This window comes from Lysobacter concretionis Ko07 = DSM 16239, from assembly GCF_000768345.1.
In the GTDB taxonomy this organism is placed as follows: domain Bacteria; phylum Pseudomonadota; class Gammaproteobacteria; order Xanthomonadales; family Xanthomonadaceae; genus Novilysobacter; species Novilysobacter concretionis.
In genome coordinates this window covers 1-230,686 of sequence record NZ_AVPS01000004.1, presented here as the reverse complement: position 1 = coordinate 230,686, position 230,686 = coordinate 1, and the positions used below count along the sequence as shown (strand labels likewise).

The window sequence follows — 230,686 nt, the reverse complement described above, 5'->3', positions numbered from 1 at the left end:
CCAGTCCGACCAGGGTGTTGTGCACCAGCATCAACGCCTCGTGCATCGGCACGCCGACATGGTTCATGAATTCCGCCGGCGCCGCACCGGTTCCGCCCTCGGCGCCGTCAACGACGATGAAGTCCGGCAGCAGGCGGGTTTCCTGCATCGCCTTGGCAATGCTGAACCACTCCCACGGATGGCCGATCGCCAGCTTGAAACCGGTCGGCTTGCCGCCGGACAGCTCGCGCAGGCGGGCGACGAACTGGAGCAGTTCAATCGGCGTCGAGAACGCGCTGTGCTGTGCCGGCGACACGCAATCCACACCAGCCGTGACGCCCCGGGTGACCGCAATTTCCGCACTCACCTTCGCCGCCGGCAGCACCCCGCCATGCCCCGGCTTGGCGCCCTGCGAGAGCTTGATTTCGATCATCTTGACCTGCGGGTCGCGGGCGTTTTCGGCAAAGCGCTCGGCGTTGAACCGCCCTGCCTCGTCGCGGCAGCCGAAATAGCCCGAACCGATCTCCCACACCAGGTCGCCGCCGTGCTCACGGTGATACGGCGAGATCGAGCCCTCGCCGGTGTCGTGATAGAAGCCGCCCAGCTTGGCACCCTTGTTGAGCGCGCGGATCGCATTGGCCGACAAGGCACCGAAGCTCATCGCCGAGATGTTGAACACGCTGGCCGAGTACGGCTGCGCGGTCTTCGCGCCGATCAGCACGCGGAAGTCCGGGTTGCCGTGCGGCGCGGGCGCCATCGAATGGTTGATCCATTCGTAATCGTTGGCGTAGACGTCCTGCATGGTGCCGAACGGGCGGGTGTCGTTGACCGACTTTGCGCGCTGGTACACCAGTGCCCGCTGCAGCCGCGAGAACGGCACCTCGGCGGTGTCGGCCTGGATGAAGTACTGGCGCATTTCCGGCCCGATCGATTCCAGTCCGTAGCGGAAGTGCGCGATCACCGGGTAGTTGCGCCGCAACGCGCTGGAACGCTGCAATAGATCGCAGGTGCCCAGCACCGCCACGCTGCCGCATATCACCACTGCCCAGATCCACTGCGGGGACACGAACACCGCCAGCAACACCGACAGCAGGGTCAGCGCGAGGCTGAGGAAGTAAGGGGCATAACGCGACATGGAGGTATCCGCTGGATGGACTCAGCGGACGAGGATACCTGTGGACGGACACGGGTCGCCCGGCCTGGAGCACGTGGCCGCTGGGTCCGGCTGTGCCGCCCCGGTTTCCGCCGGGCTGGACTGCAGGGCCCGCAGGATCGCCTGACCGGCCCGTCCGTCGGGCGGCAGGCCAAGGCGCACCTGCTCTGCCTGGATCGCCGCCCGGCTGGCAGCACCGATCATGCCGTCCACCTCGCCGATGGCGTGCCCGCGCTGCAGCAGGAGCGTTTGCAACTGCCGCCGCTCGCGCCGCGACAGGCCGGGATCACTGGTCGGCCACGCGGCAACCAGCCCACCCTGCCCCCGCAACCGGTCCGACAACAGGGCAATCGCCAGCGCGTAGCTCTCGGCCGCGTTGTAGGAATAGATCGCATCGAAATTCCTGAACACCAGGAACGCCGGCCCCGTCCGCCCGGCAGGCAGCAGCAAGGCGGTCGCCGCATCCGACGGCGCAATCGCGCTGCCATCCACCCGCGTGATGCCAAGACCGGCCCAGTAGGACAACGGCCGTCGTGCCGTCCGCCCCGTCGTTCCTGCGTTGAACCCCGTCGGCAGTCGCACCTCGAAACCCCAGGGCTCGCCGGTACGCCAGCCCGAACGCTTGAGGTAGTTCGCCGTTGATGCCAACGCATCGGGCACGCTGCCCACGAGATCCCGCCGCCCATCGCCATCGAAATCCACCGCGATGCGCCGATAGGTCGATGGCATGAACTGGGTGTGGCCGAACGCACCGGCCCAGGAACCGACCAGCTGGTCCGCCGCTACATCGCCGGCCTGGATGATCTGCAACGCAGCCAGCAACTCGCCACGGAAGAACCCCTGCCGTCGGCCCATGCACGACAGCGTCGTCAGCGAGTTCAGCAACGGCCGCCTGCCGAACGTCCGGCCGAAATCGCTTTCCACGCCCCACACGGCCACCACCGTGGCGGGATCGACTCCGTATTGCGTCGCCACCTGCGCCAGCGTGTCCGCGTGCTGTCGCAGCATGGCGCGCCCGTCCTCCACCCGCTCCGCGTCCACCAGCGCGGCCAGGTAATCCCATATCGGCGTCCTGAACTCGGGCTGGCTGTCGAGCAGCTTCAACACCGACACGTCCGGGACAATCGTGCGGACATGCCGGTCGAAGACGGAACCGCTTATGCCCGCAGTCCCGGCCTGCTTCTGCAGCTGGTCGAGGCAGCGGGCGAACGCGGCGGCGTCATGGGTGATCGCTTGATCCGGAGTGAGGGGTGCGGACGGTGGCGCACCCGCCGCGACACCCGACATCGTGAGCAGGACCAGCAAAGTGACGAGTCGCAAAGCCATGTCGAAACCCCGCGTGCGTGAGCCAGGTGTCGATGCAAATCCACGACTGCCTTCCCGGCAGGGCGCGATCGACTCCGTGTACCAGAGTGCTCGCCACACCGGGGCTTGTCGACCCGTCGCGCCCGTGACCGGGCCACTCATGTTCGAACGGCATTGGCGGTCGCGACGCCGATCTATTGCTGGTGCCCGGACCGGGAATCGAACCCGGATAGCCTTGCGGCTGACGGATTTTAAGCCAGAGCATGGCATCCGCACCGGGCTACCGATGGGCTTGGATGAGGCTTGCTGTAGCAGGTTTTCCCCCAGGCCAATGCCTTCGATCATATCCCGGTGCGCGATGCAAACCGCCCCGGTTCCCCTCCGCCTGGCTCCTAGCCGGCCCCTGGAATCGGGACCTATCAGGAGCACCTCATGGCGAAAATCAAACTCACCAAGTCCGTCGTTGACACGGCGCAGGCGCAAACCTGCGACGTGGAACTCCGGGATACGCTCGTTCCGGGCTTCTTGTGCAAGGTTACACCAACCGGGCGCAAGGTCTTTATGGTTCAGTACCGCACGAACTCCGGCGTGCGGCGCAAGCCGGCAATCGGCCAGTTCGGCGAGCTGACGGTCGAACAGGCCCGGTCGCTGGCACAAGACTGGCTGGCCGAAGTCCGGCGCGGGGGCGACCCCGGACTCGACAAGGCCGAGGCCCGCAAGGCGCCGACGGTCAAGGAGCTGTGCGGCCGGTTCATGGACGATCACTCCAAGCCGCACAACAAGCCCAGCACGCAGGCCGGCTACCAGTACCAGATCGACAGCTTCGTCATCCCAGCCTTCGGCAGCAAGAAGGCTCACGAGGTTACGCGCAACGACATTACCGCGCTGATGAAGCGCATGGAGAAGTCCCCCACCCAGGCCAACCGCGTGCTGTCGCTCGTCCGCAAGATGTTCAACCTGGCCGAGCTGTGGGGCTATCGGCCCGATGGCTCCAATCCCTGCCGTCACGTCCCCAAGTACCCGGAAAAGGGTTCGACCCGGCTCATCACCGACGACCAGATGACCAAGCTGTTCGCCTATCTGGAGAAGGCCGAGGCAGAAGGCTTGGAGCACCCCATCCACCTGTTGGCCGTCCGGCTGCAATTCGAGTTCGCGGCGCGCATGTCGGAAATCCTGCTGTTGCAATGGGATTGGCTCGACCTGCCCAACGGCCGGGTGGTCTGGCCGGACAGCAAGACCGGTGATATGTCCAAGCCGTTGAGCGAGGAAGCCCGCCGGCGGCTGACCAATGCCCCCCGCTACGGCGATTCGCCCTATGTCTGCCCGGCGATCCTCGACCACAGCAAGCCCCTCAGCACCCATACCTACTATCAGGCTTGGCGGCGCATCCTTGACCGTGCCGGGGTGCCGAAGGTCGGCACCCACGGCATCCGCCACCGCTCGGCGACGGACATTGCCAATTCCGGTGTGCCGCTCAAGGTTGGCATGGCGCTGACGGCGCACAAGACCGTGGCGATGTTCATGCGCTACGTCCATACCGAGGACGATCCGGTGCGGCAAGCGGCCGAACTGGTGGCGGCCCGGCGCAAGACGATCACGGGTGCGCAGCGCCCGGCAGAGCTAGAAGCATGAGAAGGACACTGCCCACTGCGGTTGCGCGGGGAGCTGCCGCAGCCTGCCAACAAGGAAATCCGAGACAGTGTCTCGGAAATGTGGGCGCCGGCTCGCCCCTTCATCCTTGACTTTCATTCGTCTATAAACGAAAATGACCATGTACCGAATCGAGCACTACCTCACGGCCGACGGCCAGAAGGATCTCTACACCGACTGGCTGCGGCGCTTGCGTGATGCCCAAGCCAAGGTGGCGGTCATCCGTCGCGTGGCCCGTGTCGAGCAAGGCAACTTCGGTGACCACAAGTTTTGCCGCGATGGCGTGTGGGAGCTACGCATCGACGTGGGGCCAGGCTATCGGGTGTATTACGGCTTGGCGGGCCAGCGGCTGGTGCTGCTGCTGTGCGGTGGCGACAAGCGCACGCAGGATGCGGACATTGACCGGGCGGTGGACTATTGGCAGGACTGGCAACGGAGAACCGACGAATGAGAAGCAGACCCCATGACGAGGCGATGGCCGAGCTGTACCGCAGCGATCCGGCGCTCGCACTGGAAGTCATCAACAACATCCTGGCCGATGGCGACCAGGCCGAGCTGATGACCGTGCTGCGCCAGCTTGCACAGGCAGTCGGTGGCGTGCAGGCGGTGGCCGAACAGGCTCACCTGAACCCGACTCAGCTTTACCGCACGCTGTCGCCGAAGGGCAATCCCGCCCTGAACAGCCTGACCGCCATCCTCAAGGCGATGGGCCTGCGCTTGGCGGTGCAGCCACTGCCTTCGCCGCCGTCCGCGCACGTGGCTTGACCCTCGGCGGGAAAGCGCCCGCCGATTCTCGTATCACTGATACGACAATTTCTCCCGTTCATGCCCTGGTGTCAGCTTGGGCGTCCCGGCGCGCCGCCGGCGCGCTGTCTTACTGCACATCAGGCCTCGCTGTACGAGTCTCGCCCCCCAGCGGGCTTCTTCATCGTCGGCAAGTTCGACTCACCGCCGTTAATCCTCAAATCATTCGGCAGCCTACTCGAAATTCAGGCGATCCCTATACCTTCCAGTGGGTCTGGTAGTTGGGACCGTCAGAAAAAGGCTTCGCGCTCGGCGGGAAGACTTGAATGGTCAACGGGATGGGGAAATCGGCGCCGATGATCGCAGCCTCGCCGGGCTTCAGATTGGGCAGAAACGACGATGCCGATCGGTCGATTTCGCCGCAGGCGCGTTCGACAACCTCGCGGTCCCGATCATTCGTGAGCCGATGTACCACGAGTGTTCCCATCTGGCTCAGAACACCTTCCGTTATGTCGCGTGGGCGCTGAGTTGACAGACAGATATTGAGTCCGTACTTACGGCCCTCTTTGGCGATCAACTCGAATGCGTCCAGGCGGGCAACCGCGTCATCGGCTCCGATATGCCGCCCGAGAAAGTTGTGTGCCTCATCGACGATGACGACAACAGGGCAACTCTTGAATGCGCCATCGCGTGCCATGTTGAGAAGATGCCGTCCGATCACGTTCGCGATGATCTCGCGCGCCTTGAACTCAAAGGCAACGCCACTCAGGCATATCCGAAGCAACCGATCTTCGTTGGAGACGAAGGATGAGATGCTTTCCGTCAATGCAGGAGCCTTCGACTTGAAGACACAGTCGAAGGACGATGAACTGAGAATGCCGCTAATGCGCGACATCAAGGACAGGCAGTATGAGACCTCGCCCGAGTCGCCACCCCATTTTGTGGTGTCTTTTGATCCCCGGGCCACGCCGAATCCGTCCGGGTAAACGCACTCCTGCTCGATCTGTGAAACGAGCTTCCACACGTCGAACGCTTGCTGTGGATCATCAAGTTTCTCCGCGATGCCAGCCTTGGCTTCTTCGGTCAGGATCGGGACCTTAGACTGATCGATCTTCTTGATAATCCCGCCTGTCGCAACATGAGGAGCGAGAGTGGCGAGTCGAAGGCTGCGAATCGCCGCACGCAGTTTCGGCCCCTGAACCTTGCCAGCAGGCTCGAACAGCGCGATAAAGTCCGACTCCATGAAGGACGTATGCGGCAACGAACAAGAAGCAGAAGACTTCGCAGTGCTGACCGGCGCACCCAGGTGAAGATTTGAGACGTGTTCTCCGTCGAACCCGCGATATTCCCCCGTCGCGTCCAAGAGGATGATCTTGGTCTTGTAGCGCAGGCATTCTTCAATGATCCGAGCGGTCGTCCAACTCTTGCCGCCGCCAGTGGCGCCCAGAATCGCGCAGTGCCGGCCGAACAGTTTCTCCGGCTTGACCGACACGTAGCTTTCAGGCGCGACATCGATCGAGCCCAGCTTGAGAAGGACGTGGCTCGCTTCGGTCTCCGCCGCCTCCATGAACTTCGGTAAGTTGGCGATGAAGCTGTGCGGCGCAGCGTAAACGCGGTCGCCCAAGCGAGGATAGGAGTCAACGCCCGCCGAGATTCGAAGTGAGTCCATTGCGATGGAGCCCAGCAGTTGGATCGTCCCGATGCCGTCCAGATCCGGCACCCTGCCATGCGAGGTGTCGATCAGGCGCCTGTCGGCATCTGGCAAATGGATCTCGACCACCCGTCCAAGCAGGAGGTTGATCTGTCCCTCGATCAGGACGAACTCTCCAACCTCACCTTTTCCGTATCGGCCACCCAGAAAGTGGGAACCGCTGGGCGAGCCCGCCTCGTTGAGGTTGAACTTCACCACCTGGGCGGAAACGGAGCACAACTGGCCAACATACAACTCCGGTCGGAGCAATCCGCGCGGAAAAGCGTCGGTGACGTCGAGCGCGGTACTCATGTCGGTTTGACCAGCGACTTGATGTCGCGCGTGAGCCGCTGCGCGGGCGTCAGCGATTTGAGGTCCGGAATCATCTCGGCGAACTCGCTGAACGTGGCATTGATCAGCCACACATCCTCGCCCTGTTTAGCGAGGCTGTAGAGCGCATCCCAGTATCGGTTGTTTTCCTTGGGCCGGGAGGTCAGGTCGTCCGCCGAGGGATTGACGATGATCAACCGCAAATGCGGGTTGGTGCGGACCGCCGCGACAATAGGTTCAGACAAGTGATCGTCATTGAAGCCGAACCCCGAGACAATGAGGCAGGTATTCGGTTCACGCAGCGCCGCCAGGTACTGGGAGATCAGTTCCAGGTGCGGTTGTACGTAGGACTGTTGGTATTTTCCTTTGGCGGGATAGATGAGACAGGCCGTTTCCGGTGTTGGATCGGTCTTGATCTCGATATCGCCCGAACTGGACTGATCCCAGTTGACCGAACCATGCAATTTGTAGAGGTGAAACACACCCTCCAGCGGATTGCCGACCTCATCGCCGGTCGAAGGTCGGCGGACGATGTCGTATAGGAAGAACCGCGGGTCAAATTGCCTGGGCTGCGTGAACGAGAAACCGTCGAGCAAGACCAGCCCCTGCTTGCCAGCAGCGCGCTCAAAGCACAGATCGTAGTTCGTCGTGAACAACTTCATCCGCGAGTCGCGGACGCGGCGACGAGACAGTCGATGTAGGAACGTGCGATGGCTCGCCAACTTTGAATCGTCGGCTCCATTGAGAAAAGCGGAGCACTTCTTCAGGATCACGGCCTTTGAGGCGGATACGAATTTTTCGACCTGCTCGCTCTTCTTGATCTGAAGGTATGCGTCACACCGTGAAAGAAGGGCCTCGATGTTCTCATGTTCGACGGCAGTCTCATAGCCGATCTCAGAAATGACAGCTTCAGCCTGCTCGGTCGGCTTCCGCTCATCCTTTCCAGTGTCGGGATTCGAGTTCACGCAGTGGTCCCACAGCGTCCACATCGAAGGACCGTTGATCTCTCCCAGAGATGTTCCACTTCCTGCGAGTGCAACCACATGTTGCATCTGAAGCGAGGACAGCAATACCGCCTTCAGTTCTTCGCGCGCTGCGGCGGCCTCCGACAGCATCTGCTGCCTCTTGGCATCATCGGCCTCGCCAGCCGCGTCCGGCCTGAGCGCCTTCCAAGTGCCGGCTTCCGGACTGAAGAAAAGTTGTTGACCGAAGGTGGTCGGCTGTGGCGTCGTCATGTCGTCCCTACAGATGTATTTGGATTCTTCCGGATACCCGATCGCCCCGGACTTGTCCTTTGGAATAGTAACAAAGCGCTTCGCACATTCTGGCCGACCCGCGGCCCCAATATCCATGAAAGCCAAGGCCGTGCGTCCCGGCGCGATGCGCCGTCTGGTTCGCGGGCTGCGCCCCGCGCCTCGTGCCGAGTCGCGGCCATTCGGCTTTGACCCCTGACGCCTCCGGCCCTCTCGGGCCTGCGCGCTCCGCTTGCCCCCAAAGCCGACTGTGTGCAGTGGGCGGGTGTGGGCGGTCTTGCTGTTCCCTTCACCGTATCACGGCGTTCTCGCTGTCAAGGGCGGCGCGCGCCATGCGCGCTTGCGTCCTCGCGGCCGTCTAGCGACCCCTGACTGCTTGCGCTGCGCCGTGCTGGCGCCGGTTCCGGGCAATTCCGCCCGAGCAACCGGAGCACGATCATGTCGCAACTGACCCTCTCACTCGATACCCCGCTGATGGTGCGCGATGGCCGTGGGCGCTATCGGCCGGCGGACGCCGACCAGATTCTGGAAGCCGCACGCCAGGTTATCGAACAGAAGATGCAGCGTGGCGCCGAGTTCACTTCGCCGGTGGTGGTCAAGGACTACCTGCGCGCCAAGCTGGCCGGCTTCGAGCACGAAGTCTTCGCGGTGTTGTTCCTCGACACGCGCCATCGGCTGATCGACTACGTGGAGATGTTCCACGGCACGATCGACGCCGCCGAGGTGCATCCGCGCGAGGTGGTCAAGCTGGCGCTGCGGCTCAATGCGGCGGCGGTCATCGTTTCGCACAACCATCCGAGCGGGAACCCCGAGCCGAGCGCGGCCGACAAGGCGCTGACCTCGCAGCTTCGGCAGGCGCTGGCGCTGGTGGACGTTCGCACGTTGGATCACATCATCGTCGCGGGAAGCCGTACCACGTCATTCGCCGAGCGCGGCCTGCTTTGACCTTTGGGGGCTTCGGCCCCCATTTTTTGCTGCGCCCGGCGGCGCAACTCCGGCCCTCGCGGGCCTGCGCGTGCTGCGCACTTGCCGAAAACCGGGCTGCGTGGAGGTGTGAGGGAGGCGGTCTTGCTGTTCCCTTCATCGTGCCACGGCGTTCTCGCCGTCAAGGGCTGCGCGCCGATGGCGCTTGCGTCCTGGCGGCCGTCGTTGACCCAAATCCGCCCGGCAACCTTTCAGGAGTTCACCATGAACAACGCACTCATCACTGACGAACAGCGCATCGTGCTGCTGGCCAAAGGCCGCGAATCGCTGGAGAACCCGGACTTCGATCCGGCCCCCGTGGTCAAGCTGTTCACGCCGGACGCCGGCGCGACCTGGCTGCTGACCGAGATTGATCCCGACGACCACGACCACGCCTTTGGTCTTTGCGACCTGGGCCTGGGTGCGCCGGAAATCGGCTGGGTCAGCCTGGGCGAACTGACGACTGTGCGCGGCGGGTTGGGCCTGCCGATCGAGCGTGACCTGTCTTTCCGGGCCGAGAAGCGATTGAGCGCCTACGCGCGCGATGCGCGGCTGGTCGGGCGGATTGCTGTCTGACCCGGCCCTGGGAGCGCCGCAAGGCGCTCCTTGCGCTTTCTTGACCATCGAAGGAGATCAATGCCATGAGCAGCCATCACGACTACATCATCGAGATCACCGCGCAGCACGATGCGCTCAAGCCGTTCGCGCCAGAGAACGGCCAGCCCTTGCGCTTCAAGATCGGCGACGCGGTGATCTACACCAACGAATACGGCGCGCGGTTTCGGCGCCGCGTCGCCGGGTTCTACCAGCCCGCCGGGCTGTCTGGTCTGTACGCGCGTGGTGCGCGCTACCTGCTGGACTCGTCATCGCCGTGGATGCCGGTGTCGGAATCCAGCCTGCGTCCTGACGACTCGGCGTGATGCCTTCGCGCCCCTTCCGGGGCGCTGCGCGCTTCGCTTGCCTCCGGGGGAAAGCCCTGCGGGCTATCCCCGCCGCGCAATGCTTCGCGCCCCTCAAAGACCGCCGAACCGGCGGCGCCGGATCGGCCAGATCGCAGCCGCCGCTGTCGAACCTGTTTCCCGATGACTGGCGCATGAGCTTGTGCATCGAGCATTGAAGGCTGTGCGTCCCCGGCCAAGAAACATGGCCGGTCGCGCTGTCGTGCGCGCTGCGCATCGAGCCGCCTGCGGCGTCTCGCCCCTTCCGGGCTTCCATCGTTCCCTCGCTCCGCTCGGCTGACGCCTCCGGCCCGGCTTCCAGATCCGGGCCTGCGCGCTTCGCTTGCCGTGCGGTCGGCGTGTTGAGGGGCCGTTGCCTTGTCCAGCCGTCTCCCCTGACTTCATCACCTTCACCGCGACTGTAGCCCGCGCCCGTGTGCCGTCAAGGCGCGCAGGGCCGTGTCCTCGCTTCGCTGCGGGCCGCACCAACCCTGCGCTTGCCTCCTTGACGGCACCCGTCCGCGCGCTCCTGACCGTCGCGGGCGATGAACTCAGGAAAGACGGTGGCAACAGGGCCAACCGGGTTCCTCGTGCCGACCGCACCAAACAGCCGAAAGGCTGGGCTCCGAATCTAGGAATCCGGTGTGCGGTGTGAACAGCAAACCCTTCTTTCTTTGTCAGGAGAAATGCCATGCAACTCGCATCCCGCTTCGCTTCCCGTTCTCCGGTGCTGCGTTCGGAACGTCCCTTGTCCGATGACCAAATCCGGGCCGTGGCCCCGTCCATCTTCGCGGAGGCACCGCACGAAAGCCGCTCCGAGCGGTACAGCTACATCCCCACCGCGACCGTGCTGCAAGAACTGCGCGGGGAAGGCTTCGAGCCTTTCATGGTGACGCAGACCCGCGTGCGCCACGACGACCGCCGCGACTACACCAAGCACATGATCCGCCTGCGTCACGCCAGCCAGATCAACGGCCGCGAGGCCAACGAAATCATCCTGCTGAACTCCCATGACGGCACCAGCAGCTATCAGATGCTGGCCGGGATGTTCCGCTTCGTTTGCAGCAATGGCCTTGTCTGCGGTGACACCGTGGCCGACGTGCGCGTGCCCCACAAGGGCGACGTAGCCGGGCACGTCATCGAAGGCGCTTACGAAGTCCTGCACGGCTTCGACCGGGCGCAGGAATCCCGCGATGCCATGCGCGCCATCACGCTCGACGCCGGGGAATCGGAAGTGTTCGCCCGCGCTGCGCTGGCGTTGAAGTATGACGAGGACAAGCCCGCGCCCATCACGGAATCGCAAATCCTGATGCCGCGCCGCCATGACGACGACCGCCGCGACCTGTGGAGCGTGTTCAACCGCACGCAGGAGAACTTGACCAAAGGCGGCCTGTCCGCTCGCGCCGCAAATGGCCGCCGCCAGACCACCCGGCCCGTGCAGGGCATCGACCAAAGCGTGCGCCTGAACCGCGCCCTGTGGCTGCTGGCCGATGGCCTGCGCCAGTTGAAAGCCTGAATCCCCACGCGGCAAGGGCAGGCAGCAGCCCTTGCCGCTTCTCTCGCTGCTGCATCCCAACCGCAAGGAGTTATCACCATGAACGCCGTACCCAAAACCGAAACCGTCGCCATCGAAGCCGCCGCACCGCTGGAAATGGCCGACCCGTCCAAGAACCTGATTCTGGTTCCGCTCTCGCAGTTGCTGCCGCGCCGCTCCAAGCGCAACGCCCGCAAGATGCCGCGCCTGTCCATCCCCGAACTGGCCGCGAGCATTGCCCGCATCGGCTTGCTGCAAAACCTGATCGTCATCCTTTCCGCCGATGGCGAGACTTACGAGGTGGTGGCCGGTGATCGTCGCCTGACCGCCTTGAAGCTGCTGGCGAAGAAGAAGCGCATTCCCGCCGACTACGAAGTGCCGTGCCTGCTGGTGCCCGATGCTTCGGCCCGTACCGTCAGCCTCGCGGAAAACCTGATGCGCGAGCAGATGCACCCCGCCGACCAGTTCGAGGCGTTCGCCGCGCTGGTCAAGGAAGGTCGGCCCATCGAGGACATTGCCGCAGACTTCGGCGTGTCCCCGTTGGTGGTGCAGCGCCGCTTGAAGCTCGCCCACATCGCGCCGCGCCTGATGGCCGACTACCGCGCCGGAACCGTCACGCTGGAACAGTTGATGGCCTTGACCATCACCGACGACCACGCCGCGCAGGAAGCCGCGTTCTATGGTGCGCCGGAATGGCAGCGCAGCCCGTCCAAGCTGCGCGAGCGCCTGACCGAGCGCGAAATCGACGCCACGCACGCGCTGGTGCGCTTCGTCGGGCTGGAAACCTACCAGCAGGCAGGCGGCGGCATCCGCCGCGACCTGTTCGCGGAAGGCGATGCCGGAACCTACCTCACCGATACCCCAATGCTGGAAACGCTGGTGCGCGACAAGCTGGCAACGCTGGCCGAGGACGTGCGCGCCGAGGGCTGGGCATGGGTGGAGGCCGTGCCGCATCTGGCCTATGAGGAACGGCAGGCGTTCCAGAACGCCCCGCGCCATCGTCGCGAGCCGACCACCCGCGAGGCCCGCCGCATCGCCTCGCTGGAAACCCGCCTCGAAAAGATCGACGCCGAACTGGAAGAAGCCTGCGACGCCGAAGACGAGGCCAAGGCCGAGAAGCTGGAACAGCGGCGCGATCAGGTGGTCGGGGAACTGCAAGACGCGGAGGAAGCCTTGCAAGGCTACGCCCCCGAGGTGCGCGAGGTGGCCGGTGCCATCGTCACCATCGACCGCAACGGCGAGGCCGTCATTCATCGCGGCCTGCTGCGTGAGGCCGAGGCCAAGGCGCTGCGCACGCTGGAAAAGCTGCGGCGCGGTTTTGGCAGCACCGAAGGCGAAGCCGCCAACGACGAGCACGAGAACGCCGACGACGCGCCCAAGGCTGCGAGCCTGTCCGACCGGCTGGCGCAGCGGCTGAGTGCCCACCGCACGGCGGCGCTGCAAATCGAAGTCGCACGGCATCCGCACGTCGCGCTCGCCGCGCTTGTGCATGGCATGGTGCAGACCGTCTTGCAGCCCGACGCCTACGGCGATGGCCTGCCGCTGGGCGTGCGCCTCACGGTGCAAGACCGGCTGGAAGGCATGGCCCCGGACTGGCCGGAATCGCCCGCCGCCGTGGCGCTGCGCGAACTGCAACAGGTGGCAGGTGTTGCCTTGCCGGAGGACAGCGCCGAACTGTTTGCCGCGCTGCTGGCGAAGCCGCAAGACGAACTGTTGCGGCTGCTGGCCGTGTGCGTGGCTTCCACGGTGGACGTGGTGACGCCCCGCGCCACGACGCACCGGCCCGGCGAGGAACTGGCGCAGGCCGTGGGCCTCGACATGGCCGCATGGTGGAAGCCGACCGCAGAAGGCTACTTCAAGCACGCTTCCAAGGCCGCGATTCTGGATACCGTAGGCGCGTTTGCACCGGAATCCGTCACCCGGCTGGCGAAGCTCAAGAAGGCCGACATTGCCAGTGAGGCCGAGCGGCTGGCCGATGGCACGGGCTGGATGCCCGCCATCTTCAAGGCCGCTGGCCCGCAGGATGCCGCGCAGGAAGAAAGCCCGAAGCAGGACGCCCCGGAGGATGCCGAAGCAATGGCGGATGAACCCGCCGAGGCGCTGGCCGCTTGAGCCGCGCCGAAGGCAAGCGCCCCGGCCTCGACCGGGGCGCTTCGCTGCAAGGAGAAGCCCCCATGACCCGCACCACCACCAGCCGCCCGCGCATGGCGGCGATCTACGCACCCGGCACCGTACGCGCCCGCCGCTGGCACGGCGCAGACGACGTGCGCGGCTACCGCCCGCCCTCGGGCTGGTCGGCCCGCGCCGACCTCACCGACATTCATCCCATCACGGGCCGCACCTTGCCGCGTGCCGTGTGGTGGCTCATCGAGACGAAGGAATAACCGCGATCAGCACCGCGCCCATGCCGTACCGTCCTGGGCGCGGTGGACGCAAAATCCGGGCGCGGCAGTGGCCGCGCCCGGTGTTCAAGGCCAACAACCGAATCAGAACGCCGCTGCCTTCGCGGCGGCGGCATCAGACGATGCCGTGCTGCCTCAGCAGCGCCTGTTCGTCACCTGATACCCAGCCGAATATCTTGGGTTCGCCGTCAAGCTGCTGCATCAGGTAATGAACGTCGAAGTCGATGGACACGTCCGGGGCTGCGCCCCGGTCATAGGTCGCCGTCCAGGCGACGTGCGCGAGGCAGTGGTGGTCGTCGATGGGGTCGATGCGAACCCCGCGCAGCATCATGTCCTTCGTGCCGAGCTGGCGGTAGCGCTCGAATCCTTGGCGCATGACCTGTTTCAGTTGCTCGTCGTTCTGGCCTGCCATGACCCCGGCTGGCGAGGCCGCGATGAAGGCAGTGGCGTAGGACGAGGCGACCTGCTCCATGTCCGCTTCGTTTTTCAGTCCTTGGCGGAAGAAGTGCTGGTATCGCTTGAAGAACTCATGGATGCGCTTTTCTTCCATCGGTGCTTCCTTGGGCGTGGGCTTCGCTGTTCGTAATCGTCATGTTAGGGCGTGTCGGCGCACAGCGCCGCCGGGCTTTCGGGCTGCGCCCCGTGCCGTCTTTGCCGTCACGGCCATTCGGCTTCAATCCCTCACGCCTTCGCGCCTGCGGCGCTGCGCGCTTCGCTTGCCTCCAGGGGAAAGCCCTGCGGGCTATCCCCGCCGCGCGATGCTTGGCACCCCTCAATGCCGCCGAACCGGCTGCGCCGGATCGGCCCGGCCAGCGCCCCGCCGCGATGGACGGGGCGCTGGCGAACACGCTGGCGCTCGCTGCGGCAGGTTGTGCAGGTGCGTGCCGTCCTCAACGCTGGCGGTTCCTGCCCATCACGTCACGAAGGACGGTTCACGGACGACCCGCCCGGCATCGCTATGGAGCTTCCAAGCCACGCCTCAAGACCGGCGCCGCAAGGTGTGGCGTGGGCATTCTCGCCTGTCGTTTCGGGGTTGACCTGGCCCGCGTCAGCGGGCGAGCCGGAGAAGCCTTCGGGCGGGGATGCCGAGTCGGCCCTATCTCCTTTCGGAGCGGTTCGGCCCAAGGCGTCCTTGTCTCGTTGTGAATCCTGGCGGGGGGCGCGGCTGCGCCTCGGGCTTCATGGCTGCAACCGTCCGGCGAAAACAATTTCCCCGCCGCTGCGCGGCTTCCTCGCGCGGCAAATTCTTTTCGCCTCCCGGCTCTCCACTGCGTTGCGACCGCAAGCGGTGCAGCCAGCCCGTCCCCCGCCGGCCGGATCACAACAAGGACGCGATGGGCGCGAACCTTGTTCAACAGAAAGGAGAAAACATCATGGCCAACATCGGCACCTTCACCACCGACAAAGACGGCTTCACCGGCACGCTTCGCACCCTGACGCTCAACGTCAAGGTCAAGCTGGTTCCCAACGACAAGGGCAGCAGCGAGAACGCCCCCGACTTCCGCCTCCAGGCCGCCGGCCACGACATCGGCGCGGCCTGGAACAAGACCAGCGAGGCCGGGCGGGAATACAAGTCCGTGACCCTCGACGATCCTTCGTTCCCGGCTCCGGTCTATGCCCGCCTGATCGAAGGCGAGGACGGCACGCACGACCTGATCTGGTCGCGCAGCAAGCCCCAGGCGGCGTGACCGCCGCAGCGCCCCGCTCATTGCGGCGGGGCGCTGTGCTGCTGTGCGCAGCACATCACCGCGTCACGCGCGCGTTTTCGCCGCGTCGCGCTCCTTCAACACCGCCTCCAGCTCCCGGCGCACCTGCGCCAGCAACTCGTCGGCCTTGCGCGGGCTGTCGCCCGCGTAGGCCAGCGTCAGCAGCGTGAGCGGGTGGATCTCCATCACCTCGCACAGCTCGGCCAGCTTATGCAGGGTCGGGCTTTTCAGGTCGCGTTCGAGGGTGCTCATATAGGTACGGCTGGACACGTCGGAGAACGCTTCCTGGCTCAAGCCACGCGCCTTCCTGACTGTCTTCAACGCCTTCGCCAATGAGTTCCCAGCCGCCACCTATGGTTTCCCTCGAAAAACCAAGATGACAGCCCATTGCGCCCTATAGGGCTACAATCTATAGTGTTCATTTGGTGTTCTACGTTTTCGTGCCTTTACGGAAATCCACATCGGCGGGTTCCAGCAAAGCCACGCAAGCGCATCCGTGCTTACACACGAAGGCGTAAATCCGGTTATGCGGTTCTGTGCTTGGGCGTGAAACCGCATCCGTGCATCATTGGATTTGTGGGATTGCCGACCATGCCCCAGCCACTCGCCACCGTCCCGGAGCGCGCGCAACTGCTCGCCAACGGCGAGGCCCGCGCCGCTGGCCGGGCCATCGACCCGGTGCCCGTGGTTCGGCTGTTCACGCCGGACGCGCATGTGACCTGGCTGCTGGCCGCGCTCGATCCCGCCGATGGCGACACTGCCTGGGGCCTCATCGACCTGGGGATCGGCATGCCGGCCCAGGGCACCGTCAAGCTGTCCGAACTGGCCGGCATCGTCGGGCCGCATCAGCAGCCCGTGATGCGCGACCTCTTCTTCCGACCGACACGCACGCTGTCGGAGTACACCCGGCTGGCTGAGCGCGACGGGGCTATCCCGGACTGAACACAGCCTACTGTGACTTTTTCAGTCCGGTGTCATACCGGATAGGTCTCAATCGAGATTCTTGCGGCGTAGCCGCACCAATCTGATCCAAATAGACATGATGCCCGGCGCGGGCTGCGGCAGGCTGGCTTGTATGGCGCCCCACATTGGGGCGCTGCCGCCGCAGCATTGAGACGTGTACCGCAACGCATCGGAGCCAATCGGTCTTGACAGCCCCAATCCACTTTTTAACCCATGACGTTCTGACGATGGCGATGTAGCGCGTAGCCCTGCCGTGGCGGCGAGTCCTGTTCGCGGGAGGTTGCGTCATGGTCGATCCCCATCACGTCGCGCATTGGTATCCCACTGCCGCATACCTGTATGTCTTTTGGCTGGATGCGCTCGCACTGGCTTGGGAATACCTGCGCAGGCATCCCGACTACCGGCTCGACTGGCTGCGCTGTCACCATCGGCCACAGGCGGCACAGGAAGCGGCGCACCGCTGGGGCTTGCGCCTGCTGGAAGACCCGATACTGGATGCACGCGACGCGCATCCGGCTTGGCTGCCTGGCCATGCAGCCGTTGTGCAGCTCTATCCCGACGCTGACCCGCCACAGGATGCCGCCGCCTTCGCGTTCTGGCGCATCCCCGGCCACAAGCAGTTGCTCCACGACGGCAAAGGGCTGGCGTTGATCGCGCGCAGCCCAGGCCATTGCCTGCGCTTCGCGCTCGCGCCTGGACTGGAAGACGGCATGGCTGTCGCCTATGCCCACCGCGGCGGTACTGCAGCGCCTGCGCGCAGCCAAGCACCCGGTGCGGCCCTGGTCGATGCCAAGCCCAGGCCAATACCTTCCGCGCTGCTGGAACTGCATACCCTGCAGGCGCTCGACGCGACCCTGGCGGGCGCGTCCTTGCGCGAGATCGGCGAAGGCTTGTTCGGCGTGGACGCCGTGGCCGATTGGTACAGCGACGGCGGGCTGCGCTCGAAGGTGCGCCGCCTGGTACGGCGTGGCGATGAATTGATGTGCGGCGGCTATCGCCGACTAGCACAGCTTCCGCCGCTTGAGAAGGGTCGTTTTGAGGACGACGCAAAACGGCCCTGAGCAGGACAGCTTGGTTTTCTGAGACTGCCTCCATCCGGTCGCGCTGTGTGGCCGGGCGCTTTCAACCGATGGAGGTTCACACCATGCGTCCCGCTCCCTTGCGGCCTGCCGCCACTGTCTCGACCGCTGCCGCGCAGCCCCAACGCTATCTCACCAACGACGAAGCCGCCGAGTACCTGCGCCTGTCGCCGCGCACGCTGGAAAAGCAGCGCGTGATCGGCGGCGGCCCGCGCTTTCGCAAGTTCGGCCGCCGCGTCATGTACGCCGTGGCCGACCTCGACGCCTGGGCCGCCGACCGCAGTTTCGAGACGACTTCCGATCCCGAATACGCCGAGCACCACTCGGCCGACAGCCGTGCGCGCTGATCGGCGGCGCGCGGCAGGCCATCGCTATGTCCAGCACCGCGCTGCCGTCCCGGCAGCGGCCGTTGCAGGAGCGCGAACAGCTCGACCTGTTCCGCGCCTTGCCCGGCGACATGGCGCCGCGCGACAGCCAGGATTTGATGGCCTATCCGTTCTTCTCGCTCGGCAAGTCCAAGCGGGTCAAGCCCATCGACTTCCGTGCGGGCAACGTGACGATCCGCGTAGAGGGCACGCAGGAGCACGGCATCGCCACGATTTGGGATGCGGACGTGCTGATATGGGCGGCCTCGCAGATCGTGGAAGCGAAGGACGCGGGCCTGCGCCCTTCGCGGCTGATGCGCGCCACGCCCTACGAGATCCTGCGCTTCATCGGGCGCGGCAAGTCGCTGCGCGACTACCAGCGCCTCAAGGCCGCGCTGGATCGGCTGCAATCGACCACGGTGGCCACGTCCATCCGCGAGACGACCGGGCGGCGCCTGCACCGCTTCTCGTGGATCAACGAATGGAAAGAACTGGCCGATGCTCGCGGCACGCCGCTCGGCATCGAGCTGATCCTGCCGGACTGGTTCTTTGCGGGCGTGCTCGACGCCGCCCTGGTGCTGACCATCGACCCGGCGTATTTCCGGCTCACCGGCGGCATCGAGCGGTGGCTGTACCGCCTGGTGCGCAAGCACGGCGGCAAGCAGGCATACGGCTGGCAGTTCGACTTCCGCTATCTGCACCAGAAGTCCGGCAGCACCGCGAAGCCCTACGACTTCGCCTGCGATCTGCGCGCGCTCGTCGCGCGGCAGTCGCTGCCCGGTTACGTCCTGGGCATCGAGCGGATGCCCGACAACGGCATGGAGCTGCTGACGTTCCGGCCCGTGCCGCAGACGGCACGGGGATAACTCCGGGAAAGCCTGTGAATGGTGTCGTGCTATCAGGCGTGCGGGGTATCGTGCTATCAGGCGTGGGACTATCGTGCTATCAGGCGTGCCGATCAGCCGCAAACCCGCGCCAGCATTGGGTTTGCGCGCCCTCTAACTTCCCTAACTTAATTTCTCTAACTTTTAGTAGAGAAACGCCGCTGCGGTGGACAACCACCACGCGGCCACAAGCGCAGCAGCAACAACCCGGCTTTCCAACACGGAGGGCCGCGCCATGATCGTCGCCCTGCTCAACCAGAAAGGTGGCGTGGGCAAGACCACGCTCGCCACGCACATCGCCGGCGAGCTGGCGATGCGCGGCCAGCACGTCGTCCTGCTGGACGCCGACCCGCAGGGTTCATCGCTGGACTGGACACAGCGCAGAAGCCAGCAAGGCTTGCCACGGCTGTTCAGCGCCGTGGGCCTCGCACGCGAAACGCTGCATCAGGAAGCGCCAGAACTCGCCAGGCGGGCCGATCACGTCATCATCGACGGCCCGCCACGCATCGCGGCACTGGCGCGCTCCGCGCTGCTGGCGGCCGAGCGCGTGCTGATCCCCGTGCAGCCCAGTCCTTACGACCTGTGGGCCAGCGCCGAGATGGTGGCGCTGATCCGCGAGGCGCAGGTGTTCCGGCCTGCGCTGCGTGCGGCCTTCGTCATCAACCGGCGCGTCAGTACCACCGTGATCGGGCGCGAAGCGCGCCAGGCGCTTGCTGACCAGCCGCTTCCTGCGCTGCGCGCGGAAGTGCATCAGCGCATCGTGTTCGCCGACAGCGTGGCCGCTGGCCGGCTTGCACGCGAGACGGCGCCGGACAGCGCCGCCGCGCGCGAAATCACCGCGCTGGTGGACGAGCTGCTGCGGTGGCCGACATGACAGCGAAGCCGCCACCTCGCGCAAAGCGTGTCGGCATCGGCGCGCGTCCACCGGCGAATCCGCACGCCGAGGCGTGGATTCGCCAGGGCGATGCCGATGCGCTGGGCAAAGGCGACCTCTACACCGCCCGCCTGACCCTCGACATCACGCCCGCGATGCGGGCGCGCATCAAGGTATCGGCCTTCACGCAGGGCGTGACCGTGGCCGACCTGCTGCGCGGCCTGCTGGAGCGCGAGTTTCCAGAACACCGCAGGGAGAACACCCCATGACCGCATCCGCTTCGCCTGCCGCTGGCGCGGCCACGGCTGCGCTCGCAGCACCTTCCGGCCAGCGTGCCAGCGCGCCGCTGACGCGCGTGGCGCTGGCCTACATCGAACCGCGCTTCAAGCTCTACCTGCGCTTCGGTGAACCTGCGCGCACGCACCAGCTCGACCGCTGGCGGCGCTGCGCGGTGTTCCTGCCGGGCGCCATGTTGTGCCGCATCCGCTGGCAGGCCAACGACTACGGCACCGTTCGCTGGCAGCTCATGGTGATGCAGGCTTGCACGCCACTGGACGCGGCGCAGCGCATCCCCGGCGTGCAGCCGGGTGCGCGCCTGCTGCTGCACGCCGAGAGCGAGAACCAGGTGCGCGCCGTGCTGGAGCGCATCGACGCCATCGAGGCGCTGGGCATCGCACCCGCCACTGTCTCGCCCGCGTACTGGCGCACGCTCGCCAACCGGCTCGCTGCGCGCCTGCCGCTACCCGAATACACCGCCGAGCGGCACGCCGCCTGGCTGGCCGGGAGGGCGCTGCCATGACCGCCGTTTCGACTGCCGGCACCGCGCCGCGTCCTCGCTCGCGCCTGCGCGCTCGCATCGTGCTGGCGGGCCTGTCCGCCTGCGGCCTCGCTGCGCTGGCTTGGGCGTCCTTCGTGCATCCGCTGCCGCGCCTGATCTACAACCCATCCGACAGCGTGGCGGTCGGCTGGTATCGCGTCGATCCGCTGGGCGACGGCACCGACTCGCTGCCACGTCCCTTGTTCGTGGGCAGTATCGTCCTGACCGCGCTGCCGCCAGATGCCGCCGCGCTGGCCGCGCAGCGCGGCTACCTGCCGGCGCGCGTGCCGCTGCTCAAGCGCGTGGGCGCCGTCGCGCCGCAGGAGGTGTGCATCACCGGCCGCGTTGTCCGCATCGACGGCGTGCCTTCGGCCGCCGTGCTGCCTGCTGACCGCTGGGGTCGGCCGCTGCCATCCTGGCAGCAATGCCGCCGCCTCGAACCCGGCGAACTGTTCCTCTTGAGTGTGACCAACCCGGCGTCGTTCGACAGCCGGTATTTCGGGCCGGTCAGCACGTCCGCCGTGATCGGCGTCGCGCATCCGGTCTGGCTGGAGTCCCGCCCATGATGGCCGCCGACTCGCTGCACGTTGCCGTGCATCTCATCGTGCCATCGGGCGTGTCGTTCTGCTGTCCGTCGCCGTGCTGTCGCGCGTGCAGTGCGAGCGCATCCACGCCGCACTTCGCGCTGCCTTCGGCGCAGCCGTCCAACGTGCAGGCGTCTTGCCTCGAACGCGCCCGGCCTGCGGCCGTGTCCGCGTTCGCCGGCGCGCTGGCTGCTCGCGCAGCAGCGCCGCCGGGCCGCCGCTGCCCGGAGCGCCAGCGAGGGGCAAAGGCGGAAGGCAAGACAAAAGGACGCGGCACCAGGCCGCGTAGAAACCCAGTCTGCACATGGGGGGAACGCAGCACGGAGCGGCTTCGCCGCCGTGCCGCGTTCGGCGCGAGGGTCGCGCCAATGCAGGCATGTCCGCGTGCTTCGCACGACAGGACACGCCAGAGCTTGCAGGGAGCACAGCCATGACCGACCGCCGCGACGACGATTTCCGCATCCGCCCCAGCGCCCCGAAGAACCGGGGCCAGGGCTTCGTCTCCAAGGTGCTCAAGCAGGCAGGCAAGGCCAGCGGTGGCAAGTCCTCGGTGCGCCGTCCGCCATCGGCGCGTGGCACCGGCCAGCGGCCCGGCTCGCGCCTGGGGCGCGGCCACACGGCGGCGCGCTTTGCGGGCGCGAAGCTCACGCCCATGTCGCGGCGCGTGACCATCAAGACGCTGCTGGTCAATCAGCGCCAGGCCAGCCCGCAGTCGCTCGCCAAGCACCTGCGCTACATCGAGCGCGATGGCGTGGGCCGCGATGGCGAGCCGGGCCAAGCCTACGGGCCGCAAACCGATGCTGCCGACCTCGACGCCTTCAAGGAACGCTGCACCGACGACCGACACCATTTCCGCTTCATCCTCTCGCCCGAGGATGGGGCCGAGCTGGAAGACCTGCGCACCTACACGCGGCATCTCATGGGCCGCATGGAAGCCGACCTGGGCACGGGCCTCGATTGGGTGGCCGTCAACCACTGGAACACCGATAACCCGCACACGCACATCGTCGTGCGCGGGAGCGACGACACCGGCAAAGACCTCATCATCGCGGGCGACTACATCGCCGATGGCTTCCGCCATCGTGCCGCCGAACTGGCGACCGAATGGCTGGGGCCGCGCACCGAACTGGAGATCCAGCAGACCTTGCAGCGTGAGGTGGAGCAAGAGCGGTGGACGAGCCTCGACCGCACGTTGCAGCGCGAGGCCGGCGAGGATGGCCGGGTGCAGATCGAACGCCTCAACGAACCCCGGCTGCAACGCCAGCGCCTGCTGCTGATCGGCCGGCTGCAACGCTTGCAGCGCCTGGGCCTGGCCGACGAGATGCAGCCGGGCACCTGGGCCGTTCATGCCGACGCGGAAAAGACCCTGCGCGCCCTGGGCGAGCGTGGCGACATCATCCGCACCATGCAGCGGGCCATGCGCGGCGAGCCGCGCGAACTGGCGGTGTTCGAGCCGGGCGACGATGGCCGAACCATCCTCGGCCGCGTGGCCGCGAAGGGGCTGGCCGACGAGCTGCGTGACCGGGGCTATCTGGTCATCGACGGGGTGGACGGCAAAGCCCACTATGTTGCGCTCAACGCCCGCGACGAACTGGCGAACTATCCGACCGGCGCGGTGGTGGAGGTGAAGGGATCGGCTGACGTGCGCGCCGCCGACAAGAACATCACCGCACTGGCGAGCGGCGGCCTATACCGCACCGACCATCACCTGGCCGTCGCGCAGGGTCAAGCCGTGCCCGGCCGCGATCCGCAGGAAGTCGTCGCGGCCCACGTCCGCCGGCTGGAAGCCCTGCGCCGCGCAGGCATCGTGGAGCGCGTGGCCGAGGGGCTATGGAAGGTGCCGGACGACCTGGCCGAACAGGGCCGCCGCTATGACGCACAGCGCCTGGGCGGCGTGGCCGTGGAACTGAAATCGCACCTGCCCATCGAGCGGCAGGCCCGCGTGATCGGAGCCACCTGGCTCGACCAGCAACTGATCGGTGGTGGCTCGGGCTTGGGCGACCTGGGCTTTGGTGGCGAGGCCAGACAGGCGATGCAGCAACGCGCCGACTTTCTGGCCGAACAGGGGCTGGCCGAGCGGCGCGGGCAGCGTGTGATCCTGGCGCGCAACCTGCTGGGCACGCTGCGCAACCGGGAGCTGGCGCAGGTCGCCAAAGACATTGCGGCCGACACCGGCTTAGAGCATCGCCCGGTGGCCGACGGGCAGCGCGTGGCTGGCATCTACCGGCGCTCCGTCATGCTCGCCAGTGGGCGCTACGCGATGCTCGATGACGGCATGGGGTTCTCACTGGTGCCGTGGAAACCCGTGATCGAACAACGCTTGGGGCAGCAACTTGCCGCCACGGTGCGCGGCGGCGGGGTGTCGTGGGAGATTGGGCGGCAGCGTGGGCCGTCAATCAGCTAGTGCTAACCCATGTATTTCGCTTTGTTTGAAAGCCTCGGTCAATTCCGAGCGAGCGGACTGCCAATGTGATTTCAACTCACGTATCGCGTTGCATCCATGTTCAGTCAGAATAATCTCGACGACTCTGCGGTCATGCGTGCGATCCATGCGCTCGTGTGCCGCTCTTTGGAGCATGCCCTTGTTTTCAAGACGGTCCAATAGCCTTGTCACAGAGGCTGAATCGACTGCCAGACTGCGGGCCAAAGTGCTAGGCGTACATGCTGGAGTGGCTGAAATATGGTGTAGCGCCATCACCTGCACAGCGGTCAAACCGAACGGAGCAGCCACGCGATTCAGCACTTGATTCCTTGCTGTGCAAAGCCGCGTGATGGCCGTAGAAAGCTCCATCACCCGAAGGGCGTCGTCTGATTTCTCCGTACCGATTGACCCATTCGGCATCATGATCGGGAACGCTTATTGGGCGAGTCCTCGCCGCAACCATAGGCACGCATGAATGTCATTACGGCTGCATTCGCCCACTGGTCAATCTGCGCCGAGGAAGGCGCGGCATCCGGATGAGTCAGGCACTGAAGCTGGGGTTCACCCCGAACCAGGTTGATGAACAGACTGGCGGCCGTCTCGCGGCCAATCTCGCCAAGATCGACCTCGCCGGATGCTGCCGCGTTGGCCAGTTGTTCGGCCACCATCGCCGTCATGACCTGCGGGCCGGCCAGATAGAACGTCCGTGCGAGCTGGGGGAAGCGTGGGCCTTCGGCGATCACGACGCGGAAGACAGCCAGCCCGCCCGGAGACAGCACGATGTTCAAGTAGGCCCGAGCCAACAGGGTCAACGTTTCTCGCAGCTTCCCCGGGCGGAACTCGATGCCCTGCACCGTGTTCGTGAACGCTGCACATTCGGCTTCGATTACCGCGGTGAAGAGTGCTTCCTTGTTCGCGTAGTGCGCGTAAACCGTGGACTTGGACACGCCAGCCTCGCGCTGGATCATGTCGGTTGTTGCCGCGCTGAACCCATGGGTCAGGAAGACGTTTCGCGCAGCGCGCAGAACGGTGAGAGCCTTGGCGTTCAGCTCGCCGCTGCTCGGCGGCGGGGCGGTCATGACTTGGTTGGTTCGTCGCATCTGCTTGGGTCGGAAGTTTTGACACGGTGGCCAGGATTCGATATAGTACCAAACCGCTCGGTACGCATCAACCTAGCCATTCGTCTCACAGGCATCTACATTTAAGCAGATGTCTTGGATTTCCTGTGAGCCGTCGGCTTAATTTTTATCGTAAAATCAAACCGAGCGGTTCGGTACTATTCGCACATTGGATAAACCTTCATGACGTCACAACCGCTGCTCTCACAACTGCTGCGACAAGCAGGCACGGCGCTCTGCACGATCTCACTGGTCGGCTGTGCGGTGGGTCCTGACTTCGTGAAACCCGACGACAGGCTTGCAGCCGTTCAACTGTCGCCCAGGGCGGATTACGCGCAGGCTCAGGAAACATCCGCTGCGAACTTCCCATCGTCATGGTGGACACTGTTCAACGATGACGTGTTAGCGGATCTGCAAGCCCGTGCGCAGGCGGGCAACCTGAACCTGCAGATCGCTTCCGAGCGCATTGAGCAAAGCCGGGCGCAGTTGGGGATTGCTTCCTCGCTGCTGCTGCCCAGCGTGGGCGCCTCGGCAGGCTATTCCCGCGAGGCCCTCAGCGAGCACGGCAAGTTTGCCGCGTTGGGTGCACCGACGAGCGCGAGCGATTTCTGGCAGTTGGGATTCGACGCCAGTTGGGAACTCGATCTGTGGGGCCGCGCGCGGCGATCGCGCGAAGGCGCCGCAGCCGCCTTCGAGGCCACGGTGTATGAGCGCGAGGCGGCACGGGTGGCCTTGTCCGCCGAAGTGGCCCGCACCTACCTCCAATTGCGAGGAACGCAGGCGCAACTGGACATCACCCGGCAGAACCTGGAGGTCGCCGATCGCACCCTGCGCCTTGCCGAAAGCCGTGAGCGCAACGGTGTCGCCACGCGCTTTGAAACCGCTTCGGCGCGCGCGCAACTGGCAACGGTGGAGGCGCTGGTGCCAGAACTGGTCCAGCGCCGCAACACGCTGATGAACGCCTTGGCACTGCTGCTGGGGGAGGAGCCGCGCGCCCTCGATGCGCAGTTGCTTGAGGCGATGCCCTTGCCTTCGCTTCCTTCCAATGTGCCGGTGGGCCTGCCCTCCGAATTGACGCACAGGCGGCCGGACATACAGCGCGCCGAAGCCCAGCTCCATGCCGCGACGGCGGCCATCGGCGTCGCCAAGGCCGATTTCTACCCGCGGATCGGCTTGCGGGGAAGAGTCGGCGTCGAGGCCTTCGAGTTCAACGACCTCGACAGTTGGGATTCCCGGTTCTTCTCCGTCGGCCCGACGGTCTATCTCCCGATCTTTCAGGGCGGTCGTTTGAAGCAGCGCCTGGCGCTGAACGAGGCACGGCAAAGAACAGCCGCCATCGCCTACAGGCAGACTGTGCTGCAAGCCTGGCATGAAGTGGACAACGCCCTGGACGCCTGGGCAGCCCAGCAGAACCGACATGCCGAATTGCTGGTTTCGTATGAACAGAACAAGCAGGCGCTGCATGCTGCCGAGCGCGGCTATCAGGAAGGCGCTGCCGACTACCTGAATGTCCTGGCCGCGCAGCGCGGCGTCCTAGCCAGCCAGACCAGCCTCAATGCCAGCGCCACCAACGCTGCGCTCACCCTGGTCAATCTCTACAAGTCGCTGGGCGGTGGCTGGGACCCTGACGCACTCACATCCGACCGGCAGGCCGGCGGCGATGCGCCCCTGACGACCACTGCGTCGTCTGCCACCTCGCCATCAAAGGCCGGCCAATGAGTGCCGCAGCGTTGCAGCCGACAGCGGCGCCACCCGCACCCGCTGCTGCGGTAGCCCCTCCGAAGCGGGCGATCGCCGGGCTGGTCGGCATCCTCATCGCGGCCATGATGGCCGGACTGAACAACCGCGTGGGCGCGTTGGCGCTGGCGGACGTGCGTGGCGCGCTGGGCTTCGGCCTGGACGACGCCTCCTGGCTCACGACCGTCTATAGCGCCGGCGAAGTGATCGCCATGCCGTTTGCGGCATGGTTCGCCATCACGCTCTCAGTGCGCCGCTTCGAGCTGTGGATGATCGGCGCATGCACCTTGCTGGCGGTGTGCATTCCCTTCATCCATGACCTCGATCTGCTGCTGGCCATGCGCTTCCTGCAAGGCATCGCCAGCGGCACGATGATTCCCGTGCTGATGATGGCGGCGTTGAAGTTCCTGCCACCCCACATACGGCTGCACGGACTGGCGCTGTATGCACTGACGGCCACCTTCGCCCCCAACCTCTCGATCTGGCTGGCGGGGCAATGGACGGATGGCCTGTTCGATTGGCGCTGGGTGTACTGGCAAATCCTTCCGCTCGCGGCCATTGCCGCCTTGTTGATCGGATGGGGCCTGCCGAAAGACCCGATCCAGACAGACCGCTTCCCGCAGGCCAACTGGCCGGGCATGGCTTTCGGCATGCCGGCATTTGCCCTGATTACCGTCGCCCTGGATCAGGGCGTGCGGCTGGATTGGTTCAACTCCCCCCTCATCGTCGTCTCATTGGTGGCCGGGCTGACGCTGCTGGCGGCCTATCTGCTGACGGAGTGGTATCACCCGGCGCCGTTCATCAAATTGCAGATGCTCAGCCGCCGCAACCTGGCGTTGGGCTTCACCTTGTTCATCTGCCTTCTGGTCGTGCTGACCTCTGGCGTGATGTTGCCGATGACCTATCTCGGGCCGCTCCAAAGCTACCGACCGCTTCAGATGGCACCAATCGGGCTCATCGTCGCGCTGCCTCAACTGGTCCTGGGTTCCGTGGTGGCGCTGTTCCTGTACCGGAAATGGGTCGATGCCCGATTCGTGTTCGCGGGCGGCCTGCTGCTGATCGCCCTGGCGTGCTTCTTTGGTGCGCAATTGACTTCCGACTGGAACCGCGACCAGTTCGTTATGACGCAGACGCTGCAAGCCTTTGGCCAGCCCATGGCTGTCGTCTCGATGCTGTTCCTGTGTACCAGCGTCGTACATCCCAGCGAAGGCCCGTATGTGTCGGGGAACATCAACACGCTGCGCGCCCTGGGGTCGGTACTCGGGGGCGCGGTGGTTGGGCAACTCGTGACCGTGAGACAGCGGTTCCACGCGGAAATGCTGCTGGACCACGCTGCGTTGGTAGGCAACTCCGTCCCGCTTGCTCCGGAGCCCGCTCAACTGATGGGAATCATCGGCCAGCAGGCGCTGGTGCTGTCAGTCGCGGATGCCTATCGCGTACTCGGCGTTCTGGCGCTGGTGATGGTCCCCTTCGTATTGCGGCTGACCTACATTCCCGCCCCCGACTTGCAGGCCGCTGCTCCTCAATCCAAACCTTTGTCCCAAGGATAGTTTCACCATGGCCATGCCGAAGAAAGCCAAGATCACCAGTGCCGTGCTGCTGCTCGCAGTCGCAGTGGGCTGTGTCATTTATCTGAATCGTCCCGAGTCCAGCGCATCGACCCAATCTACGGACGATGCCTACGTCCAGGCCGATTTCACCCTCGTCGCGCCGCAGGTGTCCGGCGTGATCGGAAAGGTACTGGTCGAAGAAAACCAGCCAGTGAAGGCTGGGGATTTGCTCGTCGCCATCGACGACCGGGATTTCATCGTTGCGGTGGACACGGCAAAGGCACAGGTCGCCGCTGCCGAGGCCAGTGTCGAGGGGCTTGCCGCGCGTGTGGTGCAGCAGGAAACCGCGATACGTCAGGCGCAGGCGGCCGTTGCGGTGGACGATGCAGAACTCAAATTGGCAGAGGCCAACCAGAAACGCTACCGGAACCTGGCCTCCGATGGATCAGGTTCGATCCAGGCACAGCAACAGGCCGAGGCGCAGTTGGCCATTCGGCTGGCCAGCCGGGACAAGAATCGCGCGGGCCTGCAAGCGGCGCGGCAGCAGACGGACATCCTGAAAGCCGATCTTGAAAAGGCCAAGGCTGCGCTTTCTCAAGCGCAAGCCGCACAGGCCGCAGCGGAGTTGAAGCTCTCCTATACCCAAATCACGGCGCCCATCAGTGGCGTGATCGGCCAGAAGTCAGTGCGCGTCGGATCGTTCGTGAATGCCGGCAAACCATTGGCGGCCGTCGTTCCACTGGATGCGGTCTACATCACGGCCAACTTCCGCGAAACGCAGTTGGCGCGCGTGCGGGCCGGGCAGCCGGTGGACATCAAGGTGGATGCCTTGCCGGGTACCGAGTTGAAGGGAACCGTGGAGAGCCTGGGGCCGGCCAGTGGCGTCAGCTATTCGGCCGTCGCGCCACACAACGCCACGGGCAACTTCACCAAGATCGTCCAGCGCCTGCCTGTGCGTATTCGCATCGACCCCGACCAGCCTGATGCGGCGAATCTGCGCGTCGGTATGTCCGTAACGCCGAAGATCCGCATCGGTGACTAGGTCATCACTCCAACATGAGGAGCCACACAAATGAGGCAATACCTTTATCGCGTAACTCTGGAGCAATTGACGGATTCACATGGCGTCCCCAGTGAACGCAAGCCTCTGCAGTTTGAGGTTGGGAATCATGACGACATCATCTCTGTCGTGACGTGGATTCGCAGCAGAGGTGATTTCAGCAGCCAGGCAGATGCGGCGGCATTTGCGGTTGGTCTGAAGCTGTTTGGCGGAGCCATCCTGGCGAACAAAGACAACCCGCTTCTATCTTCATTCCTGCCGCAGCTATATCAGTTTGTCAAGGATTTGAAAGCAGGATCAACCGACAGCCAAAGAAAAGACTGATTGTTCTCTTTGCGAAATGGGATGTGAATCGCCATGGAGCTTCGTCACCTTCGATACTTCCTAGCCGTGGCCGAAGAACTCCGTTTCGCTCGTGCGGCGGAGAAGCTGCATATTGAACAATCGCCGCTGTCGCGGGCCATCAAGGAGCTGGAGGAAGAACTCGGTGTGGCGCTGTTTGCCCGTACCACGCGCAGTACGCGGCTAACCCATGCCGGAACATTGTTTTTGGAGCATGTGCGTCGTGTGTTTGCCGCCTTGGAACAAGCACGTGATAGCGTGAAAGCGGCAGCTAATGGCTTTCATGGACAATTGCGAGTGGCCTTGTCGGATGGCATTACACCGTCGCGCTTGCCGACCTTGTTGGCGTTATGTCGTCAGGAAGAACCCGAGGTCGAAATCCGCTTCTTCGAGGTGCCGCTGTCGCAGCAGATCAAAGGGTTGCACGATGATCTATACGACGTGGGGTTTGCTCAGTCCGACGAGGTGGGCGATGGCATCGTCGCGTTGCCAGCTTGGAGTGATGCGCTAATGGTGGCTGTCCCCGCTCGCCATCCTCTACTGGCCCACAAGCGTATCCCCTTGGACGAACTGCTGCGCTATCCGCTGGTTTTGTGCGATCCGCAAGTGTGTGAAGGCCATGCCAAACACGTGGAACGAGTGCTGCGTCGTGCTGACATGGAACCGTTGATCGCAGAGCGAGTTTCCACATGCGATCTGATGATGGCGCTGGTATCAGCCGGCTTCGCGCTCGGGCTGGCGGGCGCTGCGCATATTTCCGCCAGCCGTGAACCGGGAGTGGTAGCGCGGCCACTTGCGTCGCGTGTACCTCCGCTGACGACTTACTTGCTTCGTCTTGACGGTGATCCGTCCGACGAACTTGCACGGTTCATCGAACGGGTACAGACAATTGAAACGCCGGAGACTCCCAGGCCCATCCGAGGCCGCAGTTCTGATCCACCGGAGGAATTGATGCCATGAAGAAAATCATTCCGTTCTTGCTCGTGACCGCCTTGTCTGCTTGCGGCCAATCCGAGGCACCTCAGAAGGCCGCCGATTCGGAGACGAATATTCCGACGGTGGAAGAACTGGCGGCCAACCCTGACCAGCTTAAAGGACTGCGCCAACAGTGCAAGACCGATCGCCCCAAACTGGGCGACGTGCTGTGCAACCGGGTGGCCGAAGCCACGCGCAAGCGATTCTATGGCGACGGCGAAACGCCCTACACACCGCCGAAGGAATCGCCCAAGTTCTAACTGTTGGCGGCTCGCCGCCTCGTCTTCATCTTTCTGTTCGACACGCCGCAACGCGCTATCGCTTGCGGCGTTCTTCTTTGATTCGACGCCGCGCGAATTCTGTCTTTTTGCTCGACCTTTCTGCCCAAAACGGTCTTTGACCGGCTCTAACCCGGCACCGATCCTGACGCTTGCGGCACGCCCTTGTGCCGCTCTTTCCATGAGGAATCAGCGCAGGAGAAATCGGAGGCCAGGTCATGCAAGGGACGAACGTGCTGTTCGGTCAGATCGCCGTCGTATTCGGCATCGTGATCGCCGGAGTGTGGGGCGCCACACAATGGACAGCAGCCGCCCTTGGCTATCAAGTACGCCTTGGCTCGCCCTGGTTTGATCTTCTTGGCACCCCGATCTACCACCCGTGGAAGCTGTTTGAGTGGTGGTTCTTCTTCGGCGCCTATACCCCGGAAGTCTTCGACATCGGCGGAGCCATCGCCGGTGGCAGTGGCATGGTCGCCGTGGCCGTTGCCATCGCCATGTCAGTCTGGCGCTCGCGGCAGGCGCGGCTTGTCACGACCTACGGCTCGGCCCGCTGGGCGAACGCGCAGGACATTCGCAAGGCGGGCCTCACGCAGCCGACCGGCGTATTCCTCGGCCAGCACGATCGCCAGTACCTGCGCCATGAAGGCCCGGAACACGTCCTGACCTTCGCGCCCACGCGCTCGGGCAAAGGTGTTGGCCTGGTCGTTCCCACGCTGCTGTCCTGGCCGGCCTCGGCCGTCATCCACGACATCAAGGGCGAGAACTGGCAGATCACCGCCGGCTGGCGCAGCCGCTTCAGCCACTGCCTATTGTTCAACCCGACCGATGCGATGTCGGCGGCCTACAACCCGCTGCTGGAGGTGCGGCGCGGCGCGCATGAAGTGCGCGACGTGCAGAACATCGCGGACATTCTGGTCGATCCCGAAGGCGCACTGGAGAAGCGCAACCATTGGGAGAAGACCTCGCACGCGCTGCTGGTCGGCGCGATCCTGCATGTGCTCTACGCCGGCGAGGACAAGACGCTGCGCGGCGTCGCCAACTTCCTCTCCGACCCGGCCAGCCCGTTCGAGCTGACCTTGCACCGGATGATGACCACGCCGCACCTCGGCGATGGGCCGCATCCGGTCGTCGCCTCGGCAGCGCGTGAAGTCCTTAACAAGAGCGACAACGAACGCTCGGGCGTGCTGTCCACGGCCATGTCGTTCCTCGGCCTGTACCGCGACCCGACAGTGGCCGAAGTCACCTCGCGCTGCGACTGGCGCATCGCTGACCTGATCGCCGCCGAGCATCCGGTATCGCTGTACCTGGTGGTGCCGCCCTCGGACATTTCGAGGACGAAGCCGCTCATCCGCCTGATCCTCAACCAGATCGGTCGGCGCCTCACCGAATCGCTCGATGGCTCCGACGGCATCGAGCGCCGCCACAAGCTGCTGCTGATGCTCGACGAGTTTCCAGCACTCGGGCGGCTCGACTTCTTCGAGACGGCGCTGGCGTTCATGGCTGGCTACGGCATCCGCAGCTTCCTCATCGCGCAGTCGCTCAACCAGATCGACAAGGCGTATGGGCAGAACCACTCCATCCTCGACAACTGCCATGTGCGCGTGACGTTCGCCACGAACGACGAACGCACGGCCAAACGGATCTCCGAGACGCTGGGCACGGCCACCGAGCTGCGCGCCCAGCGCAACTATGCCGGCCATCGGCTCGCGCCGTGGCTGGGCCACCTCATGGTGTCGCGCCAGGAGACAGCCCGCCCGCTGCTGACGCCGGGCGAAGTCATGCAGCTCCCGCCTGACGAGGCCGTGGTGATGGTGTCCAGCGTGGCACCGATCAAGGCGAAGAAGCTGCGCTACTACGCGGACGCCAATTTCGAGCGCCGCGTGCTGCCGCCGCCCGCGCTTGCGGGCGGGCAGTACGCCGACGCGCCGCCGCTGCGCCCGGATGACTGGAGCGGGCTGGCGATTCCGCCAACGCCTGCCGTACCCGCTGCCGCATCCGCTGATGGCCTGGGGAGCTTGACCGCCGACGACGGCGGCCCGCGGCGTCAACCCGAGCTTTCCGAAACCGTCGCTTACGACCCCGAACTGGCCGCGCCCGCGGCCGACCTCGGGCTGCTCGACGACGACGACGACCTGCCGCTTCCTCTTCCTCGCCAGCTCGATCCAACCGTGCAGCGCACGGCCCGGCTGGCTTCCCTCGACCCCAACGACGGAATCGAGCTATGAGCCACTACCGCCTGAATCTCTTTATCCAGCCGGAGCACGCCAAGCGGCTCGATGAGCTGGCCGCCAAGAAAGGCGTGTCCAAGTCGTCCATTGTCGCGGCGGCGCTCGCATCGTGGCTGTCGCCCGATGCCGCCGACCAACGCGAGGCAGCCATCGCCAAGCGGCTTGATCGCCTGTCGCGCCAAGCCGAGCGCATGGAGCGCGACCAGAACATCGCCATCGAAACGCTGGCGCTGTTCATTCGCTACTACCTGACCGTGAGCACGCCGGTTCCCGAGGCGCATCAAGACGCGGCACGCGCGCAGGGCAAAGCGCGCTTCGAGCAGTTCACCGAGCAGCTTGGTCGCCATCTGCTGCGGGGCCGAAGCCTGGTGCGCGACGTGGTGGAGGAACTGCACCCCGACCCGATGCGGATGGAGGACGCGGCGGCGGCCGCGCAAGCGCAGGAGCGTGCGTCATGAGCGCCGTGCCGCAATCCATGACCGCCACATCGCTCGACCGGCGCATCCAGATGCTGCGCACGGCAATGGGGCCGCTGATCGCCACCGCGCTCGAAGACCCCGACGTGGTGGAAATCATGCTCAACCCCGATCGCACTCTTTGGGTGGATCGCCTGTCGTCGGGCCGTGCGCCGATGGGCGTGGAGATGCCCGAGGCCGATGGCGAGCGAATCATCCGCCTGGTCGCGGCCCACGTCGGCGCAGAGGTGCATCGCGGGCAACCGCTGCTATCCGCCGAACTGCCCGAGACAGGCGAACGCTTCGAGGGCATCTTGCCGCCCGCCGCGCCGGGGCCGGCCTTCGCGTTGCGCAAGCGCGCCATCGGCGTGATCCCGCTGGAGCGGTACGTCCTGGACGGAATGATGACCGCTGCCCAGGCGGGCTTTCTCGTTCGCGCCGTGCGCGAGCGCCAGAACGTCTTGATCGCCGGGGCCACCAGCAGCGGCAAGACCACGCTCGCCAATGCCTTGCTCGCTGAAATCGCCGCCACCGGCGACCGCGTGCTGGTGCTCGAAGACACGGTGGAGCTGCAATGCGCGGCCCGCGACCACGTTCCGCTGCGCACGCGCGCAGGCGTGGTGTCCATGACCGAGCTGGTTCGCTCGTCCATGCGCCTGCGCCCTGATCGTGTTGTCGTCGGCGAGGTGCGCGGCGCCGAGGCGCTGGATCTCATCAAGGTGTGGGGCACTGGCCATCCTGGCGGCATCGCCACGATCCATGCGGGTTCTGCGCTGGGCGCGCTGCTGCGCATGGAGCAACTGATTCTCGAAGTAGCGGTGAACCCGCCGCGTGCGCTGATCGCCGAGGCGGTCAACGTGGTGATCCACATCGCCGGACGCGGACGCAAGCGCCGCATCGAGAGCATCGCCCGCGTCGTCGGCTTCGATGGCGTTGGCTACCAACTGGCGGATGCGATGGATACGCCGTTTCCCGAGCTGTCGCCAGTTCCCGATGCCGCATCCGCTGCGGCGACTTCCTCATCCCCGTCCCTCAATCCCTCTGGAGAACTGCCATGACGCACGCCCATGCTTTCCGTGTTTCCGTAAATCCGCCTTCGCACCTGTCCATCCTCGCGCGGCTGCGCTGCCTGGGCCGCCCTGCGGGGCAAGGGCTGCTGCTGGCCGCGCTGCTGCTGTTCTTGGCCGGAACCGCGCAGGCCGCCGGTTCCTCGATGCCGTGGGAAGGCCCGCTGCAATCCATCCTCGAATCCATCCAGGGGCCGGTGGCGCGCATCGTCGCGGTCATCATCATCATCGCCACGGGCCTCGCGCTCGCGTTCGGCGACACGTCGGGCGGCTTTCGCAAGCTGATCCAGATCGTGTTCGGCCTGTCCATCGCGTTCGCGGCTTCGAGCTTCTTCCTGTCCTTCTTCAGCTTCTCCGGCGGGGCTGTCGTATGAGCGCCCCGGATACATTCGCGGCCGGGTTCGAGGTGCCTTTGCATCGCTCGCTCACCGAGCCGATCTTGCTGGGAGGCGCACCGCGCACCGTGGCGATTGCCAACGGCACGCTGGCCGCCGCCGTCGGGCTGGGCCTGCAACTGTGGATTCCTGGCGTGGTGCTATGGATCGTGGGCCATTCGCTGGCGGTGTGGGGTGCGCGCGTCGATCCGCAGTTCATGGCCGTGTTCGCCCGGCACATCAAGCACCGCCCGCTGCTGGACGTGTGAGGGGATGCCGCCATGCTAAACCTCGCCGAATACCGCCAGCGCCCGGCCTTGCTTGCCGACTGGCTGCCCTGGGCTGGGCTAGTCGCGCCGGGCGTGGTGCTGAACAAGGACGGGTCGTTTCAACGATCGTTCCAGTTCCGCGGCCCCGACTTGGACAGTGCGACGCAGGGCGAATTGATCGCCACGGCGGCACGGCAGAACAACGCGCTTCGCCGCACCGGCTCTGGCTGGGCCTTCTATATCGACGCCGAGCGGATGCGGGCATCGCGCTATCCGCAGTCCTCGTTTCCCGAGCCGCTGTCGTGGCTGGTGGACGAGGAACGACGTGCGGCGTTCGAGGAGTCGGACAGCCATTTCGAGAGCATCTACCACTTCACGCTGCAATACCTGCCGCCGGAGGAGTCGCGCGCCCGAGCCGCCAAGATGCTCTACGAGAACACGCCGACGAATGGCGTGGACTGGCGCGAGCGGCTGCAATCCTTCGTTGCGGAAACGGATCGGGTCTTTGACCTGCTCGATGGCGTGATGCCGGAAGTCTCCTGGCTGGACGACAGCCAGACGCTGACCTATCTGCACTCGACCATCTCGACGCGACGCTATCGCGTGGGCGTGCCCGAAGTGCCGTTCCACATCGACGCGCTGCTGACCGACTCGCCGCTGGTCGGTGGCCTTGCGCCCATGTTGGGCGACCGGCACCTGCGCGTGGTGTCGGTGCGCGGCTTCCCGACCTCGACCTGGCCGGGGATTCTGGACGACCTCAACCGCCTTGGATTTGGGTATCGCTGGAGTACACGATTCTTGTGCCTCGACAAATCCGAGGCGGAACAGGAGTTGGGGCGCTTGCGCCGGCAGTGGTTTGCGAAACGGAAGAACGTCATCGCGCTGCTGCGCGAAACGATCTTCCAGCAAGAAAGCCCGCTGGTCGATACCGACGCCAGCAACAAGGCCGCCGATGCGGACGCCGCCTTGCAGGAACTGGGCAGCGATCAAGTCGCCTTCGGCTACCTGACGGCGACCGTCACCGTCATGGACGAGGACGCCGCCGTCGCAGACGAGAAGCTGCGCATGGTGGAGCGCGTCATCCAGGGGCGCGGGTTCGTCACCATCCCCGAAACGCTCAATGCCGTGGATGCCTGGCTGTCCTCGCTCCCCGGCAACGCCTACGCCAACGTGCGCCAGCCCATCGTCTCGACGCTGAACTTGGCGCACATGATGCCGGTGTCGGCGGTATGGGCTGGGCCGGAGAAGAACGACCACCTCGATGGCCCGCCGCTGATCGTCACGCGCACCGACGGCGCCACGCCGTTCCGGCTGGTGACGCACATCGGCGACGTGGGCCACACGCTGGTCGCAGGCCCGACCGGCATGGGCAAGTCGGTCTTGCTCGCCACGCTGGCGATGCAGTTCCGCCGTTATCGCGGCTCGCGCATCTTCGCCTTCGACATGGGCCGCTCCATGCGCGTCACCATCCTCGGCCTGGGCGGTGAGCACTATGACCTCGGCACGGATGGCGAAATCGCCTTCCAGCCACTCGCGCGCATCGACCGTGAGGGCTACCGCACCTGGGCCGCCGAATGGATCGAAGGCCGCTTGCTGCACGAAGGCGTGGCGGTCGGCCCCGACGAGAAGGCGGCTATCTGGTCGGCGCTGGGAAGTCTCGCTGGTGCGCCGGTGGAGCAGCGCACGATGACGGGACTTTCCGTGCTGCTGCAATCGAACACGCTGCGGCAGGCGCTGTCGCCCTATGTGCTCGGTGGCGCCCACGGCAAGCTGCTGGATGCCGACCACGACCGGCTGGGCATGGCCGACGTGCAGTGCTTCGAGATGGAGGAGCTGATGCACAGCAAGGCCGCCGTCATGGCCGTGCTGCACTACCTCTTTGCGCGTTTCGATGAACGCTTCGACGGGGCGCCCACGCTGCTGATCCTCGATGAAGCGTGGCTGTTCCTCGATGACCCGGTGTTTGCCGCGCGCATCCGGCAGTGGCTCAAGACGCTCAGGAAAAAGAACGTCAGCGTCATCTTCGCCACGCAGAGCCTGGCCGACATCAAGGATTCGAGCATCGCGCCCGCGATCATCGAAAGCTGCGCAAGCCGCATCTTCTTGCCGAACCCGCAGGCGACTGAGCCGCAGATTCGCACGATCTACGAGGGCTTCGGCCTCAACAGGCGGCAGATCGAAATCGTCGCCACCGCGCAGCCCAAGCGCGACTACTACTACCAATCCCGCCTCGGCAACCGCCTGTTCGACCTCGACCTGGGGCCAGCGGCGCTGGCGTTTGCGGGCGCTTCCACGCCGCAAGACCAGCGCGACATAGACCGCGTGCTGCTGGACGCCGGCGTGCCCGGCTTCGCGGGCGCCTGGCTGCGCCATCGCGGCCTCGATTGGGCGGCCGACCTGCTGCCCTCGTTCCCCGGCTTCGCGCCGGGTTCCCTCGCTGACCAACCCCTGGAGAACCTGCCATGAAAAAGCGCCTTATCGCCGCCGCCATTGCGGCCATGCTTTGCACTGCCACCGCCCATGCGCAATGGGTCGTGGTCGATCCGACGAACCTCGTGCAGAACACGCTGACCGCGATCCGCACGCTGGAGCAGATCAACAACCAGATCCAGCAGCTTCAGAACGAAGCGCAGATGCTGATGAACCAGGCCCGCAACCTCGCCAGCCTGCCGTCCAGCGTGGTGAACCAGTTGCGCGCCAATCTGGCGACAACCGAACGGCTGATCGCCCAGGCCAGGGGCTTGGCCTACGACGTGACGAATCTGGATCGGGAGCTCGCGCGCCTGTATCCCGAACAGTACGCCGCCACCGTCAGCGGCGACCAGATGTACCGCGACGCGCAGGAGCGTTGGCGGAACACGCTCAACGGCTTGCAGACCACCATGCAGATGCAGGCGCAGGTGTCGCAGAACCTGGGCGAAGACGAAAGCGTGCTGGCCGACCTCGTGGGCAAGAGCCAGTCGGCCGAAGGTGCGTTGCAGGCGATGCAGGCCATGAATCAGTTGCTGGCCTTGCAGGCCAAGCAGTCGATCCAGTCGCAGCGGCTCCAGATCACGCAAGACCGGGCGGCGTCGCTGGAACTGGCGCGGCAGGCGGCAGCCACGGAGCGCGCCCGCGAGGTGCGGCGGCGCTTCCTGGGCGACGGCACGCCGTACACGCCGCAGTCCGTGAACTTCTACGGCAACTGACGGGAGGCCGCCATGCGATGCGTCCTCGTCCTGTGTGTCGCGCTGCTGGCCGCTTGCGGCGAGCAGCCGGCCGACCACCTTGCCGATGCCTTGGCCGCCGATCCCGTGCGGCTGAAGGCATTGCGCGCGCAATGCGCGGCCGACCGGCAGGCCACGGGCGAGGACGCTTGCCGTGTCGCCGCCGAAGCCTTCCGGCGGCGCTTCTTCTCCGGCCAGGCCGGGCCGGATGAATACCAGACGCTGGCCGACCTGCCGCCGATCCCGCCGAGCTTCGAGGAACCGGCCGATGGCATGGCGCCGGCCGTTCCCGCCGAACCGGAGGACACGCCATGAATGACGTGACCATCATCGACCAATTCCTCAACACCTTTGCCGCTTATATCGACTCGGGTTTCGGGCTGCTGCGGGGCGAAGTGGCGTTCCTCACGGCCACGCTGATCGTCATCGACATGACGATCGCCGGCCTGTATTGGGCCATGAGCCATGCCACCGGCCAGGGCGAGGACGTGATCGCCAAGCTGCTGCGCAAGGTGCTCTACGTCGGCGCCTTCGCCTACATCATCAATAACTTCAACTGGCTGGCCAGCATCGTGTTCCGCTCGTTTGCGGGATTGGGCATCACCGCCACCGGCTCGGCCATCACGATGGAGAACTTCTTGCAGCCTGGCCGGTTGGCGAAAACCGGCATCGACGCCGGGGCGCCGATTCTGGAGCAGATCGGCGAGATGGCGGGCTTTCCCGAAGTGTTCGTGAACCTCGACCCCATCGTGGTGATGTTCCTCGCGTGGCTGGTCGTGGTCTTGTGCTTCTTCGTGCTGGCGATCCAACTGTTCATCACGCTGATCGAGTTCAAGCTGACCACGCTCGCCGGATTCGTGCTGGTGCCATTCGCGCTCTGGAACAAGACCGCGTTCCTCGCCGAAAAGGTCTTGGGCAACGTGGTGGCCTCCGGCGTCAAGGTTCTGGTGCTGGCCGTGATCGTCGGTATCGGCTCGGGCTTGTTCGCTCAGTTCCAAGTCCATCCCGCCGAGCCGTCCATCGACCACGCGCTGGTCATCATGCTGGCCTCGCTCACCTTGCTGGCGCTCGGGATCTTCGGCCCCGGCATCGCCACGGGCCTCGTCTCCGGTGCGCCGCAGCTCGGCGCTGGCGCAATGGCCGGTGCTGCTGTCGGCGCTGCCGGCACGGCCGTCGCCATCGGCGCCGCCGCGACGGGCGTGGGTGGCGCCGTGGCTGCTGGTGCGCGCATGGCCCCGGCTGCCGCCAAGCTGGCCGGTAGCGGTGCGCGCGCCGCCACGTCGGCGGCCAGCAGTGCGAAGTCGGCGTTCCAGGCCGGTTCCGCCGCCGCTGGCGGCGGCGCGAAGGGCGCGATGGCGGGCCTGGGCAACGTCGCCAAGACCGGCGCGCAGGCAGCCGGGCGAGGCGCTGCATCCCGCGCTTCCGCTGCCGGGCAACGCATGGCCGCTCCCTTCCGCGCTGGCTGGAATGGCGCTGCTGCCGATGGCGGCGCGGGCGCGGCATCCGGTCAGGGTGCCGCAGGCGAGGCCGCATCCGGCGCCGCTACGGCGCAGACACAGGAACAGCCCGCTTGGGCCAAGCGCCTGCATCGCCGCCAGCAACTCACCCACGCCGCGACCACCACCGCCCACGCACTGCGCGGTGGCGATGGCGGCGGCTCCGGCCAGGGGCCGAGCCTGCGCGATTCCGATTCATAAGGAGAACTGACCATGCGATTCAAGAAACCGCAGGTGCGCTACGCCGACACGCCGCAGCCTGCCACGCCGTACCAAGCTGCCGGCCAGGTGTGGGACGAGCGCATCGGCTCGCCGCGCGTGCAGGCGAAGAACTGGCGCCTGATGGCCTTCGGCTGCCTGACGCTTGCGCTGCTGATGGCCGGCGGCCTGGTGTGGCGCTCGGCGCAATCCATCGTGACGCCCTACGTCGTGGAGGTGGACAACGCGGGCCAGGTACGCGCCGTGGGCGAAGCCGCCACGCCATACCGGCCCAACGATGCGCAGACCGCGCACCACATCGCGCGCTTCGTGACGCTGGTGCGCTCGCTGTCTATCGACCCCATCGTCGTCCGCCAGAACTGGCTGGACGCCTACGACTACACGACCGACAAGGGCGCGGCCGTGCTCAACGACTACGCACGGGTCAACGACCCGTTCGCGCGCATCGGCAAGGAGTCGGTGACGGTGCAGATCACCAGCGTCGTGCGCGCCAGCGACACGTCTTTCAACGTGCGCTGGACGGAACGCCGCTACGTCAACGGCGCCGCGGCGGGCTTGGAGCGGTGGACGGCCGTGGTGTCCATCGTGCTCCAGCCGCCGCGCACCGAAGAACGCCTGCGCAAGAACCCCCTGGGCATCTACGTCAACGGCCTGTCGTGGAGCCGCGAACTGGATTCTTCCGAAGGAGCCAAGCCATGAATGATCTTTTCCGTAAATCCGCCTTGCCGGTGATCTTGCTTGCCCTGGCGGGCTGCGCCACGCAGGGCAAGCCACCGCCGACCATCTCGCTCGATGAGCCAGTGCAGGCCCAGCCGCTACCCGAGCCACCCGCGCCGGTGGAGGTGGTGGCGGTGCCCGAGGTGCTGCCGATGCCGGCGCAGTTGAAGCCATTGCCCGAAGCCGAGGACGCCAAGCCCACGCCGGAGCCAGCCGACGAGAAGGTGCGCGTCTCTCGGGCCAATGCCGAGGCGCGCGTCGCACCCACGCGCGAGGGATACGTCAACGCAATTCAGGTGTGGCCGTTCACCGATGGCGCGCTCTACCAAGTCTATGCAGCCGTGGGCCGCGTGACCGTGATTTCGCTCCAGCCGGGCGAGGAGCTGGTGACGGTGGCCGCTGGTGATACCGTGCGCTGGATCGTGGGCGATACGTCGAGCGGCAGCGGTGCTGACCTGCGCGTCAATGTGCTGGTCAAGCCGATCCGCTCGGGCCTCAAGACCAATCTCGTCATCACCACCAACCGCAGGACATACCTGCTGGAGTTGGCTTCGACGGAAAAGACATGGATGGCGTCGGCTTCTTGGGAGTATCCGCGTGACCGGATGCTGGCCTTGCAGCGCCAGGCGCAGGCGGCCAGCGCCGCCGCGCCGGTGGACTCCGGCTTGTCGCTGGAGAACCTGCGCTTCCGCTACGCGGTCAGCGGTAGCAACCCGCCGTGGAAGCCGCTGCGCGCATTCGACGACGGGCAGAAGGTCTATATCCAGTTCCCCGCCGGCATCGCGCAAGGCGAGCTGCCGCCGCTGTTCGTGATCGGGCCGGAAGGCGACGGGCAACTGGTCAACTACCGCTTCCGCTCGCCGTACTACATCGTGGATCGGCTGTTCGGTGCCGCCGAACTGCGCCTGGGCGGGGACAAGGGCGACGTGGTGCGAATTGAGCGCACGGACGGCGTTGCGCGGAGGAACTGACCATGAGCCAGGACGACACCCCCGACCTCGCCATGCCGCAGGCAGGCAAGGTCGCGCCGGAAGCGGTGGCGCTGCGCGCCCAGCCGCGTCCGGTCACTCGCCTGAACCGGCGCACGCTGGCCATCCTCGTCGGCGGCCTTTCGGTCGCCGTGCTCGGGGCCACGATCTGGTCGCTGCAACCGCAGCGGCGCAGCGCCGACGAGCAGACCGAGCTATACAACGTCGATCGCGTCTCGAAGTCCGAAGGGCTGGATGGTCTGCCGGCCGACTACTCGAAGCTGCCGCCGAAGGTGCCCGAGCTGGGGCCGCCGCTGCCGGGCGACCTCGGCCCTGCCATCGTGAACTCGCAGCAGCCGGCCGTGGCCGCTTACGCGGCCCCCGGCCACGACCCCAACGATGCCTTGCGCAAGGAGGCGGAAGCCGCTGCGGCTTCGTCGGTGTTCTTCCGCTCGGGCGGCCAAGGCCAAGCCGCCGCGACCGTGGCGCAGGCGACACCGGGTGCGCCTGGTGGTGCAAGCGCGCTCGCGGCCTTCGACCCACTCGCGGCCGGGCCGGCATCGGTGGCGACGCAGCCTGCCGACCCGACCGCCGTACAGAACCGGCAAGACCAGAAAGAGGCGTTCCTGAAAGCCGGCTCTACGGAAACCCGCAATTCCGGCAATCTGGCGCTGCCGGCGTCGCCCTATCAGGTGATGGCCGGAACCGTGATCGCGGGCGCGCTGGTGACGGGCATCAAGTCGGACTTGCCGGGCGACGTGATCGCCACGGTGACGGAGCCGGTTTTTGACACGGCAACTGGCAAGTTCCTGCTGATCCCGCAGGGATCGCGCATCCTTGGGCGCTACAACAGCCAGGTCAGCTACGGGCAGAGCCGTGTGCAGGTGGTGTGGAACCGGGTCATCCTGCCGGACACGTCTTCGCTGACGCTCGACAACCTTGTGGGCACCGATCCAGCCGGCTACGCCGGCTTGGAAGACGATGTGGACTGGCACTGGAAGCGCATCGTCGCGGGCGCGGTGCTGACGACGCTGCTGGGCGTCGGCGCAGAACTGGCCGCGCCGGAGAACCGCCAAGACGGCAACCGCATCGTCATCGCCGGGCGTGACAGCGCCCAGGACAGCATCAATCAGGTCGGCCAGGAGATCACCCGACGCAACATGAACATCCAGCCGACGCTGACCGAGCGGCCTGGCCTGCCCGTGCGAATCATCGTCAACCGGGATCTGGTGCTGCGGCCGTACCAGCCGCTGTTCTTCAATCGGGGAGCTTCGCAATGAGCACGACCAAGAAGCTGCGGCTCGGGCCGCTGCCCAAGACCGAAAGCGTCAAACTGACCTTTGCCTGCCCGGCCAGCTTGAAAGCCGACCTCGACCGCTACGCCGCGCTGCACGCGCAGGCGTATGGCGAGGCGGTCGATGCAGAGAAGTTGATCCCGCACATGCTGGAGGCGTTTATGGCGGGGGATCGGGGATTCAAGCGCACACAGCCCAAGAACGGAAAAGCCGCCCCTGCGTGAACAGGGGCGGCTCTGGATTGGTGCCCGAGGCCGGAATCGAACCGGCACGCCTTTCGGCGAGGGATTTTCTTACCACTTCGACTTTCGCCGCCGCCCTGCTCAAACGCAGGGCGTTCGTGGTCTGGAGCACGCCTTCACCATAGCCTTGCGGCCGTAGGTGCCCGCCGTCTGCTCTCTACACCTTCCCAAGCTGTAGCTTGGGCTTGGCTCGGCGTTGGCTCGGATGCAAAAGCATCCAGGGCGTTCGCCGACTTTGACGGGCTTCACTTCGGGCGTTTCCCCCCGAAGGCTCAAATTGTTCAAGTCCCTTGTGTCTACCGATTTCACCACTCGGGCGTAGTGCTCAACGCACTGAAAACACCTACCTCCATCTACTGGCGCCTAGCTGGCCCCTGGCCGTCAAGCCTAGCTGCAAAGCTACAGCTCGGATGCCCGCAAACCGTTGTCACTATTGACCTTCTGGCTCGGTAGTTCTAGCAGAAAGGACTTGACAAAACAGATTTTAAGTCCGTTGCGTCTACCAGTTCCGCCATCCGGGCGGATGGGTCGCGACAAAAGAAAACCGCGCCGGAGCGCGGTTTCAATATGGAGGCCGAGGTCGGAATTGAACCGGCGTACGCGGATTTGCAGTCCGCTGCATAACCACTCTGCCACCCGGCCGGATGACGCGCGTCGCAAGCATACCGCCTGCGACCACGGTTGCGCGAGGCAACCGCCTGATAAAACAAAACCCCGCGAACGGGGTTTGTTTCGTTCCCGCCCCGGCGTAACCGAAGTGGTGGATCTGGAGCGGGAAACGAGACTCGAACTCGCGACCCCGACCTTGGCAAGGTCGTGCTCTACCAACTGAGCTATTCCCGCTGACTGAGCCGCACATTGTAGGCACGAAAAAAAATGTGTCAACTATTTTCTGCATCCGCCTTGAGCGAAGGCCACGCGGCCCGCAGGTAGGCGAAACCCGACCACAGAGTAAGCAGCGCGGCCCCGGCCAGCAGCCATTCGCCGATGGTGAAGATCGGCAGGCCGAACAGCGGCGCCTGGTACAGCAGGAAGATCAACGCGATCATCTGCACAACCGTCTTGACCTTGCCGATGGTGGCGACTTTCACCTTCGCCCGCTGGCCCAGCTCGGCCATCCATTCGCGCAGCGCGGACACCGCGATCTCGCGGCCGATGATCACCGCCGCCCACAGCGCCATCCACACGGTCGGATGCTTCTGCACGGTCAGCATCAGCGCGACGGCCACCATCAGCTTGTCGGCAACGGGGTCGAGAAATGCACCGAATGCGGAGAACTGGTTGTAGCGGCGGGCGATCCAGCCGTCCGCCCAGTCGGTGAACGAAGCGAACGCGAAAATCGCCGCGGCCGCCACGCTCGCACCCTTGAATGGCAGATAGAACACCAACACCAGCACCGGGATCAGCACGATCCGCAGCAGGGTCAGCATGGTGGGTACCGTCAACTTCATCCGTCACTCCGTGTCGCGTCACTGCCCGGCCCACCGGTGACGGGGTCAAGCCCGTGCAGGGTCGCATAGATGCGTTCGGCAAGGGCGGCATTGATGCCATCCACGCGGGATATTTCCTCCACCCCGGCGGCTTTCAGCCCGCCCAGGCCGCCGAAATGCCGCAACAGGTTACCGCGTCGCCGTGGCCCGATGCCGGGGATGTCTTCCAGCCGACTGGTATTGCGAATCTTCTGGCGGCGCCCGCGGTGGCCGGTGATCGCAAAGCGGTGCGCTTCATCGCGGACCTGCTGCACCAGCTGCAGCGCGGGGGAATCGGCGCCCGGATGCAGGCTGCGGCCGTCGGGCAACAGCAGGTCTTCATCGCCGGGCCGTCGCGCCGGGCCCTTGGCGACGCCCACCAGCACCACGCTGTGGATGTCGAGCTCGTCCAGCACCGCCTTCGCCTGCGCCACCTGCCCCGCACCGCCGTCGATCAGCAGGATGTCGGGCAGCACGCCGGCCGGCTTGTCCGCAGTCGCCATGGCGCGCTTGAAGCGGCGGCTGAGCGCCTGGTGCATCGCGGCGTAATCGTCGCCGGGCTCGATCCCGCTGATGTTGAAGCGGCGGTACTGGGCGCGCACCGGCCCTTCGGCATCGAACACCACGCACGAGGCCACGGTCGCCTCGCCCATCGTGTGGCTGATGTCGAAGCACTCGATGCGGCGCGGCAACTCGTCCATGCCGAGCATCTTCTGCAGGTCTTCCGCGCGCGCCAGTTGCGCGGCCTGGCTGGTCTGCTCGCTGGCGAGGGTGATCTGCGCGTTGCGCCGGGCCATGTCGAGGTAGCCGGCACGGTCGCCACGCACGCTGAAACGCAGTTGCACGCGCCGCTCGCCCGCGCTCGACAGGGCCTGCTCGATCAGCGTGCGATCGGGGATGTCGCGGTCCAGCACGATCTCCGCCGGCGGCAACTGCTCGCCGTAGTACTGGGAAACGAACGCGGCCAGCACTTCGCCGGGGTTGTCGCTGCCGTTGGTGCGGGGGAAAAACGAGCGCGTGCCCAGGTTGCGGCCGTCGCGGAACGCCAGCAGCACCACGCAGGCCGCCGTGCCCTGCATCGCGACTGCCAGGACATCCAGATCGGCGGCACGGCCATCCACGTACTGGCGCGCCTGCAGGGTGCGGATCGAGCCGAGCAGATCGCGCAGGCGGGCGGCCTCCTCGAAATCGAGCCGTGCGCTGGCCGCCTCCATCGCCGCACCGATCTCGTCGGTGAGATCGTCGCTGCGGCCTTCCAGCATCAGGGTCGCGCGGCGGACGTTCTCGGCGTAGTCCTGCGCCGACACCAGCCCCACGCAAGGCCCGCTGCAACGGCCGATCTGGTATTGCAGGCATGGCCTGGTGCGGTTGGCGAACACGCTGTTTTCGCAACTTCTCAGCTTGAACAGCTTGTGGATGAGGTTGAGCGTGTCGCGCACCGCGCCGACGCTGGCGTACGGGCCGAAGTACCGCCCCGGCACCGAGCGTGGCCCGCGGTGCATGGTGATGCGCGGCCATTCGTCGTTGGTCAGCAGGACGTAGGGATAGCTCTTGTCGTCGCGCAGCAGCACGTTGTAGCGCGGCTTCAGCGACTTGATCAGCTCGTTTTCGAGGATCAGCGCCTCGGTCTCGGTGCGGGTGACCGTGACTTCCATGCGCACGGTCTGCGCGAGCATGGTCATGATCCGGGTCGATTTCGGCGTCGCGTTGAAATAGCTGGAAACGCGGTTGCGCAGCGCGCTGGCCTTGCCGACGTACAGCACCTTGTCCCCGGCGCCGATCATCCGGTACACCCCGGGCGCGGTGCTCAGCGCCTTGGCGAAGGCCTTGCCGTCGAACGTCGGCACCGGCTCAGCCACGACGATGCTCCGGAGCCGCCAATCGAGCGGGCGACACCCGGCGACGGGCATCCGATCGGGGGCGGCAATGTACCGAAAGAAGAGAAAAGGCGCGCATGGACTCCATGGATGGGGCAGATTATGCGTCAGGGCAAGCCCCTTTCGGAGACCGCCAAGCTGCTCATGCTGAACCACGCCCCCCGCCATCATGACCGCTGACCCGGGCGAATCCATGCACCCCCAGACCGGTCGCGAGGCCGCGCCACTGCCGGATCGCGCAACGGCGCTGGCACGGCGCAAGCGCATTGCGCTGGTCATGCTGGCCGTCGCCGCTGCGGTATTCGCGGTCGGCACGTGGTTGCGGATCAGCTATCCGCACTGGGGCTTCGACCTGCTGGTGGCGATGGCCGAGGCGGCGATGGTCGGCGGCCTGGCCGACTGGTTCGCGGTGGTGGCGCTGTTCGGCCACCCGCTCGGGCAGCGCTGGATCCCGCACACCGCGATCATTCCGAACAAGAAGGTCGCCCTGGGGCGTGCGCTGGCCAACTTCATCTGCGACCACTTCCTGGATCCCCCGGAAGTGCTGCACAAGCTGGAGCAGTTCAATCCCGGGTCCCGTCTGGCCGCGACACTGGCCGATCCGGTCCACGCCGCCAAGGTCGGCGGCTTTGTGGTCAACCTGGCACCGCACCTGCTGGCGTTGCTCGACAGCGACCGCCTGCACCGGTTTCTCCACGCCCTCGCCCGCGAGCAGTTGCAACGCACGGACGCCGCCGCGCTGGCCAGCCAGCTGCTGGAAGTCCTCACCCGCGACCGGCGCCACCAGACCGTGCTGGACAGCGTGCTGCGCGACCTGGGCGAGTTGCTGGGCAACGAGGACACCCAACACATGATCGCCGGCAAGATCTCGCCGCAGTTGTGGTCGGTCCTGCGACTCACTCGACTCGATGACCCCGTGGCCGAAAAACTGGCTGCGAAGATCGTTGCGGGCGTCAGCGACCTCATCCGCGAGATGGCCGATGCCCCGGATCATGAACTGCGCCTGCGTTTCGATGTCTATGTGGCGGAATTCATCGACCGGCTGAAAACCGACCCGACGCTGCAACGCAAATGTGCCGGCCTGCGCGACCGGTTGCTGGACGACCCGGCATTGCCGCGCACGCTGCGCAAGCTGTGGTCACAGGTACTGGACTGGCTGCACGACGATCTGCAACGTGACGATTCCGACATCGCCCGCAAGGCCGCCGAAGGTGCGCGGCTCATCGGCGAAAAACTCGCCAGCGATCCGGTGATGCAGCAATGGCTCAACCACTGGGTGATCGGCACGGTGGAGCCGCTGATCGGGAAATACCGCAGCAACATCCGCGACTTCATCGTCGAGCGCGTCGCCCGCTGGGACACGCGCGAACTGGTGCGGGAGCTGGAGCTCAGTGTCGGCAGCGACCTTCAGTACATCCGCTACAACGGCACCGCGATCGGCGCGCTGATCGGAGGGTTGTTGTACGGCTCGGTGCGGGCGATCGAGTGGCTGGCAATGCGAGCAGGCTGACGCTCGGGCAACAATAAAAACCGGACAGAAGCCGGCTAGCGAATGCGCGCCAGGACACCGTCCGCAGCGCGGTCCAGCATCTCCCACACCTGCTCGAAATGCCCGGTCCCGCCGGTATACGGGTCGGGGATCTCACCCCCGGCCTCGACGCCGGCCCAATCCAGGAGCAACGCGACCTTGTCGCGCGCGGCGGCATCCGGCGCCAGCGCCCGCACGTCGCGCAGGTTGCTGCGGTCGGCGCACAGCAGCCAGTCGAAGCGGTCGAAGTCGGCGGGCGAGACTTGCCGGCCGCGCAGGCCGGCGATATCGATACCGTGCCCTTTGGCGGTGCGGATCGAACGCGGGTCAGGCGGATTGCCGACGTGCCAGTCGCCGGTGCCGGCGGAATCGATCTTCACCCGTCGGCCCAGCCCCGCCGCCTCGATCCGCGCGCGCAATGCGCCTTCGGCCATCGGTGACCGGCAGATGTTGCCCAGGCAGACGACCAGCAGGCGCACTGGCTCAGCCATGGCCGCTCATCCGGGCCTCGGCGCGGACCAGGTCTTCGGGGGTGTCGACGCCGGGCGGGAACGGCTCCGGCGTCAGTGCGACGGCGATGCGGCAACCGGCTTCGAGCGCCCGCAACTGTTCCAGCAATTCGATCTGCTCCAGCCGCCCCGGCGGCATCGCGGCGAAGCGCTGCAGGAAGCCGGCGCGGTACGCGTAGATGCCGATATGCCGCAGCCAATGGCCGCCTTCGGGCATGGATGTCCGGGTGGATGTCCGCGCCTTCGCAAACGCCTCGCGCGGCCACGGGATCGGCGCCCGGCTGAAATACAGCGCGTCGCCGTTGTCGGCGCGCACCAGCTTGACCGCGTTGGGATCGAGCAGGGTTTCCACGTCGGTCACCGGCGCGGCCAGCGTCGCCATCTCCGCGCCGCTGTCGCGCAGCAACTCCGCCACCGCGCGGATGCCGGCAGCAGGCGCGAACGGCTCGTCACCCTGCAGGTTGACCACGATGGTGTCGTCGCTCCAGCCGGCGATGCCCGCGCACTCGGCCAGACGATCGGTGCCGGAGGCGTGCGCGGTGGAGGTCATGGCCACGCGCACGCCGGCATCGGCCAGCGCCGCCGCGATGCGCTCGTCATCGGCGGCCACCCAGACCTCACGCGCGCCGGCCGCGAGCGCACGGCGGGCGACGTGCAGCACCATCGGTTCGCCGGCAATCAGCCGCAGCGGCTTTCCCGGCAACCGGCTGGCGTCATGGCGCGCGGGAATCGCGACGACGAAATCCGTGAAAGCCTCCGCGGCAACGCCGGCCGCTGCCATGCCCATCGCATCAGGACCCATGTTTTTTGACCTGCGCCAGCTTGTCCAGCAACGACACCCAGAACGCTTCCGGCAGTTCGGCGCTGACCGGCACGCTGTAGAACGCATCGGTCGCGAATTCGGCGCACTTGACCGCGTCCTTTTCGGTCATCAGCACCGGCAACGGGCTGCCGAACTCGAAATCCTCGGCGCGATAGCGGTGGTGGTCGGCGAAGGCGTGCGGCACCACCGCGATGCCCAGCCCGCGCAGCATCGCGAAGAACCGCTCCGGATTGCCGATGCCGGCGACCGCATGCACCCGATGCCCGGCAAAAGTCGGCAACGCGCGCGGACGGCCTCCACGCACCGGCACCGCGCGGTCGGCCACCAGCCGCATCGGCCATTCGCCGAAGCCGGTCTGGCTGCCATTGGTATTGCCGTTGCCGCCCGGCGCATTGGCGATGTTGATGACCCGGAAGTCGCACCGGGTGCCGCGCTCCGGCCGCTCGCGCAGCGGTCCGGCGGGCAGCAGCAGGCCGTTGCCGTAGCGGCGGCGGCCATCGACGACCTCGATCTCGATATCGCGCCTGAGCCGGTAATGCTGCAGGCCGTCGTCGCACAGCACGATGTCGCAACCGGCCTTGGCCAGCGCCCTGGCCGCGGCGGCGCGGTCGCGGTCGGCCCGCAGCCTGACGCCGGTACGACGCGCAATCAGCACCGGCTCGTCGCCGCCGATGGTGGGCTCGGTGGTCGCCTCGACCCAGACCGGGTTGGCCGCATCGGCGCGACCGTAACCGCGACTGGCCACGCCCGGGTTCCAGCCCTCACGACGCAGGCGCTCGGCCAGCGCGATCGTCAGCGGGGTCTTGCCGGCGCCGCCGGCGGTGATGTTGCCCACCACCACCACCGGAATGCCGGGATGGCTGCGCCGCAACACGCCGACGCGGTACAGCCAGCGCCTGAGGCCGCTGACGGCGGCGTACACCCCGGCCAGCGCGCGCGCGTACAACGGCACCGGCGCATCGCCGTACCAGTACGGAGGCTGGTGCTCGCGACGGACGCCGGGGCCGACGCTCATTGCGGCTCCCGGAACTGCATCCGGTGCAGGTGCGCGTACAGGCCGTCGAGTGCCAGCAGCTCCGGATGGGTGCCGCGTTCCACGATGCGGCCCTCGTCGAGCACCAGCACCTGGTCAGCGTGCTCGATCGTCGACAGGCGGTGGGCGATCACCAGCGTGGTGCGGTCGGGCATCAAACGCTCCAGTGCGTCCTGCACCAGCCGCTCCGATTCGGTGTCCAGCGCGGCGGTGGCTTCGTCGAGGATAAGAATCGGCGCGTCTTTCAGCATCGCCCGGGCGATCGCCAGACGTTGGCGCTGGCCCCCGGACAGACGACCGCCCTTGGGGCCGATGGCCGTCTCCACGCCTTCGGGGAGGCGCTCGACGAACTCCATCGCATTGGCGCCGCCGATGGCCTGCCCCAGCGCCTCGGGCATCGTCTGCTCCAGTTCGCCGTAGGCCACGTTCGCGGCCACGGTGCCGTCGAACAGCATGACCTGCTGACCCACCAGGCCGATCTGGCGGCGCAGGTCGGCCAACGGGTAGTCACGCAATGGATGGCCGTCCAGCAGGATCTCGCCCGACTGGGCTTCATAGAACCGCGGAATCAATTTGATCAACGTTGATTTGCCGCTGCCGGAGCGGCCGACGATCGCCGTGACCGTGCCCGGCCGGGCAATGAAGCTCGCATTTTCCAGCGCCGGCCGGGGCTGGCCCGGATAGCCCGCGGTGACGTTGCGGAACTCGATCAGGCCGCCCGTTTGCTGGAGCGGCCGGGTTCCCTCGTCCACCTCGTCGGCCGCGCCCAGCACGTCGAACAGGCGTTCGGCCGATGCCACGCCACGCTGCAGCATTCCCTGCACGTTGGTGAGCTGCTTGATCGACGGGATGATCGCCATCATCGAGGTCATCAGCAAAACGAAACCGCCTGCCGTCAATCGCCCGGCCAGTGCTTCCCGACCCGCCATGAACAGCAACGCCGCCAGTCCGACCGCGCCCATCAGCTGGACCATCGCCGAGGAGATGCTGCGGGTGGATTCCACCTTCAGGCTGAGTTTGAGATGCGTGTTGGCCTGCGCGGCGTAGCGGTCGAGCTCGGTCCGCTGGGCGCCATAGACCTTCACTTCCTGCTGGTTGGACAGCGACTGGTCGGCCAGTTGCAGCAACTGCGCCCCGCTCTCCTGGATCCGATGGCTGATCTTGCGGTAGCGACGGCCGACCTTGTCCATGACCCAGGCCAGCGGCGGCGCCAGCAGGAACACGGCGACCGTCACCTTCCAGCTGGCCCAGAGCATCACCGTCAGCATGGCGATCACCTGCAGCGACTGCTGCAGCATCACCTTCATGGCATCGATGGCGGCCTGCGCCACCTGGTCGCTGTCGGAACCCAGCCGGGTCAGCATCGAGGACACCGGCTCGGTGTCGAATCGCAGTCCGGGCAGGCGGAGGTACTTCGCCAGCACCTGCACCCGCATGTCGCGGGCGATGCTGCGGCCCGACCGCGCCATCGCCATGTCGGTGACATAGCCGGCGATGCCGCGCAGCAGGAACAGGCCGACGATCGCCAGCGGCAGCAGCACGCTGAGCTGCGCATCCTTGTTGATGAAGGTGTCGTCGATGATCGGCTTCATCAGCCAGGTGAAACCGGCCCCGGCCGCCGCTTCGATCACCATGCCGGCCAGGCCCGCCAGCAACAGCAGACGATATGGGCGTGACAGGCCGATCAGGCGGTGGTAAGTGGGCCACGGCGACACCGGGGCGGTCACGGGGATGCTCCGGCGTCGAGGCCGGGTGTGGCCGGCGATGCGGTGGCGCTCATGATGCGGCGGAAGCCCAGCTGGCCCAGCGCGTCGTACACCGTGACCACGGCCTGGTAGGGCGTGCGGGCGTCGGCACGCAACATCACCGGACGCTCGCGGTCGCTGCCCGCCACTTCGGCGATGGTCGCCTTCAGCGACTCCACGTCATCGCGGAGCACTTCGCGGTCGTCGACGAAATACCGGCCCTGGGCATTGACCAGCACGACCAGCGGCTGCGCCGCGTCGACCTGCTCGCCGGTCGCGCGGGGCAGTTCGAGCTGGATCACCGAGCGCGCATCAAACGTGGCGGTGACCACGAAGAAAATGATCATGACCAGGATCACGTCGATCAGCGGAACCAGGCTGATCTCGGGCTCGTCATCGCCACGGTGGTCGCGAATGCGCATGCAGGCTCAGTCGACCAGCGCGGCAGTGCGCGGCCAGACCTTGTCCGCAGCCGGCTGGACGGGCGTGTCGAGCGTATCCAGCAACTGCATCGCCTCGTGCTCCATCTCCACGATGTAACCGGCGATGCGACCACGGAACCAGCGGTGCGCCATCAACGCGGGAATCGCGACGACCATGCCCGCGGCCGTGCACACCAGCGCCTTGCCGATGCCACCGGCCAACTGGTTCACGTCACCGATGCCGTGGTCGAGGATGCCCAGGAACAGCTGGATCATGCCGACCACGGTACCGAACAGACCCAGCAAGGGGCCGGCGGACGCGATCGAGCCCAGGGTGTTGAGGTAGCGCTCCATGCCGTGTACCAGATGCCGGCCGACGTCCTCGATGCGCTCGCGGATCTGTTCGCGCGGGCGGTGGCGTACGTCCAGCGCCGCGGCCAGCAACGCACCCAGCGGGGACGTCGCCCGCAACGAATCGATATGCGCCGGATCGAGCTTACCGCCACTCGCCCAGCTGCGGACTTCCTTGCCCAGTCCGGGCGGCAACACCTGGGTGCGACGCAAGGTCCAGGCACGTTCGACGATCAGCGCCAATGCCAGCGCCGACAACAGCAACAGCGGGATCATCGGCCACCCACCCGCCTTGACCAGTTCCAGCACGCGCCAACCTCCGGCCCGGGGCCGATTCAATCCGGCCGATAGGATAGCTCAGCCGTCTCGTCCGCCGACGCTCCGTTCGCACGCCGTACCGCATCCCACAACCGCGGGTGTGCGCGGCGTCGCGTTTCCACCATCAGGTCGCCGGTTGTGAGCCGCACCCTGAGCGCCCCGCCTTCCGCGGTGTCCAGCACCTGTGCGCCACCGGCCCGCCAGCGGGCCAGCACCTCGGGCCGGGGATGGCCGAAGCGATTGCCGTGGCCGCTGGAGACCAGCGCATGACGCGCCCCGGTGGCGGCAATGAAGGCCGGATCGGAGGCACCGGCGCTGCCGTGGTGGGCGATCACCACGACATCCGCAGCCAGCCCGGCTTCCGGGTCTTGGAGACTGCGGCGCACCAGATCGCGTTCGATCACTTCGCCGATGTCTCCGGTCAGCAAGGCGTTGCCGTGCGCGGTCTCGATCCGCAGCACACAACTGGCCTCGTTGCCAAGGTACGGAAAATGCGGCGGCGGATGCAGGAAACGGAAGGTCACGCCATCCCACTGCCAGCCCTCGCCCGCCACGCACGGCCGGGTGTCGGTCACGCCGGAACCCTCCGGCGACAGCGCGATCGATACCGGCGCCTTGGCGCGGATTGCCGAAAATCCCCCGGCGTGGTCGTTGTCGCCGTGGCTGGCGATCGCGCGGTCGAGCTGCCGCACCCCGAGCGCATGCAGTGCCGGCACCACCACCCGCTCGCCCGCATCGAAGCCGTCGCGTGTGGCCGGCCCCATGTCGTACAACAAGGTGTGGCCGGCGGTACGCACCAGGATGGACAGGCCCTGGCCGACGTCCAGCACCCGGATTTCCGCCTCGCCCGGCCCGGGCAGGTCGCGTGCCGGCCACAACAGCGGCAACCACAACAGCAACGCCAGCGGGCGGCCCGGCAAGCCGCGCGGCAACAGCAGCCAGAACGCGCCGAACATCGCCAGCGGCAACGCGAACCAGCGCGACTCCCGCAGCCACCACAGGGCCAGCTCGCTGCCGGCCAGCCACTCGAACAACGGCCAGCTCAGGTCGAAACACCACGCCGCCGCCTGCCAGGGCCATGCGCCCCAGCCGTCGTGCAGGAACTCCAGCCCGGTCCCGGCCAACGCCAGCGGCACCACCACCAGGCTCCACCACGGCACCGCGAGCAGATTCGCCAGCGGTCCCACCACCGAGGCCTGATCGAACAGCACCGCACTCAGCGGCAACAGGCCGACGGTGGCGACGCCCTGCGCCGACACCAGATCGCGCAGCGGCTTGCGTCCTGCCGTCGGCAGGCACCACAGCAACCAGGCGACGCCGAAGAAACTCAGCCAGAAACCGGCGCTCAGGGCGGACAGCGGATCGACCAGCAGGACCGCGATCGCCGCCAGCGCCAAGGCGTCGAACGCCGTGGACCTGCGCCTCACGCCGCGCAAGCCGGCGACCACGGCGATCATCAGCACTGTGCGCACCGTCGGCAATGCGAACCCGGCGACCGCCGCATACAGGGCCGCACCCAGCAAGCCGGCCACCGCCGCAGCCACCGGGCGCGGGCAGCGCCTCCCCAATGCGGGCCACAGCCACCAGATGCCAGCGACGAACAGCGCGAAAAAGCCCGCCACCAGTCCGACATGGAAGCCGGAAATCGCGATCAGGTGGGTCAGGCCGTTGGCGCGCAGGATGTGCCAGTCGGCGTCCTCCAGGCCACGCGTGTCACCCAGCGCCAGCGCGGCGATGAAACGCGCCGAGGTGGGAGGCGTCGCCGCCACGACCCGTTCGGACATGGCTTCGCGCCAGGCATTCAGCCCTTTTGCAGGAGACAACAGACGGGTGGTTTCCGGATTGCGCACGTAGCCGGTGGCGGTCAGGCGACCCGCGAAGGCGTGCTTCTCGCTGTCGAACCCGCCCGGGTTGCGCAGTCCGCGAGGGGCGCGGATCCGGGCCGTCAGTTGCCAGTGCTGCCCCGCCCGCAATCCGTCACGCCCGGTGCCGGTTCCGTCGTGCAGGTCGTACCACGACAGACGCAGCAATCGGCCTCGAAGCGGCTCGGGCTGGGTGGGCTCATTGTCGACACGCAGCAGGAAACCGGTGCGCCGCGGCTGGTGATCAGGCAGCTCCACGATGCGCCCCTGCACCGTGACCTCGCGCTTTTCCCAATCCACCGGAAGCTGGATCGACAACGCATGGCCGGCGTGCAGGCCCGCCAAGGCGAAACCAAACAGCAACGGGCCAAGCCAGCGCAGCCGCCCTGCCCGCCACCACATCAACACACCGGCAATGGCCGTAACCAGCAGCAGTGGCAATGGCGCCAGCACGGGAAGCCACAAGGCGGCGGAAATGCCCGCCAGCAATGCCAGCGCGACCGCCACGCCCAGCGGCGCGAAACCCACGTGGTCCGTTTGCGCGGCCATCCTTGCACTTCGAACCGCATCGAAGGCAATGGCCTTCGCCGGTTTGGACGGCGGCGTCCCTGCCGCATCGTTCATGGTCTACACCTGCAATTTTGGCTTCCGTCGATGATTCGCTGGCGGAAGCTTCCCTGACCTAGACGGCCCGCATCGCCAACTCGTGCAACTTGCCCTCACGCAGTTCCAACACCCGATCCAGGCGCCGGGCAAGGCGTCGATCGTGGGTCACCACCACCAGACTGGTGTGTTGCTCGCGGTTGAGTCCGAGCATCTGGTCGAACACGTTGGCCGCGGTCTTTTCATCCAGGTTGCCGGTCGGCTCGTCACCCAGTACACAGGCCGGCCGGTTAACCAGCGCGCGCGCCACGGCAGCCCGCTGGCGTTCGCCGCCCGACAGTTCGCCGGGCTTGTGCTCGAGTCGATGGCCAAGCCCGACGGCTTCCAGCAATTCCCGCGCGCGCCGTTCGGCTTCGGGTACCTTGGCGCCGCCCAGCATCACCGGCAGCATCACGTTCTCGAGCGCGGTGAATTCGGGCAGCAGGTGGTGGAACTGGTAGACGAAGCCCAGTGCCCGGTTGCGCAGCCTGCCGCGCGCGGCATCGGACAGCTCGCTCATCTTCTGCCCGGCCACGAACACCTCGCCCGCGGTCGGCGTATCCAGGCCACCGAGCAGGTGCAGCAGCGTGCTCTTGCCGGCACCGGACGCGCCGACGATGGCGACGGTCTCGCCCTTGCGGACCTCCAGTTGCAGTCCGTCGAACACCGGTGTGCGCAGCTTGCCCTCGGCGTACACCATGCCCAGCCCGGTGCAACCCAGAACCGGACCGTTGCCGGCGTCGTGCATGGCCTCACTCATAACGCAGCGCCTCCGCCGGCGGCGTGCGGGCCGCGCGCCAGGCCGGGTAGATGGTCGCCAGGAACGCCATCACCAGCGCGACGGCAGTGATCGCCAGCACGTCCTCGGGCTTCAGGTCGGTCGGCAGGCCGGTGATGTAATAGACGTCCTCGGGCAGCAGGCTGACGCCGAACACTTTTTCGATCGCGAACAGGATGTTCTCCAGATTCAGCGTCAACACGATGCCGCTGATCACGCCGATCAAGGTGCCGATCACGCCGATCAGGCTGCCCTGCACCATGAACACCTGCATCACCCCGCGCGGCGACAGACCGAAGGTGCGCATGATCGCGATGTCGGCCTGCTTGTCGGTGACCAGCATGACCTGCGAGGAGACGAGGTTGAACGCGCCCATTGCGATGATCAGCGACAGCAGGATCGCCATCAGGGTCTTCTCCATCTTCAGCGCACGGAACATGTTGGCGTTGTCGGTGGTCCAGTCGCTGACGCGGTACGGGCCGCCGAGTTCGAGCGCCAGATCGCGGGCGACGTCCCAGGCCAGGTTCATGTCGTGCAGCTTCAGGCGTACGCCGGTGACCCCTTCCTGCATCCGCATCAGTCGCTGCATGTCGGCCATGTTGCTGAAGGCCATGCTGCGGTCGTATTCGTTGTAGCCGACCTCGAAGATGCCACTCACAGTGAAGCGCTTGACGCGCGGCATCGCGCCCACCGGCGTGCTGTTGAACTCGGCGATGGTCATCACCACGCTGTCGCCGACACCGACGCCGATCCAGGCAGCCAGTTCGCGGCCCAGCACGATGTTGAAACTGCCCGGTTCCAGCGACTCCAGCGTGCCGGCGACCATCTTGTCGCCCAGCACCGACACCGTACGCTCGTCGGCCGGCACCACGCCCCGCACCATCGCCGGCTGCTGGCGGGGGCCGTTGAGCAGCGCTTCCTTCTCGACGTAGGGTGCAGCCCCGGCCACGCGCGGGTCGGCGAGCGCCAGGTCGACGGCACGCTGCCAGTCGGCCAGCGGTTCGCCGAAGGCACTGACGGTCGCATGGGCGGCCATCTGCAGCATGCGGTCGCGGATCTCCTGCTGGAAACCGCTCATCACCGCCAGGGTGGTGATCAGCGCCGCCACGCCCAGCGCGATGCCGAGGATGGAGGCCAGGGAGATGAAGGAGATAAAGCCATTGCGGCGTTTGGCGCGCAGGTAGCGCAGGCCGATGGCGACAGGGATGGGTTTGAACATAGCCGGCTATGGTGCCATCGAACGTGCGGTGCGGGCAGGAGTTTCGGGCGGTGCGGCCAGCCGCAGTTCACGACGCTCCGCCGCAGCGAGCGTATCGGGCCACCAGACCAGTCGCCGCCTGCGTGGTGATCCACCGCGTTGTCGCGTGTCACGATGTGGCGCCGCCTGCCAGCGCACGAATGCGAGCGAGCCGCGCCAGTCGACCTGGAACCGGTCGACCGGCTCGCCATCCACGGTCACCACGCCATCGCGGAGGCACAGCTCGACCATCGGCTTGCCGGCTTCCCGCCGGGCGAGCCACATGCCATAAGCCATCGCTACCACCGCGCCAGGCCAGGCAACCAGTGGTGGCAGGTCGGCGGCCAGCAACGACAGTGCGGCAGACAGCCCCAGGCCGGACAACGAGCCGATCAGCCAGCGCGACGGCCGCCACTCAAGCCGGCAGGTTGCGGATGTGCTGGACCAGGTTGGCGAGTTCGGCATCGGCGGGAGTCTCGTGGCCCATGAACCAGTGCCAGAGCTTATCGTCCTCGCAATCCAGCAGGCGTAGGAATACCCCGCGTTGCGGCTCGGGAGCCTGCCGCCATTCGCGATCCAGATAACGGCCGAACAACTGGTCCAGCTCACGCATCCCGCGACGGCATTTCCAGCGCAGGCGGCGCAGCTCGAGTTCGTCGGCGTCGTTCATCGCAACAGCCCCACAGCCAGGACCACCCAGATCGCCCACAGCACCATGCCGCCGGCGAGGTAGGCCTTGAAGCGGTGCATGACCTTGTTGTAGGTGCAGTGGATCGCGCTGTGCAGCACCCGCAAGGTGACGAACAGCCACGCCAGCACGAGCAGCGTGCCGGTCACCAGTCCCGACACCGCTGCCACCACCAGCGCGAGGTAGAACAGCACCGGCAGCTCGAACAGATTGCGGAAGTTGTCGGCGGCGCGGCTGTCGGTCAGCAGCGCGGCGGACTGGGCGGAACTGGCCACGGCCTGCGGATGGATGCGATCGCGCTTCATCTGGGCGACGCGCATGAAGTACATGCGGAACCAGACCACGATGGTCAGCGCCACCATGACCAGTGCCGGCAGAAAAATCGCCTGATTGCTCATGCGTGCCTCTCCATGCGTTCCTCCCAAAGGAAAGGGCGCGCAGCGTGCGCGCCCTTTGAAACCACTCCGACCCTTGCCATCGCCTGGCCCAGAAGGGCAGCCCAGACGGAGAGTTCGGGACGGTCAGGTCCGGACGATCAGGTCCGGCGGGCCACCATCAGCTTCTTGATCTCGGCGATCGCCCTGGCCGGGTTCAAGCCCTTCGGGCAGGTGCGGGTGCAGTTCAGGATGGTGTGGCAGCGATACAGCTTGAACGGGTCTTCCAGGTCGTCCAGGCGCGCGCCGGTATCCTCGTCGCGGCTGTCGACGATCCAGCGGTACGCCTGCAGCAACACCGCCGGGCCGAGGTAGCGGTCGCCGTTCCACCAGTGGCTTGGGCAGCCCGCGGTGCAGCAGCCGCACAGGATGCATTCGTAGAGGCCGTCGAGCTTCTTGCGGTCCTCCGGCGACTGCAGGCGCTCACGGTCGCTCGGTGCCGGGCTCGCGGTACGGATCCACGGCTTGATCGATGCGTACTGGGCGTAGAAATGGGTCAGATCGGGCACCAGGTCCTTGACCACTTCCATCGCCGGCAGCGGATAGATCGGCACGTCGCCGCTGCTGCAATCCTCGATCGCCTTGGTGCAGGCCAGCGTGTTGGTGCCGTCGATGTTCATCGCGCACGAACCGCAGATGCCCTCGCGGCAGGAGCGGCGGAAGGTCAGGGTCGGGTCGATCTCGTTCTTGATCTTGATCAGCGCGTCCAGAACCATCGGGCCGCAGCTGGCCATGTCCACCTCATAGGTGTCCACGCGCGGATTCAGGCCGTCGTCGGGGTTCCAGCGATAGACCCGGAAGGTGCGCGGCTGCTTCGCGCCCGGCGAATCGAAATGCCGGCCTTTCTGGATCTGCGAGTTTTTGGGAAGCGCGAATTCGGCCATTGCTGCACCAGTTCCGTATCAAGGGCGCCCCGGTCCTCTCGGAAACGGGTACGCCGGGAAAAACCAGATCTCTCCGGACGTCCGCATTGCGACGTCCTTGTGAGCCAACGTGTCGAGCCAACGTGCCGGTCAGTACACCCGCTTCTTCGGCGGAACCACGTCCACCTCGTCGGTCAGGGTGTACATGTGCACCGGGCGGTAATCGATCTGGGTATTGCCCTTGTCGTCGACCCAGCACAGCGAGTGCTTGTGCCAGTTGACGTCGTCGCGCTCCGGGTAGTCGTCGCGGGCGTGGGCGCCGCGCGATTCGGTACGGTTCTCGGCACAGACAATCGTCGCCAGGGCCTGGCCCAGCAGGTTGGACAGCTCGAAGGTCTCAACCAGGTCCGAGTTCCAGATCAGCGAGCGGTCCGTGACCTTGACGTCATCGAAGGATTCGCGGATCTCGCGGATCCGCTTGACGCCATCGGCAAGCGTCTCCTCGGTACGGAACACCGCGGCGTCGGCCTGCATGGCGCGCTGCATCTGATCGCGGATGACCGCGGTCGGGGTGCCGCCGTTGGCATTGCGCAGCTTGTCCAGGTGTGCAAGCGACGCGTCGCAGGCATCGGCCGGCAGGTCCGGATGTGCGGCGCCGGGCGTAAGCGTCTCGGCGCAGCGGTTGGCCACCGCACGACCGAACACCACCAGGTCGAGCAGCGAGTTGGAACCCAGCCGGTTGGCACCGTGCACGGACACGCAGGCAGCCTCGCCGATCGCGTACAGGCCCGGCACGACCGCATCCGGATTGCCATCCTTCAGCTGCACCACTTCGCCGTGGTAGTTGGTCGGCACGCCGCCCATGTTGTAGTGGACGGTCGGGATCACCGGGATCGGCTGCTTCTCGACATCGACGTTGGCGAAAATGCGCGCGGACTCGGCGATGCCGGGGAGCTTCTCGTGGATCACTTCCGGACCCAGATGGGTCAGGTCCAGCAGCATGTGGTCCTTGTGCTCGCCGACGCCGCGACCCTCGCGGATCTCCATCGTCATCGCGCGGCTGACCACGTCACGCGAGGCCAGGTCCTTGGCGGACGGCGCGTAGCGCTCCATGAAGCGCTCGCCATTGGCGTTGCGCAGGATGCCGCCCTCGCCCCGGACACCTTCGGTGATCAGGCAGCCGGCACCGTAGATGCCGGTCGGATGGAACTGCACGAACTCCATGTCCTGCAGCGCCAGCCCGGCACGCAGCGCCATGCCGTTGCCGTCGCCGGTGCAGGTATGCGCGGAGGTCGCCGAGAAGTACGCACGGCCGTAGCCGCCGGTCGCCAGCACCGTGCCCTGGGCGCGGAACAGGTGCAGCGTGCCTTCGGCCATGTCGAGCGCCAGCACGCCGCGGCAGACGCCCTCGGCATCCATGATCAGATCGAGCGCGAAGTACTCGATGAAGAATTCCGCGTGGTGCGCCAGCGACTGCTGGTACAGCGTGTGCAGGATCGCGTGGCCGGTGCGGTCGGCTGCCGCGCAGGTGCGCTGGGCCGCCGGGCCTTCGCCGTACTTGGTGGTCATGCCGCCGAACGGACGCTGGTAGATCTTGCCTTCCGGAGTGCGCGAGAACGGCACGCCCTGGTGCTCCAGCTCGATGATCGCCGGGATCGCCTCGCGGCACATGTACTCGATCGCGTCCTGGTCGCCCAGCCAATCCGAGCCCTTGACGGTGTCGTAGAAGTGGTAACGCCAGTCGTCCTCGCCCATGTTGCCCAGCGCGGCGGCGACACCACCCTGCGCGGCGACGGTGTGCGAACGGGTCGGGAATACCTTGGTGATGCAGGCCGTCTTCAAACCCTTCTGGGCGAGACCGAAGGTGGCGCGCAGACCGGCGCCGCCGGCCCCCACCACGACCATGTCGAATTTGTGTTCCTGGATCTTGTAAGCCTGCACGTCAGCCCCCGAGCGCAATGCGAATGACCGCGAACACGCTGGCGAGAGCCGCGAGCACGCAGATGAAGATGACCGCAAGCTGCGAGGTGACCGCCAGCCATGGGGTATGCACGTAATCCTCGATCACCACCTGCATGCCCAGCTTGGCGTGCCAGAACGAGGCGATCAGGAACGCGATCAGCAGCACCGCATTGAACGGCGCAGCCACGCTGGCGCGGACGCTGGCGTAGTCGCTGCCGACCAGCGACAGCAGCAGAAAGACCACGTAGATCGACAGGAACACCAGGGCGACCGCGGTGATCCGCTGGATGATGAAGTGATGGGTGCCGTCCTTCGCCGAACCCAGGCCGCGCGCACGCTTGAGGGGATTGCGCAGGTAGCCCTGCGGCTGGTTGTTGCTGCTCATGCGGCACCCCACTGTTGCATGGCCGCGAACCAGATCAGCGCGGTGACCACCAGGCTGACGATGATCGTGGTCCAGCTGTTGCGAACGAAATCCTTGATCTGGAATGCCCAGCCCGCGTCCTGGATCAGGTGGCGGATGCCGTTGACCAGGTGGTAGGCCAGCGCCCAGCTCCAGCCAAACAGGATCACGAAGCCCGGCACGGAGCGGATGCAGTCGCTGAAGTCGAACCACTGCGCCGGGCCGGCCGCAAGCGCGACCAGACCCCAGACGAACAACAGGCTGCCCAGGGCAAGCACGATGCCGCTGGCACGATGCAGGATCGAGGTCACCATCTGGACTTGCCAGCGATAGACCTGGATGTGCGGGGATATGGGACGTTGGCTGGCCATGGGCAACGGCGCTCTCTGGGCTGGGCGGCAGGGCCGCGTGGCGAAAATCCGGCGTCCGGGGACGAGGGTCTGTGTGATGCGTTATGTCGGGATGTGGCGTCGGCGTACGACGTCAGAAATCGATGCAGCGGCCGTTCTTTTCCCAGTCGCCGTAACGCGTGGGATCGGGCCCGTCACGACCTCCGTACTCGGGCAGCGGCGACGGCGCTTCGGTGGTTTCCGGACTCGACGGAACGGGCATCTCGGAGGACACCTCGGAATCGGTCTCGGAAGGGGTTTGGCCTATCATCACGGGGTCCAAGCTTAGTTCCCGCCCCTATGTCTGACAAGTCGCAACCCGCTGATGGCCCGTTTTTTGCGTTGCCCGGCCACCGTGTCCTGACCTTCCAGGGACGCGATGCGATCGCATTCTCCCAGGCCCAATTCATGAACGATGTCGCCGCGCTCGATGCCGGGCAGTGGCAGTGGAATGGCTGGCTGACGCCGAAGGGGCGCGTGATCGCCCTGTTCGCGCTGCTCCGGCGGGACGAGGAAACCCTGTGGCTGCTGCTGCCCGATGCCGATCCCGAAACGCTCGCCGCCCGCCTGCGCGGGTTCCTGTTCCGCAGCAAGGTGACGATCACTGCCCGTGATGACCTGCAGGTCAGCGGGCAGTTCGCGCACCCCGTGACTGCTGCGGACAGCGCGGCCGGCAATCCGGAAAGCAATGGGATCACGCTCGCCGCCGACGATGCGATCGAACTGGACATGGGCGGCGAAGGCGCGTCACGCCAGTTGCGTATCTCCCTTGCGACGGATGCCGATGTCGACGAAACCGCCGCTTCACGGTGGCAACTGGCCGACCTCGAACACGGCCTGCCGCGGCTGGATGACTCGCAGGTCGAACAATGGACGCCGCAGCAGCTGTCGCTGGAGCGACTGCGCGGTTTCAGCATCAGGAAAGGCTGCTACCCGGGGCAGGAAATCGTCGCGCGCACGCATTTCCTCGGCAAGGCCAAGCGCGGGCTGGCGTTGCTGGAAGCGGACGCACCGGTCACGGTCGGCGCGGATGTCATCGCCGCCGATGCCACCCTCGGTCGCATCGTCGCCAGTGCAAGTACCGGTGACCGCCATGTCGCGCTGGCGGTCCTGCCGCTGGAACACGCTGCGTCTGCGCTCAGCGTCGACGGCCAGCCGGTGCGCGAGGCCAGCTTGAAGGACGGCTTGGCCCGCTAAACCATCCTTCCGGGCCCGCTTGAAGCGAGCGCACCGGGCCGAGCTGACCCGGTGCGCCGGCGGTCATCAGGCCGGACTCGCTGCCAGCCGGTCGGCGGCGACGACAATGTCCTCTTCGCCGGGAATGACCAGGAACGCCGCTCCCGCCAACGGGGTGTAGGTATCCACGCCCACGACCCGCTGCAACGGGACGGAGCCGAGGCCGCCTTCGGCCAGCGCGGTGATCACGCCCTCGCCTACGCCGGCGCTGCGGCGGCCCTCGTCGACGACGAGGATCCGTTTTGCATGGCGCGCCTGTTCCACGATGTACGCGTCGTTGAGCGGCACCAGCCAACGCAGGTCGACGATCTTCACCGGCCACCCATGGGTCTCCCGGATCCTGCGCGCGGCACGCAGGCTCATCGGCACGCCGTTGCCGTAGGTGAACACGACCAGCTCATCGCCGTCGCTGCCGGAAGCGCCGTCATCGGCGTACGCCCGGCCCTCGCCCAGGGTCATCGCCTCGCCCGGCGCGGGATAGGTCGTCAGCCAGCCGCCGTCGCCGGGCTCGTGCAGGTCCTTGGTCATGTACAGCGCGATCGGCTCCAGGAACACACTGACGCGTCCGTCGACCCTGGCCAGCGCGGTCAGGGTCCGCAGCATCGTCACCGCATCGTCGCCCCGCGACGGGCAACCGACCACCAGCCCGGGGATGTCACGCAGCGCGGTGATCGAGTTGTCGTTGTGGAAGTGGCCGCCAAAACCGCGCTGGTAGCCCAGTCCGGCGATGCGCACCACCATCGGGTTGGCGTACTGGTTGTTGCTGAAGAACTGCAGGCTGGCGGCCTCGCCGCGGATCTGGTCGCAGGCGTTGTGGAAGTACGCCAGGTACTGGATTTCCGGGATCGGCAGCATGCCGACGTTCGCAAACCCCTGCGCCATGCCGAGGATCATCGTCTCGTCGAGCAGGGTGTTGAACACGCGGCGCGGGCCGAACGCCTTCTGCAGACCCTTGGTGACGGTGTAGACGCCGCCCTTCTGCGCCACGTCCTCGCCGAACAGCAACGCCTCGGGATACTTCGCAAACGTGTCGTGCAACGCCTGGTTGATCTGGATCGCCAGGTGGCGCGGCGGCTGGTTCTCGGGCAGCTTCGCCTCCCCGCCGAACACTTCCAGCCGACGCGGGCCGAAGTCGGCACGTTCCGCCTCGGTCATCACCTTGTCCGGCGAGTACGGCGCAAGCGGCGCGATGACCTCGGCCAGCGTGTCCAGCTTGGGACGGCGGTCGGCCTCTTCGGCGGCGGCGAAGCAACGCCGGCGGGTGCTCTCGTACAGCGCGAGCACCTCGTCCTTCGACATCAGGCCGGACTCCAGCGCGATCGCGGCCGAACGCAGCAGCGGATCGGTCGCCTCCACCGCGCACAGCTCTTCCAGCGAACGCCATTCGATCTCGAAGTCGGTGCCGGCGTGGCCCATGATCCGGGTCGTGCGCAAGTGAAGGAAGGTCGGCCGGCGGGTCGTGCGGCAATGCTCGACCGCGCGCTGGACGTCGGCATAGCCGGTCGCGAGATCCAACCCATCGGCGGCGAAATAGTCCAGGTCCGGCCGCCGCGAGAAATTCTGCGCGATCCAGCCATTGGGGGTCTTCACCGAGATGCCGATGCCGTTGTCCTCGCACACGAACAGCACCGGCGCCGGCAGCTTCTGGTACGCCGTCCACGCCGCGGCGTTGAACGCGGTCTGCGCGGTGGCGTGGTTGCTGGAGGCGTCGCCGAACGAGCAGATCGTGATGCTGTCGTCGGGGATCGGCAGCGCGTGGCCGAGCCGCTTGCCGGTCTCGATCGCAACCGCCGTGCCCAGCGCCTTCGGCAGGTGGGAGGCGATGGTCGAGGTCTGCGGCAACACCCACAACGGCTTGCTGCCCCAGACCTTGTGGCGGCCGCCGCTGGCCGGATCGTCCTTGCTGGCGGCGAAGCTCAGCGCCGAATCCATCGCCGGATCCATTCCGGGCAACTTGCGGAAACGCTCGGCCATGAAGCCGCCGCTGCGGTAATGCAGGAATGCCGGATCGGTGTGCCGGGTGGCGCGCGCGACCATCGCGTTGCCCTCGTGGCCGGACGATCCGATCGTGTAGAAGACCTTGTTCTGCACCCGCAGCACGCGCGCCATCAGGTCGAGGTGGCGGCTGACCAGTTGCGACTCGAACAGCTCGCGAAAGCCTTTCGCATCCAGCGCACTGCCGGGCAGGATCGGCGCATCCGCCGCCGGCGGGGAAGCTGCCCGGCCATCCCACTGCTCCACGTATTCGGTGAAATTGACGTCGCAGATTTCGGCGCGGTTGAGGCCCCGCATGCGCGCGGGAATGGAGGTAGGCACGGTCGACATCGTCAGGACTCCGCCTCTGCCTGCTGGCAAGAGGTTGCAAATGGAAAGAAGGAAATTGTCAGGGTTGCTGGCACGGCATCAACGCGATCACGCGCATTCCTCACGGCGGCGCGTGCGCCTTGCGGCGGCGCCACTGCTCGCGGGTCTGCCCCCAGATCTGAACCGGGGTCGCCTCGTAAGGGGCCGGCAATTGCCCCATCCGCAGCAAGCTCGAACCCAGTCGCTGCGCCAGGCGCTGCGATGCCTGGTTTTCGGAATCGATCGAGTGGATCACCTCGGGCCATTCGAGCTTCTCGAATGCCCATTCGGTCGCGGCCGTCGCCGCCTCCAACGCATAGCCTCGACCCCACGCGGAATGGCGAAACGACCAGCCGATCTCGGGACCGGGCCACCCGTCCGGATGCCAGGGACCGGTCTGCCCCAGCCATTCGCCGCTGCCCTTGTCGATAACCGAAAACATGGCAAAACCTTGCAGCGCCCATGCACCCGGCATCTGCAGGAATTTCCGCCACGCCGCCGCGCGCGGCATGTGACCGCCGATGTAACGGGCCGCCTCCTCGTCACCCAGCATCTCCGCCACGCCCTCGAAGTCCACCAACTGCGTGGGACGCAGAATCAAGCGGGAGGTTTCCAGTGTCGGGCCGAGCTGGGATGCAGTGGTCATGGACGGATCCGGATGGGCCTGCGGGAGTTGAGTGGGATTGGGACGCTCGCCACCGACCAGAGCATGCGAGGGCGAGCTTCTCTACCGGTTGCAGGAGAGGGCCTGGGTGGGGACGGGTGAGAAGCCGGCACTGCGCCGCATCTCCGGTCACCCCTGCCCTCATCCGCCCTTCGGGCACCTTCTTCCGTCGGTGCGGAAGAAGGGAGTCTGCACCGCTTCCAGAAGGCGGAAGCGGCGCTTTTAGAAGGCGTTGATGCCCGTCAGTTCGCGGCCGACCACCAGCTGGTGCACGGTCTCGGTGCCCTCGTAGGTGATCACCGACTCCAGGTTCAGCGCGTGGCGGATCGCGCAGTGTTCGGTGGTGATGCCGGCGCCGCCGAGCAGGTCGCGGCACTGGCGGGCGATGTCGATCGCCATGCGGCAATTGTTCCACTTCGCCAGGCTGACCTGGGTCGGGGCCATCGTACCGGCGTCCTTCAAACGGCCCAGTTGCACCACCATCAGCTGCGCCATCGTGATCCGCCGCGCCATGTCGGCCAGCTTCAATTGAGCCGATTGCGTCGCCGCCACCGGACGGCCGAACAGGATGCGCTCCTTCGAGTAGTTCAACGCCTCGTCCAGGCAGGCGATCGCCGCGCCGATCGGGCCCCAGGTGATGCCGTAGCGGGCCTGGGTCAGGCAGCCCAGCGGGCCCTTCAGACCCTTGACGTTCGGCAGCCGGTTGGCTTCGGGCACGCGCACGTTGTCGAAGAACAGCGAGCTGGTGACCGACGCGCGCAGGCTCATCTTGTGCTTGATCTCCTGCGCCGCGAAACCGGCCATGCCCTTCTCGACCACGAAGCCCTGGATGCCGTCGTCGGTCTGCGCCCAGACGATCGCGATGTCGGCCAGGTTGCCGTTGGTGATCCACATCTTGGAGCCGTTGAGCACCCAGTCGCTGCCGTCCTTTTTGGCGTGGGTCTTCATCGTCGCCGGGTCGGAGCCGCCGTGCGCCTCGGTCAGGCCGAAACAGCCGATCGTCTCGCCACGCGCCATCGACGGCAGCCAACGCTGCTTCTGCTCCTCGGTGCCGTACGCAAAGATCGGGTACATGCACAGCGAGGACTGCACCGAGACGAAGCTGCGGATGCCGCTGTCGCCGCGCTCCAGTTCCTGGCAGATCAGGCCGTAGCTGACCGAATTCAGGCCGCCACCGCCGTACTGTTCCGGCAGGGTCGCGCCCAGCAGGCCGAGCGCGGCGATCTCCGGCACCAGCTCCTTCGGGAAGCGAGCTTCATCGAACGCATTGCCGATGATCGGCAGCACGCGCTCGTCGGTGAAGCGCGCCACCGTGTCCTGCACGGCGCGCTCCTCCTCGCTCAACAGGGAACGGGTGTCGTACAGGTCGTAAGGGTGCAGGGCCATGGCGAACTCATGCTGGGGAAAAGGCCCATTGTAAGCAGCCGCCCGAAACTAAGGCACCCTCGCCGACCTCCCGCCCAGGCAAGCCGAACCCGGAAGAGCATGATTCAAATGGCCATGGCCCGAAAAGTCGATGCCCCAAAAAAGAACAGGGCCGGATAACCGGCCCTGTCGATTCAGGATGTTGCTGGTATCGCGATCAGCCCCGCTCCGAGCCGCCCACCGCAGCGGTCTGGGTCACGACCTTGCCGTCGATCACCGGCAAACGGTCGCCCGGACGCTCGTCCATGCGCAGCGTGCGTTCCTGGCCGTGGTAACGGTAGGTGACGTCATACCCGATCACCTCGTCCTCGCTTCCCAACGCGATCTTCTCGCCCGGCTTGCTTTCGGTACGCATGGTGCCCGTGGTGCCATCCGGGTTGCGGTAGGTCACGTTGTAGCCGACGACCTTGGTCGACTGGGCGGTGTCGGAGACCGTCCGGCACTGGGTATCGACCCGCTCCACCACCTGCCCGCCTACATGATTGCGATCGACCCGGTTGCCCACAAAGCCGCCGGCGACGGCACCCGCGGCCGTGGCGGCCTTGCGTCCGTTGCCGCGTCCGACCTGGTTGCCCAGCAGGCCGCCGACGACCGCACCGACAACGGTACCGCCCACATTGCCGTCACGTTCCGGCGCACGCTCCTGCACGACCACGTCCTCACAGACCTGCCGCGGCGTGGCGACAGTGCTGGTCTCGCGCACCGGGTCGGTGCCGATGACGGTGGCGTACAGCTTCTGCTTCTGCTTGACCGGCTCAACACGAACAACGTCGGCATACTCAAGCTGGTCAGCCGGGGCGATGGGGGAAATATCGCCACTCCCCATGAAGTCGCCGGCAGATCCCGCAGCCGCGCCGTCCGACGTGGCCACATCAAAACCCGTCGGTGCAACCGATGCAGTGCTGTCCGCACCACTGTTGAAACTGTTGTACGCGGCTACCGCAACGCCTCCCACCAGCAAGGCCGCCAGTGCCACCGCAAGCATGTTCTTGTTCATGGGCTGTCTCTCCTGCAATCTTCAACAGCCACCATTCGACCACTTCGCCCCTGAATACAGCCAGCCATTTGTGTCACTAGCTGCCCTATATGTGACCAGCTGATCAAATTTTCACACTTCTCATACGCGCTCTTACATACCGACACCCATCTGCTTCATCCACGATGACGTCATCCACGAGAAAACCATGGCCAACCCCCTGCTGTTGCCCTTGCTCGGCTGGGCGCGAAAGCTGCGCTATCCGACGCTGTTCAAGATCACCGGCGCGCTGTTCCTGATCTCCGTACTGGTGCCCGATCCCCTGCCGTTCATCGATGAGATCCTGCTGGGTCTGGGCACGCTGCTGCTGGCGCAATGGAAGGACCGCCCCAAAACCATCGACGGGACATCACAGAACAACGGCGGTCGTAACCGGTGATGCTGGTCGACACCCAGGTCGATACCTTGGTCGATACCCATTGCCATCTCGACGCGGACGAATTCGACCACGACCGGCCGGCGGTCATCGCGCGAGCACGCGCGGCGGGTGTCGTCCACCAGATCGTCCCGGCCACCACGGCCGACCGATGGGCGAAATTGCGCACCGTCTGCACCGGCGAGGAGGGACTACATCCGGCCTATGGCCTGCATCCGACCTTCCTTGCGGCCCACCGGGACGCACAGCTGACCGAACTGGCGCACTGGATTGAGCGGGAACGACCCGTGGCAGTGGGCGAATGCGGGCTGGATTACTTTGTCCCCGACGCCGATCCGGAAGTCCAGTTGCAGTACTTCAACGCCCAGCTCGTGCTGGCGCGGGAGTTCGATCTTCCCGTGATCGTGCATGCCCGTCGCGCGGTGGATGCGGTCATCGCCGCGATCCGCAAGGTCGGTGGACTACGCGGAGTGGTGCACAGTTTTTCCGGCAGCCGGCAACAGGCCGAGAACCTGTGGCAGCAGGGCTTCCTGCTCGGTCTTGGCGGTCCGGTCACCTACGGGCGCGCCAACCGCCTGCGCACGTTGGCTGCGACCATGCCGCTGGAATGGCTGCTGCTGGAAACCGACGCGCCCGACCAACCCGACGCCCACATCCGCGGTCAGCGCAACGAGCCCGCACGCCTGCCCCGCATCCTGCAGACGATCGCCGCGCTTCGCGATGTGCCCGCTACGGAAATCGCGGCGGCGACTACGGCCAACGCCGAGCGTCTGTTCGGGCTGCCCACGCTGCGCTGAGGAGATCTGCCAGCGGCAATGTACGCCCTGTGGGGTACCGGAGACACACGAAATCCGCGTCCGCTTCCCGTCGATTCACCAGCCACCTCGGCAGCCGCGACTCCGCTCCGCTGCACGATCCGGCGTAGCCACAGGGCAACGAACCCGGCAACAGTCAGCGCCCCGGCACGTACACCCATGCGCCGTCCATGGCGCGCATGCCCATAATCGGGGCCGACATCGGGGAGTCATCCATGCAGACAGCTGAAGGAAAAATCGTCCTCGTCACCGGGGCCGCAATGGGCATGGGGCGGCTGTATGCCGAGCGCGCGATCGCCGAATGCGCGGCCGCGGTGGTGTTGTGGGACGTCGACGCCACGGCACTGGCAACCACCAGGAACGAGATCGCCACGGCAACCAGTCACGTGCATGCGTATGTCGTGGACGTCGCCTCGGTCGCCGACATCACCACCGCCGCCGCACGGGTGCGCGCCGAGGTGGGCGATCCGGACATCGTCATCAACAATGCCGGCGTGGTGCGCAGCAAGCTTTTCTGGGAGCACGACCACACCCGCGATATCGCGTTCGTGATGAGCATCAACACGCTGGCGCCGATGCATATCGCCCGCGAATTCCTCCCCGCCATGATCGCCCGGCGCGGGCAGGCGCGCCTGCTCAATGTCGCCTCCGCCTCCGGCCTGCTGGCGGTCCCCAGGATGAGCGTCTACACCGCCTCGAAATGGGCCGTCATCGGCTGGAGCGACTCGCTGCGGCTGGAACTGGTCCGCGCCGGGCACGGGCACGTCAAGGTCACCACCCTGATCCCCAGCTACATCACGACCGGCATGTTCCAGGGCGCACGCGCGCCCTTGCTGACCCCGTTGATGGAGCCGGCGTACGTCGTGGACAAGGCGTGGCAGGCCCTGATGCGCGGCAAGGCTCGCGTGCTGCTGCCATGGACCGTGTGGCTCAGCGGCGCAGTGCGGGGCCTGCTCCCGCAACCGGCGTGGGACTTCCTGGCGGACAAGGTCTTCCGGGTGTATTCCTCGATGGACCACTTCAGCGGCCGCCCGCCGCGCGCCTGACCGGACTTGCGAACGCGAAGGCGCGGCGACACACCTTCCGCGCATGAAACCGCGCAAAGAAAAAGCGGGCCGCAGCCCGCTTTTCCTGTTTCCCGCAAACGCTGCGTGGCTTACTCGGCCGACGCGCCCTCACCTTCCTCGACGGCCTTCATCGACAGGCGGATGCGGCCCTGCTTGTCGACTTCCAGCACCTTGACCTTGACCACGTCGCCTTCCTTGAGCACGTCGCTGACCTTCTCGACGCGATCGTTGGAGATCTGCGAGACGTGCACCAGACCGTCCTTTCCGGGCGAGATGGTGACGAACGCGCCGAAGTCCATGATCTTGGCGACCTTGCCTTCGTAGATGCGGCCCGGCTCGACGTCGGAGGTGATCTGCTCGATGCGGTCCTTGGCGGCCTGGCCGGCAATCGCGTTGACGGACGCAATCGTGATCGTGCCGTCGTCCTGGATGTCGATCTGGGTGCCGGTTTCCTTGGTGATCGCCTGGATCACCGAACCGCCCTTGCCGATCACTTCGCGGATCTTGTCGGGGTGGATCTTGATCGTGATCAGGCGCGGAGCGAACTCGCTGAGCTCGCCACGCGGGGCGGTCATCGCGTTGGCCATCTCGCCGAGGATGTGCAGGCGACCGGCCTTGGCCTGGGCCAGTGCGGTCTTCATGATCTCCTCGGTGATGCCCTGGATCTTGATGTCCATTTGCAGGGCGGAGATGCCCTCGCTGGTGCCGGCCACCTTGAAGTCCATGTCGCCCAGGTGATCCTCGTCACCGAGGATATCGGACAGCACGACGTAATCGTCGCCTTCCTTCACCAGGCCCATCGCGATGCCCGCCACCGGTGCCTTGATCGGCACGCCGGCATCCATCAGCGCCAGCGAGCTGCCGCAGACCGAGGCCATCGACGAGGAACCGTTGGACTCGGTGATCTCCGAGACCACGCGGATCGTGTACGGGAAGGCTTCCATGGTCGGCATCACGGCCAGCACGCCGCGCTTGGCAAGGCGGCCGTGCCCGATCTCACGACGCTTCGGACCCATCATGCGGCCCGCTTCGCCCACCGAGTAGGGAGGGAAGTTGTAGTGGAACAGGAAGTGGTCCTTGTACTCGCCGGCCACGGCATCAATGACCTGGCCATCGCGCGCGGTGCCCAGCGTGACCGCGACGATCGCCTGGGTCTCGCCGCGGGTGAACAGCGCCGAGCCGTGGACGCGCGGCAGGATGCTGACCTTCGACGCGATAGCGCGCACGGTGTCCGGCGCACGGCCATCGATACGTACCTTGGTGTCGAGCACGGTGCTGCGCAGGGTGCTGTATTCCAGCTCGGAGAACTGCTTGGACACCTCACCGGCATCCCAGCCGTTGGCTTCGATCTGGTCGGCCAGCGAGGCCAGCACGTCCTTCTTCAGCGCCGAGATGGCGTCCCTGCGCTCCAGCTTGTCGCGCACCGCGAACGCCTGGGCCAGACGGTCGCCCAGCGCGGTCTTCAGCGCGGCAATCATCGTCTCGTCGGCGGCCGGTGCGGACCAGGCCCACTTCGGCTTGCCGGCTTCGGCAACCAGTTCGTTGATCGCGTTGATCGCGACCTGCATCTGCTGGTGGCCGAACATCACCGCACCGAGCATCACGTCCTCGGACAGCACATCGGCTTCCGATTCGACCATCAGCACCGCGTCGGCGGTACCGGCAACCACCAGCTCCAGCTTGGAATCTTCCAGCTCGCTGACGGTCGGGTTGAGCAGATACTGGCCGTCCTTGTAACCAACCTTGGCGGCACCGATCGGGCCGTCGAACGGTGCGCCCGACAGCGCCAGCGCGGCGGACGCGCCCAGCAGTGCGGGGATGTCACCGTCGATTTCCGGGTTCATCGACATCACGGTGGCGATGATCTGGACTTCGTTGCGGAAGCCGTCCGGGAACAGCGGGCGGATCGGACGGTCGATCAGGCGGGAAATCAGGGTTTCCTTCTCGGTCTGCCGGCCCTCGCGCTTGAAGAAGCCACCCGGGATGCGGCCGCCAGCGTAGAACTTCTCCTGGTAGTCGACGGTCAGCGGGAAGAAATCCTGACCCTCGCGCGCGGTCTTGTTGGCGACGGCGCTGACCAGCAGCACGGTGTCCTCGATGCGGACGATGACCGCACCGCCGGCCTGGCGGGCGATTTCGCCGGTTTCCAGAGTGACCTGGTGATTGCCGTACTGGAAGGTCTTGGTGATTTTTGACACGTTGGTTTCCTATCGGTGCTGTGCGATCCGGTCATGGCCCTTGCCTTGCCCGGTCGGTCGCCGGCTCGCGACCTGGTGTTGAAACGACCGCAGTCTTTCAACTTCGAAAACGAACCGCGGCGCATGAAAGCGCCGCGGTCGGGAACGGGTTCAGCGACGCAGGCCGAGCTTCGCGATCAACGCCCTGTAACGCGCGGCATCCTTGCGGTGCAGGTAGTCGAGCAGGCTGCGGCGACGGTTGACCATCATCAGCAGTCCGCGGCGGCTGTGGTGATCCTGCTTGTGCTCCTTGAAGTGGCCCTGGAGCAGCTCGATGCGCGCGGTCAGCAGCGCGACCTGGACTTCCGGCGAGCCGGTGTCGTTGTCGCCACGCTTGTTTTCTTCAATGACTTTCTGGGTATCGATGGACATGGTATTGCCTCGTAGACGCGCGACCCGCAGAACGCTGCCGACACCGGGAAAAGCGGTATCGGCGCACCACATGGTCCGCCGCTGGATTGGATGGTTTTGGTGAAACGTCGGATTGCTTGAAAAAGCCCGGGAATTGTAGCTTCCCGCACCGGTGACAACAAGGCGGGTCGAGACCGGCGATCAGTTCACGGCCGGCGTCGCCCAGGCGAACAGGCGTTGCGGATGCACCCAACCGGCGTCGTCGGTCCGGCCCAGGCCCAGCACACGACCGGTCTGGTCGTGGATGGCGACGGTGGCCGGCGCGGCCGGCATGGCTTCCGGTCGCTGAGGCTGGCCGTGCCCCAGCGAGAGGGCCTGGGCCGGATCCAGAACCACTTGCGGGTAGTCGACCAGTCCCGCCTCGATCGGCAACAGGCAGGCATCCAGCGCCGATTCGCCTTGCTCGGCAAGCGCCTGCAGGGCCTCGAGGGAATACATCCGGGGGGCGATGAACGGCTCCACCCACGAGCGGTGCAGGACTTCAACGTGGGCACCGCAGCCCAGAGATTCGCCCAGATCGCGGACCAGACTGCGCACGTAGGTGCCGGAGCCGCATTCGATAGCCAGGCGCAGACGCGGGCCGTCGCGGTCGATCAACTCGAGACTGTGCACGGAGACATCGCGCACGGGCGCGTCGATAACCTCGCCACGGCGGGCCTTGGCATACAGCGGCTCCCCGCCCTGCTTGAGCGCGGAATAGATCGGTGCGCGTTGGCGGATATCGCCGCGCAGGGGCGCGAGCGCCGCCTCGATGTCCGCATCCGTCAGGGCCGGAACCGGGCGTTGCTGCAGGATCACGCCGTCGGCATCGTCCGTGTCGGTCGTGGCGCCCAGTACCGCGGTGGTCTGGTAGGCCTTGCGTGACCCTAGAAGAAGGCCGGCGATCTTGGTCGCTTCGCCGAAGCAGATCGGCAGCAGGCCGGTGGCGAGCGGATCGAGGCTGCCGGTGTGGCCGGCCTTGCGGGCGCGGAACAGGTGGCGCGCCTGCTGCAGGGCCTGGTTGGAGCTCAGGCCGCTCGGCTTGTCCAGCAACAGCAGGCCATCAAGGGCGCGGAACTGGGTACGGGATCGTCTGGTCATCGCGTGGAGTCGCTCGTGACTATCGGGACGCTCGCGATTGGCGAAGGCGTGGCGAATGTCGAGCGCTTTTGCAGGGGCGGCTTCAGCCGCGATCTGGAGTCGGCACGGGCGAACGATTTCCGATCGCGACTGAAGCCGCTCCTGCAACTACAGGCAGGAAGCGCGAATCAGGCTTGCTCGTCATCGGGTGCAGGCGGATTCTCGCGCAACAGGGCTTCGATGCGCTCGCCACGGTCGACCGAATCGTCGTAGTGGAAATGCAGCTCGGGAACGTGGCGCAACTGCATCGCCTTGCCGAGCTCGAAGCGCAATGGCCGGGTCAGTTCCTTCAGCCCCTTCATCGCCTCCTCTGCACGTTCCGGCTGCAACGCCGTCACGAATACCTTGGCGTGGGCCAGATCGCGGGTGACCTCGACATCGGAGACGCTGATCGACGGCAGGCCATGCTCGCGCACGGCGACGTGCACGAGGGTGCCCAGCTCGCGGCGGAGCTGGGCGGAAACGCGGTCGGTGCGATGGAAGGTCTTCATGCCATCACAGCGTGCGCTGCACTTCGATGCGCTCGAAGCACTCGATCATGTCGCCCGGCTTGACGTCGTTGTACTGCTTCACGCCGATGCCGCACTCGGTGCCGTTGCGGACCTCGTCGACGTTCTCCTTGAAGCGTCGCAGCGATTCCAGTTCGCCCTCGAAGATCACCACGCTGTCGCGCAGCACGCGGATCGGCTTGTTCCGCTTGACCACGCCCTCCACCACCATGCAGCCGGCGACGGCACCGAACTTGGAGCTGCGGAACACGTCGCGGACCTCGGCGTTGCCGATGATCTCTTCGCGGATCTCCACGCCCAGGATGCCAGACGCCACCTGCTTCACCTGGTCGATCACGTCATAGATGATCGAGAAGTAACGCAGGTCCACGCCGTTGGTCTCGATGACCTTGCGGGCGGACGCGTCGGCGCGGACGTTGAAGCCGATGATCGTGGCCTTGGAGGTCGATGCCAGTTGCGCATCGGACTCGTTGATGCCGCCGACGCCGGAGCCGATCACGTTGATGCGGATCTCGTTGGTGGACAACGCCGTCAGCGCCTCGCGCAGGGCCTGCACCGAGCCCTGCACGTCGGCCTTGATGATCAGCGGCAGGCTGAGCTGGTCTCCGCCCTGGCCCAGCTGGGCCATGATGTCCTCCATCCGGTTGCCGCCCTGGGCGACCAGGCGCGACTCGCGACGCTGGGCATCACGCTGTTCGGCCACGTCCTTGGCCAGGCGCTCGTCCTCGACCACGACGAAGTCGTCGCCGGCATCGGGCACGCCCGACAGGCCAAGCACCTGTACCGGGATCGAGGGACCTGCGGATTCGACCTGCGAACCGGTCTCGTCGAACAGCGCCCGCACGCGGCCGTACTGCACGCCGCACACCAGGTAATCGCCCTTCTTCAACTCGCCCTGCTGGACCAGCACGGTGGCCACCGGACCACGGCCCTTGTCGAGCGCGGACTCGATCACCACACCGTTGGCGCGACCATCGGCGACCGCACGCAACTCCAGGAACTCGGCCTGCAGTGAAATCGCATCCAGCAGGCCGTCGATGTTCTGGCCGGTCTTGGCGGACAACTCCACGAACTGGGTTTCGCCACCGAACTCTTCGGCCACGACCTGCTGCTCAAGCAACTCGTTCTTGACCCGCAGCGGATCTGCGGACGGCTTGTCGACCTTGTTGATCGCCACGATCAACGGCACACCGGCGGCGCGGGCATGCTGCACCGCTTCGATGGTCTGCGGCTTGACGCCATCGTCGGCAGCCACGACCAGCACCACGATGTCGGTGAGCTTGGCACCGCGCGCACGCATCGAGGAGAACGCGGCGTGGCCCGGGGTATCAAGGAAGCTGATGACGCCCTTGTCGGTCTCGACGTGGTAGGCGCCGATATGCTGGGTGATGCCGCCGGCCTCGCCGGTGGCGATCTTGGTGCGCCGGATGTAATCGAGCAGCGACGTCTTGCCGTGATCGACGTGACCCATGATGGTCACGACCGGCGGACGGACCACCTTCTCGGCGTCGAGGTTCTCGACGTGCGCCAGCAGCACGTTCTCGACGTCGGCCGCATCGGCACGGACCACGTTGTGGCCCAGCTCCTCGGTCACCAGCGCCGCGGTGTCGTGGTCGATGCTCTGGGTGATGGTGGCCATCACGCCCATCTTGAACAGCGCCTTGACCACCTCGCCGCCCTTCAGCGACATCTTCTGGGCGAGGTCGGCAACGGTGATCGTCTCGCCGATCGCGACATCGCGCACGATCGGCGCGGTCGGACGGGTGAAGCCGGTGCCGGTACGCGACTGGTCGCTCTGGCGGCGCGGCTTGGCGCGGCTGCGGACGCTGGTCGTGCGACGCGCGCGGTCGGAGGCACTGAGGTGCATCTGGCCGGCAAAACGCTTGTTGCGGTCATCGTCGTCGGCACCGGCCGTGATCGCGTTGGAGCCGCGCGTCTTGTGCCGCGGAGCGGCGGCACGATCATCCGCACGCGGGGCCGCCGGCTTGGGATGGCCGTGGCCGTGCGTTGCGGGTGCCGCCTTCGGCGGTACAACCACGCCGTCATCGGCGACGACCGGGACGGCCGGCGCCGTCTTGGCAGCAATCGCCTCTTCGGCCTTGCGACGCTCGGCTTCTTCGGCCTCGCGCTTGATCCGCTCTGCTTCCTCGGCGCGTCGCTTGTCGGCTTCCGCCAGCATCTTCTGCTCGGCCAGGTTGCGCTGCCTGGACTCCTCCAGCTTGCGCAGGATTTCGGCGCGCTCGTCGGTCGGTTCGGCGTGATCGCCGTCCGGACGAACCACGGTGACCTTCTTGCGCACCACGACATCGACGGTCGCGCGGCTCTTGCCGCCGCCTACCGTGAGTTCCTGCTTGCGGCTGCGGTTGAGGGTGATTTTCCGGGGCGCACCGGCGGCCGACGGTGCTTCGGCCTTGCCATGGGTGCGACGCAGGAAGCCGAGCAGTTTCACCTTCTCGGTACTGGTGACGGCCTGATCGGGGCCACTGAAGGGCATACCGGCCTCGGCCAACTGCTCCAGCAACTTCTCGACCGGCGTATTCACCAGTTGGGCCAACTTGCGGATGGTGGTTTGCTGCGACATTCGGTTTCCGTGTCCTGTGGCACGGACCTGTGCCCGTGCGTGATGTTGCATTCTAGCGGCTGGGCTGTGTGAGCCCGTTCAAAACCCTGACCGTCTTACTCGAACCAGTGCTTGCGCGCTTCCATGATCAGCGCGGCGGCACGTGCTTCGTCGACACCTTCCAGATCGGTCAGCTCGTCGGTGGCCAGATCGGCCAGGTCGTCGCGCGAAATCACGCCACGGGACGCCAGCGCGAAGGCCAGATCCTCGTCCATGCCTTCCAGCGTCAACAGGTCTTCGGCGGGGTGCTGCTCGACCAGCTCCTCTTCGGCGGCCAGCGCCTCGTTGAGCAGGGCATCGCGGGCGCGGGCGCGCAACTCCTCGACAATGTCCTCGTCGAACCCTTCCACCGCGAGCAGTTCGCCAACGGGAACGTAGGCGATTTCCTCGACCGTGCTGAAGCCCTCGGTCACCAGGATGGTGGCGATTTCCTCGTCGACCTCCAGCTTGCTCTGGAACAACTGGCGCGCGACCGCCTGCTCGGCTTCGGACTTCTCCGTCACCTGGTCCTGGGTCATCACGTTCAGCTGCCAACCGGCCAGGCGGCTGGCCAGGCGCACGTTCTGGCCGCCCTTGCCGATCGCCTGGGCCAGACGGTCTTCCGCGACCGCCAGGTCCATCGAGTGCTTGTCCTCATCGACGATGATCGACTGCACCTCGGCCGGCGCCATCGCGTTGATCACGAACTGGGCCGGATTGTCCGACCACAGCACGATGTCGACGCGCTCGCCGTTGAGCTCGTTGGTCACCGCCTGCACGCGCGAACCGCGCATGCCGATGCAGGCACCGATCGGATCGGTGCGGTTGTCGTGCGCGAGCACCGCGATCTTGGCGCGGTCGCCCGGATCACGCGCGCAACCCATGATCGACACCAGCCCCTGGCCGACTTCCGGCACCTCGAGCTTGAACAGTTCCATCATGAATTCCGGGGCGGCGCGGCTGATGAACAGCTGCGGCCCACGCGGCTCGGTGCGGACGTCGTACAGGTAACCGCGGACACGGTCGCCGGCGCGCAGCACGTCGCGCGGAATGCCCTTGTCCTTCGGAATGATCGCCTCGGCGTTGCCGCCCAGGTCGACATAGATGTTGCCGCGCTCCACGCGCTTGACGATGCCGGTGACCAGCTCGCCGACGCGGTCCTTCCAGGCATCGACCACCTGCGCACGCTCGGCTTCGCGCACACGCTGCACGATCACCTGCTTGGCGGCCTGGGCGGCAATGCGGCCGAATTCCGGGTTGTCGATCTGCTCGTCGATGTAATCGCCGACCTCGACGCCCTCGACTTCGTCGACGGCATCCATCAGACGGATCTGGCGGTCCGGCGATTCCATCACCACGTCGTCGGCGACCACTTCCATCCGGCGGAAGGTCTCGTAGCTGCCGTCCTCGGGATTGATCTTGACCCGGACCAGCACGTCTTCGTCCTGGTAGCGCTTCTTCGCGGCCGATGCCAGTGCGGCCTCGATGGCCTCGAGGATCACCGATTCCGGAACGCCTTTTTCATTGGCTACCGCATCAACGACCAGCAACAGTTCCTTGCTCATCTCGTTACTCCGCCGAGGTCGGCTTGGCCGCCGCCGGCTTGTTGGTTGGTTTGTTGGTTGGATTCTTGCGCGGGCCCGGCTTCGCGCCGGGCTTGGCGGGGGCCAGCCCCAGCGCGGCCCAGTCCGGAACCAGCCGCGCCTTGTCGATATTGTCCAGCGCGACCATGAACTGCACGTCGTCGACCAGGAAGGTTATGCCATCGTCCGCGACTTGCGCGATCACTCCGGTCAGGCGCCGCCGACCGTCCTGCGGCAACCGCAAAGTGACCTTGGCGGTCTCGCCGAGGAACCGGCTGAAATGCGCCTGTGTGAACAGGGGACGGTCCAGGCCCGGGGACGAAACCTCAAGCGTGTAATTGCCGCTGATGGGGTCCTCGACATCGAGCTGGGCCGAGACTTCCCGGCTGACGGCCTCGCAGTCCTCGATCGACACCGCGGGTGGCAACCCATCATCACCGGTCGCAGTCAACTCGCTTGCCGGCACGTCGATATACAACCGCACCACCGCGCCGCCCGGCGACGGGAGGTACTCGATACCCAACAACTCGACGCCCAGCGACGCCACGGTGGGCGCCAGCATCTGGGCAATTTCGGCCGCTTTGTCCGTCACGCGTTGCTTACTCCTGCGATTGGCGACTGGCGCATCGATTCGGCGGGTCAACCCGGCAAGCCGGCCCGGTGAACTTTCGTCCGACAAGCCCGGCTTGGATACCGCGGCCTTGACGGAACCGGCCTGGTCGACCCGACCCGGAAAATCCATCCGGTAAAAACAACAAAGGACCCGAAGGGCCCCTTGTCCGTACCACTGGATGTCGGTGTGACACGCGAGCAGAGCGCATCACCAAAGCCCGAGCTGCCGATCTAAAAAAGAAAGCCTCATATCGAGGCTCTCCGTGGACCGCCATTACAACGCGATCCCGATCTGAAGCTGGTAGCGGGGGCAGGATTTGAACCTGCGACCTTCGGGTTATGAGCCCGACGAGCTGCCAGACTGCTCCACCCCGCATCAGGCCGCCCATAGTAGCGGCGGACTTTGAACTTCGCAAGCCCTTTCGAGCTTTTCATCGCACGGCGCGCTGGCGCGCCGCCTACATCCGGGAGCCGGACCGGGCTCCTCCCCTTGCGGGCCGCGAAGCATACCCGATGCGGCTGCGGATACGCAACGTCGTTCGTGCCCTGCCAGCAATACGCCCGCTCAGAGCGCAGCTTCTGCGGCAATTCAGATGCCGAAAGAGCGCTGGCACCATTCCATGATCGGGCTCCAGACGAGGCCGAGCGCCAGCAGCGCCAACGCATTCACCCCGAACACGACCCGCAGCGGACGGTTCTGCGACGGCGGCGGCATCTCACCGACCGGCTCGTCGAAATACATCGCCTTGACCACGCGCAGGTAATAGAACGCGCCCACCACGGCAAACACGATGCCGACGATCGCCAGCCACAGCATGTCACCCTGGACCGCGGCCTGCAGCACGGCGAGCTTGGCCCAGAACCCGATGAACGGCGGAATGCCCGCCAGCGAGAACATCGCCAGCAGGATCATCCCGGCCATCCATGGATCGCGTGCATTCAGGCCCTTGTAGTCCACGATCTCGTCGGCCTCGAAGCCGCGGCTGGACAACACCACGATCGCGCCAAACGCCGCCGTGGCCATCAGGGCGTAGCTGATCGCGTAGAACATCGCGGCGGCAAACCCACCAGGCCCGGCACCCGCGAAACCCATCAGCAGGAAGCCGACGTGCGAGATGGTGGAATACGCGAGCATCCGTTTCAGGTTGCCCTGCATGATCGCGCCCAGGTTGCCGAGCGCCAGCGACAGCACCGCCAACGCGGCCAACATGATCCGCCAATGGTCATCGACCGGTCCCACACCTTGCTCGAGCAGGCGGAAGGTCATGCCGAACGCGGCCAGCTTGGGCGCGGAACCGATGAACAGGGTGATCGGCGTCGGGGCGCCGTGATACACGTCCGGCAGCCACATGTGGAACGGCGCGGCACCGAACTTGAAGCCGATGCCTGCGACCGCGAACACCACGCCGGTCACCAGCATCGTGTAGGACGGCGTGGTCTGTGCCGCCAGCGCGATCGCACTGAGATCCAGCGTGCCGGTGGCGCCGTAGATCAGCGACAGGCCGTACAGCAACAGACCCGATGCCAGCGAACCCAGCACGAAATACTTGATGCCCGCCTCCGACGCCATCGAGTTGTCGCGGTCGATCGCCACCAGCGCGTAGGAGCACAGCGCGAGCATCTCCAGCCCGATGTAGATCATCACCAGATTGCCGGCCGACACCAGCAGCATCATGCCCAGTGCCGCAAACAGCATCAGCACCGACATCTCGCCCTTGTACAGCCCCCGCTCGCGCATGAACGGCCACAGGTAGACCATCGACAACGCCGTGGCCAGGCCGATACCGATCTTCAGCACGTCGGCCAGGGTGTCGCGCACGAACATCCCGCTGAACACGACCCCGTGGCCGCCCACGCCGCAGGCAAGCAGGGCCGTCGTCGCCAGCAGCAATGCGATGGACAGCACGTGGATGGCGACACGCCGCTGATTGGTCAGAAACAGGTCGAGCATCAGCAGCGCGAACGCACCACCGACCAATACCAGTTCTGGCAACAGCGGCAGCAACTCAGCGGCGGAACGTACGTGGATCATTGGCAATCTCTGATAGGTCGGGCGCCGATGGCGCGCATGGCCGACTGGACGTGCAATGCAACTTGGATGAATCGGAACCGGATGAATCGGAACCGCATGACTCTGAACAGGGTTACAGCTTGGAAGCGGCGATCTGCATCGCGAGGTTTGCGATCGTGGGCTCCATCATGTCGGTCAGCGGTTTCGGCCACACGCCCAGCAACAGCGTGCCGACGGCGAACACGCCGAGCACGAAAAGCTCGCGGCCATCCAGGTCCTTCATCGCCGCCACCTTGGCGTTGCCCACCGGCCCCCACAACACGCGCTTGACCAGCCACAGGCTGTAACCGGCGCTGATGATCAGGGTCACCGCGGCCACCAGCGCGATCAGCGGGTGCTTCTGGAAGCTGGCCAGGATGACCATGAACTCGCCGACGAAGCCCGAGGTGCCCGGCAGGCCGGAGTTGGCCATCGCGAACAGCACGTAGAACACCGCAAAGACCGGCATCAGGTTCGCCACGCCGCCGTAATCCTTGATCCGGCGCGTATGCAGGCGGTCGTACAGCACGCCGATGCTGGTGAACAACGCTGCGGAAATGAAGCCGTGGCTGACCATCTGCACCATCGCGCCCTGCAGGCCGAGCCGCGCGGCGTCCAGGTTGCCGTAGTCGCGCACCAGGCCGAAAGCAATGAACGTGCCGAGGGTCACGAAGCCCATGTGCGCGACCGAGGAATACGCGATCAGCCGCTTCATGTCGTCCTGGACCAGCGCGACCAGTCCCACGTACACCACCGCGATCAGGCTCAGCGCGATCAGCAGCCAGGCCCATTCGGCGCCGGCGTCGGGAACGATCGGCAACGCAAAGCGCAGGAAACCGTACCCGCCGATCTTCAGCATGATCGCGGCCAGGATCACCGAGCCCGCGGTCGGTGCCTCGACGTGGGCATCCGGCAACCAGGTGTGCACCGGGAACATCGGGATCTTGATCGCGAACCCGAGCAGGAATCCAAAGAAGATCCAGGTCTGCTCGGTCGCGGTCAGCGACAGCTGCACCATGTCGGCGATCTGCCAGCTGCCACCCTTCATGTACAGGTAGATCAGCGCGATCAGCATGAACACCGATCCGAGGAACGTGTACAGGAAGAACTTGAGCGCGGCATAGACCCGGCGCGGGCCACCCCAGACACCGATGATGATGAACATCGGGATCAGCATGCACTCGAAGAACACGTAGAACAGCATCGAGTCGAGCGCGCAGAACACGCCGATCATCAGTCCTTCGAGGATCAGGAACGATGCGTAGTACTGGCTGACGCGCTTGTCCACGCTCCAGGCACCGACCAGCACCAGTGCCGAGGTCAGCGTGGTCAATCCGATCAGCGGTACGGAAAAACCGTCCACGCCGAGGTGGTAGCGGATGTCGAACGCCGGGATCCACGGCTTGTCCTCGACGAACTGCATCGCCGCGGTGCCGAAATCGAATCCGGTGAACAACAGCACGCTGAGCGCAAAGGTCACGGTCGCCACGCCGGTGGCGAACCAGCGCGCGGCGTTGGCGCGCTCGTTGCCGAAAGCGAGGGTGAACAGGCCGCCGACAATCGGCAGCCAGACAAGCAGGCTCAGCAAGGGAAGCGCGCTCTGTAAGGGCTCAGGGGTCACGTCGCGGTCCTTGTCAGATCAGGTTACGGATGAGCGCGGCCAGCAACACGATCAGGCCGAGAATCATCACAAAGGCGTAGTGGTACAGGTAGCCGGACTGGATCCGGCGGCTCAGGTTGGCGATCAGCTCGACCACACGGACACTGCCGTTGACGGCGGCACCATCGATCACCTGGCTGTCGATTACCCGCGAAGCCTGGCCGAGCTTGACGCTGCCTCCGGCCAGTCCCCCGATCCACAGTGCGTCGAAGCCGTACTTGTCCTCGAGCACGCGGATCGGCCAGGCGAACACACGGCGCGCCTTGGCCGGCAGTTCGGGCTTCCACAGATACATCACCGTAGCCACCACGAAGCCAGCGAAGGCCAGCCAGAACGTCGGCGCCTTGAACCCGTGCAGTGCGAACGCGACCGGACCGTGCCAGACATCCTTCGCCAGCGCCGCCACCACGTCGCGGGCTGCCACCACATCGATCGCACCGAGGAAGAACGGCAGCTGGTCGATCTCGCCGCTCCAGTTGGTGCCGAACAACATCGGGCCGGCGGTGAAGAAGCCGATCAGTATCGACGGGATCGCCAGCAGCACCAGCGGTACGGTCACCGTCCACGGCGACTCATGCGGTTCGTGCGGTTCGTGGCCACCTTCCTGGCCGTGATCGTCGTGACCGCCCGCATGCGGCGCGTCGCGGAAACGCTCCTTTCCGTGGAAGGTCAGGTACAGCAGGCGGAAGCTGTAGAACGCGGTCACGAACGCACCCAGCAGCACGGCCCAGTAGGCGTACTGGGCGATCCAGCCGCCTTCCAGACTGGCGTGGTGCGCCGCCTCGATGATCGTGTCCTTGGAATAGAAGCCGCTGAAGAACGGCGTGCCGACCAGCGCCAGCGTACCGATCAACATCGTCCAGTAAGTGACCGGCATGTACTTCCGCAGGCCGCCCATCTGGCGCATGTCCTGCACGTGGTGCATGCCGATGATCACCGAGCCGGCCGCCAGGAACAGCAGCGCCTTGAAGAACGCATGGGTCATCAGGTGGAACACCGCCGCGCTGTAGGCCGACACGCCCAGTGCGACCGTCATGTAACCCAGCTGCGACAGGGTCGAATACGCCACCACCCGCTTGATGTCGTTCTGCACCATGCCGATCAGGCCGGTGAAAAACGCCGTGGTCGCACCGATGAACAGCACGAACTGCAGCGCGGTTTCGGAAAACTCGAACAGCGGCGACATGCGCGCGACCATGAAGATGCCCGCAGTCACCATCGTGGCCGCGTGGATCAACGCCGAGATCGGGGTCGGGCCTTCCATCGAGTCCGGCAGCCACACGTGCAGCGGCACCTGGGCCGATTTGCCCATCGCGCCGATGAACAGGAAGATGCAGATCACCGTGGCGACCGACCATTCGTGGCCTGCCAGGATCGAGACCTTCTCCCCGGCCAGGCTGGGCGCATTGGCGAACACGGTCGCGTAATCCAGCGAGCCGAACCACCACACCACCGCGGCGATGCCGAGGATGAATCCGAAGTCGCCGACCCGGTTCACCATGAACGCCTTGAAGTTGGCGAACACCGCGGTCGGACGCTTGAACCAGAAGCCGATCAGCAGGTACGACACCAGACCCACGCCTTCCCAGCCGAAGAACAGCTGCAGGAAGTTGTTGCTCATCACCAGCATCAGCATGGCGAACGTGAACAGGCTGATATAGCTGAAGAAGCGCTGGTAGCCGTCGTCATCGGCCATGTAGCCGATGCTGTAGAGGTGCACCAGCAGCGATACGAAGGTGACGACCACCATCATCATCGCGGTCAGCTTGTCGACCATGAAGCCGATGTGCGCCTCGAACCCGCCGACCTTGAACCAGGTGTAGATGTTCTCGTTGAACGGCGCCGCACCCTGCCCCACCAGTTGCCACAGCACCCACCCCGACAGCGCGCAGCTGATGGCCACGCCCAGGATGGTGACGCTGTGCGCACCGGCCCGACCGATCCGGCGACCGAAAAAGCCGGCAACAATCGTGCCGACCAGTGGTGCAAGCACGATGGCAAGCAGCGCCGTCTTGGAAACGACGAATTCCATACCCGACATCGGATCAGCCCTTCATCAGATCGATTTCGGCGACGTTGATCGTGCGCCGGTTGCGGAACAGCGTGACGAGGATCGCCAGGCCGATGGCGGCCTCGGCCGCGGCCACGGTCAGGATGAAGAACACGAACACCTGACCGGACGGATCGCCGAGTTGACGCGAGAACCCCACGAAATTGACGTTGACCGACAGCAGCATCAGCTCGATGCACATCAGCAGCACGATCACGTTCTTGCGGTTGATGAAAATGCCCGCAACGGAGATGCAGAACAGCACCGCACCCAGGGCGAGGAAGTGGCCCAGGGCCAGTCCGGAAGCAACCACGTCCATCACTTGCCCTCCTCCGGGTTGGCATCGCCGGCGCTGTCACGCAGCGGTGCCGGCGTCGACGCGTCCATCTTGACCATGCGCAGGCGATCGGCGACCCGCACGCGCACCTGGTCGCCAGGGTTCTGCTTCTTGCCACCCTCGCGGATCGGACGCAGGGTCAGCGTGACCGCCGCGATCACCGCGATGGTCAGGATCACCGCCGCGGTCTCGAACGGCAGCAGGAAGCGGGTGAACAGCGCATGTGCCACCCACTCGGTATTGCCCACGTTCGCCGCGGTCGCGCCGTCCACCGGGAACGGTGTCTGCATCTGCGCGCGGGCACCGATCAGCATCAGCATCTCGACCAGCATCACCGCCGCGACCACCAGGCCGACCGGCAGGAAGCGCACGTACCCCTCACGCAGCCCGACGATGTCGATGTCCAGCATCATCACCACGAACAGGAACAGCACCATCACCGCGCCGACGTAGATCACCACCAGCGCCACACCGAGGAACTCGGCCCCGCCGACGATCCACACGCAGGCGACCGAGAAGAACGTCAGCACCAGCGACAACGCCGAATGCACCGGGTTGCGCACACTGATGACGGAGATGGCGGCGGCGACCGCGACGATCGAAAACGCCAAGAAAGCAATGAAAACGAAATCCATGATCGGCACTCAGCGGAAGGGTGCGTCGGCGGCGCGACGTTCGGCGATCTCGGCTTCGAGACGGTCGCCGATTGCCAGCAGCTGCGGCTTGGTGACGATGTTCTGTCCGCGCTGGTCGAAGTGGTACTCGTGGATATGGGTCTCCACGATCGAGTCCACCGGGCACGACTCCTCGCAGAAGCCGCAATAGATGCACTTGAACAGGTCGATGTCGTAACGCGTGGTGCGACGGCTGCCGTCCTCGCGCTTCTCCGAGTCGATCGTGATCGCCAGCGCCGGGCACACCGCCTCGCACAGCTTGCAGGCGATGCAGCGCTCCTCGCCGTTGGGATACCGGCGCAGCGCGTGGATACCGCGGAAGCGCGGCGACTGCGGCGTCTTCTCCATCGGGTACATGATCGTGTACTTGGTCTTGAACGCGTACTTGAGCGTCAATCCCATGCCACGCAGCAGCTCGATGAGCAGCAGGCTTTTGAAGAAGGAAACGATGCGATTCATGCCTCTACCTTATTGCCCCGGCTCGAACACGCCGAAATACGCCATCACCGCGACCACCGCGATCCAGACGATCGACAACGGAACGAATACCTTCCAGCCCAGGCGCATGATCTGGTCATAGCGGTAGCGCGGGAACGAGGCGCGGAACCAGATGAAGCAGCTGGCGAAGAAGAACACCTTCGCGAACAGCCACCACCAGCCATCCACCGACAGCAGCGGAATGCCCAGCCCCTGCAGCGGGCTCAACCAGCCGCCGAGGAAGAAGATCGAGACCAGGAAGCTGATCAGGATCATGTTGGCGTACTCGGCCAGGAAGAACAGCGCGAAACCGGCACCGGAATATTCGACCAAGTGGCCGCCGGTGATTTCCGACTCGCCCTCGACCATGTCGAACGGCAGGCGGTTCGTCTCGGCCACGCCGGACACGAAATAGATCACGAACAACGGCAGCAGCGGCAGCCAGAACCACTCGAACAGGCCGGCGCTGCCCGACTGCGCCATCACGATCTCGGTCATGTTCAGGCTGCCGGCGGCCACCATCACGCCGACCAGCGCGAAGCCCATCGCGATCTCGTAGGCGACCATCTGCGCGGCACCGCGCATCGCGCCAAGCAAGGCGTACTTGGAGTTGGTCGCCCAGCCCGCGAGGATCACGCCGTACACGCCCAGCGATGTCATCGCGAGCAGGTACAGCAGGCCCGCGTTCGCGTTCGAGAGCACGACCTTGGCATCGAACGGGATCACCGCCCATGCCGCCAGTGCGGGCACCAGCGCCATCAACGGGGCCAGCCGGTACAGGAACGGCGATGCCGCGGCCGGCTGCAACAACTCCTTGAACAGCAGCTTGAACACGTCGGCGAAGGTCTGCAGCAAGCCGCCGAAACCGACATACTTGGGCCCGAGCCGGATATGCATCCAGCCGATCAGCTTGCGCTCCCACAGCACGTAGAACGCGACGGCGATGATGAGCGGCATGCAGATCGCCACGATCATCAGCAGCAGCCACACCACCGTGCCGACCGCACCGAACGACCCCAGCCAGGTCTGGAACGGGTCGATAACGCTATCCATCATGCTCATGCCCTCCCCACCTGCAGCCGCCCCGCACCCAGCGGCGCGGTGGCGCCGTGGCCACTCTCGATCCAGACGGTGCCGCGAGCGACGGCGTCGCTGACAGCAACCGGCAGGCTGGCGGTGCCGGCGGCGGCACCGAACTTGCCGGTGGCGCCATCGGCCAGACCCGCGGCCTGGGCATCCGCCGGATGCAGCACGGCGCGCGGGCCAACGTTGAGCGGATGCGCCTGCAACGCGGTAGCCCGGCGCACGACGGCATCGCTACGGTAGATCGCGGTGCCGAGGGCCACTTCCAGCCCATCGCCGGACGGGTTGGCCGCCTTGCCGGCAACCGGGGTGACGTCACGTTTGACCAGGCTGTCGCGCAGCCCGGCCAGATCGGTGAATTCAAAACCGGCAGCGGCCAGATCGCCACCCAGCGCACGCAGCACGCGCCAGCCCGGACGGCCCTGGCCGGGCAACTTGCCGCCAGCGACCGCAGCCTGCTCGCGACCGTCAAGATTGGTCAGCGTCGCGTCGATTTCCGGCAGCAGGCCGATCGGCAGGATCACGTCCGCCACCGCACGGGTCGACTCGCACGCGAAATGGCTGAACGCGACGACCTGGGCACGGCCCAACGCCTTCAGCGCGGTCGCGGTATCGGCGAAATCCAGGCCCGGCTCGATTCCGTACAGCACATAGGCGCCGCGCGGCTCGGCGAGCATCGCCTGCGCATCGCGACCGGTCGGCAATACGCCGTGATCGGCCAGACCGACCGCATTGGCACCCTGCGGAATGCGGCAGAGCCGGGCACCGGTCGCCTTGGCGAACTCGGCAGCGGCGGTGCGGATCGCGCTGGCATGGGGACCGTTTTCGGCCAGTGCGCCGACGATCACGACCGCACTCGTCGCCGCCGTGGCAGCCTCGCGCAAGCCGGCATCCATCAGCGCGCCAGCCAGTTGCGACGGCGCCACGATCTGCTTGCCGGCCAAGTCGAAGGTCTGGTCGAAATCGACCGGGTTGACCGCGTGCACCTTGGCGCCGTTCTGCCACGCCTTGCGCACGCGCGCATTCACCAGCGGCAGCTCGTGGCGCAGATTCGTGCCGACCAATACCACCAGGTCGGCGCGTTCGATGTCGGCGACCTGCATCTGGAACACTTCGGCGACGGCGGCATCGGACAGGTCGGACTGACTGATGCGATGGTCGAGGTTGCCGGTGCCCAGCGCATCCGCCAGGCGGGCCAGCAACGCGCCTTCCTCGTTGGAGGTCGAGGGATGCACGAGCATGCCAAGCCGGTCGGCGGCGTTGTCACGCAGGATCGCCGCGGCCTTCGCCAGCGCCTCTTCCCACGACGCGTCACGCCAGTCATCGCCATCCTTGAGCATCGGCACCTGGGCGCGGTCAGCGGCATACAGGCCCTGGTGCGAGTAGCGGTCGCGGTCCGACAGCCAGCATTCGTTGACCATGTCGTTGTCGCGCGGGACCGTCCGCATCACCTCGCCCCGGCGCACATGCAGGAACAGGTTGCTGCCCAGCGCGTCGTGGTAACCCAGCGACTCGCGCGCGAGCATCTCCCAGGCACGGGCACGGAACTGGAACGGCTTGTTGGTCAGCGCACCGACCGGGCAGACATCGATCACGTTGCCCGACAGTTCGGTCGTCAACGGCTTGCCGTCGTAGGTGCCGATCTGCAGGTCTTCGCCGCGGTACATGCCGCCCAACTCGTAGGTTCCGGCGATCTCGGCGGTGAAGCGGATGCAACGCGTGCAATGGATGCAGCGGGTCATCTCGGTGGCGACCAGCGGCCCGATGTCTTCGTCGGCGACCACGCGCTTGCGCTCCACGAAACGGCTCACGGAACGCCCGTAGCCCAGCGACAGATCCTGCAGTTCGCACTCGCCGCCCTGGTCGCAGACCGGGCAATCGAGCGGATGGTTGATCAGCAGGAATTCCATCACGTTGCGCTGCGACTTCAGCGCCTTCTCGCTGCGCGTGCTGACCTTCATGCCATCCATGACCGGCGTGGCGCAGGCAGGCGCGGGCTTGCCCATCTTGTCCACGTCGACCAGGCACATGCGGCAGTTCGCGGCGATCGACAGCTTGTCGTGGTAGCAGAACCGCGGGATCGGAATACCGACCTTGTCCGCGGCCTGGATGATCATCGAACCCTTCGGCGCGGTGGTGGCGACGCCGTCGATCTCGATCGCGACATGCCCTTCCGGCACCACGGGGGCGACGCTGGTGTTGTCCGTTTCGGCGCTCATGCCGCCTTCTCCACCCGTCCGTCGCGCTGGTCGTCGACCAGGAAACGCTTGTTCACGATCGCGTACTCGAATTCAGCCCAGTAGTGGCGCAGGAAGCCCTGCACCGGCCAAGCGGCAGCCTCGCCAAAGGCGCAGATGGTGTGGCCTTCGATCTGGCCGGCCGATTCGCGCAGCACCTGGAGGTCCTCCACCGTCGCGCGCATCTCGGCGACGCGGCTGATCATGCGGTACATCCAGCCGGTGCCTTCGCGGCACGGCGTGCACTGGCCGCAGCTTTCCTTGTAGTAGAACCGCGCGATGCGCTGGCAGGCGCGCACCATGCAGGCGGTCTCGTCCATCACGATCACCGCGCCGGAACCCAGGCCGGAGCCGGCCTTCTGCAGCGCGTCGTAATCCATGGTCAGGCCCATCATGGTCTCGCCCGGCAGCACCGGCATCGAGGAGCCGCCCGGGATCACCGCCTTGATCCTGTGGCCCGTGCGGATGCCGCCGGCCATCTCCAGCAGCTCGGCAAACGGCGTGCCGAGGCGGATCTCGTAGTTGCCGGGCTTGTTGACGTGACCGGACACCGAGAACACCTTCGCGCCGCCGTTGTTGGGCTTGCCGAGGTTGAGGAACCACTCGGGCCCGTTGCGGATGATCGCCGGCACCGAGGCGTAGGTTTCGGTGTTGTTGATCGTGGTCGGCTTGCCGTACAGGCCGAAATTGGCCGGGAACGGCGGCTTGTAGCGCGGCTGGCCCTTCTTGCCTTCCAGCGACTCCATCAGGGCGGTTTCCTCACCGCAGATGTAGGCACCTGCGCCGAGCGCGTTGTGGATGTCGATATCGATGCCCGAGCCGAGGATGTCCTTGCCCAGCCAACCGTTCTCGTAGGCTTCCTTCAGCGCCTGTTCGATGCGCTCGAACGGCTCGTGATGGAACTCGCCGCGCAGGTAGTTGTAGGCCACCGTCGAGCCGGTCGCGTAGCAGGCGATCGCCATGCCTTCGATGATCGAATGCGGGTTGTAGCGCAGGATGTCGCGGTCCTTGCAGGTGCCCGGCTCGGATTCGTCGGAGTTGCACAGGATGTATTTCTGGGTCTCGCTGCCCTTTGGCATGAAGCTCCACTTCAGCCCGGTCGGGAAGCCCGCGCCGCCGCGGCCGCGCAGGCCGGACTGCTTGACCATCTCGATCACATCGGCCGGAGCGATCTTCTCGTCGAGGATCCTGCGCCAGGCGCTGTAGCCACCGGTCTTGAGGTAGTTGTCGTACGACCACGGGGTGTCGTAATGCAGGGTCGTATAGACGACGCTGTGCTCCTGCGGAGCAGGACCGACCGGACCGTAGCCCTTGGAATAATCGTGGTGCGCCATGTCCCCTCTCACTCCAGCCCGTCGAGCAGCGCGTCGACCTGCGCCACATCGAGCTTCTCGTGGTAATGGCCATTGACCAGCATCACCGGTGCGCCGCAGCAGGCAGCGACGCACTCTTCCTCGCGCTTGAGGAAGACGCGGCCGTCGGCAGTGGATTCACCCAGCTTGCAGCCGAGCTTCTTCTCGGCATGGGCGACCAGGTCTTCGGCGCCGTTGAGCCAGCAGCTGATGTTGGTGCAGAAGGCGACGTTGTTGCGGCCCACCGGCTGCAGCACGAACATCGAGTAGAAACTCGCCACCTCATACGCCCACACCGGCGGCAGGCCCAGGTAGCTGGCCACGGCGGCGATCAACTCGTCGCTCAACCAGCCGCCGTTCTGCTCCTGCGTCGCGAACAGGCCCTGGATCACGGCCGAGCGCTTGCGGTCGGCCGGGAACTTCGCCACCCAGTGATCGATGTACGCGCGCGTCTTGTCCGACAGCACGACCATCGGGTCGACGTTCCTGCACGCCTCGAAATTTCCAGTCGCTTTCATACGTTCAAATCCTCAGCGATCGCCATGGTCAGCGATCCACCTCGCCAAACACGAGGTCGTAGGTGCCGATCATCGCCACCGCGTCGGCCAGCATGTGGCCACGGATCACCGCGTCCATCGACGAGAGGTGGGCAAAGCCCGGCGCGCGCAACTTGACCCGGAACGGCTTGTTCGCACCGTCGGAGATCAGGTAGCAGCCAAACTCGCCTTTCGGCGCTTCCACCGCGCAGTAGGTCTCGCCGGCGGGCACGCAATAGCTCTCGGTGAAGAACTTGAAGTGATGGATCAATGCTTCCATCGACTCCTTCATTTCCTCGCGTTCCGGGGGCCGCACCTTGTAGTTGTCGACCATCACCGGACCGGGGTTCGCCTTCAGCCAGGTGACGCACTGCTGGATGATCCGGGCCGATTGGCGCATCTCGGCGATGCGGACCAGATACCGGTCGTAGCAGTCGCCCGCGCTGCCAACCGGCACGTCGAAATCGACGTCGGCGTACTTCGCATACGGCTGCTTCTTGCGCAGGTCCCATTCGATGCCCGAGCCGCGCAGCATCACGCCGGTCATGCCCCAGGCCTTGGCCAGCTCCGGGGTGACCACGCCGATGCCGACGGTGCGCTGCTTCCAGATGCGGTTGTCGGTCAGCAGGGTTTCGTATTCGTCGACGCGGTGCGGGAAGTCGTTGCAGAACGCTTCCAGGTAATCCAGCAGCGAGCCTTCGCGCCATGCGTTGAAATGCTTGAGCTTGGCGCCCTTGCGCCACGGCGACTCCTTGTAGCGCGGCATGCGGTCGGGAAGGTCGCGATAGACGCCGCCCGGGCGATAGTAGGTCGCGTGCATGCGCGCGCCCGACACCGCCTCGTAGCAGTCCATCAGCTCTTCGCGCTCGCGGAACGCGTACAGCATCACCGCCATCGCGCCCAGGTCGAGCGCGTTGGAACCCAGCCACATCAGGTGGTTCAGCAGCCGGGTGATCTCGTCGAACATCGTGCGGATGTACTGCGCACGGTCGGGCACTTCGATATCCAGCAGGGTCTCGATGGCGCGCACATAGGCGTGCTCGTTGCACATCATCGACACGTAGTCGAGCCGGTCCATGTAACCGATGGACTGGTTGAACGGCTTGGACTCGGCGAGCTTCTCGGTGCCGCGGTGCAGCAGGCCCACGTGCGGGTCGGCGCGCTGCACGACCTCGCCGTCCATTTCCAGGATCAGACGCAACACGCCATGCGCGGCCGGGTGCTGCGGGCCGAAGTTCATGGTGTAGTTGCGGATCTCCGGCGAGCCCTTGAGTGTGGAGGTGGCGTTGTCGGTGGTCTGGTTGACCAGCGGCATCGCACTGGCAGGCGTGGTCATGGCTTTACCTCGCGACGGGCGGCGGTCTCGCTCGCGGCCGTCGGATAGCGCGAATCGTCGCGGATCACACGCGGCACCAGCACACGCGGCTCGATCGATACCGGCTCGTAGATGACGCGTTTCTTCTCGGCGTCGTAACGCACTTCGACGTTGCCGATCAGCGGGAAATCCTTGCGGAACGGATGACCGATGAAACCGTAGTCGGTCAGGATCCGGCGCAGGTCCGGATGGCCCTCGAACACGATGCCGAACAGGTCGAAGGCTTCACGCTCGAACCAGTTGGCCCCCGCCCAGACCGAAGTCAGCGAAGCCACCACCGGCATGTCGTCGTCGACCGCGAAGGTACGCAGACGCACGCGGCGGTTGTGCTGGAAGGACAGCAGGTGGGCGACCGCGGCGAACCGGCGTTCCGGCGCATCGGCCGCGCCGTTGGTCGACTCGCCCCAGACAAAGCGTCCGGGACCATTGCCCTCGACGCCGCGCGAGAACCCCTCGGACGACGGATCGGTGTTCCACTCGTCGCTGCCGTAGCTCAGGTAGTCGACACCACTGATATCGGTCAGCTGCTCGAAACCGAACTCATCGCGCAGCGCAAACGCGGCCGCCAGCCACTGGTCCGGCTCCAGCTCGATACCGACCTCGCCGCGCGGCTCGGCCACGCTGACCAGGGCGTCGGGGAAACGTGCGCGCAGGCGATCGGCGAACGCGGTGATCGACTCACTCATCGCGGACACCCTGCTTGTTCTCGCCGAAGTTGGTGCCGCGGCGGATCTTCTTCTGCAACTGCAGGATGCCGTAGACCAGCGCCTCGGCGGTCGGCGGGCAGCCCGGCACGTAGATGTCGACCGGCACGATGCGGTCGCAACCACGCACGACCGAATACGAATAATGGTAATAACCGCCGCCGTTGGCGCAGCTGCCCATCGAGATCACCCACTTGGGGTCGGGCATCTGGTCGTAGACCTTGCGCAACGCCGGGGCCATCTTGTTGACCAGGGTGCCGGCCACGATCATCACGTCGGACTGGCGCGGCGATGGGCGGAAAATCACGCCATAGCGGTCCAGGTCGAGTCGCGCCGCGCCCGCATGCATCATTTCCACCGCGCAGCAGGCCAGGCCGAACGACACCGGCCACATCGAGCCGGTTCGCGCCCAGTTCCACAACGCATCGAGGCTGGTGGTGACGAAGCCCTGTTGCAGCAGCGGGTTGTCATCGCCGGGAAGCAGGATGTCGTCCAGGCGCCCTTCCGGCACCGGGTTGTGCATCAGGCCCGAGATGGTCTCACTCACTCCCATTCCAGTGCTCCCTTCTTCCACACATAAATGAAGCCGAGGAACAACATGCTCACGAAAATACCCATCTCGACCAGGCCGATGACACCGAGATCCCTGAACACCGTTGCCCAGGGCACGATGAAGATGATTTCCAGATCGAAAATGATGAACTGGATCGCGATGAGGTAATAGCGCACGTCGAACTGCATGCGCGCGTCTTCGAAAGCCTCGAAGCCGCACTCGTAGGGGGACAGTTTCGCGAGGCTTGGGCGTCTTGGCCCAAGCACGTAACCCACCACGAGAAGGGCGACGCCAATACCGCTGGCGACGATCAGGAACAACAGGGTCGGCAGATATTCGCCCAGCACTTCTGTTCTCTCGGCTACACCGCGCTAGCGCGGCCTTGGCTCGGCGGCATCATGTCTGCCTGGGGCAGCGGGCGATGCCGTTGATGTTTGCAACAATTTCCGGAGTGGTGCCCAAGGGGGGACTCGAACCCCCACGACCTAAGCCGCTACCACCTCAAGGTAGTGCGTCTACCAATTCCGCCACCTGGGCACATGATCCGACTTCCCTGTTCCGACCCGCTCCATCGCTGGATCGAATCGGCTTTCGGTCATAACGACCGGACCCCCGCGCATCCATGCCGGGCGTCAACGCTCATGATATCGCGGGACGCTATTTTCCGGCGTTGTCCGGCGGTGCCGATTCAGGCGACTGGGGCGCCGTCGGTGCGGCGGGAACCCCGGAATCCTTCGCCGGAGCCTGCGGCGGCGCAGGCTGCCCGGGTACCGCGGGCACCACGATATTGTTGCCGGCGGGCGCGGGTGTCACGGGAATCTGCGACATAACGCCCAGATCCTGCGATGTGGCGACGGTGCCGGCGGCCCTGTCGGTTGCATGCCAGGCCATGAACATGGCGATCGCGAAAAACGCGATGCCGAGCCACTTGGTGGACTTGGACAGGAAGCTGGATGCGCCGCGCGCTCCGAACACGGTCGCCGAAGCGCCGCCACCAAACCCGGCACCCGCCTGCGCACCAGCGCCGCGCTGCATAAGGATCAGGGCGATCATCGCGATCGCGATCAGCACATAGATGACGTTGAGGAACAACAGCATCGAAACATTCTCGTTTGCCCGGGACGAGCCCGGTGCAGGTCAGGGAGCCAGCGCGGCAGCGATGGCGTTGAAGTCGGCGGCAACCAGTGAAGCCCCGCCAACAAGGCCGCCATCGACGTCCGCTTGCGAAAACAGCGCGGCGGCATTGTCGGCCTTCACGCTGCCGCCGTAGAGGATCGGCAGCGAGTCAGCGATTCTAGCATTGTGTGCAGCGACTTCGCTACGGATGAACGCGTGCACCGCCTGCACCTGCTCGGGACTGGCGGTCTTTCCGGTACCGATCGCCCACACCGGCTCGTAGGCAACGATCGCACCGTCGAACGCGGCGGCGCCGTCCTTCATCAGCGGGGCCAGCTGTTCTTCCAGTCGCCATTCGGTCTGGCCGCTGTCACGCTCGGCGAGGCTCTCGCCGATGCACAGGATCGGGGTCAGGCCGGCGGCCTTGGCGGTCATGAACTTGGCGGCCACGAGCTCGCTGGTCTCACCGTGGTACTGGCGGCGCTCGGAATGGCCCACCAGCGTGTAGCGGGCACCGACCTCGACCAGCATCGCCGCGGACACCTCGCCGGTGTAGGCACCGGACTGCTTCGAGCTGACATCCTGCGCACCGAATGCGAGGCCGCTGTCGGCGTAACGGCCGGCCAGCTCGCCGAGGTACGGCAGTGGCGGCAGGATGATGCGCTCGACCCCGGACGGAACCGGAGCAGCGACCACGGCATCGAGCAACTCATGAGAAAAACGTCGATCACCATGCAACTTCCAGTTACCGGCGACAATCCTGCGACGAGCCATGCCAACTCCCCGATTACGAAAGCCGGGATTCTACCCCAGCCGCACCGGCAGGCGAGCACAATCACCCCGCACCCGTCCCGACCATGACCGTCCGCCTCCACAGCTTCCCGCCGATCGTCCCGGCCGATGCCCGCGTCCTGATCCTGGGCAGCATGCCAGGCGTGCGGTCGCTGCAGGAAAACCGCTATTACGCGCACCCGCAGAACCGGTTCTGGCCGTTCATGGGCCGGTTGCTGGGCATCGACCCCGCCCTGCCTTACGCCGAACGCTGCATCGCACTGGCGACGGCCGGCATTGCCCTGTGGGACGTGCTCGCCAGTTGCGAGCGTGAAGGCAGCCTGGATTCGGCGATCCGCGACGACACCGCCCACCCGAATGATCTCGGCGGCCTGTTCGCCGCCTGCCCGGACCTGTCCACGGTCCTGTTCAACGGCGCGAAGGCCGAGAGCAGTTACCGCCGGTTCGTGGCCGCGCAATTGACGGTCGATCGCAGGCGCTACCTGCGGCTGCCGTCGACCAGCCCGGCGAACGCCTCGCAACGGCCTGCCGACAAGCTGGAGGCCTGGCGACAGGGGTTGCTCCTGGCCGGAGTGGATGTCCTGCCGGACCGGCCCTGACGCCGGGTTCGCCCTGGACTACTTGAGCTTGATCTCGCGCAGGCGCTCTTCCAGGTAACCCTGCGCGGTGATCGGCTCGGGGTAGCGGCTGGGATTGTCGGCGGTGACCGTGCCGGGCAGCACATCGATCAGGAAGTCCGGATTGGGGTGCAGGAAGAAGGGCGTGGAGTAACGCGGCTGGCGCGCCTTGTCGCCCTTCGGGTTGACCACCCGGTGGGTGGTCGACGGGTACACGTGATTGGTCAGGCGCTGCAGCATGTCGCCGATGTTGACCACGATGGTGTCGGCATCGGCGGTGAACGGCACCCACTCGCCCTGGCGTGACAGCACTTCCAGGCCCTCGGCGCTGGCGCCGACCAGCAGCGTGATGAGGTTGATGTCCTCGTGCGCGCCGGCACGCTCGTTGGGCACTTCCGGCGAGGTGATCGGCGGATAGTGCAGCGGCCGCAGGATGGAGTTGCCCGAATCGATCTTGTCGTCGAACCAGTCCACCGGCAGATCGATGTGCAGGGCCAGCGCGCCGAGCACTTTCGCGCCCAGGTGGTCCAGCGCCTGGTAGAGGCCGTAGGCGACCTCACGGAACTCGGGAATCTCACTGGGCCAGACGTTGGCCGGCATCGAGGCGGCGTATTTCGAGTCGCGCGGAATCTCGCGACCGACATGCCAGAACTCCTTCAGGTCGGAATACGTCGCGCCTTTGGCGGTCTCGATGCCGAACGGGGTGTAGCCGCGGGCACCGCCGCCGCCTTCCACGTGGTACTTGCGCTTGACCGCTTCGGGCAAGGCGAAAAAGCGCTGGAACACGTCATAGCTTTGCGCAATCTGCGCCTCGGGAATGCCGTGCCCGTGGATGCCGGCAAACCCCCACTCCTGGTAGGCGGCACCCAGCTCGGCAACGAACGCGTCCCGCTGGGCGGGATCCTCGAAACGGCGGATGTCGAACGTCGGAATGCGGGTCTGGCTCATGTCTTCAGCTTGCTAAAGGAGGGTTGGCGCGGCCGGCCAACGCCGTCCGCGGGGGATTATTGCGCTGCCAGCCGGACGGCTTCAGCGAGGCGGTCCAGGGTGGCCTGCATCAGTTCACTGCCGTCGGCCTCGACGGTGACGCGCACCACCGGCTCGGTGCCGGACGGACGCAGGAAGGCGCGTCCACGCCCCTGCACTGCCAGCTGCGCATCGGCCAGCGCCGCCTGCACCGTGGCAGCCTCGGCCGGTCTGGCGCCATTGCCGAAACGCACGTTGACGGTCCGTTGCGGCACCTTTTGCAGCCCCGCCAGGGCATCGCCCAAGGTGATGCCCTGACGGTGCAGGACTTCCAGCACCTGCAGGGCGCTGACGATGCCGTCGCCGGTGCTGGTCCGGTCCAGGCACAGCAGGTGGCCGGAGGCTTCGCCGCCGAGCACGCCGCCGTGGGCAATCAGTTGCTGGTGCACATGCCGGTCGCCGACCTTGGCGCGGACGAACCCGATCCCCGCCTGCTCGAACGCGCGCTCCAGTCCGTAATTGGTCATCAATGTACCCACCACCGGGCCCTGCAGACGGCCGCTTTCGCGCCAGTCGTTGGCCAGCAGGTAGATCAGGTCGTCGCCGTCGTGGACCGTGCCCTGCGCATCGACGAACATCACCCGGTCGCCGTCGCCATCGAAGGCGATCCCCAGCACCGCGCCGGTTTCGCGCACGCGGGCGGCCAGCGCCTCGGGATGGGTCGACCCGACCCCGTCGTTGATGTTCAGGCCATTGGGAGCCACGCCGATCGCGTCGACCTTCGCCCCCAGCTCGCGCAGCACCAGCGGGCCGAGCTGGTAGGTCGCGCCATTGGCGCAGTCCACCACGATGTGCATGCCGCCCAGGTCAAAGCCCTTGGGGACGGAGTTCTTGCACGCTTCAACGTAACGGCCGACGGCGTCGCGGGTGCGTTCGGTCTTGCCCAGCTCTTCCGAGGGCACCGTGCTGAATGGCTGCTCCAGGGCGGCCTCGATCTCCAGCTCGGTGGCGTCGTCGAGCTTCTCGCCTTCGGCGGAGAAGAACTTGATGCCGTTGTCGAAGTGCGGGTTGTGCGAGGCGGAAATGACGATACCGCCATCGGCGCGCATCGAGCGGGTCAGATGCGCCACCGCCGGGGTCGGCATCGGCCCCATCAGTTGCACATCCACGCCCGCGGCGACCAGCCCGGCCTCCAGCGCCGCCTCGAACATGTAGTTGGAGATCCGCGTGTCCTTGCCGATGATCACCACCGGCTTGCGCCAGGCACGCTTGGCGTGCACCGCACGCTTGAGCGCGTGGCCATAGGCGTTGCCCAGGCGCAGCACGAAATCGGCCGAGATCACGCCCTCGCCGACCCTGCCACGGATGCCGTCGGTACCGAAATACTTGCGTCCCATCAGACTGTGGCCTCGGCGTCATCTTCGGGCCGGGGCTGGCGCATCATCATCGCCAGCAGGTCGGCGAGGCGGTCGCGCAGTTCGCGACGGTCACAGATCTGGTCGATCGCGCCGTGCTCGAGCAGGAACTCGCTGCGCTGGAAGCCTTCCGGCAACGTCTCGCGCACGGTCTGCTCGATCACCCGCGGGCCGGCGAAACCGATCAGCGCTTCCGGCTCGGCGATGTTGATGTCGCCCAGCATCGCCAGCGAAGCCGATACGCCGCCGGTGGTCGGGTGCGTCAGCACCGCGATGTACGGCAAGCCGGCCGCACGCAGGCGACCCAGCGCGGCCGAGGTCTTGGCCATCTGCATCAGCGAGAACAGGCTTTCCTGCATCCGCGCGCCGCCGGTAGCGGTGAAGCACACCAGCGGGCAACGGGCTTCCAGCGCGGCTTCCGCGGCCAGGGCGAAGCGCTCGCCGACCACCGAACCCATCGAGCCGCCCATGAAGGCGAAGTCGAACGCACAGGCGACCAGCGGCTGCTGCTTCAGCGTGCCCTGCAGGGCGATCAGCGCATCGCGCTCGCCGGTGGACTTCTGCGCGGCCTTGATGCGATCCGAGTACCGTTTCTGGTCGCGGAACCTGAGCACGTCCGTCGGGCCGAGCCTGGCCCCGATCTCGGTGGTGCTGCCGGCGTCGAACAGCGCCGCCAGCCGCGCACGGGCACGGATGGCCCGGTGGTGGCCGCACTTGGGGCAGACCTCGAGGTTTTCCTCGAGCTCGGGACGGTAAAGCACGGCGCCACAACGGTCGCACTTTTCCCACAGCCCCTCGGGCACGCTGCGGCGCTTGGCCGCGGCGTTGTCGGTACGGATGCCGGACGGCATGAGTTTCTTGAGCCAGGACATGCGGTGCGAGATTCCCTGTATTTGCCCGGTGCGATCGCCCGGAAATCGTCAGTCCCGGATCGCGCGCTTGCCGGCCGCGCTCCAGGTGCCGGACTGTCCGGCCAACGTGGCAGTTTAGCGCAGGCCCATCAGACCGGGGTTGCCGCGTCGATGGCGCGTCGCAACGGCGCCAGGAACGCCGCCGCGCGCCTGGCGGCATCGTCGGCGTCGGCTGCATCGGCCATCGCCGCCACCAGCGCGCTGCCGACCACGACGCCATCGGCCTCGCCCGCCATCGCCGCGGCACTGGCCGCGTCCTTGATGCCGAAACCGGCCACTACCGGCACCAGGTCGAGCGCACGGATGGCATGCAGCCGGTCATTGGCCGCGCCGGCATCCAGATGGTCGGCTCCGGTCACGCCGGCGTAGCTGACGTAGTACAGGTAACCGGTGGCCAGTTCGCAGAGGTGAGCCATCCGCGCCGGCGACGTCGTCGGCGCGGCCAGCAGGATCATGTCCAGCCCATGGGTTTCGAATGCGGTGCGGTAGTCGGCGGCTTCCTCGGGGGTCAGGTCGACCAGCAACGCGCCATCGATGCCCGCAGCCACGGCCTGCGCGGCGTAGCGCGCGGGCCCGCGGATCTCGACGGGGTTGAGATAGCCCATCAGCACGACCGGGGTCAGGTCGTCGATTTCGCGGAAACGCCGCACGGTCTCGAACACGTACGCCATGTCCGCGCCGCGCGCGAGCGCCCGCTCGGAGCTGTGCTGGATGGTCGGGCCGTCGGCCATCGGATCGGAGAACGGCACCCCGATCTCGATCACGTCGGCACCGGCGGCGACCAGCGCGTGCATCACCGGCACGGTCGCCTCCAGCGACGGATCGCCGGCGGTGATGAACGGCACCAGGGCTTTGCGTCCGTTGGCCTTGAGCTGGGCAAACCGGGTGGCAATACGGCTCATAGCGACATCCCCTCGCGCGCAGCGATCGTGTGCACGTCCTTGTCGCCCCGGCCGGACAGGTTGCACAGCACGATCGCGTCCGCGGGCAGTTCGCGCGCGAGCTTCACCGCCTGCGCGACCGCATGGCTGGACTCCAGCGCCGGCAGGATGCCCTCGGTGCGGATGAGCTGGTGGAACGCCGCCAGCGCCTCGTCGTCGGTCACCCCGACATACTCCGCGCGACCGGTCTCCTGCAGGAAGGCATGCTCGGGGCCGACCCCCGGATAGTCCAGGCCGGCGGAAATCGAGTGGGTTTCGACGATCTGGCCGTCGTCATCGCACAACAGGTAGGTGCGGTTACCGTGCAGCACGCCCGGTCGGCCGGCCGACAACGACGCGGCATGGCGACCGCTGGCGACGCCCTCGCCCGCCGCCTCGGCGCCGACGATGCGCACGCCGGGGTCGTTGAGGAACGCGTGGAAGATGCCGATCGCGTTGCTGCCACCGCCGACGCAGGCGGTCACCGCATCGGGCAGGCGGCCGTACTCGGCCAGCATCTGCTCGCGCGCCTCGCGCCCGACCACGGCGTTGAAGTCGCGCACCATGCGCGGGTACGGGTCGGGGCCGGCGACGGTACCGATGATGTAGAACGTGTCGGCGATGTTGGTCACCCAGTCGCGCATGGCCTCGTTGAGCGCGTCCTTGAGCGTCGCCGAGCCGCTGCTGACGGGCACCACCGTCGCGCCGAGCAGCTGCATCCGGTAGACGTTGATCTTCTGCCGCTCGATATCCGTCGCGCCCATGTAGACCACGCATTCCAGCCCCAGCCGCGCGGCGACGGTGGCCGAGGCCACGCCGTGCTGGCCGGCACCGGTCTCGGCGATGATCCGCTTCTTGCCCATCCGGCTGGCCAGCAGGGCCTGGCCGATGGTGTTGTTGATCTTGTGTGCGCCGGTGTGGTTCAGGTCCTCGCGCTTGAGCAGGATGCGCGCGCCACCGACTTCGCGGCTCAGCCGCTCGGCGTGATAGATCGGGCTGGGACGGCCGACGTAATGCGCCAGGTCACGCTCGAATGCGCGGATGAACGCCGGGTCGATGCGGGCCGCATCGTAGGCCGCAGCCAGCTCCTGCAACGGGCCGACCAGGGTTTCGGCGACGAAGCGGCCGCCAAACCGGCCGAAATGCCCGGAGGCGTCGGGGGTGGCGTGGTAATCGACCGGCGGGAGGGAGGAAGACTCGGGAAGCATCGACACGACTCGTTGGTTGTCGCCAGACACCTCGCAGGCGTTGGCGGAAAGTGGAAAGTAATGACGTCGACCGGGGATACCGGCGACTCAGTCGGGGACGTGACAATCGGCGCGGCGCACCTGCTCGACGAAATGCCGCATCTTGTCGCCGTCCTTCAGCCCCGGTGCCGTCTCGATGCCGCTGGAGACATCCACGCCCCACGGCATGGTGGCGAGGATCGCATCGAACACGTTGTCGGCGTCCAGGCCGCCGGCCAGTACGAACGGCTTCTGCACGCCGGCCGGAATCCGCAACCAGTCGAACACCTTGCCGCTGCCGCCCGACCCGCCGGCGACGTGGCTGTCGAACAGAAACCCCGCCGCGCCGGGATACAGACGCTCCAGCGCGGCCGGATGCCCGCTCGCGATCGGGCTGCCCAACGGGATCGCCTTCAGGTACGGGACGCCAAAACCGCGGCAGAACGCATCGTCCTCGCTGCCGTGGAACTGCAGCAGGCTTGGCCGCACATGGCGCACGACATCACGCACCTCCTGCGTGCTGTTGTCGCTGAACAGGGCTACCGCGTCGACCAGCGGCGCCAGCGCCTGCCGCATCGCCCGCGCCTGCTCGGGCTCGAGCCGGCGCGTGCTGCCCTGGGCGAACACGAACCCGATCGCATCCACGCCCAGCTCGCACGCCAGGCGCACGTCACCGGGCCGGGTGAGACCGCAGAACTTGATCCGGGTACGGAACAGGGTCCGTTTCAAGACAACACCTTCAAGACAGGGCCTTCAATACAACCTTCAAAACCGGATTCCTCGACAGCAGGCCGTTCACCGCAGGCCATTCACGACGTGACCTCGGCCGGGAGTTGCCATTGTGCCGGGTAAAGCGGCCCGAGGAACACCAGACCGGCCGAGGGCGCCGTCGGCCCGGCCAGCGCCCGGTCGCGCCCCGCCAGCAGCTCGGCCATCCATGCGCCGGGCCGCTCGCCCTGGCCCACCACCAACAGGCTGCCGACGATGTTGCGGACCATGTGGTGCAGGAACGCATTGGCCTGGATGTCCACCGTCACGACCTCCCCGGTCCGGGTCACGCTGACCTGCTGCAGGTCGCGCCGCGCGTGTGGGGCCTGGCAATGGACAGTGCGGAATGCGGAAAAATCGTGCTCGCCAAGCAGGTACTGCGCCGCCTCGTGCATCGCTGTCGCATCCAGCGGCGGACGCACCCAGCTCAGGTATTGCCGCTGCATGGCCGGACGCACCGGACGGTTGAGGATCGAGTAGCGGTAACGCCGAGCCCGCGCGGAGAACCTCGCATGGAAATCATCGGCGACCGGCACGCACCAGTTGACGCATACCGATGCCGGCAGCCGGCTGGTGGTGCCCAGTACCCAGCCACGCGGGTCGCGCTGGGCCGGCCCGTCGAAGTGCACCACCTGGGCGGCGGCATGCACGCCGGCATCGGTGCGCCCAGCGCAGACCACCGCGACCGGCTCGCCAGCCACGAACGACAGCGCCTGTTCGAGCGCGGCCTGCACGGTCGGCTCGTTGCGACGCTCGGGCTGACCGGGCCGGTTCAGCCGCTGCCAGCCGGAAAATCCGCTGCCGTCGTACTCGACTCCCAGCGCCCAGCGACGTCGCAGCACTCCCGCACCGGCGGGCGAGGGAGTGATGTCGGCGTCAGTCGATACGGGCAGGTTCGGCTCGGGTTCCGCGGACACTGCCTTATCCGATATCCCGCAACAACCGGGCCGCCTGCTCACGCGCGGCCGGACTGCCGCCGATCACCAGCTCGCCGAGGAGTTGGCGGGCACTTTCCCGGTCGCCCAGGTCCAGATAGGCGCGGGCCAGTTCCAGACGCTCCAGGCCCGGCACTTCGGTTTCGAAATCGGCATCGCCGGCGGCCGGCACGCTGTCGGCGAGGGCGGTCGCGGTTGCCGACGCCGGCACCGGCTCCAGCCGGTTCAGCTTGTTCTTGCCCGATGTCGCGTGCCATGCCGGTACGGCCACATCGGCCACATCGGCGACATCCGGTACGGCCGGGGATGCCGGGACTTCACCCGCATCCGCACGGGCGGGAGGAGCCGGCGATGTCAGGCGATCCGTCGCAGTCGAAGTCGCTGTTGCCGTCGACGAAGCCACTTCGGCCCGGTCCTGTCGACGGTTGTCGGAAGACTCGTCATCGAACCGGCTCGACTGTGGGAAGCCCGCGGCCAGCGTCGATGGCGCGCGACCGGGCTGGGTCGGCGCCGGTGCGCGGAACCTGGGCGCCATGTCGGCACGACGCCGCAGCCACCAGCCGCCCAGCAGCGCCAACACCAGCCCGCCTCCGCCCAGCAGCCAGGGCAGGGTCGATGCGGATCCGCCCGCATCGGCCGCCTGGGTCTGCGCCAGCTGCTGCTGTGCGGCGGTCAATTCGGAGTCCTTCATCGAGATCAGCTTCTGCTGGTCGGCCTGGAGCTGCTCCAGTGCTTCGATGCGGCTCTTCATCTCAGCCAGTTCGGCATCGCGCGCCGCCAGGGTCTCCTTCGTGGTCTGCAGTTCCTGTCGCACCATGTCGCCCTCGCCTCCGGCACTGATGCCCGATTGGGTTCCCGCCCGGCTTGCGTCGCTTGCGCCCGGGGGAACGATTTCAAGCCGCGCACCGTCGCTGCCGGCGGCCGCCGTTGTTGCCGCCGTGGTCGCGGTCGCGTCATCGCCGCCGGCCAGTTGCGGTTGTGGCACCGGTTGCCGCGCGGCGCGCCACGCCCGCGTCTGCTCGCGCACCTGCGCCATCGCCTGCGCTGCCTCGATGCCGCGTACCTCGGCGGCATCGGGCACCCGCAGCACCGCGCCCTGCTTGAGCAGGTGGATGTTGCCGTCGATGAACGCCGCGGGATTCGCCTGCAGCAACGCGATCATGGTCTGGTTGAGGCTGCCGCCGAGGCCGAGTCGGCTGGCGATCGTCGACAGGTTTTCGCCGGCCTGGACTGCGCCGTAGCGGTCCGGGCGCTCAATCAGGGCCGGAGCGGCCGCAGGCGCGGCAACCGGCGTCGCAGGAGCTGCCGCGAGCGGCGTGTCTTCGCGATCCGATGCCTCGACACCCGCGTCCAGCGGACTTTCCGCACCGGAATCGGCCACAGCCTCCTGCGGCAACGGCTCGCGCACGATCGCATTGGACGGCGCGACCATCGGCGTGTCGATCGGCGGCTGCAGCGGCGCGGACACCGTGCGCGGGGCGTCCAGCAGGGTCGAGTACTCGCGGACCAGCCGCCCCTGCCCCCAGTCGACCTCGATCAGGAACGTCAGCAACGGTTCGTCGATCGCCGCCTCGCTGGTGACCCGGATCACCGGCCTGCCGGCCTGGTCGAGCGCCGGCATGAACCGCAGTTGGGCCATCACGCCCTGTGGCAGGCCCAGGCCGACACGCGCGAACGTCTCCGGCGACGCCAGTCCGGCGCGCAGGTGCTCCAGTTCGGACGGATCGCTGGAGATGATCGGGATCTCGGCCAGCAAGGGTTCGCCGAGCTTCGACTTCAACTCGATCTGGCCCAGCCCCAACGCCGCGGCCGAACCGCTGGCCACTGCCAGCGCCACCGCCAATGCCGTACGCATGAATCGCTTCACAACCACTCCCGACAAACCCCTGGCCGCGACTCTAACGGCCGTCGCCGATGGCGGCAATGCAGGCCGGCGCCCGGCTCCACCCGTTCTGGCGCCCGCAACGGCAAGTGCCGATCAGTTCCCATCGCGCTCGGCCACCACCAGCTCGGCCAGTTGCACCGCATTCAACGCCGCACCCTTGCGGATGTTGTCGGCGACCACCCACAGCGACAGCCCGCGCGGATGGGAGATGTCCTCGCGGATGCGCCCGACATACACCGGGTCGTTGCCCGAGGCGTGCGTCACCGCGGTCGGATAGCCGCCGTCAACATGCTCGTCGATCACCTCGACCCCGGGCGCCGCCTGCAGCAACTCGCGCGCCTCGGCCGCGCCGAGCTTGTCGCGGGTCTCGATGTGCACTGCCTCGGAGTGGCCGTAGAACACCGGCACCCGCACCACGGTGGCATTCACCCCGATCGTCGCGTCGCCGAGGATCTTGCGGGTCTCCCAGACCAGTTTCATCTCCTCGCTGGTGTAACCGTTGTCGAGGAAGTCGCCCCCCTGCGGGATCACGTTGAACGCGATCTGCACCGGATAGACCTCGGGCTGCACCTCGCGGAAGCTGAGCATGCCTGCGGTCTGGCGGCCCAGTTCCTCCAGCGCGCGCCGGCCGGTGCCGGACACCGACTGGTAGGTCGCGATGTTGATGCGCTCGATCGTCGCCCGCCGATGGATCGGTGCGAGCGCCACCATCAGCTGCATGGTCGAGCAGTTCGGGTTGGCGATGATGCCGCGCGGACGCTGTTTCAGCGCCTCGGGATTGACCTCGGCGACCACCAGCGGCACGTCGTCGTCGCCGCGGAACACCGACGAGTTGTCGATCACCACCGCGCCGGCCGCCGCAAACCCGGGCGCGTATTCCTTCGACACCGCACCGCCGGCCGCGAACAGCGCGATGTCGACCCCGGCCGGGTCGAACGTGGCCAGGTCCTGCACCACCAGCTGGCGCGCACCGTATTCGAGTTTCTCGCCGGCCGAGCGCCCGCTGGCCAGCACATGCAGTTGACCGACGGGGAACTGGCGCTCGGCGAGGATCTTCAGCAGCATTTCGCCGACGGCGCCGGTGGCACCGACGACGGCTACGTTTACGGTCTTGCTCATCTGGGGTTTCCTGGTGAGTTTCGATGGCCGAGTCATTGTAGGAGCGACGTAAGTCGCGATTTCCTCGGTGCTTCGCGAGTCCGGAGGGTCGCGACTTACGTCGCTCCTACGGGGATTACGGTTTTCGGCCGGGCACGCGCGGAATGATGTCGCCCACATCGCCGCACTGCGCGCGGTGTCGCAGTGCCTGGTCCATCAGCACCAGCGCGACCATCGCCTCGCAGATCGGGGTGGCGCGGATGCCGACACAGGGGTCGTGGCGACCGGTGGTGACCACCTCGACGGGTTCGCCGTGGATGTCCAGGCTGTCGACCGGCAGCCGCAGGCTCGACGTCGGCTTGAAGGCGACCGAGCAACGCACGCGCTGGCCGGTGCTGATGCCGCCGAGAATCCCGCCGGCGTGGTTCGATTCGAAGCCTTCCCGGCCGATGGGATCGCGGTGCTGGCTGCCCCGCTGGGCGACGGAGGCGAAACCGTCACCGATCTCCACGCCCTTGACCGCATTGATGCTCATCAACGCGCCCGCCAGCTCGCCGTCGAGCTTGCCGTAGACCGGCTCGCCCCAGCCCGGCGGCAGGCCGTCCGCATAGACATCCACCCGCGCGCCGACCGAATCGCCGGATTTGCGCAGCGCGTCCATGTACGCCTCCAGCGCCGGCACCTGGGCCGCGTCGGGCCAGAAGAACGGGTTGTCCTCGACCACCGCCAGGTCGATCGTGTCGGGCACGATGTCGCCGATCTGCGACAGGAAACCCTGCACGCGCACGCCATGCCGGTCGGCCAGCCACTTCTTCGCGATCACGCCGGCGGCGACCCGCATCGTGGTTTCGCGGGCGCTGGAACGGCCACCGCCGCGTGGGTCGCGGATGCCGTATTTCTGCCAGTAGGTGTAGTCGGCGTGGCCGGGGCGGAACTGTTCGGCGATCTTCGCGTAATCCCGGCTGCGCGCGTCGGTGTTGCGGATCAGCAGCGCGATCGGGGTGCCGGTGGTGCGGCCTTCGTACACGCCCGAGAGGATCTCGACCTCGTCGGCCTCGTGTCGCGCGGAGGTGTGCCGGCTCTTGCCGGTCGCGCGACGGGCCAGGTCATGGCGGAAGTCGTCCGGTGCGATCGCCAGGCCCGGCGGGCAGCCGTCGACCACGCAGCCGATCGCCGGCCCGTGGCTTTCGCCGAAGGTGGTGATCGCAAACAGTTTTCCGAAGGTGTTGCTGGCCACGATGGCTCCTGTGGTTGATGTTGTAGGAGCGACGTGAGTCGCGACCCGCCGAACCCAGGGACGATGTGCAGGTCGCGACTCACATCGCTCCTACGACCGAAGGAAGTCCCCGTGGGACAGAAGCAGCCGAGCGATCATCCCCGCGCGTCGGCCAGTGCCTTGATCCTCGCACGGTGTTCGACCAGATCCGCGCGATCGACCGCGAAGATGCCCATCTGGCCGACCTTGAACTCGATCCAGGCCAGCGGCAGTTCGGGCAGCAATGCGACCAGCGCGCGCTCGGCCTCGCCAACTTCGCAGATCAGCAGACCGTTTTCGGACAGGTGCTGCGGCGCATCGCGCAGGATCTTCAGCGCCAGGTCCAGGCCGTCGTCGCCGGCACGCAGGCCCAGCTCGGGCTCGTGGGCGTATTCGGCCGGCAGCGCATCGGTCTCGTCGTTGGTGACATACGGCGGGTTGGTCACGATCAGGTCGTAGACCTCGCCTTGCAGGTCGTTGAACAGGTCCGACCTGCGCAGGCTGACGTTGTCGGCGTGCAGGCGGGCCTTGTTCTCGGCCGCCAGCGCCAGCGCGTCGTCGTTGATGTCGACGCCGTCGACCTGCCAGTGCGGGTGGTAGTGCGCGGTGGCGATCGCGATGCAGCCCGAGCCGGTGCACAGGTCGAGCACGCGGCCGACCTCGCGTCCGCCCAGCCAGGGCTCGAAGCCGGTCTCGATGAGTTCGGCGATCGGCGAGCGCGGCACCAGCGCGCGCGGGTCGCTCTTGAAGCTCAGGCCGGCGAACCACGCCTCACCGGTCAGGTAGGCGGCCGGGATGCGCTCGTTGATGCGGCGCTCGAACAACGCCAGCACCTGCTGTTTCTCCTCGCTGGTCACCCGCGACGCGCCGTAGACCGGACTCAGGTCGTGCGGCATGCGCAATGCGTGCAGCACCAGTTGGGTCGCCTCGTCGAGCGCGTTGTCGTAGCTGTGGCCGAATGCCAGGCCGGCCTCGCCGAAACGGCTGCCGCCAAAACGGATCAGGTCGATGATCGAGACCTGCTCGAAGGTGGCGGAGCCAAAGTTGGCACGTTCGACGGTCATGGCAGCAAGTTCTACGGAGGGCCGGCGATTATAGCGGCAGCGGCCCGCTATCATGGCCGCTGCCATCGCGTCACTACCGGGTCGTCCATGTTCAATCGCAGCACCGTCATCATCCTCATCGCCGCGCTGGCCGCGGGTCTGGGCCTGTTCGCTTCGCAGCGTTATTTCGCCGACCAGCCGGCTCCGTCCTGGCCGCAGACCAGCGCCGTGCGCCTGTTCGACCCGCCGCGCGTGCTGCCCGACTTCAGCCTGCGCCAGGCCGACGGCACCCAGCTGGTCCCGGGTGAGCTCAAGGGCCACTGGACGCTGGTGTTCCTCGGCTTCACCCATTGCCCGGACGTCTGCCCGTTGACCCTGACGCAGATGTCGCAGGCGCAGCGGCAATGGGAGTCGATCCCCGAGTCGATCCGGCCGCGGGTGCTGTTCGTCTCCGTCGACCCGGAGCGGGACAGTCCGGACCGCATCGGCGAGTACGCCCACGCCTTCCACAAGGACACCCTGGCCGCGACCGCCGACATTCCCGCGCTGGAGAATTTCGCCCGTTCACTGAGTCTGGTGTTCGCCAAGGCGCCGCCCGAGGAAGGCGCGCCGGTCGACCAGTACTCGGTCGACCACAGCGCCACGATGGCGGTGCTCGACCCGCAAGGCCGCATGTCCGGCCTCATCCAGCCGCCGTTCGATCCGGCCGCGATCGCCGCCGACATGGCCGTGCTGACGGCCGCCAGCGCACCCTGAGTCAACCATGAGCCTGCCCACCAAACTCACCTACGTCCTGCCGCACCGGCTGCTGTCCGCGCTGGCGCGCCGGCTGGCGTATTCCGACCAGCCCCACATCCGGCGCTGGCTGATCGACACCGTGGTCCGCAAGTTCGGGGTGAACCTCGACGAGGCGGTGAAGTCCGACCCGGCCGACTACACCACCTTCAATGCCTTCTTCACCCGGGCGCTGAAACCCGGCGCACGCGTGGCCGATCCCGACCCGCGCAGCCTGCTGATGCCCGCCGACGGCCGCATCAGCCAATGCGGCGCGATCACCGCCGACGCCGATGGCAACGGCCGGATCTTCCAGGCCAAGGGGCAGTCGTTCACCACCGCCGAGCTGCTCGGCGACGACGAGGCAGCGCGCCTGTTCGACAACGGCCTGTTCGCGACCGTCTACCTGTCGCCGAAGGACTATCACCGTGTGCACATGCCGTGGACCGGCCGGCTGCGGGAAACCGTGCACGTGCCCGGGCGCTTGTTCAGCGTCGGCCCGGCGGCCGTGCAGCACGTGCCGCGTTTGTTCGCCCGCAACGAGCGTCTGGTCTGCCACTTCGACACCGACTTCGGCCCCATGGCGATGGTGATGGTCGGTGCGCTGCTGGTCTCCGGCGTGGAGACGGTCTGGAGCGGTGAGGAGATCCCCGCCTACGGCGATGCGGTCACCGTCAAGGACTACCGCGGCGAGGACATCGTGATCGGGCGCTTCGAGGAAATGGCGCGATTCAATTACGGCTCGACCGTGATCGTCCTGCTGCCGGCGGGCACGGCGGAACTGGCCGCTGGCCTGGGCGCCGAATGCCCGGTACAGCTCGGCCAGGCGCTGGCGCGATTGCTGTCGCCGATGGACGGGCATCCGCCGGCGTAGGCAGCCATCGCCGAGAAAATCAGCTTCCGGCCTTGCAGCCTTCCAGGCTCAGTTCCTGCCCCGGGCGCAATGCGTAGCGCGGCGGCTTGATGCCGTTGTTGCGGGCCAGCTCGCTGGTGTCGCACTGGAACTTCCGGCCGATGGAGCTCAGGGTTTCGCCGCGCTGTACCTGGTACCTGCGTTTGGTCGTCGTGGCCGGCTTCGCGTTGGCGGGCGCAGCAGCCGTCGCCACGGTGGCGGGTCCCAACGCCGTCACCGGGCCGGTGCGAACGATCGCCTGGCCCGCATCGCTGGCCACCAGCTCACGCGCGAGTTCGGCGCGCGGCCCCTGCACGCACTGGCGCTTGTACAGGCCGACGATCCGCGTGGTCGCCCGCAGGGTGGTGCCGGCCGGCAGCCAGTCCTCGGCCTGGTAGCGCGGGTTGAGGTTGCGCAACGCGCGCATGTAGCCCTCGCGCACGCCGCGATTGCCCAGGCAGATGGTCAGCTGGTAGATCGACGCCGGCTGCTCCAGACGCAACGCTGCGGGCTTGGGGTCGAGCCGGGGCAGGCTCAGGCCGTACTCGCGCGGATGCAGGAACAGCCACGCGGCGGCGATCACCATCGGCACGTAGTCGCGGGTTTCCGGCGGGAACTGCTGGTAGACGTCCTGGTGCCAGAAGTCCTTGCCGCCACTGCCCTGATACACCCGCAGCGCACGGCCCTCGCCGCCGTTGTAGGCGGCCAATGACAATTCGATGCTGCGGTTGAGCTCGCGCATCCGTTCGTTGAGGTAGCTGACACTGGCCTCGGACGCGGCGTAGGCGTCGTAGCGGGTGTCGAAGCCGGTGCCGTCATCGCCCAGACCGAAGCGCTTGCCGGTGGCGTACATGAACTGCATCGGCCCGGCCGCACCGGCGCGCGAGGTCGAATGCACCCGGCCGTTGGATTCCTTGGCCATGATCCCGAACAGCAACGCCTCCGGCAGCCCGGCACGCTCGTACTGCGGCCACATCAGGTGGCGCATGTACTGGTAGTTCTCGTAGCTGGTCAGGAACGCGCCACGCATGTCGGTCAGCCAGCGGCGGATGCCTTCCTGCACGGCCGGGTTGTACTGGACCATGCGGTCGAATTCGTGGCCGTCATCGGCGCCCAGCAATGCCGCCGCGCGGGCGGCTTCGGGCACGTCCTGCGCGAACGAGGTCATGTGGTGGCCGATCTCGTCCGATGACAGCTCGTCCAGCAGATCGTCGTCGGCCTCGAGGTCGGCATTGAGCTTGAGCAGGCGCTTGTAGGTGGTCAGCAGGCCGGTCACCGAACAGCCGCGCTGGCGCGAGCAGGACGCGACCACATCCTCCATGTCCTCCAGTGCGCGGTCCGCGTCCGCGCTGCCGGACGGATCCGCGTGGCCGATCTTGACCAGCGCTTCGCGGTACCCGGCTTCGGCCGCTTCCATGCGTTGGGTGATCGCATCCACCGCCGCCTGGTCGCGTTGCGAGATCGCCCCGGCATCGAAGGACACCAGCACCAGGGCAAGACCGGCAAGGAAAACGGAAATACGCGAAAGACAGGCAATGACGGGCATGGACGGCAAGCGATGCGGAAGCGGTCTGCAGGGTAGTCCGCGGCGATGACGAACCGCAAACGGATCGCGGAGCGGCGGATGGCGGCTGTCGCCGGATCGCCGACGAGCCAGCGGCACCCGGCCTGCCGATCGCCCGGCAAATTCCAACGGCCGGTTTAGGCCATAGAATCGACCGCATCCCATTTTGGAAGCAGCCATGGCGCCCACTCCCCCACCCGTCCTGCTCGGCAAGGCCATCACCACCCCCGATTCGTTGCCCGACACCCACGGCCAGGTGTTCCTGCAGCCGCGGCTCGGCAACCGCCACGGCCTGGTCGCCGGCGCGACCGGTACCGGCAAGACGGTCACCCTGATGACCCTGGCCGAAGGATTCTCGCGGATCGGGGTACCGGTATTCCTGGCCGACGTGAAGGGCGATGTGGCCGGGCTTGCGGTGCCGGGCACGCTGAACGACAAGCTGCAGGCGCGGATCGACCAGATCGGCATCGACGGCTACACCAGCGAAGGCAGCCCGACCCTGTTCTGGGACCTGTTCGGCAAGCTCGGTCATCCGGTGCGCGCCACCGTCAGCGAGATCGGCCCGACCCTGCTGTCGCGCATGCTCGAGCTCAACGACACCCAGTCGGGCGTGCTCGACATCGTGTTCAAGCTGGCCGACGACCGCGGCCTGCTGCTGCTCGACCTGGCCGACCTGCGCGCGCTGCTGAACCTGGTGGCGGACGAGCGCAAGACCGTTTCGGTCGAGTACGGCCTGGTCAGCAGCCCGTCGGTCGGCGCGATCCAGCGTGCCCTGCTGCGACTGCAGTCCGACGGCGGCGACCAGCTCTTCGGCGAGCCCGCGCTGGAGTTGTCCGACCTGATGCGCACCACCACCGATGGCCGCGGGATGATCAGCATACTCGCCTCCGAGACGCTGGTGCTGAAACCGCGGCTGTATTCCAGCTTCCTGCTGTGGCTGCTGTCGGAGCTGTTCGAGCAGCTGCCCGAGGTCGGCGATCTGGACAAGCCCAAATTGGTGTTCGTGTTCGACGAGGCGCACCTGCTGTTCGACGATGCGCCGCCGGCGCTGCGGCAGCGGGTGGAGCAGGTGGTGCGCATCATCCGCTCCAAGGGCGTGGGCGTGTATTTCTGCTCGCAGTTTCCCGATGACGTGCCCGACAACATCCTCGGCCAGCTCGGCAACCGGGTGCAGCACGCGTTGCGTGCGTTCACTCCGCGCGACCAGAAGGCGGTACGCACGGCGGCGCAGACCTTCGTCGCCAACCCCGCGCTGGATGTCGCCGTCGCGATCGGCCAGCTCGGCACCGGCGAGGCGCTGGTGTCGACCCTGCAGGACAAGGGCATCCCGATGCCGGTCGAGCGCACCCTGATCGCGCCGCCACGTTGCCGTATGGGTGCGATCACCGATGCCGAACGCGCCCAGATCCGCGCCGGCAGTCCGGTGGGAGCGAAGTACGACACCCGCGTCGATCGCGAGTCCGCGATGGAGATGCTCGCCAGAAAGGCGGATGCCGCCGCGACCCAGGCCAACGCACCCGCCGCAACGCCCATCCCGGAAGAAAGCGGTGGTGTGAGCCAGGCGATCAAGGACGCGGTGTTCGGCACCAAACGCCGCCAGGGCATGGTCGAGACGATGGCCAAGCAGACCGCGCGGACAGTCGGCAACCAGATCGGCCGGCAGATCCTGCGCGGCGTGATGGGCAGCCTGTTCGGCGGGCGCAAGTAATCCCGCCCGGTCTTTTGCCGCACCCCATATCCAGAGCAACGACAGGAGTCCCGCCATGAACCCGAAATTTCTCGCCCTCGCCTGCATCGGCGCATTCGCCCTTGCCGCCTGCGCCCAGAAAAACGCGGCCCCCGCCACGCCCGTCGAGCCCGCCACGGACGTCTCTGCGATCGCGCCAGCCGACACCGGGCCGGCACCGGCGGACGTGATTCCCGCCGGCCAGACGCCCGACTCCGACTTCGACCAGCGCGCCTTCTCCGGCACCTTCGCGGGCACCCTGCCCTGCGCCGACTGCCCCGGTATCGACGTCACCCTGGCGCTGGAAGCCGATGGCACCTACCAGCTCACCCAGGTCTACCAGGAGCGCCCGGATGCCACCTGGCAGGTGGACGGCAGCTGGACCGCCGAAGCAGACAACCGCGTCCTCCGGCTGGACCCCGACAGCAAGACCGACAACGACCAGCTGTACGCGATCGACTCCCACGACCGGATCGTGATGCTGGGAGCGGATGGCCAGCCGGCCCAGAGCGGGCTGGACTACGGCCTTACCCGTCAGCCCGCCCAGTAATTCCCCACCCGCGCGCGTCGGCGGTCCAGCGATGCATTCCACCATCAGGACGGCCCGGCGCAATGGGGCCGTTTTTCATGCGCCACCCGCGGCGACCCAAGGATCGAACCATGCACGGCAGCACCAACTCCCAGCGCGGCCCCACTCCCGTCCCTTTCTGGCTGCGCCTGCGTGAGATCAGTACCTACCCGTTCCGCGGCGCCGCACTCTACAGCCTGATCGCCCTGACCCTGTTGAGCCTGCTGGGCATCGTGCCGGTGCTGGGCTGGATCATCGTGCTGCTGCTCTGGGTCGCCGCCTACAAGTACGCGTTCGAGATCCTGCGCACCACCGCCGATGGCCGGATGGAATCCCCCGAGGCGGCGCTCGGTACCGACGACGGCGCGGTCGTGCGCCTGCTCGGCATGATGATCGTGTTCGGCATCGTGGCCATCGTGGCACTGATGTTGGGCGGCCCCGTCATCGGCCTGCTGGTCGTGGCGGCGATCGTGTTCCTGCAGCCCGGCTGCGTGATATCGCTGGCGCTGGACGGGGGCCTGCCCCGCGCACTCAACCCGGCCACCTCGCTGGGCCTGGTCGCCCGGATCGGCTGGCCCTACCTGGCGGTGTTCGGACTGCTGTTCGTGATCCAGGCCAGCGCGCTCACCGCGGGCGCCTGGCTGTCGCGGGTGATGCCGCCGGTACTGGCCGACCTGTCGGTGACCGCCGTGTCGTTCTGGGGCCTGTTCGCGACTTTTCACCTGATGGGCTATCTGATCTACCAGTACCACGACGTGCTGGGTTACGAACCCGATCACTCCGCGACCCTGCCCGGCCGCCACAGCCCCGACCGCGACCTGCTGGCCGAAGCCGAAGATTACGTCCGCGACGGCCAGCTCGACACCGCGCTCGAACTGCTGCGCAGCGAAACCCGCAGCCGCGCGGTCGGTGTCGACGTGCACGAGCTCTACCACCGCCTGCTGCGCCAGCATGGCGACACCCCCGCCCTGATCGAACACGCCGGCCAGTACCTGAACCTGCTGATGCTGGAGGCCGGCCCGCAGCACGAGCGGCGCGCATTGGGCCTGCTGCGCGAGGCGCTCGATGCCGATGCCGCCTTCGTCCCGCTGCAGCTCGAGCACGCTGTCCAGTTGCTGGAGCGCGCCCGGTCGGGAGGACAGAGCCAGCTCGCCGTCGACACCTGGCGCGCCCTGCTGGGCGCCCACCCACGTCACCCGGACGCCCCGGCCTGGGGCCTGGCCGCCGCATTGATGTTGAGCGATCGCCTCGGCCGCGACGACGCGGCCCGCACGTTGTTGGTACAGGCGCGTCAACGCTGCGAAGCCCAGGCGCTCCTGTCCAGCAGCGGGCAAGGCGCCAACCCGGAGGATCCCGCCCACGAGGAGGCGCAGCGGAAAAACGAAGCATTGCTGCAGAAAATCGACGCCGCCTTGAAGGCCCTGCAAGCGACTACCGAGGCATAAACGCCGGATCCCGGTGATCACTGCCCGCCGAAACGCATGAGCTTTTGTCCCGCGGGGACTTCCTTCGGTCGCCCGGGCTTTTGTAGGAGCGGCTTCAGCCGCGAACGCGCAGAAAACGCACCCGTCGGGATCGCTCCATCATTCGGGCAACATGCTTCCGACCCGGACTCTCACGACGGGATGGAATGTGTGCAGGTCGCGGCTCAAGCCGCTCCTGCAATCGGCGACCCACCGGAACGACCGGCAACAGTCAGCCGGATGGGCGTTGAACACCCATCTCGCCCAGCAGCAGGCGCGCCTTTTCGGCCTGCGGTTGCCGGGGGTGGCGTTCGACAAGTTGCTGCAGCGCCCGCCGCTGGGCCTCGTCCAGCTGCCGGTCGCGATATGCCAGCGCCAAACGGAACCAGAGCAGTGCCTGTGCCGGTGCGTGTCCGGGATCATCCGCCGACGTTGTCGCTGTCGGGGCATCCATCGGCAACAACGCCAACTCGACCGCCTCCAGCGCCCCGGCTTGCAACCAGCGCCGGGCCAGTTCCAGACGCGTCTCGACAGACGGGCCCACACCGGCCCGATCCAGTTCACGCAGCACGTCACTCTGCAACACGATTTCATCCCGGCCGGTCCCGACGTGGTCGAGCACAGCCCGCCCACGCTGCCGCGCCAGATCCTCGCGGCCGCCATTGCGCGCAACGCGATAACGCATCACTGCGACGTCCAGCCGGTCCGGTTCGTCACGGGCGATCGCGGCCAGCAAGCTCTCCGCCTCGGCCAGCTGCATGCGGCCCAGATGCGCCTGCGCCTGTTCCCAACGCCCGTCGGTTTCCGCTTGCATCCCCGTGCTGATGAAGGTCTGCCTGACCTGGCCGAACCCCACCAGCACCCCGCCCATGATGGCGCCGCTGACGATGCCACCCGCGTGTGCATCGAACCCGATACCGATATCGTCATTGGCCAGCAGGTTGTAGACCTCCCAGCCCAGCCACGCCGGCAACAGCCAGATCGCCGGCGCGCGAACGTAGTCGAACACCACGCCGAACCAGTAGAAAAACCGTACCGGCTGGCGCCCCCACACCACGCAGAAAACCCCCATCAGCGCCGCCACCGCACCCGATGCGCCGAGCCCGCCGCCGGCCTCGCCCCATCGCCACAGCAGCGACACCGCGCTGGAAGCGAACGCGCCCAGCAGGTACACGGCGAGAAACCGCCCCGGGCCGAGCGCACCTTCCACCAGCAGGCCGAGCGCAAGCAGGAACAGCATGTTGCCGACCAGGTGCATCGCGCCGCCATGCAGGAACGCCGCGGTCAGCATCCGCCCGGGATCGATTTCGGAACTGCGCAGGAGGTGGCGCAGGGTGAACACCTCGTCGAGTCGCGCATCGTAGGCGGCGCGCAAGGGCTTCCAGGCTTCCAGTTCCGACGCGTTGTCGAACAACGCCCCCGTGCGCAGTGCGGTGATGAACTCCACATCGGTCAGCGTGCGCCGGGCCACTTCAGCCGAACGCTGCACGACCGGCATCCGGCCCAGTTCAGCGGCCGCATCGCTCTGGTGGGTGGCGAGCAGGTGACGCTGGTAGGCGGGCATTTCGTAACGCGCCAATCCGGCCTGCTGGTACTGCCGTTGCGCCTGCATGATCGCCTCCTGGTCGCCGCTCTGCAGGCCGAAGAACACCCAGGCGTTGACCAGGATCAGCAGCGCGGTGACGAACGGAAACGTCGCGCGCGTCAGTGGATGGTGCAGTGGAATGATCAGCATGCGGGGCGGCGTTGGCGATGACAGCGCAGGGTCGTCGATACTGTCCCCCGCACGCAAGACGACAGGGCCGTATCGACGGCCTCATCGACGCCGGCCTTGCGCCCCGAATGAACTTCCGGAGTCACCCATGAGCCGCTGGCGTCCGCCCGTACCGGCAAGCACCGCATTGATCACCCGCGCCGGCCACGACCGCCTGAAGGCGGAGCTGGACGAGCTGTGGCGCGTCAAACGTCCCGAAGTGGTAAAGGCTTTGTCGGCCGCCGCGGCCGAGGGCGACCGTTCGGAGAATGCCGAATACACCTATCGCAAGAAGCAGCTCGGCGAGATCGACCGCCGCGTGCGCTATCTCAGCAAGCGGGTGCCGGCATTGCGCGTGGTCGATGCGGCGCCGTCCGACCCGCAGACGGTCTACTTCGGCGCAATGGTCGAGGTGGAGGACATCGTCAGCGGCGAGACGCGTCGCCACCGCATTGTCGGCCCCGACGAGACCGATGCCCGACTCGGCTGGATCAGCATCGACTCCCCACTGGCGCGCGCGATGCTCAAGAAGCGGCTGGATGACGAATTCGAGGCGCAGCTCCCCGGCGGCCTGCAACGGTTCGTGATCGTGGATGTGCAGTACGCCGACTGACCTGTGCACGCCCAGGCGCGCTCTGTCGGGGCGGCATTCATGCGGTTGTGCTCACGGTGTCGCAGACCCACCCTCACGCACGCTGGCCGCAACCATATGACGCTTGAGTTCGCCATCAAGCAACACGAGCGGGTCCGGCATCCGGCCCAGGCTCACCGGCGCGGAAGGCCGTGCCGTCCTGCTTTCGGGGCCATAGACATACACGTCTTGACCGCTGTCCAGGGTCACCGCCTCGCCATGCATGGTCGTGTATTCGCCGGTGTCCAGGTTCCAGTGCAGGCGCGTGGTCCCCTGCGTCACATCGGCACTGTACTGCTCGGCGGTCAGCTCGATCAGGTGCGCCTCGCGCGCCGCGTGGTCGTAGCGGAACCGGTAATTGATCACGGTCACACCACTCTCATCAACGACCTGGTCCACCACCAGCTGATCGTTTTCAAGCCGCAGCGATACCGATGACCGGGGTGATACCGTCAAACGGCCTTCGCCAAGCTCGCGTGCACCGATCCGCGCACTCCCGGGCGCACCGTCCAGAATCCCCAGTACCCGTTCGTTCCGGTCGGCAGCGACATAGACCACATCCGCCTGCCCGTCCCCGGTGAAGTCGGCATCGAGCCTGGCCTCCAGTTCGAGCGTCCCCAGATAGGCGCGCAAATCGACGGTGTCGATACCGGCCACGCCCTGCTGGGCCGAAGCAGGCAACGATAGCCCCAACAGCCCGGCCACACTCAACACCATCACCCACTTCATGCTGCCTCCGGGTCCAGGCGGGCGGGCACACATTGGATCTGCCCGCAATCGCCACCCTGCATGGATTGGAGACGCAATCCGCGCCGCAATACGGCCACTGCATCGCCCGTGGCCCCACCACGCGGCCCGGCAGCCGCCCGCAGGCACTCAATCCTCGAAGGACACCTCGCCGAACAGGTCGTGCTCGTCGCTGCCCATGATCTCCACGTCGGCGAAATCGCCCGGTTTGAGGCCGGCGAAGTAGCCATTCTGGATCTGCACCACGCCGTCGATTTCCGGTGCATCGGCCATCGATCGGCCGATCGCCAGCTCGCCGTCGACCGCATCGATGATGCAGCGCTGCACGGTGCCGACCTTGGCTTCCAGCTTCATCGCGGAGATCTCGGCCTGTCGCTCCATGAACCGGGCCAGCCGCTCCTGCTTGACCGCCTCGTCGACCGGGTCGGGCAGCTCGTTCGCCTTCGCGCCTTGCACCGGCGAATAGGCAAACGCGCCGACGCGATCCAGCTGGGCCTCATCGAGGAAGTCCAGCAGCTCCTCGAACTCCGCTTCGGTCTCGCCGGGGAAACCGACGATGAAGGTGGAGCGGATCGTCAGCTCCGGGCAGGTCTCGCGCCAGCGGTGGATCCGAGCCAGCGTCTTGTCGATCGCACCGGGCCGCTTCATCAGCTTCAGCACGCGCGGGCTGGCGTGCTGGAACGGGATGTCCAGGTACGGCAGGATCTTGCCGTCCGCCATCAATGGAATGATGTCGTCCACGTGCGGGTACGGGTAGACGTAATGCAGCCGCGTCCACAGTCCCAGCTCGCCCAGGCCTTCGCACAGCGCCTTCATCCGGGTCTGGTAGCTCTTGCCGCGCCACTCGTGCTCGGCATAACGCAGGTCCACGCCGTAAGCCGAGGTGTCCTGCGAGATCACCAGCAGTTCCTTCACGCCGCCCATCGCCAGCTTCTCGGCCTCACGCAGCACCTGGTCGATCGGCCGCGATACCAGGTCGCCGCGCATCGACGGAATGATGCAGAAGCTGCAGCGGTGGTTGCAGCCTTCGGAAATTTTCAGGTACGCGTAGTGCTTCGGCGTCAGCTTGATGCCGGTGTCAGGGACCAGGCTGATGAACGGGTCGTGCCGCGGCGGCAGAACCTCGTGCACCGCAGTGAGCACGCTGTCGTAGTCCTGCGGGCCGCTGATCGACAGCACGCCCGGGTGCGCTTCGCGGATCACGTCGGCGCGCTTGCCCAGGCAACCGGTCACGATGACCTTGCCGTTCTCCGCCATCGCCTCGCCGATCGCATCCAGCGACTCGGCCACCGCTGAATCGATGAAGCCGCATGTGTTGACCACCACCACATCGGCGTCGTCGTAGCTGGGCACCAGGTCGTAGCCCTCCACCCGCAGCTGGGTGAGGATGCGTTCGGAATCGACCAGCGCCTTCGGGCAGCCGAGACTGATGAAGCCGACTTTCGGGGATTTGGACAGGCTGTCTTGCAGGGGCATGGGGCGACCAGGTGGCGAAGGTATGCATGAACCATGCGCCGCACGCCACGCACGGAAAATGCGAAGCGATGCGACGAGGCTGGGGCGCGGATTATAGCCTTGGCGCTAGAATCGACCGGGAATGGCGCCCAGCCAGGCTGAACGGAGCCGACATGAACCGCTGGATCACTCTGGAAACCCCGCACGGCCCCATCCGTGCCTGGCGTTGCGAGCCGGCCGGCCCCTCACACGGCGCGGTGGTCGTGGCGCAGGAGATTTTTGGCGTCAATGCGCATATCCGCCACGTCACCGAACAATTCGCGCAAGCCGGCTTCGTTGCCCTGGCACCGGCGCTGTTCGACCCGGTCGAAACCGGCGTGGAGCTGGCCTACGACGCCGCCGGGATCGCCCGCGGCCGCACGCTGACCACGGCGCTGGGTATCGACCGGGCCATGGACCTGATGGACGCTGCCGCCGATGACCTGCAGGACGAAGGGCTGCGCACCGGCGCAGTCGGGTTCTGCTGGGGTGGCACCCTCGCCCTGCTCGCCAATACCCGTCTGGGGCTGCCTGCGGTGAGTTATTACGGCGGCCGAAATGTGCAGTTCCTCGGCGAGCCGCTGCGCGCGCCCATGATGTTCCACTTCGGCGACCGGGACCGCAGCATTTCGGCCGCCGACGTCGAACTGCATCGCAGCCGCTACCCCGGCGCCAGCGTGCATGTCTATCCGGCCGGGCACGGCTTCAATTGCGCGCCACGCGACGACTACGACCCCGCCAGCGCCGCGCTGGCCTGGCAACGCACCACCGATTTCCTCGAGGAGAACCTGCGATGAGCCGTCAGGACCTCGGCTGGCGGCTGGATCCCCGCCTGGCCGACGACACCCACCCGGTCACCGTGCTCGGACTCAGCGAGCTGCGGTTGATGGACGACGCCAATCACCCCTGGCTGATCCTGGTGCCACGCATCGAGCACATCGTGGAATGGATCGACCTGGACGCCGCCCAGCAGGCGGAACTGACCCGCGAGATCGACCTCGCCTGCCGCGCGCTGCAGAGCGCATTCCGTCCGCACAAGCTCAATGTCGCCGCACTCGGCAACCAGGTTCCGCAACTGCATGTGCACGTGATCGCGCGGTTTGAGAACGACATCGCCTGGCCCCGCCCGGTGTGGGGCAGCGCCACCGCCCGCCCCTATTCCGCCGAACAACTGGTGCAGCGCATCCAGCAATTGCATGCCGTATTGCCGGCTTGAACAGCACTGGGCCTGACCGGGCCGCTGGTTTACCGGCTGTCCCCCCAGACTCTGGCGCGCCGTTCCGATCCTGACTTCCAGTCACCCATCAGGATCACCCACGAGGATCACCCATCAAGATCGCCGATCAGGTGCGCGGCAAGGTCACTCCGCGCTGGCCCTGGTACTTGCCGCCGCGATCCTTGTACGACGTCTCGCAGATGTCATCCGCGGCCGCCTGGAAGAACAGCATCTGCGCCACGCCTTCGTTGGCATAGATGCGCGCCGGCAGCGGCGTGGTGTTGGAGAACTCCAGGGTCACGTGGCCTTCCCACTCCGGCTCCAGCGGGGTCACGTTGACGATGATCCCGCAGCGCGCATAGGTGCTCTTGCCCAGGCACACCACCAGGGTGTCGCGCGGGATGCGGAAGTACTCGACCGTGCGCGCCAGCGCGAACGAGTTCGGCGGGATGATGCACTCGTCCGCCTCGAGGTCGACGAAGCTGCCGGGATCGAAATTTTTCGGATCGACGATCGTCGAGTTGATGTTGGTGAAGATCTTGAACTCGCGCGAGCAACGCACGTCGTAGCCGTAGCTCGACGTGCCGTAGCTGACGATGCGCTGGCCGTCCTCGGCATGCTTGACCTGCCCCGCCTCGAACGGCTCGATCATGCCGTTGGGCTGTTCGGACATGCGACGGATCCAGCGGTCGGACTTGATGCTCATGCAAGGTTTCCCCGTACGGTCGGACCGGCCCGGGTATCCCGCAGGCCGAAAGCGTCCGATTGTAATGCCTACAACAGCGAGGCCGAGATCGATGGCGTGACCCGCGGCCGCATCGCCAGATGCACCGCGATCTGACGTGCCGCATCGCGATACGCTTTCGCCGCCGCCGAATCCGGCTGCGCCAGCACCACCGGCACGCCGGCATCGCCCTGTTCGCGGATCGCCCGCTCCAGCGGCAGGCTGCCCAGCAGCGGGACGTCGTACTGGCTGGCCATGCGCTGCCCGCCGCCTTCGCCGAACACGTGCTCGGCATGGCCGCAGTTGCTGCACACGTGCACGGCCATGTTCTCGATCAGGCCCAGCACCGGCACCTCGACCTTCTCGAACATCTTCAGCGCCTTCTTCGCATCCAGCGTAGCGATGTCCTGGGGCGTGGTAACGATCACCGCCCCGGCCACCGGGATCTTCTGCGCCAGGGTCAGCTGGATGTCGCCGGTACCCGGAGGCAGATCCACGACCAGGTAATCCAGATCGCTCCAGCGCGTGTCATTGAGCAACTGCGACAAGGCCGACGTCGCCATCGGTCCACGCCAGATCATCGGTGTGTCCTGCTCGACCAGGAAGCCGATCGACATCGTCTCCACCCCATGCGCACGCATCGGCTCGATCGACTTGCCGTCCGGACTGTCGGGCCGACCGCTGATGCCCAGCATCATCGGCACGCTGGGCCCGTAGATGTCGGCATCCAGAACCCCGACCTTCGCCCCGTCCGCCGCCAGCGCCAATGCCAGGTTCACCGCCGTGGTCGACTTGCCCACCCCGCCCTTGCCCGAACCGACGGCGATCACGTTGCGCACTTTCTGTAACGGAGACAGCTTCGGTTGCACGGCGTGACTGGTGATGCGCTGGGTCAGCTCCAGCCGCGTCAACGCCAGCCCATCGCCCGCCAGCAGCGCCTTCACCGCTGCTTCCAGTTCATCGCGCAGCCACGCAACCGGCACCCCCAGATCGATCGATACCGCCACGCTGCCATCGGCCTGCGCCACGCGCACCCGCGCACCAAGCGCCGTCAGCGGAGCATCGCTGCCCGGCAACAACAAGCCGCCGATGCGGGCCTGCAACAGATCAGTCACTGGGAATCCTCGTCAAGTCCACGTCTGGGCCGCCATTGTCGCAGGCGCCGTGAAGATGCGGGCTGATGTGGGTCAACCGGGAGGCACGATACTGGCGAGCCGGCTGCGTCTCCCGGGAATTTGCGACCCAATGCCACCCAACCGCCGACAAAAGGCATCCCTTACAGCACCACCATGGCCGCAACATTAACGTTGTGTTAATGTCGAAACGCAGTCGTTTTTTTGGGACGGGTGCACCAAGGTTTTACCGAAATATTTCTGTTAAAACAAACAGTTATGGAGTAATTATGCCTTCACGTCGTTCTCAGTTACAGCGCAGCCCACTGACCGCAGCGCTGTTTGCTGCACTATTGGTACCTGCATCGGGCTCCCTCTTCGCACAAGACGTCAACGCGGATCAGGACACCCCTGCCAGCACCCAGGCCAAGAATCTTGACCGCGTCACCGTGACCGGGTCGCTCATCCCGCAGACCGCGGTCGAAACCTTTACTCCGGTCACCGTGATCTCCGCCGAGGACATCCAGGCACGGGGGTTCACGAGTGTCACCGACGTGCTTCAGCAGTCGTCGTTCGCTACCGGCAGCATCCAGGGCTCACAGACCTCTGCCTCATTCACCCAGGGCGCCGAAACGATCAGCATGTTCGGTCTGGCACCCGGCTACACCAAGTACCTGATCAACGGTCGGCCGATGGCCGACTACCCGGCGCTTTACAACGGCAGCGACACATTCAACAACATCAGCGGCATCCCGGTGGATCTGGTCGAGCGCATTGAAATCCTGCCGGGCGGACAATCGTCGCTATATGGTTCGGACGCCATCGCTGGTGTGGTCAACATCATCCTTCGCAAGAACATGGATGGCGCTTCCATCAGCGTCCGCGGCGGCACCTATACGGACGGCGGCGGCGACTCGGGCCGGATCACCGCAGCTACCGGCTTCAGCACTGCTACCGGGCGCCTCAACGGCGTGGTCGGTGCCCAATATGAAAACAGCGAGCCGATCTGGGGCTACCAGCGCGACATCACCAAGCAGTTCTATCGCAATGGCACTTCGGCACCCATTGCGAGCCGCGACTGGCTGGTGCATAGCCCATTCACCAGCTACAACTTCATGGATCCAAACAATTGCGCCAATGTGACCGACGCTTTTGCGGGTACCGTAGACTTCCGCAGCCGTGCAGGCTTTGGTGATTACTGCGGTTCGTTCATGACCCCGGGCTACCGGACGTTGAAGAACGGCAAGGACTCTCTGCAGCTGTACAGCCACGCCACTTTCGACCTCAACGACAACCATCAGCTGTATGCAGATGTTCTGTTCAGCAAGGAAGAGGTCAAGTATCACATCGGCTCGAACTACACCTGGTGGGGCACCGGTGTGGAATGGGGCTACTTCTACGACCCGGACCTGGATGACCTGTTGAACCTGCAGCGCGCATTTGCCCCGGAAGACATGGGTGTAGGCGGCTTCGAAAATTCGATGGAAAAGAACAAGACCGAGTCCTGGCATGTAACTCTCGGTTCGGAAGGCCGCCTTGGCGCATCCAACTGGGATTACGACGCAGGCCTGACCAGCACCCACTACAAGTTGGACGAACAGGGATTTGCACGTTTGGCGGGCCCGATCAACGATTACTTCCAGGAGCACGTCCTTGGGCCGCAACTGGGTTGGGACCCCTACTACGATAATTACCCCGTGTTCCAGCCGGACTATGCGGCGTTCTACACACTGATGTCGCCGGAAGATTTCCGCAGCTTTACCGGCTACACCAGTTCAAAGAGCAAGACGACCAACAATACCCTGCGTCTGCAGTTCACCAATGGCGAGCTGTTCAAGCTGCCGGGCGGCGATGCCGGCGTCGCCCTTGCCGCTGAAGCAGGCAAGGAAAAATGGGACTACAAGCCTGACGCGCGATTTGCGACCGGCGACATCTGGGGCACGACTTCGGTGGATGGCGGCGGCCAACGTGACCGCTACGCGGCCATTGGCGAGCTCCGCCTGCCAGTATTCGAACCCCTTACCGTGTCGCTGTCAGGCCGTTATGACCGCTTCGAACCGAAGGGTGGAGAAGCTGTCAGCGATAGCACCTACTCGCTGGGAGTCGAATACCGACCGGTGGAAAGCTTCATGTTTCGCGGAAAATACGGCACCGCATTCAAGGCACCGACCTTGGCCGACCAATTCCAGGCGGCGAGCGGCTATTACAGCTTCGTCCCGGACTACTACCGTTGCCAGCAGCTGGGCTTCGATCCGGTCAATATCGACAAGTGCCCGGGTACGTTCTCCAATCGACAGTTCTTCGGCACGACTGGCGGCAGTTCGGACCTTGAATCGCTGACCGCCGACGTGTGGAGCGCCGGCTTTGTCTGGGCGCCGCTGCCGCAGCTGTCGCTCACCGCGGATTACTTCCATTGGGATATCCGCAACGAAGTCGGCCAGCAAAACGCTTCCGGCCTCGCCTTGCGCGAAATGCGTTGCCGCACCGGCGAGCCCGGTTACGACATCACCTCGCCGGTCTGCGTGGATGCGTTGTCGAAGATCACTCGTGATGGCCTTGAGCGGATCACCCAGATCTATACCCCAAAGGTGAACGAGGCGCAGGAGCTCCTCGACGCGGTGAACGTCAGCGCGAACTATGTCTGGAATATCGGGACCTATGGGGAGCTGTTGTTCCGCGGTTCGTATACGAACAACATCAAACATGAGTTCGTGGCGTTCGAGGGCGACGAGACCATCGACCTGATTCGCAACCCGGGCTGGAGCAGCGATCCCAAGAGCAAGGCCAACGCCTCGGTTACGTGGAAAACGGGGAACTGGAGTACCACGGCCTATGCCAACCGCATTGGCCACACCCCGAACTACCGGGCTCGCGTGGTCGAGACCTATGACGACCCGCTTGCCGGCAAACTCGATCCATTCACCACCTACAACCTGAGCGTGAGCTACACGCCGCTGGAAGCATTGAACCTGTCGGTGTCGATAAGCAACCTGTTCAACGACATGCCGCAGGAAGACCGCACCTACCCCGGCAGCTCGGGCGCGCCTTACAACAGCTCTCAGTACAGCATTTTCGGCCGGGCGATCTACTTCGAGGGACGCTACGCTTTCGGCCGGAAATAATCCGACCCAATAGCAGTAATGCTTGATGCAATGCCCGCGGCGCAAACCGCGGGCATTGTGTTATCCCGCGCAGGGAAAGTCACATCAATCGGTGATGGCGCCGCCCTCTTTCAGCAGCTTTCGCAGTTCCGTCATTTGCCCCTCATAGTGCTTCCAGCGTTGCAGGGACTTCCGGTTGATGGGCTCGCGGACCTGCACGGCACTGGCCGTGGCCACCGGTGACTGGTTCTTCTCGAAATACAGGCAGGTGTCTTCCCACGGAAGCTCACAAAACTCCAGCAGTCGACGGGTGGAGCGTTCCTGTGAGTCCACCAGCTCCTCATACCCGAACTCGAAAATACGGCCCGGCAACACACGCTGCCAATGCGCCATCAACCGATCAAACAACAGGTAATAACGCCCAGTGTCCATCAGGTCAAATGAATAATCATAATAGGGCGAACTTTGCGAAAACAACTGCCGGAAGTTGCCGAGGCAGGTGTCGGTCGGCTCGCGCCGCAGGCAAATGATCTTTGCCCGCGGCAGCGCGCGGGCAATGAATCCCGCATAGAGAAAGTTGTGGGGAAGCTTGTCGATGAAACGTGCTGTATGTCCGGTGCCCGGGCGAGTGCTCGCCACGTACGCGTCGCCAAGCGCCGTCCAATCAACCTGCATGGCGCGCGATACGGTGTCCGGGTCCATCATGGACGGCGTGCGACTGCCGGAAGCCCGCTTGAGCAGGACACCGAAATTCTGCAGCTCTCCGGCGGAGTGAACAGACGAATGGCTGGACAGGATGCGGTCGACCAGGGTCGTACCCGACCGCGGCATGCCAATCACGAAAATAGGCTCCTCACTCTGACTACCCGCAGAAACTTGCGCAGGGTTTCCAAACGAGCGCGTCACCGCCTCGAAAAGCGCTTCGTCGCGCGCGATGGAATATTTCCGCCCCGCGCCGCCCGCCGCCTTGCCGGCCTTCAGGTGCTCAAAGGAGGGCACATAGTCCCGAAGGTCCTCCAGTTCCTTGGCCAAGGCAAGATTCAGATACAGCCGCGCAGAATCGTCGCCCTGGAATTGCTCCAGCAAGGAACGAAGACGATTCAGGTGATGGTGTTCCGTGGTTTGCTTGCGTAGCTGCGCCAACCCCAGATGGGCTTTCCAGTAACGTGGCTCCAGGGCAATGCAAGCTTCATATTCCCTCTCGGCCCCTTCGAGGTCACCGGAAAACGTGAGGGACGTCGCCAGGTTGAAACGGTAGCTGGCGGCATCGGGCATCAGAGCAGCGGCTTGACGAAAAGCTTCAACCGCCCGGGTGTGGGCGTTGGCCTGCGTGAACACCACGCCCAGAGTATCCAGCGTCAGCGGGTCGGAAGGAGACAGGGACATCGCCTGTTCGGCCGCAATTACGGCCTCGCGCACGAGTCTTCCGGCCGCAAGCGCACGTGCATATTGTGCGGCGTAATCCGATCGCTTCGGATTGAGGCTTGCCGCACGTTGCAGATGCCCGAGGGCATGTGGGATCTGTTTCTGCTGTAATGCAGCGACACCTGCCACGAAATGCACTCCCGGATGTTCCGGCGCGCCCTTCAAAAGCCGATCGGCCATTTGTGCCGCCTCCGTCCAGTGGCCGCGGTTCAAGGCTTCGACCGCTTGTGCGTACCACTGAACCGCCTGATTTCTCGACATGCGCAGGATTTTTCATTTCCGGAAAGAAACCGATCGTATCCAAACGGCCTCGTGTCCGCTTGCACTCCCCTACCACATGCGCAGCGGGCAGCCGACCGGCGCAACGCTGTTTGGATGCGGTATAACGACTCCGCGCCGCCGGTTTCCGCGCGGCATCACACTCACAGCCATCCCCAGGAGGGAATCATGTTCAGGAAAACCACGCTCAGGAAACTGTTGACCCTGCTGGTCTTCGCCCTGCCGCTGCTGGCGGTGCCGCTTTCCGCCGCCGCCCAGCAGACGCCGGTCGGCACCTGGACCACGATCGACGACAAGACCAAACAGCCCAAGTCGGTGGTGGAGATCTACGAGGCCCAGGACGGCAGTCTGTCGGGCAAGGTGGTGACGGTCCTGCAGTCCGAGCAGGGACCGAACCCGGTCTGCAAGGAGTGTGAAGGCGACCGCAAGAACCGGCCGATCGAGGGCATGGAGATCATCTGGGGCGTAACCCGCAGTGGCAGCGAGTGGAAGGGTGGCAAAATCCTCGACCCGGCGACCGGCAAGATCTACTCGGTGAAGATGAGCCTGGCCGACAACGGCGCGAAGCTCGAGGTCCGTGGCTTCATGGGCTTCTCGCTGCTGGGCAAGACACAGACCTGGCAACGCAAGTAAGCGGCTGAGCGACCGGCCGGCGACGGTCATTCCGATTCGGCGCGTTCCGGTCGCCGCTGGATGAACCCGGCGCTCCATCCAACCCGTCATCAACGAAACGGCCTGCACCCTGCGGGCCGTTTTCCTTTGCGGCCGCACCGCGCGGGACGGCCACGGGACAGCCAGGTGCCGCTTGCCGCGCGTGCGATACTTCACGGCTCTGCCGCAACCCCGATACGCCATGTCCCGCGAGCTCGTCGTCACCTGCGCCCTGCCCTATGCCAACGGCCCCCTGCACCTGGGCCATCTGGTCGGCTACATCCAGGGCGACATCTTCACGCGCGCGCAGCGCCTGTCCGGCAACACCGCCCATTTCGTCTGCGCCGACGACACCCACGGCACGCCGATCATGCTGGCGGCGGAGAAGGCCGGGATGACGCCGGAGGCCTACATCGCCGGCGTCCAGGCCAGCCATGAGCACGATTTCGCGGATTTCGGGGTGGCGTTCGACCATTACGACTCGACCAACTCGCCGCGCAACCGTGCCTTGACCGAGGCGATCTACACCAAGCTCGACAACAACGGCCACATCACGCGGCGTTCGGTGGCGCAGTTGTACGACCCGGCCAAGGGCATGTTCCTGCCCGACCGCTTCGTCAAGGGCATCTGCCCGAAGTGCGGCACGCCGGACCAGTACGGCGACAACTGCGAGCACTGCGGGGCGACCTATTCGCCGACTGAACTGAAGGAGCCGCGCTCGGTGGTCAGTGGTGCGGAACCGGAGCTGCGCGAGTCGGAGCACTTCTTCTTCGAGGTCGGCAATTTCGATGCGTTCCTGCGCGACTGGTTGTCGGGTGACGTCGCCAACCCGGGCGTCAAGGCCAAGCTGCAGGAATGGCTGGACGCCGAGGGCGGCCTGCGCGCCTGGGACATCTCCCGCGACGCGCCCTACTTCGGCTTCCAGATCCCCGGCCATCCGGGCAAGTACCTGTACGTCTGGATCGACGCGCCGATCGGCTACCTGGCCAGCTTCCAGGCCCTGTGCGAGCGCGAGGGGCTGGATTTCTTCAGTTACCTGGCCCGCGACAGCGCGTCCGAGCTGCACCACTTCATCGGCAAGGACATCGTCAACTTCCACGGCCTGTTCTGGCCGGCGGTGCTGCATGGCGCCGGCTTCCGCGCACCCACCCGGCTGCACGTCAACGGCTACCTGACCGTCGATGGCGCCAAGATGTCCAAGTCGCGCGGCACCTTCGTGATGGCGCGCACCTACCTCGACGTCGGCCTGGAGCCGGAAGCGCTGCGCTACTACTTCGCCACCAAGACCTCAGGCGGCGTGGACGACCTGGACCTCAACCTGGCCGATTTCACCGCGCGCGTGAATGCCGACCTGGTCGGGAAGTTCGTCAACCTTGCCAGCCGCTGCGCGGGCTTCATCAGCAAGCGCTTCGACGGTCAACTCGCCGATGCCCTGCCTGATCCGGCGATGTATGCGCGCTTTGTCGAGCAACTGGAACCGATCGCCGCGGCCTACCGCCGCAATGAAGCCGCCACCGCGGTGCGGCTGACGATGGCGCTGGCCGACGAGGCCAACCGCTATATCGACGACCACAAACCGTGGGTGATCGCCAAGCAGGAGGGGCAGGACGCGCAGTTGCAGGCCGTGTGCAGCCAGGGCCTGAACCTGTTCCGCGTGCTCAACACCGCGCTCAAGCCGGTGCTGCCGCGCGTCACCGCGCAGGCCGAGGCCTTCCTCGACGCACCGGTGACGGATTGGCGCACGCTCCACGCCCCGCTCACCGGCCACCGCATCCACGCCTACGAGCCGTTGTTCACCCGGATCGACCCGAAACTGATCGACGCCATGACCGAAGCCAGCAAAGACTCCATGAAAGCGACCGATGCCCCGCAGACACCGGCGGACGCGGCGGCACCTGTTGTCCCGCCCGCGTCAGCCACCACCGCGAAGTCCGCTGCACCCGATACGCCGCAGGCGGCCACCATCGGCATCGACGACTTCGCCAAGCTCGACCTGCGCATCGGCAAGGTGCTGGCCTGCGACTTCGTCGAGGGTTCGGACAAGCTGTTGCGGTTCGAGCTGGACGCGGGCGAGCTGGGCAAGCGGCAGATCTTTTCCGGCATCCGCGCGTCCTATCCGGAGCCGGAAAAGCTGGTCGGTCGCAGCGTGGTGTTCATCGCCAACCTGGCCCCGCGCAAAATGCGTTTCGGCATCAGCGAGGGCATGATCCTTTCCGCCGGTTTCGACGCCGGCGCGCTGGCCCTGCTGGATGCCGACAGCGGCGCGCAGGCCGGCATGCCGGTGCGCTGAGCAGCGCTGCAAGGGACGATGCGTTGGTGACGGCGGCAAGTCGTCGCCGGCGCACGCATCCCTCCTGCCGGTAACGAGCAAGCGCCATGCACGATTGCAGTGACATCCCCGACCTGACCGAGCGGCTCGACCGCCTGCTGCCGCAAACCCAGTGCGGCCAGTGCGGTTATCCGGGCTGCCGGCCGTACGCCGAGGCGATGGCCGCGGGCGATGCGGATATCGACCGTTGCCCTCCCGGCGGCGATGCCGGAGCGCTGTCACTTGCCCGGGCGCTTGGCGTCGATCCCAAGCCCTTCGACCGCGACCGTGGCGAACACAAGCCCGTCCAGGTCGCGCTGGTTATCGAGGACGACTGCATCGGCTGCACCAAGTGCATCCAGGCCTGCCCGGTCGACGCGATCATCGGCGGCGCCAAACACATGCACGTGGTGATCGATCCGTTGTGCACGGGTTGCGAGTTGTGCGTACCGGCGTGCCCGGTGGACTGCATCGAGATGGTGGCGCTCGGCGACCACAGGACGGTGAAGGCGTAGAAGCAAGCGCAGGGGTGGAGCCGGCCGCAGTATCGGTCAATGACCGCCCGGGCCAGGACCGACACCTTCCCCGCTCACCGTCCGCCTGGACTTCCCAGGGGCGAAAGCGCGATGTCAGTCGCCGCGCCCGACATCAGCGCCGCGGATCAACCACCCGCGCCGCGCGGCGGTTGTACGAGAATCCGGCGATCAGGACGGCCAGGGTCAGCAGTTGCGTCAGCACGCCCTGCAGTGTCGGGTAGATGCCCAGCAACGCGATACGCGGGACGCCGACCACCGAGACCGACAGCCAGCCGGCCTCCTGCAGCGCGGCGATGCCCTTGCCGGCCAGCACCACCGTCAATACCGCGATCAGGATCGAACTGATCGAGAAAAACTGCGCGATCGGCAGCCTGCGGCTGTAACGCAGCATCGCCCAGGCCATCGCCGCCAGCGCGATCGCGCCGAGCCCACCGCCGGCCAGGATCGCGCCGCCGTTGCCCTGGCTCCACAGCGCGGCATAGAACAGCACGGTCTCGAACACCTCGCGATACACCACCACGAATGACAGCAGGAACAGGAACCAGGCCGAGCGCTTCGACAAGGCGTGGGAGAGCTTGTCCTTGATGTAGCGCTGCCACGCGCCGGCCTGGCTCTTGCCGTGCATCCAGATGCCGACGAACAGCAGCACGGCCGCGGCGAACAGGGCGGCGAAGCCTTCGGTCAGCTCGCGGCTGGCACCGCTGATGCTGACCATGTAGGTGGCTGCGAACCAGGTCAGGCCGCCGGCGAGCAGCGCTCCGACCCAGCCGGCATGCACGTAGGGCATGACGTCGGGACGCTCGGCCTTGCGCAGGAACGCGACGATGGCGATCAGGATCAGCAGCGCTTCCAGACCCTCGCGCAACAGGATGGTGAGCGCGCCGAGGAACGTCGAAATACCGCTGGACGAGTCCGGCGCGAGGGCGACTTCCGCCTCGCTGAACAAGCCGTCCACCACCTCGACCTGGGCGCGCACGTCCTCGGTGCTGGCGGAACGGCCGATGCGCGAACGCAGCTCGGCCATCGCTCCTTCGATCCTGGTCATCAGCGCCCGGTCGCGCGCGGCCAGCAGCGGTTCGACCGGCTCGAAGCCGTCCAGGTAGGCCGACAACGCCAGGTCGCGGGCGGCATGCTGGTCGCCGGCCTCGTACGCGCGGGTGCTTTCCGCCAGCCGCGAGCGCGCCAGCGCCAGCGAACCGGCGGGTTCGGGTTCGACCGCCTGCGGCTGCCGGCGCAGGTAGGCGGTCACGGCCCGGGCGTTGTCTTCGCCGATGCGCGCGGCCAGTGCGGCCGGGGTGAGCTGAGTCAAGGTGCCCAGATCGGGAACCTCGCGATGCAGGGCGCCGTCAGCTTTCCACAACTGCTCGCCGCGCTGGGCCAGGTCGGCCGGATAGGCGTACTGCCCGATGTAGAACGACAGCGCCCAGCGGTCCTCGGCCGACAGATGGGCGTAGCTCGCCATGCCGGTGCCTTCCAGCCCCTGCTCGATCACCTGGTACAGGGCGAAGACGCTGCGTTCGCGCGCGCGCGACTCGTCGGTGAAATCGATCGGTGCCGGATCCAGTGCCACGCCTGCCGGGCCGTCGCCGGCGCCGGTCACGCCATGGCAGCTCGCGCAATGCTGCTGGTAGAGGTCCCCCGCACGGCCCAGGTCGGGTGTACTGACCGGGGCCAATGGCATCGGATAGGCCGCCAGCAGTTCGCGGGCCAGATTGCGCGCCAGTCCGGCGACCTCCGTCGGTGCCGACTTGACGGCGATGGCGAGTTGCAGCCGCTCCGCATCGCTGACCAGTTGCGGCAAGTCATCGGTTGGCGGCAGCGCGTCCAGGCGCGCGCGCACGGCCTCGGAAAACTCGCCCATCTCGGCATATTCGCCTTCGCTGACGACCTCGCCGTCCTGCACCGCGGCGGGATAGTCGACGGCGATGTAGTCCAGCAACCGCCATGCGGTCTGCGCGTCCGGATCGGCCGCGTATGCGGGAACGGCGAACGGGAGAGACAACAGCAGGAAAGCAGCCAGGCAGCGCAGGACATTGGGCATGGGAAGGGTGGCGCAGGAAAGAAGTCCGCAAATTCTCTCACGAATGAGAACCGATCTCATTGATCGCCGTCCACGCCCGCGCCGTCGGCAGCCCGCCCCGGCGCGGCAGCTATCATTGCTCCAGACCCGCGATCGCCGAGCCTTCATGACCAGTCCATTGTTGAACCTGCGCGAGGGCCCCGTCGCCCGCCTGCGCCTGAACCGTCCCCTCGTGCACAACGCCTTCGACGCCATGCTGATCGCGGCGCTGACCGGCGCACTGGACAGCCTGGCCCGCGACGACGGCGTCCGCGTGGTGGTGCTGGAAGGCGAAGGCGCGTCGTTCTCCGCCGGTGCCGACCTGCACTGGATGCGCGACATGGCCGCCGCCAGCGAGGCCGAGAACCGCGACGACTCGCTCGCCCTCGCCCGTCTGATGCGTACCCTCAACGAGCTGCCCAAACCGACCATCGCCAAGGTGCACGGCGCCGCGTTCGGTGGTGGCGTCGGGCTGGTCGCCTGCTGCGACATCGCCATCGGCGTGCCGGAAGCGAAATTCGGCCTGACCGAAAGCCGGCTCGGATTGCTGCCGGCGGTGATCTCGCCGTATGTGATCGAAGCGATCGGTGCACGCCAGGCGCGGCGCTGGTTCGCCACGGCGGAAGTCTTCGATGCCGATCAGGCCCGCGCGATGGGCCTTCTGCACGACGTCGTCAACGCCACCACGCTGGACACCGCGGTGCAGCGCCAGATCGACCTGCTGCTGAAGGCCGGCCCGCTGGCGTCGGCGCAGGCGAAGGCGCTGGTGCGGCAGGTCGCCTCGCACAGCGACGGTGCCCGGCACGATGCCGACAACGCGAGCCTGATCGCCAGGCTGCGGGTATCGCCGGAGGGCCAGGAAGGGCTGTCGGCGTTCCTCGACAAGCGCAAGCCGGGCTGGTGCGAATGAATCTGTCCGCGCCCAAGCCCTCCACCCGTCAAGAGCCGACCCGTCAAGAGCCGACCATGTTCACCAAGATCCTGATTGCCAACCGCGGCGAGATCGCCTGCCGGGTCATCCGCAGCTGCCGCGAGCTTGGCATCCGCACCGTCGCGGTGTACTCCAGTGCCGATGCCGACGCCCAGCACGTGCGCCAGGCCGACGAGGCGTACTGCATCGGCGGGCCGACGCCGGCGGAGAGCTACCTGCGCGGCGAGGCGATCATCGAGGTCGCGCGGCAGACCGGCGCGCAGGCGATCCATCCCGGCTACGGGTTCCTGTCGGAGAACGCCGACTTCGCCGACGCGGTCGAGGCCGCCGGCATGGCGTTCATCGGCCCGAAGGCTGCCTCGATGCGCAAGATGGGCAGCAAGGCCGGCGCCAAGGACCTGATGGCCGCCGCCGGCGTGCCGGTGGTGCCGGGCTATACCGGCGAGGATCAGGCGCCCGCGCACCTGCACGCCGAGGCCGACCGGATCGGCTACCCGCTGATGATCAAGGCCGCCCACGGCGGCGGCGGCAAGGGCATGCGGATCGTGCGCGACTCGAACGAGTTCCTCGCCCATCTGGAGTCCTGCCAGCGCGAGGCGAAGAACGCGTTCGGCCGCGACCGGGTGCTGCTGGAGCGCTATGTCGAGCGCCCGCGCCATATCGAGATCCAGGTGTTCGGCGACGAACACGGCAACACGATCCACCTCAACGAGCGCGAATGCTCGGCCCAGCGCCGCTACCAGAAGGTGCTGGAGGAATCGCCCTCGCCGTTCCTGACCCCGGCCTTGCGTGAAGAGATGGGCGCGGCGGCAGTGCTGGCCGCGCGCGCGATCGACTACGTCAACGCCGGCACGGTGGAGTTCATCGTCGGCCAGGACGGCAGTTTCTTTTTCATGGAGATCAACACCCGGCTGCAGGTCGAGCACCCGGTGACCGAGTTCGTGGCCGGACTGGACCTGGTCGCCTGGCAGTTGCAGGTGGCCGCGGGCGGGGCGCTGCCGTTGGCGCAGGACGCCATCCGGCGCGACGGCCACGCGATCGAGGTGCGGCTCTACGCCGAGGACCCGGAAGCCGGCTTCCTGCCCGGCTCGGGCCGATTGGAACGCCTGCGCCTGCCGCTGGCCAGCGAGCACGTCCGGGTCGATTCGGGCGTGGTCGAAGGCGACACGGTGACGATCTTCTACGACCCGATGATCGCCAAGCTCATCGTCCACGACATCGACCGTCCCCGCGCCCTCGCCCGCCTGCGCGACGCGCTGGCGCAATGCGAGATCAGCGGGCCGAAGTCGAACATCCCGTTCCTGGAACGGCTGGTGCGGCACCCGGCGGTGGTCGAGGCGAGCATCGACACCGGCTACCTGGATCGCCATCTGGACGAGTTCATGCCGGCCACCGAGACGGTCGATACCGACCTGCTGCTGGCGGCCACGGTCGCCCGCCTGCTCGGGCAGGAACAGCACGCGCGCGCGCAGGCCGCCGGCTCCACCGATCCGACCTCGCCGTGGGCGATCGCCGACGGCTGGCGTCTCGGGCACGGCAGCCGCCGCAGCCTCGCGTTCGGCTGGCGCGACCAGCGGCTCGAAGTCCACGCCAGCGGCAGCGGTGGCGATTACCGCATCGAACACGCCGGCCAGGCGCACGACATCCGCGGCGCACGGCGCGTCTGCAGCGGCCTGAGCCTGCGCATCGGCGAGCGCGCGCGACGCTTCGAGGTATTGAGTCCGGACAGCGACGCCGAGAACCATCTGGTCCTCCACGACGGTGAGCGGCGCCTGCGCCTGCAGCCGATGGCGATGTACCGGCACGAGGCCAGCGGCGCGGGCAGCGTGGCCGACAATGTCACCGCACCGATGCCGGGCCGGGTGGTGGTGGTGAAGGCCGCGGCCGGCGACGCCGTCGTGGCCGGCCAGGAAGTCATGGTGATCGAGGCCATGAAGATGGAGCTGAGCCTGAAGGCGCCCCGCGACGGCACCGTCGCCGAGGTCCGCGCGCAGGCTGGTGACTTCGTCGAGGCCGATACGATCCTGGTCGCGCTGGAACCGGCGGTTGCACAGGAGCCGACGCCATGAAACCTGCCGTCCGCCTCGTCGAGGTCGGCCCGCGCGACGGCCTGCAGAACGAGAAAGCCATCATCGCCACCGCCGACAAGATCGAACTGATCGACCGGCTGTCGGCGACCGGCCTGCAGAGCATCGAGGCCACCAGCTTCGTCAGCCCGAAATGGGTGCCGCAGCTGGCCGACGCCGCCGAGGTGTTCACCGGCATCGCCCGCAAACCGGGCGTGCACTACCCCGTGCTGGTACCCAACGAGCAGGGCTACGACCGCGCCCGCGCGGCGGGCGTGGAGGAGATCGCGGTGTTCACCGCCGCATCGGAAGCCTTCAACCGGAAAAACATCAACGCCTCCATCGCCGAATCGCTGGCCCGCTTCGCGCCGGTCATGCAGCGGGCGAAAGCCGATGGGGTGAAGGTTCGCGGCTATGTCTCCACCGTGCTCGGCTGTCCCTATCAGGGCGAGGTGGCGGTGGCCGATGTGGTCCGCGTTGCACGTGAACTGCATGCAATGGGCTGCTACGAGATATCACTGGGGGACACCATCGGGGTCGGCACGCCGGGCAAGGCGCGGGCGATGCTGAAATCCGTCGCCGCCGAGGTGCCGATGGCCGCGCTGGCGGTGCATTTCCACGACACCTACGGCCAGGCGCTGGCCAACATCCTCGCCTGCCTGGAAGAAGGCGTCGCCGTGGTCGACTCGGCGGTGTCCGGCGTGGGCGGCTGCCCATACGCGAAAGGCGCCAGCGGCAATGTCGCCAGCGAGGACGTGGTCTACATGCTGCACGGGCTGGGCATCCGCACCGGCATCGACCTGGACCGGCTGGCCGATACCGGTCGCTGGCTGTCCGCCCTGCTCGGTCGCGAAACCGGCAGCAAGGTCGCCAAGGCGCTGACGCCGGCATGAAATCCGCGCCGCCCGCACGTGGACTGCCCCCGCCTCCGGATGGAGCGGATGCGGCGGCCACGGCGGCGGCGCTGGAGACGGCCAGTCACGACCTGGCGCTCGATGAACCCATCCGCGCGCTGTTGATCCGCGCGGCGCGCGCCCTGCAGTCCGCACACATCGACGCGGAACACGCGCGGATGCACTACTACGCACTGTTCGATGCGGTGCCCGATCCGGTCAGCATCCTGGACGCCGACGGCATCGTGCTCGACCTCAACAAGGCCGGGCTGCGGGCCTACCAGCGCGCCCGCGAGGACATCGTCGGCAAGCCCATCCACCTGATCAATCCGGACCTGCCCGCCGACCACCTGCAGCCGGTCTGGGAAACCCTCGACCGCGGCGACACCTATGTGCTGGAGGTCGACAACATGCGGGCCGACGGCAGCCGGTTCCCGGTCGAGGTGCATTCGGCCAACTTCCGGCTCGACGGCCGCAACTGCATCGTTGCGGTGGCCCGCGACCTCAGCGGACGGCGTGACGCCGAACTGCGCTATCGCGCGCTGATGGAAAACATCGACAAGGCGATCCTGGTGCGCGATGCGGAGGGCAGGATCACCCATGCGAACCTGGCTGCCCGTCGCCTGTTCGGCATCCGGGCGGGGCAGCGTGCGGACCGGGCCCTTGCCGACGAGCACTGGCTGGTGGTCGACGAACACGGACGCGAGCTGCAAGCCGACGAGCTGCCGGCCGCCCGCGTTGCACGCGATGGGCGCGCCATGCACAGCACCGTGCTGGGCTTCTTCCACCGCCAGCGCCGCAGCCTCACCTGGGTATCGGTCACCGCGATGCCGCAGTTCCTGCCCGGCCACCAGCGGCCGCAGCAGGTGCTGTCGATGTTTTCGGACGTCACCGCACTCAAGCGCGACAGCACCCTGTTCGCGCGCGCCCAGGCGCTGGCCCGGATCGGCGGCTGGGAGTGGGACACCGGACGCAACCACCTTTATCTGACCAACGAGGCCCGCCGGATCATCGGCCGCGACCAGGCATCCGACACCATCGAAGGCCTGCTCGACTGCCTGATCGAAGCCGACCGCTGCCGCCTGCGCCACGCACTTGAGCAGACCATGAGCACCGGCCGCGACCTGCAACTCGAATTGCAGGGAATGCGGGGTGACGGCCAGCCATTCTGGGTCCGTGCAATCGGCGAGATCGGGGTCGGCAGCCTGTTGAGCGCCCGCCTGACCGGCACCCTGCAGGACATCACCGACCGCAAGCGGGGCGAGGAAACCCTGCGGGTAAAGGCGCGCACGGACCCGCTGACCGGGCTGCTCAACCGGGATGCGCTGCGCTTCGAGATCGAGGCCCGCCTCGCCGACCCGGCCCAGTCGGCACTGGCCGTGCTGTACATCGACCTGGACCGGTTCAAGGTCGTCAACGATGTGCTCGGCCACGCAGCCGGCGACCGGCTGCTGGCCGCGGCGGCACGGCGCATCCAGCGCGCGGTGGGCACCGAGGGGCTGATCGCGCGTTTCGGCGGCGACGAATTCCTGGTGGTGTGCGCGGTCGATGACGACCCTGCCCGGCCACCGCGGCTGGCCGACCGCATCCTGGAGATCTTCGCCGACGCCTTCCGCCTGGACGGCGAGGAGTTCGCGATCACCGCCAGTATCGGCATCGCCCAGGCGCCGCAGGACGGCACCCGCTCGCAACAGCTGATCCAGAGCGCGGACGTGGCGATGTACGCCAGCAAGCGCCGTGGCCGCAACAGCTGGCAGGTCTTCACCGCCGAACTGGCCGCCCAGCAGCAGCAGCGCCAGCAGCTGGAAACCCAATTGCGCCACGCCATCGACAACAACGAGTTCCACCTCGTCTACCAGCCCCAGGTCGACCTCGCCAGCGGGCGCGTGGTCGCGGCCGAGGCGTTGATCCGCTGGCGCAACCAATCGCTGGGCGACATGGCGCCGGACCATTTCATCGACCACGCCGAAACCACCGGCGACATCGTCGCCATCGGCACCTGGGTGATGCGCCAGGCCTGCCGGCAGTTGCGCGAATGGCGGGACAACGGGCTGCAGCTCGAGCGCGTCGCGGTCAACGTGTCCTACCGCCAGTTCATGGGCGAGGACCTCGCCGGGATCGTGCAGGCGGCGTTGACCGAGTTCGACCTGCCCGGCTGCGCGCTGGAGCTGGAGTTCACCGAGCGGGTGCTGATCGAGGACGAACCCGACACCCTGCGCACCTTTACCGCACTGCGCGACCTCGGCGTGAGCCTGGCCATCGACGATTTCGGCGAGGGCTACAGCGCGCTGAACTACCTGCGCCGGCTGCCGATCCACGGCCTCAAGCTGAGCCAGTTGTTCGTCCAGGGCATTCCCCACGGCACTTCGGACGTGGCGGTGTGCGAGGCCATCATCGGCATCGCCCGCAGCCTGAAGCTGGGCCTGGTGGCCGAAGGCGTGGAGAACGCCGCCCAGCGGGATTTCCTGATCGCGCAGGGGGTGCATGTCGGCCAGGGCTTCCTGTTCGCGCCCGGACTGCTGCCCGACGAACTCGCACACCACTACGCCGGAACGATCCCGCAGACGCTCCGGGCTGGGCGGCGGCGGCCTGGGCGGTAGAACCGGAGGCCGCGGTCGCCCCCTTGTGCGGGCTGTCCTAGAATCACCGCTTTCCGCCCCGCAGGACTTTCCATGCAGCTTTCCGATACCCGCGCCATCATCACCGGTGGCGTTTCCGGCCTCGGCCTCGCCGTTGCCCGGCACCTGGTCGCGCACGGCGGCAAGGTCGCCCTGTTCGACGTCAACGAGGAAAAGGGCGCCGCCGCCGTCGGCGAACTGGGCGCTGCCAACGCACGGTTCTTCGGCACCGACGTGTCCGACGAAGCGGCGGTGGCGGCCAACGTCGCCGCTGCGCGGGAGTTCCTGAGCGGCCTCAATGTCGCGGTCAACTGCGCCGGTATCCTCGGTGCCGGTCGCGTGCTGGGCAAGGACGGGCCGATGCCGCTGTCGCGCTTCCAGACCACGGTGATGGTCAACCTGGTCGGCAGCTTCAACGTCGCCAAGGCCGCCGCCGAGCTGATGCAGCACAACGAGGCCGGCGCCGACGGCGAGCGCGGCGTCATCGTCAACACCGCCTCGGTCGCGGCCTACGAGGGCCAGATTGGCCAGGCGGCGTACTCCGCGTCGAAGGGCGGCGTGGTCGGCATGACCCTGCCGATGGCGCGCGAACTGGCCCGCTTCGGCATCCGCGTGATGACGATTGCGCCGGGCGTGTTCTGGACCCCGATGGTCGACGGCATGCCCGAGTCGGTACAGCAGTCGCTGGCGGCGACGATCCCGTTCCCCTCGCGCCTGGGCAAGCCGGAGGAATTCGCCGACCTGGTCGCCTACATCCTCGGCAACACCTACCTCAACGGCGAGACCATCCGCCTCGATGGCGCGACGCGGCTGGCGCCGAAATAGCCAATCGCCCTTTGTAGGAGCGACGCAAGTCGCGAACGCGAGGACAACCGGTTTCGCCGTGCGGTCGCGACTGACGTCGCTCCTACAGGGAACCGGATTGTCGCAACCAGATACCCATACCCGGAAAACGCATGAAAGCCTACGACGTCAAGAAAGGAAACGTGGTCGAGTACAACAACACCGTCTACCAGGTGCGCGACATCGAGCGCAGCGCGGCGCAGGGCCGGGGCGGCAACGTCAAGTTCCGTTTCACCATGTACTCGGTCCCCGGCGGCAACAAGTTCGACCTCAGCCTGGGCGGGGACGACGAGCTCAGGGAAGTCGAGTTGAGCCGACGCCAGGCGACCTACTCGTACAGGGACGGCGATGCGTTCGTGTTCCTCGACGACGAGGACTACACCCCCTACACGCTGGATGCCAACGTCATCGGTGATGACGCCGGCTACATCGTCGACGACCTGTCCGGCTGCTACGTGCAGATCATCGATGACCTGCCGGTCGGGCTGCAGTTGCCGGCCAGCGTCGCGATGGAAGTCATCGAGACCCCGCCCGAGCTCAAGGGCGGCACCGCCACCAAGCGCCCGAAGCCGGCCCGGTTGTCGACCGGGCTGGAGATCATGGTTCCCGAATACATCGTCACCGGCGAGCGCGTGCTGGTGAGCACGGCCAGCGGCGAGTTCGCCGGGCGCGCGGACTGAACCGGCGGGCCATTACGCGTCGCTTGATTACGGCAGCTCCAGTCCGCCGCTTTCGCGATGGAGGGCGCGCAGGCGTTCGCTCAGCGCATTGATATTCGCCTGGGCCTCGTCCAGGTTCGTCCGCGTCGGCGGGTCCAGCAGGTCACGGACCTGGGCGGCCAGCCGGTCGTTGAGGTCGGCCAGGCGCAGCTGCCGTTGCGCGGTCTCGGTGGCCAATGATGCGAGCTCGGTGGGCTGCGGCAGGCCATAGCCTTCGCGGGCGGCCAGCAACTCCGCGGGGCGGCTGAGAAAGCCGCTGTCCTGCAGGATCTGTCGCAGGCTGGCGTCGGCTTGCCCAAGATCGCCGCCGGCCGCGGCGCGCGCGGAGTCCGCCACGAGGTAGCGCCGTTTCAGTTCCTGTTGCGCCAGCAGGATCTGCCGGCGCAAGGCCGCCTCTTCCAGCAGCAACAATGCGGCGGTCGCCCGCATGCCGGCATCACCGAACCACCCCCGTCGCTGCTCCGCCGGCAGCGAAAGCCAGTCCTCGACGCCGGTCTGGGGCAACGGCAATTCCTGCCGGACGACCGCGAACATCGCCTGGAAACGCTCCTGCAGCGAGTCGAAGCGGTAGCCCAGTCGCCGCGCCTCGTGCGCATCGTCCAGCACGCCGATGTCGGCCACCCTGCGCCGGTGCAGCCGCTTCAGCAGCCCGGTCGGGGTGATCGCGCCCAACCGCGCCTGCGCCAGCCGCGGCACGCCGTCGTGCAGCAGCTTGAAGGTCTCCACCGCGCAATTGTTGCTGACGAAGTAGTAGCGGCCGTCATAGCTCCAGTGCAGCTGGCCGGCCCGCTCCAGCAGGGTCTGGATCTCCTCGCGCTCAAGCGCCAGCGGAATCGACTGCAATCCGCGCAACTGGTCCCTGGTGTACTCCTCCACCACCTGCGACAGCGGCAGCACGAACAGCCGTGACGGATACGAGCCGCTCAGTCCGCGCCAGCTGGACAGCTGCACGTCGTTGACGAAGGCGCGGAACGAGAGCACCAGATGGTGTTGCAGGTCGAGGCGGCAACCCGGTCCCGGCTCGCGTCCAGGCGCGCAGACCACCAGCCGCAACATGCTGTGGCCCCAGCGGCTCATGGGCTCGTCATTGCCCTCGGCCAGCAGGTATTCCACCGCGTACACGCGGCGCGGATCGATCCTGCCCAGCGCGCCGGCAGTTCCAGCGCCGTCGGCATCGTTGCCCGCGCTGACATGGACCAGGTCGCCGGCGCAATCCGGATGGGCGGGAGACCAGTCGAAAACCGCATTGAAATGCCGGTACAGGGCGGGCCGGCGGCAGGCGTAGTCGGGGTCGAGCAGGAAGTATTCGAAGTTGACCGCGACGAACTCACGTGGGCTGGTCAATTCATGAACATCGGGGCTGCGATCGCTGAACGGATTGCGCGACTGGCGCGCCCCCAGGCGCTTCACCTTGACCTGCCAGCCGGCCAGGTCCAGCAGTCGGGGATCGGCCGACAGCCGGTGCTGGCGATCATGGAAATGGGCGAGCTCGTGTAGCACCGTCGCCAACAGTTCCTCGCGCGGTTCACGACCGCCGGCAGCCGGGACCACATCGGCCCCGTCCAGCGCCGGCAGCCAGCGGCGGTTGAGCAACAGGGCACTCCGCTCGGCGCGGCCGGAGACGGCATCGGGCAACGCGTCGCTCCAGCGCACCGGAATCTGCCGGTCCAGCTCCGCCTTGAAGCGCTGCGGCAACCGCGACATCGCGTCATCCAGCAGTCGTTGGCTGGCGTGTGACTGGGCCGGTGTCAGCGCCGTGGTGTCCAGCTGCAACTGCAGCGCCGCCCGCGCCGGCAGCCAGGGCGAGATCAGCAACGCGGCGAGCAGCAGCCGGCCCGCCGCGATGGCCTTGCACGATTGCTTCCGGCGGCGGTCCGGGGTCATCGGGATGCCGTCGTGCAACCGGAAATCGCTGTCATGCCCGGCGGCGCACAGGACGGCTCTCACCGGCACCGCACACGCATCACAGCGCGAGGATTGCCCGCGCCAGATCCAGATCGCTCGCCGCCTGCGCTTCCGGCAACTCGGCCCGCAGCAACACGATGGCCGCTTCCAGATGCACGCCCCGGATGGCACCGTCGCTGGCGACGTAGCTGGCGGCATCGTCGCGCGCGGCGAGCACGACCTTGTTGTCGCTGAACGAGCCGCTGGTGGCCGAGGTGCCGTTGGAGGTGCCCTTGAGCGCGCCGGTCACGGCCTCGGAAGTGGTGTAGAAGCTGGACGCCGAGGCAACCGGCGAAAGGCCAAGAGACGAAAGGCCGAGCAGCAACGTGGCACACAGCAGAGGGGAATGTTTCATCGGAGGACGTACCTGTCTTGTCGGGGGAATGGTTGCCGGAACGATCCATCGGGGCCCGAATCCCGTGGAAACACGAGGCCCGCGAGCCGCACAGACTACCTTCGCCCGCGTCATGGCGCATGCCTCAAGCGCCAGTTGGATGGCCAGGGAGAATCTGAACAACTCGGCTTTTGCCCGTCATCTCCGCGAAGGCAGGAACCCGGAGCCTTTGCCTCCAATGACTTGAAGCCACTGGATCCCCGCCTTCGCGGGGATGACGGCAGTTGTTCAGCCCTGGCGGTGGCGACGCCGTTCAGGCGTGACCCGGCGGTACCGGCGGGTCGAACAGCTTCCCCGGATTCATGATGCCCAGCGGATCGAGCACGTGGCGGATACCGCGCATGACCTCGATCTCAGCCGCACTGCGGGCGCTGTCCAGCCAGGGTTTCTTGACCAGTCCGATGCCGTGTTCCGCGGAGATGCTGCCGCCGTGGCGCTGCAGGGTCGCCGCCAGCAGGTCGGTCACGTGCGCGCATTGGGACACGAAGCCGGCCTCGTCCACGTCATCGGGCTTGAGCACGTTGATGTGCAGGTTGCCGTCGCCGATGTGACCGAACCAGACCACCTCGAAATGCGGATACTCGCGCGCCAGCAGCGACTGCGCCTCGGCCAGGAACGCCGGCATCGCCGAGATGCGGACCGACACGTCGTTCTTGTACGGACGATGCCGGGCCAGGCTTTCGGTGATGCCCTCGCGCAGCCGCCACAGCTGCGCCGCCTGCGCATCGCTCTGGCTGATGACGCCGTCGCTGACGAGCCCGTTCTCCAGGCAGTGCTCGAACGCCGCCAACGCAGCCGCCTGCCGGGCGTCGTCCCCGGCGGCGAACTCGGCCACCACGTAATACGGATGCGACTCACCGAAGGGCGCCTGGCCGCCATGGGCGAGCACGTGCCGGAGCGCGTGGTCGGTGAAGAACTCGAAGGCCTCCAGCTGCAGGCGCTCGCGGAAGACGGCGAACACCTGCATCAGCACCTCGAACGACGGCAACGCCAGCAGCATCACGTTCGACGGCGGCGGTGGATCGGTCAGCCGCAGGGTCGCTTCCACCACGATCCCGAGCGTGCCTTCCGAGCCGATGAACAGGTGCCGCAGGTCGTAGCCGCTGGCGTTCTTGACCAGCCCGCGATTGAGGTCGAGCAGTTCGCCGGCCCCGGTGACCACTTTCAGTCCGGCCACCCATTCGCGCGTGTTGCCGTAACGGATCACCCGGATGCCACCGGCATTGGTGGCGATGTTGCCGCCGATCGAACACGACCCGCGCGCGGCGAAATCGACCGGGTACAACAGCCCGTGTCCGCGTGCCGCCTGATGCACGGCCTCCAGCACGATGCCGGGCTGCACGGTCAGGCTGCGGTCGATCGGGTCGAACGCGAGCACCCGGTTCATCCGCTCCAGGCTGAGCACCAGCTCCCCGTTCGCCGCCACCGCGCCGCCCGACAGGCCGGTGCGCCCACCGGAAGGCGCGATGGCAACCCGATGCCGGTTGGCCCAGCGCACGATCGCCTGCACCTCACCGGCGTCGGCCGGCAGGGCGATCGCCAGTGGCGCCGGCACCCAGCGACGGGTCCAGTCGCGGCCGTAATATTCCAGATCCGCCGGACCGGTCTTCAGCCGCAATCCGGGAACAGTGGCCAGCAAGGCGCTCAGGCGCGGATCATTCATGGCAGGCCATCGCAGCGGGAAAGGCGTCCAGCCTGCCAGCGTCACCGCGCGCACGTCCAGTGTTGCATCGCAGCAACGGTGGCGGGTTTCTGCGATATTCGACCCTCCGCTTTCCGATGACTCACCACCGTGGCCAAGAAGACCTCCTATCCGAAGAACGACATCCGCGTGCTGCTGCTGGAAGGCGTCAGCCGGAACGCGGTCGACCGGTTCCGCGCCGCGGGCTATTCGCAGATCCAGATCCACGACAAGGCCCTGCCCGAGGATGAGCTCAGGCGCCAGATCGCCGAGGCGCACATCATCGGCATCCGCTCGCGCACGCACCTGTCTGCCGACGTACTGGCGCAGGCGCGGCGGCTGATCGCGATCGGTTGCTTCTGCATCGGCACCAGCCAGGTCGACCTGCACGCCGCGGAACTGCTCGGCATCCCGGTGTTCAACGCGCCCTACTCCAACACCCGCAGCGTGGCCGAGCTGGTCATTGCCGAAGCGATCATGCTGATGCGCGGCATCCCGCAGAAGAACGCCGCCTGCCATCGCGGCGGCTGGCAGAAGTCCGCCACCGGCAGCCACGAGGTCCGCGGCAAGACCATCGGCATCGTCGGCTACGGCCACATCGGCACCCAGGTCGGGGTGATCGCCGAGGCGCTGGGCATGCAGGTGGTCTTCCACGACATCGAGGACAAGCTGACCCTCGGCAACGCCCGCGCGGCCGCGAACCTGGACGAGCTGCTGGCCTGCAGCGACGTGGTGACGCTGCATGTGCCGGAAACCCCGCTCACGCGCAATCTGGTCGGTGCGGCGCAGATCGCATCGATGCGCCGTGGCGCGCACCTGATCAACGCCTCGCGCGGCAAGGTGGTCGATATCGATGCGCTGGCCGAGGCGCTGAAAGCCGGCCACCTTGGCGGCGCCGCGGTGGATGTGTTCCCGATCGAACCGGAAGGCAACGACGAGCCATTCGTCTCGCCGCTGGCGGGCATCGACAACGCCATCCTGACTCCGCATATCGGCGGCAGCACGCTGGAGGCGCAGGACAACATCGGCCTGGAGGTCGCCGCCAAGCTGATCCGCTACAGCGACAACGGCTCGACCCTGTCGGCGGTCAATTTCCCCGAGGTCGCCCTGCCCGAACACACCGGCAGCCTGCGCCTGCTGCATATCCACCGCAACGTGCCGGGCGTGCTGTCGCGGGTCAACGAGATCTTCTCGCAGCTCGGCCTCAACATCGACGGCCAGTTCCTGCGCACCGACGCCGACGTGGGCTACGTGGTGATCGACGTCGGCGCGACCGGTGCCCAGGCGGGCGAGTTGAAAGCCCTGTTGTCCGCGATCCCCGGCACCCTGCGCACGCGGGTGTTGTATTGACCGGAGTTCCCCGCGGGAGTGGTGTAGTCCTGCCTCCAGCGGCGAATCGCGAATGTACTGACGTCCGGTTTCGCCATGCTGTCGCGACTCACGTCGCTCCTACATCACCACGAGCCCATCAGCCCCTGCCTTTGTAGGAGCGACGTGAGTCGCGAACGCGCAGCGAATGACGCCATCGTGAGGCATCGATTCCGGTGATGAATCCGGTAGCGGCGGCTTCCCGCGCATTGGTGGCAATGATCCGGTCGCGACTCACGTCGCTCCTGCGTCACCTCGCGCCCTGTCATGCATGGCTCATTCAGGCAATCCACGCTGCAACCATTTGCGCGCCATGCGCCGCAGCGAAGGATCGCCCAACGCGCTCCCATCGGCCGCATCGGCAATCGCGGCAATGTCGCGCCAAGTGAGATCCAGCGACTCCTCGCTGACGATATAGCCCTCGTCTTCGCCGGCATGAACGACGTAACGGGCGTCGTAATGCCAGTGCCCCGGCACGTCGTGACGTTCGGGAATCCAGTGCCGGTCGAGGTCGAACAACCCGCGCTCCACGCGCAGGTCCTTCAGGCCCGACTCCTCCCCGGCCTCGCGCAGGGCGACCCGCGCCAGGTCGCGATCGCCATCGGCATGGCCACCCAGCTGCAACCAGCGTCCCAGCTTGCGGTGATGGGTCAGCAACACCCTCGTGCCGCCGCGATCCACCAGCCAGCACGAGGCGGTGAAGTGGCCGGCCAGCCGGGCGCGCACGAACGGATCATCACCATCGGTCAACAGGTCCTGGAACAGGACGACCACATCGCCTTCCTCCGGCCAGCGTTGCCGATAGTCGATCAGCGCAAGCGCGATGTCGGGAGGCTCATGCATACCGTCGAGTACGTTGCGGGGCGATTTCCCGGGCCCGATTATGCCGGCCGACACCCACCTCGACACCGCCATCGTGACCGGCTTGCCGCACGTTTCGCCACTGGGTTAAGGTGGCCCGCCACTTGCCGCGCACTTGGTGCACGGTGTAGTGATCGACGGCCATCGTCGCTGTCGACAACTCAGTTGGGGATCCGATGTTCAAGAATCTGTTCATGACCAAGCCGATCGCACCGGCTGGACACGTCGATGCCGGCGAGCCCTTCGAGGGCAGCCTGGAAGGCGAGGCATCACTCAAGCGCACTCTCGGACCCACCCAGCTGATGATGCTCGGCGTCGGCGCCGTCATCGGCGCAGGCATCTTCGTGCTGACCGGCCAGGCCGCGGCGGAACACGCCGGCCCGGCGATCATGCTCAGCTTCGTGCTGGCCGGCATCGCCTGCGCATTCGCGGGCCTGTGCTACGCCGAGTTCGCGGCGATGCTGCCGGTCTCGGGCAGCGCCTATTCGTACTCGTACGCCACCCTGGGCGAAGGCGTGGCCTGGTTCATCGGCTGGTGTCTGGTGCTCGAATACCTGTTCGCCGCATCCACGGTGGCGGTCGGCTGGTCGGGCTATCTCAACGCGTTCCTGACCAACTTCGACATGGCCCTCCCGGCGCATCTGGCCAGTGCGCCGTTCACGGTCGTGGACGGCTCGCTGGTGCGCAGCGGCACCCTCATCAACCTGCCGGCAGTGCTGATCATTGCCGCCCTCAGCGGTGTGGGCTATGTCGGCATCAGCCAGTCGGCGATCGTCAACTCGGTCATCGTGGCGATCAAGGTCGTCGCGATCCTGATGTTCATCGCCTTTTCGGCCAAATACATCGATGTCGCCAACTGGCAGCCGTTCATCCCGGAAAATGAAGGCCCCGGCAAATTCGGCACCAGTGGCGTGGTCCGGGCCGCGGCGATCGTGTTCTTCGCCTACATCGGCTTCGATGCGGTCTCCACCGCCGCCGGTGAAGCCAAGAACCCGCAGCGCGACATGCCGATCGGCATCCTGGGTTCGCTGGTGATCTGCACGATCCTGTACATCGTGGTGAGCGCGGTACTGACGGGCATCATGCCGTTCCAGCTGCTCAACACGCCCGAGCCGGTATCCACCGCGCTGGACAACTATCCGTCGCTGCGCTGGCTGCAGACCGTGGTGCAGGTCGCCGCGATCGCGGGTCTGTCCTCGGTGATCCTGGTGATGCTGATGGGGCAGCCGCGCATCTTCTACACGATGTCGCGCGATGGCCTGCTGCCGAAGATCTTCGGCAAGGTGCACCCGAAGTACCACACCCCCCACGTGAGCACCGTGCTGGTCGGCATCGTGGCGGCCGGACTGGCCGGCTTCCTGCCGATCAACCTGCTCGGTGAAATGGTCTCGATGGGCACCTTGCTGGCGTTCTCGACGGTCTGCGCCGGCGTGCTGATCCTGCGCTATACCCGTCCCGACCTGCCGCGGCCGTTCAGGGTGCCGCTGGCGATCGTGATCTGTCCGCTGGGCGTGATCGCGTGCCTGTACCTGTTCGCACAGCCGTTCGCCGAGCACTGGGACCTGCTGCTGAGCTGGATCGGGATCGGCGTGCTGATCTACGCCGGCTACGGCTACCGCCACAGCAAGCTGCGCAAGAAGCGATAAGGGCGTGTCCGTGAGCGCGCGCAAGATAGGCCCGGTGCTGGCCACCTTCATGGTGGCCAACAACATGATCGGCTCGGGATTCTTCCTGCTGCCGGCGACCCTCGCCCGCTCCGGGGCGATCACGGCGATCAGCTGGCTGCTGGCCACCGCGCTGGCGCTGATGCTGGGCGGCGCGTTCGCCCGACTGGCGCGTGACTACCCCAATCTGGAGTCCTCCGACGACTACGTGCGCCCGGCGCTGGGGCGCGACGTCAGCTTCCTGGCGACCACGCTGTACTGGGTCTCTTCCTGGATCGGCAACAACGCGATCGCGGTGGCTGCATTCGGCTACCTGGTCACCCTGCTGCCGCTGGACGGCGCCAATCCGCAGGTCCAGGTCGCCGGCCAGATCGGCCTGATCTGGCTGATGTTCGCGCTCAACCTGCTCGGTCCGCGCCCGGTCGCGCGGTTCGAATCGTTCTGCGTGGTGTTCGGGCTCGCGCCGGTCGCCGCGGTGCTGATGTTCGGCTGGGGCAGCTTCGACCAGGGCATCTACGACGCCGGCTGGAACGTCACCGGAAAGAGCAACGGTTCGGTGGTGTTCGGCGCGCTGGCGCCGATCTTCTGGGCCTTCGTCGGCCTGGAAACCGGCGCGATGGTCGCCGGCGTGGTGCGTGACCCCAAACGCAACGTGCCACGCGCCACCCTGGCCGGCATCACCATCGCCGGCGTGGTCTACCTGATCTCCTCGGTGCTGGTGATGGGCATCGTCCCCGCGGCCGATCTTGCCGAATCCAGCGCACCGTTCGCACTGGTCGCCGCCAAGATCTTCGGACCCTGGGCCGCGATCGCCATTGCCGCCGCTGCCGCGCTGAAGGCCACTGGCACCCTGGGCGGCTGGATGCTGGTGACCGGCGAGTCCGGTGCACGCGCCGCCCAGCGCGGATTCCTGCCGGGTATTTTCGGGCGCATGAACCGCAACGGCGCCGCCGGCTGGGGCCTGCTGATCGTGTGCATCTCGATGAGCGGAATCGCCTTCTTCACCTTGTCGCCGGATGTCTCGTCGCAGTTCGAGATCATCATCGAGATGGTGGTGATGCTGGTCGTGCTGGCGTATGCCGCCGCCGGCCTGAGCCTGGTGGTGGGCACCCGCGAGCGACGGCCACGCGGCAGCGACCGTCTGCTCGGTGTGGGCGCGCTGGTCGCGTGCGCGCTGCTGCTGGCGTCCTCGTCGATGCAGATGCTGGCGGGCGCATCGGTGGTCGCCCTGTTCGCCTGGATCCTGTACCGGGTATTCGGACCCAAGCCCGTCGTTGCCACCTGACGAACAGGCCGTCGGCCCAAGCGCTGGTCGCGGCCTCCCGCGTTGCTAAACTCACGGGCATGACTACTGCCCTGCCCTACGACATCCAACAGCTGAAGCACTGCGCCGACGAGATCGTCCTCAACGTGCGCGAACTGGCGGCGGCCGGCTGGACGCCCGCCACCAGCAGCAACTTCTCCCGCCGGATCGACCAGCACCACGTCGCGATCACCGTATCGGGCGGCGACAAGGGGCGGCTGACCGGGAACGACATCATGGTCGTCGACCTCGACGGCCAACCCGTCGCGACCGATCGCCGCCCATCCGCCGAAACCCTGCTGCACACCCAGCTCTACAAGCGTTTCGGGGAAATCGGCTGCGTGCTCCATACCCACTCGCAGAACCAGACCGTGGCCTCCCGCCTGTACGCCGGCGCCGGCCATGTCCGGCTGGAAGGCTACGAGATGCTGAAGGCGCTCAGCGGCAACACCACCCACGAGACCGCGCTGGAGCTGCCTGTGCTCCCCAACAGCCAGGACATGCACACGCTGGCCGCGCAGGTGGATGCCCTGCTGGACCGCCAGTGCATGTGGGGCTACCTGATCGACGGCCACGGCCTGTATGCGTGGGGACGCGACATGGCCGAAGCCCGCCGTCATCTGGAGGCGCTGGATTTCCTGCTGGGATGCGAACTTGAATTGAGGAAGCTGCAACGATGAGCCGTCTGCGTATTTTTTCCGACACCGACCCGGCCACCGCGTTGCTGTCCACCAGCGACCACGCCGCGATCGCCCGCGAACTGGCGACCATCGGCGTCGCCTTCGAGCAATGGGAAGCCAACCAGCCGGTCACCCCCGGCGATCCGCCGGAAAAGATCCTGCAGGCCTACCGCGCCGACATCGACCGGCTGGTGGCGCAGCATGGCTTCCAGAGCGTCGATGTGGTCAGCGTCGGTGCCGACAATCCGAAGCGCGCGGAGATCCGCAAGACCTTCCTTGACGAGCATTTCCACAAGGAGGACGAGGTGCGCTTTTTTGTCGCCGGCTCCGGCCTGTTCACCCTGCACGTGGGCGACCGGGTCTTCGAGGTGCTGTGCGAACAGGGCGACCTGATCTCGGTGCCCGATGGCACCACCCACTGGTTCGACATGGGCGCGGAGCCGGATTTCATCGCGATCCGCTTCTTCAAGCAGCCCGACGGCTGGATCGGCCACTTCACCGGCACGGATATCGCGCAGCGGTTCCCCCGCCATGAACCCGGTGAGGCCCGATGAGCGCTCCGATGAAAGCCATCCTCACCGATATCGAAGGCACCTCCAGCAGCATCTCGTTCGTCAAGGACGTGCTGTTTCCGTATGCGCGGCGGGCGCTGCCCGGCTTCGTGAAGGCGCGCGGCCACGAGCCGGCGATACGCAAGTGGCTGGACATGGTCGCCACCGAGATGGGCGGCATGTGCCAGGACGCGATGATCGCCGAGGTGATGCAGGGCTGGATCGACGAGGACCGCAAGCACACCGCGCTCAAGGCGCTGCAGGGCATGATCTGGGCCGACGGCTACCAGTCCGCGGATTTCACCGCCCACATCTATCCCGACGCGGCCGAGGCGCTGCGCCAGTGGCACGCCGCCGGCCTGCCGCTGTACGTCTATTCCTCCGGCAGCGTGCCGGCACAGCGGCTGTTCTTCGGCCACAGCGATGCCGGCGACCTGACCGGCCTGTTCTCGGGCTGGTTCGACACCGAGATCGGCGGCAAGCGCGAGGCCGGCAGCTACCGCCGGATCGCCGACTCGATCGGCCTGCCCGCCGCGGAAATCCTGTTCCTGTCCGACGTGGTCGCCGAGCTGGACGCCGCGCGCGAGGCCGGCATGGACACCGTACTGATCGACCGCATCGAGGACTACCCGCAACCGCGCGATGCCGGACAAGCCAATGGCCACCGCCGGCTCGAATCGTTCAGCGCCATCATGCCGACAGCCTGAGCCGGCGGACGAAGCACCGGCCGACGCTGCCGGGCCCGACGTCTTCACCGCCGCTCCTACCGGCACGACCACTCGGGTTGCCGTAGGAGCGGCTTCAGCCGCGATCCGACCGTCACCACCAAGACGAGAAAGACTGACACCGTTACCGGATCGATCACCGGAATCGATACGTCGTTATCGCATCGCTCTCCGCGCGTTCGCGGCTGAAGCCACTCCTACGACATCGAAGGAAGCCCCATGGGACAGAGCACCGTCGACCGGGTGTTGTAGGAGCGACGTGAGTCGCGACCTGTGCATCACCACCAACGCGAGGGAAGCCGCCGTCGTTACCGGATCGACCACCGGAACCGGTGCGTCGTAGCGCATCATTCCCTGTGCATTCGCGACTGACGTCGCTCCTACCTGGCATGCGGCGGGGTGCTCGGCACGCCAACCAGCTACTCGGCGGCATCCTGCAGCCGGTAGCGGGTTTCAGCCCGCTGCTCGCCCAGCCACGGGTCGAACACGCGGACTTCGACCCGATGCTCGCCGGTCGCCAGGTCGGTCGGCAGCGCGCCACGCCACAGGTGCCGGCTGGGCCTGGCTTCCGGGGAGCGGTCGAAGCCGCGCAGGACGGTCGCCTCGTCGTCGCGGACGTTCTCGGCCAACAGGACCGGATCGGCCTGTTCGACACGCCGCATCGGCTTCCAGTCACCTTCATCGATGCGGTATTGGACCCGGCTGTCGTCCCTGCCCATGAACACGTTGGCGTAAACGCCCCAGGCCGGGTACGCGCCGCGACGCAGCACCTTGGGTGCATGGAGGAACATCGCGCCGGTACGTGCCGGATCACCGGCCGCCAGTCGCGCCGGATACCAGCTCAGTGCGTACCCGCCGCCCTGCCCGACCTTCAGCCGCGCGTAGCCGTTGGGCGTGCCATCGGCCATGGTCGCGTCGGGGATGCCCTCGGCATCCTTCACGCCGGACCAGAACGCACCGCAGGCGGCACCGACGTTGTACTCGTGCAGCGGCTGGCGGCCATGCCAGCCATCGCGCGGACCGTGATGGACGTGTTGCTGCACGTGGCCGTGGCCGGTGAGCAGCAGCACGTTCGGAAAATCCCGCAGCAGGGCGAACAGGCGCTCGCGATCGGCCGCACGAAAGGTCTCCGTGGCGGGTGTCGCTGAAGTGTTGAAGAACGGGATGTGCGCACCGATCACCAGCAGCCCGTCTTTTTCCACCGTCGCCAGGTAGGCCTGGAGGAACGTGAACTGGTCCTCGCGCAGACCGCCGATGTAGGCCGGTTTCTGCCCCGGCAGGTGGATCACATCATCGAGCATCACGAACGTCGCGCCCGGCTCTTCCCAGGCCAATGTGTCCGGGCCGAAGCTGCGGCGGAAGGTCAGCAGCGAATCCTCGTCGCGGGACGCATCCAGATCCATGTCGTGGTTGCCCGCCGCATGCAGCCAAGGCACGCCGAGCGAAGCGGTGCGCGCGTTGATCGCCGGGTACAGGGACAGGTCGTCGTCGACGATGTCGCCCAGGCTCAGGCCGAGCTGCGCTGCGGGTCGGCCCGGCGTGCTTTCACGGATCGAGGCGATGATGTCGCGGGCGTAATAGTCCACGTCGGCCAGCGACTTGACCTGTGGATCGGCCAGTATCACGACATCCAGATCGTCGGGGGGCGCCTTCAGCGGTTGCAGGGCGACGTCCATCCGCCGGCTGGAATGCCTGGGAACGCCGGCATATTTCAGCGCCGGCGAGCCGTCCGGGAAGTAGTGTTGCCAGAATGCGGGCAGCCCGTCGTCCCGTTTGGCGAAGGCATATCCGGAGGGCTTGACCGCAAATACGGTGTCGCCTGGACGGACCGGAATCGAGTAGCTGCCATCGGCGGCGCTCCAGACAATGTCACGCCCGTTGGACATCTTGATTCCGGCGACCCCGGCTTCACCCGGATCACGGATGCCATTGCCATTGCCGTCAATGAACGTCGCGCCGGACACATCGGTAGCGGGTGTCGGCGCGGCATGGCCGGGTATCGCGCCGATGCCGGCGGCAGCGGCAACACAAACCCCTGGCAACCAGCGTCGCCATGACCACAGCGATGACGATTGAACGGGCGGCAAGTGCGATTCAGGCATGACGGTTTCCGAGGACGTGGACCGTGAAGCCTAGCAGCGCGGCGTCTCCACCCAGAGGCGCAGGCGGCACGCCGATATGCCGGCATGCACCACTTTTATCGGGATTGATGGCGCGCGCGCAGAACGTCCACGGCATCGTTGAGTGACAGGCCGCGAGCGCGCAGCAACACCTGCAGGTGGAAAACCAGGTCGGCGGCTTCGCCGGCCAGCGCCGCATCATCTTGGGCGACGGCCGCCAATGCGGTTTCCACGCCTTCCTCGCCGACCTTCTGGGCGATACGGCGCAGGCCCGATTCAAACAGTCCGGTGGTGTAACTGGCCGCCGGGCGCTCACGCTCACGCTGGTTGATCAGGTCATCGAGATCGGCCAGAAAATTGCCGGGGGCGTCCGGGAAGCAACTCCGCGTGCCCCGATGGCAGGTGGGGCCTTGCGGGCGGGCCTGCACCAGCAACGTGTCGGCATCGCAATCGGGCTGGATCGAGACCACTTCCAGAAAATGCCCGGAGGTCTCGCCTTTCAGCCACGCCTTTTGCCGGCTACGACTGAAAAAATTCACCTTGCCGGTGTCATACGTGGCCCGCAAAGCGGCGCGATCCATGTAGCCAAGCATCAGCACACGGAGGTTGGACGCATCCTGCACGACCACCGGCAACAAACCGCTTCGCGGGTCCCAGGCCAGGGAGTCGGGATCAATTTCGGTCATGACGCACCTCGATATCCTGGGATTGCAGGTACCGCTTCAGCGCGGGAATCTCGACCGAGCCGGAGTGGAACACGCTCGCGGCCAGCGCGCCGTCCACGTCCGCCTGATGAAACACGGCGGCAAAATGCTCACTCGCCCCGGCGCCCCCCGAGGCGATCAACGGCACGTGGCAAACCTCGCGGACGGCGCGTAGTTGCCCGATGTCATACCCCTCGCGCACGCCATCGCTGCCCATGCAGTTGAGAACGATCTCGCCCGCGCCCAGCCGCTGCACTTCAACCACCCAATCCAGCGTGGGCATGGGCAGCGCCCGGGTACGCGCGACGTCGCCGGTGAACTGGCGCACGCGCCACTGGCCATCTTGGTCCAGCAAGCTGTCGATGCCGACCACCACGCATTGCACGCCAAAGGCATCGGCAAGTTCGGACACCAGCCCAGGCCGCTGCAGCGCCGGGGTATTGACTGAAATCTTGTCGGCCCCCGCATGCAGCACCGCGCGCGCATCGGCGACGCTCCGGATGCCGCCGGCGACGCAGAACGGAATGTCGATGATCCGAGCGACGCGCTCTACCCAGGCGCAATCGACACGGCGTCCGTGCGGACTGGCGGTGATGTCGTAGAACACCAGTTCGTCCGCGCCCTGGTCGCGGTAGTACCGCGCCAGATCGACGATGTCCCCCATGTCGACGTGGTCGCGAAAACGTACGCCCTTGACCACACGGCCATCGCGCACATCCAGGCAGGCAATGATGCGGCGGCTCAGCACCCGCGCTGCTCCGCAAGCGCATCGGCCAGCGCCAGGCGTCCATCCAGCAGCGTCTTGCCGAGGATCGCACCGGCACAGCCCGCCTCGCGTGCAGCGGCAATGTCGGCCACATCACGCAGCCCGCCGGATGCCTGCAACTTCACGCCGGGGGCCAGCGCGCGGATGTGCCGGTACAGGTCGAGGTTGGGACCCCCGAGCATGCCGTCGCGATCGATGTCCGTGCATAACAAATGCTGCAGGCCCGCATCGGCGTAACGACGCAGCAGGGGCTCCAGTTGCACACCGCTGTCCTGGGTCCAGCCGGCCGTTGGCAATTGCCAACAGCCGTCGGCGCTCAGGCGTGCATCCAGCGCCACCGTGACCCGCTCGCTGCCGAACCGCTGCAGCCAGCCCATCACCAGCCCAGGCGAGCGCACGGCCAACGAACCGACCACCACCCTGTCGGCGCCGGCAGCAAGGATGGCCTCGACATCGCCCTGGTTGCGTACCCCGCCGCCCGTTTGGATCCGCAACCCGGTTCCGGCCTTCAGCGCACGCAACAACGGAATCAGGGTGTAGCCCCCGACCCTTGCTGCGTCCAGGTCGACCAGGTGCAGCCAGGCCGCGCCGGCGTCGGCATAACGGTCGGCCACGTCCAGCGGAAGCCCCGCATAGCGGGTCTCTTGGGCGTAATCGCCTTGTTGCAGACGCACCACATGGCCATTGCGGACATCGAGGGCGGGATAGACAAAAAACACCGGATCAACCGGGCTGGAATCCAATACGGCATTGGCACACAGGAAGGGGTTTGGGTGGTTCATCACGATGACATCGACAGGAAGTTGGCGAGCAGGCGCGCGCCAATCGCCGCGGACCGCTCGGGGTGGAACTGCACGCCGTGGCGGTTGCCGCTGCGTACCACGGCCGAGAACTCCTGGCCGTTTTCGCTGGTCGCAAGGGTGGCGTTCCCGAGCGGCGCGGCATAGCTGTGCACGAAATACACTTGGGCACCGTCATCGATGCCCGCCAGCAGAGGATCCTCTCGTCGGATCTGAAGGCGATTCCATCCCATGTGCGGCACCCGGGAGCGGCGGGCGGTGTCGGGGGCACTGCCGGCCGCGGGAGATCGCGCGAGGCTACCCGGAGCCAGCTTGGTGATGCGACCGGGTATCAGCCCCAGGCATTCCACTTCGCCTTCTTCGGAGGAGTCATACAACAATTGCATCCCCAGGCAGATGCCCAGCAGCGGTTGCCGCAGGTCACGCAGCACCTCCACCAGACCCAGCTCATGCAACCGTGCCATCCCGCCCGCTGCCGCGCCCACGCCGGGCAGGATCACACGCTCGGCCGATGCGATGTCCTCGGCTCTGGAGCTGACCTGTACCTGCGCGCCCAATCGCTCCAACGCATACCGTACCGACCCCAGGTTCGCGCCGCCGGCATCGATCAGCACCACCTTGCTCACAGCAGACCCTTGGTGCTGGGCAGCTCGCTGCCTTCGCGCTTGATGGCCTGCCGCAGCGCGCGTGCGACGACCTTGAAACAGGCCTCGACCTTGTGGTGATCGTTGTCGCCACGCACCTGCAGGTTGAGGTTGAGTCCGGCGCTTTCACACAACGACCGGAAAAAATGCGCCACCAGTTCGGTCGGCATGTCACCGATGCGCTCACGCTGGAATCCACCTTCAAAGGCCAGGTAGGGGCGCCCGGAAAAATCCAGTGCTGCCGTCGCCAAGGCCTCGTCCATCGGCAGGGTGAATCCGTAACGGCCGATCCCGCGCTTGTTGCCCAAGGCCTCGCGCAACGCCTGGCCGAGCGCCAGCGCGCTGTCCTCGACGGTGTGGTGCTCATCGATATGCAGGTCGCCATCGCAGTGCAGGCTCAGGGCAAAGCCTCCGTGCTTGCCGATCTGTTCCAGCATGTGGTCGAAGAATCCCAACCCGGTGGTGATACTCGGCTCGGCAACGCGATCCAGATCGACCTCGACGCGGATGCGGGTCTCCCGTGTAATGCGCTCCACCCTCGCCGTGCGAGGCGCATCGGCAAGCGCATGAGCGATGGCCGGCCAGTCCCATTCACCGCCGAACTGCGGGGTGCACAACTGGAATGCGCGAACCCCGAGGTTGCGGGCGAAGGCGTTGTCAGTCTCGCGGTCGCCGACCATCGCCGAGCGCGGCCAGTCGACACTGCGATCCTTCAGGTAATGCAGTGCCAGACCAATGCCGGGCTTTCGCGTAGGCGCGTTGTCGGATGGCAGGCTGGTGTCGATCAGCACTTCGCGGAAGCTCACGCCCTGGCTCTGCAGCACCTGCATCATCAGCTCGTGCGGGCCGTCGAAATCGGCCTGCGGGAAGGCCGGCGTGCCCAGTCCGTCCTGATTGGTCACCATCACAAACTGATAGCCGGCGTCGCGCAGCCTCAGCAGCGCCGGGATCACACCGGGGATGAAGCGCAACTTGTCGAGACGATCCAGCTGGAAGTCGTCGGGCTCCTCCACCAGGGTGCCATCGCGATCAATGAACAGGATCGGCGTCAACGCGCTCATGCGCCCATCTCCAGCGAGTCGATCACGTCGATGACCCGGTTGTTCTGTGCGTGGCTGCCGACGGTGATCCGCAAGGCATTCTCCAGTCCTGGCGTCGCGCGCTGGTCGCGCACGACGATGCCGGCCGAAAGCAATCGCTCCAATGCGGCTTGCGCATCGTGGAACCGTACCAGCAGGAAATTGGACCGGGACGGGTAGACCTGGCGGATTTCGGTCGCGGCCTGCAGTGCGGCACCCAGCCGCTCGCGTTCGACGATCACGCTCGCCACATCGGCGTCGGTCGCCGCGCATGCCGATGACTCCAATGCGCGACAGGCCACATCGATGCACGGAGTGGGCAATGGATACGGTGCCTGGCAACGCTGCAACACCGTGATCAGTGCGGCATCGGCGATCACGCTGCCAATGCGCGCGCCGGCCAGTGCATGGGCCTTGGACAAGGTCCGCAGCACCGCAACATTGCGGTGCCGGGCGAGCAGCGACACCGCCGACGGCGATTGGGAAAACTCGCCGTAGGCTTCATCGACCACCACCAGCGCGCGGCCTGCAAGGGTGCGGGCCAATGTTTCCACGGCATCCAGCGGCAACAGGTTGCCGGTCGGATTTCCGGGTGAGCACAGGAACACCAGCTTGACCCCTTGTGTCTGCGCGACTTGCGCGATTGCTTCGAAATCACAGGAAAAACCGTCCGCACCATCGCTCAGCGCAACCTCGACCACCCGGGTGCCATGCAAGCGTGCACACACCGCGTACATGCCGAATGTCGGTGGGGTGACCAGGACCGTATCGCCGCCCGGCCGGCACAAGGCGCGCACGAGCAGATCGATGGCCTCGTCGCTGCCCCGGCCCACCAGCAGCTGTGATGGCGAACATCCATACCGTCGTGCCAACGCGGCGCGCAGTCGCTCGGGTTGCGGATCGGGATAGCGACGCAGTGTGCCTTCCACATCGACCACATTCGGCCACGACAATTCGTTGGCATTGAGCCAGATGTCGCCGTCCAACTTTGCCGTGCGAGCCGAGGAGTAACCGCTGAAGCCGGCCAGGTCACTGCGGACCAGCGCGAGTGGGTCGGAAGGCATCGTCAAGGTGCTCATGCCACGTCCAGCCGTCGCGCCACCGCCAGCCGATGCGCATCCAGGCCTTCGGCGGACGCAAGCTCGATCGCACACGGACCGATCGCACGAAGGCCTTGCTGGTCGACCTCCTGCACGGTGATCGCCAGCTGGAAACTGGCGACATTGAGGCCGCCGACAAAACGCGCAGCGCCACTGGTCGGAAGTACGTGATTGGTCCCACTGCAGTAGTCGCCCAGCGCCTCGGGCGCCCAATCGCCCAGGAATACCGAACCCGCGGCTTGCACCCGCGGCAACCAGGCGCGTGCATCGCGCACTGCCAGGATCAAGTGCTCCGGTGCGTAGTCATTGCTGATCTCAAATGCCTCGTCCAAGTTTTCCACCTGGATCATGCGTGCGGCCCGCAACGCATGACGGGCGATGTCTGCGCGGGGCAAGTCGGCCAGCTGAAGCTCGATCCGGGCAGCGACGCGGTTGATCAAATCGGCGTCGTCGCTGATCAGGATCACTTGCGAGTCCGGCCCATGCTCGGCCTGCGACAACAGGTCGGCGGCTACAAATCCGGGGTTGGCACCGGCGTCGGCGATCACCAACACCTCGGACGGGCCGGCCGGCAGGTCGATCCCGGCGCCGCCCTCCAACCGGGACACCTGACGCTTGGCTTCGGTCACGAAGGCATTGCCCGGACCGAACAACTTGTCACACGCCGGCACGCTGTCGGTGCCCAACGCCATCGCCGCGATCGCCTGCGCGCCGCCGATCTTGAACACCTTGCGCACCCCGCAGTGTGCTGCGGCCACCAATACCGCCGGATCGACGCTGCCATCGGCTCGTGGCGGCGTGCACAACACCACGTCCCGACAACCCGCCAGCCGCGCCGGAATGCCGAGCATCAATGCGGTCGATGGCAATGGCGCCGAACCCGCCGGCACATACAAGCCGACCCGACGGATCGGTCGCAACACCCGTTCGCAGCGCACGCCCGGCGCCGTCTCCACGGCGTATGGCGGGATCATGCCGGCGGCGTGGAACTGTTCGATACGACCGGCGGCATCGCCGATCGCGGCGGCCAGTGCGGGCGACACGGCCGTTTCGGCGGCCGAGAACTCGGCCTCGGTCACGGCAAGATCATCCAGCACCACGCCATCGAAACGGGCCGTCAGTGCGCGTAGCGCGACATCGCCGCGCATGCGGACATCCTCGATCAGGGCTGCCACCACCTCGGCGATCTCTGCGCCATCGACCTGCGCAGGGCGGCGCAAAGCCTGCTGGCGTTCGGCTGCGCCCAGCTCTCTCCACCGCAGCGCGGGCGGTCGAACGCGACCGCTGTCCATCATCGGGCTCGCGCTCATGCCAGCATGCCCTCCACCGGCAACACCATCAGTCCGCAGGCACCGGCACGTTTCAGCTCCTCCAGCCTCTGCCAGGTCAGCGCGCCATGGCACAACGCCTGCAGGGCGAGATGGTCGGCACCATCCACCTGCATCACGGTCGGCGATTCGGCATCGGGCAGCAGCGGCAGCAATCCAGGCAGCAACTCACGCGAGGTCTGGAACAGCAGCAGCTTGCTGTGGCGAATGCGTAATGCCCCATCCAACCGGCGGAGCAGCAACTCGACCAACTCACCGCGCGCCGCGTCCAGCGCGTGGATCGGCCCGGCCAGAACGGCCTCGCTTTCAAACAATGTCACCACCGGCTTGAGCTGGTTCGCTGCGAGGGTTGCGCCACTGGAAACCAGGTCGCAGATTGCGTCCGCCTGACCCAGTCGCGGTGCGATCTCGACCGAACCCGACAGCAGTGCAACCTGCGCGTCCACGCCTTCGCGCGTCAGCCACCGCCCCAGCAGTGCCGGGTAGCTGGTGGCGATCCGCTTGCCGGACAGCTGTGCCGGGGACTTCCATTCCCAGCCTTCCGGAACCGCAAGCGCCAGCCGACAAGCGCCAAACCCCAACGCACGCCATTCGCGAAAAGCCGAAGCACGGCCCGCGCCGATCCGTGCGCCATCCTGTTCGGCCAACACGTTCCGGCCAACGATGCCGAGGTCGCACACGCCATCGGCGATCAGGCCCGGGATGTCGTCGTCGCGTACCAGCAGCAGATCGACCGGCAAGCTCTCGCCATAGCAAAACAGGCGGTCACGACTCTCGCGCCAGCCCATGCCACACGAGGCGAGCAGCGCCCGTGCAGGTTCGGCGAGGCGACCGTTTTTCTGAATCGCGATACGCAACCGATCGCGGCTGGCGGGAATGGGGGGAGTCATCAGGGGTCCAGAGAAGTGATTGCACATACACGACCTTGCGGCCCAAAGCCGCGGGCTCGGTCGATGGCAGACGGGTGGTGTCAGGCGGGTCCGGTACCGCTACGCGCAATGGCAGCGGCGTACCCGCCGGCGCCGTATTCGATCGTTCGCGCAACGCGGCCAATGGTGGTCACGCTGACCTGGGTGCGCTCGTGGATTTCGCGATAGGGAATCCGCTGCAGCAACAACGGCACCACCAGCCAGCGGTCAGTCATGGCTTCCAACTCGGCAGGCGTGCACAGATCCAACAGAAATGCCCGAACTTCGGCGGGATCGCGCAAGGCGGAAAACGCCGATGCCAAGGGATCCAGCTCATCCGGCGAATTCTCGGTTTCGGCAATGCGGCGCTTCATCTACTTTGTACCAATGTATTAACGTGTTAGCACGTTAGTCCGTCGCGATCTGTCCGTCAACCAAAATAGAGCGCTACGATACCGGCCACAGTCGACGCGCAAGGCTGTCCTCCCGACAGCTGTCACACAACGCGAAGGCGGGGCGGTGTTTTGCGTGGGGGCGGCCAATGAAATGGAACCGGTTGGGGGTCGGCTGCGGAGTATTGCTTTGGCTGGTATTTTCCGGCCAGCCGGCGCCATCCATGCCTGCCGATTCCGCGCCTGCCAGATCAGCTCCAGTCAGCGCCTCCGCGAACACACTTGAACTGGATGCCCGGACCTCCCGCCTGGAGCTGACGCCGTACATCGGCTATTACCACGATGTACCAGGCCGGGACGACTTGCCGGAAGCGATGGCGATGCTGCATGCGGGGCGTTTCGCGTCCCTGGCGGACGGCAATACGGCCTTCGGATTCCAACCGGGGGCGTACTGGTTCCACGCGCGGATCATCAACCGCAATCCGCGCGAACCACGCTGGCTGCTGGTGCAGAAATACGCGCTCAGCGACCACATCGAGGTCCATGCCGTCCATGCCGACGGGCGCGTGGAAAGCCATGTCGGCGGCGATGCGCTGCCATTCGATGCGCGCAGCATCCGCTATCGGTTGCCGAACTTCTGGGTCCGCCTGCCCGTGGGCGAACCCGTCGACCTGATGGTGCGGGTGAGCAGCCAGAGCTCAATGCAGGTACCGCTGTGGCTGTACACGCCGGCGGCCTTTGCCGAGGTGTCGCGCGACGCCCAGTTCGGTATCGGCCTCTATTACGGCATCCTGCTGGCGCTGTTCTTCTACAACCTGGTGCTGTGGTTGCGCCTGCGCGACCCGAGCTATTTCTGGTACCTGCTGCACCTGTCCGCATTCGGGCTGGTGCTGTTCACCCTCAACGGGCTGGGCTTCGAATACCTGTGGTCGAACTCGCCGTGGCTGGCCGACAAGTCGGTGCCTGTGTTGATCTGCCTGGCCCAGGTGGGCATGCAGCAGTTCGCACGGAGTTTCCTGGAGTTGCAGCAGCGGTGGCGGTTCGGCGACCGGGTGGCACTGGCGATGATCGGGTTCTTCATTGTGCTGGGCATCGCCGCCCTGTGGCTGCCTTACCGCATTTCCACGCCGATCGCGTCGGCCTCGGTGTTCGTCAGCATCGGCTGGATCGCGGTGGAGGCGGTGATGGTGATGCTGCGCGGCTACAAGCCCGCTCAGATCTTCCTGCTGGCCTGGGCCATGCTTCTGCTGGGCACCGGCATGTTCGCCGCCATTGCATTCGGTCTGCTGCCGAAAAACTTCATCACCGAATATGGCGTGCAGATCGGATCAGCCAGCGAGATGCTGCTGCTGTCGATCGCATTGGGCTACCGCTATGCGGCGTTGCGCAGCGAAAACGAGCAGATCGTCCGTGTCGCCAAGCTGGAGCTTGAGCAGACGGTCGAACGACGCACAGCCGAGTTGCGCAATGCGCTCAGCCAACTCGGCGATGCGCATGTGCGACTGCGCGAGAGCAGCCAGCGCGACAGCCTCACCGGACTGCACACGCGGGCGCATTTCATCGAGCGGTTCGAGCAGTTGATGGTGCAATCGCACAATCAGAACCAGCCGCTGTCGATGCTGATGATCGACCTTGACCACTTCAAGCAGATCAACGACCACCACGGACACCTGGTCGGTGACGACTGCCTGCGATGGGCCGCGCACACGATCGGCCAGACGCTGCGCGCACATGGCGCGTTGCTGGCCAGGTTCGGGGGCGAGGAGTTCGTGGTCGGCCTGCCCGGCCTGGATCGCCAAGCGGCCATCCTCGTTGCCGAAGACCTGCGCCAGCACCTGCACGACACGCCGTGCGTGAGCGGGGACACGCAGATTCCGCTCAGCGCCAGCATCGGCGTCCACCAGCTCGCACTGGATGGCAGCACAAACGTCTCCATGGCCCTGCAGCGTGCCGATGAGGCGCTTTACCAGGCCAAGGCCGACGGTCGGGATTGCATACGCTGGCAATCCAGCCAGTCGACGGCGACGCGGTAACCCGCGCCGCCGGGGCGACGCTTGTCAGGCCGTGCGTGCGGCCGCCAGCACGACGCCGTCGACCACCAGTTGCACGGCTGCGGCGACATCGCCATCGAGCGCACGATCGCGCTCCAGGAACGGAATACGCGCCCGGATCGCGGCGTGCGCCGCCGCCACCGCATGGCCGGGGCGGAACCCGCTCGAACCGGTCAATTCGACACGCAGCGCGTCGACCTCGGCGAGGAAGGCCTCGTGCCCCTCGTCGCCATCGCGCGGACCGCCGCCCACCTTCACCGCCAGCGCGTCCGCGTCGGCGCGCCGGGCCAGTTCGCGAGCGGCGTTGATCATGCCCATCCGCAGGTCCAGCGCCTGCGCGGCGGTGAACAGCTCCAGCCCGAGCACCTTGCCCAAGTCGTCGGCCATCGCCAGTACGTGACGCGCCTCGTTGGCGCCCATCGAGACGTGGTCCTCGGCATTGGCGCTGGTCGGGATCGAATACACCGACGCCGGCATCGCCCGGCTGGTGAGGTCGTTGACGATGGCCGCAGCGGTGTACTGCACGATCATGAAACCCGACTCGGTCGCATCCTCGTTACCGATCAAAAAGCCCGGCAGGCCGTCGTTGGTGGCCGGGTCCACCAGCTTGTTGAGCCGGCGTTCGGAGATGCTCGCCAGCACCGGGATCGACGCCTTGACGTAACTCATCACCAGCGCCAGCGGCATGCCGTGGAAATGGCCGGCGGAAATCACCTGCTGCTCGACGTGCTCGGCCTTCGCATCCGGGAACACGATCGGGTTGTCGGTCAACGCGTTGAGTTCGACTTCCAGCACCCGCGCGGCCTGCGCCACCGCATCGCGTACCGCGCCATGCACCTGCGGGATGCAGCGCAGCGAGTAGCTGTCCTGCGGCTGATGTTTCTTGCCGCCGCGGAACGGACGGAAACGGGTGTAGAACTTCTCGCGCCCGTGGCGCTGGTCCAGCGGCACCCAGTCCCAACCGATGTCGAAACGCAGCGCCTGCGCCTCCGGCGTGTCCCAGGCGCGCGGCGACCATGGCTGGAACTTCGGCACGAGGTGGTACGGAATGTCGGCCAGGGTCGAGCCGGCCAGCAGACGGCGCAGGTGGGCTGCGACCTCGACCTGCCCGGGATGCGGGCGCAGCGCATGGACCTCCTCGGCGAATGCGCCCAGGCGGCCGGCAAACGCGTCGATCGTCATCGCCGCGGCGAGATCGGCGGTATCCAGCAGGTCTTCCAGCTTCGACAGCGCGAGCACGCCGCAGGCCAGCATCTGCGCGGTGCCGTTGTTGAGCGCCAGGCCCTCCTTGTAGGACAGCGTGACCGGCGCCAGGCCGGCGCGCTTCAAGGCTTCCGCGCCACCGATGCGCTCGCCCTGGTAGAACGCCTCGCCACCGCCCAGCAGCACGATGGCCAGGTGCGACAGCGGCGCCAGGTCGCCCGATGCGCCGACCGAGCCCAGTTGCGGCACCACCGGCACGATCCCGGCGTTGAGCATCGCCACCAGCGCCTGCAACGTCTGCACGCGGATGCCCGAGTGCCCGCGCATCAAGGTGTTGATGCGGATGCACAGCATCGCCCGCACCACGTTCGGCGCGAACGGCTCACCCACACAAACCGCATGGGTGACGATCAGGTTGCGCTGCAGTTCCGCATGCAGGGTCTCGCCGGTCGGTTCCTCGCCAGGCAATGCCTCGCGCGCCCGGTGCGCGCCCAGCAGGCGATCGGCATTGCTGCCGAACCCGGTCGAAACGCCATAGATCGGTTCTTCCCGACGCACCTGCTCGGCCAGGAAGTCCGCTGCACGGGCGACCGCGGGCAACTGCTCTTCCGCCAACTCGACCTGCGCACCGTGCGCCACCGCGACCAGACCCGCGCGGGTCAGCGAGCTGCCATCCAGACGTACCGGCTTCATGCCTGCACCTCCGACTGCGCCAGCGCGGCGGCAAGTACGCGACCCAAGTCCGCGCTCGCGACCTCGAACTGGTCGGCCCGGCGCAGATCCTTGACCGTCGCGGTGCCCTTGGCGATCTCGTCACCGCCCAGCACCACCACGAAACGGATGCCGGCGCGATCGGCGTACCTGAATTGCCTGGCCAGTTTGGAAGCTTCCATCACCACCTCGGTATTAAGCCCGGCCTGTCGCAGTTCATTGGCAACCGCCAGGCAATGCGGTAACGAATCGGCCTCCATCTGGGTGACCAGCACCTGCACGGTGCTGGCGGCGGTATCGACCAGGCCGGCCTCGCGCAATTGCCAGAACAGCCGGGTCAGGCCGATGGAGATGCCGACGCCGGGCAACTTCGACTTGCTGTATTGGCTGGCGAGATCGTCGTAACGCCCGCCCGAGCAGATCGAGCCGATCTGCGGATAATCGTCCAGCGTCGTCTCGTAGACGGTGCCGGTGTAATAATCCAGTCCGCGCGCAATGGAGAAGTTCAACGCGACATCGGACTCGGGCACGCCCATGGCGCGGATCAGCTCGAGTACCTCGCGCAGTTCGCTGACGCCCGCACGCAGCGAGTCGTTGCCGTCACCGAGTGCGTCCAGACGCGCGAGCGCATCGGCATGCGAGGTGGAGCGCACTTCGACGAACTCGAGAATGCTGTCGACCGCTTCCACCGACAGGCCAAAGCCATCGCCGGTCAAGGTCTCGCGCACGTAATCCGGGCCGCGCTTGTCGAGCTTGTCGACCTCGCGCAGCACCCGCGCCTGCAACTCGCCATCGGTGACGCCCTGGGCCTCGAAGAAGCCGCGCATCAATTTGCGGTTGTTGAGCTGGATGGTGAACTTGCCGATCGCCAGCTCCGAGAACACCGCGTGGATCACCGCCGGCATCTCGGCGTCGAAGCGCACGCTCAGCGCGTCCTTGCCGATCACGTCGATATCGCACTGGTAGAACTCGCGGAAGCGTCCGCGTTGGGCGCGCTCGCCGCGGTACACCCGCTGCATCTGGTAACGGCGGAACGGGAACGCCAGGTCGTGCTCGTGCTCGGCCACGTAACGCGCCAGCGGAACCGTCAGGTCGAAGCGCAACGCCAGCTCCGGGATAGCCTCGCCACCCTGGGCCGCCTTCTCCAGCGCGCCGGTCGACTGCACGAAGTACACCTGCCGCTCGGTCTCGCCGCCGGACTTGGTCAGCAACACCTCCGACAACTCCATCACCGGCGTCTCCACCGGCAGGAAGCCGAAGCGCTCGAAGTTGCGCCGAATCTTGTCCAGCATGCGCTGGAAGGCAATCTGGTCGGGAGGCAACAACTCCATGACCCCAGGCGGCGTACGCGGCTTGATCAAGCAAGGCTCCAGTGACAACGGTCGCGAAAGATATCGCCACAGTTTAGCGGCCCAGCCGCCTTCACGCCCCAAAATGTACCGGCCCCCTTGCGCACTCCCGACAGGAGTCGCTACAATTCGCGGCTCTGCTGTCGGGGTGTAGCTCAGCCTGGTAGAGCGCTACGTTCGGGACGTAGAAGTCGCAGGTTCGAATCCTGTCTCCCCGACCAATAGATTCAAGAAGTTGACGAAAAGCCGGCCTAGAGCCGGCTTTTTTGTTGCCTTTCGCCAGGCCTCACAGGCGCTATCGCCTCGCCCTGGACTTCGCCGTGACCTGGATTCGCCGAAGTCCCGATACCGTTCGGACCAGCACTTGGCCCGAATCTTGCTGAATCCACCGAAAGGCTCTGATCCTGCTGACCAAGGGGCAACCTGCCGCACGGCAGACATCGACTTCAGCAGCAGTAATTTTGCGACAAACGTCACATTCTGACGCGACTGGAAAGCTCTTGCCGTCAATTTCCATGCCGAAGGTTTCCCATGAACCAAGAACAAGATGTTCTGCTCGAGCCGGACAACCCTCGGCTGATGCCCGATAGCGGCAGGCCGCCCCGCGCCGCCACGCCGGACACCTGTAAGCCGGCCCCACCGAGGCCTGTCGCCAAGTCAAGAGCTTATCTTCCGGTCAGGCTCAAGTTCACTATCGCCCTGCTGGCCGGCCTGGCCTGGGCGGCTGTCAGCATCCGCCTATCGTTGCCCTGGCTCGACGACCTCGCTCTTCTGGTCGGGCGGCCTGCAGCAATTTTCATCATTGCATTCATCGCCTATGTCCCCGGCTTCATGAATGCCTTCCTGATCTGCACGATCCTGCTGGATCGCCGCCCAGAGCGGAAGATCCCGGCGTACTACCCCGGGGTCACCGTCCTGGTTGCCTGCTACAACGAATCCGCGCAGATCGCCCAAACCATCATCAGCCTCGCTCGGCAGGGCTATCCGGGGGCCATGAGCGTGCTCATCCTCGACGACGGCTCTACCGACGATTCCGTCGCCCGCGCCAACGCGGCGATCGCGCAATGTCCACTGCAGGAAGGACACTCGATCCGCGTCATCCGAGGTGCAACCAATGTCGGCAAGGCGGGGGTGTTGCGACGCGGACTGGCGCAAGCCGAGCATGAATTGATTGTCACCATCGATGGCGACTCGTGGGTCTACACCGACGCGATCCAGCGGATCGTGGAGCGTTATCTCGCCGACCCGCCCGGCACTCGCGCGGTGGCTGGCTCCGTGCTGGCCCGAAACTCCCGTCAGAACTGGCTGACCCGTGTGCAGGAGTGGGACTATTTCCACGGTATCGCCGCGGTGAAACGCATGCAGAGCATGTACCACGGCACTTTGGTCGCGCAGGGTGCGTTCTCTCTCTACGACCGGCAGGCGCTGGTCGAGGCGGGCGGATGGCCGGACTGCGTGGGCGAGGACATCGTGGTTTCCTGGGCGTTCCTGGAGCGCGGCCACCGGATCGGCTATTGCGAGGACGCGATCGTTTTCACCAACGTGCCCGATCGTCTCCGCCAGTTTGCCCAGCAGCGAAAACGCTGGTCCCGCGGTCTGATCGAAGCATTCAAGAGCCACCCGAAGCTCCTCCACAAACGCAGGATGAGCCTGCTTTTCATCTGGTGGAACGTGCTGTTCCTGCCACTGGACCTGGTCTACACATTCGTGTTCATACCCGGGGTCATCGCCGCGGTATTCGGTCATTACTACATCGTCGGCATCATGACGCTGCTGGTACTGCCGTTGGCCGTGCTCTGGAACGGCTTCATCTATCGGGTCCAGCGCAGGATGTTCAAACGCCAGGATCTTCGCATCAGGCGCAACCCGTTGGGGTTCCTCGTCTACATGCTGGTCTACTCGATGATCCTGCAGCCCATTTGTGTCTGGGGCTATGTGTCCGAACTGGCCGGACTACGCAAGAACTGGGGAACAAAATGAGTCGCGCACTGCTTGCGATCCTGCTGCTCGGCGCGGCACTTCCCTTCCCGTCCGGCGCCGCATCACCGGCGGGCGGGTTCGACCTGTTCGCCTCCGACGATGGCGACGACACCAGTGTGTTGCGTACCAATCTGACCGCCTATTACCGCTACGACCATCCGGGGCAATATCGTGGACTCGCGGTTGAACGTGCGCGCATCCGCCCCCTCGGAACCGATGGCTGGTCGGAGAACCGGGTGTACTTCCGTTTCGCCGACGCCGCAGGCGATTGGAAATGGAATGGGCAAATCGGCAGCAACGGCCACACATTGCTGGGCAACGCCAGCATCGTCCGTGACATCCCGCGTCGGCAGGAATACTTCATCGAGCGCGAAGTGGTGGAAACCCGACAAGGCGAACAAGGCCTGCACGCCACGTTTGCCGGTGCCGCCATCGACCTGCCCCTCGATGCAGAGCAACGCCGGCAATTGACCTTGCTGGCCGGCATGCAGACTTTCACTGGTGACAACGTGCGGGCCCACCTCCGCGCCACCTACAGTGCCCAGCTGGTGCGCGAATGGGGGTTGAGCGCGCAGTTGCGGACCCGCGCCTTCCACAGCAGCCACCCGGGTGAGGCTGACTACTACTCGCCGCGCTGGTTTGCCGAGGCAATCCCGATGTTGCGGCTGCGCCGGTTTCACCAAGGATGGATGATGGCCGCGGGTGCCGGCGTCGGGATGCAACGCGACAGCAACTCCGATGCACGCGCCGCACGGCTGGTGGAGGCCACCATCGAAAGCCCGAAAACACCACGGCATTGGTACCTGCGCGCCAACGGTACCTACAGCAATACACCGGTCGGCGAAGGCATCAATTACGGGTATCGGCAAATCAACGTGCAGCTGATAAGACCGTTTTGACGGACATGCCGTCGACTCGGCCGGACTGCCGAAAAACGTCCGGCCCGAATTGCCTCAATAGGTGCAGACAAGTGCGGCAGGCCGGACAGGGGCAGGACCGATCCGGCAACCAGCGGTTGGACCCGTCCAGTTACGAGCCTGGCCCCAATCGCTCGCGCAGCACATCCAGCCGCAGGTCCCCCGCCGCGCCCGGCGACACGCGCGCGGCCAGGCTGGCATCGGCATCGCCCTGCTCCCAGCGCGCCGGATCAGCCGCCTGCCGGTAGGCATCGCGGAATGGCATGCCCTCGCGGGCCAGGTCGACGGCCAGATCGGTCGCATACATCGACGAATCCAGCGCGGCGCGCATCGCGTCGGGCTTCCACTCCAGGTTGCGCAGCAGGTCGGGCAGCAGTTCCAGCGCACCCAGTCCGCGGCCGAAGGCGTGGAAGATCGCGCCTTTGGTGAACTGCAGGTCGCGGTGGTAGCCCGACGGCAGCGACAGCAACTGCTCCACCTCGGTGCGGCCGGCGGCGACGCTGGCGTAGCTGGCACGCATCAGTTCGATGACATCGGGGTTGCGCTTGTTCGGCATGATCGAACTGCCAGTGGTGTACTGCGCCGGCAGCGCGACGAAGCCGAATTCGGCGCTGGTGAACAGGCTCAGGTCCCAGGCCAGCCGACGCAGGTCGAGCATCGCGCTGGACAGCGCGTCGATCGCGGCCATCTCGAATTTTCCGCGCGACAGCTGGGCGTAGGTCGCCGAGACCTGCATGCGGCCGAAGCCGAGCGCGGCGGTGGTGTGCTCGCGCGCCAGCGGCAGGTTGACGCCGTAGCCGGCGGCGCTGCCGAGCGGGTTCGCGTCCACCCAGGCCAGGGTGTCGCGCGCGCGGACGGCGTCATCGATGAACGCCTCCGCCCACGCCGACCACCACATGCCGGCCGAGGACACGACCGCGCGCTGCAGGTGGGTGTAGCCGGGCAGCGGCAATGTGGCCTCGACCTCGGCGCGGGCCAGCGCGACTTCGGCGCTCTCGCGGCACAGCGCGTGCAGGCGACTGAGCCGATCCTTCAGCCACAGGCGGGTCGCCACCAGCACCTGGTCGTTGCGGCTGCGGCCGGTGTGGATCTTTCGACCGGCGTCGCCGAGACGCTCGATCAAGCGCGCTTCGATAGCCGAGTGGCCGTCTTCGAAAGTCTCGTCAAGCACGAAGCTGCCGGCGCTGAAATCGGCCGCCAGCGCGGTCAATTCGCGCTCGATACCGGCCAGTTCGTCGGCATCCAGGATGCCGATGAGCTGCAGCCCTTGCGCATGCGCGCGGCTGGCCTGGATGTCGAACAGGAAGAACTCGCGATCCAGGATCACGTCGTCACCGGCGCAGAAATGCTGGATGCGTTCATCCACCTGCACGCCGGGTTTCTGCCAGAGGAGTCGGGTCATCGTGGGGGTTCCTGTGGATGCAGAGGCTGGGTATCGGCTGTCCGACTGGACTTCCTTCGGTCGTAGATGCGACGTGAGTCGCGAGATTACGGATGGTGGTGCGATGTACAGGTCGCGACTTACGTCGCTCCTACGGTGGAGATTGTTGCCGGTTGGTGTTTTTGTCCCACCGGACTTCCTACGGTGGGGATTGGTGTGGGACTGTTGCTTTTGTAGGAGCGACGTGAGTCGCGAACGCGCAGAAAGTCGTGCCGGTCGTGGATCCACTCCCTGCGCTACGCACATGGACCGTACATACCACCGGGTCAGCGCGCGATCCCCCGATGCGGAATCCCGGCCAGTTCATCCAGGCCAAACGCGCGGTTGAGGTTCTGCATCGCCTGGGTCGCGGCGCCCTTGAGCAGGTTGTCCTCGGTGGCGACCACCACCAGCCGGCGACCGTCGTCGGACAGGGTGAACCCGCCGATGTCGACATGGTGTTCGCCGGCGATCGCGCTGACCCACGGGGCGTCGTCGAGCACTCGCACCAGCGGCTCATCGGCGTAGCTGGCGCGATACCGCGCCCGCACTTCCTCCGGCGTGAAAGCTCGTTGCAGATGCAGGTTCGCGGTGATCGTGATGCCGCGGAAATGCGGGGCGACGTGCGGCATGAACTCCACCGGATGGCCGAGCCGGTGGCTTACCTCGCGCTCGTGGATATGTCCGGCAAGGGCGTAGGGCATCAGGTTGTCGCGCAGCTTGTCGGGGTCGTTGCGATCCGATGGCGTGGTGCCCGCGCCGGAATACCCGGAAACGCCGAAGCACTGGACTGGCCCGTCAAGCACGTCCAGCATCGGGGCGATCGCGAGCTGCATCGCGGTGGCGTAGCAGCCGGGATTGCTGATCCGGCGCTGGCCGGCGTATTCCTGCCGGGTGAGCTCCGGCAAACCGTAATACCAGCGGTCGTCGAAACGGTAGTCCGCCGACAGGTCGATGATGACCGGGTCGAGGCCGGCCGCATCGAAGGCCTCCACGTACCCCGCCGCCCTGCCATTGGGCATCGCCAGCACCACCGCATCGACGCCGAGGCCGGGCAGCCGTTCGGGACTGGGCGCGCTGTAGCGCAGCTCCCCGGTGTAGGCCTCGTTGTGGGCGGCGACGCGCTGGCCGTCGAGTTCGCGCGATGACACGAACGCCAGTGTGAAGCGCGGATGGCCGCTGACCAGCTTGATCAGCTCGGTGCCGGTATGTCCCCGCGCGCCGACCAGACCGACCGTGATAGGTGCTTCGCCCACGCCATCGCTATCGCTATTCATGCTGATGCCTCCGGATCAAGCAGGGTGGGCGCGCGCCCGGCGCAGTGGGCGACGCAACGCGCGATCTCGTCGAATCCGTCCAGTCCGTACCAGAACACCTTCCACTTCTCCTGTTTGCAATGACCGTCGGACTCCGCGTAGTAGAACGCATTGACCGGATTGCCGTGACGCGAGCGCCAGAACAGGCGCGGGTTCTGGTCGCGCATCACCTGCCATACCGCGCGACCCAGCCCTTCGCCCTGCGCCTCGTCCAGCACCGCGAACTTGTCGAGGTAGGCGTACCCGTCCTCGTCGGTCAGCACGACGGCGGCGCGGTAGTTCTCGCTCACGTAGGCGCGGAGCAGCCGCGTGCGCTCGAAGTAATCCGGCGCAAGCCGGCGACCGAAGGCCGACTCGATCAGCTCCCGCAGCCGGGGCAGGTCCAGGGCCTCCCAACGGTCCGCCTGCAGCACCTGCTCGCCGCGCCGCACCAGCGTGCCGGAGCCCTTGTGGGTGAACAGCTCCTTGGCCAGCTCGGCAGGCCGGGTGATCGACACCGACGAGGACGGCGGCAGCTTGTCGAGCAGATCCTTGACCTGCTCGATCTTCACCCGCATGCCGCCGTTGATCCACGGCTGCGCCATCAGGTGCTGGTACTCGGTCGACAGGTTGATCGAGTCGATGACCTTGCCGTCGTCGTCCAGCAGGCCGCCGGTGCCGGTCAGAAACACGATCTTGTAGGGCTGCAGTATCTTCACCAGCTCGTTGGCGGCGAAGTCGGCATTGACGTTGAGGATCTGCCCGCCGGCGGTCTCGCCCAGGCTGGCGATCACCGGGATCGAGCCGGCCTGCAGGCTGGCCTGGATCGGCGCCAGGTCGACCTTCCTGACCTCGCCGACCAGGCCGTAGACGTCGCGATCGAGGTAGTCGGCCTCGAAAACGCCCGAGACAATCGACGTCGCCCGCGCGCCACCGCGCTGCAGCGCCTCCACCAGCCGCAGGTTCTGCGCATGGAACACGCGCCGCACGACGGCCAGCGCGGCCGGCGAGGTGACCCGCAAGCCGTTGACGGTCTGCTTCCCGATGCCCGCTGCCGACAGCTCCTCGTCGAGCTGCGGGCCCGCGCCGTGCAGCACGATCGGGGTCAGCCCGACATCCTGCAGGAAGGCCAGCGACGAGGTCAGCGCATCGAGGTCGTCGCGCAGCACCGCACCGCCGACCTTGACCACCGCGAAGCGCGCCGCGTCGAGCTGCGAGAAGCGCTTCAGGTACTGGCTGATCTCCTTCGCGCTGGCCATGCTGGAAAGCAACCGCACGATGGTCTGGCGGGTCTGGATGTCGTGGTCGGACGGAAGAATGGTCATTGGGCGGGGCGTCGTGGTTGCACTTGTAGGAGCGACGTGAGTCGCGAACGCGAAGGGAATCGTGGTGTCAGCGGGTCGCGACTTGCGTCGCCCCTACGCCCCGAAGGAAGTCCCTTGGGGGACGCCGCGAAGGAAGTCCAGTCGGGCATCGGAGCCACCGCCAAGAATCCGGACGATCGACTCGCCATACCGCTGCAGCTGGTCCAGCTCGACCCACTCGTCGGCGGTATGCGCCTGGGCGATGTCGCCCGGCCCGTACACGATCGCGGTCAGGCCGGCGGCGGAGAACAGCGAGGCCTCGGTCCAGAAGTCGACGGCATTGCCGACTGGCAGTTCCAGCGCTTCGGCCAGGTCGCGCGCCTGCAACCGTCGCTCCTCCGCGTTGGCAATGTCACCGGACGGCAACGGCGGGCCGCGGAACGTCTCCTCATAGCGCTCCACCGCGCCGGCATCGACCAGCGCGCCGAGCTGCCGGTGCAGGTCGTCGATCGACATCGACGGCAGCGGTCGGAACCCGAACCGCACCTCCGCGCTGGGCGCGATCATGTTCGCCTTGATCCCGCCTTCGACGCGACCGATGTTGAAACGCAGCCCGGTCAAGCCACCGAACCGCTGGTGCGCCTGCCCTTCGACGAAGTCCAGCGCGCGGCTGCCCCAGCGCATCGCCTGATGCAACGCGCTGGCCTGCATCGCATTGGCGCCGGACGCATGGCCGGCGTCGCCCTGGAACTGCATCAGCACCGAGCTGATGCCACGATGGGCGAGCACCGCCTCGCACCGGGTCGGCTCGGCCACGATCACCTCGTTGAATCCATGCCCGCTGGCCAGGAACGCCGCGACGCAACGCGGGTCGTTGGCTTCCTCGTCGGTGCTGAACAGGAACGCCGCATCGCCGGCGGTCCGCGCCGCAGCCGCCAGCAGACCGGCCGCCGCGCCCTTGATGTCGCAGGCACCCAGACCGATCGCACGCCCGTCCGACACCCGCAGCACATGCGGATCGGCGGTCCACGCCGGCGACGACGGCACGGTATCCAGATGCACGTTGAACACGCGCGTCGGGTTGCCGCGGATCGCCAGCATCGACACCGCGCCGTCGCCGTGGTCGGTGACCTCGATCCGGAAATCCGGCAGTTGCGCGCGCAGGTAATCGAAGATGCCGCCGGTGCCGATCAGCCGCGGCGGGTTGCGGGTATCGAACGAGACGAGCGCTTCGAGGTGGCGGAGTACGTCGGGGAGCATGGCGTGAACCTGTGGTTGATGCCGGCTGGGCTTCTGTAGGAGCGACGTAAGTCGCGACCTGTACATCGTTGTGGGGCGTTCAGCGGGTCGCGACTTGCGTCGCTCCTACAGACAGATGCATGCGGGGCGCGGCAGCACATCGCGTTAGAGCTGCCGATCCGGCGGGCACACGCGCTATCGGCGGTTGACCTCGGCCCACAGCGTGCTGCTCATGCCGAACAGCTTGATGAAGCCCTCGGCCTCGGCCACGCCCCAGTCCGCCGCCTGCGCGTAGGTCGCGCCCTTGGCGCTGAGGATGTGCGGCGAGTCGATCGCCACCGCGGTGACCGTGCCACCCGTCGTTTCCAGCACCACTTCGCCGTTGACAGTCGCTTGACTGGACGCCAGAAACGCTTCCAGATCGGTCTTCAGCGGATCGTGGAAGAAGCCTTCGTACACCAGCTCGACCCACTTGCGCGCGACCTCCGGCTTGAAGCGGTTCTGCTGCTTGCTCAGCACCGCCTCTTCCAGCGCCCGATGGGCGGTCAGCAGCGCCGTCAGGCCGGGCGCTTCGTAGATGATCCGGCCCTTGAGGCCGATCGTGGTGTCGCCGGTGTAGATGCCGCGGCCGACGCCGTATTCGGCGAACAGGCCATTGAGCTTCGCCAGCAGCTCGTGGCCGGCGATGGCCTCGCCATCCAGCGCGACCGCCTCGCCATTCCGGAAGCCGATCGTCACCCGCAGCGGCTGCGCAGGCCATTGCGAACGCGGCTTGCACCAGCCGCTCGCGCCCTCGCCCGGCGCCTGCCAGCGGTCGATCTCGCCGCCGGACATGGTCAGGCCGAGCAGGTTCTCGTTGATCGTGTAGGCCTGCTGTTTGGCCCGCACGCCGAAGCCCCGGTCTTCCAGGTACTTCTGCTCGTAGGCGCGCACCTCGGTGTGCTCCTTCTGGATTTCACGGATCGGCGCGACGATCCCGTAGTCGCCCAGCGACTTCACCGTCAGGTCGAACCGCACCTGGTCGTTGCCCATGCCGGTGCAGCCGTGCGCGATGACGCGGGTGCCCAGCTCGTCGCAACGCTTGAGCGCGGCGTCGACGATCAGGTAGCGGTCCGACACCAGCAGGGGGTACTGGCCCTGGTAGCCCTCGCCCGCCCAGACGAAGGGTTTGACAAAGCCGTCCCAGATCGCCGGCCCGCCATCGACGGTGACGTGCGAGGCCACGCCCAGCTCGGCCGCGCGCTGCTCGATGAAGGCGCGCTCCTCGTCGTCCACGCCGCCGGTATCGGCGAAGACGGTGTGCACGTTCCAGCCGCGCTCCTGCAGCCAGGGCACGCAGAAGCTGGTGTCGAGGCCGCCGGAGAAGGCGAGGACGATGTCTTTGTTGGTCATTTCAAAGGTCTCGGTGAAGTCTTGGTCCCCTCTCCCGCAAGCGGGAGAGGGTTGGGGTGATGGGCTTGTATTGGTTGCCGCATGCCTTCATCCGTCCAGAACGTAGGGTGGCTCTCGACCCACCGCGCGATGAAGTCGACGGGCTGGCGGGTCAAGACCCGCCCTACGGGCTTACGGCGGCGGGGCGAGACCCGCCCTGGCTTTTGACGAGGGCGGCCATGATCGCTTTCTGCACGTGCAGGCGGTTTTCGGCCTCGTTGATCGCGATGCAGCGCGGCGAATCCATCACCGCGTCGGTCGCCTTGACATTGCGCCGCAATGGCAGGCAATGGCTGAACACGCCGTCATTGGTCCGCGCCATCTTGGCCTCGTCGACGATGAAGTGCCGGTACCGGTCGCGGATCGGCTTTTCCGGCGCCCAGTTGCCGAAATACGGCAGCGCGCCCCAGCTCTTGGCGTACACCACGTCCGCACCGGCATAGGCGCTGTCGATGTCGTGGCTGACCGCGAGCGAACCGCCGCTTTCGGCGACGTTCTGCGCCGCCCAACCCATGTAGCGCTCATCGAGGATGTACTCCAGCGTCGGGCACAACAGCGTCACGTCCATGCCCATCCGGGTTGCGATGGTCAGCGCCGAGTTGGCGACCGCGGTGTTCAGCGGCTTGGGGTGGTAGGTCCAGGTCAACACAAACTTCCTGCCGCGCAGGTCGGAGGTGCCGAAGTGCTCCTGCAGCGCCATCACATGCGCCAGTTCCTGGCAGGGATGGGTGATGGTTTCCATGTTGATCACCGGCACCGGCGAGTACTTCGCGAAACTCTCCAGCACCCGGTCCTGTCGGTCGATCGACCAGTCGACGAATTTCGGAAACGCGCGAACGCCGATCAGGTCGACGTAGCGCCCCAGCACCTGCGCCACTTCGGCGATGTGCTCCTCGGTGTCGCCATCCATCACCGTGCCCAGGTCGAACTCGATCGGCCACGCGTCCTTGCCCGGCTGCAGCACCACGGCGTGCGCGCCGAGCTGGAACGCGCCCAGTTCGAAACTGGTCCGCGTGCGCATCGACGGATTGAAGAACACCAGCGCGATCGACCTGCCCTTGAGCTGGTCGCCCAGCTTGTCGCGCTTGAACGCCGCCGCCTGCAACAGCAGCGCGTCAAGGTCGGGACGCGACCAGTCCTGGGTGTTGAGGAAGTGCCTGGGAGTCATCGCAACGGTTCCGTGGGTGAAATGTCGGTGAGATATCGGGGTTGATCAAAACGCAAAAAGCCCAGCGCGGCGGCTGGGCTTTTTCGTGTGTCACGCCTGTTTTGCGTGTGCGTGCGAACAGCTACCCGGCCGGATTGGGGGGCAACGGTCGGCGCGCGCGCGAGGTCATGCCTGCCGCCATGTAGGCGGAGGTCAGGATGTCGGCGTCGGCGCGGAGGGCAATCATCGAACGCGGATGCTCGCATGCAACGCGCCTCCCGGCAAGCACTCTGACCACGCGCTCAGTTGTCACGGATGCCGCTCACCACCGGCGTCACACCGATCCGGATCCGCAAGCGGTTGCCGGGATCGTCGGGAAGGCGCGAACGGTACTTGGAGCCCTTGTAGACATAATCGACGTCGTAGGCGATCGGCCGGTGGAACTCCTTCCGTACCGTGACCGGCTCGCAATCCACCGGCGATGGGGCGTCTTCCGACTGACGACCCAGCGCGCCCTTGACCGCCCCGACTACCCGCGCCAGGCGCGATTCGGACTCCTCGGGCGATGCCGCCGGCCTGCACTGCTCTTCCACGGCGTTGGCCGTCAACGTCTGGTAGACCGGCGTCACCCGCAGCACCTGGGCGTAGGCAAAACGGACGTTCTCCGACTGGATCACCGTGGTGTCCTGCGCCCAGGCCGGGACCATTGCCGAGGCAAACAGCAGGGTCGGCAGCAACAAGCGAAGACGGATCATCGTGTCGGGAGGCTCTATGAATGGGTGCGGCAAGTGTATTCGTCCGCAGACATGCCCGGCTGAATCGCTGCTGTCGTGCCGCCCGTCAAATGTCGGCCTGCAGCGGCGAAGGCTAGAATGCCGCAATCCCTTTGCACCGCCCCCCCATGAGCCTGCATCTATACAACAGCCTGAGCCGACGGCTCGAAGCGTTCGCGCCGACCGATCCCGCCCGCCCCACGATGTACGTCTGCGGGCCGACGGTCTACGACTACGTCCACATTGGAAACGCCCGCGGGCCGGTCGTGTTCGGGGTACTGGCCGACCTGTTGCGCCGCCGCTATGGCGCGCTCGCCTACGCCCGCAACATCACCGACGTGGACGACAAGATCAACGCGGCGGCGCGCGAACAGGGCGTGCCGATCTCGACCATCACCGACCGTTTCTCCGCCGCCTACCGTGAGGACATGGCCGCGCTGGGTGTCGCGCCGCCGGATATCGAGCCTGAAGCCACCGGTCACATCGGCCAGATCATCACCATGATCGAGCAGCTGATCGCCTCCGGCCACGCATACGTCGCGGAAGGCCACGTGCTGTTTGCGGTCGCCAGCTACGAGGATTACGGCAAGCTGTCACGGCGCAACACCGAAGACATGCTGGCCGGCGCACGCGTCGACGTGGCGCCCTACAAGCGCGATCCCGGCGATTTCGTGCTGTGGAAGCCATCCCCCGACGCCCCCGGATCCGGTCCGGGGCAGGCCCTGCCCGGCTGGGAGTCGCCCTGGGGCCGCGGTCGCCCGGGCTGGCACATCGAGTGCTCTGCGATGGCCGCCGCCCACCTGGGCGAGACCATCGACATCCACGCCGGCGGCGTCGACCTGCAGTTCCCGCATCACGAAAACGAGATCGCACAGAGCGAGTGCGCCCATGGTGGCAAGCCGTTCGCCCGCTGGTGGCTGCACAACGGCATGTTGAACTTCGACGGCGCCAAGATGAGCAAGTCGATCGGCAACATCGAGAAAATCCACGACCTCGTGCGGGCCCACCCCTCGGAAGCCTTGCGCTACGCGCTGCTGTCGGCGCATTACCGCCACCCGCTGGACTGGTCGGACGGGCTGATCGAGCAGAGCGTGCGGACCCTGGACCGGCTGTACGGAACACTGCGCGAACTGGCGGATGTCGATGCCGCCCCGGCCATCCCGGCGAGCATCGAGGCCATCCTCGACGACGACCTCAATACACCGCAGGCCCTGGCCGAACTGGCACGGATCGCCGCCCAGGCGCGCAAGGCCGTATCGGTTGACGACAAACGCCGGTTCAAGGCCGAACTGCTCGGTGCCGGCCTGGCGCTGGGCCTGTTGCAGCAGGACCCGCAGGCGTGGTTCGCCCGTGGGGCCGGCCACGATGACGATGCGCGTATCCAGGCGCTGGTCGACGAGCGCGACACCGCCAAGCAGGCGCGTGACTTCGCCCGCGCCGACGCCATCCGCAGGCAGTTGGCAGACGAAGGCATCCTGCTGGAAGACACCCCGGCCGGCGTGCGCTGGAAACGGGCGTGAGTCCACTGCTGCCCAGGCAGAAAACCGCACGAGCCCCTTTCAGACGAGCCCCACAGTGATCTCCACTCCATTCCCGCTTGAAGCCACGCCCACCGAAGCCCAGGCCGCCATCCGCGACGAATTCGCGTTCTTCGGCGACTGGTCGGAGCGTTACCAGTACCTGATCGATCTGGGCCGCAAGTTGCCGGACCTTCCGGCAGAGTGGAAAACCGAGGAGCACCGCCTGCGCGGCTGCCAGTCGCTGGTCTGGATCGTCGCAGACGGCGATGCCGGCAAGCTCGACTTCCACGCGATCAGCGATTCGGCCATCGTCTCCGGCCTGGTCTACCTGGCCCTGCGAGTCTACTCCGGCCGCAGCGCCGAGGAAATCGTATCGACCGATGCCAGTTACATCGCCGATATCGGCCTGGCCAAGCACCTCTCGCCAACCCGCAGCAACGGACTGACCGCCTTGCTGGGCTTCATCCGTGGCCAGGCCGAAGAAGCGCTGCTCGCACAGAGGCAGTGACCGGCGGCCACCCCGGGTCGGGCCCGGGGCGAGCGCTTCGCGGTGACATCGCCGGCATCATGAAAAACCCCGCCGGCGGCGGGGTTTTCGGATCACGCGATGGTCAAGGGCTGGAGGTCAATCACCCATCTGCTTGCGCAGGTGCTCCCAACGCTCCTGCGCGTCGATCGTGCGCTCGGCGGTGAGCCGGGCATCCATGCGCTCCAGACCGATTTCTTCGCCGGTGTCGACACAGAAACCGTAGTCGCCGGAGTCGACCCGCTTGAGGGTGCTGTCGATCTTGCTGATCAGCTTGCGGTAACGGTCACGGGTACGCAGTTCCAGCGAGTTCTCGGTTTCACGGGTCGCGCGCTCGGCTTCGTCGCCGACGTCACGGACTTCGTCCTTGAGGTTCTCGATGGTCTGCTTGGACTCCTCCACCAGATCGTCGCGCCACTGCAGCAGGCGCTGGCGGAAGTATTCGAGTTGCAACGGGCTCATGTATTCCTCATCGGCCGCAGGCACGTAGCCTTTGGGAACGATGGGACGACCGCTGCCTTTTTCTGTTTTATACGGCACGACTTTGACCTTGCCTCGGGACACGGGAGCTTGCGGCTTGGCGGCAACCGCCACGGCCACCTTGCCGAGCCGGCGCTTGGCAGGTGCTGCGGCCTGGGCCGGCGACGCCTTCACTGCAGGTGCGGATTTTACAGGAGTGGCTGCCTTGGACGCGGCAGTGGCACTGGTCTTTTTTACGGCCTTGCCGACAGTTGCCGGCTTGGTTGTGGCCACACTTTTCTTGGCGGTCGCCTTGGTGGCAGCAGCCGTTTTGACTGCAACCTTCTTGGCGACAACCTTTTTGACGGTGGCTTCCTTGGCGACGGCCTTCTTGGCTGCCGCCTTCTTTGCAACCGGAGCCTTGGTTGCCTTGACCGCCTTCTTTGCGGCCGGCTTCTTGTCGATGATCTTGGTTACCTTCTTGTTCGCAATTGCTGGTTTCTTCGCTGCCGCCGGTTTGCCCGGTGCAGTCTTCGCGGTCGACTTCCCGGTCGCGGCAACCTTCTTGACGGCCACGGCCTTCTTGGCTGCCGGCGCCTTCGCTGTCGCGGGCTTCTTTGCGGCAGGAGCCTTGGCCGCAGTCACTTTTCCGACCGCCGGTTTCTTCGTTACGGCCTTCTTGGCGGCCGTTTTGGAGGTCTTCTGGATGGTCTTGGCGACCTTAGTCGCGGTTTTTTTCACGGCCACGAGCCACCTGTCCTTTTTCAGTTCCCTTGTGACGGGAAAGCGCGCTGTTATACCCTGCCCCAGCACCTGCGGCAACAGCGCCACGAAATACCCGCAAGGCTTCCAGGAAGTCCCAAGGGAGTCCAGGGCGATTTTCCACCGCCCTGTGCTGGCCCGGACGTCGATCCGGATCATCCTACCTCCCATCGGTGATGCGTGCCTGCATTCGAGAACCCGTGATCGACCGTCTGCTCATCGCCCTGTTGCGCGGCTACAAACGCTGGATCAGTCCCCTGCTCGGGCCACGCTGCCGCTTTCACCCCACCTGTTCGGAATACGCGATGCAGGCGATCGCACGCTTTGGCGCGATCAAGGGCAGCTGGCTCGCCCTGCGGCGCATCCTGCGCTGCCACCCCCTGCACCCGGGCGGAAACGACCCGGTTCCTCCGCCCTCCTGACTCCCTTCGATCCCAAGGACGCCTCCCATGCCTTCGTCTGCAACGTCATCGCCTGCCACACTTGTCGTCAATGCCCGCCTCGTCAATGAAGGTCGTGAGTTCGACGGCGACCTGCGCGTGAAAGGCGGCCTGATCGTGGAAATCGGCACCGGCCTGTCCGCCCGGACCGGCGAAGTCGTGGTCGATGCCGCCGGCCGCCGCCTGCTGCCGGGCATGATCGACGACCAGGTCCACTTCCGTGAGCCGGGCATGGAATACAAGGCCGACATGGCGATCGAATCGGCCGCCGCGGTCGCCGGGGGCCTGACCAGCTTCATGGACATGCCCAACACCAGCCCGCCGACGCTCGATGCCACCGCGCTGGAGGACAAATACCGCCGCGCCGCGGGCCGCGCGTGGGGCAACCACGGCTTCTACATGGGCACCAGCACCGACAACCTGGAGGCGATCCAGCGGCTGGATCCGCGCAGCGCGCCCGGGGTCAAGGTGTTCATGGGCGCCTCCACCGGCAACATGCTGGTGGACGATCCGGAAGTGCTCGACGCAGTGTTCCGCGACGTGCCCACGCCGATCATCACCCACTGCGAAGACACGCCGATGATCGAGGCCAACATGGCTCGCTACAAGGCGAAGTACGGCGACGACATTCCCGCCGAGTGCCACCCGGACATCCGCTCGCGCGAGGCCTGCATGAAGTCGACCCAGCTGGCGATCTCGCTGGCGCGCCGGCACGGCACCCGGCTGCACGTACTGCATATCTCGACCGCCGACGAGCTGGCGCTGTTCGAGGCCGGGCCGCTGATCCGCGCCGACGGCAGCCGCAAGCAGATCACCGCCGAGACCTGCATCCACTTCCTGCGTTTCGACCGCGGCGATTACGCCGCGCTCGGCCACCTGATCAAGTGCAATCCGGCGATCAAGGACCCGGCCGACCGCGAGGCTCTGGTACGCGCGCTGGCCGACGACATCATCGACGTGCTCGCCACCGACCACGCACCGCACCTGCTGGAAGAAAAACAGCAGCCGTACACCAAGGCCCCCAGCGGATTGCCACTGGTGCAGTACGCGCTCAACGCCGCACTGGAACTGGTCCACGAAGGCCACCTGACCACCGCCCAGGTCGTGCAGAAGTTCGCCCATGCGCCGGCGCAGCTGTTCGATGTGAAAGGACGCGGCTTCCTGCGCGAAGGCTACGCGGCCGACCTGGTGCTGATCGACGACACCCCGCTGACCGTGCGTCGCGAGGATGTGCTGTCCAAGTGCGGCTGGTCGCCGTTCGAGGGCCGGACCTTCCACAGCCGGGTCGCCTCGACCTGGGTCAACGGCATGCTGGCCTGGGACGGCACCCGGCTGGTCGGATCGCCGCAGGGCCAGCGATTGGCCTTTGATCGATGAGGATGGGGAGGGCGAAGAGGAGCGCTTGCGGACCGCTGGTCCGCGCGACGACCAGCGACCGCGCCGCTGGCGCGGGTCGGACGCGAAACGTGACTGGGGCGAAGACAGGCGAAATGCTGGTTACTTCACTCATGGGGTATCACCTGCCCGCGTACCGCGGGAGTGCTTCCTCCGGGGCGTCCGCGCCGGGATCAAGTCCGAGGCAGGCCCTTCGCAGAGTCACGGCCTGCGCACTGCTGCTGGCCGCCGGCGCTGGCACCAACCTGGCGGTTGCGCATGGCGAACCCATGCCTCCGCCAGCCACGTCGGCCCCGGTTGCCCCCTCTGCAGACAGCCGCGTCGTGTTTCCCGACTCGGTGTCGCAGGGCTCGCTGGTGATCGGCAAGGTGCCCGCCGGCAGCCAGGTCCGGTACGCCGGCCGCGACCTGCGCGTGACTTCCTACGGGACAGTGGCTTTCGGTATCGCCCGCGATGAAGCCGGCCCGGTCCGTGTCGAGGTCGCGCGTCCGGATGGGCAGCGCGAAACCCGCGCCATCGCCGTCATGCCACGTGACTGGCCGATCGAACGCGTCAACGGCGTCCCCGCGAAGACCGTGCAGCCACCACCGGCGATCGCCGAACGCATCGCCCGCGAACAGGCCAGGGTCAGCGCCGCCCGTGCCCGCGACGATGCCCGCACCGGGTTCACCGAGACCTTCAGCTGGCCGGTGCGCGGACGTATCAGCGGTCGCTTCGGCAACCAGCGCATCTACAACGGCACTCCGGGATCGGCCCACTCGGGCATGGACATCGCCGCCGCCAACGGCACCCCGGTCATGGCGCCGGCGTCGGGATTGGTCACCTTCGTCGGCGACCTCTACCTGACCGGCGGCACGCTGTTGCTCGACCATGGCCACGGCATCAGCTCCAACTTCCTGCATCTGTCGCGGATGGACGTGAAGGTCGGCGATACGGTCCGGCAGGGCGATGTGATCGGGGCCGTGGGCGCCACCGGTCGTGCGACCGGGCCGCACCTGCACTGGGGCATGAACTGGCTGGACGTGCGGATCGACCCGCTGCTGGTGCTGGAGCGGAGCAAGTAACGCCAGCTCCGGCTCGAAACGACCGGTCAAGAACCACCGGCAGCCGATGCCGGTTTCCCGGCTGCCGTCTTCGCACGTCGCAGTCTTCGCGCAACGGCGTTCAGGCGGACGCGACCCGCTTCGGCAACACCGGGCTGCCGCCGCTCACGCGGTCGCGTCCCGCCGACTTGCTGGCGTACAGGGCGGCATCGGCACGCTCCAGCAATTCCGATGCGCTCTCGCCGGGAGCCAGTTCCGCAACGCCCAGACTCAGGCTGGCATCGAGTACGTGGCCATTGATCGACAACGGCCGGCAGTTGACCGCCGAGCGCAGGTTTTCCGCCACCCCGATGGCCTCCTCCAGCCGCGTGTCCGGCAGCAGCACCAGCACCTCATCGCCGCCCCAGCGACCGAACAAGTCGTAGGTGCGCAGGCGGTTGCGGGTGCGCAGAACGATGATCTTCAGGCAGCCGTCGCCAACGCCATGACCGTAGTCATCGTTGATCCGCTTGAACTTGTCGATATCGAAGAACACCACCGACAACGGCAGCCCGCTGTGGTGCGACTCCTCGACGCAGGCCAGCAGCCGCGCCTCGATCGCAGGGCGCGACATCGCTCCGGTCAGCCCGTCGAACGTCGCCAGCCGGCTGGCATGGTCGCGGTCACGTCGCAGCTGCTGCAGGGTGTCGCTCAGGCCGATCATGATCACCAGGCCCGACAGCACGAACGTCGCCGGGAACGCGTGGATCAACCAGGACGGACCGGCCCAGATCCCGAGCACCTCGCCGGTCCGGACCAGCAGCAACGCCATCATCGGCAGCCACGACAGCAACAGGAAATACGCCGGCCGATGGCGCTGCAGGCAGCCCAGCACCGCCGCCACCAGCACCACAGCCGTCGCCAGCATCAATACCAGGTTGGCGGTCACGGCGATCCATCGCGTGGCGCTGACCAGGGTGGCCAGGGTCAACAGGCCAAACACCAGGCCGCACGCGGTCAGCACCCGCGTCAGCGTTGCTTGCCGCATCCGCAGATCCAGGTAGTGGACCAGGAATACCAGGCTGGAAAGCGCGGCGATCAGGGCAAACAACCGTGGCAGACGGGGATCGCCGCCGACGTTCTCGGCGATGCCGGGCAGCATCTGGAACTCCCCGCCACTGGCGGCGAAAAAGCCGGCCTGGGCGAGCAGGGTCAGCATGAGATAGGCGTAGCTGCGCTCGCCGATCCCGATCCAGAACCCCAGCGCCAGGATCGCCAGCAAGGTCAGGCCCGCCAACAACACCGTCCTCCAGGCGACGTGGACCAGGTCCGCCCGGTGCACGTTGCCCAGCGATTCGATCGTCACCGGCATCGGCACGGCGCTGTGCGAATGCACGCGCAGGTAGATGGATTCGCCCGCGTCCACGCCCTCGGGCAGCGACACCACCAGGCCACGCGTCGAAAACCTCGGGTCCGCATCCGGCCCGACCAGTGAACGCAGCACCGGCAGCATCCGGCCCGGCGACCAGACTTCGATCCGGTTCTGGTGGGGAGTCTGCACCACCAGTTGCGGCACATCAACCGCTTCCACCCGGCGATCCACCGTGACGCGCCACCAGCGTGGCTCGTGCTGGAACTCGTGGATCCGGCTGCCACCGATCGTCACGAAATCCCTGTCGTGCTCGCCGGTGACCACGGCCATGGCCACCAGATCGGCGTCGAGCCGGGCGATGGTGAGCGTCGCAAGGTTCGAGGACGCGGCAGCGGGTGCCGACGCCGGCTCCGCCGCGAAAGACATCCACGGAAGCAGGACGAGGATCGCGGCCGCAGCCAGCCCCCGAACGCCATGAGGCCATCCCGACAAAATCGCCATCCCGCCCCCCGTAGTGCAGACATCCGCAGCATAACGGAACCCCCGGACGCAACGGGAGCCTGCCGCTGGACAGGCGGATGGTCACCAGGCCCGACCATGCGGGTCGGTCGCATTTCACCCGCGTGCGGCGCGCCAGGCAACCCGCAACGTGGTCCACGCCGACAGCGGCCGGACGGGATCCGGTTGGCCCAGACGCCGGGCTGCGAGTGCCGCCCACAGACGTCGTGGGCGGTTGCCGGCAGGCAGCGTTGGCCACTGCTTCCGCAACTCCCGCGCCCAGGCCTCACGCGGGTCGCCGCTGCCGGCCCGGGCCAGCATGTCCAGCGGCACCTGCCCGTCGCCGGGCTGGGCGAACCGGGCGTGCAGCAACGTCGCAGCAACGAGGTGTGCGTCGGTTGCGCTGGCAGACCCGGCAAACAGGATCGTTTCGATATCGGCGACTGCCTGCGCGAACGGCTCCAGGCTGGCAAACGCTTCCCGTACATCTCCCGGCCGCTCGCGGCTGTCGGCCAGGCCGGGCAAGGCTGCCGCCAACGCCTCCCACGGTGCGGGATGGGCCTGCAGCACGGTGCCCAGCGGGTGCCGGCGGGCGCCGCGCTTCCAGCCGGCCAGCTCTTCCTGCCACCAGCCCAATTTGGCCACGCCGGGGCGCGGATCGGTTCCGCCCCAGGCGGCGTCCATCAGTTCCTGCTGCAACGTCGCCCAGGCCAGTACCAGCGGGCGCTGCGCGGCAGGGACGAAGACCTCGGCCACATTCCACTCCGGCCAACGGGCACGCCACTTGTCGATGAAGTTGGCGAGTGCGGCCGGCTCGTCGTCGCGCGCATCGGCGGGGCGCTGCGCGTCTTCCGCACCATTGATGTCGTTCATGGACTGCCCTTCCTGGATGTCGCTCATCGGGTACCGGGCCATGCCGCGGCATCGGCCAGCTGGATCGGATCGTCGATCATCACATCGCCGCGCCAGTCGACGGGGTCGTCATCGGGCAGCCGATAGCCCCACAGCGCCACCACCGACGGCATGCCGGCGGCGCGTGCGGCGATGATGTCGCGTTCGTCGTCGCCGACGTACACGCAGTCCGCCGACGCGACGCCGATGCGGTCGGCGGCCACCGTCAGCGGCAATGGGTCGGGCTTGCGTGCCGACAGCGTGTCGCCGCCGATCAACACCGCGCAGCGCTCCTGCCAGCCCAGCAGCGGGATCAGCCGGGTCGCCAGGTATTCGGGCTTGTTGGTGACGATGCCCCACACGGTGCCGGCCGATTCCAGTCGCGCCAGCATCGCCTCGACGCCCTCGAACGGCGCGCCATGGCGACCGAGCTGCTGCTGGTAATGGTCAAGGAACTCGGGGATCCAGCGCTCGCGCTGGTCCGCGTCGACGTCCGGAAACGCGGCCGCCGCCATTGCCCGTGCGCCGCGGGACACCTGCGGGCGCAACTCGGCCAGCGCCATCGGCGGGCGGTCGCGCCCGGCACGCATGACGTTGATGGCCGCCAGCATGTCCGGCGCGCTGTCCAGCAAGGTGCCGTCAAGGTCGAACAGGACCGCCCTGGGAAATTTCACGGTCATTCCGGCTTGCGCGCGCAGGCCAGGTAGTTGACGTCGGCCCGCTTCGTCAACCGCGCCGCGTTGCGCCACGGTTCGTACATCAGGCCGCTGACATCCTCCAGCTGCAGGCCGGCGGCGCGCAGCCATCCGCCCAGCTCGGATGGCTTGATGAAGTCGCGGTAGCGATGCGTGCCCGTGGGCAGCAGGCGGGCGATGTATTCCGCACCGACGATCGCCAGCGCGAACGCGGCCGGGGTGCGGTTCAGCGTCGACAGGAACAGGCGACCGCCCGGCTTCAACAGCGCGGCGCAAGCGTCGATGATCGCAGCCGGATCAGGCACGTGCTCCAGCATCTCCATGCAGGTGACGGCATCGAACCGGCTTGGCATCTCGGCCGCCAGCGACTCGGCGGACTGCAGCCGGTAATCGACCTTGGCGCCGGTTTCCAGCCCATGCAGGCGGGCGACCTTGACCAGCTCGGGCGCCAGGTCGATCGCGGTGACCTGCGCGCCCTCGCCCGCCAGCGCCTCGCTGAGCAGACCCCCGCCGCAGCCGACATCCAGCACCTGCGCGCCGGCCAGGGCGACGCGTGAGCCGACATAGCCAAGGCGGGCCGGATTCAACGCATGCAACGCCTTCTGCGGGCCTTGCGGATCCCACCAGCGGCTGGCCAGCGCGCCGAACTTGTCGAGCTCGGCCTGGTGGAAGTTGTCGTCGCGCACGGTGTCGTCGGTGGTCATGTCGCCGGAACTCCAGAAAGATCAGCCGCGGATTGCGGCAATCCGCTTGCGCCACTGCTTCGCGTTGGCGATCAGTGCCGCGGTGTCGATGTCGACCAGCTCGCGTTGCCGCAGCTTCGCCTTGCCGCCGATCCACACGTCGGTGACATGGTGGCGGCCGGTCGCGTACACCAGTTGCGAGACCACATGATGCAGCGGTTGGGTCTCGACCTGCTCCAGGTCGACGCAGGCCAGGTCGGCCTGCTTGCCGACCTCGATCGAGCCGATCCGGTCATCCAGTCCCATCGCCCTGGCACCGCCCAGAGTCGCCGCGCGCAGCGCGCTGGCGGCGCTGAATACCGTTGCGTCGCCGGCCACCGCTTTCGCCAGCTGGGCCGCGGTGCGGGTCTCGCCGAACATGTCCAGGTCGTTGTTGCTGGCCGCACCGTCCGTGCCGATCGCGATGTTGACCCCCGCCTGCTCCAGCTTGCCGACCGGGCAGAACCCCGAGGCCAGCTTGAGGTTCGACTCGGGGCAATGCACCACGCTGACGCCGCGTTGTGCGCACAGCGCGATCTCGGTGTCGGTCAGCGCGGTCATGTGAACCGCGATCAGGCGATCGTTGACCAGACCGAGCCGGTCCAGGCGGGCCAGCGGCCGCTGGCCGTGCTTCTGCTGCGATTCCTGCACCTCGTGTTCGGTCTCGTGGGTGTGCAGGTGGACCGGCAGGTCGAGCTGGTCGGAGAACATCCGGATCCGCTCGAAGTTCGCGTCCGACACCGTGTACGGCGCATGCGGGACGAACGCCATCGACACCAGCGCGTCGCCGCGCCACTGGTCGTGGACCTCGATGGCGCGGTCGAAATACTCGTCGTCGGTCTTCGCCCAGGCAGTCGGGAAATCGATCACCGGCAAGCCGACGCGGGCGCGGAAACCGTGCCGCTGGTAAGTGGCGGCCTGTACGTCGGGAAAGAAGTAGTTCTCGTTGGCACAGGTGGTGCCGCCGCGCAGCATCTCGGCGATCGCCAGGCTGACGCCATCGGCCACGAAATCCGGGCCGATCACCTCGCCCTCGATCGGCCAGATGTGGCCCTGCAGCCACTCCATCAACGGCAGGTCGTCGGCGACGCCGCGCAGCAGGGTCATCGGGTTGTGCGTGTGGGCATTGACCAGCCCCGGGATCAACGCCGCGTGCGGTCGCGCCACGGTGTGTTTCGCAGCGAAGCGCGCACGCGCATCGGCAACCGGCAATACGGCGACGATCACCCCGTCGGTCACCGCGACCGCATGGTCTTCCAGCACCACGCCGTGCGGCTGGACAGGCACCACCCAGCCGGCTTCGATCAACAGGTCGCAGGGCTGGGGAATCGCATCGGTCATCTGGATCTCTCGGAAAATGTCATGCGTCGTTCCTGCGCAGGCGGGGTGGGATCAGGTGTTTGCGAGCCATCGGCCCGCGCCTGGGCGAGTGCCCCCGCGCACCGGCACCCGCCACCCGAGCGAGGTGCGCGGGGTCGCAGGGCCCATGGATGTGTGGTCCCGGATTACCGGGAAACCTGCGTCCATGGATCCCCCGCTTGAAACATGCGGGGATGACGATCCGGCAAAGCCTTGGCCGCGGTGCGGCCAAGGGCCAGATCGTCACTTGACCCGGCTGACGTACTCGCCGGAGCGGGTGTCGACCTTGATGATCTCGTCCTGGCCGACGAACAGCGGCACCCGCACAACCGCGCCGGTTTCCAATGTGGCCGGCTTGCCGCCACCGCCGGAGGTGTCGCCACGCACGCCAGGATCGGTCTCGACGATCTTCAGCTCGACGAAATTCGGCGGAGCAACAAAGATCGGGCTGCCGTTCCACAAGGTCACCACGCAGTCCTCCTCACCCTTCAGCCACTTGGCCGCATCGCCCACGCCGTTCTTGTCGGCCTGGACCTGCTCGAAGCTGGTGGGGTCCATGAAGTGCCAATGCTCGCCGTCGGTGTACAGGAACTGCATGTCGGTATCGAGCACGTCCGCCGCTTCGAGCGAATCGGTCGCCTTCATGGTGATTTCCTGCGTCCGCCCGGTCTTGATGCTGCGGTACTTCACCCGGGTGAAGGCCTGGCCCTTGCCCGGCTTGATGAAGTCGGTATCGGTGATGACGCACGGATCGTTGTTGATCAGAATCTTCAACCCGTTCTTGACATCGTTCAAGCCGTAAGTGGCCATGCGGGAACTCCTGCAGATATGAATGACTGGGGGTCGCGGCCCCACGCACGCGACGGGCCGCTAGAATGTCTGGCTGTGTCCGGTGCCGCCGGTCGCAAGCGAAACTGGAACCGAATGATACCCGCAGCCCCGGCCGCCATACAGACGCGCCTCACGCCGCCACGCTGGCAACAGCTGTGGCGCGAGGCCGTGCGCGACCCGCGTGAACTGCTCGACCTGCTGGGCCTGGACCCCACCGCGCTGAACCTCTCCGAGGCCGCCGCTCGCCAGTTCGCCTTGCGCGTGCCGCGCGGATTCGTCGCCCGCATGCGCCACGGCGACCCGCACGATCCGCTGCTGCGCCAGGTGCTGCCGCTGGACGCGGAGATGCAGCCGATGCCGGGGTTCGAGCTGGACGCGGTGGGCGATGCGGCCGCCAGGGCCGGCAACGGGGTGATCCGCAAGTACCGCGGCCGGGCGTTGCTGGTCAGCACCGGCAGTTGCGCGATCAATTGCCGGTACTGCTTCCGGCGCCATTTCCCGTATGCGCAGGAGACCGCCGCGGCAGGCGGCTGGGCGGAGGCGGTCGAATTGATCCGGGCCGATCCGGACATCGACGAAGTCATCCTGTCCGGCGGCGACCCCTGGTCGCTGGCGACCCCGAAGCTGGTCGAATTGACCGATGCACTGGCCCGCGTGCCCCACCTCAAGCGGCTGCGCATCCACACCCGCCTGCCGGTGGTATTGCCGGAACGGGTCGACGATGCCCTGGTCGACTGGCTGGCGACGCTGCCCTGGCCGGTGGCCGTGGTGTTGCACGCCAACCATGCCAACGAGTTCGATGCCGACGTCGACGCCGCCGTGGCGCGCCTGCGCGGCACCGGGGCGAGCGTGCTCAACCAGGCGGTGCTGCTGCGCGGCGTCAACGATTCGGTGGACGCGCTGGCCGCATTGAGCGAGCGTGGCTTCGCTGCCGGCGTGCTGCCGTATTACCTGCATCAGCTCGACCGGGTCCAGGGCGCGGCGCATTTCGAGATCAGCGACGAGCGCGCCCTGCAACTGCATGCCGGTCTCGCTGCCCGGCTGTCGGGCTATCTGGTGCCACGGCTGGTTCGCGAGATCGCTGGCGACAGCGGCAAGCGTCCAATGATGCCTGCGACCGGCATCCAGACTTGACGGCAATGCCGTGGACGCTCATACCGGCTTCTGTCATAACGGGCCGGAAAATCCGGACGGACATGCGTTTTCATGACGAGTACCGACATGGCATCGCCGGCACCGGGGCATCATGCTGCGGGAACAACGACAAACGGCAACGGTTCTGTCCGCGACGGCACGCTCCTGCCGCCACGACGACCCGGTGCGGCAATCCAATGCGGCAATCCAATAACGGTCCCGGGTGATTGGGCCGCGCCGGATCATCGATGGCCCGGCGCGGCAGACACACAACGGGACGAACGGGGGAACTATGCAACTGGTTAAGGACACGACGCTGCGACTGCTGATCATCGATGACAGCGTCGACGATGCCGAAGCCATCGCCAACGGCCTGCGCAACAGCGGGATTGCGGTGAGGCCGAGTCGGCCCGAAAGCCTGGAAGCGTTCTCCGGCCTGCTTTCCGGCCAGCCGTTCGACCTGGTCCTGGCGGCCGGCGATTCCAGCACGATCACCCTGGAACAGGTTGTCACCCAGGTCGGCGCCAGCGGCAAGGATCTGCCGATCCTGGTCCTGCTGGATGCGGTCGACGACGCCCGCCTGTTGAAAATGAGCGAACTGGGCGTACGCGCCGTCGCATTGCGCCAGCACCCGGGGCACGTCGAGAAGGTGGTACGCAATGAATGGAGCGACCTGGAGGCGCGGCGGTCGCTGCGGTGGCTGGAAACCCAGACCCGTGAAACCGAGCGCCGCTGCGACGCGCTGATCGACTCCTCGCGCGACCCGATCGCCTACGTCCACGAAGGCATGCACATCCGTGCCAACGGGGCCTACCTGGAGATGTTCGGCTTCGATTCGTTCGAGGACATCGAAGGCATGTCCTTGCTGGACCTGATTGCCCCGCAACACGTCGACGAATTCAGGGAACTGCTGAAGCGGCTGGGCAAGGGCGAGGCCCCACCGCCACGGTACGAGCTTGAGGCACTCACGCTGGATGGGGCGAGCTTCCCGGCCGTGATGGAGTTCACTCCGGCCAGCTACGAAGGCGAGGCCTGCCAGCAGGTCGTCCTGCGGCGGCAGGAACTCGATCCCGAGCTGGTCCGCGAAGTCGAGGAGTTGCGTCATCGCGACCAGGCCACCGGCCTGCTCAACCGCGCGACCTTCCTGCGGGCGCTGGAGGATGCCGTCGCCGATGCCGCGCAGAATGCCGGCCGCCAGGGCCTGCTGCTGATCGAACCCGACCATTACGCCCACCTGCTGCAGGGCATCGGGCTGGATGCCTCCGACGACCTGATCGGCGCGTGTGCCCAACGCCTGCTGGGCGTACTGGGAGACGGCGACATCGTGGCGCGCTTCAGCGAGCACCAGTTCGCGGTGCTGCGGCCCGGCAGCGACTTCCATGGCACCACCGCGCTGGCGGAGTCGATCCGGACCGCGTTCGCCGACCACGTGCTGGAAACCGATGCCCACTCGCTCAACGCGACCGTCAGCATCGGCGGCGTGCAGATCGGCCAGAAGATCGCCAGCGTCACCGAGGTGCTGGGCAAGGCCCACCACGCGGTGCAGGCGAACCTGGCCGTCGGTGGCAACCGGATCGACATCTTCGACCCCGGCGCGGTGGATCGCGCGGAACAGGAGCGTGTGGAGGCCTGGGTCACCCGGATCCGCGACGCCATCGACAGCGACCGTTTCATCATGCATTACCAGCCGTTGATCGGCCTGCATGGCGAACCCATCGAGATCTACGACGCCTACCTGCGCATGACCGGCGAACACGGGGAGCTGGTGCAGCCGCCGGCCTTCCTGCAGATCGCCGAGGAACATGGCCTGTTGTGGGAAATCGACCGTTGGGTCGTGGGCAACGCGATTGCCAGCATCGGCGCCCAGCTCAAGGCCGGCCATCGCACCACCCTGCTGGCCCGGATCACCGAGGCGTCCCTGCAGGACGACAGCCTGTTGCAGCACATCACCGAGCGGCTGGCCAAGCACGGCGTGGACGGCGAACTGCTGGTGCTGCAGCTGCCCGAGTCGAAGGTGTTCACCCACCTCCGGGCCGCGCAGACCTTCCAGCAGGAAGTGGCCCGGCTCGGGGTGCGGATCGGTCTGGAACAGTTCGGCAGCGGCCTGAATTCGTTCCAGTTGCTCAGCCACTTCGACGCCGCCTTCCTCAAGCTGGACCGCGCGTTCATGGAGGACCTGCCGGCCAACCAGGAACACCAGCAGCGCATCCGCGAGATCGCCGAGAAAGCGCGCGAATCGGGCAAGCAGACCATTGCCGAATTCGTCCAGGACGCCGGCAGCATGAGCATCCTGTTCAGTGCCGGCATCGACTACGCGCAGGGCCATTTCCTGGCGGCGTCGGGGCCGAGCATGAACTACGACTTCAGTTAGCTTCCGGTCGCGGGACTGCCGGACTGGACGCATGAAAAAACCCGCCGGATGGCGGGTTTTTCTTCAGCCGGCGGCGGTCAGACCACCGTGCGCACCGTGTCCTGCATGCGGCGCAGCGCGGCGATTCGCTCCTCCAGCGGCGGATGGCTCATCAACAACCGGCGCATGCCGTGGCCGACCGCTCCGCTGATGCCGAACGCCGCCACCTGCTTGGGCAATGTGTTCTGTCCGTGGTTCTGCGCCAGACGCTGCAGCGCGGCGACCATCTTGTCGCGTCCGGCGAGGCTCGCACCGCCGGCATCGGCGCGGAACTCGCGGTACCGCGAGAACCACATCGCGATCATGCTTGCGATCAGGCCGAACACCATGTCGAGCACGAACACGATGATGTAGTAGCCGAACCCGGGAGCGCTGCTTTCACGGTTGCCGCTGATAAACCCGTCCACGATCCGCCCGACCACCCGCGCCAGCACGATCACGAAGGTGTTCAGCACGCCCTGGATCAGCGCCATCGTCACCATGTCGCCGTTGGCCACGTGGCTGATTTCATGGCCGAGCACCGCTTCGGCCTCGTCACGGTTCATCCCGCGCAACAGCCCGGTGGACACGGCCACCAGCGAGTTGTTGCGGCTCGGTCCGGTGGCGAACGCGTTGATCTCGGGAGCGTCGTAGATCGCCACTTCGGGCATTTTGATGCCCGCCGCCTCGGCTTGCCGCTGCACGGTGGCCACCAGCCATTGCTCGCTCTCGCTGCGCGGTGTTTCGATCACCTGGGCGCCGGTCGAACGCTTCGCCATCCACTTGGACATCGCCAGCGAAATCAGCGAGCCGCCAAAACCGAACACCGCGGCAAACACCAGCAAGGTGCCGTTGTTGCCCAGGGTGATGCCAAACACGCCCTGCAACACGCTCAGCACGATGCCGAGCAACACCATCACCGCCAGGTTCGTGGCCAGAAACAACGCGATACGTTTGAACATGGGTAAATTCCTTCCGCGCACCCTGCGCAGCCAGGGAAATCTGTGGCAGGCTCGACGCAAATTCAAGTGCCGAGGCGCAAACGACTCATTGCGTTAACTTCCATCGTCGTCACAAGGGTGCGGGCAATCGCGCTGCATCGGCTCGACGCCGAATCTCCCCGGCATTTGCCCAGAACCATCCGCCTGCAACCAGCCTGCCCGCCATGCCCAGCGCACCGTCTACCGCTGCTCCTGCCGAACACGGCCCGCCGGAGCCGGGCCGTCCCACCGACCGCCGCCCCATCGAACGGCCGTCCGGTTATCGCGGACGTTTCGCGCCCTCGCCAACCGGTGATCTGCATGCGGGCTCGCTGCTCGCCGCGTTCGGCAGCTGGCTGCTGGCCCGTTCCGCCGGGGGCAAGTGGCTGGTGCGGATCGAGGACCTCGACCCCGCCCGCGAAGTGCCCGGCTCCGCCGAAGCCCAACTCGCCACACTGACCGCCTTCGGCCTGGTGGCGGATGCACCGGTCGTCCGCCAGAGCGAACGCGACGGACTGTACCGACAGGCGTTGCAACGGCTGATCGACACTGGCCACGCGTTTGCCTGCCATTGCAGTCGCAGCGATCTGGCGGCGGCCGGCGGCATCCATCGCCATTGCGTGGCTTCGGCCCGACGCGCGGATCCGGCCATACGGTTCCGCGTCCACGATGGCACCTGGATCGATTTCGACGATGGCATCCAGGACCACCAGCGGCAGGACGTCGCGCGGCATGCCGGCGACTTCGTGATCCGCCGTGCCGATGGCTGCTGGGCCTATCAGCTGGCGGTCGTCGTGGATGACGCCGACCAGGGCATCACCGACGTGGTGCGTGGCGCCGACCTGCTCGACTCGATTCCCCGGCAGATCCTGCTGCAGCAGGCGCTGGGCCTGCCCACGCCGCGCTACGCCCACCTGCCGCTGGTCGTCGATCGTGACGGTCGCAAGCTGTCCAAGTCGGATCGGGCACGGCCCGTCGATCCGGCGGATCCGCTGCCGGCATTGCGTCGCGCCTGGTTGACATTGGGCCAGTCGGCGCACGCGCTGGACCTGGCCGGCGATGTCGACGAACTGCTGGCCCATGCACTTGCCGCCTTCGATCCACACCGCATTCCCGCCACGGCTCCCGCATTGGAACGGTCTGCGTTGCAGCGCACAACAGAAGATCGATGCCTGCCAAATAGACTCGGGTAAGGCACGGACCAAACACCGCAATCATCAGGAGATGGACATGCAGGCACGTATCGCGTTGGTCACCGGCGGCACCGGCGGTATCGGCACCTCGATCGTCAAGCGGTTGCACGACATGGGGCACAGGGTCGCGACGAACTTCCGCGACGAAGCCCGCGGCCGCGCCTGGCAGGCCAGCATGAGGGACGCCGGCTACGACATCACCCTCGCGTTGGGCGACGTGTCCTCCGCCGAGCAGGGTGAAGCCATGGTGGCCGAGGTCGAACGCCAGCTCGGGCCGGTCGACATCCTGATCAACAACGCCGGCATCACCCGCGACTCGACGTTCCACAAGATGACCCCGCAGCAATGGAACGACGTCATCAGCACCAACCTGAACTCCTGTTTCAACGTCACCCGCCCGGTGATCGAGGGCATGCGCCAGCGCAAGTGGGGCCGGATCGTCCAGATCAGTTCGATCAACGGCCAGAAAGGCCAGTACGGCCAGGCCAACTACGCGGCGGCGAAGGCCGGCATGCACGGCTTCACCATCTCGCTCGCGCAGGAAAACGCCAGGTTCGGCATCACCGTCAACACCGTCTCCCCTGGCTACATCGGCACCGACATGGTGATGGCGGTGCCCGAGGATATCCGCGAGAAAATCGTCGCCCAGATTCCCACCGGACGCCTCGGCACCCCGGAGGAAATCGCCTACGCGGTGAGCTTTTTCATCCCCGAGGAAGCCGGCTGGATCACCGGCGCGAACCTGTCCGCAAACGGCGGCCAATACATGGGCTGGTAAGCCGGCAGGCACAAGCGGGCGCTGTTGCAAGCCCCCACGGCCTAAGCCATGCTGCAGGGCATCATGGCTTCAGGTCCTGTGTCCCATGTCATCGAAGCGAGTCATCAAGAAATACCCCAACCGCCGTCTCTACGACACCCAGATCTCGAGCTACATCACGATCGAGGACGTGCGGCAGTTGATCGTCGATGGCGAGGATTTCGAAGTGGTCGACGCGCGCTCGGGCGAGGACCTCACCCGGCAGGTGCTGCTGCAGATCATCACCGAGCACGAGCAGGACGGCGAACCGATGCTGTCCACCCAGCTGCTCAGCCAGATCATCCGGTTCTACGGCGACTCGCTGCAGGGCTACATGGGCAGCTACCTGGAGCAGTCGATGCAGGCCTTCCTCGACCAGCAACAGCAGTTCCGCAAACAGATGGGCAACATGCTCGGCCAGACGCCCTGGGCGATGATGAACCAGCTCACCGAGCGCAACATGACGATGTGGAAGGAATTCCAGCAGAACCTCGCCGGCAACGTCGGCCAGACCCGCACACCGGGCAAGAAGCCCGACAGCAAATCCTGAGGCGACTACGGGAAATTCATCCGATCGCTGCCGGTTGATGAAGGCAATGCCTGCAGCCCGACCATTGGCACCGACCGTGATCCGGCTTGCCGCCTACCGCGGCGCCTGCCCTTCGCAATACTTCTGATAGAAACCCAGCGCCTCCGGCATCAGGGCCTGCAAGGTCTGGATACGGTTGGCGGGATCGGGGTGGGTGGAGGCGAATTCCGGCGGCCGCGAACCGCCACCCAGTTGCGCCATGCGTTCCCACAGCGGTATGGCGGCGCGGGGGTCGTAGCAGGCTGCGGCCGCCAGCATCAGGCCGACCTGGTCGGCCTGGGTTTCGTGGTTGCGCCCGTACGGCAGGATAAGGCCGTATTGCGCACCCACGCCCAGCGCAGCCATCACGGCCTGCTGTTGCTGCGGGTCCATTCCTCCCACTGCCATGCCGGCCGCCATCTGGCCCATCTGCACCAGGTTCTGCTGGGCCATGCGCTGCGAACCGTGCCGCAGCAGGGCGTGGGCGATTTCATGACCCATCACCACGGCCAACCCATCGGGTGTCTGCGTCACCGGCAACAGGCCGGTGTAGACCGCCATCTTGCCGCCCGGCAGGCAGAACGCATTGGCCTCGTCGGACTGGATCACGCTGACGTCCCACTGGAAATCGCGGTATGAGGTCGGCGCCTGCTGCTGATGACGGGCCGCAAGGTCCGCGGTGACTTCCGGCACCGTGGCGACCAGCCGTTGGGCGATGGCACGGACCTGCTGGCTGGCCGGTGCATCGGCTGGCAACAGTGCACCCTGCATCTGGGCATCGCCGAGCACCTGCTGGTAGGCCTGCGCGCCCAGCTGGACTTCTTCAGCGGCGCTGGCACCGTAGTGCGCCGTCTCGCCGGTGTATGGATCGGTCTGGGCCGAGCCGAACCATTGCCATGCCGCGTAGCCGGCAAACAGCAGCAGGATCCACCAGCGGAAACCGCCGCCCCGACCCCGGCGCGGCTGCGGGGAACCGCCCATGCGACTGGTGTTCATCCCATGCTCCTCATCTGTCTGCCACCTGTTGCCACTGTGAGCCGGCACGACCCGGGACCGCTGGCAGGCGGACACCCGTTGCCATGGCCGGGATCAGATCTCGCGCACGACACGGAAACCGACCCGAGCGTTGGTGGTATCCACATCGCTGCCCAACCGCCATGCCGAACGGGTCTGCTGGGGCGAGCTCGCCCACGAACCACCGCGCACCACCCGCTCCTGGCAACCCGGATTGATCCAGGCCTTGCCATCGGAAGGCGCACGTCGGTAATTGCTGTGCCAGCAGTCCGCAACCCATTCGCTGACGTTGCCGCTCAGGTCGTGAAGGCCGTATGCATTCGCCGCGTACGAGCCGACCCGCGCCGGTCCCCAGGCACCATCGCCGTAATCTGCGAAAGCATTGCGCCAATGCCTGCCACTGGGGGATTCATCGAGCGCACCGGTGAAGTTGCCGGCGTCCTCCGGCGGCCCGCCCGCGCCCCAGGGGAACGGGCCCGGGCTGCCTGCGCGCAGCATGTATTCGAACTCCGCCTCGCTGGGCAGCCGGTAGTGCTGGCCGGTCTGGTCGGACAACCATTGCGCGTAGGCCTGCGCGTCCTTGGCGCTGACGTGGACCACCGGCAGATGGTCGCCTGCCGGAGCGCCGGCATAGTCCGACCGCCAGTCGACCCCGTTGCGACGCACCAGGTTGCCGCTGCGTTCGTCATAGACGGTGGAATAGCCGCGCCGGTCCGCCCGCGTCCGGTACGCGGTGGCGGTCACGAAGCGCCGGAACTCGCCGACCGTGACCTCGTGTCGCGCCACGGCCAGCCCACGATCGAAACGGACATTGCGTGTGGGCCGTTCGGCATCGCTGGAGCCGGCTTCGCGGGCGTCCGCCCCCATCCGGAAGGCGCCGTGCGGGATGACCACCAGCTCCGGGCCCCGTCCCCCCTGACGCAGCGCCTCGGTAAACGCCTGACCCGGCCGGAACAGTCCGTAATGGCTGGCCAACTCGATGCGTTCGCGCAACTCGATCGCCGCCGGATCCGCCGCGGGTGCAATCCGCAACAAGGTCGCCAGATGTTCCCGTGCGGTATCGATGCCGCCCTCATGCGCCAACGCAACGATGCCCTCGTCACGCAGGCTGCTCACTCTCGCCCCGCGCATGCGGGCAATGCGCGTGCGGGCCTGCGCGACCGTATCGAGTTGCGGCCGCACCGAGGCGGCCTTCTCCAGCCACATGTCGGCCTCGGTGTAGTCGTCTTTGCCGGCGGCAATTTCCGCCCGGCGGATCAGCCCGCTCTCGGCCGCCGCCAGCCCTTGCGTCGCACGGGCATCGTGCGGCCGTATTGCCAGCGCCTCGCGGAAATAGGCGATCGCGCCGTCCTTTTTTCCGTCCTCGCCGATCTGGCCGTCGTTCAGGGCGCGCTCGCCGCGCAGACTGGCCTGCTGCGCCTGGTCGACCAGATCCAGCCGGCCCAGCCAGGCGGCGACGCGCGGGTCGGCCGGCGCCACGGTGCGTGCCACCGCGGCGATCTCGTGGGCACTGCGCAACTGCGCGGGATCGGCATCGACATCGGCCAAGGCGAGCTCACCCCGTGCCAGCAACGCCTCCAAGGCGTGATCGAGGCCGGCGGAAACCTCGGCATCGGTGGGCGCTTGCTGCTGCAGCGCCATGTACAACGGAATCGCATCGTCATCGCTGCCGAACAACTCGCCGGCTTCCAGCGCCTCGGCCGCCTGCTGTTTCAGTCCGGCGATGTTTTCCGCATCGACTTCGACATCCGGTGCGCGCCAGACCGGCACCTCCTGGTCCTCGCCGATGGTCACGACCGGCGCACGCGCTTCGCTGACGTCACCCTGGGCCGTGTCCGGCGTCTCGTCCGGCGGGCGGGAACATGCCGCCAACAGCACCGCGAGCGCGAGCGCCGCACTCAGGCCCGCGCGCCCCGTCGGATGGCTTCGCCTGGGCGGCTGTGGCGGCAATATCACTGGGGGTCGTGAATGCAATCGTCCTCCCTGCCTGTTGGCGTTGCGGGGGCCGCACCCGGAAGGGCAGGCCGAAAATAGGCTATTGTCGCCCGTCGCGGCAACCTCCGTCTCCGACCGATCCCACGTGACAAATCCAGCCTCAACCACCACTTCAAGTCCGGCTTCGTCCAGCGCCGCTCCGCTCTCCCCCGCGTGGATCGCGGACCCGGCCGAACTCACCGCCCGCCTCGCCCACCGCCCCGCGCGCATCGGCCTGGATACCGAGTTCATCCGCGAGCGCACCTATTGGCCGCAACTGGCGCTGCTGCAGATCGCCCTTGAGCGCGGCGACGCCACCGAAATCCTGCTCGTGGACACGCTCGCGCCGGGAATCAACGAGGCGTTCGCACCAATCCTCGCGGACGAGACGATCCTGAAAGTCATGCACAGTCCCAGCGAGGACCTGGTCGCGTTCAAGCACTCCTGCGGCGTGGTGCCGCGTCCGCTGTTCGATACCCAGCTGGCGGCGGCACTGGCCGGCGTCGGCAGCGGAATGGGTTACCAGAAACTGGTGGAGAGCATCACCGGCATTGCGCTGGCCAAGGGCGAGACCCGCTCGGACTGGCTGCGTCGGCCGCTGTCACCGGCCCAGCTGGAATACGCGGCCGACGACGTGCGCCACCTGTTCGAACTGAACGACGTGCTCGACGGCATGCTGGGCCAGCTGGGTCGGCGCGAATGGCTGGCCAGCGATGCCGCCCGCACCGTTGCGAACGCCGGCGACGACGGCATCGAACGCTGGCCGCACCTGTCGATGCGCAACGCCCAGTTCCTCGATGCCATGGCCCAGCGCCATCTGGTGCGTCTGCTGCGCTGGCGCGAGGCTTACGCCCGTGAGAGCGACCGCCCGCGCAGCTGGATCCTCGACAACGAGTTGGCGGTCACCCTGGCGCGCAAGCTTCCGGCCGACCGGCAGGCGCTGCAGCGCGAGCTGGATGCCCATCCCAAGGCGCCCCGCAAACTGGGCGACGCGATCTGGCAGGCACTCACCACCGCCCTGCCCGACGAAGCCGATGCGCCCGACGCCGGGATTGCCGAGAAGCGCGACAAGAACCGTCTGCGCCGGTTGCAGGACGCGGTCGCCGCACGCAGCGCCGAGCTCGGATTGTCCGACGGCATACTCGCTTCGCGCCGCCATCTGGAAAGCCTGCTCGACCACGGCCAATGGCCCGACGCCCTCGCCGGCTGGCGCCGCGAAGTTCTCGAACCCGTCCTCGCGCCGCTGATCGAAGAAAAACACTAGCGCTGGCGGACCACCGTCGCTAGACTTGTCCACGCTTTCATGGGGCGGTAGCTCAGCTGGGAGAGCGCCACGTTCGCATCGTGGAGGTCAGGGGTTCGATCCCCCTCCGCTCCACCATGAATTGCAGGAAGGGCTGGACTTGCGTCCGGCCCTTTTTGTTGGCCGGCCCAGCGGCTGCTTTTCCATTCCCCTCCCGGTCCCGGCGGGCCATCGCCGACAGTTCCTGCGATAATTCCGTCATTGGCCCCGTAGCTCAGCTGGATAGAGCGGTCCCCTCCTAAGGGACAGGTCACACGTTCGAATCGTGTCGGGGTCACCACGCACTTGTCGCGTGCCATTGGCAGGGGTTTCACGCAGGGGTTCGCGCTGCTTCTTTTGTGCGGCCGTTCGCCCCTTGGCAGCGTCCATACGCATCATCAACAGGAGATTTCCATGACCCATCCCGTCCTCACCGCGCTCGGCCTGACCGGCACCGAATCGGGCACCTACCTCGGCAATGGCGAATGGTCCAAGGCCACTGGTGCCGGCGTCCTGGAGCCGATCAACCCGACCGATGGCGAGGCACTGGCGAAGGTGCATGCCAGCAGCCCGGCGGAGTACGAGCAGATCGTCGAGCGTGCCCAGGCCGCCTTCAAGGTCTGGCGCACCACGCCGGCCCCGCGTCGTGGCGAGGCCGTGCGCCTGTGCGCCGATGCGCTGCGCGAGCACAAGGACGCACTGGGTTCGCTGGTCGCGCTGGAGATGGGCAAGTCCAAGCCGGAAGGCGACGGCGAAGTGCAGGAGATGATCGACATCGGCGAGTTCGCCGTCGGTCTGTCGCGCCAGCTGTACGGCCTGACCATGCATTCCGAGCGCCCCGGCCACCGCATGTACGAGCAGTGGCATCCGCTGGGCATCGTCGGCGTGATCTCGGCGTTCAACTTCCCGGTCGCGGTCTGGGCCTGGAACGCGCTGATCTCCGCGGTCTGCGGCAACATCACCATCTGGAAGCCGTCGCCGAAGACCCCGTTGTCGGCAATCGCTGCGGTCCGGATCTGCAACGAGGCGCTGAAGAAGGGCGGCTTCCCGGACATCTTCTTCCTGTTCAACGACGCCGGCACCGAGCTGGCCCAGCACTTCGTCGATGACAAGCGCATCAACCTGGTCAGCTTCACCGGTTCGACCAAGGTCGGCCGCCATGTCGGCGAGCGCGTCGCGCGCCGGATGGGCCGCTCGCTGCTGGAGCTGGGCGGCAACAACGCGATGATCGTCGATGCCAGTGCCGACCTGAAGCTGGCGATTCCGGCGATTGTCTTCGGCGCCGTCGGCACCGCCGGCCAGCGCTGCACGACCACCCGCCGTGTGTTCATCCACGAGTCGATCTTCGACGACGTGCTGGCCAAGCTGGTCACCGCCTACAAGCAGGTCGAGGGCAAGACCGGCGACCCGACCGACCCGACCAACCTGATGGGGCCGCTGAACAGCCCGGAAGCGGTGCAGGGCTATCTGGCCGCGATCGAGAAGGCCAAGGCGGCCGGCGGCACCGTCGCTACCGGCGGCGCGGCGATCGACCGCAAGGGCAACTTCGTGTTGCCGACCATCATCACCGGACTGACCAACGACGCTGAAGTGGTGCAGACCGAGACCTTCGCGCCGATCCTGTACGTGATGAAGTTCAAGGACCTCGACGACGCGATCGCGATGCAGAACGACGTGCCGCAGGGGCTGTCCTCGGCGATCTTCACCGAGAACCTGAAGGCGGCCGAGGCGTTCCTGTCGGCGCGCGGTTCGGACTGCGGCATCGCCAACGTCAACATCGGCACCTCGGGTGCGGAGATCGGCGGTGCGTTCGGTGGCGAGAAGGAAACCGGCGGTGGCCGCGAATCGGGTTCGGACTCCTGGCGCGCCTACATGCGTCGCCAGACCAACACCATCAACTACTCCGACGAACTGCCGCTGGCGCAGGGCATCAAGTTCGACCTGTAAGTTCCTCCGGCCGAGAGTGCCCAGCCAATGAACAGCCCCGTCCCTTCCTCCCTGCCGCCGCCCGCTGGCAACGGCCGGCGGACCAGCACGATGGCCATCATCAGCCTGGTCGCCGGCGTGCTGGGCTGGACGGTCCTGCCGATGCTGGGCAGCATCGTGGCGATCGTCACCGGACACCTTGCCCGCAGTGAAATCCGTCGCGACAACGGCAACGTCGAAGGCGACGGACTGGCCATCGCGGGCCTGGTACTGGGCTACGCGATGGTCGCCCTCGCCGTTCTGGCGGTGCTGGCGATACTGCTGTTCTTTGGTGGGCTGGCGGCGTTCCTGGCACTGGCCGGCAACTGGGGATAAGCGTGTACCGACTGGCCCGTCCGCTGCTGTTCAACCTGGACGCCGAGCGCGCCCATGACCTGGGTCTGCGGGCGCTCGAGCTGGCCCATCGCAGCGGCGCGACCGCGATGCTGGGCAAGCCGCCCGAGCCGTTGCCGACCCGGGCCTTCGGGCTGGAATTTCCCAACCCGGTCGGACTGGCGGCCGGGCTGGACAAGAACGGCGAACACATCGACGCGCTGCTGGCGCTGGGGTTCGGTTTCGTCGAGATCGGCACCGTGACGCCGCGCCCGCAGGCGGGCAATCCGAAGCCGCGCATGTTCCGCCTGCCCGACCAGCAGGCGGTGATCAACCGGCTGGGATTCAACAATGCCGGCGTCGACGCACTGGTCCGCAACGTCGAGCGGGCCCAGCGCAAGGGCGGCCTGCTGGGCATCAACATCGGCAAGAACAAGGAAACGCCGAACGAGATCGCCGAAGGCGACTACATGTACTGCCTGTCGCGGGTCTACGAACTGGCGGACTACGTGACGGTGAACATCTCCTCGCCCAACACCGCCGGCCTGCGCGAGTTGCAGGAGGAGCAGGCACTGCGCCGGCTGGTCAGCATCCTGCGTGACGAGCAGGAGCGACTGGGGGCCAAGCACGGTCGCCGCATCCCGATGCTGGTCAAGATCGCGCCGGACCTGTCCGACCCCGACATCGAGGCCTGCGCGCGGGTGCTGAGCGAGCTCGAGGTCGATGGCGTGATCGCGACCAACACCACGGTGTCCCGGATCGCGGTCGAAGGCGTCCGTGGCGCGGAAGAAGCCGGTGGACTGTCCGGTCGCCCGCTGATGGGCCCGTCGACCACCGTGCTCAGGATGATGCGCACCCGCCTGCCCGAGTCGATTCCGCTGGTCGGGGTCGGCGGCATCCTCTCGGGTGCCGACGCGGTGACCAAGATGGCCGCCGGCGCCAGTCTGGTGCAGTGCTACTCCGGGCTGGTGTATCGCGGCCCCGCCCTGATACACGAATGCGTGGAGGCGATCCGCCGCCGCAAGTTCTCGCCCAGCCGTGGCCCGATGCCGCCGGTCGCATGAGCCAGGCCGTCCGCATCCTTCGCGACGTCGCGCTGCAATCCCGCAACACCCTTGGCGTAGGCGCGCGTGCCACCGTGCTGGCCGAAGTCACCGACGCCGCGGCATTGCCGGCACTGTTCGAGCGACCCGAATTTTCCGGCCAGCCGCCGCTGGTACTGGGTGGCGGCAGCAATGTGTTGTTCGTGGAGGATCCGCAGCGTCCGCTGCTGGTGCTCGCCGGACGGCAGACCCGCGTGGTGCGCAACGATGCCGATGGCACCATCCTCCGCGCCGATGCCGGCGTGCCGTGGCACGGCTTCGTCCTCGACGCCCTCGCCCGCGGCCATGCCGGACTGGAAAACCTGGCCCTGATTCCGGGCACGGTCGGCGCGGCACCGATCCAGAACATCGGCGCGTACGGCGTGGAAGTGCGCGAGTTCATCCACGCGGTGGAAGCGTTCGAGCCGGCCCGCGGGCAGTGGCACCGGCTCGACCGGGATGCCTGCGCGTTCGCCTACCGCGACAGCGTGTTCAAGCAGCAGCCGGACCGGTTCATCGTCACCGCGGTCGAGTTCGCACTGCGGCCGGAGTTCACGCCGCGGCTGGAATACGCCGGTATCGGCGAGGAGCTGGCGGCGATGGGCGTTGCCCACCCCACGCCCGGCGCCATCGCCGAGGCGGTGATCGCGATCCGTCGACGCAAGCTGCCCGACCCGGCCGTGATCGGCAACGCCGGCAGCTTCTTCAAGAACCCGATCGTGCCCACGCTGAAAGCCGAAGCGCTGTCGAGTGAACATGCCGCCCTGCCGGTGTTCCGTGGCGGTGATGACGACAGCCGCAAGCTCTCGGCCGCGTGGCTGATCGACGCCTGCGGCTGGAAGGGCCACCGCGATGGCGATGCCGGCGTCGCCGCCTCGCACGCGCTGGTGCTGGTCAACCACGGCGATGCCAGCGGGCGGCAACTGTTCGACCTGGCGCGGCGGATCGCCGGTTCGGTCCACGAGCGCTTCGGGGTCGCCCTGGAGCCGGAGCCGCGCATCATCGGAGCGTCATGGTGACCCCGGCAACCGGCAAGCCCGCGACCAAGCCCGCGATGTCGGTCCATACCCGCGCGGCACTGCTGATGCTTGGCAGTACCGGGTTCTTCGCCGTGATGGTCATCGCCATCCGGCTGGCCTCCGAGTCCCTGCACACCTTCGAGGTGGCGTTCTTCCGCAGCTTCTTCGGCATGCTGGCGGCCTTGCCGCTGCTGTACAAACACGGCCCCGGACTGCTGCGGACGCAACAGCTGCCGCGTTATTTCGTGCGCTGCTTGCTGGGCACGGCCTCGATGTTCTGCGGCTTCTGGGCGATCGGCAATCTGCCATTGGCGCAGGCCGTGTCGCTGTCGTATTCCACGCCGTTGTTCGTGACCATCGCGGCGGTGCTGTGGCTGGGCGAGCAGGTGCGCGTGCGACGCTGGAGCGCGGTCGTGCTGGGTTTCATCGGCGTGCTGATCATCGTCCGGCCCGGCACCGCGGAGTTCAGCGCGGGCACCCTGATCGCCATCTCCGCGGCGATCCTCAGCGGCATCGTGGCGATCCAGATCAAGCAGTTGTCCTACACCGAGCCGGCCGACCGCATCGTCATCCTGACCACCATCCTGTGGGTGCCGATGTCGCTGGTGCCGGCCCTGTTCGTCTGGGAATGGCCGCACGGCATCGTGTGGCTGTGGGTGGTCTGCGCCGGCGTACTGGGGACCGCCGGGCACATGCTGTGGACGCGCGCGCTGAAGCTTGGCGACGTCTCCGCGCTGACGCCGATCAGCTTCATGCAGCTGCCGATCGTGGCGGTGTTCGGGTTCTTCCTGTTCGGTGAGGACCTGGATCGCTGGACCGTGCTCGGCGCGGCGATCATCTTCATCGCCAACGGCTACATCGCCCACCGCGAGGCGCGGCTCGCTCGGCGTGCCGCCACCACCGCACCGACCACGGCGGTCAAGCCGGGCCAGTAGGTTCCAGGCGCCGCCAGCGGCACGCGTGCCGGCCAGCGACTTTCAGCCGCGCTGCCGGAGCCGGTATCGCCCCCGGAACACCGCCAGGAAACTGGCGGCCGTCCAGACACTGGCCACGGCCCATCCGGCGAGGATATCGGACGGGTAATGCACGCCCAGATAGACGCGTGAAAAGCCCACCAGCAACACGAACGCGGCCATCGCCACGATCACCGGCCAACGCCAGCGCGTGTGCCACGCCAGCAGGATCAGGACCACCGCCAGCGTGGCCGAGCCCATCGCGTGGCCGCTGGGGAAACTCCAGGTCGTCTCCGGCGCGATGGACTCCCACAACGCCGGCCGGTCACGCGCGAACACCTGCTTGGTGAGCACGTTCAACAGGCCGGAGCCGGCCAGCGCGAGGGTCGCGAAAGCCGCCACGCGCCATTGGCGACGGAGCAGCAGGAACATCACCAGCGCGATATCGAACGGTACAACGCCGTACAGGTAGCCGAGCTGGGACATCGCCACGAAGAAGCGGTCGAGCGCCGGGCTGCCCAACGCGCGGGCAAAATCCAGGATCGGCAGATCGAATGCGAACGAGCCGCCGGCGCGGACTCTCGTGGCCAGCGTCGCGAAGGCCCAGGACGGCGGCAGCAACGCCGCGACGACCAGCGCCAGTTGTCCACGATGCCTGCGCCACCAATCCGGCCAGCGCACTGTCTGCCGCCGCGAATGGGACCCCGACGCGGAACCGCTCGATGCAAACCCGGCCGGCGTTGGCGGGCCGGGTGGACCCACGGGTGGTGTCATCTCCGGAGACTTCGCCGCCGGATCGGGCAAGCCTGACCCGGGCACTCCCGACCCGGACGAACCGGGCTCAGATGAACTTGGCTCAGGCAATCCCGGCGCCGCCATAGTGGCGCTCGACGTAGCGGTCGATCAGGCCGACAAACTCGTCGGCGATATGTTCGCCGCGCAGGGTCACGGTTTTCTCGCCGTCCTCGAACACCGGCGCCGCCGGCGCCTCGCCGGTGCCCGGCAGCGAAATACCGATGTTGGCGTGGCGCGATTCGCCCGGGCCGTTGACGATGCAGCCCATCACCGCGAGGGTCAGGTTTTCCGCACCCGGATGGGTGACCTTCCATTCCGGCATCTTCGCCCGCACGTGCTCCTGGACCTTCTGTGCCAGCTCCTGGAAGAACGTGCTGGTGGTGCGCCCGCAGCCGGGGCACGCCGTCACCATCGGGGTGAACGCGCGCAGGCCCATCGTCTGCAGCAGTTCCTGCGCGACGATCACCTCGTTGTTGCGCGACTGGCCCGGCTCGGGGGTCAGCGAGATGCGGATCGTGTCGCCGATGCCCTCCTGCAGCAGCACGCCCAGCGCCGCGCTGGAGGCGACGATGCCCTTGCTGCCGATGCCGGCCTCGGTCAGGCCCAGATGCAGCGCGTAGTCGCCGCGGCGGGCCAGCTCGCGATAGACCGCGATCAGTTCCTGCACGCCGCTGACCTTCGCGCTGAGCACGATGCGCTCGGCCGGCAAGCCGATATCGACGGCGCGCTCGGCCGAGTCCAGCGCCGAGCGGATCAATGCCTCGCGCAGCACCCGGCCGGCGTCCCAGGGCTCGGCGCGCTGCGCGTTCTCGTCCATCAACTGCCGCGCCAGCGCCTGGTCCAGCGAGCCCCAGTTGGCGCCGATCCGGACCGGCTTGCCGTACTGGATCGCCAGCTCGATCAGGGTCGCGAACTGGCTGTCGCGCTTCTTGCCGAAACCGACGTTGCCGGGATTGATGCGGTACTTCGCCAGCGCCTCGGCCGCGGCGGGCTCGGCGGTCAGCAGCTGGTGGCCGTTGTAATGGAAGTCGCCGATCAGCGGGACGGCCGCGCCCATCATCGCCAGCTTGTCGCGGATCCGCGGCACGGCGGCGGCGGACTCGGCGTTGTTGACGGTGATGCGGACCAGTTCCGAACCCGCGCGCCACAATTCGGCGACCTGCTTGACGGTGCCGGCGATGTCGGCGGTGTCGGTGTTGGTCATCGACTGCACCACCACCGGCGCACCGCCGCCGACGGTGATCCCGCCGATCGTCACCGCGCGGGTGGAGCGGCGTGGCAGGGGGCCAAAGGCGGGGTTGGTGCAGGGGCTGGCGACGTCTCGGTTCATCCGCGCATTGTACCGCCGGGGCGGTACGGCTCACCCTTCTCCCGCTCGCGGGAGAAGGTGCCCGAAGGGCGGACGCCCCAAAGGAAGCACCCTTGGGGTGTGAGAGCAACGCGACCGCGGTTGCGACGCATGTGCCGCTTCGTCTTCCCTCACCCCAACCCTCTCCCGCAAGCGGGAGACGGAGAAAGACATGCGATGGCTCCCGCAGAACAGGCACTTTCTGCCCAGCGAAAAATCCGCCGACTCGAATGGCGCGGCAGCATCTTCCCGGCCGGCGTGACCGCCGGGAGACGCTGCGCTACCGTATCCAGCCGCCCCGCCGCGTTGCCATGACCCTCGACGATCCCAATCACGTCCTCACCCCGAGCCAGCTCAACACGCTGGCGCGCGACCTGCTGGAAGGGGCGTTCCCGCTGGTGTGGATCGAGGCCGAGCTGGGCAACGTGGCGCGGCCGTCGTCCGGGCATCTGTACTTCACCCTCAAGGACGCGCGCGCGCAGGTGCGGTGCGCGATGTTCAAGCCCAAGAGCAGCTGGCTGAAGTTCGTTCCGCGCGAGGGCATGCACGTGCTCGCGCGCGGACGGCTGACCCTGTACGAGGCGCGCGGCGAGTACCAGATGGTGCTCGACCACATGGAGGAAGCCGGCGAAGGCGCGCTGCGACGCGCGTTCGATGAACTCAAGGCGCGGCTGCAGGCCGAGGGGTTGTTCGACGACGCGCGCAAGCGGCCATTGCCGGCGCTGCCCTCGCGTATCGGGGTGATCACCTCGCCCAGCGGCGCCGCCGTGCGGGACGTGCTCAGCGTGCTTGCGCGCCGCTTCCCGCTGGTCGAGGCCGAGGTGTTGCCGGTGCCGGTGCAGGGCGCGACCGCCGCCGCCCAGATCACCCGCATGCTGCAGCGCGCGGCCGCCTCGAACCGCTACGACGTGCTGGTGCTGGCCCGCGGCGGCGGCTCGCTGGAAGACCTGTGGGCCTTCAACGACGAACATCTGGCCCGCGCGATCGCCGCCTGCGAGGTGCCCGTGGTGTCCGCGGTCGGCCACGAAACCGACTTCAGCCTGGCCGACTTCGCCGCCGACATCCGCGCGCCCACCCCGTCGGTTGCGGCCGAACTGCTGGTGCCCGACCGCGAAGACCTCGGTCGCCACGTGCGCGCCATCGGGGCCAGGCTGGTCAACCTGCAGACCCAGCACCTGCGCCAGGCGATGCAACGCGCCGACCGCGCCGCGTTGCGCCTCAATGCACTGCGCCCGCAAGCCCGGCTGGACCTGTTGCGCCGACGCCAGGCCGAGGCCTTGCGCCGGCTCGCGGCCGCGTGGCGGCAACGCCTCGGCCACGAACAGGCGCGGTTGCGCCACGCCGAAGCGATCCTGCGGATCTCCCACCCGCAACGCCGGATCGCCCGGCTGCGCGAACGCCTGGCCGCCATATCGCAACGCCCGCAAGCCGCCATTGCCCGGCGGCTGGGCAACGACGCCCTGGCCTTGCGCGGACTGGCGCGGTCGCTTGAAGCCATCAGCCCGCTGGCCACCGTCGCCCGCGGCTACGCGATCGTGCAGCACGAGGACGGCCGGCTGGTGCGCAGCGTGCTGGACGCCACCCCGGGCGACCGCCTGGATGTGCGACTGGCCGATGGCCGGCTGCAGGTGCGGGTGGAAACACGGTAGGCGATCCAGCCTCCGACGCATCGACTCCAACGCCCCGCACTTGAATATACGCTGCCGTATGGCAGGCTGTCGGGCCTCGTCCACACTCCCGGCCCCGCATGAAACCCAGCCTGCTCCGCCACGGCCTCAACCTGTGGCCACCGTTCCTGTTCAGCGGCGTCCACGTCCGCGACATCAGCGACGGCTACCGCCACGCCCACGTCGAACTGCGCATGCGGCCCTGGAACCGCAATTACGTCGGCACCCATTTCGGCGGCAGCCTGTTCGCGATGACCGACCCGTTCTGGATGCTGCTGGTGATGCAGTCGCTGGGCCGCGACTACATCGTCTGGGACCAGGCCGGCACGATCGAATTCGTCAAGCCCGGCCGCGGCACCGTGCATGCGCACTTTGCCGTGGATGACGCCGTCCTCGACGAGCTGCGCGACACCACTGCTACCGGCGACAAGGCGTTGCGCTGGTTCGACACACACATCACCGACAAGGCCGGCGAGGTCGTCGCCCGGGTCCGCAAGCAGTTGTATGTGCGCCGCAAGCGCCGGACACTCGCGGACGACTGACCAGCCCGCCAGTCCGGACCCCGGCTTTCCCCTTTCGGTTCACGCAGGCACGGACTCTCCCCGCTTTCACCCGCGGAGGGTATGCTCGCGATTCGCGACAGGGGGGCCGCGCGATGCCGCATTCGCCAGACAACGACATGACCACCGGACCACTGCCCGATATCCGGGGCTACCGGCTGCTGCGCGTCATCAACCATGGCGGCATGTCCACGGTGTATCTGGCCGAGCAGATCGCCCTGTCGCGCGAGGTCGCGATCAAGGTGATGGCGCCGCAGGCACTGTCGGACGAAGTGAGTCGCCGCCGGTTCGAGAACGAAGTCCGCACGATCGCCCGGCTGGAGCACCCCCACGTCGTGCGCATCCACGAGCTGGGCCGCACCGGCGACGGCCTGCCCTACTACGCGATGCCGTACCTCTCACGCGGCCATCTGGGCCAGCGCAGCTTCCAGAACGGGGATGGTCCCGACGAAGCCCGCGTGATCGAAACCCTGCGTGCGCTGCTGTCGGCGCTGGAGTACGCCCACGGCCGCGGCGTGGTGCATCGCGACGTCAAGGCCGAGAACGTGCTGTTCGACGATACCGAGCGGCCGTTGCTGGCGGATTTCGGCATCGCCCTGCGCCGTGGTTTCGGGCCGCGGGTGACCGCTGCCGGCCTGGCCGTCGGCAGTACCGCCTACATGGCGCCCGAGCAGGCGCGCGGCGAAGATGTCGACGGTCGCGCCGACCTGTACAGCCTCGGCGTGCTGGCGTGGGAAATGCTCGCCGGCCACCTGCCCTACGAAGCCGGTGATGCGTTGTCGATGGCGGTGATGCACGCGCAGGACCCGATCCCGAAGTTGCCGCCGCACCTGCGTCACTGGCAACGATTCATGAACCGCGCACTGGCCAAGCAGCCCGGCGAGCGGTTCCAGGATGTCGCCCAGATGAGCGCCATGCTGGATCAGGTCGAACGCCGCCGTCGCTGGCCGCGGATGGCGGCCTGGCGCGAGCGCATCGGCGGGCGCCTGGCCGGTGTTTCCGGACCGGTCTGGGCCGCCGCCAGCCTGGTCGTCGTGGCGACCACTGCCACGGCCTTCATCATTGGCGACAAGGGCCAGGACGGATTTTTCCGTGCCGACAGCACTCCGCCGGCGGCCGACACGACACCGTACGATCCGATCGCCGCGATGCTGCAGCCGCTGCCGGAAGCTCCCTTGCAGGTGGCTCTCGACAATGCGCGTCGACAGATCGGGCAGCGCAACCTCACCACGCCGGAAGGCGACAACGCCTACGCCAGCGTGCTGCGCGCCTGGCAGGTCGATCCCGGCAGCCACGAAGTCCAGCAGATGGTCGACGAACTCACCGGGGCGCTGGGCGGCGCACTGCTTGCCAACCTCCGCCAGGGCAAGGACGACCGCGCGACGGACTATGCGCGCCACGTGCAGCAACTCGGTCTTGAAACCGGCACCGACACGTCCGATGCCCAGAACCGCTTGCGCGCCGATATCGACAAGGCGCTGCAGGATCGCCTTGCCAAGGCAGCCGCCAGACCCGACCGCAAACAGGGGTTGGGCATCGCCGCCCTTGCCGGGCCGATGGGCCTGTCGCCCGAGGCCGCGCGGAAGCTGCAATCACGCGCGGCGGAAATCCCGGAGCGTGGTGCCGCCTCCACGACCCGCAGCACGGCCGACGTTGCCATCAGCCTCAAGCCGGTCAGCCGCGATGAGTTCTCCCGCTTCGCCACGGCCACCAACCGCAAGCCCGCGCTCTGCCGTGAACGCGCATCGCTGCTGCGGGTGCTGGCACGGCGCGACTGGCGCGACCCGGGCTTCAGCCAGGGCGATGGCGAGCCGGTGGTCTGCGTGTCGATGGTCGATGCGCAGGCCTATGCGCAGTGGTACAGCCAGCAGGCCGGGCATACCTACCGCCTGCCGACGCTCGCGGAATCCCGCCAGCGCGCGCCTGAAGTCAGCGGTCGCGAATTGTCGCTGTGGCAACTCGAATGCGGCGAAGGCTGCAAGGAGCGCAGGGTCGACGGCAGCTCGTGGCGCAGCGGAGACGCGCAGCGGGTGCTGGATGCGGGCCGCGGTTACGACGACGTCGGCTTCCGCCTGGTGCGCGAACGGTAGCGACCGCAGCGACCGCAACCAACGACACGACCGGCGCACGCCACCGGGGCCGCTTACAATCGCGCCATGCGAACCGTCCCCACCGTGCAACGCCTGTTTCTCACCGGCCTGTTGACCCTGCTGCCCCTGTGGCTGACCTGGGTCGTGGTCAAGTTCGTGTTCGTGCTTCTGTCCGACATCAGTCGACCGCTGACCGAACCGGTGCTGCAGAACCTCGCCAGCGGCGATCCCCGTGCCTGGGGGTGGCTGGTCGATCCGTGGGTGCAGACCGTGCTTGCGCTGGCGGCGACCCTGCTGGTGATCCTGGCGGCCGGGGTGATGGCGCACCGCGTGTTCGGCCAGCGGCTGCTGCGCTGGTTCGAGGCGCTGATCGGCCGCATCCCGTTCGCCAACACGATCTACGGCAGCGCGCGGCAACTGCTCAACATCCTGCAGACCAAGCCCGACGGCACCCAGCGCGTGGTGCTGATCGACTTCCCGCACGACCAGATGAAGTCGATCGGCTTCGTCACCCGGGTGTTGAAGGAGCAAGGCACCGGCCGCGAGCTGGCGGCGGTGTACGTGCCGACCACGCCGAACCCGACCTCCGGCTATCTGGAGATCGTGCCGGTCGAGAAGATCACCCCGACCGACTGGACCGTCGACCAGGCCATGAGCTTCATCATTTCCGGCGGTGCGGTGTCTCCGGAGTCGATCCCGTTCTCGCCCCCGGCCGCGCGCTCGTCGTCCTGAGCATCCACGCCTGCCTTCCCGCAGGCGCCACAGCCCGCATGGCCGGTGACCTTCGGCCATTGCAGCCGGTGCACGCAGCGGTGACGCTCGGGGTTCGCCCTGCCCTTTCCCACCGGAGACGATGACGATGAACCGACGCACTGCCGCCCGCCCGCTGCTCGCCCTGGCATTGGCCGCCGCCATCGCCGGGTGCGCCCCGTCTCCGGGCAACGGTTCGCAGGCGCCTGCCAACACGGAACAGGCCGTCGCCGACAAGGCCGCCCATCTCAACCAGCTGTATGCGCAGTACTGGGAGGAGATGCTCGAACGCAACCCCTTGGCCGCCACCTACCAGGGCGACGCGCGTTACAACGACCGGCTGCCAAACTTCCTGTCGCGCGAATTCCGCGACGAGTCGCACCGGTTCACCAGCGGCTGGCTGGAGAAAGTCGAAGCCGTCGGCGCGGAAGGGCTGGAAGGCCAGGACCTGCTGAGTTACCAGATCTTCGTCGACGACGCGCGTGACGAGCTCGCCGGGGAGAAATTCCCCGGCTGGATGCAGCCGATCAACCAGTTCTACAACATCGCCTCCACCTTCGTGCAGCTCGGTTCGGGCACCGGCGCGCAACCGTTCAAGACGGTCGAGGACTACGACAACTGGCGCAAGCGTGCCACCCAGGTGCCGGTGCTGTTCAACCAGGCGATCGCCAACATGGGCGAAGGCGTCCAGGCCGGCGTGGTGCAGCCGCGCGCGCTGATGGAAAAGGTCCTGCCGCAGCTGGATGCGCTGATCAAGGACAACCCGGAACAGACCCTGTTCTGGCGGCCGATCGAGACCATGCCCGACACGTTTTCCGACGCAGACAAACAGCGCATCACCGCCGACTACCGCGAGCTGATCGACACCACGCTGATGCCGGCCTATCGCCACCTGCGCGGATACATCGCCGACAACTACCTGCCGCACACGCGCGATACCGCCGGCATGGCCGACCTGCCCGACGGCGACGCCTGGTACGCCTTCCGCACCCACCGCTCGACCACCACCGACCTCACCCCCGCGCAGATCCACCAGATCGGCCTGGACGAGGTGGCGCGCATCCACGGCGAGATCCGCAAAGTGATGGCCGAGGTGGGGTTCAAGGGCTCGCTGCAGGAGTTCTTCACGTTCATGCAGACCGACCCGCGCTTCGAGTTCGCCTCCGAAGAGAAGCTGCTGGAGTTCTATCGCGGGCTGGAGGACAAGGTGAACGAGAAGGTTCCCGAGCTGTTCTCGCTGACGCCCAAGGCGCCGTTCGAGATCCGTCCGGTGGAGGCGTTCCGCGCCCAGTCGGCCGCCGGCGGTTCCTACATGACCCCCAGCGAGGACGGCACGCGTCCCGGCATCTTCTACGTCAACACCTACGACCTGCCGACCCGCAAGACCTGGGACGCCGAGGACCTGTTCCTGCACGAGGCCATTCCGGGCCACCATTTCCAGCTCGCGTTGCAGCAGGAACTCACCGGCCTGCCCGCGTTCCGCCGCTTCGGCGGGCAGACCGCCTACATCGAGGGCTGGGGCCTGTACGCCGAATCGCTGGGCAAGGACCTGGGACTCTATTCCGACCCGTACAGCCACTTCGGCTACCTGCAGAACGAGCTGTGGCGCGCGATCCGGCTGGTGGTCGACACCGGGCTGCACAGCAGGAACTGGACCCGCGAGCAGGTGATCGACTACATGCTCGACAACTCCGCCGAAAGCCGGACCCAGTCCGTCGCCGAGGCCGAGCGTTACATGGCGATCCCCGGCCAGGCGCTGGCGTACAAGATCGGCGAGCTGAAGATCCTGGAACTGCGCCGCAAGGCCGAGAAAGCATTGGGCGACCGCTTCGACGTGCGCGAATTCCACGCCGAGGTACTGAAGGACGGCTCGGTGCCGCTGAACGTGCTGGAAGACAAGATCGACCGCTGGATCGCCGCCAAGTAGGCAACCGCGCACGGCCGCCTTTCTCCACGAAGCAAGGCGGCCGACGCGGGGTGACGGTATGGCGCGTTGATGCAGGTCAGGGCGCGATGCCGGCCGCGCCCGCAGACTTGGCCTTTTCCGACGGAAGAGGCGCGTGCGGCATGAATTCCTCCGATGATCCGGCAGCCGGGCTGCGTGTTCCCAGCGGCGGCAAGTACGTCACCCCGGAAGGCACCCGCGCGGTCAAGGATGGCCTGCGTCCGCACGCCGACAGCGGTGCGCCCGACGCCGCGCCACGCAAGCCGGCCTGGCTGAAAGCGAAGTTGCCCGCCGGTGCGCGTTTCGAGGAAGTGCGCGACATCGTGCGCGAGCACCGCCTGCACACCGTCTGCGCCGAATCCAAATGCCCCAACATCGCCGAGTGCTGGGGACGCGGCACCGCCACCTTGATGTTGATGGGCTCGGTCTGCACGCGGGCCTGCAAGTTCTGCGCGGTCAGCACCGGCAATCCGCACGGCTGGCTCGACCCCGAAGAACCGCAGAACGTCGCCGAGGCCGTCGCCCTGATGGGACTGAAGTACGTGGTGCTGACCTCGGTCGACCGCGATGACCTGGTCGACGGCGGTGCCGGCCACTACGCCGCCTGCATCCGCGCGATCCACCAGCGCAGTCCGGCGGCCGCCGTGGAGGCGCTGACGCCCGACTTCGCCGGCAATCTCAAGGACGTCGCCACCGTGCTCGACGCGGGCCTGGTGACGTACGCACAGAATCTGGAAACGGTCGAACGGCTGACCCACCGGGTCCGCGATCCCCGCGCCGGCTACACCCAGACCCTGGACGTGCTGGCGTTCGCCAAGCGCCACGCGCCCGACACGCTGACCAAGACCAGCCTCATGCTCGGGCTCGGCGAGACCGATGTGGAGATCGATCGCACGCTGGACGACCTGCGCGCCGCCCACGTGGACATCGTGACCCTGGGCCAGTACCTGCGCCCGAGCGAGCATCACCTGCCGGTCGAGCGCTTCGTCACCCCCGACGAGTTCCACGACCTGCGCGAACGGGCACTGGCGAAGGGATTCGTGGAAGTCGTGGCCGGGCCGATGGTGCGATCCAGCTACCGCGCCGAGCGGGTGCTGGAGCGCAACAACCTCGGGCTGGGGTGAAATGCGCAGGCTTGCGGCCCGCCCCCTCCTGCGTCCGCTTGATCCATGTCAGTACCGGCATCGCCTCACTCTCTTAGCGTATCGATAGTCATTCACATCCAGGTGCAGCCGTGAACTTCCCCCCGTTCTACGATCAGGCCCCCGTCGTGGCCACCCACGATGCCTTGGCCGAACTGCTGGGAGCCAGCGAAGGCGGCCTGCTGGAATACCGGTACGCCGATGCCGTCCTTGTCGCCGGCCATTCCTGCCCGACGGTCGCGGGCGCATTCCTGATGGCGCGCGCCGCGATGGCGGCGCTGTATCCCGACGGCCCGGCCGAGCGCGGCAACATCCGGGTCGAAATGCCCGCGCCCGCCCACCATGGCACCACCGGTGTGATCGCCCAGGTGCTGACGCTGCTGACCGGCGCGGCCGCCGACAACGGATTCCAGGGAATCGCCGGACGCCATGCACGCAACGGCCTGTTGGTGTTCGCCGGCCGGCCCGGGGCCGACGAGGTGATCTTCCGGCGTATCGACACCGGCGCCGCGGTGGCGGTGCAACTGGATGTGTCCGGCGTACCGGGTCACCCGCAGACGCGGAGTTTGCTGGGCGCGATCCTGCAGGACCAGGCCGACGACCAGCAGCGTGCGGCCTTTGCCGCGGGCTGGCAGGAGCGGGTCGAGAAACTGCTGCTCCAATACGCAAACGACCCGGAGGTCATCCGGGTCGCTCACTTGAACTGACGCATGCCCGGCGACGGAATGGCATCCGTCGCCGACAGGATTCGACCGCGCCTTGAATCAGGCGATGGAGCCGTCCCGGAACGAGCCGCGACCGCCGCCACGGCCGGCCGGCGCCCCCGCGCGCTGACGCTGCCCGGCATGGGCATGACGCGGCGCCGGCTGGCCGTGCGGACGCGCACCGCCGCGCGGAGCATTGTTGCGCGGCGGACGGCCCGCACCGGCGTTGTTGCGCGGGTTCGGGATCGCCACGTCGAGGCGGATCGGACGGCTGGGCTCGTAGCCCGGCACCACCACCATCTCCACATCCTTCTTCAGCACGTGCTGGATCTGGCGCAGCAGGCCGCCTTCATCGTGCGAGACCAGCGACAGCGCTTCACCGGTCGATCCGTTGCGACCGGTGCGGCCGATCCGGTGCACATAGTCCTCGGCCACCATCGGCAGGTCGAAGTTGATCACCAGCGGCAGATCAGGAATGTCCAGACCGCGCGCGGCGACGTCGGTGGCGACCAGCACGCGGGCGCGGTTGCCCTTGAAGTCGCGCAGGGCTTTCTGACGCTGCGCCTGGCTCTTGTTGCCGTGGATCGCGACCGAACGCAGGCCGGCGGCATCCAGTTGTTCGACCAGCCGGTTGCAGCCGTGCTTGGTGCGACCGAACACCAGCACCTGGTCAGCCGGGCGCTTGGCGATGATTTCGATCAGCAGGTCGCGTTTGCGGCCGGCATCGACCGGGTGTGCGACGTGGCTGATGGTCTGGGCGATGGTGTTGTTGGCGGCGACCTGGACCTGCTTCGGATCGCGCATGAACTGCAGCGCGAGCTGCTTGAGCTGGCTTTCGAAGGTGGCCGAGAACAGCAGCGTCTGCCGCTGCGCCGGCACGCGGCCGAGGATGCGCTTGATCGCGGGCAGGAAGCCCATGTCGAGCATGCGGTCGGCCTCGTCGAGCACCAGCACCTCGATCTCGTCGAGCTTGACCGTGCCGCGCTCCATGTGGTCGATCAGCCGGCCCGGGGTGGCCACCAGCACGTCCACGCCGCGACGCAGGGTCTCGACCTGCGGGCCCATGCCCGCGCCGCCGAAGATCGCGCAGAAGTTCATCCGCAGGTGCTTGGCGTAGCCGCGCAGGCTGTCATTGACCTGCACCGCCAGCTCGCGAGTCGGCACCAGGATCAGTGCGCGCGGCTTGCGCGACGCGTTCGGCGCGGTCTGCTTGGACAGGCGGTTGAGCAACGGCAGGCCGAACGCGGCGGTCTTGCCGGTACCGGTCTGGGCGCCGCCCAGCAGATCGTGGCCGGCCAATACCAGCGGGATCGCCTGGACCTGGATCGGGGTCGGCGAGGTGTAACCCTGTTCGGAAAGCGCACGCAGCAACGCAGGCGCAAGGCCGAGGGATTCAAAAGTCATGTTGTAACTCCGAGTAGATAAAAAACCGCATGCAAATGCGGCAAGACCCGGAGCGTTCCCTGAAACCGCGCTGCGAGTATTCAATGTGACGGTGCCGGATGCTCCGGACCGTGTCGGCGCGACGAAAGACGTGCGGGATAACGTCGTATCGGCCACTCCGGCAGAAGCTGCGGGAGCTCGATCAACAAGGGTCATCAACCCTGTGATCCGACCAGTTACGACAGGCAACCTGGGAAACGTGGCCCTTGCGGGCAGGCAGCCGTGCGCTGAACAGGCGAATCCTACGTGAAACCGGCCGCGTACGCCAGCGCGACCCGAGGTTCGTTCATATCCGCGACGAAGTCCGCATCGTCGATGCAGCGACGCTTTTGTCCGACTGGACTTCCTTGGTCTTAGAAGCGATGTCAGTCGCGAACCTGCGAATGCTGAAAGTGAAGTACAGGTCGCGACTCACGTCGCTCCTACAGGGAGCGACGTGAGGACGTGAGATTGCACAAAGCTAGAGCGATATCCGCTTGCGGTTGTCTCCCGAGACCCGGTCGATCAGTTTGTTGTACGGATCGAAGCCGACTTCGTACGGCGCCTCGTCCACCACCACGGTCAGCGTCGGGGCGTCTTCCGTGACGTGGTGGCGCTGCAGGTACAGCACCTTCTCGTCAGCCTCCTTGCCGGACGGGCCACGCGCGAACACGCCGACCTCGATCCAGTCATCCAGCGGCGCCACGGTTTCCTCGCCCTTGCCGTCGGCGTAGCGCTTGGCCGCATGCAGCTTCAGGGTCACCTCGTACTTGCCGTCGTCACGCTTGCGCGCGGCCACGGACTCGACCCGGTTGTCGTAGAAGGTGATGTTCTCGAACAGGTCGGTGATCAGTTGCTGGTTGTCGGACCCGGCCTCGGCGCGGATATAGCCCAGCAGTTCGGCCGAGGTCGTGAACGGCGCGTGCTGGTAGCCCTTGTCGTGGACGAACTTCGACAAAGCCCGGTTGAGTGCCTCCTCACCCATCTCCTCGCGCAGGCGGTAGAACGCCAGCGAACCCTTGCGGTAGTGGATGTATTGCTGGTTCTCGACCCGGTACAGCGGCAGTTCCTCGATCATCTCGCTGCCGCGGCTGGACAGGTAACGGTCCAGTTCGTACTTGAGGAAGCGGCGCATCTTGTCGCGACCGTATTCGTGTTCCATCACCATCAGCGCGGAGTACTGCGCCAGTGATTCGCTGAGCATGGTGGCGCCCTGCACGTTCGCGCCGATCACCTGGTGCGCCCACCACTGGTGCGCGATCTCGTGCGCGGTGACATAGAACACGTAGTCGATCGCCTCCTGGTCACGCAGGTCGGCAATGAAGCCGATCGACTCGGAGTACGGGATGGTGCCGGCAAACGCCTGGGCGAAACTGCTGTAGCCAGGGAACTCGAGGATGCGCACCTGCTGGTGCTGGTACGGGCTGAAGTTGGCCTCGTAGTAGGCCAGCGACTTCTGCACCGACTCGATCATGCGATCGACGTTGTAGGGATGCTTGGCGTCGTAATACACCTCGATCGGGATCTCGTCCGCCGTACCTGCCTTGTAGGCGCCCTTCTTCACTTGCCAGCGCGCCGACAGGGTGGCGTGGAAGTTCAGCATCGGCCGCTGCATGGTGTAGTCGAAGCAACGCCGGCCATCGCGCTGGTGCTCCTTCTGCAACAGGCCCGGGGCGAGCGCGATCTGGTCCGGCGCCGTGCACACCGTGGTCTTGAAGGCGATCCAGTCCCCGTCGTCACCGATGTAGGTGTTGGCCCGCGCGGCCTCGTCCTCCAGCTTGGGCATGCGCGGCGATTCCGGCATGCCGCGCTTGCGGCGCTCGTTGCGGTCGGCGATCTGGAAACCCTCGTTGTAGCCGAAACCAGGCAGCATCCGCGAGTTGATGAAGCTGCCGTTCTCCACCAGTTCGGTCGCTGCCGTCTCGTTGCCGAAACCTTCTTGTCCGAACTCGACATCGAAGCTCAACTCACGCTGCTCGCCCGGCTGCATCGGCTCGGCCAGACGGTAGATGCGGTAATTGACCGGCTCGTCGTTGCTGACCAGTTCCGCCTCGCCGAACGCCAGCGCATGCAGCCGCGTATACGGATACAGCTGGATGTGGATGTCGTTGATGGCCGTCGCGTGCGGATTGTTGATGGTGTAGCTGCCGCGGATGCGCACGCGCTGATCTTCCGGGCGCAGGTCGACCTGCGTGCTGACGGCGCTGATGCGCGGCTGCGGCAGGTCCTTGTACGGGAGGTACTGCTCCTCGTAACGCTGCTGGCGGTCCTGGACAGCGTCGCCGGCGACGTACTCGTTGCGCACGTTGGTGTTCCAGAAGATGAAGCCGCCCATCAACGCGAACACCATCAGGCTCGCCGCCAGCGCAAGCCCATGACCGCTCGTCAACCGTTGGCGTGCCAGCTTGAAGCGCTCACGCCGGCTCGGCGACACCCCGCGCACCCAGAACGCAGCCGCGACCAGCAGCAACGCCAGCAGGCACACGCCCCAGTACGCCTGGAACCACAAGCGCGCGGGCAGGAAATGGCCGTAGCCGTTCATGTCCGAATACGGCGCCGCCGGCGCACTGCCGTAGTTGTAGAGGTTGTGGTCGAAGTCGAGGTAGCCCAGCGTGCCCTGCACCACCAGCCAGGCGATCAGCAGGCCGTAACCGATGAACTTGTTGTTGCTCAGCACTTGCAACACCAGCGCGAGGCCGGCAATCAGCACGAACGGTATCGAATCCAGCAGCGACGCCTTGAGGTACAACGCAGGCTCCAAGGCGGTAAAACCCTTGGCCAGTTGCATCGCCATCGCAGCCAGGGCGCCGACCGCCTGGAACACCAGCACCACCAGCACCAGCGCCGCCATCTTCGCCGCCAGCGGCACCCAGTTGGGCACCGGCAAGGCGTCGGTCACCTCGTCGATCTTCGCCCCGCGCTCCTTCCACACCAGCTCGCCGGCGTAGAACATCACGATGATCAGCAGCATGAAGGTGAAGCTGCCCTGCAGGGCCTGCAGCATCAGCGAGGTGACCGGGTAGACCTTGGTGCCGAACATGCTCTGCACGACGCTGGCACTGCCGTCGAAGTTGGCCACCGCCAGCGCCAGCATGATCAGGAACGGCACGCTCTTGAACACGCCGACGCTGTCGAATCGCCACTGGCGCAGGAACTGCGACCACGCCACCGATGCGCCGCTGGCCGGCAGCACGCGCGGCGCGATCATCGAACCCGGGCGCGCGGTCACAACCGGTGCGGCGTCGCCAGCACGACGACGGGCACGACGCGCCGACCAGCCGGCAAACCAGCCCTTGCCCGTCCCGGTCCGCTGCGGTTTGAACAACGCAAACGTCGCCGTCACCAGACCCAACGCGATCACCACCCACAACGCACGGTTGGCGAGCAGGTAGCCGGTCACCGCCGGCAACTGGGTGTTGTTCTCCGCTGCCGACCAGTAGCGCACGATGCGCCGGAACGCGGTGATGCCGAACGGATCGAGCAGCGTCGCCAGCCAGACGTTGTCCAGATCGGCGGTGAGCCGGCCCGACATCACGTACAGCACGAAGAAGCCGATCACACCCAGGTACACCGCCAGCAGGCTGCGCGTGGTCACCGCCAGCAGCGCCAGCAACGCGCCGGTGAACAGCAGGTTCGGCAGCACCAGCACGCCGAAACCCCACACGTACGGCGCCAGCGAGAACGCGCCCAGCCGCTCGGGGTCGACCCACGGCATCAGCGGGCCGAGCATCAGGCCCAGCGCGACCATCAGGTAGACCACGCAGCACGCCACCAGCGCGGCGGCAAAGCGGCCGATCAGGAAATCGCGCTTGCGCATCGGGCTGGAGAAGAACAGGTCGGCAGTGCCCAGCTCGAAATCGCGCAGCAAAGCGCCACTGATGAAGCTGACGATCACCAGCAGGCCGAGCACGGTGAAGATGCCCAGGAAGGTGATGATCACCGTCGGTGCATTGCGGTGGATGTTGCCGACCGCGCTGCCGATCTGGATCGCGTCGCTGCTGGCCGCGCCGAACGCGAACAGGCCGAACATCAGCGCCATCAGCCACAGCAACGGCGCGCGCAACTGCTGCTTCAGCTCGAAGCGGAAGAATTCAAGAATCATGTCGTCGCCCCGCTCAGGCCGCTGCGGCTCGTGGTGCAGCCTGCCGGGCCTGCTGGCGCAGGCGCTGGAAGTAGACGTCCTCCAGATCCGGCGCGACCTGCTCGAAACCTTCCTCCGGGCGTTCGCCGGCGAACACGTGGATCACCGGATGGCCCGCCACCAGCCGGGTCGACAGCACCGTGTGGCGGCTTTCGTACCCGGCCAACGCCGCCTTGGTCACCTGCTTGCGCCACACCTGGTTGCGCAGCGCTTCGATCGCCGCGTTCGGCTCGCCGGTCAGCAGCACCTGACCCTTGTTCATGATCGCCATCGTCGGGCACAGGTCGGTCACGTCCTCGACGATATGGGTGGACAGGATCACCGCGACGTTCTCGCCGATCTCCGCCAGCAGGTTGAGGAAACGGTTGCGCTCCTCCGGATCCAGACCCGCGGTGGGCTCGTCGACGATCACCAGTCGCGGGCTGCCCAGCAGCGCCTGGGCGATGCCGAAGCGCTGGCGCATGCCGCCCGAGTAGGTCCCCAGCTTGCGCTTGCGCGCGTCCCACAGATTGACCTGCTGCAGCAGGCCATCGACCACCTCGCGGCGCTGCTTGCGCGCGGTCAGGCCCTTGAGCACCGCGAAGTGCTCCAGCAGATCCTCCGCGCTGACCTTCGGGTACACGCCGAAATCCTGCGGCAGGTAACCGAGCTGCCGGCGCACCGTGTCCTTGTCACGCAGCACGTCGATCGGCTGGCCGTCCTCGCCCTGCAGCACCGCGCTGCCGCTGTCGGCCTCCTGCAGGGTCGCCAGCGTGCGCATCAACGAGGACTTGCCGGCGCCGTTGGGACCGAGCAGGCCGAACATCCCGCGCGGGATATCCAGGCTGATGTTGTCGAGCGCGCGCACGCCGTTGGCGTAGGTCTTGCCGAGATCGCGGATGGTGAGCATGGATGTCCCCTGAAGTGACCGGGCCGGTATCAGCGGGCCGGAGTGACCGTCGTCACGATCCTAAACGCTGCGCCAACCGCCAACATGGGCAAAACGTCACCCGTGACCGAATGCCCATGCCTTTGTACTCATGACCTTCGACACCGCCGACCCGTGGCGCTGTTGTCTATGGTGAATGGCTTTCCATGCGTCGGCGCCCCGTTCGGGGCCGCCGTTTCCACCGCCTGACCACCCGGAGTCCACGTGATCCTGAAGCAACCCAAATCTCTCCTGTTGTCGCTCGCCGTGACCCTCGCCCTCGCAGGTTGCGGCGGTTCGGACACCACCAACCCATTGATCAACGGCAGCGGCGCGACCGCGCTGACGCTCGACGAAAGCAAACTGCTGCCGGTCAACCGCTTCTCGCAGGACGATATCGATGCCGGCGTGGACGCCTGCGTCGCGTTCGGCGATCACGTCAACGGCAAGTGGCTGGCCGCCAACGACATCCCCGGCGACCGCACTTCGTGGGGATCGTTCGAGGTGCTGACCGAACGCTCCATCGAAATCCAGCGCCAGCTCGCCGAGCAGGCCGCCGCGATGGACGCCGCCAACGGCGTGGAGAAGATCGTGGGTGACCTGTGGGCGACCGGTCTGGACGAGGCCGCGATCAACGCGCAGGGCATCGCTCCGATCCAGCCGCAACTGGACGCCATCGCCGCGATCGACACCCCGCAAGCCCTGGCCGATTACCTGCACCGCAGTGCGTCGACCGGCAACAACCTGCTGTTCCGCTTCTACGCGGGTCCCGACTTCAAGGACTCGTCGATGAACATCGCCTACGCCAGCCAGGGCGGCCTGGGCCTGCCCGACAAGACCTACTACTTCGACGCCGCCTACCGGGACAAGCTCGCCGCCTACGAGGCGCACATCGCCAAGGTGCTGGAGTTGTCCGGTGTCGACCCCGCGCAGGCGGCCGACCAGGCCAGACACGTGATCGCGTTCGAGACCCGTCTGGCGGACGCATCCAAGTCCCGCGTGGAAATGTCGCGCGACGCCGAGCTGCGCTACAACCCGGTCTCGCTGGCCGATGCCGAGAAGATCGCACCCGCGTTCGGCTGGTCGAAGTTCTTCGAGGCCCAGGGCGTGGCCGCGCCGACGATGTTCTCGCTCGCCATCCCGGCCTTCCATGCGGAAGTCGGCAGGATGATCGGCGACGTGCCGCTGGCGCAGTGGCAGAGCTACCTGCGCTTCCGCACCGTCGACAACGCCGCGGCATACCTGTCGGACGAGTTCGTGCAGCAGGATTACGACTTCTACGCCAAAACCCTGCGCGGCCAGAAGGAACTCAAGGAGCGCGGCAAGCGCGTGCTCGACGCCATCAACGGCCTGGCCGGTGAGGCGCTGGGCCAGATGTATGTCCAGGTCGCCTTCCCGGCCGAGTCCAAGGCCCGCATGGAAGAACTGGTCGACAACCTGCGCGCGGCGCTGAAGACCCGCATCGAGAACCTCGCCTGGATGGGCGACGACACCAAGAAGAAGGCGCTGGAGAAATGGGCCAGCTTCACGCCCAAGATCGGCTACCCCGACCAGTGGCGCGACTGGAGCGGACTGGAAACCGGCCGCGACAGCTACCTCGCCAACCTGCGTGCCGCCAACGAGTTCAACTACAAGTGGAACGTCGGCAGGATCGGCCAGCCGGTGGACCGCAGCGAGTGGGGCATGAGCCCGCAGACCGTCAACGCGTACTACCGTTCCAGCGCCAACGAGATCGTGTTCCCGGCCGCGATCCTGCAGCCGCCGTTCTTCGATCCCGAAGCCTCCGACGACGTTAACTACGGCGGCATCGGCGCGGTGATCGGCCACGAGATGATCCACGGCTACGACGACCAGGGCAGCCGTTTCGGGCCGACCGGCAACTTCGAGAACTGGTGGACCGAGGCCGACGCCGCCGGCTTCAAGAAGCTCACCGACCAGCTGATCGCCCAGTTCAACGGCTACGAAGCCGCACCGGGCCAGCACGTCAACGGCAAGCTGACGTTGGGCGAGAACATCGCCGACCTCGGCGGCCTGGCGGTCGCCTTCGACGCGATGAAGGCCGCCACCGCGGACAGCGAGGACCCGATGACCGGCGGCATGAGCCGTGACCAGCGCTTCTTCGCCAACTGGGCCACCGTCTGGCGCCGCAACTTCACCGACGAGGAGCTCAAGGTCCGGCTGGCCACCGACTCGCACGCGCCGGCGAACTTCCGCGCCATCGCCGCCCCGTCCAACCTGCCGGCCTTCGCCGCGGCGTATTCGTGCACGCCGGGCCAGCCGATGGTGCGCACCGGCGGCGAGCAGATCGTGATCTGGTAATGCGCTGATTCAACTCCAGTGTTTTCTGGAGAGCAATGACGTGGAACGACAGGGCCCGGATCACCATCCGGGCCCTTTTTTTGGTTCTTCTCCCATTCGAGGGGCTGGGCGCCAGCATCTGCTGGGTGGGCGGGGCGACGGGAGCGAATGCCCTTGTGTGCGAATG

General features: G+C 66.6%; 206 protein-coding genes and 7 tRNA genes (1 of these 213 cut by a window edge). 98 read left to right on the top strand and 115 right to left on the bottom strand.

The features are described from left to right. Positions 1-1,114: the 5' portion of an FMN-binding glutamate synthase family protein gene (locus tag N792_RS05650; protein WP_036193297.1), read on the bottom strand. Its footprint begins 512 nt before the window's first position; 1,114 of the gene's 1,626 nt are visible here — the first part of the coding sequence; it begins with the start codon at positions 1,112-1,114; its stop codon lies off the left edge, out of view. Between the two features lie 21 nt (positions 1,115-1,135). After that, entirely contained in the window at positions 1,136-2,458 is a 1,323-nt protein-coding gene (locus N792_RS05645) for a lytic murein transglycosylase (protein ID WP_156969318.1), read from the bottom strand. Positions 2,459-2,869: 411 nt separating this feature from the next. Here N792_RS05645 and N792_RS05640 point away from each other — a divergent pair, with 411 nt between their 5' ends. The 3 genes from N792_RS05640 (at position 2,870) to N792_RS05630 (ending at position 4,852) form a co-directional block, all read left to right on the top strand. Then, the gene (locus N792_RS05640) at positions 2,870-4,069 is read left to right on the top strand and encodes a tyrosine-type recombinase/integrase (protein ID WP_036193295.1); all 1,200 of its coding nucleotides are present in this window, start codon (positions 2,870-2,872) and stop codon (positions 4,067-4,069) included. A 133-nt stretch (positions 4,070-4,202) separates the two neighbouring features. Beyond that, on the top strand, positions 4,203-4,538 hold the full coding sequence (locus N792_RS05635) for a type II toxin-antitoxin system RelE/ParE family toxin (protein ID WP_036193293.1): 336 nt from the start codon (positions 4,203-4,205) through the stop codon (positions 4,536-4,538). Then, positions 4,535-4,852 carry a helix-turn-helix domain-containing transcriptional regulator gene (locus N792_RS05630; RefSeq protein ID WP_036193290.1) on the top strand — a complete coding sequence of 106 codons (318 nt, stop codon included), beginning with the start codon at positions 4,535-4,537 and terminating at the stop codon, positions 4,850-4,852. The genes N792_RS05635 and N792_RS05630 overlap by 4 nt, the downstream gene beginning before the upstream one ends. 235 nt (positions 4,853-5,087) lie before the next feature. On the opposite strand, the gene N792_RS05625 is transcribed toward N792_RS05630, so the two are convergent. Further along, positions 5,088-6,833: an ATP-binding protein gene (locus tag N792_RS05625; protein ID WP_036193288.1), complete on the bottom strand. Its 1,746-nt coding sequence runs from the start codon at positions 6,831-6,833 to the stop codon at positions 5,088-5,090. Further along, entirely contained in the window at positions 6,830-8,203 is a 1,374-nt protein-coding gene (locus tag N792_RS05620; protein WP_197540957.1) for an SIR2 family protein, read from the bottom strand. Before N792_RS05620 ends, N792_RS05625 begins: the two co-directional genes overlap by 4 nt. 339 nt (positions 8,204-8,542) lie before the next feature. On the opposite strand from N792_RS05620, the gene radC reads away from it, so the two are divergent. From radC to N792_RS05590, 6 genes are all read left to right on the top strand, one after another. After that, complete coding sequence (gene radC, locus N792_RS05615) at positions 8,543-9,049, top strand: RadC family protein (RefSeq protein WP_036193286.1); 507 nt, start codon at positions 8,543-8,545, stop codon at positions 9,047-9,049. Positions 9,050-9,172: 123 nt separating this feature from the next. Further along, complete coding sequence (locus tag N792_RS05610) at positions 9,173-9,643, top strand: DUF2958 domain-containing protein (protein WP_425478846.1); 471 nt, start codon at positions 9,173-9,175, stop codon at positions 9,641-9,643. Positions 9,644-9,708: 65 nt separating this feature from the next. Next, positions 9,709-9,987 carry a hypothetical protein gene (locus tag N792_RS05605; RefSeq protein ID WP_036193283.1) on the top strand — a complete coding sequence of 93 codons (279 nt, stop codon included), beginning with the start codon at positions 9,709-9,711 and terminating at the stop codon, positions 9,985-9,987. 709 nt (positions 9,988-10,696) lie between these two features. Continuing rightward, positions 10,697-11,521 (top strand): DUF932 domain-containing protein, encoded by an 825-nt coding sequence (locus tag N792_RS05600; protein WP_019396530.1) that lies wholly within the window; start codon positions 10,697-10,699, stop codon positions 11,519-11,521. A 78-nt stretch (positions 11,522-11,599) separates the two neighbouring features. Then, entirely contained in the window at positions 11,600-13,651 is a 2,052-nt protein-coding gene (locus N792_RS05595) for a ParB/RepB/Spo0J family partition protein (RefSeq protein ID WP_036193282.1), read from the top strand. A gap of 62 nt (positions 13,652-13,713) precedes the next feature. Then, the gene (locus tag N792_RS05590; RefSeq protein WP_036193281.1) at positions 13,714-13,923 is read left to right on the top strand and encodes a hypothetical protein; all 210 of its coding nucleotides are present in this window, start codon (positions 13,714-13,716) and stop codon (positions 13,921-13,923) included. A 133-nt stretch (positions 13,924-14,056) separates the two neighbouring features. Here N792_RS05590 and N792_RS05585 read toward each other — a convergent pair whose 3' ends face one another. Next, on the bottom strand, positions 14,057-14,491 hold the full coding sequence (locus N792_RS05585; protein WP_036193280.1) for a hypothetical protein: 435 nt from the start codon (positions 14,489-14,491) through the stop codon (positions 14,057-14,059). An 823-nt stretch (positions 14,492-15,314) separates the two neighbouring features. On the opposite strand from N792_RS05585, the gene N792_RS05580 reads away from it, so the two are divergent. After that, the gene (locus N792_RS05580) at positions 15,315-15,629 is read left to right on the top strand and encodes a DUF736 domain-containing protein (protein ID WP_003107092.1); all 315 of its coding nucleotides are present in this window, start codon (positions 15,315-15,317) and stop codon (positions 15,627-15,629) included. Between the two features lie 63 nt (positions 15,630-15,692). Here N792_RS05580 and N792_RS05575 read toward each other — a convergent pair whose 3' ends face one another. Further along, positions 15,693-15,998 carry a helix-turn-helix domain-containing protein gene (locus tag N792_RS05575; RefSeq protein ID WP_036193277.1) on the bottom strand — a complete coding sequence of 102 codons (306 nt, stop codon included), beginning with the start codon at positions 15,996-15,998 and terminating at the stop codon, positions 15,693-15,695. Positions 15,999-16,238: 240 nt separating this feature from the next. On the opposite strand from N792_RS05575, the gene N792_RS05570 reads away from it, so the two are divergent. From N792_RS05570 to N792_RS05530, 9 genes are all read left to right on the top strand, one after another. Beyond that, the gene (locus N792_RS05570) at positions 16,239-16,589 is read left to right on the top strand and encodes a DUF2958 domain-containing protein (protein ID WP_036193275.1); all 351 of its coding nucleotides are present in this window, start codon (positions 16,239-16,241) and stop codon (positions 16,587-16,589) included. A gap of 308 nt (positions 16,590-16,897) precedes the next feature. Continuing rightward, positions 16,898-17,671 carry a DUF2285 domain-containing protein gene (locus N792_RS05565; RefSeq protein WP_036193272.1) on the top strand — a complete coding sequence of 258 codons (774 nt, stop codon included), beginning with the start codon at positions 16,898-16,900 and terminating at the stop codon, positions 17,669-17,671. An 83-nt stretch (positions 17,672-17,754) separates the two neighbouring features. After that, positions 17,755-18,036, top strand: a complete 282-nt coding sequence (locus tag N792_RS05560; protein WP_003107109.1) for a helix-turn-helix transcriptional regulator — start codon at positions 17,755-17,757, stop codon at positions 18,034-18,036. A 26-nt stretch (positions 18,037-18,062) separates the two neighbouring features. Further along, a complete protein-coding gene (locus N792_RS05555) occupies positions 18,063-18,920 on the top strand; it encodes a replication initiator protein A (protein ID WP_036193270.1) in 858 nt (285 codons plus the stop codon). 253 nt (positions 18,921-19,173) lie between these two features. Then, positions 19,174-19,812 carry a ParA family partition ATPase gene (gene parA / locus N792_RS05550; RefSeq protein ID WP_033834762.1) on the top strand — a complete coding sequence of 213 codons (639 nt, stop codon included), beginning with the start codon at positions 19,174-19,176 and terminating at the stop codon, positions 19,810-19,812. Further along, entirely contained in the window at positions 19,809-20,081 is a 273-nt protein-coding gene (locus tag N792_RS05545) for a hypothetical protein (RefSeq protein WP_003111892.1), read from the top strand. Before parA ends, N792_RS05545 begins: the two co-directional genes overlap by 4 nt. Beyond that, positions 20,078-20,611, top strand: coding sequence for a DUF2840 domain-containing protein (locus tag N792_RS05540; RefSeq protein ID WP_036193262.1), 534 nt, complete (start codon positions 20,078-20,080; stop codon positions 20,609-20,611). Before N792_RS05545 ends, N792_RS05540 begins: the two co-directional genes overlap by 4 nt. Continuing rightward, a complete protein-coding gene (locus N792_RS05535; protein ID WP_036193260.1) occupies positions 20,608-21,195 on the top strand; it encodes a S26 family signal peptidase in 588 nt (195 codons plus the stop codon). The genes N792_RS05540 and N792_RS05535 overlap by 4 nt, the downstream gene beginning before the upstream one ends. A 448-nt stretch (positions 21,196-21,643) precedes the next feature. Then, positions 21,644-23,617, top strand: coding sequence for a relaxase/mobilization nuclease domain-containing protein (locus N792_RS05530; RefSeq protein ID WP_036193258.1), 1,974 nt, complete (start codon positions 21,644-21,646; stop codon positions 23,615-23,617). Here N792_RS05530 and N792_RS14260 read toward each other — a convergent pair. Both N792_RS14260 and N792_RS05525 read right to left on the bottom strand, forming a co-directional pair. After that, positions 23,606-24,004, bottom strand: coding sequence for a MarR family winged helix-turn-helix transcriptional regulator (locus N792_RS14260; RefSeq protein ID WP_224743952.1), 399 nt, complete (start codon positions 24,002-24,004; stop codon positions 23,606-23,608). The genes N792_RS05530 and N792_RS14260 overlap by 12 nt on opposite strands. Before the next feature lie 50 nt (positions 24,005-24,054). Then, entirely contained in the window at positions 24,055-24,714 is a 660-nt protein-coding gene (locus N792_RS05525; RefSeq protein WP_005304557.1) for a TetR/AcrR family transcriptional regulator, read from the bottom strand. A gap of 222 nt (positions 24,715-24,936) precedes the next feature. Here N792_RS05525 and N792_RS05520 point away from each other — a divergent pair, with 222 nt between their 5' ends. The 19 genes from N792_RS05520 (at position 24,937) to N792_RS05435 (ending at position 43,213) form a co-directional block, all read left to right on the top strand. Continuing rightward, positions 24,937-26,472, top strand: a complete 1,536-nt coding sequence (locus N792_RS05520) for an efflux transporter outer membrane subunit (RefSeq protein WP_036193256.1) — start codon at positions 24,937-24,939, stop codon at positions 26,470-26,472. Next, positions 26,469-28,040 (top strand): MFS transporter, encoded by a 1,572-nt coding sequence (locus tag N792_RS05515; RefSeq protein ID WP_036193254.1) that lies wholly within the window; start codon positions 26,469-26,471, stop codon positions 28,038-28,040. Before N792_RS05520 ends, N792_RS05515 begins: the two co-directional genes overlap by 4 nt. 7 nt (positions 28,041-28,047) lie before the next feature. Beyond that, entirely contained in the window at positions 28,048-29,082 is a 1,035-nt protein-coding gene (locus tag N792_RS05510) for an HlyD family secretion protein (protein ID WP_036193251.1), read from the top strand. A gap of 30 nt (positions 29,083-29,112) precedes the next feature. Continuing rightward, entirely contained in the window at positions 29,113-29,424 is a 312-nt protein-coding gene (locus N792_RS13720) for a DUF3861 domain-containing protein (RefSeq protein WP_084105434.1), read from the top strand. 33 nt (positions 29,425-29,457) lie between these two features. Continuing rightward, positions 29,458-30,402, top strand: a complete 945-nt coding sequence (locus N792_RS05505) for a LysR family transcriptional regulator (protein WP_036193249.1) — start codon at positions 29,458-29,460, stop codon at positions 30,400-30,402. Beyond that, positions 30,399-30,677 (top strand): EexN family lipoprotein, encoded by a 279-nt coding sequence (locus N792_RS05500; RefSeq protein ID WP_036193246.1) that lies wholly within the window; start codon positions 30,399-30,401, stop codon positions 30,675-30,677. The genes N792_RS05505 and N792_RS05500 overlap by 4 nt, the downstream gene beginning before the upstream one ends. A gap of 236 nt (positions 30,678-30,913) precedes the next feature. Continuing rightward, a complete protein-coding gene (locus tag N792_RS05495; protein ID WP_036193244.1) occupies positions 30,914-32,920 on the top strand; it encodes a conjugal transfer protein TraG in 2,007 nt (668 codons plus the stop codon). After that, positions 32,917-33,381, top strand: a complete 465-nt coding sequence (locus N792_RS05490; RefSeq protein ID WP_003111089.1) for a ribbon-helix-helix protein, CopG family — start codon at positions 32,917-32,919, stop codon at positions 33,379-33,381. The genes N792_RS05495 and N792_RS05490 overlap by 4 nt, the downstream gene beginning before the upstream one ends. Beyond that, positions 33,378-34,436: a P-type conjugative transfer ATPase TrbB gene (gene trbB / locus N792_RS05485; protein WP_036193241.1), complete on the top strand. Its 1,059-nt coding sequence runs from the start codon at positions 33,378-33,380 to the stop codon at positions 34,434-34,436. Before N792_RS05490 ends, trbB begins: the two co-directional genes overlap by 4 nt. Further along, positions 34,433-34,819: a TrbC/VirB2 family type IV secretion system protein gene (locus tag N792_RS05480; protein WP_023121626.1), complete on the top strand. Its 387-nt coding sequence runs from the start codon at positions 34,433-34,435 to the stop codon at positions 34,817-34,819. The genes trbB and N792_RS05480 overlap by 4 nt, the downstream gene beginning before the upstream one ends. Next, a complete protein-coding gene (locus tag N792_RS05475; protein WP_033453500.1) occupies positions 34,816-35,088 on the top strand; it encodes a VirB3 family type IV secretion system protein in 273 nt (90 codons plus the stop codon). Before N792_RS05480 ends, N792_RS05475 begins: the two co-directional genes overlap by 4 nt. A gap of 12 nt (positions 35,089-35,100) precedes the next feature. Then, positions 35,101-37,554: a conjugal transfer protein TrbE gene (gene trbE, locus N792_RS05470; protein ID WP_036193236.1), complete on the top strand. Its 2,454-nt coding sequence runs from the start codon at positions 35,101-35,103 to the stop codon at positions 37,552-37,554. After that, positions 37,551-38,276, top strand: a complete 726-nt coding sequence (gene trbJ, locus N792_RS05465) for a P-type conjugative transfer protein TrbJ (protein WP_036193234.1) — start codon at positions 37,551-37,553, stop codon at positions 38,274-38,276. Before trbE ends, trbJ begins: the two co-directional genes overlap by 4 nt. Positions 38,277-38,288: 12 nt before the next feature. Further along, positions 38,289-38,609 carry a hypothetical protein gene (locus tag N792_RS05460; RefSeq protein WP_036193232.1) on the top strand — a complete coding sequence of 107 codons (321 nt, stop codon included), beginning with the start codon at positions 38,289-38,291 and terminating at the stop codon, positions 38,607-38,609. Next, positions 38,606-39,991 (top strand): P-type conjugative transfer protein TrbL, encoded by a 1,386-nt coding sequence (gene trbL / locus N792_RS05455; RefSeq protein WP_034011154.1) that lies wholly within the window; start codon positions 38,606-38,608, stop codon positions 39,989-39,991. The genes N792_RS05460 and trbL overlap by 4 nt, the downstream gene beginning before the upstream one ends. 12 nt (positions 39,992-40,003) lie before the next feature. Next, positions 40,004-40,708, top strand: a complete 705-nt coding sequence (gene trbF / locus N792_RS05450; RefSeq protein ID WP_005304512.1) for a conjugal transfer protein TrbF — start codon at positions 40,004-40,006, stop codon at positions 40,706-40,708. Beyond that, a complete protein-coding gene (gene trbG, locus N792_RS05445; RefSeq protein WP_005304503.1) occupies positions 40,705-41,697 on the top strand; it encodes a P-type conjugative transfer protein TrbG in 993 nt (330 codons plus the stop codon). The genes trbF and trbG overlap by 4 nt, the downstream gene beginning before the upstream one ends. 2 nt (positions 41,698-41,699) lie before the next feature. Further along, complete coding sequence (locus tag N792_RS05440; RefSeq protein ID WP_036193230.1) at positions 41,700-42,974, top strand: TraB/TrbI/VirB10 family type IV secretion system protein; 1,275 nt, start codon at positions 41,700-41,702, stop codon at positions 42,972-42,974. Beyond that, the gene (locus tag N792_RS05435) at positions 42,971-43,213 is read left to right on the top strand and encodes a DUF2274 domain-containing protein (RefSeq protein WP_036193229.1); all 243 of its coding nucleotides are present in this window, start codon (positions 42,971-42,973) and stop codon (positions 43,211-43,213) included. Before N792_RS05440 ends, N792_RS05435 begins: the two co-directional genes overlap by 4 nt. Positions 43,214-43,799: 586 nt before the next feature. Here N792_RS05435 and N792_RS05430 read toward each other — a convergent pair. From N792_RS05430 to uvrC, 4 genes are all read right to left on the bottom strand, one after another. Next, a tRNA-Cys gene (locus tag N792_RS05430) sits at positions 43,800-43,873 on the bottom strand. A gap of 125 nt (positions 43,874-43,998) precedes the next feature. Beyond that, a tRNA-Gly gene (locus N792_RS05425) sits at positions 43,999-44,074 on the bottom strand. A gap of 38 nt (positions 44,075-44,112) precedes the next feature. Further along, entirely contained in the window at positions 44,113-44,682 is a 570-nt protein-coding gene (gene pgsA, locus N792_RS05420; protein WP_036193226.1) for a CDP-diacylglycerol--glycerol-3-phosphate 3-phosphatidyltransferase, read from the bottom strand. After that, complete coding sequence (uvrC, locus tag N792_RS05415; protein ID WP_036193225.1) at positions 44,679-46,559, bottom strand: excinuclease ABC subunit UvrC; 1,881 nt, start codon at positions 46,557-46,559, stop codon at positions 44,679-44,681. Before uvrC ends, pgsA begins: the two co-directional genes overlap by 4 nt. A gap of 211 nt (positions 46,560-46,770) precedes the next feature. Between uvrC and N792_RS05410 the strand changes: the two genes are divergently transcribed. Next, complete coding sequence (locus N792_RS05410; RefSeq protein WP_191150466.1) at positions 46,771-48,087, top strand: DUF445 domain-containing protein; 1,317 nt, start codon at positions 46,771-46,773, stop codon at positions 48,085-48,087. A gap of 35 nt (positions 48,088-48,122) precedes the next feature. Here N792_RS05410 and N792_RS05405 read toward each other — a convergent pair whose 3' ends face one another. The 17 genes from N792_RS05405 to N792_RS13715 form a co-directional block, all read right to left on the bottom strand. Then, positions 48,123-48,584: a low molecular weight protein-tyrosine-phosphatase gene (locus N792_RS05405; RefSeq protein WP_036193224.1), complete on the bottom strand. Its 462-nt coding sequence runs from the start codon at positions 48,582-48,584 to the stop codon at positions 48,123-48,125. A gap of 4 nt (positions 48,585-48,588) precedes the next feature. Then, positions 48,589-49,416, bottom strand: a complete 828-nt coding sequence (kdsB, locus tag N792_RS05400; protein ID WP_052103515.1) for a 3-deoxy-manno-octulosonate cytidylyltransferase — start codon at positions 49,414-49,416, stop codon at positions 48,589-48,591. After that, the gene (lpxK, locus tag N792_RS05395) at positions 49,406-50,452 is read right to left on the bottom strand and encodes a tetraacyldisaccharide 4'-kinase (protein WP_036193222.1); all 1,047 of its coding nucleotides are present in this window, start codon (positions 50,450-50,452) and stop codon (positions 49,406-49,408) included. The genes kdsB and lpxK overlap by 11 nt, the downstream gene beginning before the upstream one ends. Further along, positions 50,449-52,203: a lipid A export permease/ATP-binding protein MsbA gene (msbA, locus tag N792_RS05390; RefSeq protein WP_036193221.1), complete on the bottom strand. Its 1,755-nt coding sequence runs from the start codon at positions 52,201-52,203 to the stop codon at positions 50,449-50,451. Before msbA ends, lpxK begins: the two co-directional genes overlap by 4 nt. Next, a complete protein-coding gene (locus N792_RS05385; RefSeq protein WP_036193220.1) occupies positions 52,194-52,637 on the bottom strand; it encodes an ExbD/TolR family protein in 444 nt (147 codons plus the stop codon). The genes msbA and N792_RS05385 overlap by 10 nt, the downstream gene beginning before the upstream one ends. A gap of 6 nt (positions 52,638-52,643) precedes the next feature. After that, complete coding sequence (locus tag N792_RS05380) at positions 52,644-53,297, bottom strand: MotA/TolQ/ExbB proton channel family protein (protein ID WP_052103513.1); 654 nt, start codon at positions 53,295-53,297, stop codon at positions 52,644-52,646. Between the two features lie 26 nt (positions 53,298-53,323). Then, a complete protein-coding gene (locus N792_RS05375; RefSeq protein ID WP_084105430.1) occupies positions 53,324-55,717 on the bottom strand; it encodes a DNA internalization-related competence protein ComEC/Rec2 in 2,394 nt (797 codons plus the stop codon). Positions 55,718-55,850: 133 nt separating this feature from the next. Further along, the gene (gene lolD / locus N792_RS05370; protein ID WP_036193218.1) at positions 55,851-56,558 is read right to left on the bottom strand and encodes a lipoprotein-releasing ABC transporter ATP-binding protein LolD; all 708 of its coding nucleotides are present in this window, start codon (positions 56,556-56,558) and stop codon (positions 55,851-55,853) included. Between the two features lie 4 nt (positions 56,559-56,562). After that, positions 56,563-57,807: a lipoprotein-releasing ABC transporter permease subunit gene (locus N792_RS05365; protein ID WP_036193217.1), complete on the bottom strand. Its 1,245-nt coding sequence runs from the start codon at positions 57,805-57,807 to the stop codon at positions 56,563-56,565. A gap of 6 nt (positions 57,808-57,813) precedes the next feature. After that, positions 57,814-58,290: a hypothetical protein gene (locus tag N792_RS05360; RefSeq protein ID WP_052103512.1), complete on the bottom strand. Its 477-nt coding sequence runs from the start codon at positions 58,288-58,290 to the stop codon at positions 57,814-57,816. Next, positions 58,241-58,495, bottom strand: coding sequence for an FAD assembly factor SdhE (locus N792_RS05355; protein WP_036193216.1), 255 nt, complete (start codon positions 58,493-58,495; stop codon positions 58,241-58,243). Before N792_RS05355 ends, N792_RS05360 begins: the two co-directional genes overlap by 50 nt. After that, positions 58,492-58,911: an MAPEG family protein gene (locus N792_RS05350; protein ID WP_036193214.1), complete on the bottom strand. Its 420-nt coding sequence runs from the start codon at positions 58,909-58,911 to the stop codon at positions 58,492-58,494. The genes N792_RS05355 and N792_RS05350 overlap by 4 nt, the downstream gene beginning before the upstream one ends. Positions 58,912-59,048: 137 nt before the next feature. Further along, entirely contained in the window at positions 59,049-59,831 is a 783-nt protein-coding gene (locus tag N792_RS05345; RefSeq protein ID WP_036193213.1) for a succinate dehydrogenase iron-sulfur subunit, read from the bottom strand. 129 nt (positions 59,832-59,960) lie between these two features. Further along, positions 59,961-61,751 (bottom strand): succinate dehydrogenase flavoprotein subunit, encoded by a 1,791-nt coding sequence (sdhA, locus tag N792_RS05340; RefSeq protein ID WP_036193212.1) that lies wholly within the window; start codon positions 61,749-61,751, stop codon positions 59,961-59,963. Between the two features lies 1 nt (position 61,752). Beyond that, a complete protein-coding gene (sdhD, locus tag N792_RS05335; protein WP_036193211.1) occupies positions 61,753-62,157 on the bottom strand; it encodes a succinate dehydrogenase, hydrophobic membrane anchor protein in 405 nt (134 codons plus the stop codon). After that, positions 62,154-62,546, bottom strand: coding sequence for a succinate dehydrogenase, cytochrome b556 subunit (sdhC, locus tag N792_RS05330; protein WP_036193209.1), 393 nt, complete (start codon positions 62,544-62,546; stop codon positions 62,154-62,156). The genes sdhD and sdhC overlap by 4 nt, the downstream gene beginning before the upstream one ends. A gap of 112 nt (positions 62,547-62,658) precedes the next feature. Beyond that, positions 62,659-62,835 (bottom strand): DUF1674 domain-containing protein, encoded by a 177-nt coding sequence (locus N792_RS13715; protein ID WP_084105428.1) that lies wholly within the window; start codon positions 62,833-62,835, stop codon positions 62,659-62,661. Between the two features lie 29 nt (positions 62,836-62,864). On the opposite strand from N792_RS13715, the gene ygfZ reads away from it, so the two are divergent. Continuing rightward, positions 62,865-63,761 (top strand): CAF17-like 4Fe-4S cluster assembly/insertion protein YgfZ, encoded by an 897-nt coding sequence (gene ygfZ / locus N792_RS05325; RefSeq protein ID WP_036193208.1) that lies wholly within the window; start codon positions 62,865-62,867, stop codon positions 63,759-63,761. 66 nt (positions 63,762-63,827) lie between these two features. Here the strand turns inward: ygfZ and N792_RS05320 are convergent, their stop codons facing one another. The 4 genes from N792_RS05320 to N792_RS05305 form a co-directional block, all read right to left on the bottom strand. Beyond that, positions 63,828-66,125, bottom strand: coding sequence for a thiamine pyrophosphate-dependent enzyme (locus N792_RS05320; RefSeq protein ID WP_036193207.1), 2,298 nt, complete (start codon positions 66,123-66,125; stop codon positions 63,828-63,830). Positions 66,126-66,225: 100 nt separating this feature from the next. Next, entirely contained in the window at positions 66,226-66,789 is a 564-nt protein-coding gene (locus N792_RS05315; RefSeq protein WP_036193206.1) for a GNAT family N-acetyltransferase, read from the bottom strand. Between the two features lie 240 nt (positions 66,790-67,029). After that, positions 67,030-68,193, bottom strand: coding sequence for an acyl-CoA dehydrogenase family protein (locus N792_RS05310; protein ID WP_036193205.1), 1,164 nt, complete (start codon positions 68,191-68,193; stop codon positions 67,030-67,032). A gap of 196 nt (positions 68,194-68,389) precedes the next feature. Next, complete coding sequence (locus N792_RS05305) at positions 68,390-69,229, bottom strand: glycine zipper 2TM domain-containing protein (protein ID WP_036193204.1); 840 nt, start codon at positions 69,227-69,229, stop codon at positions 68,390-68,392. Between the two features lie 187 nt (positions 69,230-69,416). Between N792_RS05305 and N792_RS05300 the strand changes: the two genes are divergently transcribed. From N792_RS05300 to N792_RS05290, 3 genes are all read left to right on the top strand, one after another. Then, positions 69,417-69,647 (top strand): DUF6116 family protein, encoded by a 231-nt coding sequence (locus N792_RS05300; protein WP_052103509.1) that lies wholly within the window; start codon positions 69,417-69,419, stop codon positions 69,645-69,647. Continuing rightward, complete coding sequence (locus tag N792_RS05295; protein ID WP_156969302.1) at positions 69,647-70,441, top strand: TatD family hydrolase; 795 nt, start codon at positions 69,647-69,649, stop codon at positions 70,439-70,441. The genes N792_RS05300 and N792_RS05295 overlap by 1 nt, the downstream gene beginning before the upstream one ends. A 233-nt stretch (positions 70,442-70,674) precedes the next feature. Further along, positions 70,675-71,505, top strand: coding sequence for an SDR family NAD(P)-dependent oxidoreductase (locus N792_RS05290; RefSeq protein WP_036193203.1), 831 nt, complete (start codon positions 70,675-70,677; stop codon positions 71,503-71,505). Between the two features lie 110 nt (positions 71,506-71,615). On the opposite strand, the gene pnp is transcribed toward N792_RS05290, so the two are convergent. The 25 genes from pnp to tpiA form a co-directional block, all read right to left on the bottom strand. Then, a complete protein-coding gene (pnp, locus tag N792_RS05285; RefSeq protein ID WP_036193202.1) occupies positions 71,616-73,724 on the bottom strand; it encodes a polyribonucleotide nucleotidyltransferase in 2,109 nt (702 codons plus the stop codon). A gap of 150 nt (positions 73,725-73,874) precedes the next feature. After that, positions 73,875-74,135, bottom strand: a complete 261-nt coding sequence (rpsO, locus tag N792_RS05280; RefSeq protein WP_036193200.1) for a 30S ribosomal protein S15 — start codon at positions 74,133-74,135, stop codon at positions 73,875-73,877. Between the two features lie 180 nt (positions 74,136-74,315). Continuing rightward, positions 74,316-75,254: a tRNA pseudouridine(55) synthase TruB gene (gene truB, locus N792_RS05275; RefSeq protein WP_036193198.1), complete on the bottom strand. Its 939-nt coding sequence runs from the start codon at positions 75,252-75,254 to the stop codon at positions 74,316-74,318. A 167-nt stretch (positions 75,255-75,421) separates the two neighbouring features. Next, complete coding sequence (gene rbfA / locus N792_RS05270; RefSeq protein WP_036193197.1) at positions 75,422-75,784, bottom strand: 30S ribosome-binding factor RbfA; 363 nt, start codon at positions 75,782-75,784, stop codon at positions 75,422-75,424. 4 nt (positions 75,785-75,788) lie between these two features. Next, positions 75,789-78,383: a translation initiation factor IF-2 gene (gene infB / locus N792_RS05265; protein ID WP_036193196.1), complete on the bottom strand. Its 2,595-nt coding sequence runs from the start codon at positions 78,381-78,383 to the stop codon at positions 75,789-75,791. A 95-nt stretch (positions 78,384-78,478) separates the two neighbouring features. Continuing rightward, on the bottom strand, positions 78,479-79,966 hold the full coding sequence (gene nusA, locus N792_RS05260) for a transcription termination factor NusA (RefSeq protein WP_036193195.1): 1,488 nt from the start codon (positions 79,964-79,966) through the stop codon (positions 78,479-78,481). 4 nt (positions 79,967-79,970) lie between these two features. After that, positions 79,971-80,576, bottom strand: coding sequence for a ribosome maturation factor RimP (gene rimP, locus N792_RS05255; RefSeq protein ID WP_036193532.1), 606 nt, complete (start codon positions 80,574-80,576; stop codon positions 79,971-79,973). 319 nt (positions 80,577-80,895) lie between these two features. After that, a tRNA-Met gene (locus N792_RS05250) sits at positions 80,896-80,972 on the bottom strand. A gap of 213 nt (positions 80,973-81,185) precedes the next feature. Next, positions 81,186-82,628 carry an NADH-quinone oxidoreductase subunit NuoN gene (gene nuoN / locus N792_RS05245; RefSeq protein ID WP_036193194.1) on the bottom strand — a complete coding sequence of 481 codons (1,443 nt, stop codon included), beginning with the start codon at positions 82,626-82,628 and terminating at the stop codon, positions 81,186-81,188. A 112-nt stretch (positions 82,629-82,740) separates the two neighbouring features. Continuing rightward, on the bottom strand, positions 82,741-84,267 hold the full coding sequence (locus tag N792_RS05240; RefSeq protein ID WP_052103508.1) for an NADH-quinone oxidoreductase subunit M: 1,527 nt from the start codon (positions 84,265-84,267) through the stop codon (positions 82,741-82,743). Positions 84,268-84,280: 13 nt separating this feature from the next. After that, entirely contained in the window at positions 84,281-86,338 is a 2,058-nt protein-coding gene (nuoL, locus tag N792_RS05235; protein WP_036193191.1) for an NADH-quinone oxidoreductase subunit L, read from the bottom strand. Positions 86,339-86,351: 13 nt separating this feature from the next. After that, the gene (gene nuoK, locus N792_RS05230) at positions 86,352-86,675 is read right to left on the bottom strand and encodes an NADH-quinone oxidoreductase subunit NuoK (RefSeq protein WP_036193190.1); all 324 of its coding nucleotides are present in this window, start codon (positions 86,673-86,675) and stop codon (positions 86,352-86,354) included. Then, complete coding sequence (locus tag N792_RS05225) at positions 86,675-87,328, bottom strand: NADH-quinone oxidoreductase subunit J (RefSeq protein WP_036193531.1); 654 nt, start codon at positions 87,326-87,328, stop codon at positions 86,675-86,677. The genes nuoK and N792_RS05225 overlap by 1 nt, the downstream gene beginning before the upstream one ends. Before the next feature lie 9 nt (positions 87,329-87,337). Continuing rightward, on the bottom strand, positions 87,338-87,826 hold the full coding sequence (nuoI, locus tag N792_RS05220; protein WP_036193189.1) for an NADH-quinone oxidoreductase subunit NuoI: 489 nt from the start codon (positions 87,824-87,826) through the stop codon (positions 87,338-87,340). Positions 87,827-87,835: 9 nt separating this feature from the next. Further along, complete coding sequence (nuoH, locus tag N792_RS05215; RefSeq protein ID WP_036193188.1) at positions 87,836-88,906, bottom strand: NADH-quinone oxidoreductase subunit NuoH; 1,071 nt, start codon at positions 88,904-88,906, stop codon at positions 87,836-87,838. Next, entirely contained in the window at positions 88,903-91,146 is a 2,244-nt protein-coding gene (gene nuoG / locus N792_RS05210) for an NADH-quinone oxidoreductase subunit NuoG (RefSeq protein ID WP_036193186.1), read from the bottom strand. Before nuoG ends, nuoH begins: the two co-directional genes overlap by 4 nt. Further along, entirely contained in the window at positions 91,143-92,498 is a 1,356-nt protein-coding gene (gene nuoF, locus N792_RS05205) for an NADH-quinone oxidoreductase subunit NuoF (protein WP_036193184.1), read from the bottom strand. Before nuoF ends, nuoG begins: the two co-directional genes overlap by 4 nt. An 8-nt stretch (positions 92,499-92,506) precedes the next feature. After that, complete coding sequence (gene nuoE, locus N792_RS05200; RefSeq protein ID WP_036193183.1) at positions 92,507-93,034, bottom strand: NADH-quinone oxidoreductase subunit NuoE; 528 nt, start codon at positions 93,032-93,034, stop codon at positions 92,507-92,509. A 28-nt stretch (positions 93,035-93,062) separates the two neighbouring features. Beyond that, complete coding sequence (locus tag N792_RS05195; RefSeq protein WP_036193181.1) at positions 93,063-94,367, bottom strand: NADH-quinone oxidoreductase subunit D; 1,305 nt, start codon at positions 94,365-94,367, stop codon at positions 93,063-93,065. Positions 94,368-94,384: 17 nt separating this feature from the next. Continuing rightward, complete coding sequence (locus N792_RS05190) at positions 94,385-95,113, bottom strand: NADH-quinone oxidoreductase subunit C (protein ID WP_036193179.1); 729 nt, start codon at positions 95,111-95,113, stop codon at positions 94,385-94,387. After that, the gene (locus tag N792_RS05185; protein ID WP_036193177.1) at positions 95,106-95,684 is read right to left on the bottom strand and encodes a NuoB/complex I 20 kDa subunit family protein; all 579 of its coding nucleotides are present in this window, start codon (positions 95,682-95,684) and stop codon (positions 95,106-95,108) included. Before N792_RS05185 ends, N792_RS05190 begins: the two co-directional genes overlap by 8 nt. Further along, positions 95,675-96,031 (bottom strand): NADH-quinone oxidoreductase subunit A, encoded by a 357-nt coding sequence (locus N792_RS05180; protein WP_036193174.1) that lies wholly within the window; start codon positions 96,029-96,031, stop codon positions 95,675-95,677. The genes N792_RS05185 and N792_RS05180 overlap by 10 nt, the downstream gene beginning before the upstream one ends. 105 nt (positions 96,032-96,136) lie before the next feature. Further along, positions 96,137-96,221: transfer RNA gene (locus N792_RS05175), tRNA-Leu, on the bottom strand. 120 nt (positions 96,222-96,341) lie between these two features. Beyond that, on the bottom strand, positions 96,342-96,782 hold the full coding sequence (gene secG, locus N792_RS05170) for a preprotein translocase subunit SecG (protein WP_036193172.1): 441 nt from the start codon (positions 96,780-96,782) through the stop codon (positions 96,342-96,344). Positions 96,783-96,821: 39 nt separating this feature from the next. Further along, a complete protein-coding gene (tpiA, locus tag N792_RS05165; RefSeq protein WP_036193171.1) occupies positions 96,822-97,574 on the bottom strand; it encodes a triose-phosphate isomerase in 753 nt (250 codons plus the stop codon). Between the two features lie 83 nt (positions 97,575-97,657). Between tpiA and N792_RS05160 the strand changes: the two genes are divergently transcribed. Continuing rightward, complete coding sequence (locus tag N792_RS05160) at positions 97,658-98,191, top strand: DNA-deoxyinosine glycosylase (RefSeq protein WP_052103505.1); 534 nt, start codon at positions 97,658-97,660, stop codon at positions 98,189-98,191. A gap of 18 nt (positions 98,192-98,209) precedes the next feature. Here the strand turns inward: N792_RS05160 and N792_RS05155 are convergent, their stop codons facing one another. The 11 genes from N792_RS05155 to prmB all read right to left on the bottom strand — a co-directional run bounded on the left by N792_RS05155 (position 98,210) and on the right by prmB (position 110,652). After that, positions 98,210-99,157: an isopenicillin N synthase family dioxygenase gene (locus N792_RS05155; protein WP_036193170.1), complete on the bottom strand. Its 948-nt coding sequence runs from the start codon at positions 99,155-99,157 to the stop codon at positions 98,210-98,212. Positions 99,158-99,213: 56 nt separating this feature from the next. Next, positions 99,214-100,575: a phosphoglucosamine mutase gene (gene glmM, locus N792_RS05150; RefSeq protein WP_156969301.1), complete on the bottom strand. Its 1,362-nt coding sequence runs from the start codon at positions 100,573-100,575 to the stop codon at positions 99,214-99,216. Next, the gene (accD, locus tag N792_RS05145; RefSeq protein ID WP_036193167.1) at positions 100,572-101,462 is read right to left on the bottom strand and encodes an acetyl-CoA carboxylase, carboxyltransferase subunit beta; all 891 of its coding nucleotides are present in this window, start codon (positions 101,460-101,462) and stop codon (positions 100,572-100,574) included. Before accD ends, glmM begins: the two co-directional genes overlap by 4 nt. Before the next feature lie 128 nt (positions 101,463-101,590). Continuing rightward, positions 101,591-102,403 (bottom strand): tryptophan synthase subunit alpha, encoded by an 813-nt coding sequence (gene trpA / locus N792_RS05140; protein ID WP_036193165.1) that lies wholly within the window; start codon positions 102,401-102,403, stop codon positions 101,591-101,593. Then, positions 102,400-103,629, bottom strand: coding sequence for a tryptophan synthase subunit beta (gene trpB / locus N792_RS05135; protein WP_036193528.1), 1,230 nt, complete (start codon positions 103,627-103,629; stop codon positions 102,400-102,402). Before trpB ends, trpA begins: the two co-directional genes overlap by 4 nt. Positions 103,630-103,716: 87 nt before the next feature. Next, positions 103,717-104,376 (bottom strand): phosphoribosylanthranilate isomerase, encoded by a 660-nt coding sequence (locus N792_RS05130; protein WP_036193164.1) that lies wholly within the window; start codon positions 104,374-104,376, stop codon positions 103,717-103,719. Positions 104,377-104,456: 80 nt separating this feature from the next. Next, complete coding sequence (gene truA / locus N792_RS05125; protein WP_036193527.1) at positions 104,457-105,254, bottom strand: tRNA pseudouridine(38-40) synthase TruA; 798 nt, start codon at positions 105,252-105,254, stop codon at positions 104,457-104,459. A gap of 82 nt (positions 105,255-105,336) precedes the next feature. Next, a complete protein-coding gene (locus N792_RS05120) occupies positions 105,337-107,205 on the bottom strand; it encodes a type IV pilus assembly protein FimV (RefSeq protein ID WP_084105426.1) in 1,869 nt (622 codons plus the stop codon). Positions 107,206-107,328: 123 nt separating this feature from the next. Further along, positions 107,329-108,354: an aspartate-semialdehyde dehydrogenase gene (locus N792_RS05115; protein ID WP_036193162.1), complete on the bottom strand. Its 1,026-nt coding sequence runs from the start codon at positions 108,352-108,354 to the stop codon at positions 107,329-107,331. 115 nt (positions 108,355-108,469) lie between these two features. Further along, positions 108,470-109,570: a chorismate synthase gene (gene aroC / locus N792_RS05110; protein ID WP_036193159.1), complete on the bottom strand. Its 1,101-nt coding sequence runs from the start codon at positions 109,568-109,570 to the stop codon at positions 108,470-108,472. Positions 109,571-109,704: 134 nt separating this feature from the next. Next, complete coding sequence (gene prmB / locus N792_RS05105; protein WP_036193157.1) at positions 109,705-110,652, bottom strand: 50S ribosomal protein L3 N(5)-glutamine methyltransferase; 948 nt, start codon at positions 110,650-110,652, stop codon at positions 109,705-109,707. Positions 110,653-110,739: 87 nt separating this feature from the next. On the opposite strand from prmB, the gene N792_RS05100 reads away from it, so the two are divergent. Together N792_RS05100 and asd are read left to right on the top strand one after the other, a co-directional pair. Then, the gene (locus N792_RS05100; RefSeq protein ID WP_036193155.1) at positions 110,740-111,387 is read left to right on the top strand and encodes an SCO family protein; all 648 of its coding nucleotides are present in this window, start codon (positions 110,740-110,742) and stop codon (positions 111,385-111,387) included. Positions 111,388-111,394: 7 nt separating this feature from the next. Next, positions 111,395-112,279 (top strand): archaetidylserine decarboxylase, encoded by an 885-nt coding sequence (gene asd / locus N792_RS05095; RefSeq protein WP_036193154.1) that lies wholly within the window; start codon positions 111,395-111,397, stop codon positions 112,277-112,279. Positions 112,280-112,298: 19 nt separating this feature from the next. Here the strand turns inward: asd and N792_RS05090 are convergent, their stop codons facing one another. Then, positions 112,299-113,843, bottom strand: coding sequence for a transglycosylase SLT domain-containing protein (locus N792_RS05090; protein ID WP_036193151.1), 1,545 nt, complete (start codon positions 113,841-113,843; stop codon positions 112,299-112,301). Between the two features lie 196 nt (positions 113,844-114,039). Between N792_RS05090 and N792_RS05085 the strand changes: the two genes are divergently transcribed. The 3 genes from N792_RS05085 (at position 114,040) to N792_RS05075 (ending at position 117,600) form a co-directional block, all read left to right on the top strand. Then, the gene (locus tag N792_RS05085; protein WP_036193150.1) at positions 114,040-115,569 is read left to right on the top strand and encodes a helicase HerA-like domain-containing protein; all 1,530 of its coding nucleotides are present in this window, start codon (positions 114,040-114,042) and stop codon (positions 115,567-115,569) included. Between the two features lie 55 nt (positions 115,570-115,624). Continuing rightward, positions 115,625-116,137, top strand: a complete 513-nt coding sequence (locus N792_RS13400) for a copper resistance protein NlpE (protein WP_052103502.1) — start codon at positions 115,625-115,627, stop codon at positions 116,135-116,137. Positions 116,138-116,247: 110 nt separating this feature from the next. Continuing rightward, on the top strand, positions 116,248-117,600 hold the full coding sequence (locus N792_RS05075) for a tetratricopeptide repeat protein (RefSeq protein WP_052103500.1): 1,353 nt from the start codon (positions 116,248-116,250) through the stop codon (positions 117,598-117,600). A gap of 250 nt (positions 117,601-117,850) precedes the next feature. Here the strand turns inward: N792_RS05075 and N792_RS05070 are convergent, their stop codons facing one another. Next, the gene (locus N792_RS05070; protein ID WP_036193148.1) at positions 117,851-119,353 is read right to left on the bottom strand and encodes a rhomboid family intramembrane serine protease; all 1,503 of its coding nucleotides are present in this window, start codon (positions 119,351-119,353) and stop codon (positions 117,851-117,853) included. A 127-nt stretch (positions 119,354-119,480) separates the two neighbouring features. On the opposite strand from N792_RS05070, the gene greB reads away from it, so the two are divergent. After that, positions 119,481-119,984 carry a transcription elongation factor GreB gene (gene greB, locus N792_RS05065; RefSeq protein ID WP_036193147.1) on the top strand — a complete coding sequence of 168 codons (504 nt, stop codon included), beginning with the start codon at positions 119,481-119,483 and terminating at the stop codon, positions 119,982-119,984. A gap of 51 nt (positions 119,985-120,035) precedes the next feature. On the opposite strand, the gene N792_RS05060 is transcribed toward greB, so the two are convergent. Continuing rightward, positions 120,036-120,731: a hypothetical protein gene (locus tag N792_RS05060; RefSeq protein WP_036193146.1), complete on the bottom strand. Its 696-nt coding sequence runs from the start codon at positions 120,729-120,731 to the stop codon at positions 120,036-120,038. A gap of 147 nt (positions 120,732-120,878) precedes the next feature. After that, positions 120,879-122,225: a 30S ribosomal protein S12 methylthiotransferase RimO gene (gene rimO / locus N792_RS05055; protein ID WP_052103498.1), complete on the bottom strand. Its 1,347-nt coding sequence runs from the start codon at positions 122,223-122,225 to the stop codon at positions 120,879-120,881. Positions 122,226-122,377: 152 nt separating this feature from the next. On the opposite strand from rimO, the gene N792_RS05050 reads away from it, so the two are divergent. Both N792_RS05050 and N792_RS05045 read left to right on the top strand, forming a co-directional pair. Beyond that, the gene (locus N792_RS05050; RefSeq protein ID WP_036193144.1) at positions 122,378-123,040 is read left to right on the top strand and encodes a dienelactone hydrolase family protein; all 663 of its coding nucleotides are present in this window, start codon (positions 122,378-122,380) and stop codon (positions 123,038-123,040) included. Next, complete coding sequence (locus N792_RS05045) at positions 123,037-123,459, top strand: HIT family protein (RefSeq protein WP_036193143.1); 423 nt, start codon at positions 123,037-123,039, stop codon at positions 123,457-123,459. The genes N792_RS05050 and N792_RS05045 overlap by 4 nt, the downstream gene beginning before the upstream one ends. A gap of 127 nt (positions 123,460-123,586) precedes the next feature. On the opposite strand, the gene dcd is transcribed toward N792_RS05045, so the two are convergent. Then, positions 123,587-124,165: a dCTP deaminase gene (dcd, locus tag N792_RS05040; RefSeq protein ID WP_036193141.1), complete on the bottom strand. Its 579-nt coding sequence runs from the start codon at positions 124,163-124,165 to the stop codon at positions 123,587-123,589. Positions 124,166-124,233: 68 nt separating this feature from the next. Continuing rightward, positions 124,234-125,289 carry an iron-sulfur cluster carrier protein ApbC gene (gene apbC, locus N792_RS05035; protein ID WP_425478851.1) on the bottom strand — a complete coding sequence of 352 codons (1,056 nt, stop codon included), beginning with the start codon at positions 125,287-125,289 and terminating at the stop codon, positions 124,234-124,236. Between the two features lie 296 nt (positions 125,290-125,585). Between apbC and N792_RS05030 the strand changes: the two genes are divergently transcribed. After that, on the top strand, positions 125,586-128,417 hold the full coding sequence (locus tag N792_RS05030; protein ID WP_052103496.1) for a TonB-dependent receptor plug domain-containing protein: 2,832 nt from the start codon (positions 125,586-125,588) through the stop codon (positions 128,415-128,417). Between the two features lie 84 nt (positions 128,418-128,501). Here the strand turns inward: N792_RS05030 and N792_RS05025 are convergent, their stop codons facing one another. Beyond that, the gene (locus N792_RS05025; RefSeq protein WP_036193140.1) at positions 128,502-130,082 is read right to left on the bottom strand and encodes a tetratricopeptide repeat-containing sulfotransferase family protein; all 1,581 of its coding nucleotides are present in this window, start codon (positions 130,080-130,082) and stop codon (positions 128,502-128,504) included. Between the two features lie 186 nt (positions 130,083-130,268). On the opposite strand from N792_RS05025, the gene N792_RS05020 reads away from it, so the two are divergent. From N792_RS05020 to rnfB, 3 genes are all read left to right on the top strand, one after another. Next, positions 130,269-130,733: a DUF2147 domain-containing protein gene (locus N792_RS05020; RefSeq protein ID WP_036193139.1), complete on the top strand. Its 465-nt coding sequence runs from the start codon at positions 130,269-130,271 to the stop codon at positions 130,731-130,733. A 220-nt stretch (positions 130,734-130,953) separates the two neighbouring features. Further along, positions 130,954-133,041 (top strand): methionine--tRNA ligase, encoded by a 2,088-nt coding sequence (gene metG, locus N792_RS05015; protein WP_036193137.1) that lies wholly within the window; start codon positions 130,954-130,956, stop codon positions 133,039-133,041. 86 nt (positions 133,042-133,127) lie between these two features. Then, positions 133,128-133,574, top strand: a complete 447-nt coding sequence (gene rnfB, locus N792_RS05010; RefSeq protein ID WP_052103494.1) for an Rnf electron transport complex subunit RnfB — start codon at positions 133,128-133,130, stop codon at positions 133,572-133,574. A gap of 133 nt (positions 133,575-133,707) precedes the next feature. Here the strand turns inward: rnfB and N792_RS05005 are convergent, their stop codons facing one another. Next, positions 133,708-135,636, bottom strand: coding sequence for a cytochrome c/FTR1 family iron permease (locus N792_RS05005; RefSeq protein WP_036193136.1), 1,929 nt, complete (start codon positions 135,634-135,636; stop codon positions 133,708-133,710). Positions 135,637-135,781: 145 nt separating this feature from the next. Between N792_RS05005 and N792_RS05000 the strand changes: the two genes are divergently transcribed. The 6 genes from N792_RS05000 to efpL all read left to right on the top strand — a co-directional run bounded on the left by N792_RS05000 (position 135,782) and on the right by efpL (position 143,685). Then, positions 135,782-136,564, top strand: a complete 783-nt coding sequence (locus N792_RS05000; RefSeq protein WP_036193135.1) for an enoyl-CoA hydratase-related protein — start codon at positions 135,782-135,784, stop codon at positions 136,562-136,564. A gap of 56 nt (positions 136,565-136,620) precedes the next feature. Then, positions 136,621-138,654, top strand: a complete 2,034-nt coding sequence (locus N792_RS04995; protein ID WP_036193134.1) for an acetyl/propionyl/methylcrotonyl-CoA carboxylase subunit alpha — start codon at positions 136,621-136,623, stop codon at positions 138,652-138,654. Then, positions 138,651-139,544 carry a hydroxymethylglutaryl-CoA lyase gene (locus tag N792_RS04990; protein ID WP_036193132.1) on the top strand — a complete coding sequence of 298 codons (894 nt, stop codon included), beginning with the start codon at positions 138,651-138,653 and terminating at the stop codon, positions 139,542-139,544. The genes N792_RS04995 and N792_RS04990 overlap by 4 nt, the downstream gene beginning before the upstream one ends. Next, positions 139,541-142,144 carry a sensor domain-containing protein gene (locus tag N792_RS04985; RefSeq protein WP_052103492.1) on the top strand — a complete coding sequence of 868 codons (2,604 nt, stop codon included), beginning with the start codon at positions 139,541-139,543 and terminating at the stop codon, positions 142,142-142,144. The genes N792_RS04990 and N792_RS04985 overlap by 4 nt, the downstream gene beginning before the upstream one ends. Before the next feature lie 72 nt (positions 142,145-142,216). Next, positions 142,217-142,987 carry an SDR family NAD(P)-dependent oxidoreductase gene (locus N792_RS04980; RefSeq protein ID WP_036193130.1) on the top strand — a complete coding sequence of 257 codons (771 nt, stop codon included), beginning with the start codon at positions 142,217-142,219 and terminating at the stop codon, positions 142,985-142,987. A gap of 131 nt (positions 142,988-143,118) precedes the next feature. Next, positions 143,119-143,685 carry an elongation factor P-like protein EfpL gene (gene efpL, locus N792_RS04975; RefSeq protein WP_036193128.1) on the top strand — a complete coding sequence of 189 codons (567 nt, stop codon included), beginning with the start codon at positions 143,119-143,121 and terminating at the stop codon, positions 143,683-143,685. Between the two features lie 27 nt (positions 143,686-143,712). Here efpL and N792_RS04970 read toward each other — a convergent pair whose 3' ends face one another. The 3 genes from N792_RS04970 to N792_RS04960 form a co-directional block, all read right to left on the bottom strand. Further along, on the bottom strand, positions 143,713-145,608 hold the full coding sequence (locus N792_RS04970; RefSeq protein WP_084105472.1) for a DUF7844 domain-containing protein: 1,896 nt from the start codon (positions 145,606-145,608) through the stop codon (positions 143,713-143,715). Between the two features lie 79 nt (positions 145,609-145,687). Next, a complete protein-coding gene (locus N792_RS04965; RefSeq protein WP_036193127.1) occupies positions 145,688-146,023 on the bottom strand; it encodes a DUF2388 domain-containing protein in 336 nt (111 codons plus the stop codon). Between the two features lie 292 nt (positions 146,024-146,315). Continuing rightward, positions 146,316-147,725, bottom strand: a complete 1,410-nt coding sequence (locus tag N792_RS04960) for an FAD-binding oxidoreductase (protein ID WP_036193125.1) — start codon at positions 147,723-147,725, stop codon at positions 146,316-146,318. 129 nt (positions 147,726-147,854) lie between these two features. On the opposite strand from N792_RS04960, the gene serA reads away from it, so the two are divergent. Then, on the top strand, positions 147,855-149,093 hold the full coding sequence (gene serA, locus N792_RS04955; RefSeq protein WP_036193123.1) for a phosphoglycerate dehydrogenase: 1,239 nt from the start codon (positions 147,855-147,857) through the stop codon (positions 149,091-149,093). A 294-nt stretch (positions 149,094-149,387) separates the two neighbouring features. Here the strand turns inward: serA and N792_RS04950 are convergent, their stop codons facing one another. Then, positions 149,388-149,954, bottom strand: a complete 567-nt coding sequence (locus N792_RS04950; protein WP_036193121.1) for an NUDIX hydrolase — start codon at positions 149,952-149,954, stop codon at positions 149,388-149,390. A gap of 194 nt (positions 149,955-150,148) precedes the next feature. On the opposite strand from N792_RS04950, the gene N792_RS04945 reads away from it, so the two are divergent. Genes N792_RS04945 through mtnC form a run of 5 tightly spaced genes read left to right on the top strand, consistent with a single transcriptional unit; the run spans position 150,149 to position 154,877 of the window. After that, entirely contained in the window at positions 150,149-151,618 is a 1,470-nt protein-coding gene (locus N792_RS04945) for an amino acid permease (protein ID WP_036193120.1), read from the top strand. A 10-nt stretch (positions 151,619-151,628) separates the two neighbouring features. Continuing rightward, positions 151,629-152,921, top strand: a complete 1,293-nt coding sequence (locus N792_RS04940) for an amino acid permease (RefSeq protein ID WP_052103491.1) — start codon at positions 151,629-151,631, stop codon at positions 152,919-152,921. Positions 152,922-152,980: 59 nt separating this feature from the next. Continuing rightward, complete coding sequence (locus N792_RS04935; RefSeq protein ID WP_036193119.1) at positions 152,981-153,619, top strand: methylthioribulose 1-phosphate dehydratase; 639 nt, start codon at positions 152,981-152,983, stop codon at positions 153,617-153,619. Next, a complete protein-coding gene (locus N792_RS04930; RefSeq protein WP_036193118.1) occupies positions 153,616-154,173 on the top strand; it encodes a 1,2-dihydroxy-3-keto-5-methylthiopentene dioxygenase in 558 nt (185 codons plus the stop codon). Before N792_RS04935 ends, N792_RS04930 begins: the two co-directional genes overlap by 4 nt. An 8-nt stretch (positions 154,174-154,181) precedes the next feature. Continuing rightward, a complete protein-coding gene (mtnC, locus tag N792_RS04925) occupies positions 154,182-154,877 on the top strand; it encodes an acireductone synthase (protein ID WP_425478845.1) in 696 nt (231 codons plus the stop codon). 437 nt (positions 154,878-155,314) lie between these two features. Here the strand turns inward: mtnC and N792_RS04920 are convergent, their stop codons facing one another. The 10 genes from N792_RS04920 to N792_RS04875 form a co-directional block, all read right to left on the bottom strand. Next, positions 155,315-156,997 carry a calcineurin-like phosphoesterase C-terminal domain-containing protein gene (locus N792_RS04920; protein ID WP_084105422.1) on the bottom strand — a complete coding sequence of 561 codons (1,683 nt, stop codon included), beginning with the start codon at positions 156,995-156,997 and terminating at the stop codon, positions 155,315-155,317. Between the two features lie 95 nt (positions 156,998-157,092). Continuing rightward, positions 157,093-157,701: a bifunctional phosphoribosyl-AMP cyclohydrolase/phosphoribosyl-ATP diphosphatase HisIE gene (hisIE, locus tag N792_RS04915; protein WP_036193116.1), complete on the bottom strand. Its 609-nt coding sequence runs from the start codon at positions 157,699-157,701 to the stop codon at positions 157,093-157,095. Further along, positions 157,688-158,467, bottom strand: a complete 780-nt coding sequence (gene hisF, locus N792_RS04910; RefSeq protein ID WP_036193115.1) for an imidazole glycerol phosphate synthase subunit HisF — start codon at positions 158,465-158,467, stop codon at positions 157,688-157,690. Before hisF ends, hisIE begins: the two co-directional genes overlap by 14 nt. Then, positions 158,461-159,267 carry a 1-(5-phosphoribosyl)-5-[(5-phosphoribosylamino)methylideneamino]imidazole-4-carboxamide isomerase gene (locus N792_RS04905; RefSeq protein WP_084105420.1) on the bottom strand — a complete coding sequence of 269 codons (807 nt, stop codon included), beginning with the start codon at positions 159,265-159,267 and terminating at the stop codon, positions 158,461-158,463. The genes hisF and N792_RS04905 overlap by 7 nt, the downstream gene beginning before the upstream one ends. Further along, entirely contained in the window at positions 159,267-159,911 is a 645-nt protein-coding gene (gene hisH / locus N792_RS04900) for an imidazole glycerol phosphate synthase subunit HisH (protein ID WP_036193114.1), read from the bottom strand. The genes N792_RS04905 and hisH overlap by 1 nt, the downstream gene beginning before the upstream one ends. After that, positions 159,908-160,981, bottom strand: a complete 1,074-nt coding sequence (gene hisB / locus N792_RS04895; protein ID WP_036193508.1) for a bifunctional histidinol-phosphatase/imidazoleglycerol-phosphate dehydratase HisB — start codon at positions 160,979-160,981, stop codon at positions 159,908-159,910. Before hisB ends, hisH begins: the two co-directional genes overlap by 4 nt. A 5-nt stretch (positions 160,982-160,986) precedes the next feature. Then, complete coding sequence (gene hisC / locus N792_RS04890) at positions 160,987-162,072, bottom strand: histidinol-phosphate transaminase (RefSeq protein ID WP_425478844.1); 1,086 nt, start codon at positions 162,070-162,072, stop codon at positions 160,987-160,989. An 11-nt stretch (positions 162,073-162,083) separates the two neighbouring features. After that, complete coding sequence (gene hisD / locus N792_RS04885; protein ID WP_036193507.1) at positions 162,084-163,400, bottom strand: histidinol dehydrogenase; 1,317 nt, start codon at positions 163,398-163,400, stop codon at positions 162,084-162,086. Between the two features lie 14 nt (positions 163,401-163,414). Continuing rightward, positions 163,415-164,326 (bottom strand): ATP phosphoribosyltransferase, encoded by a 912-nt coding sequence (gene hisG, locus N792_RS04880; RefSeq protein ID WP_036193112.1) that lies wholly within the window; start codon positions 164,324-164,326, stop codon positions 163,415-163,417. A gap of 80 nt (positions 164,327-164,406) precedes the next feature. Next, positions 164,407-164,718, bottom strand: coding sequence for a YerC/YecD family TrpR-related protein (locus N792_RS04875; protein ID WP_036193111.1), 312 nt, complete (start codon positions 164,716-164,718; stop codon positions 164,407-164,409). A 242-nt stretch (positions 164,719-164,960) separates the two neighbouring features. Here N792_RS04875 and N792_RS04870 point away from each other — a divergent pair, with 242 nt between their 5' ends. Further along, entirely contained in the window at positions 164,961-166,769 is a 1,809-nt protein-coding gene (locus N792_RS04870; protein WP_191150468.1) for a sensor domain-containing diguanylate cyclase, read from the top strand. A 24-nt stretch (positions 166,770-166,793) separates the two neighbouring features. Here N792_RS04870 and N792_RS04865 read toward each other — a convergent pair whose 3' ends face one another. Together N792_RS04865 and hisS are read right to left on the bottom strand one after the other, a co-directional pair. Continuing rightward, positions 166,794-168,683 (bottom strand): HAL/PAL/TAL family ammonia-lyase, encoded by a 1,890-nt coding sequence (locus N792_RS04865; RefSeq protein ID WP_036193109.1) that lies wholly within the window; start codon positions 168,681-168,683, stop codon positions 166,794-166,796. Further along, positions 168,680-170,062 (bottom strand): histidine--tRNA ligase, encoded by a 1,383-nt coding sequence (gene hisS / locus N792_RS04860; RefSeq protein ID WP_036193108.1) that lies wholly within the window; start codon positions 170,060-170,062, stop codon positions 168,680-168,682. Before hisS ends, N792_RS04865 begins: the two co-directional genes overlap by 4 nt. A 132-nt stretch (positions 170,063-170,194) precedes the next feature. On the opposite strand from hisS, the gene N792_RS04855 reads away from it, so the two are divergent. From N792_RS04855 to N792_RS04845, 3 genes are all read left to right on the top strand, one after another. Further along, positions 170,195-170,271: transfer RNA gene (locus N792_RS04855), tRNA-Pro, on the top strand. Positions 170,272-170,581: 310 nt separating this feature from the next. Then, positions 170,582-172,030 (top strand): glycosyltransferase family 2 protein, encoded by a 1,449-nt coding sequence (locus N792_RS04850; RefSeq protein ID WP_224743854.1) that lies wholly within the window; start codon positions 170,582-170,584, stop codon positions 172,028-172,030. Further along, positions 172,027-172,929 carry a hypothetical protein gene (locus N792_RS04845; RefSeq protein WP_036193107.1) on the top strand — a complete coding sequence of 301 codons (903 nt, stop codon included), beginning with the start codon at positions 172,027-172,029 and terminating at the stop codon, positions 172,927-172,929. The genes N792_RS04850 and N792_RS04845 overlap by 4 nt, the downstream gene beginning before the upstream one ends. Before the next feature lie 130 nt (positions 172,930-173,059). Here the strand turns inward: N792_RS04845 and argH are convergent, their stop codons facing one another. The 7 genes from argH to N792_RS04810 all read right to left on the bottom strand — a co-directional run bounded on the left by argH (position 173,060) and on the right by N792_RS04810 (position 181,523). Next, complete coding sequence (argH, locus tag N792_RS04840) at positions 173,060-174,349, bottom strand: argininosuccinate lyase (protein ID WP_036193106.1); 1,290 nt, start codon at positions 174,347-174,349, stop codon at positions 173,060-173,062. A gap of 305 nt (positions 174,350-174,654) precedes the next feature. Further along, positions 174,655-175,644 (bottom strand): N-acetyl-gamma-glutamyl-phosphate reductase, encoded by a 990-nt coding sequence (argC, locus tag N792_RS04835; protein ID WP_036193105.1) that lies wholly within the window; start codon positions 175,642-175,644, stop codon positions 174,655-174,657. After that, entirely contained in the window at positions 175,641-176,987 is a 1,347-nt protein-coding gene (locus tag N792_RS04830) for an acetylglutamate kinase (RefSeq protein ID WP_036193104.1), read from the bottom strand. Before N792_RS04830 ends, argC begins: the two co-directional genes overlap by 4 nt. Positions 176,988-177,080: 93 nt before the next feature. Then, a complete protein-coding gene (locus N792_RS04825) occupies positions 177,081-178,226 on the bottom strand; it encodes an acetylornithine deacetylase (protein ID WP_052103489.1) in 1,146 nt (381 codons plus the stop codon). Positions 178,227-178,400: 174 nt separating this feature from the next. Then, positions 178,401-179,597: an argininosuccinate synthase gene (locus N792_RS04820; protein WP_036193103.1), complete on the bottom strand. Its 1,197-nt coding sequence runs from the start codon at positions 179,595-179,597 to the stop codon at positions 178,401-178,403. Between the two features lie 163 nt (positions 179,598-179,760). Further along, on the bottom strand, positions 179,761-180,804 hold the full coding sequence (locus tag N792_RS04815; RefSeq protein ID WP_036193102.1) for an N-acetylornithine carbamoyltransferase: 1,044 nt from the start codon (positions 180,802-180,804) through the stop codon (positions 179,761-179,763). 281 nt (positions 180,805-181,085) lie between these two features. Beyond that, the gene (locus N792_RS04810; RefSeq protein WP_036193504.1) at positions 181,086-181,523 is read right to left on the bottom strand and encodes a hypothetical protein; all 438 of its coding nucleotides are present in this window, start codon (positions 181,521-181,523) and stop codon (positions 181,086-181,088) included. 161 nt (positions 181,524-181,684) lie between these two features. Here N792_RS04810 and cysS point away from each other — a divergent pair, with 161 nt between their 5' ends. Both cysS and N792_RS04800 read left to right on the top strand, forming a co-directional pair. Continuing rightward, the gene (gene cysS, locus N792_RS04805) at positions 181,685-183,076 is read left to right on the top strand and encodes a cysteine--tRNA ligase (RefSeq protein ID WP_036193101.1); all 1,392 of its coding nucleotides are present in this window, start codon (positions 181,685-181,687) and stop codon (positions 183,074-183,076) included. Positions 183,077-183,131: 55 nt separating this feature from the next. Further along, positions 183,132-183,584 carry a SufE family protein gene (locus N792_RS04800; protein ID WP_036193100.1) on the top strand — a complete coding sequence of 151 codons (453 nt, stop codon included), beginning with the start codon at positions 183,132-183,134 and terminating at the stop codon, positions 183,582-183,584. Positions 183,585-183,701: 117 nt separating this feature from the next. On the opposite strand, the gene dksA is transcribed toward N792_RS04800, so the two are convergent. After that, the gene (dksA, locus tag N792_RS04795; RefSeq protein ID WP_036193099.1) at positions 183,702-184,808 is read right to left on the bottom strand and encodes an RNA polymerase-binding protein DksA; all 1,107 of its coding nucleotides are present in this window, start codon (positions 184,806-184,808) and stop codon (positions 183,702-183,704) included. A 191-nt stretch (positions 184,809-184,999) separates the two neighbouring features. On the opposite strand from dksA, the gene yidD reads away from it, so the two are divergent. The 3 genes from yidD (at position 185,000) to N792_RS04780 (ending at position 187,722) form a co-directional block, all read left to right on the top strand. Further along, positions 185,000-185,245, top strand: coding sequence for a membrane protein insertion efficiency factor YidD (yidD, locus tag N792_RS04790; RefSeq protein ID WP_036193098.1), 246 nt, complete (start codon positions 185,000-185,002; stop codon positions 185,243-185,245). Between the two features lie 27 nt (positions 185,246-185,272). Continuing rightward, the gene (locus N792_RS04785) at positions 185,273-186,640 is read left to right on the top strand and encodes a dihydroorotase (protein ID WP_036193097.1); all 1,368 of its coding nucleotides are present in this window, start codon (positions 185,273-185,275) and stop codon (positions 186,638-186,640) included. A 287-nt stretch (positions 186,641-186,927) separates the two neighbouring features. Further along, positions 186,928-187,722 (top strand): M23 family metallopeptidase, encoded by a 795-nt coding sequence (locus tag N792_RS04780; protein WP_052103488.1) that lies wholly within the window; start codon positions 186,928-186,930, stop codon positions 187,720-187,722. 100 nt (positions 187,723-187,822) lie between these two features. Here N792_RS04780 and N792_RS04775 read toward each other — a convergent pair whose 3' ends face one another. The 6 genes from N792_RS04775 to efp form a co-directional block, all read right to left on the bottom strand. After that, positions 187,823-189,478, bottom strand: a complete 1,656-nt coding sequence (locus N792_RS04775; protein WP_052103486.1) for a sensor domain-containing diguanylate cyclase — start codon at positions 189,476-189,478, stop codon at positions 187,823-187,825. A gap of 189 nt (positions 189,479-189,667) precedes the next feature. Next, positions 189,668-190,423 carry an isoprenoid biosynthesis enzyme family protein gene (locus N792_RS04770; RefSeq protein ID WP_156969299.1) on the bottom strand — a complete coding sequence of 252 codons (756 nt, stop codon included), beginning with the start codon at positions 190,421-190,423 and terminating at the stop codon, positions 189,668-189,670. A 23-nt stretch (positions 190,424-190,446) separates the two neighbouring features. Next, the gene (locus N792_RS04765; protein ID WP_036193096.1) at positions 190,447-191,121 is read right to left on the bottom strand and encodes a phosphoglycolate phosphatase; all 675 of its coding nucleotides are present in this window, start codon (positions 191,119-191,121) and stop codon (positions 190,447-190,449) included. Then, complete coding sequence (ubiG, locus tag N792_RS04760; protein ID WP_036193095.1) at positions 191,118-191,840, bottom strand: bifunctional 2-polyprenyl-6-hydroxyphenol methylase/3-demethylubiquinol 3-O-methyltransferase UbiG; 723 nt, start codon at positions 191,838-191,840, stop codon at positions 191,118-191,120. Before ubiG ends, N792_RS04765 begins: the two co-directional genes overlap by 4 nt. Before the next feature lie 21 nt (positions 191,841-191,861). After that, a complete protein-coding gene (locus tag N792_RS04755; RefSeq protein WP_036193094.1) occupies positions 191,862-193,199 on the bottom strand; it encodes a TRZ/ATZ family hydrolase in 1,338 nt (445 codons plus the stop codon). 261 nt (positions 193,200-193,460) lie between these two features. Further along, on the bottom strand, positions 193,461-194,027 hold the full coding sequence (gene efp, locus N792_RS04750) for an elongation factor P (protein WP_036193093.1): 567 nt from the start codon (positions 194,025-194,027) through the stop codon (positions 193,461-193,463). A gap of 114 nt (positions 194,028-194,141) precedes the next feature. On the opposite strand from efp, the gene epmB reads away from it, so the two are divergent. Both epmB and N792_RS04740 read left to right on the top strand, forming a co-directional pair. Next, positions 194,142-195,182: an EF-P beta-lysylation protein EpmB gene (gene epmB / locus N792_RS04745; RefSeq protein ID WP_036193092.1), complete on the top strand. Its 1,041-nt coding sequence runs from the start codon at positions 194,142-194,144 to the stop codon at positions 195,180-195,182. 292 nt (positions 195,183-195,474) lie between these two features. Then, positions 195,475-197,553, top strand: coding sequence for an EAL domain-containing response regulator (locus N792_RS04740; protein WP_036193090.1), 2,079 nt, complete (start codon positions 195,475-195,477; stop codon positions 197,551-197,553). A 77-nt stretch (positions 197,554-197,630) separates the two neighbouring features. Here N792_RS04740 and htpX read toward each other — a convergent pair whose 3' ends face one another. After that, positions 197,631-198,533: a protease HtpX gene (htpX, locus tag N792_RS04735; protein ID WP_036193088.1), complete on the bottom strand. Its 903-nt coding sequence runs from the start codon at positions 198,531-198,533 to the stop codon at positions 197,631-197,633. 203 nt (positions 198,534-198,736) lie between these two features. On the opposite strand from htpX, the gene gluQRS reads away from it, so the two are divergent. The 3 genes from gluQRS to phaR all read left to right on the top strand — a co-directional run bounded on the left by gluQRS (position 198,737) and on the right by phaR (position 201,090). Continuing rightward, positions 198,737-199,744 carry a tRNA glutamyl-Q(34) synthetase GluQRS gene (gene gluQRS, locus N792_RS04730; RefSeq protein ID WP_084105410.1) on the top strand — a complete coding sequence of 336 codons (1,008 nt, stop codon included), beginning with the start codon at positions 198,737-198,739 and terminating at the stop codon, positions 199,742-199,744. A 37-nt stretch (positions 199,745-199,781) separates the two neighbouring features. Next, on the top strand, positions 199,782-200,522 hold the full coding sequence (phbB, locus tag N792_RS04725; RefSeq protein WP_036193499.1) for an acetoacetyl-CoA reductase: 741 nt from the start codon (positions 199,782-199,784) through the stop codon (positions 200,520-200,522). A gap of 85 nt (positions 200,523-200,607) precedes the next feature. Then, a complete protein-coding gene (phaR, locus tag N792_RS04720; RefSeq protein ID WP_036193086.1) occupies positions 200,608-201,090 on the top strand; it encodes a polyhydroxyalkanoate synthesis repressor PhaR in 483 nt (160 codons plus the stop codon). 93 nt (positions 201,091-201,183) lie between these two features. On the opposite strand, the gene N792_RS04715 is transcribed toward phaR, so the two are convergent. Further along, on the bottom strand, positions 201,184-202,104 hold the full coding sequence (locus N792_RS04715; protein WP_052103482.1) for a M48 family metallopeptidase: 921 nt from the start codon (positions 202,102-202,104) through the stop codon (positions 201,184-201,186). 93 nt (positions 202,105-202,197) lie between these two features. Continuing rightward, on the bottom strand, positions 202,198-204,000 hold the full coding sequence (locus tag N792_RS04710; protein WP_224743954.1) for a formylglycine-generating enzyme family protein: 1,803 nt from the start codon (positions 203,998-204,000) through the stop codon (positions 202,198-202,200). Between the two features lie 274 nt (positions 204,001-204,274). Here N792_RS04710 and rnd point away from each other — a divergent pair, with 274 nt between their 5' ends. The 8 genes from rnd (at position 204,275) to N792_RS04670 (ending at position 210,712) form a co-directional block, all read left to right on the top strand. Next, positions 204,275-205,360 carry a ribonuclease D gene (gene rnd, locus N792_RS04705; RefSeq protein ID WP_036193496.1) on the top strand — a complete coding sequence of 362 codons (1,086 nt, stop codon included), beginning with the start codon at positions 204,275-204,277 and terminating at the stop codon, positions 205,358-205,360. A gap of 41 nt (positions 205,361-205,401) precedes the next feature. After that, positions 205,402-205,477: transfer RNA gene (locus N792_RS04700), tRNA-Ala, on the top strand. Between the two features lie 125 nt (positions 205,478-205,602). Continuing rightward, a tRNA-Arg gene (locus N792_RS04695) sits at positions 205,603-205,679 on the top strand. Positions 205,680-205,792: 113 nt separating this feature from the next. Continuing rightward, positions 205,793-207,325 carry an L-piperidine-6-carboxylate dehydrogenase gene (amaB, locus tag N792_RS04690; RefSeq protein WP_036193085.1) on the top strand — a complete coding sequence of 511 codons (1,533 nt, stop codon included), beginning with the start codon at positions 205,793-205,795 and terminating at the stop codon, positions 207,323-207,325. A 90-nt stretch (positions 207,326-207,415) separates the two neighbouring features. Continuing rightward, complete coding sequence (locus N792_RS04685) at positions 207,416-207,679, top strand: DUF4190 domain-containing protein (protein WP_036193494.1); 264 nt, start codon at positions 207,416-207,418, stop codon at positions 207,677-207,679. Positions 207,680-207,681: 2 nt separating this feature from the next. Beyond that, a complete protein-coding gene (locus tag N792_RS04680; protein WP_036193084.1) occupies positions 207,682-208,740 on the top strand; it encodes a quinone-dependent dihydroorotate dehydrogenase in 1,059 nt (352 codons plus the stop codon). Then, positions 208,737-209,777 (top strand): UDP-N-acetylmuramate dehydrogenase, encoded by a 1,041-nt coding sequence (murB, locus tag N792_RS04675; RefSeq protein ID WP_036193083.1) that lies wholly within the window; start codon positions 208,737-208,739, stop codon positions 209,775-209,777. The genes N792_RS04680 and murB overlap by 4 nt, the downstream gene beginning before the upstream one ends. Further along, positions 209,771-210,712 carry a DMT family transporter gene (locus tag N792_RS04670; protein WP_052103478.1) on the top strand — a complete coding sequence of 314 codons (942 nt, stop codon included), beginning with the start codon at positions 209,771-209,773 and terminating at the stop codon, positions 210,710-210,712. The genes murB and N792_RS04670 overlap by 7 nt, the downstream gene beginning before the upstream one ends. 42 nt (positions 210,713-210,754) lie before the next feature. Here the strand turns inward: N792_RS04670 and N792_RS04665 are convergent, their stop codons facing one another. After that, positions 210,755-211,504: a phosphatase PAP2 family protein gene (locus tag N792_RS04665; RefSeq protein WP_156969297.1), complete on the bottom strand. Its 750-nt coding sequence runs from the start codon at positions 211,502-211,504 to the stop codon at positions 210,755-210,757. 82 nt (positions 211,505-211,586) lie between these two features. Further along, positions 211,587-212,855: a flavodoxin-dependent (E)-4-hydroxy-3-methylbut-2-enyl-diphosphate synthase gene (gene ispG / locus N792_RS04660; protein ID WP_036193081.1), complete on the bottom strand. Its 1,269-nt coding sequence runs from the start codon at positions 212,853-212,855 to the stop codon at positions 211,587-211,589. A gap of 329 nt (positions 212,856-213,184) precedes the next feature. On the opposite strand from ispG, the gene xseA reads away from it, so the two are divergent. From xseA to N792_RS04625, 7 genes are all read left to right on the top strand, one after another. Next, positions 213,185-214,522 carry an exodeoxyribonuclease VII large subunit gene (gene xseA, locus N792_RS04655; RefSeq protein ID WP_036193491.1) on the top strand — a complete coding sequence of 446 codons (1,338 nt, stop codon included), beginning with the start codon at positions 213,185-213,187 and terminating at the stop codon, positions 214,520-214,522. A gap of 98 nt (positions 214,523-214,620) precedes the next feature. Continuing rightward, the gene (locus N792_RS04650) at positions 214,621-215,082 is read left to right on the top strand and encodes a DUF4442 domain-containing protein (protein ID WP_036193080.1); all 462 of its coding nucleotides are present in this window, start codon (positions 214,621-214,623) and stop codon (positions 215,080-215,082) included. 137 nt (positions 215,083-215,219) lie between these two features. After that, positions 215,220-217,190: a bifunctional serine/threonine-protein kinase/formylglycine-generating enzyme family protein gene (locus N792_RS04645; protein ID WP_036193079.1), complete on the top strand. Its 1,971-nt coding sequence runs from the start codon at positions 215,220-215,222 to the stop codon at positions 217,188-217,190. Between the two features lie 66 nt (positions 217,191-217,256). Further along, positions 217,257-217,922, top strand: coding sequence for a DUF502 domain-containing protein (locus N792_RS04640; protein ID WP_036193078.1), 666 nt, complete (start codon positions 217,257-217,259; stop codon positions 217,920-217,922). Positions 217,923-218,049: 127 nt separating this feature from the next. Beyond that, positions 218,050-219,867: a DUF885 domain-containing protein gene (locus N792_RS04635; RefSeq protein ID WP_036193490.1), complete on the top strand. Its 1,818-nt coding sequence runs from the start codon at positions 218,050-218,052 to the stop codon at positions 219,865-219,867. A gap of 140 nt (positions 219,868-220,007) precedes the next feature. Beyond that, complete coding sequence (lipA, locus tag N792_RS04630; protein WP_036193077.1) at positions 220,008-221,009, top strand: lipoyl synthase; 1,002 nt, start codon at positions 220,008-220,010, stop codon at positions 221,007-221,009. A gap of 110 nt (positions 221,010-221,119) precedes the next feature. Then, positions 221,120-221,734 (top strand): FmdE family protein, encoded by a 615-nt coding sequence (locus tag N792_RS04625; RefSeq protein ID WP_036193076.1) that lies wholly within the window; start codon positions 221,120-221,122, stop codon positions 221,732-221,734. 57 nt (positions 221,735-221,791) lie between these two features. On the opposite strand, the gene N792_RS04620 is transcribed toward N792_RS04625, so the two are convergent. The 3 genes from N792_RS04620 to N792_RS04610 form a co-directional block, all read right to left on the bottom strand. After that, a complete protein-coding gene (locus tag N792_RS04620) occupies positions 221,792-223,135 on the bottom strand; it encodes a DEAD/DEAH box helicase (protein WP_036193074.1) in 1,344 nt (447 codons plus the stop codon). Between the two features lie 499 nt (positions 223,136-223,634). Continuing rightward, positions 223,635-227,255: an ABC transporter permease/M1 family aminopeptidase gene (locus N792_RS04615; RefSeq protein WP_036193071.1), complete on the bottom strand. Its 3,621-nt coding sequence runs from the start codon at positions 227,253-227,255 to the stop codon at positions 223,635-223,637. 13 nt (positions 227,256-227,268) lie between these two features. Further along, on the bottom strand, positions 227,269-228,183 hold the full coding sequence (locus tag N792_RS04610) for an ABC transporter ATP-binding protein (protein WP_036193070.1): 915 nt from the start codon (positions 228,181-228,183) through the stop codon (positions 227,269-227,271). Positions 228,184-228,429: 246 nt separating this feature from the next. Here N792_RS04610 and N792_RS04605 point away from each other — a divergent pair, with 246 nt between their 5' ends. Further along, positions 228,430-230,520, top strand: a complete 2,091-nt coding sequence (locus tag N792_RS04605) for a M13 family metallopeptidase (RefSeq protein WP_191150537.1) — start codon at positions 228,430-228,432, stop codon at positions 230,518-230,520. The last annotated feature ends 166 nt before the right edge of the window (positions 230,521-230,686 follow it).

Bases quoted from the DNA above. Each gene is read 5' to 3' on its own strand.
- N792_RS04905 (WP_084105420.1), bottom strand. From the start codon at position 159,267: ATGAACCACCCAAACCCCTTCCTGTGTGCCAATGCCGTATTGGATTCC.
- N792_RS05345 (WP_036193213.1), bottom strand. From the start codon at position 59,831: ATGGCCGAATTCGCGCTTCCCAAAAACTCGCAGATCCAGAAAGGCCGG.
- N792_RS04770 (WP_156969299.1), bottom strand. From the start codon at position 190,423: ATGAACGACATCAATGGTGCGGAAGACGCGCAGCGCCCCGCCGATGCG.
- N792_RS04920 (WP_084105422.1), bottom strand. From the start codon at position 156,997: ATGCCTGAATCGCACTTGCCGCCCGTTCAATCGTCATCGCTGTGGTCA.
- N792_RS05050 (WP_036193144.1), top strand. From the start codon at position 122,378: ATGAACCGCTGGATCACTCTGGAAACCCCGCACGGCCCCATCCGTGCC.
- N792_RS05645 (WP_156969318.1), bottom strand. From the start codon at position 2,458: ATGGCTTTGCGACTCGTCACTTTGCTGGTCCTGCTCACGATGTCGGGT.
- htpX (WP_036193088.1), bottom strand. From the start codon at position 198,533: ATGTTCAAACGTATCGCGTTGTTTCTGGCCACGAACCTGGCGGTGATG.
- cysS (WP_036193101.1), top strand. From the start codon at position 181,685: ATGAGCCTGCATCTATACAACAGCCTGAGCCGACGGCTCGAAGCGTTC.
- N792_RS05600 (WP_019396530.1), top strand. From the start codon at position 10,697: ATGCAACTCGCATCCCGCTTCGCTTCCCGTTCTCCGGTGCTGCGTTCG.
- yidD (WP_036193098.1), top strand. From the start codon at position 185,000: ATGCGTGCCTGCATTCGAGAACCCGTGATCGACCGTCTGCTCATCGCC.
- N792_RS04820 (WP_036193103.1), bottom strand. From the start codon at position 179,597: ATGACCAACAAAGACATCGTCCTCGCCTTCTCCGGCGGCCTCGACACC.
- N792_RS04935 (WP_036193119.1), top strand. From the start codon at position 152,981: ATGACTACTGCCCTGCCCTACGACATCCAACAGCTGAAGCACTGCGCC.
- nuoE (WP_036193183.1), bottom strand. From the start codon at position 93,034: ATGAAAGCGACTGGAAATTTCGAGGCGTGCAGGAACGTCGACCCGATG.
- infB (WP_036193196.1), bottom strand. From the start codon at position 78,383: ATGTCGCAGCAAACCACCATCCGCAAGTTGGCCCAACTGGTGAATACG.
- N792_RS04825 (WP_052103489.1), bottom strand. From the start codon at position 178,226: ATGCTCCCCGACGTACTCCGCCACCTCGAAGCGCTCGTCTCGTTCGAT.
- rimO (WP_052103498.1), bottom strand. From the start codon at position 122,225: ATGCCCCTGCAAGACAGCCTGTCCAAATCCCCGAAAGTCGGCTTCATC.
- trpA (WP_036193165.1), bottom strand. From the start codon at position 102,403: ATGAGCCGTATTGCCACCCGGTTTGCCCAGCTCAAGGCCAACGGACGC.
- nuoL (WP_036193191.1), bottom strand. From the start codon at position 86,338: ATGGAATTCGTCGTTTCCAAGACGGCGCTGCTTGCCATCGTGCTTGCA.
- N792_RS05030 (WP_052103496.1), top strand. From the start codon at position 125,586: ATGCCTTCACGTCGTTCTCAGTTACAGCGCAGCCCACTGACCGCAGCG.
- N792_RS05045 (WP_036193143.1), top strand. From the start codon at position 123,037: ATGAGCCGTCAGGACCTCGGCTGGCGGCTGGATCCCCGCCTGGCCGAC.
- N792_RS04765 (WP_036193096.1), bottom strand. From the start codon at position 191,121: ATGACCGTGAAATTTCCCAGGGCGGTCCTGTTCGACCTTGACGGCACC.
- N792_RS04870 (WP_191150468.1), top strand. From the start codon at position 164,961: ATGCCTGCCGATTCCGCGCCTGCCAGATCAGCTCCAGTCAGCGCCTCC.
- N792_RS04645 (WP_036193079.1), top strand. From the start codon at position 215,220: ATGACCACCGGACCACTGCCCGATATCCGGGGCTACCGGCTGCTGCGC.
- N792_RS05290 (WP_036193203.1), top strand. From the start codon at position 70,675: ATGCAGACAGCTGAAGGAAAAATCGTCCTCGTCACCGGGGCCGCAATG.
- trbG (WP_005304503.1), top strand. From the start codon at position 40,705: ATGAATGATCTTTTCCGTAAATCCGCCTTGCCGGTGATCTTGCTTGCC.
- ubiG (WP_036193095.1), bottom strand. From the start codon at position 191,840: ATGACCACCGACGACACCGTGCGCGACGACAACTTCCACCAGGCCGAG.
- N792_RS14260 (WP_224743952.1), bottom strand. From the start codon at position 24,004: ATGGAGCTTTCTACGGCCATCACGCGGCTTTGCACAGCAAGGAATCAA.
- N792_RS04640 (WP_036193078.1), top strand. From the start codon at position 217,257: ATGCGAACCGTCCCCACCGTGCAACGCCTGTTTCTCACCGGCCTGTTG.
- trbB (WP_036193241.1), top strand. From the start codon at position 33,378: ATGAGCGCCGTGCCGCAATCCATGACCGCCACATCGCTCGACCGGCGC.
- N792_RS05495 (WP_036193244.1), top strand. From the start codon at position 30,914: ATGCAAGGGACGAACGTGCTGTTCGGTCAGATCGCCGTCGTATTCGGC.
- N792_RS04815 (WP_036193102.1), bottom strand. From the start codon at position 180,804: ATGACTCCCAGGCACTTCCTCAACACCCAGGACTGGTCGCGTCCCGAC.
- N792_RS05490 (WP_003111089.1), top strand. From the start codon at position 32,917: ATGAGCCACTACCGCCTGAATCTCTTTATCCAGCCGGAGCACGCCAAG.
- N792_RS04610 (WP_036193070.1), bottom strand. From the start codon at position 228,183: ATGCTCACCATCCGCGATCTCGGCAAGACCTACGCCAACGGCGTGCGC.
- nusA (WP_036193195.1), bottom strand. From the start codon at position 79,966: ATGAGCAAGGAACTGTTGCTGGTCGTTGATGCGGTAGCCAATGAAAAA.
- hisC (WP_425478844.1), bottom strand. From the start codon at position 162,072: ATGCCTTCCGACCCACTCGCGCTGGTCCGCAGTGACCTGGCCGGCTTC.
- sdhD (WP_036193211.1), bottom strand. From the start codon at position 62,157: ATGAGCAGCAACAACCAGCCGCAGGGCTACCTGCGCAATCCCCTCAAG.
- N792_RS05060 (WP_036193146.1), bottom strand. From the start codon at position 120,731: ATGAAGTGGGTGATGGTGTTGAGTGTGGCCGGGCTGTTGGGGCTATCG.
- N792_RS05155 (WP_036193170.1), bottom strand. From the start codon at position 99,157: ATGAGCCAGACCCGCATTCCGACGTTCGACATCCGCCGTTTCGAGGAT.
- nuoG (WP_036193186.1), bottom strand. From the start codon at position 91,146: ATGAGCGCCGAAACGGACAACACCAGCGTCGCCCCCGTGGTGCCGGAA.
- pgsA (WP_036193226.1), bottom strand. From the start codon at position 44,682: ATGAAGTTGACGGTACCCACCATGCTGACCCTGCTGCGGATCGTGCTG.
- N792_RS04775 (WP_052103486.1), bottom strand. From the start codon at position 189,478: ATGTCTTTCGCGGCGGAGCCGGCGTCGGCACCCGCTGCCGCGTCCTCG.
- N792_RS05565 (WP_036193272.1), top strand. From the start codon at position 16,898: ATGGTCGATCCCCATCACGTCGCGCATTGGTATCCCACTGCCGCATAC.
- amaB (WP_036193085.1), top strand. From the start codon at position 205,793: ATGACCCATCCCGTCCTCACCGCGCTCGGCCTGACCGGCACCGAATCG.
- N792_RS05590 (WP_036193281.1), top strand. From the start codon at position 13,714: ATGACCCGCACCACCACCAGCCGCCCGCGCATGGCGGCGATCTACGCA.
- tpiA (WP_036193171.1), bottom strand. From the start codon at position 97,574: ATGGCTCGTCGCAGGATTGTCGCCGGTAACTGGAAGTTGCATGGTGAT.
- hisG (WP_036193112.1), bottom strand. From the start codon at position 164,326: ATGACTCCCCCCATTCCCGCCAGCCGCGATCGGTTGCGTATCGCGATT.
- asd (WP_036193154.1), top strand. From the start codon at position 111,395: ATGAGCCTGCCCACCAAACTCACCTACGTCCTGCCGCACCGGCTGCTG.
- N792_RS05500 (WP_036193246.1), top strand. From the start codon at position 30,399: ATGAAGAAAATCATTCCGTTCTTGCTCGTGACCGCCTTGTCTGCTTGC.
- N792_RS05070 (WP_036193148.1), bottom strand. From the start codon at position 119,353: ATGCTGATCATTCCACTGCACCATCCACTGACGCGCGCGACGTTTCCG.
- N792_RS04865 (WP_036193109.1), bottom strand. From the start codon at position 168,683: ATGAAGCCGGTACGTCTGGATGGCAGCTCGCTGACCCGCGCGGGTCTG.
- trbJ (WP_036193234.1), top strand. From the start codon at position 37,551: ATGAAAAAGCGCCTTATCGCCGCCGCCATTGCGGCCATGCTTTGCACT.
- N792_RS04785 (WP_036193097.1), top strand. From the start codon at position 185,273: ATGCCTTCGTCTGCAACGTCATCGCCTGCCACACTTGTCGTCAATGCC.
- N792_RS05625 (WP_036193288.1), bottom strand. From the start codon at position 6,833: ATGAGTACCGCGCTCGACGTCACCGACGCTTTTCCGCGCGGATTGCTC.
- lpxK (WP_036193222.1), bottom strand. From the start codon at position 50,452: ATGAGCGTCGGCCCCGGCGTCCGTCGCGAGCACCAGCCTCCGTACTGG.
- phaR (WP_036193086.1), top strand. From the start codon at position 200,608: ATGTCATCGAAGCGAGTCATCAAGAAATACCCCAACCGCCGTCTCTAC.
- trbE (WP_036193236.1), top strand. From the start codon at position 35,101: ATGCTAAACCTCGCCGAATACCGCCAGCGCCCGGCCTTGCTTGCCGAC.
- N792_RS05605 (WP_036193283.1), top strand. From the start codon at position 9,709: ATGAGCAGCCATCACGACTACATCATCGAGATCACCGCGCAGCACGAT.
- N792_RS04995 (WP_036193134.1), top strand. From the start codon at position 136,621: ATGTTCACCAAGATCCTGATTGCCAACCGCGGCGAGATCGCCTGCCGG.
- N792_RS05545 (WP_003111892.1), top strand. From the start codon at position 19,809: ATGACAGCGAAGCCGCCACCTCGCGCAAAGCGTGTCGGCATCGGCGCG.
- xseA (WP_036193491.1), top strand. From the start codon at position 213,185: ATGACCCTCGACGATCCCAATCACGTCCTCACCCCGAGCCAGCTCAAC.
- N792_RS04665 (WP_156969297.1), bottom strand. From the start codon at position 211,504: ATGACACCACCCGTGGGTCCACCCGGCCCGCCAACGCCGGCCGGGTTT.
- murB (WP_036193083.1), top strand. From the start codon at position 208,737: ATGAGCCAGGCCGTCCGCATCCTTCGCGACGTCGCGCTGCAATCCCGC.
- N792_RS04650 (WP_036193080.1), top strand. From the start codon at position 214,621: ATGAAACCCAGCCTGCTCCGCCACGGCCTCAACCTGTGGCCACCGTTC.
- radC (WP_036193286.1), top strand. From the start codon at position 8,543: ATGTCGCAACTGACCCTCTCACTCGATACCCCGCTGATGGTGCGCGAT.
- N792_RS04845 (WP_036193107.1), top strand. From the start codon at position 172,027: ATGAGTCGCGCACTGCTTGCGATCCTGCTGCTCGGCGCGGCACTTCCC.
- N792_RS04685 (WP_036193494.1), top strand. From the start codon at position 207,416: ATGGCCATCATCAGCCTGGTCGCCGGCGTGCTGGGCTGGACGGTCCTG.
- trpB (WP_036193528.1), bottom strand. From the start codon at position 103,629: ATGCTTCCCGAGTCTTCCTCCCTCCCGCCGGTCGATTACCACGCCACC.
- ispG (WP_036193081.1), bottom strand. From the start codon at position 212,855: ATGAACCGAGACGTCGCCAGCCCCTGCACCAACCCCGCCTTTGGCCCC.
- nuoH (WP_036193188.1), bottom strand. From the start codon at position 88,906: ATGAGCATGATGGATAGCGTTATCGACCCGTTCCAGACCTGGCTGGGG.
- N792_RS05005 (WP_036193136.1), bottom strand. From the start codon at position 135,636: ATGCCCAATGTCCTGCGCTGCCTGGCTGCTTTCCTGCTGTTGTCTCTC.
- N792_RS05540 (WP_036193262.1), top strand. From the start codon at position 20,078: ATGACCGCATCCGCTTCGCCTGCCGCTGGCGCGGCCACGGCTGCGCTC.
- N792_RS05635 (WP_036193293.1), top strand. From the start codon at position 4,203: ATGACCATGTACCGAATCGAGCACTACCTCACGGCCGACGGCCAGAAG.
- N792_RS05440 (WP_036193230.1), top strand. From the start codon at position 41,700: ATGAGCCAGGACGACACCCCCGACCTCGCCATGCCGCAGGCAGGCAAG.
- N792_RS05520 (WP_036193256.1), top strand. From the start codon at position 24,937: ATGACGTCACAACCGCTGCTCTCACAACTGCTGCGACAAGCAGGCACG.
- N792_RS04850 (WP_224743854.1), top strand. From the start codon at position 170,582: ATGAACCAAGAACAAGATGTTCTGCTCGAGCCGGACAACCCTCGGCTG.
- N792_RS05225 (WP_036193531.1), bottom strand. From the start codon at position 87,328: ATGGATTTCGTTTTCATTGCTTTCTTGGCGTTTTCGATCGTCGCGGTC.
- N792_RS05295 (WP_156969302.1), top strand. From the start codon at position 69,647: ATGCTGGTCGACACCCAGGTCGATACCTTGGTCGATACCCATTGCCAT.
- N792_RS05300 (WP_052103509.1), top strand. From the start codon at position 69,417: ATGGCCAACCCCCTGCTGTTGCCCTTGCTCGGCTGGGCGCGAAAGCTG.
- nuoK (WP_036193190.1), bottom strand. From the start codon at position 86,675: ATGGACGTGGTTGCTTCCGGACTGGCCCTGGGCCACTTCCTCGCCCTG.
- N792_RS05190 (WP_036193179.1), bottom strand. From the start codon at position 95,113: ATGAGTGAGTCGATCACCGCGTTCGCCGATCGCCTGCGCGCACGTTTC.
- N792_RS05630 (WP_036193290.1), top strand. From the start codon at position 4,535: ATGAGAAGCAGACCCCATGACGAGGCGATGGCCGAGCTGTACCGCAGC.
- N792_RS04740 (WP_036193090.1), top strand. From the start codon at position 195,475: ATGCAACTGGTTAAGGACACGACGCTGCGACTGCTGATCATCGATGAC.
- gluQRS (WP_084105410.1), top strand. From the start codon at position 198,737: ATGCCCAGCGCACCGTCTACCGCTGCTCCTGCCGAACACGGCCCGCCG.
- lipA (WP_036193077.1), top strand. From the start codon at position 220,008: ATGAATTCCTCCGATGATCCGGCAGCCGGGCTGCGTGTTCCCAGCGGC.
- kdsB (WP_052103515.1), bottom strand. From the start codon at position 49,416: ATGGGTCCTGATGCGATGGGCATGGCAGCGGCCGGCGTTGCCGCGGAG.
- metG (WP_036193137.1), top strand. From the start codon at position 130,954: ATGTCCCGCGAGCTCGTCGTCACCTGCGCCCTGCCCTATGCCAACGGC.
- efpL (WP_036193128.1), top strand. From the start codon at position 143,119: ATGAAAGCCTACGACGTCAAGAAAGGAAACGTGGTCGAGTACAACAAC.
- N792_RS05435 (WP_036193229.1), top strand. From the start codon at position 42,971: ATGAGCACGACCAAGAAGCTGCGGCTCGGGCCGCTGCCCAAGACCGAA.
- N792_RS05120 (WP_084105426.1), bottom strand. From the start codon at position 107,205: ATGCGTACGGCATTGGCGGTGGCGCTGGCAGTGGCCAGCGGTTCGGCC.
- nuoN (WP_036193194.1), bottom strand. From the start codon at position 82,628: ATGATCCACGTACGTTCCGCCGCTGAGTTGCTGCCGCTGTTGCCAGAA.
- N792_RS05185 (WP_036193177.1), bottom strand. From the start codon at position 95,684: ATGGGAGTGAGTGAGACCATCTCGGGCCTGATGCACAACCCGGTGCCG.
- N792_RS05505 (WP_036193249.1), top strand. From the start codon at position 29,458: ATGGAGCTTCGTCACCTTCGATACTTCCTAGCCGTGGCCGAAGAACTC.
- N792_RS05320 (WP_036193207.1), bottom strand. From the start codon at position 66,125: ATGTCGACCGTGCCTACCTCCATTCCCGCGCGCATGCGGGGCCTCAAC.
- N792_RS05620 (WP_197540957.1), bottom strand. From the start codon at position 8,203: ATGGATATTGGGGCCGCGGGTCGGCCAGAATGTGCGAAGCGCTTTGTT.
- N792_RS05310 (WP_036193205.1), bottom strand. From the start codon at position 68,193: ATGGCCCTGCACCCTTACGACCTGTACGACACCCGTTCCCTGTTGAGC.
- N792_RS04875 (WP_036193111.1), bottom strand. From the start codon at position 164,718: ATGAAGCGCCGCATTGCCGAAACCGAGAATTCGCCGGATGAGCTGGAT.
- argH (WP_036193106.1), bottom strand. From the start codon at position 174,349: ATGACCCGACTCCTCTGGCAGAAACCCGGCGTGCAGGTGGATGAACGC.
- N792_RS04950 (WP_036193121.1), bottom strand. From the start codon at position 149,954: ATGCATGAGCCTCCCGACATCGCGCTTGCGCTGATCGACTATCGGCAA.
- accD (WP_036193167.1), bottom strand. From the start codon at position 101,462: ATGTCCTGGCTCAAGAAACTCATGCCGTCCGGCATCCGTACCGACAAC.
- efp (WP_036193093.1), bottom strand. From the start codon at position 194,027: ATGGCCACTTACGGCTTGAACGATGTCAAGAACGGGTTGAAGATTCTG.
- rbfA (WP_036193197.1), bottom strand. From the start codon at position 75,784: ATGAAGACCTTCCATCGCACCGACCGCGTTTCCGCCCAGCTCCGCCGC.
- N792_RS05475 (WP_033453500.1), top strand. From the start codon at position 34,816: ATGAGCGCCCCGGATACATTCGCGGCCGGGTTCGAGGTGCCTTTGCAT.
- N792_RS05025 (WP_036193140.1), bottom strand. From the start codon at position 130,082: ATGTCGAGAAATCAGGCGGTTCAGTGGTACGCACAAGCGGTCGAAGCC.
- phbB (WP_036193499.1), top strand. From the start codon at position 199,782: ATGCAGGCACGTATCGCGTTGGTCACCGGCGGCACCGGCGGTATCGGC.
- N792_RS05355 (WP_036193216.1), bottom strand. From the start codon at position 58,495: ATGAACGACGCCGACGAACTCGAGCTGCGCCGCCTGCGCTGGAAATGC.
- N792_RS05000 (WP_036193135.1), top strand. From the start codon at position 135,782: ATGACCAGTCCATTGTTGAACCTGCGCGAGGGCCCCGTCGCCCGCCTG.
- N792_RS05350 (WP_036193214.1), bottom strand. From the start codon at position 58,911: ATGAGCAATCAGGCGATTTTTCTGCCGGCACTGGTCATGGTGGCGCTG.
- N792_RS05315 (WP_036193206.1), bottom strand. From the start codon at position 66,789: ATGACCACTGCATCCCAGCTCGGCCCGACACTGGAAACCTCCCGCTTG.
- hisIE (WP_036193116.1), bottom strand. From the start codon at position 157,701: ATGACCGAAATTGATCCCGACTCCCTGGCCTGGGACCCGCGAAGCGGT.
- trbF (WP_005304512.1), top strand. From the start codon at position 40,004: ATGCGATTCAAGAAACCGCAGGTGCGCTACGCCGACACGCCGCAGCCT.
- N792_RS05085 (WP_036193150.1), top strand. From the start codon at position 114,040: ATGGCGCCCACTCCCCCACCCGTCCTGCTCGGCAAGGCCATCACCACC.
- greB (WP_036193147.1), top strand. From the start codon at position 119,481: ATGAGCCGCTGGCGTCCGCCCGTACCGGCAAGCACCGCATTGATCACC.
- N792_RS05360 (WP_052103512.1), bottom strand. From the start codon at position 58,290: ATGCCGAACTCGCCAACCTGGTCCAGCACATCCGCAACCTGCCGGCTT.
- rnfB (WP_052103494.1), top strand. From the start codon at position 133,128: ATGCACGATTGCAGTGACATCCCCGACCTGACCGAGCGGCTCGACCGC.
- ygfZ (WP_036193208.1), top strand. From the start codon at position 62,865: ATGTCTGACAAGTCGCAACCCGCTGATGGCCCGTTTTTTGCGTTGCCC.
- N792_RS05525 (WP_005304557.1), bottom strand. From the start codon at position 24,714: ATGACCGCCCCGCCGCCGAGCAGCGGCGAGCTGAACGCCAAGGCTCTC.
- N792_RS04960 (WP_036193125.1), bottom strand. From the start codon at position 147,725: ATGAATGATCCGCGCCTGAGCGCCTTGCTGGCCACTGTTCCCGGATTG.
- N792_RS04615 (WP_036193071.1), bottom strand. From the start codon at position 227,255: ATGATTCTTGAATTCTTCCGCTTCGAGCTGAAGCAGCAGTTGCGCGCG.
- N792_RS05640 (WP_036193295.1), top strand. From the start codon at position 2,870: ATGGCGAAAATCAAACTCACCAAGTCCGTCGTTGACACGGCGCAGGCG.
- N792_RS05530 (WP_036193258.1), top strand. From the start codon at position 21,644: ATGACCGACCGCCGCGACGACGATTTCCGCATCCGCCCCAGCGCCCCG.
- N792_RS13400 (WP_052103502.1), top strand. From the start codon at position 115,625: ATGAACCCGAAATTTCTCGCCCTCGCCTGCATCGGCGCATTCGCCCTT.
- N792_RS04985 (WP_052103492.1), top strand. From the start codon at position 139,541: ATGAAATCCGCGCCGCCCGCACGTGGACTGCCCCCGCCTCCGGATGGA.
- N792_RS04970 (WP_084105472.1), bottom strand. From the start codon at position 145,608: ATGACCCCGGACCGCCGCCGGAAGCAATCGTGCAAGGCCATCGCGGCG.
- N792_RS04670 (WP_052103478.1), top strand. From the start codon at position 209,771: ATGGTGACCCCGGCAACCGGCAAGCCCGCGACCAAGCCCGCGATGTCG.
- N792_RS04780 (WP_052103488.1), top strand. From the start codon at position 186,928: ATGCCTCCGCCAGCCACGTCGGCCCCGGTTGCCCCCTCTGCAGACAGC.
- trbL (WP_034011154.1), top strand. From the start codon at position 38,606: ATGAATGACGTGACCATCATCGACCAATTCCTCAACACCTTTGCCGCT.
- nuoI (WP_036193189.1), bottom strand. From the start codon at position 87,826: ATGAATCGCATCGTTTCCTTCTTCAAAAGCCTGCTGCTCATCGAGCTG.
- N792_RS04635 (WP_036193490.1), top strand. From the start codon at position 218,050: ATGAACCGACGCACTGCCGCCCGCCCGCTGCTCGCCCTGGCATTGGCC.
- dcd (WP_036193141.1), bottom strand. From the start codon at position 124,165: ATGAGCATCAAGTCCGACCGCTGGATCCGTCGCATGTCCGAACAGCCC.
- N792_RS05020 (WP_036193139.1), top strand. From the start codon at position 130,269: ATGTTCAGGAAAACCACGCTCAGGAAACTGTTGACCCTGCTGGTCTTC.
- N792_RS05460 (WP_036193232.1), top strand. From the start codon at position 38,289: ATGCGATGCGTCCTCGTCCTGTGTGTCGCGCTGCTGGCCGCTTGCGGC.
- N792_RS05305 (WP_036193204.1), bottom strand. From the start codon at position 69,229: ATGAACAAGAACATGCTTGCGGTGGCACTGGCGGCCTTGCTGGTGGGA.
- N792_RS05535 (WP_036193260.1), top strand. From the start codon at position 20,608: ATGACCGCCGTTTCGACTGCCGGCACCGCGCCGCGTCCTCGCTCGCGC.
- N792_RS05385 (WP_036193220.1), bottom strand. From the start codon at position 52,637: ATGCGCATTCGCGACCACCGTGGCGATGACGAGCCCGAGATCAGCCTG.
- N792_RS05560 (WP_003107109.1), top strand. From the start codon at position 17,755: ATGCGTCCCGCTCCCTTGCGGCCTGCCGCCACTGTCTCGACCGCTGCC.
- N792_RS05410 (WP_191150466.1), top strand. From the start codon at position 46,771: ATGCACCCCCAGACCGGTCGCGAGGCCGCGCCACTGCCGGATCGCGCA.
- N792_RS05075 (WP_052103500.1), top strand. From the start codon at position 116,248: ATGCACGGCAGCACCAACTCCCAGCGCGGCCCCACTCCCGTCCCTTTC.
- N792_RS04930 (WP_036193118.1), top strand. From the start codon at position 153,616: ATGAGCCGTCTGCGTATTTTTTCCGACACCGACCCGGCCACCGCGTTG.
- N792_RS05365 (WP_036193217.1), bottom strand. From the start codon at position 57,807: ATGTTCAAACCCATCCCTGTCGCCATCGGCCTGCGCTACCTGCGCGCC.
- nuoF (WP_036193184.1), bottom strand. From the start codon at position 92,498: ATGGCGCACCACGATTATTCCAAGGGCTACGGTCCGGTCGGTCCTGCT.
- N792_RS05375 (WP_084105430.1), bottom strand. From the start codon at position 55,717: ATGGCCGCGCAAACGGACCACGTGGGTTTCGCGCCGCTGGGCGTGGCG.
- N792_RS13720 (WP_084105434.1), top strand. From the start codon at position 29,113: ATGAGGCAATACCTTTATCGCGTAACTCTGGAGCAATTGACGGATTCA.
- N792_RS05580 (WP_003107092.1), top strand. From the start codon at position 15,315: ATGGCCAACATCGGCACCTTCACCACCGACAAAGACGGCTTCACCGGC.
- N792_RS13715 (WP_084105428.1), bottom strand. From the start codon at position 62,835: ATGATAGGCCAAACCCCTTCCGAGACCGATTCCGAGGTGTCCTCCGAG.
- N792_RS04755 (WP_036193094.1), bottom strand. From the start codon at position 193,199: ATGACCGATGCGATTCCCCAGCCCTGCGACCTGTTGATCGAAGCCGGC.
- mtnC (WP_425478845.1), top strand. From the start codon at position 154,182: ATGAAAGCCATCCTCACCGATATCGAAGGCACCTCCAGCAGCATCTCG.
- rpsO (WP_036193200.1), bottom strand. From the start codon at position 74,135: ATGTCCATCGATACCCAGAAAGTCATTGAAGAAAACAAGCGTGGCGAC.
- lolD (WP_036193218.1), bottom strand. From the start codon at position 56,558: ATGCACGACGCCGGCAACGGTCCGGTTCTGGGTTGCACCGGGCTGGGC.
- N792_RS05480 (WP_023121626.1), top strand. From the start codon at position 34,433: ATGACGCACGCCCATGCTTTCCGTGTTTCCGTAAATCCGCCTTCGCAC.
- N792_RS04620 (WP_036193074.1), bottom strand. From the start codon at position 223,135: ATGACTTTTGAATCCCTCGGCCTTGCGCCTGCGTTGCTGCGTGCGCTT.
- epmB (WP_036193092.1), top strand. From the start codon at position 194,142: ATGATACCCGCAGCCCCGGCCGCCATACAGACGCGCCTCACGCCGCCA.
- N792_RS05570 (WP_036193275.1), top strand. From the start codon at position 16,239: ATGCCCCAGCCACTCGCCACCGTCCCGGAGCGCGCGCAACTGCTCGCC.
- N792_RS04965 (WP_036193127.1), bottom strand. From the start codon at position 146,023: ATGAAACATTCCCCTCTGCTGTGTGCCACGTTGCTGCTCGGCCTTTCG.
- N792_RS05100 (WP_036193155.1), top strand. From the start codon at position 110,740: ATGTTCAATCGCAGCACCGTCATCATCCTCATCGCCGCGCTGGCCGCG.
- N792_RS05515 (WP_036193254.1), top strand. From the start codon at position 26,469: ATGAGTGCCGCAGCGTTGCAGCCGACAGCGGCGCCACCCGCACCCGCT.
- N792_RS04715 (WP_052103482.1), bottom strand. From the start codon at position 202,104: ATGAACACCAGTCGCATGGGCGGTTCCCCGCAGCCGCGCCGGGGTCGG.
- hisD (WP_036193507.1), bottom strand. From the start codon at position 163,400: ATGGACAGCGGTCGCGTTCGACCGCCCGCGCTGCGGTGGAGAGAGCTG.
- N792_RS05160 (WP_052103505.1), top strand. From the start codon at position 97,658: ATGACCGTCCGCCTCCACAGCTTCCCGCCGATCGTCCCGGCCGATGCC.
- N792_RS05585 (WP_036193280.1), bottom strand. From the start codon at position 14,491: ATGGAAGAAAAGCGCATCCATGAGTTCTTCAAGCGATACCAGCACTTC.
- N792_RS05090 (WP_036193151.1), bottom strand. From the start codon at position 113,843: ATGCCCGTCATTGCCTGTCTTTCGCGTATTTCCGTTTTCCTTGCCGGT.
- N792_RS04990 (WP_036193132.1), top strand. From the start codon at position 138,651: ATGAAACCTGCCGTCCGCCTCGTCGAGGTCGGCCCGCGCGACGGCCTG.
- parA (WP_033834762.1), top strand. From the start codon at position 19,174: ATGATCGTCGCCCTGCTCAACCAGAAAGGTGGCGTGGGCAAGACCACG.
- truB (WP_036193198.1), bottom strand. From the start codon at position 75,254: ATGACCAGACGATCCCGTACCCAGTTCCGCGCCCTTGATGGCCTGCTG.
- N792_RS04945 (WP_036193120.1), top strand. From the start codon at position 150,149: ATGTTCAAGAATCTGTTCATGACCAAGCCGATCGCACCGGCTGGACAC.
- N792_RS04830 (WP_036193104.1), bottom strand. From the start codon at position 176,987: ATGACCATTCTTCCGTCCGACCACGACATCCAGACCCGCCAGACCATC.
- argC (WP_036193105.1), bottom strand. From the start codon at position 175,644: ATGAATAGCGATAGCGATGGCGTGGGCGAAGCACCTATCACGGTCGGT.
- N792_RS05555 (WP_036193270.1), top strand. From the start codon at position 18,063: ATGTCCAGCACCGCGCTGCCGTCCCGGCAGCGGCCGTTGCAGGAGCGC.
- N792_RS05195 (WP_036193181.1), bottom strand. From the start codon at position 94,367: ATGCCGCTGGTCAACCAGACCACCGACAACGCCACCTCCACACTCAAG.
- N792_RS04980 (WP_036193130.1), top strand. From the start codon at position 142,217: ATGCAGCTTTCCGATACCCGCGCCATCATCACCGGTGGCGTTTCCGGC.
- secG (WP_036193172.1), bottom strand. From the start codon at position 96,782: ATGCTGTTGTTCCTCAACGTCATCTATGTGCTGATCGCGATCGCGATG.
- prmB (WP_036193157.1), bottom strand. From the start codon at position 110,652: ATGACCGTCGAACGTGCCAACTTTGGCTCCGCCACCTTCGAGCAGGTC.
- N792_RS05115 (WP_036193162.1), bottom strand. From the start codon at position 108,354: ATGAGCAAGACCGTAAACGTAGCCGTCGTCGGTGCCACCGGCGCCGTC.
- N792_RS05595 (WP_036193282.1), top strand. From the start codon at position 11,600: ATGAACGCCGTACCCAAAACCGAAACCGTCGCCATCGAAGCCGCCGCA.
- N792_RS05510 (WP_036193251.1), top strand. From the start codon at position 28,048: ATGGCCATGCCGAAGAAAGCCAAGATCACCAGTGCCGTGCTGCTGCTC.
- sdhC (WP_036193209.1), bottom strand. From the start codon at position 62,546: ATGGCCAGCCAACGTCCCATATCCCCGCACATCCAGGTCTATCGCTGG.